Raw genomic sequence first — 223,146 nt, 5'->3', positions numbered from 1 at the left:
CCTCCACCGAAGGACCTCACGGGAAGGTCCGGAGGACCCGATCTCGGGGGCCGCGCGCCCCTGACCTCTGGACGTGGACCATCGGGAGGCGATCGATGTCTCCGTGGACCGGGCCGAGACGCACGCCGCGCACGAGCCGCCCCCGCTCAGCCCGCGCCTGCAATGAGGAGTGGTCTCGCCGACGCGCTCCTTCGGTTCGAGAGGCCCTCGGGATGTCGTCGATCCCGCGGTGAGCTGGACGTCTCGATCCACCCGTGGCGCGCTGAGATCCACCTGCCACGCGTCACGTCCCGCCGCAGCCAGGCGACCGACGCACTCGATCCGCAAGTCAGCGGTGTACGCCAGCCGACACGACGTCCACGGTCCAGCCACGCGCGGTGGCCCACTCCGGCCCAGCGACCTCGACGACGAGAACACCCGCTGCGCCGAGCCCGTCGATCAGCGCCGCCGAGTCGTCACCAGCCCGACCCGAGGCCATCGCCCCGGTGGTCGGTGCACCTCGGGCCGTCGACGAGGTATGTGGGCGCATCGGACCGCGGGAGAGGCATGAGCAGCTCGGAGACCGTGACGAGGGCGAGGTCGTGCTCGTCGGCGAAGGTGCGCAGTTCTGCCTCGTTCGCCAGCGCGGCCGGACGGTCGGCCGAGACCAGCACCGTGAACGCGGTCGCCGGGCAGAGCGCGGGCGCGAGGACGGCGAGCGTCTGTGCCGCCTCGGCGAACGTGGGGTGGGCGGGCAGGCTCACGGAAGGGACGCGGTAGGGGACCACGTGACCGGGGCGGGTGAAGCGGGTCGGGTCGTGGGTCGGGTCCGCGAGAGCGGCGATCGTCGCGGCCCGGTCGGCGGCCGAGATGCCGGTGCCGCGTCCGACGAGGTCGACCGACACGCGTTGGGAGCTCGGGAGGTCGTCCTGGACCGCCGCCGGCGGGAGGCGCAGCTCCGTACAGGCCCGTGCGGTGAGCGCGACGCCCAGATGGCCGGAGCCGTGGCGCACGGCGAACGCCGTCATCTCCGTCGTGGCGTGCTCGGCGGCGAAGACGAGTTCTCCGACACCGCGCACGTCGTCGACGAGGACGACGCCCTCGCCGCGGGCGAGCCGGCGCACGGCCCTCTCCACCTCGGCGCCCGTGGCGGCGAGCTGCTGAACGGGCACGTCGTTCCCCTCTCGGGAGGTGGTCGTTCCCAGGACAAGGTGTTCGGCACGGTTCGGCTCAGAGCAGACAGCTGCCGGCGTCGATCGCGAGCGCGGCGCCCGTGATGAACCGGGCTTCGTCGCTGGCGAGGAACAGCAGCGCGTTGGAGATGTCGACGGGTTCCACCCAGGGCACCGGGAGCAGCTGCAGCCGACCCGACGCCTCGGCGAACTGCTCCCTCGTCGCGCCCGGCTTGCCGGTGAACAGGTCGTAGATCGGCTGGTTGTGGATCATGTCGGTATTGACCTGGGTGGGGTGGATGCTGTTGACCCGGATGCTGTCCGGGGCCAGCTCCATCGCCAGGGTGCGGGTGAGCCCCACGATCCCGTGCTTGGCCGAGACGTAGTGCGCCATGTTCGCGTAACCGCGGGTACCCGCGACCGAACTCGTGAGGATGATCGAACCGCCCTCCCCGCCGGCCTTCAGGCGAGGGATCGTGGCCTTGACGGTGTGCCACACCCCGCTCAGGTTGATGTCGATCATCGTGCGCCACTCGTCCTCGGGGAGCGACTCAGCCGGCGTCGGGGTGCCGACGACACCCGCGTTCGCGCTGACGATGTCGAGGCGACCGAGCTGGCTCACCCCGTCCTCGACGGCGGCCTCCACCGCGTCGATGTCGCGCACGTCGGCCGTCCTGGCCACGATCCGCCGGTCGAGGGCCTTCACCTGACGCACCGTCTCGGCGAGGTCCTCCTCGGTCGCGGGGTGGCTCACCTCGTACGGGACCGCCTCGCAGATGTCGACGGCGATGATGTCGGCGCCCTCCTGCGCCAGCCGCAGTGCGTGCGAGCGACCCTGCCCGCGCGCAGCACCGGTGATGAAGGCGACCTTGCCTTCGACCCGTCCAGTCATCGGATGTCCTTTCCGGTCAGGTGTGTGACCCCGGTCCGAGGCGGCGGAACCGGCTGCCGTGGAAGATCAGGGGGGCGACGCCGGGTCGGCCGCGCACCGCGTGGACCAGCAGGAGGACGATGTCGTGGTCTCCGGCCGGCACCTCGCCGTGGAGGCTGCAGTCCAGCCACAGCGCCGCGCCGTCGACGACGACGCTCCCCTCGTCGGTGACCTGCCACGTCGTCCCGGTGAACCGGTCGCCTGCCGCGCCCGCGAGTCGACGGCACACCTCCTCCTGGTCCTCGGCCAGCACGCTCAGGCCGAGGCGGCGCCCGGTCCGCAGGACCGGCCACGTCGTGGACTCGTGCCGCAGGTTGATCGCGACGAGCGGAGGCCGCAGGGACACAGTGGTGAACGAACTGGCCACGAGGCCGACGGGCCGGCCGTCGATCGCGGTGCACACCGCTGCGACTCCCGAGGGGAAGCACCCGAAGGCGCGGCGGAGCTGTCCGTCGTCGGTGACGGGCTCGAGCACGGCTACGGCCGGCCGCCGTGCGGGACGTCGACCCGCATCGTCAACAGCCGCGACTCGTGGGTGGCGGCTCGCGCGGCGGGATCGAAGTCCGGGGCCGAGCAGAGGTAGAGCGTCCTGCCGTCCTCACCGCCGAGCATGCAGGCGAACACACCGGTGCCCACGGGCACCTCGTCGAGGACCGTGCCGCCCTCCCGGACCCGGATCACCTTCCCGTTCAGGGCATCGGCGATCCACAGTGCGCCCTCGGCGTCGAGGCAGCACCCGTCGGGCGCCACCTTCACCTGGCCCAGCACGGCCGCGAAGTCGCCAGCGTCCGGCACGTCTCCGAACTTCGCCCACACCCGACAGCTCGTCAGGTTCCCGTCGGCATCGACGTCGAAGGCGGTCACCCGGTTCGCGAACGTCTCGCCGACCAGCAGGACGCCGTCGTCGGTGATCGCGCTGCCGTTCGGGAAGTGCAGCCCGTCCGCGACCTCGTGGACGCTCCCGTCCGGGTCGACCCGGACCAGGCAGGTCGGTGCCGGGTCCGCACCGGCGCCGAGGTCGAACCCGAAGTTGCCCACGTACGCGCGGCCCGCGGCGTCGACGACCATGTCGTTGAGGTTCCCGCCGACGTGTCCGCTCAGGTCCGCGTGGACGACGACCGTCCCGTCGCGCTCCTGCCGCAGGAGGGTGCGGTCCCGGGCCGAGACGACGAGGAGCCGGCCGTCGGGGAGCCAGCCGAGGCCACCGGGCTGGTGGGGGACGTCGAGCTCGGTGCGCAGATCGGAGCCGTCCGCCGCCGCGGAGAGCACACGGTTCGTGTAGAAGTCCGACATCCAGATTCGGCCGTCGTGCCAGCGCGGGCATTCCAGGAACGACATGCCGGTGACCACGGGGGTGAGCGAGGTCATCCACCGACTCCTTTCCCGTCGTGTCGTCGTCGGGGGATCGAGAATGGTGGTCGGCAGTCTGGCAGTCGTGGAACCGCCGGCGTTGTAGCGTTCTGCGACACCGTCTCCGACGACGGCTGTAGCGCATCGCTACACCGCCACGACCCGGGTCCGTCCTAGCTTCGCGGGACGAGAACGGCGATAGAGGCCGATCCCGAGGAGAAACGGAGACCTCCCGTGAAGGCGAGCCTTCAGCTTCTGTTCCAGAACCCCCAGGAAACCGGCCTGACGGACGCGCAGCTCTACGCCGCGGAACTGGGCCTGGCGGACCTGGCCGAGTCGCTCGGATTCTCGGCCGTCTGGTGCGTCGAGCACCACTTCGACGCCCCCTACTCGATGTGCCCGGACAACACGCAACTCCTGAGCTACCTCGCCGCGCGCACCGAGCACATCGAACTCGTCCCGGGCGCGATCATCCTGCCGTGGTGGTCCCAGCCGCTCCGGGTCGCGGAGAAGGTCGCCCTGCTGGACGTCCTCGCCGGCGGCCGCGTCCGCCTCGGGCTCGGCCGCGGGCTGTCCCGCAGCGAGTACGCATCCATGGGCATCGACATGAACGAGTCCCGCGACCGCTTCGACGAGGCCGCCGAGCTCGTGCTCAACGCCCTCGACACGGGCAAGGCCGTGGGTGACGGCCCCTACTTCCACCAGCCCGAGGCCACCCTGGCGCCGGCTCCACCGAAGGGGTTCCGGGACCGCATGGTGTGCATCGCCATGTCCCCGGACTCGCTCGGCGTCGCCGCCCGGCTCGGGGCAGCGATGGCGACATTCGTCCAGTTCCCGATCGAGCAGCACGCACCCTTGATCAAGAACTACCAGGACGAGTTCCGCACGGCGCAGGGACACGAGCCGCCCCCGCCCACCCTGACCGAGTTCGTCTACTGTTCGGAGGACCCGGAAGAAGCCGAGAGGATGGCCACCGAGTACATCTCCAAGTACTTCATCTCCGTGGTGAAGCACTACGAGTTCGCCGGCGTCCACTTCGGTGAGACGAAGGGTTACCAGTCCTACGACGCCGTCGCGGCCATGATCCGCGAGGCCGGCCAGGAGGCCGCGGCCCAGGGCTACGTGCACGCGCAGACGTGGGGAACTCCCGACCAGATCCTCGAGAAGATTCGCCACCGTCGCGACGTCATCGGGGAGTACGACCTGAACTGCGCGTTCTACTACGCCGGGCTGCCGATCGAGAAGGCGGAGGCGAGCATGCGGTTGTTCAGCGAGAAGGTCATCCCGGAGCTCAAGGCGTTCTGAACGGTGTAGGGGTGGGCCGGTCGGCGGCCCACCCCTGCCCTGACCGCCGCCACCGTCCCATCTTGCTACACCCCGCCGAACGCGTCGCCCGCTAACCTGCGACCTGCGCACTGCCGATGGAGGCGGACGGAGGCTCCGGTCGATGATCTCGCGAACCGGGGTGCTGCACCGTGGCCGGTGACGAGGTCGTGCGCTGGCTCCGCGCATTCTCCCGCGCGCGGGACGAGTTCCTGTCGTCGTCGGTCACCCGGCTGCCTCCTCCGGCCGGCCTGATCCGTCCCACCGTCCACGCGTCGTGGCGCCGGTCGCGGTTGCAGGGCCTCGATCCGGACGAGGTCGAGCCGCACCACCTCGACGACGTCGACTCCGACCACTACCTCGCGCGGGCGGTCGCGCCCGTGGTGAATCGGCGCGAGGTCGCCCTGGAGCACGGGGCGTACGCGCTCGTGCTCACCGACAGGGACGGTCGGCTGCTCCACCGATGGGTCAAGGCACCTCGCCTCGCCGAGGCAATGGACGCGCTCGGGGTCGCGCCGGGTACGACGATGGACGAGTCGGTCGTCGGGACGACCGCCCTCGTGACCATGCTGACCGGCAGCCCGGAGATGATCCGAGGGCCGGAGCACTACTCGGACCGGCTCCGGGACTTCACCTGCGCGAGCGCGCCGATCGTCCATCCGATCAACCGTCGGCTCCTGGGCAGCATCTCCCTCGTCTGTCGCCTCCGCGACACCGCGCCCGTGATGCTCCCGTGGGTCACGGAGATCGTCGCGGCCGTCGAGGAGGGCCTCCGTCTGCGCTCGGCTCGACGGGAACAGCAGCTCTTCGACGCCTACACGAGGCACAACCGGGATGCCCGCCATCCCGTCGTCGCCCTCGACTCGTCGACGATCATCACCAATGCCGCAGCGGCCCGTCTGCTCAGCGGGGTCGACCAGAGCATGCTGTGGGAGCACGCACGCCGGACCCTCGTCGGCCCGAGCGGCCCCAGCACCCTGACCCTGCCGAACGGTCACGTCGTCTCCGTCGACTGCCGCGCCGTGTCCGACGACGAGGACGACGCCGGCGCGGTGCTCCTGATCACGAGGCGTGCCGTGCCCTCGACGGTCGACGACACCTGCGCGATCACCGGGACCGAGCGCGGACTGCCCCGGCTCACCGGGCGGAGCCAGCACTGGCAGGCGCTCTGCCAGCAGGTCATCGCGCTGAGGGGGGTCCGGTCGTCGGTGCTCGTGACCGGTGAGCCCGGGACCGGACGCCTCTCCGTCGCCCAGGCCCTGCAGGGGTGGCAGGACGTCCGTGTCCTCGACGCCGCCGACGCCGCCTCGCGCGGGCGCAGGGGGTGGTGCCGCGCGCTCGAGGCCGAGCTGGACGGCGTCGACGCCTCGTTGGTCATCCGGCATGTCGACCTCCTCGACCCCGCACTGGCGCAGGCGACGCTGGCGACCCTCCGCCGGGTACCGCCCGCCCGGCTCCTGGCGACGGCCGACCGGAGCATCCACGGGACGAGTCGGCCCAACGCGCTCCTCGACTCCTTCGCCGCCGTCGTCGAGGTCCCTCCCCTGCGCGATCGTCTCGACGATCTCCACGACCTGGTCGCGGCGTTCACCGACCGCGCCGGCGGCCGCGGCCGGGTGGAGTGGACTCCGGAGGCGATCCAGACCCTCAGCCGGGTCGACTGGCCCGGCAACCTCAACTCCGTGGATGCACTCGTCCGCCGGCTCGTGGCGGACACGGCGGGTGGCCGCCGTCGGATCACGGTCGAGCACCTGCCTCCCGAGTACCTCGCACGGGGAGCGCGGCGGCCGCTGGCCACCCTCGAACAGACCGAGGCCACGGCGATCCTGAACGCCCTGCGGGCCGCGGGCGGCAACAAGAACCAGGCCGCCCTCGCCCTCGGGATCGCTCGGTCGACCCTCTACCGCAAGGTCCGGGCCCTCGGGCTGGACCTGACCACCACGGTCTACTGACGCTCGAACCCGACACCGGGCGTGAGTCCAGCCGGCGGGTCGAGGGCGGCGCGCGGTCGCTCCGACATGTGGGCACCTCTCGCGACGAGGACTGCACTCGGTACAGGGCTGGACCACACCACGGGCACTCCAGCGCGACGAGCATGCGCCTGAGAAGCGGAGACACGGCGAGCGGGCGAGGCCGCGCGTCTCGTCGGTCCGGGGTTCCGTGGAATCGCTGACGAGGCGACGAACACCTCAGATGCCCATGGACCTCCGGTATCGGGAGGACCCACCGGATGGGCCGGTCCCTGGTGCTCCCCGGGACGGTGCACGCTCGGGCTGCTCCTCGCCGGGCACGTCTGGGTATCACCCGGTGCGGACGGACGGGGACGGGAGACGGTGATGGCACCACGGGCGGTCTGGAGCGGGGCGATCACGTTCGGTCTCGTGACGATCCCGGTCGGGCTCTACAGCGCGACCGAGGACCACACCATCCACTTCCACCAGTACGTCCGCGGCACGTCCGATCGCGTCCGTGTGCAGCGGGTGAACGAGCGCAGCGGCGACGTGGTGCCGAACGACGACATCGTCAAGGGCCGCGAGGTCGACGACGAGATCGTCGTCGTGGAGCCCGACGAGCTCCGCGACGTCGCCCCCGGACGGTCCCAGGCCATCGACGTCGTCGAGTTCGTCGACCTCGCCGAGATCGACCCGGTCTACTTCGACCGCACCTATTGGGTGGCGCCGAGCGATGACAGGTACACGCACGCCTACGGGCTGCTGTGCCGGGCGCTGGCACGGAGCAACCGCGCCGGCATCGCGACCGTGACCATGCACGGGCGCGAGCACCTGACCGCGCTGCGCGCCGACGGTGACGTACTGGCGCTGCAGACGCTGTTCTGGGCCGACGAGGTCCGCGACCCCACCGAGCAGCTCTCCTCGCTCCCCGTGCACGACGAGCCGAAGCAGCAGGAGCTCGACACCGCGATCCAGCTCGTCGATGCGATGACGACGACCTGGAAGCCCGACCAGTACGAGGACACCTACACCGCGCGCGTCGAGCAGCTGATCGCCGACAAGCGCGAGGGCCGCGAGGTCGTGCCCGCGGAGGCGCCGGCGGAGGCCACCGACGTCGGCGGCCTCCTCGAGGCGCTGCGCCGCAGTGTCGAGGCCGCGGGCGGCCAGGCGCGGTCGGGCGACGGTGGCGGACCCGACGGCAACGGCGACGGCGACGGCGACGGCGACGGGGACGGCGAGGACCTCGCCACCCTGAGCAAGTCCGAACTGTCCCGACGGGCCCGCGAGCTCGACATCTCCGGGCGGTCGTCGATGAACCGCGACGAGCTCGCGCGGGCCGTCGCCCAGGCGCGGACGTCCACCCGGGCGTCCTGACGACGGCGGAACGCGACCCGGGGTCGACTCCCTCGAGTCATCGTTCTCGGGGAGCGGGCGTGGAGCACGCAGCCGAGCGCCCCGCCGCCAGCAGCGCCGCGCGCGACCCGGTCTGCGCGCTCAAGGTCGGCCCGACGCCGGTCGGCGCTGCAGCGCCCTCATGTGCATCCGGCGCGCGGTGAGGGCGGGCCACGACAAGATCATCACCACGAGACCGGCCTGCACGACGAGACCGAGTGCCAGGAGCGCGATCGCGAGGGCCACACCCACGGCCGCGAGCACGACCCGCCAGGCAGCCCGTCCGCGCCACGTCCACTGTCGCATCCGTCGGGCGAGGACGGGGTCGGCGAACGCGAGCTCGCGTTCGACCTCGTCCAGCACGTGCCGGTCTCGATCGCTGAGCATTCGACCCGCCCTCCTCGCCACACGGTGCGCCGCCGCGGCTGCTTCCCCGTCGTCGACACCCCGCCGACGCGTCCTCCCCCAAGGCACTCCCGGGCAGGCTGTCGGGGTAGGACCGTCGGCCCTGCCCCTGGGGGCCGCGGGGCCCTCGTGAGCGGCCGCCGGCCGCATCGTCGTCATCGAGCGATGTCGGCCGGGCCCGGCCAGGGTGGCTCAGGGCGACGGCCTCAGGTGCGGTCGAGCCGCGGAAAGACGATCTCTCGGATGACCAGCAGCACGGCGGCGGCGACCGGTATGGCCACCAAGGCTCCGATGACGCCCAGCAGTGCGCCGCCGACCAGCACCGCGATCACGGTGAGCACGGCGGGGACGTCCACTGTCCTACCCATGATCTTCGGCGTCAGCAGGTAGTCCTCGACGAGCTGGTACACCACGAAGAAGCCGACCGTGGCCAGCGCCAGAGGCCAGGACACGGTCAGGACCACCAGTGTGGTCAGGACGCCGCCCATCACGGGCCCGACGACGGGGATCAGGTCCAGTAGGGCGACCAGCACCGCCAACGACAGTGCATAGGGCACACCGAGGATCAGCAGCCAGACGAACGTGGCCGCGCCGGCGACCACCGATATCACCACATTGCCCAACACGTAGCCCCCGAAGCGGACGCAGGTGGCGTCGCCGATCAAGACGGCGCGAGGCCGCCGTGAGGCCGGCGCCAACCGGTACGCCGCTCGGCGGATCCCGGGCAGTGTGGCCAGGAAGTACACCGTGAGCACGACGACGACCACGGTGTCGCCCAACCAGCCCAGGACCGCCAACCCTGCCCCGAGCACACCATTGATCAGCATCGAGCTGTTGCCGGCGAGGGCCTGCTCGAGGTGTTGCTGCAGTCCGAACCGGGCGTCGAGCTGCCCGATGGTCGAGCTGCGGTCCTGCAACAGCTGCAGGTACCGCGGCGTCTGCCCCAGGAAACCGGCCGCCTGCTCGATCATCGGGGGAACGGCCAGCGCCAGGAAGCCGCCCACGATCACCACGAATCCGATGCAGACGAGGGTGACCGCGAACCCGCGCCGCAGCCCGCGGCGGGCCAGCCAGGACACCGCCGGCTCCAACCCCAGCGCGACGAACAGTGCGACCCCGATCAGGACCAGGACGCCGGCCGCGACGGTGACCAGGTGCACCAGGGCGATGACGACCGCCACGCCGAGCGCCGCGCTGAGCCCGATCAGGAACGGCGAGCGGCGATTCAACGGCGAACCGAGGGGGCCGAGGGGCTGCTGCGTCGTGCTCGAGCGCGCGGCGTTCGCCTCGGCCTCGGCGATCGCTCCCTCCGCGTCGAGGTGGGGCTGCGCCACCGAGGGGTGATGCCCACGCTCCGCGTTCGCCACCGGGCCGCCGTCATGCGATGTGGGGCCGCGCGGGCCACGCGCACTCCCCGTGTGTTCAGCCATCGCTCGGGATGACCCTGCGCTGTCAGGGCGAAACCAGCATCGTTCCTGCTCGCGGGCGGTTCCTGCGGGACGGGGCGAGTCGCCGATCAGCTCGCGGGTGTTCGACAGGTGCCCGCGCGGGCAAGTACAGAGGGTCGCGCTCTCCGTGTCGCCCTCCGGACGACGCGGGTAGACGGCAGCCGACGGCGACGGAGGTCGTCGTCGCGAGCCCGATGGGTCCAGCAGGTGAGGAAGGCGGTCCGTCAGTGTCCGAGATGTCCGAGCGTTCCGGGCTGAAGGTCGACGAGCACCTGCGAGCGTTCGTCGAGGACGAGCTGCTCGCGCAGGTCGAGATCACCCCTGAGCAGTTCTGGTCGACCCTGGCGGATCTGCAGGAGCGGTTCGCGCCCCGCATCGCGACGGCGCTGGCCGAGCGGGACGATCTGCAGGGCAAGATCGACGCCTGGCACCGCGAGCACGGCGCGGGCTCCCGGGACGACTACGAGAAGCTGCTGACCGATCTCGGCTACCTCGAGCCGGAGCCGTCGAGCGTCCCGACGATCGACGTCGACCGGGTCGACCCGGAGATCGCCGAGGTCCCCGGCCCGCAGCTGGTGGTGCCGTCCACGAACGCGCGGTTCTCGCTCAACGCCGCGAACGCCCGCTGGGGCTCGCTGTTCGATGCGTTCTACGGCACCGACGCGCTCCCCCAGGACCACGAGCTCGCCCCGGGCTACGACGAGCAGCGCGGCGCCCAGGTCATCGAGGCCGCCGACGCGGTGCTCGACGAGCTCTTCCCGCTCGAGCGCGGGAGCCACGCCGACGTCACCGCCTACCGGGCGTCGACCGACGGGCTGGTCGCCGACACGGCGGACGGCACGGTCGGCCTCGCCGACCCGTCGGCGTTCGCCGGCTTCAACGCGCCGGACGCCGACGGCCGCGGAAACGTGCTGCTCGTCCGCCACGGCCTGCACGTCGACCTGGTGATCGACCCGTCCACGCAGGTGGGACGCCAGCACCACGCGGACGTCAGCGACGTCGTGCTCGAGTCGGCGGTCACCACGATCGTCGACCTCGAGGACTCGGTGGCGACGGTCGACGGCGAGGACAAGGCCCTGGCCTACCGCACGTGGCTCGGGCTGATGACCGGCGACCTGGTCGCGGAGTTCCCCAAGGGCGGGAAGACCGTCACCCGCCGGGTCCACCCCGACCGCGAGTACACCGCCCCCGACGGCTCGGCGCTGACGCTGCCGGGTCGCTCGCTGATGCTGGTCCGCACCTGCGGGCACCACATGACCACGAACGCGGTGCTCACCGCGGACGGCGAGGAGGTCGCCGAGGGCGTGCTCGACGCGCTCGTGTGCGCCGTCGCCGCCCTCCACGACCTGCGCGGGCTCGGATCGCACACCAACTCCCGCGCCGGCAGCGTCTACGTCGTCAAGCCCAAGCAGCACGGGCCGGCGGAGGTCGCGCTGACCGTCGAGCTGTTCGCGGCGGTCGAGGAGGCCCTCGGCCTGGACACGAACACGCTCAAGATCGGCATCATGGACGAGGAGAAGCGGACGACGGCCAACCTGTCGGCCTGCATCGGCGAGGCCGCGCACCGCGTGATCTTCGTGAACACCGGGTTCCTCGACCGGACCGGCGACGAGATCCACACCTGCTTCGCCGCCGGGCCGGTGCTGCGCAAGGGAGACATGAAGTCGACGGTCTGGCTGCAGACCTACGAGGACCGCAACGTCGACGTCGCCCTGGCGGCCGGCTTCGAGCACCGCGCGCAGATCGGCAAGGGGATGTGGGCCAAGCCCGCCGCCATGGCCGAGATGCTCGAGCAGAAGATCGGGCACCCGAAGGCGGGCGCGAACACGGCATGGGTGCCCTCGCCGACCGCCGCGACGCTGCACGCGCTGCACTACCTGCGCGTCGACGTGCACGCCGTCCAGGACGAGATCGCGCAGCGGGAGACGGCCGACCGCCGGAACCTGCTGGAGCTCCCGCTCACCGACCCGAGCACCCTGTCGGACGACGAGGTGCGCCGGGAGCTGGAGACCAACGCCCAGTCGATCCTCGGCTACGTCGTGCGCTGGGTCGGGATGGGCATCGGCTGCTCGACGGTGCCCGACCTCGACGGGGTCGGGCTCATGGAGGACCGCGCGACGCTGCGGATCTCCAGCCAGCTGATCGCGAACTGGCTGGAGCACGGCGTCGTCGACGCCGACACGGTGCGGGAGACGTTCGTGCGCCTGGCCGCCCTGGTCGACGAGCAGAACGAGGGCGTGGCCGGCTACCCGCCGATGGCGCCGGACCCGGACAAGAGCGAGTCGTTCCAGGCCGCCCTCGAGCTGGTCTTCACCGGCGGGACCGAGCCCAACGGCTACACCGAGCGTCCCCTCACGCAGTGGCGCCGGAAGGCCAAGGCCCACGCCTGAGGGAGCAGGGGGTCGTCGATCCGGCGTCACCGTCGGCGTGACCCGGCGACGACCCCGTCCACGTAGACCCACCGCCCCGCGTCCCGGAGGAACCGGCTCCGCTCCTGCTGGACCCCGGCACGCCCACCGCGCTCGTGGTGGGCGCGGAACTCGACGACACCCTCGGCGTCGAACGGGCCACCGCCGACGCGCTCGAGCACCTCGAGCCCTGTCCAGCGCACCCCCGGATCGAGCTCCAACGTCGCGGGTCGGGTGTCCGGGTGCCAGGTGCGCAGCAGATGGTCGACGTCGCCGCGGACGAAGGCCGTGTACCGCGACCGCATCAGGGCCTCCGCCGTCGGCGGCGCGGCACCGTCGTCGCCCAGGTAGCGACCGCAGCACGCGCCGACGTCCTCGAGCGATCCGCACGGACAGCGACGGGTGTCCACGGCGCCGAGCATAGGTCGCCGCGAGGTCGCGACGACGGACGTCGAGAGACCGTCGGGCTGCGCAGCGGTGCCTCCTGCCTGCCGGGCGGTCGGCCCCGGCGGACGGGTCGACGGTGCCGACGTCGACGACGCCTCCACGGGCTACCTCCGACGATGCACAATACGCGCTTCTTGACACGCGAAATATAGATCGTACTATCGGGAGCGCATCGCAGCGCCGAGATCCGACGGAGAAGGTGGACCTGCTCCGTGGTGATGCGCGACCCACACAGAAGGGCTCGATCGTGCGGAGACCACATCTCCTGCTGCGGGTCGTGGCCGATGTCCTCGACCTGGGAGCGGAAGCCGTCGCGGCGGTGTCCCTACTCGCCGTGAGCCTCGTCGAGTCGCGTCCCGCCGGGACCGGAGCGGCGACGACGACGACGATCGAGCAGCCCCGTCCGCAGCCCGCCCCGCCGCGCGCCGTCGCCGGTTGATCGCCCGCTGCCGCATCCTGGAGAGACACCGCCATGCCCGATCCCCACGGAGTCTTCGACGACGATCGCGCCGGCCGGGCCCGACCGCTGGACGAGCACGAGCAGCGCCGCCTGGACGACATCGCCGCCTGGCTCGATCTCACCGACGCCCGGTTCGGCGCCCGCATGCGCCGTCTCGGCCCCCGCCCGCCACGTCGCGTCGACCCTCCGCGAGATCGACCCCGGGCGGATGGGAACGGACCCGGGACCGACGACGGGTCCGAGCGGCGACGACCGGCGATCGCCGACCCGGGACCGGGCGGTGGCGAACCGATGGACCAGCGGAGCTGGAACCGACTGGTCCAGGTCGCCGCGGTGCTCACCGTGGCACTGATCCTGCTTGCGGCCTTCCTCCCGGGCCCGTGGGCCGTGTTGGCGATCAGCATGCTGGCCACCTTCGTGCCCTTGCTGGTGATCGCGATCTACGCGCTCCGCCTTCCCGCCGAACCGGACCCGCACGACACCTCGAGCTGACCGGCCACTGGGGCTCCCGTCACGTCAGGCCGCGCCACGACCATCCCCTCGTACGATGCTCGATGCGCGAATCGCGCTGTGGCGGAGTGGGCGTGCAGGCACGATCCGGGGAGTGCGACGTGGTCTCGACGAACTGGGCCGAGCAGCAGGCCGACGACGTGGACGCACACGGTCACACCTCGTCGGGATGGACCTTCCTGACCAACCACGCGCACGTGCTGGTCGCCTTGGCTCGCGACCCCAGGATGCGCCTGCGCGACGTGGCGCTGCTGGTCGGGATCACGGAGCGATCGGTGCAGTCGATCGTTGCCGACCTCGAGGCCGCCGACTACCTGCGCCGGGCCCGGGAGGGACGCCGTAACCGCTACGAGGTGAACCCGGCCGGGCCTTTCCGTCACCCCGCCGAGCGCGATCACGCGGTCGGTGAGCTCCTCGAGCTGTTCACCGACGACACGGCGGGCCACGGTGGCTCCGCCGAACGACGACTCTAGACACACGAATATTAGTTCGTGTATTGTGCGTCGTGAGGGGAGTACCTCGATCCTGGACTTCGTCGTCATCACGGTGTCGCCCGACATCCGGCGAAGCCACTCACCGCCTGCCGTGCCGACGTGCCGCGGCGATGAGGGAGGGAGACCTCACCACCGGAGCCGTGGCCGCGGAACCCGTGAGCACGGCCAGCTGGGAGGTGAGACATGCCGGCATGCCTCGAGAGGTCGCTCGCGCACGAGCCGTCGACGGAGCCCGTGATCGCGATCGACGAGGCGGCGCGAGAAGGCGGAGGCCTTCCCGCCCCTGCACGCGACCGCCCCGACCGCGACGACCACCTGCTGGTCGGGGTGCGCGACGAGACCGACGTGCAGACCACCCTCGCCGAGGCGGTGGATCGGGCACGGTGTGAGGACCGGGCCCTGCTCGTCGCCCTCGTCCGTCCCCAGGCGCCGCTGAGCACCGACGCCGTGATGCAGCAGCGCGCTGCCGACCGCGCCACGAGGGATCTGGTCCGGCGGCGTGTCCTGGTCCGCGCCATGTGCGCCGAGGCCGGCGTGCGGCTCGACGACATCCGCACGATCGCCCAGCCGTGGCGCCTCGGCGCACGCGGGCGGGAACGAGCACTCCGGCGGCGTCTCCACGCCCTCGCACGCACTCTGGGAGCCGAGCTCCACCCGCTCCCCCCACGCCACGGCGGCGACGACGTCAGCCACGCACAACACCGTCCGGCCTCGACGCGCCCCCCGTTCTCGACGCCCCTCGACGACGCGGGTCTCCGGTGAGCGCTGTCGAGTCCGGCGTTCCGCCTCGCGTCCGGATCGTGCTGCGGGGGTGATCGGGCGTCAGGGCCCCGTCCCGACCTCCACGGTCCGCTTCTTCTTGTCCCTCTCGTTCTCGACCGCGCCCCACACGAGGACGGCGACGACGGGCGCCATCGCGACCGCGACGGCCTTGACGGCAGGGCCGAGCACTCTCAGGGCAAGGCCGGTGATGACCATGACGCTCCTCGGGTCGGGGAGAAGAAAATACCCCCGACGACGCAGCACATGCGCCTCGACGAGGCACCCGATCAGCCCCGCCCGTACTCCGGCGCCCAGCGGGTCCGGTGGACGGCGGCGCGCAGGTCGTCGTCGGAGGCCGGCGGGGCCACGCCGTCGGCGACGGCTTGCCGGGCGACGGCGAGGGCGATGTCGTCGGCGACCCGGCGGACGTCGGCCCACGGTGGCAGCAGCGGCGCGTGGGGGTCGGCCAGGGCGGGCGAGGCGGCGCCGAGGGCACCGGCCGCGGCACGCATCATCGCGTCGGTGACCCGGGTCGCCCGCGCCGCGGTCACGGCAAGGCCCACGGCCGGGAAGATGTAGACGTTGTTGCACTGGGCGACGGGCACGTCCCCGTCGTCCTCGCGGTGCAGCGGCGGGAACGGCGAGCCGGTGGCGATCAGGGCCCGCCCGTCGGTCCACGCGTCGAGGTCGGCGGGGCGGGCCTCGGCGTTGTCGGTCGGGTTGGACAGCGGGAAGATGATCGGCCGCTCGACCCGACCCGCCATGGTCCGGACGATCGTCTCGGTGAACGCGCCCTGCGCCGTGGACAGGCCGACCAGCACCCCGACCTGCACGTGGGCCACCACGTCGGCCAGCGACGGCAGCCCGGTGACCCCCCAGCCGGCGACGGCGGCCGGGTCGTGGGCGAAGGCGCGCTGGGCGGCCGAGAGGTCGTCGCGGTCGGTGGTGAGCAGGCCGCGGACGTCGACGACCCAGCACCGGTCGCGGGCCTCGTCGGCGGACAGGCCCTCGTCGACCATGGCCTGGCGGACCATCTCCATCACCCCGATGCCCGCGGAGCCGGCGCCGAGCATCACGACCTGCTGGTCCCGCAGCGGAACCCCGGCCACCTCGGTCGCCCCGCGCAGGGCCCCGAGCGCCACGGCGGCGGTGCCCTGGATGTCGTCGTTGAAGGTCAGCAACCGGTCGCGGTAGCGCTCGAGGATCGGGTGGGCGTGCGGGGTCGCGAAGTCCTCCCACTGCAGCAGCACGTCGGGCAGCTCGTCCTGCACCGCGGCGACGAACGCCTCGACGAAGGCGTCGTAGTCGTCGTCGCCGATGCGGTGGTGGCGCCAGCCCAGGTAGAAGGGGTCGTCGAGCAGCGTCGGGTTGTCGGTGCCGACGTCGAGCAGCACCGGCAGGGTCCGGGCCGGGTCGATGCCGCCGATGAGCGTGTAGAGGGAGAGCTTCCCGACGGGGATGCCCATGCCGCCCACGCCCTGGTCGCCGATGCCGAGGATGCGCTGCCCGTCGGTCACGACGATGACGTCCACCTCGCGCTGGCGACGGTTGCGCAGGGCCTCACGGAGGTGGTCGCGGTCGGGCCAGGACAGGTAGAGCCCCCGTGGGCGGCGCCAGATCTCGGAGAACCGCCGGCAGCCCTCGGCGACGGTCGGGGTGTAGACGAGCGGGAGCGCGGTCGGCACGTCGGCGGCGAGCACGGCGTAGAACAGGCGCTCGTTGCGGTCCTGCAGGGCGCGCAGATAGATGTAGCGGTCGAGGTCGGTGGCCTGGCGGCGCACCTCGCCCCACGACCGCGCCACCTGCTCGTCCAGCGTCGTCACCGCGTAGGGCAGCAGCCCCAGCAGACCCAGCTCGCGGCGCTCCTCGTGGGTGAACGACGTCCCCTTGGTCCGCAGCGGGTCGTCCAGCACGTGGCCGGCGTCCTCCTCGGTCACGACGCCCCCCCTCCCCGCGTCCGTGGACCATCGGTGATGTCGGACGCGGTCGTCGCACCCTACCGTCGCCCGTATGGCGCAGGACACAGGAACGTTGGGGGCAACGTCGTCGGCCTGTGCCCCACCGCGAGTCAGCGGGGGACGGCGTCCGGCGAGAGGTCGCTGCTCGGGGCGTTGCCCCCGACGACCGGGGTCAGCGTGACCGTCCACGTCGTGAACTGCGTCGAGGTCGTGGTGAACGTGAACGGGTCGTCGTAACGGGTGGCCTGGCGGGCGGCGGTGAACCCGCGGAGGTCCTCGTTCCACCCCTCGCCGGTGGCGAAGTAGATGTCGTAGGTGCCGTCGGGGACGTCGCTGATCGTCGCGGTCTCGCCGGCACGCACGTAGAAGCCGCGGATCACCTGCTGCCCGGACGCCAGGGTGACGTAGGCGTCGGTGCTCCCGCCGTTGACGGCGGTCAGCTCCCCGTTCCCGCTGCGTCCCTGCTCGACGATCACGGCGCCGGTCGCGGGTCGGGGGCCCTTCGGCGTCGGAGCGGGCGTGACCGGCGCCGGGGCCGCCGTGGTGGAGGCGGGCACCGGGGCGGGTGCGGCGGCGGTGCCGTCGGACTGACCGAGACGGGCCAGCGTGACCAGACCGAGGACGACCACGGCCACGGCGAGCAGCACGTTGCGCGCCGTCCGGGGGCGCGGGCCACCGGGTGGCCGTGCAGGACCCGCCGGACCCGCCGGACCCGCCGCCGGACCGAAGGGCGGCGGACCCGGTGGCGCCCCGGGCGGCGGCGGGGGCCAGGCCTGGAGACCCGCGGGCGGGGTCGCGGGGGCGAACGGGCCCGCCCACGGCGCCGGCGGCGTGGGGTGGACGGAGCGCTGGGAGGGGACGGGCGGCACGCCCGGGAACGGCCCGTTCCACGGGGTCTGGTCGTGGTGCGTGTGGGGTGTGGTCATCGCGTCCCCCTCGTGGAGCGGGACCGCCCGGTCGGCGTGTCCCGGATACTCACGAGCGTGCTCGCCGGTGACGTGGGTCACGAGGGAGACGGCCCCCTGACCGGGGTGGGGCTACCCCCACGCCGCAGCGGGACGACGACCCGACCCCGACGGCCAGGACCCGGGACGGCAGGGCCGGCGCGTCCGGCGCGTCCGGCGACGAGCGAGCCGGTCGGTCATGCCGGGGGCGTGGCGCAGACGGCGACGAAGGCCAGACCGTCGCGCCCGGCCCGCAGGTGCCGGGACGACTCCACCGTGACGGCGATGTACTGCCCGGGCTCGACGGGCGTCTCCTCCCCGTCGACGACCACCCAGCCGTGCCCGCTCAGGATGGCGTAGGCGTCCTCGGCGTGGTCGTCACGGTGGTCGTGGGGAACGGTCTCCTCGCCGGCCGGCAGTTCGATCTGGTACAGCCCGAAGGCCGTGATGCCGAGCGCCTCCCCGACCCGCTTCTCGAAGGGGCTCGCGGCAGGGTGCGGGCCCCGTCCGGTGTCGAGGTCGGCCGGGTCGACGATCTGGTAGCTCACGCGCGGAACCTACGCGGCCAGGATCTCAGCGCCTCCCGAGCAGGTGCTCGACGGCGAGCCGCTGCACGCGGGCGAAGCCGTAGCCCTGGGTGCGGGCGCGGTCGATGTCGAAGTCCTCGTACGCGGAGCGGTCGGCGAGCAGGTCGGCGTAGGTCTCGCCCTCGCCGAGGGTGGGCTGCGCGAGCTCGGGGACCCAGGCGGCCGCGAGGGCCTCCTGCACCTCGGGGTCGGCGCGGAACGCCCGCGCCTTCTCCCGCAGCGCGAGGTACGTCTCCATGTTCGCCAGCGCCGACTCCCACACGCCCTCGATGCTCTCGGTGCGCAGCGGCTTGTAGTCGAAGTGCCGGGGGCCGTCGTAGCCCGGCCCGCCGCCCGCGGAGCCGTTGTCGAGCAGGTCGACCGTCGAGAACGCCTGCAGCAGGTCGCCGTAGCCGAACACGAGGTCCTGGTCGTAGCGCGGGCCCTTCTGCCCGTTGAGGTCGATGTGGAACAGCTTGCCGGCCCAGAGCGCCTGCGCGATGCCGTGGGTGTAGTTGAGCGTGGCCATCTGCTCGTGCCCGGTCTCGGGGTTGATCCCGACCATGTCGGCGTGCTCGAGCTCGTGGATGAACGCCAGAGCGTGGCCGATGGTGGGCAGCAGGATGTCGCCCCGGGGCTCGTTGGGCTTGGGTTCGAGGGCGAACCGGATGCCGTAGTCGTGGTCGACCACGTACTGCGCGAGCGTGTCGATGGCCTCGCGGTAGCGGTCGAGCGCGGCGCGGACGTCCTTGCCGAAGTCGACCTCCGAGGCCTCCCGCCCGCCCCAGAACACGTAGGTGTGCGCGCCGAACTCGGCCGCCAGGTCGAGGTTGCGCATCACCTTGCGGATCGCGTAGCGGCGCACGCTGCGGTCGTTGCTGGTGAACCCGCCGTCCTTGAACACCGGGTCGCCGAACAGGTTGGTGGTGGCCATCGGCACCACGAGCCCCGTCTCGTCGAGGGCACCGCGGAACTCCCGGACGATCCGGTCCCGCTCGTCGGGGCTGCTGCCCGGCGGGATCAGGTCGTCGTCGTGGAAGGTGATGCCGTAGGCACCCAGCTCGCTGAGACGGTGGACCGCCTCCACCGCGGCGAGGACGGGACGCGTCGCCTCGCCGAACAGGTCGCGGGCCTGCCAGCCCACCGTCCAGAGCCCGAAACTGAACTTGTCCTCGCGGGTCGGCGCGGCCATGGGCCATCCCCCTGTCTCGACGTCGGGACGAAGCGTCCCGCCACGACGCCGGCCCGGCAATCGACGGTCCTCACGACCCGTCCCCGACCGTGAGCACGATCTTGCCCTGGAGGTGGCCCCGCGCGGCGTGCGCGTGGGCCTGCGCGGCGTCGGTGAGCGGGAACGTGCTGTCGATCGCCACGCGCAGCACGCCCTGGTCGAACAGCGCGGCGAGCTGGGCCATCTGCGCGCCGCTGGCGCGGACCTGGGTGGCCGAGACGGTCACGCCGGCCGCCGCCACCTCCTCCGGGTCGTACCGGGCGACGTACACGGGGAACAGCGAGCCACCCCGCCGCAGGGTGCGCAGGAAGCGCCCGCTCGTGGGGCCGCCGACGACGTCGACCACCAGGTCGGCGCCCGTCACGGCCTCCTCGGGGCGCTGTGCCGTGTAGTCGATGAACTCGTCGGCCCCGAGATCGCGCAGGAACGTCTCGTGCCGGCCCGAGGCGATCGCGACGACGCGGGCGCCCTGCCACGTCGCGAGCTGCACCACGACGTGCCCGACACCCCCGGCCGCGCCGTTGACCACCACGGTCGTCCCCGGGCCGAGGGCCACCGGGGAGTGCCGGGCCTCCTGGAAGGGCGACGGGTGGTCGTGCCCGAGCTCGACGAGGAACTGCCAGGCCGTGAGGGCCGCCATCGGCACCGCGGCCGCGTGGGTGTGGTCGAGGCTCGCCGGCTTGCGGGCGAGGTCCCGGGCGGGCGCGGTGACGTACTCGGCGTAGGCGCCGGCGTCCATGGTCTCGGGGAAGCGCAGCAGGCCGAAGACCTCGTCGCCGACGGCGAACTCCGTGACGCCGTCCGCGACGGCAGCCACCACACCGGAGACGTCCGTACCGAGCGTCATCGGCAGGTCCATCGGGGGACGCAGGTGCGCCGGCACCTCGGGCATGCCCGCGCGCAGGTACCAGTCCGGCGGGTTGAGGCCCGCCGCACGGACGCGGACCAGGACCTCCCCCGCCGCCGGCACCGGCACCGGCACCTCGTCAGCGCGCAGCACCTCCGGGCCGCCGAACTCGTGCTGCCGGATCGCCGTCATGGTCGTCGACATGCGCACCTCTCCCCTCGTCGAGCGCCCCACCCCTAAGCGGAGCAGTGCTCAGAATATTCGGAGCGGTGCTCCGTGTGTCAAGCTGGTGGCATGCGGGCGGACGCCAGGAAGAACTACGACCACCTCCTCGAGGTCGCTCGCGGGGTCGTCGCCGAGCACGGCGCGGACGCCTCCCTGCGCGACATCGCCCGCCGGGCGGGCGTCGGGCTCGGCACCCTCTACCGCCACTTCCCCACCCGGGAGGCCCTGCTCGAGGCACTGCTGCGCACCAGCTTCGACGAGCTGACCGCGCACGCCGCGGACCTCGAGCGGACCGGCACGCCGGAGGAGGCCCTCCTGACCTGGGTGCGTGACTGCACCCGGTTCACGACCACGTACCACGGGGTCACCGAGATCATGGTGGCGGCGATCGAGGCCCCCGACTCGGCCCTCCACGCGTCGTGCGTCGCGCTCCGCGCCGCCGGCGCCCGGCTGCTGCTCCGGGCGCAGGAGGCCGGCGTCGCCCGTCCCGGCATGGACGGCACCGACCTCTTCGCGCTCATCGCCGCCCTCGCGTGGCTCGGCGACCAGGCCGCCCTCGCCCCGCGCGCCGAGCACCTGTTCGACGTGATCGCCGTGCCGGCGCTCGGAGGCCGGGACGTCGTCCGGGGCACGGCGTGACCGGGCTCCCGGCGCTCGTCGAGGACGTCGACGACGTCCTCCCGGACCAGCGCGAGGCCGCCGTCGAGGCCCTCATGTCGCGCACCCACCTCGACATGGCGGTGCGGCTCGCCCCGGACCGGCCGCGGTCGGCGTTCCGGGCGCGGGTCCGCCGCCACCGGCTGCACGACCTCACGATCGTCGACACGGCCTGCGACCCCTGCAGCGGCGTCCGGAGCCGACGGCGGGCGGCGCGGACCTCCCCGGCCCTCGACGAGGTCGGCGGAGCTTCCCGCCTCTTCCGGTCCGCCGTGCTCGAGCCGACGGCGTCCGCGACGCAGCTCCTGGCCGGCTACCTGGACCTGCTGGCGCGCAGCGGCGCACAGCTCGACACCGCGGCGCGGGGTGCCGCGCGCAACGCGGCGCTGGAGCTGGTCGCCGCCGCGCTCGCCGGTGCGGGCCCGTCGTCCGGGACGCATGTCCCGACCCCGCCGCGCGCCCTGGTCGACGCCTGGATCGAGGGGCAGCTGCCGAGCGGCGACCTGCGACCGGAACGGATCGCCGCCGCCCAGGGCGTCTCGGTGCGCACGCTGTACCGCATGTTCGAGGAGTCCGGGGAGACCGTGGCCGCGTACGTGCGCACCCGACGTCTGGCGCGGGCGCGGCACGACATCGTCACCACCGCCGGGACCATCACCGACATCGCGATCCGCTGGGGCTTCACCGACGCCAGCCACTTCAGCAGGGCGTTCCGCGGCGCCTACGGCTACTCCCCGAGCGACTACCGCGAGCGGTTCTCCGCCGTCTGCTGACGCTGCCGCGCCGCGAGGTCGGCAGCCGATGGCCGGTTCGTGGCACGGCGACACCAGCCGCACGCGGGACGCACCGACCAGCATCACTCCTCGAGATCGCCGGATCGAGGAGGATCGCGTGCCTGTCGAGGCTGTCGAGGACGTCGAGTTCACCGCCCAGGGCGCCACCCTGCGCGGCTGGTTCTACCCGCCACCCGAGGGGCATGGCGCCGGCCCCTGCGTCGTCCTGCAGACCGGCTTCTCCGGGGTCAAGGAGATGGCGACGCCCGACTACGCCGAGGTGCTGCAGGCCGCCGGACTCGCGTGCCTGGTCTACGACCACCCCGGCTTCGGCGCGAGCGACGCCCTCACCCCGACCCCGCGCCAGGAGATCGACCCCTGGCAGCAGGTGCGGTGCATCCAGGACGCGATCTCCTACGCGCAGTCGCGACCCGAGGTCGACGCCGACCGCATCGGGCTCTGGGGGACGAGCTTCGCGGGCGGGCACGCCATCGTCGTGGCGGCGAGCGACCGGCGCGTCAAGGCCGTGGTCACACAGCTGCCCCTGATCTCGGGCTCACGGACCTTCGACGACGTCCGACGTGTGCCGCTCGTCGACTGATCCGGGTGAGGACGACGACGGCGAGGACGCCGCCCTCGTCGACCGCCTCCGGCGATACTCCTCGCGGAGGAGATCCCCTCGGCTCACCACGCCGACCATCCGGTCGTCGTCGTCGACGACGGGCACCATCCGCAGACCCCGAGAGACCATGGCTCGGGCGAGATCGTCGGTCGAGGTGCTGGCGCGCACGGTGACCAGGTCGCGGGACATCGCACCGCCGACCGTGCGCGGCAGCGGTGTGCGCCGGCCGGTGAGCCGGTCGGGCAACAGGTCGGCCTCGCTGACGACGCCGACGAGGTCGTCCCCGCTCAGCACCGGCAGCGCCCTCCAGCGGTTCTGCGTCAGCAGCGCGGCGGCGGTGTCGACCAGGGCGTCCTCGTCGACGCAGATGACGTCCTCGAGGGGAGTCATCACGTCGGCCGCACACCGTCCCCCGCGGCCCCCGGACCGCCACCCCCGGTGATGCGGTCTCCCCGGGGTGAGGCGGTCGAACCACCGCCCCACCGGGCCCCCTCGCGGAGGTCGGCGCAGGATGTCGCCGCGGGTGACGATCCCGACCACCACGCCCTTGTCGACGATCGGCATGGCCCGTCGTTCCCCGTAACGACGGAGTCGGTGGGCGATGATGCGCACGTCGGCGTCCGAGGTCATGAACATCGGGGTTGTGGTCATCACCTCTCCGACCGGTTCCCCCACGCGATCGTGCACGACCGCGGCGCGGAGCAGGTCCGAGGTGGTCACGATGCCGACGAGGCGGTGCCGGTCGTCGACCACGGGCAGCGCGCTGAAGCGGTTCTCGGTCAGCACCTCGGCGGCCCGTTCGATCGTCGTCTCGGGGAACGCCGTGACGACTCGGCGGGTCATGACGTCCCGGGCCCGTAGCACCATGGCTCGAGCCTGCGGCCCGGGACGGGCCGTCCACCCTGGCGAACATCCCGAGATCGGGGACCCTTGGTCCCGGGCGAGCGGCGGCGCGTGGTCCGTGGTCGCATCGCTCCCACGGTCGCCGTCGCCCCGGCGCCGTCGACCGTCGGCAGGTCGACCGGCCGGCGCATCCGGGACGAGCGGTCCTCGTCGCGAGGCCCACGACGGCGACACTGCCCTCGTGGGCAGCACCCGGTGGAACGACCTCGATCCCCGACTCCAGCGAGCCATCGTCTTCGGCGCCGGACTCGAGTTCGGCCTGAAGATCGCGGCACTGATCGACCTCGCGTCACGACCCCGTGAGGAGGTCCGGGGAGAGAAGGCGGCGTGGGCCGCCGCCATCACCCTGGTCAACGCCGCCGGCCTCGTGCCGATCGTCTACTTCCTCCGCGGGCGGGTCGGGCGCACCCGACCGTCGTGATCCCTCGGCCGATCGTCAGGGTCGCCGGCCGGGCCGGGTCCGCGTCGTCGGACGCCCGGTCACGTCCTCGCCGCGACGGTGGCCCCCCGCGTGCCCGCGAGCGGGTGGTGGGGACTCCCCGGCGGCGGCACGACCGCGACCGGGCACGGGGCCCGGTGCACCATCCGCCGGCTGACGGACCCGAGGACGAGCCCGGCGAAGCCGCCCCGTCCGCGGGTGCCGACCACGAGCAGCCGCGCGCCCTGAGCCTGCTCGAGCAGGACCCGCGAGGGATGGGACCGCTCGAGGACGGTGGACACGGCGACGTCGGGGTGCTCGGCGGAGCGCCCGGCGAGCTGCTCGGCCAGGACCCGGTGCTCGTCGACCGAGATCGCCCCCCAGTCGAGCAGGGGTTCCAGCTCGGGGCCCAGGAGCGTGTCCCACCAGGTGTGCACGGCGACGAGCGGGCACCCGGCGGCGTCAGCGGCCTCCACCGCGAAGTCGATCGCCGCGTCGCTGGCCGGGGACCCGTCGACCCCGACGACCACCGGTGCCTCCGCGTCCGTCCCCTCGTTCCCGCGCACCACGACGACCGGCCCCGCGGCGTGGGCGACCACCGTCGAGCCGACCGATCCGGTGAACGGTTCGCCGAGGCCGCCCTCTCCCCCTGCACCCACCACGAGGAGCCCGTCGCCGGCCCGGTCGAGCAGCACCGGCGCCGCCGGGCCGTGGACGAGCTCCTCGGTGACCGAGAGCTCCGGAGCGACCTCGCCGGCTGCCGCGACCGCGCGCTCCGCGGCGTGCTCGGCGCGGTCGAGGAGGTCCTGCTGGAGGCGACGCCACATCTGCGGATCGGCGATCACCGCCGGATCGACATCGTCGTGGGCCAGCACGATCCGCAGGCCGCGGCCGCGCCGGGCCGCTTCACGGGCGGCCCACCGCACCGCGCGCAGGGACGGCTCCGAACCGTCGACACCGACCACGACCGATCCCGGGGAGCGGCCGGACCCACCCGCGCTCACGCCGCCACCGCCGGCTGCGCGACGAGGAGACCGACGTGGGCACCCGTGACGCCGTCGTCGAGCAGCCGCTCGACGGGCAGACCGAGGCCGTCGACCCTCCCGATCCTGACTCCCGCGTGGTCCTCGCCATGACCGGCCCGTTCCGTGTCCATCACACGCCTCTCTGCCGATGAGCCATCGCCCATCCCGTCGGCAACGGTTCGCCGGGAGCCCGGACGGCGCCCGGGCCGTCCGGGCAGGAGGAGCAGGCCGGTGGTCGCGAGCTACCCACGGGACGGGTGAGGTCCGGGCCGACCCGCGCCCGGGAGACAGCGCCCCCGCCCGAGCGGACCAACCGCGGGCGTCGGGCACCCCCCGTCCCGACCGGTCACCGCTTCCCGCGCACCACGGTCACCGGGCAGGTCGCCCGGAAGAGGCACCCCACAGCGACCGATCCCAGCAGCAGGCCGGCGACCGGTCCGCGACCCCTGTGCCCGACCACCAGCTCGTCCGCACCCTGCGCCGCCTCGCTCAGCACGTCGACCGGGTCCCCCGGCAGCGCCAGCACCTCGACATCCCTCGGGAGCTGCGTCCCGTCCCGCAGTGCGGCGAGCGCCTCGTCGGTCATCCGCCGCGCCGTCGCCAGGTCCTCGCAGGCGGGGACGGGCCGACTGGGTGCCGGTGCGACCTCCGCCGGTCCCAGTCCGCGAGCGCGCATCCACTCCGGTGGCTGGTAGGCCGTGACGACGCGCAGGCGGGCGCCCCGCGCCGCCGCCGAGCGCGAGGCGTGGCCGAGGGCCCGGCACGAGGCGTCGGACCCGTCGACCCCGACCACGACCACGCCCGTGACGAGGCCGGAGCGGGGATCGGGTCCGGGCGCCGTGCGATCTGTCGAGTCCATCCCGGGGGTGTCAGGTCCGCGCCAGCCGGACAGGGGCGAGATGGTCGACGAACCACGTGCGAGCGAGCGCGGCGGCCAGTTCGAGCGTGCCGGGCTCCTCGAACAGGTGGGTGGCACCCGGCACGATCTCCAGGCGGTTCTCGCACCGCAGGCGGGCCTGGGCGCGCCGGTTGAGCTCGATCACCGGTCTGTCGTGCTCGCCCACGATCAGCAGCGTCGGTGCGCGCACCTCCCCCAGACGCGGACCGGCGAGATCCGGTCGTCCCCCGCGCGAGACGACCGCCGCGACGTCCACCTGGGACGCCGCGTACAGAGCCGCGGCCGCACCGGTGCTCGCGCCGAAGTAGCCGACGGGCAGCTGGGCGCACTCGGGTCGGTGCGCCACCCACTCGGTCACCCCGACGAGCCGGCGACCCAGGAGATCGATGTCGAAGACGTGGCCGCGGCTGGTCTCCTCCTGGGGCGTGAGCAGGTCGACCAGCAGCGTCGCCAACCCGGCCCGCTGCAGGACCCCGGCCACGTACCGGTTGCGCGGGCTGTGACGGCTGCTGCCACTGCCGTGGGCGAAGACGATCACTCCGGCGGCCCCGTCCGGGAGGACGAGCCGGCCCTCGAGCTGGACCGCCCCCACCGGGATGCGGACCTCTGAGGTGTGCGGGGGCGGGTCACCGTGGGCCGGCGCCGACGGCGTCGGTTCCTCGTGCACCGCCCGCCGCAGCAGGTCCGCGACCTCCTCGTCGGCGACCTGGCTGAAGTCGCCGTAGGACTGGCCCACCCCGAGGAACCGGTGCGGGAGCTCCAGGCACACCAGCTCGTCGACCTCCTCACGCAACCGCGCCGCGGCGTCGGGAGCACAGACCGGTGCGGCGAGCACGACGCGCACCGCGCCCTGGGCCCGGGCGACCTGGCACGCGGCACGAGCCGTCGCCCCGGTCGCGATGCCGTCGTCGACGAGCAGGGCGGTGCGCCCGGACAGCGGGAGCCGGGCGCGGTCGCGACGGAATCGTCGGGCACGGCGCTCGACCTCACCCCGGCCCCGGCGCTCGATCTCGGCCAGTTCCGCCTCGCTGACGTGCGCCCAGTGGAAGATGCGCTCGTTGAGCACCAGCACGTCGCCCTCACCGACCGCCCCCAGGGCGAGCTCGGGCTGGAACGGCACCCCCAGCTTGCGCACGACGATCACGTCCAGCGGCGCGCCGAGCACTCGGGCGACCTCGGCGGCCACCGGGACGCCACCGCGTGGCAGGCCGAGCACGACCACGTCCTCGGTGCGCAGGTGCTGCAGAGCGCCGGCCAGCTGTCGCCCGGCGTCGACACGATCGATGAACCCCATGTCCTGCCTCCCCGACCACGGCGATGGCTCACCCGCGACCCTCGCCCTCGCGCCGGATCGCGGCACGGTCGCGGGACCCGGCGGGGCGGGACCAAGGCCCCGGCGCCTCCGTGCCGCTCGGCTGCACCACGGTGCCGGGGTCGCGTACGCCTGACGGGGCTGCCCGCCCGCTCACCGCGAGGGCACCAACGGGCGGAAGACGACGGTGCGGGCCTCGGCCGGCGGCGTCTCGGGACCGCTCCAGTACTCCTCCCACATCGGGCCCGTGTCGTCGACGCGGCGCCCACGAGCGGTGGCCCCTCGGCCGAGTGCCTCGTAGGCCTTGTCCAGCTCGTCGTACGGCCCGACGTGCGTGGTGGTCGCGACCTCGACCTCCGGGAGCCGGAACGGCTCGACCCCCTCGCCCGGCTCGACGTCGCTCTCGACGACGAAGCCGGAGGTGACGGAGAAGGCGTCCTCGTCCGCCTCGAAGACGGAGACGGCCGGACCGGTGATGGGCACCCCGGTGCGGGCGAGGTGGACGGCGACCTTCCGGAAGGCCTCGCCGGCCTTCGCCGCGATGTCCGCCGCCCGGGCCTCGTAGCGGACGGCGGCCAGCCGGCGTCCGGTCTCGTGGGTGATGGTGATGTCGTCGTGGCCCATGGGTCGTCCTTCCTGCCGCTGGGGTTCGGGACGCAACCGGGAACGGGCCGCCCGCGCCAGGGACCGAAGTCCCGTGACGACGTTCAGCGACCACCAGGACACGGTGGCGGCGGGCAGCACGGTCCTCCCTTCAGCTCCCGCTTCGAGGCCGTTCGCCCCTGACGGGGCCGGCGATCGCGGCCGACGCTGGCCAGGTGGGCCTGGTGCGCAAGGTGATGCTGGCCGCGGCGTCAGCGGGTGCGATCGATCGGTGGGTCCGTCCTGCCCTCATGCGGTGGGGTGCGACCGACGCCGAGGTCAACGACGCCTTCCCCGGCGGCGACCTCGTCCCCGGCGGAACCCGGTCCCCGACGATGGCGGTCACCATCGAGGCGCCGCCCCACCAGGTCTGGCCGTGGCTCGTGCAGATGGGGTGGGACCGCGGAGGCTGGTACTCCTGGGACCACCTCGACAACGCCGGCCGCCCGAGCGCGACGGAAGTCCATCCCGAGTGGCAGGACCTCGCCGTCGGTGACCAGCTCCGGTACTGGGCGCTGGGCCACGTCGTCGACGCCTACCGGGTCGCCGTGCTCGACCCTCCGCACTTCCTGTGCCTGTACGGGTGCACCGACCTGCGGGGACGCTGGCTCGAGCCCGACGACCGGCGTCCCGAGGCCTACATGGAGGGCACCTGGGGATTCCGGCTCGACGAGACACCGCACGGGCACACCCGGCTCGTGATCAGCGGTCACCAGGTGTTCCGTCCCCGCTGGATCGAGCGATTCCTCGTCCCGTGGCTGTTCGTCCTGCTCGTGTGGCCCATGCAGGCCCGGATGACCGTCATCCTCAAACGCACCATCGAGAGCGCGGGGACGTCGGCGCCACCTCCGTGAACGCGCTCGCCCCCGCACTCGAGCGCGCCCGGGCTGGTCCACCCGCACACGGCAGCCGTCCCGCGGATCGCACCTCGTCGGTCGAAGTCCCACACCACGAGGACGAGCTCGGGCTCCACACCAGTGTCGTAACGTCCCCGGGCCTGCGTGCCCCACTCGAGGGTGGCGGCGGGGCGGCCGTTCTCGGTCAGGACCGGCACGCCCGGCTGTACAGGTCACCGTCGACGAACCCGGCGAACACGCGCTCGCGAGGGCAGCCGACCTCCATGCTCGCGGCGTGGCCGGTGCCGCTGACGACCTTTCCGGCGCCGGACCGGTCACCGGTGGCACGCAACCTCAGGTCATCGTGCGTCGCTCCCGGTCGAGGCGACTCGCCGAGTGCCGGCGAGCAGGACGACGGCGAGGACGACCAGCCACAGCAACCAGGCCCCGATGCTGACCCGCTCCGACAGGCCCATCCACGGCGTCGGCGCCCCGGCCGCCAGCTGCGGGGCCTGCGTCCCGGTCAGGGCGCCGAAGACGAGGACGACGAGCGCCGAGACCACCGAGTACACCCGGAACCCGGTCGAGAACGGCACCGCCGCCGCCGCGATCATCCCGACGATCAGCAGGACGGTGACCCCCGTCAGCACGATGTGCCCGAGATCGTTGGACGGCATCGCGCCCGCGGCGACCAGCAGGGCGCGCGAGGTCATCGGGAACGCGAGGGCGACAAGCCCGACGAGCCCGCACGCCACGATGAGGCCGCCGGCGACCAGCAGGGAGCGCCGGCCCGCTGCGGAGCGCCACACACCGACGCCGAACGCGACCATCAGGGCGGTCCCCGCCGGGAGCAGCACGGCGAGCTCGAGGGTCCGGACCGGCGACCCGATGGCGGACAGCTCGCTGATGTTCTGCGCGAGCCGGTCGTAGCCGGGGAACCGGCCCGCGGCGAGCACGTCGTTGCCCACGACGTAGAGCAGGGCGTAGGCGATCCCGCAGGAGAGCAGGACGCGGGTGAGCGCCTGGCTGCCGGTGCCCGGACGGGACCGCTCGACCGGGCTCGGTTGCTCGAGTGTCGACATGGCGCACGCCCTCCCGCTGCGTCCCGACGTCGGTGCGTTCCGCAGCGTGGGCCGGACGCGCAGCGCCGGGCAGAGGCCGGGAGGACCGGGCCCGCAGGTCCCTCGGCACGGGGACGCGGCCGCCGCCGGGGTCGTGCGCCAGGACGTTCGCCCCTGCCTCCTGTCCTGTCGTCCGGCCTCGGGCGGCTCGGACGGCTCGGGCGGCTCGTCGCCGACGGTCACGTCGTCCTCGCGGCGCGCGTGGGACCGGGCGCCGGCCCGGCGCACCCACGGGGGCGGCCAGGCCGACGCCCGGCAACCCGGAGCCGCGGGTGACCATGCGTGCAGACACCGTTCGAGCGGGTCTCGGCGCCACGCGCCGCCGGCCGGCGCGTGCACGCAGACCCACGGCGTACGACCTCCGCGGTCGTGACCTCCGCGTGGGTGCCCGTGCTCCGGGTGGGCCCGCCGACCGAGGGGGGCGGCGTTTCTCCTCCACACCGACCGTGGCTCCGCGGCGGGCCCGACCCCGACGATGCGGTGACCCCCCGTCCCGGGACAGGACCGAACGTCCCGGATCCCCGTCCCCTGCAGACCTGGTCGGGCACCGCGGTGCGCCCGTCTCCGGGGGACCACGTCGAGGTCGGCCGCGGGCAAGGGCCGTTCGGGGACCGCGGGGTGCGGGCGGTCGGGCGCCCGGGAACGGGACCTTCGGCGGCTGTCCACGCATCCGGACCCGCCCACGCTGGGTGGCCACCGACCGAGGAGACCGCCGTGACGACCGTGCAGGACACCGTGCCGCAGCCCGTCACCACCGGTGACGAGATGGCGGACCTGATGCGTTTCCACCGCGACACCACCTGGACCGGCACCATCGCCGAAGGGGGCGCGGGGCCCGGGACCCCGGCCATGACGGCCACCGGCGCCGCGACCCACCACCGGATCCAGGACGGCCGGTGGGTCGTCGGCGACCACCGTCAGGAGCAGTACCTGCTCGACGGCACCCACGTCGAGAGCCGGCAGCTCCACTGGGTCGCGGGATGGGATCCCGCACGTCACGAGTACCGCGCCGTGCTGGCCGACTGCCACGGCCACGCCGAGGTGATGTCCGGCCACATCGACGGTGACCGGCTCGTGTTCGAGTCCACCGGCGACCCCACGGTCCGGACCCGGCTCACGTGGGAGCTGCAGGGCCCGGACGAGCTCGTCCGGCGCAAGGAGACGAGCGTCGACGGCGGCCCGTGGTCGGTCGTGGAGGAGTACCGCTGCACGACCGCGCCCGGAGCCGGCGGGCACTCGCGCTCGAACGAGGCCGTCCGGACGTTCAACAAGTACGTCCTCAACCCGCTGATGCTGCGCCTGGCCGGGCGACGGCACTGGTACGCGGCGCGGATCGAGCACGTCGGGCGCCGTTCCGGACGCGCGTACGCCACCCCCGTCGCCGCGCGACCCGTGCCCGACGGTTTCGCCCTCCCCCTGCCGTACGGCCGCGACACCGACTGGTGCCTCAACCTCCTCGCCGCCGGGGGCGGAGCCGTCACCTTCGACGGCCGGCGCCGGACCGTCACCGCGCCGCGCGTCGTGCCCGCGGCCCAGGTCACGGAGAGCTTCAGCCCCTCCTGGCAGCGGATGCTCGCCGGCGTCCCCGAGTTCCTGCTGGTGACCGCCGACCCGCCCGACCGCGGCGACACCGACGCCTGACGCGCAGGCTCGACGCCGCAATCCCTACCCGAGCGCGGGGACGATCGCCTCGATGAGGTGCGGGCCCGGCTCGCCGTGGGCCCACCGCAGGGCGTCGAGCAGGTCCTCGGTCGTCTCCACCCGTCGTGCCGGGACGCCGTAGCCGGTCGCGAGCGACACGAAGTCCGGCGTCGGGTCGGTGAGGGTCAGCATCCGCCCGGCGCGCCCGGAGTGGGCCGCCTCCCCGGCGCCGGTCCGCGCCAGCTCCACGCGCAGGATCGCGTAGGCCGCGTTGTTGATCAGCACGGTGGTGACGTCGAGCTGCTCGCGGGCCTGGGTCCACAGCGCCTGCAGCGTGTAGAGGGCGCTCCCGTCGGCCTGCACCGCGACGACCGGCCGCTCGGGGGCGGCGACGGCCGCGCCCACCGCCGCGGGCGGCCCCTGACCGATCGCGCCGCCGGTGAGCGCCAGCTGGGTGTGCGGGGCGGCGGTCTGCAGGGCCGGGGCGAGCACGGCCGCGGCGGTCAGCGACTCGTCGACCACGATCGCGTCCTCGGGCAGCGTCGCCGCGACCGCCGCGCACAGCGAGCGCACGTCCAGCGGCCCGGGCGCGGGCTCCGGGGTGTCCCGCGGCGCCGGCTCGGCGACCGCGTCCGGCGCCACCTCGGCGGCCAGCGCCTCCAGGGCGGCGGCCGCGTCGGACGCCGCGTCCGCGAGCCCGACCACGGCGGCGCCGTCGGGCACCAGGTCGCCGGGGACCCCGGGGTAGCCGAAGAAGGACACCGGGGAGCGCGCGCCCGCCAGCACCAGCGACGACGCCCCGTCGAGCTGCTCGAGCGCCTGCTCGGCGAAGTAGGCGAGCTTGTCGACGCGGGGGCGTCCGGCGCCGGTGTCCCAGCGCCGCGGGAACGTCTCGACGAGCAGGCGGGCACCGGTGGCGGCGGCGACGCGGCCCGCGGCGTCCATCGCGCGGGCGGTCAGCGCGGGGCCGCCCAGCAGGATCACCGCGCCGGCCTCGCGCACCGCCTTCGCGGCGGCCGCCACGCGGGAGGGCGCCGGCGGGAACGGCGCCGCGACCGGCAGCGCGGGCGCCAGGGCGCCGCCCTCGGACCACGACACGTCGGCCGGCAGGACCAGCGTCGCGACCTGGCCGCCGCGCTCGGCGGTCGCCGCCACGGCGCGCACCGCGTCGTCGGCGACGTCGCGCACGTCGCCGCAGGTGTGCACCCAGCCCGAGACCGTCCGGGCCAGCGCGGTGATGTCGGACTCGAGCGGGGCGTCGTGCCGGACGTGGTCGGTGGCGTGCGCGCCGACGACGCAGAGCAGCGGGGTGCCGGCCCGCCGCGCGTTGTGCAGGTTCGCCATGCCGTTGCCGAGCCCCGGCCCCAGGTGCAGCAGCACCGCGGCGGGCCGTCCGGTGATCCGGGCGTGGGCGTCGGCCGCGCCGGTGGCGACGCCCTCGAACAGGGTCAGCACGCCCCGCATCTCCGGGACGTCGTCCAGGGCCTGCACGAAGTGCATCTCGGACGTGCCGGGGTTCATGAAGCAGACGTCGACACCCGCCCCGACCAGCGAGCCGACCAGGGCCTCGGCGCCCCTCACGCGGCGCGCCGGTCGCGGGTGGTGGACGGGGAGCACCACGAGATCGTCATGGGTCCACCTCACACGGTCCGGGGCCGGTGGCGGAAGTGGGGGCGGCGGCTCCTGCCGGCCCGCGGGCGACCGGGTCCGGCGGCCCGGTCGGGTGGCTGTCAGGCTGGCGCCGCCCGTCGGCGACGAAGCGAGGTCTCGATCATGCCCACCGTTCCGGCCACGGACGCGCTCGGCTCGCCGGGCGCGCGGTGGGACCAGGCGCTGGCACGGGCCGGGCACGCGCCGCGCCGTCCCGGTAACCGCCTCACCCTGCTCCGCGACGGGGCGGCGACCTTCGACCAGTGGCTCGCGCGGATCGCCGGGGCGCGCCGCTGGGTGCACTTCGAGAACTACTTCTTCATGGCCGACGAGATCGGCCGGCGGTTCGCCGACGCCCTGTCGGAGAAGGCGCGCGCGGGCGTGCCGGTGCGCGTGATCTACGACCCGGTCGGGTCGTCGAGCGTGCCGCGGCGCTACTGGGACGACATGCGGCGTGCGGGCGTGGAGGTCCGCGCCGCGAACCCGCCGTCGCTGCTCACCCCCCTGGCCGGGCTGTGCCGGGACCACCGCAAGATCGTCGGCGTGGACGGGGTGTACGCCTCCACCGGCGGGGTGTGCATCTCCGAGGCGTGGGTGCAGCACGCCGAGAACGGTCTGGTCTACCGCGACACGGCGGTCGGCATCGAGGGCCCGGCCGTCGCCGACCTCGAACTCGCCTTCGCGCGGATGTGGGCCACCGTCGGCCCGCCGCTGCCCCCGGGCGAACGCCTCGACGAGACCCCCGGCGACGTCGCCCCCGCCGACGGTCACCCGGGCAGCGCGGAGGCCCGCGTGGCGCTCCAGGCGCCCGGACGGCTGCGCGCGCTGCGGATCATGGAGCTCGCGATCCTCGCCGCCCGGGACCGACTCTGGATCTCCGATCCCTACTTCCTGTCCACACCGCGGCTGAGCCGCGCGCTCCTCGAGGCCGCGGCCGACGGCGTCGACGTGCGCGTGGTGGTGCCCGCCACGAACGACCACCCCTCGATCGGCGCGCTCGAGCGCGCCGGCTACGGGCGCGCCCTCGACGCCGGCGTGCGCATCTTCGAGTACCTCGGACCGATGATGCACGCCAAGACCACCGTGATCGACGGCCACTGGGCGCGCATCGGCTCGACCAACCTCACCGCCGCCAACTTCGTCACCAGCTGGGACCTCGACCTGCTCGTCGACGACCGCCCCTTCGCCGAGGAGCTGGAGGCCCTCTTCGAGCACGACTTCGCGCACTCCCGCGCGATCGAGCCCGGCGGCACCCACCGGCCTCGCGACGGGAAGCCCTGGGGAGCCCGCAGCGCCGGGCGGCGGTCACCGTTGCGGCGCGCACCCGGCGTCCCGGCCTCGTTCTCGCGGCTCGGCGGCGAGCTCCTGCGCGTGGCCCGGGAGCCCTCCCGGCCCCGCCGCCGGACCGCCACGGCCGCGGCGGGCGCCACCACGATCCTCGCCTCCCTGCTCGCCGCCCGGTTCCCGCGCCTGCTCGCCTGGCCGCTCGCCGCGGTCGGGACCGCCCTCGGGGCCTCCCGGCTGCGGCGGGCCGTGGACGACCGACCGACCGACGAGGGCGGCTGACGCCGACCGCCGGTGGGCAGTTCGCCGGGCCGTCCGCCGCCCGGCTCGAGGTCAGCGCCGCGGCAGGCTCGGCTCCGGGGCCGGGCCACCCGACGGCTGCCAGCCGGGCGGGCCCAGGACGTAGCCGAGCCGGTCGCGCCAGCGGCGTGCCGCCCGGACGTCCCGGGCGATGTCGCCGTAGTGCCCGTACTGCAGCCGCAGCAGGTCGTAGGTCTCCACGGGCGTGGTCAGCCCGTACGACGGTCGCCGCTCCTCGGCGGCGAAGGTGCCGAACAAGCGGTCCCAGACGATGAGGATGCCGCCGTAGTTGCGGTCGAGGTACTCCGGGTCGCGGCCGTGGTGCACGCGGTGGTGCGACGGCGTGTTGAACACGTACTCGACGGGCCGCGGGAGCTTGTCGACGAGCTCGGTGTGGACGAAGAACTGGAAGACGAGGTTGACGCCGAACGCGGCGTACAGCGTCCACGGGGCGAAGCCGAGGAGCGGCAGCGGCAGCCAGAAGAAGAACTCGAACCAGGGGTTCCACTTCTGACGCAGGGCGGTGCCGAAGTTCATGAACTCGCTGGAGTGGTGCGCCTGGTGGCCGGCCCAGGCGATCCGGACGCGGTGGCTGAAGCGGTGGTGCCCGTAGTAGCCGAGGTCGACCCCGAGCACGACCAGCACCCAGTACCACCACGTGTCGGTGGGCAGGTGGAACGGGGCGAGGTGGAGGTACACGACGCTGAACGCCAGGAAGGTGACGACCTTGAACAGCGTCAGGAACACCAGCGACACGACGCCCATGGAGATCGACGTCCGCGCGTCGCGCAGGGCGTAGCCCGTGACCGAATCGTCGTGGTCGAGCCACCGCAGCGCCGCGAGCTCGATGAGGATCGCCAGGACGAAGAACGGGACCGCGTACGTGACCGGGTTCTGCATGGGGTCGAGCAATGCGTCCATCAGCCCTCCTGTGATATGACCTCAGGGTAAGTTACCTCAGGGTCATATCTGCGCGATAGGGTCGGACCGTGGCTCCGCGACCGAACGCCGGGACGAAGGGCGTCCCGCGCGCCGATCGGGAGCAGGAGATCGTGCGGGTCGCGTCGGTGGCCTTCGGCACCGACGGCTTCGCCGCCACCGGCGTCGCCGACGTCGCGCACGCCGCGGGAATCTCCAAGGCGCTGGTGTACAGCTACTTCGGCTCGAAGGAGGGCCTCCACGCCGCGTGCCTCGCCGAGGCCGGCGGCCTGCTCGCCGCGGAGATCGAGCGGGTCGCGCGCGACGGGAGCGCCGGCGTCGAGCGGGGGGTGCGCACCCTCGCGGCGATGTTCGCCGTGCTCGACGACCGCCGCCACGTCTGGCGTCTCCTGCGCGACCGCACGGCCCCGGCGGACGGACCCGCGGCCGAGGTCGTCGCGCAGTACACCGCCCGCATCGAGGCCCTCGCCCGGGACGGCGTCCTCGAGCTGCTCGGCGACGCCGGGACCACCGACGAGCTCGACGTGTCCGCGATGGTCCGGACGTGGCTCGGCATCGTCGACTCGCTCATGGACTGGTGGGTGGCCCACCCCGACCAGGGCGCCGAGGAGATGACGCAGCGGGTGGCCCGGCTGATCGCGGCGCTGGTGTCCGACCAAACCCGTCGCCGCGGCCCCGCCCCCGGCGACGCGACACCGGCGCCGACCCCGCAGCGCTGAGCAGGGCGTCGCGGCGGAGACCTCGAACGACCCGCGCGGAGGGCCGGCCCCGGACTTCGTCCCGGGGGGAAGGAACCGCGTCCGGGACCGGCACCACCATGGTGGCACTCCGCCGCGCGTCGCGCTCCCGGGTCGACGACGTCGACGGCTCGCGGGCGTCAGTGCGACGTGCCCACCGCGTGGATCTCGAGGTCGTCGACGTCCCGGGGACCCACCCCGACCGGAGGCCGCCGGTGCCGCCAGGGCCGCGCCGCCCATCGCTGCGCCCAGGCCGGCGTGGAGATCAGCGGGAGGAACCCGGCCCAGAAGTCGTTCACCAGGTCCCACAGCGGCGTGTCACCGCACCAGCCGTCGGACATCGTCGCCCGGCCCGCGAAGCCCGCGACGACCTCGCCGGCGACCCACACGGGGTCGGCCTCGTCCCGGAGCAGGCCGGCCTCCTGCGCCTCGACGAGCAGCTCCTCGGCCTGGCCCCGCCACCAGGCACTGACCTCGCTCAGGGTCGGCGAGGCGACGACGCGGTCACGCAGCACGCGCCCCGCACCGCGCACGATCGGGTCGTCGAGCCGCACGATCACGGCGTCGGTCAGGAGGACCAGCGCCTCGAGGGGGTCACCGGCGACCCGACGGACCGCGGGCAGGACCCGGTCCCACGACTCGCTCATCGCCGCGACGAGCGCCTCCGCGACGGCGTGCTTGGACGAGAAGTGGAAGTAGAGCGCGCCCTTGGTCGGGGCGCCGTTGCCCACCAGCTCCGCCAGCGCCGTGCCGTGGAAGCCCTGGACCGCGAAGCGCTCGCCCGCCGCCGCGAGCAGCGCACGCCTCGTGGCCCGGGACCGCGCCTGCTGCGGGGCCCGTGTCGCGTCCGTCGCCGACATCGCGTCGTTCGCCACGGCACCTCCGTCCCGCCCGGTCGACCTGCGCCACCGACCCCACAGCCTGCCGGTCGGCATCCACCCCCACCAGGGGGAGCCCACCGGACGGTGTCCCGTCGGCCGGTCAGCTCAATTCCTGGCCGACGAGCGCGTCAGGTGGCCATCGAGCGGATCGAGCCCTTCCCTCAGAACCGTACCGCTGGGTACGGTTCTGGCGCGGGCCTGGTGTGTCGGGGGCCCTGATCCGCGGACGGGGGGAGGCGACGTCGCCGGGAGGGGGGCCGGCGACGTTGTCCCCCGTCCGTCCCCGACTCGCGTCCCCGCGGTCAGCGGAGCTGCTGCACATCCGGTGACGCGGTCGCCCGGACCGCGTCACGGATCAGCGCCGCGACGGCGTCGGGGCGGGACACCGTGACGGCGTGGGAGGCCGTGACCTCCACGGTGTGCGCGCCCGCGCGCTCCCCCATGAACCGCATCGAGGCGGCGGGGATGGCGAGGTCGTCGGTCGTGACGAGGTTCCACGACGGGATGGTCTTCCAGGCGGCCGTCGTCGCCGGCTCCTCGAGCGCGGCCGAGGTGATGGGGCGCTGGGTGGCCGCCATCAGGTCCGCGACGTCCTCGGGGACGTCGGCGGCGAACACCTTCCGGAACTCCTCCGGCCGGATGGAGAGGTCGCTGCCGGTGCCGCCGCCGGGCAGCGGGATCGGCACGGTGTCGAGGGCGGCACCCAGCTGGGCACCGGGGAACTGCGCGGCCAGCTGCGAGGTGCTCTCACGCGGCTCGAGGATGAAGCTCGCGACGTACACCAGCGCCCGGACGCCCGGGTGGCCGTCGGCGGCCTCGCTCATCACCGACCCGCCGTAGGAGTGACCGACCAGCACGATCGGGCCGGTCACGCCGTCGAGGACGCTGCGCACGTAGGCGGCGTCGTCGTGCAGGCCGCGCAGCGGGTTCGCGACGGCGACGACGCGGTGGCCGTCGCCCGCGAGGTCCCGGATCACGCCGTTCCAGCTGGAGGAGTCGGCGAACGCCCCGTGGACCAGGACCACGGTCGGCGTGTCGGCGGGATTGCTCATGAGGTCCCTCTTCGGTGTCGGGACGGCACCGGGCCGTCCGGGGAGGTCGAGCAGGGGGTCGGTGGAGGCCACTGGCCTGCCGACATGCAAAATATTGCACTCCGGCTAACGGGGGTCAAGGAGTGTCGCGTTGACAGACGCGGGCGTTCGGGATGCGGTGTGCTGCATGCCGGTACCCGGGGGTCGCGGACTCGTCGCCAGGTCGCTCCTGCGGGAGGACGCCTACCGGGCGATCCGGGACGCGATCGTCGACGGCACGCTCGCCCCGGGCGAGCGCCTCGTCGACGCCGACCTCGTCGAGTGGCTCGGCGTCAGCCGCACCCCGGTGCGTGAGGCCCTCGCGCGGCTGGAGCAGGCGGGTCTGGTGCAGACCAAGCCCGGCCGCTACACGATGGTCAGCCCGCTCGACGTCCGCGCGGCCCGCAACGCCCAGTCGGTCACGGCCGCGATGCACGAGCTCGCGGTCCGGGAGGCGCTGCCCGACCTCTCCGCCACCGAGCTCGACGCGATGCGGAGTGCCAACGCGCGCTTCGCCGACGCCCTGCACCGCGGCGACGCCGACGCGGCCATCGCCGCCGACGACGACTTCCACGGCGTCCTCGTCACGGCCAGCGCCAACGACGCCCTCCGCGAGGTCCTCGAGCGGTACACGCCCGTGCTGCGCCGCCTGGAGCGACTGCGCTTCTCCTCGCTGAGCGGCCGGGACTCGGTCGCGCAGCACGAGCAGATCATCGCGCTCTGCGAGGCCGGGGACGTCGACGCAGCGGCCGCGGCGAACCGCGCGAACTGGCAGACGCTGGCCGCGCTCATCGACAGCCTGGACGGCGGTGGCCCCACGGCGTCGTCGTGATCCGCGTCAGAGGGCGAGGTCGATGACGGTCTTGCCGACCGCGTGGCCGTTCTCCACGTCCGCGAGGGCCTCGTCCGCGTGCTCCAGGGACCGGACGGCCGTGATCTGCGGGTCGAGGACGCCCTGCACCATGAGGTCGGCGACGCGCTCCAGGGTCGCCCGGTCGGTGTGGCGCTCCACCATCGCGCCGCCGATCTCGACCACGCCGGGGTCCCCGACGGCGACGACCCGCGAGGGCTCGACGGCGAGCGGCGCCACGACGCGGAGGGCGGCACCGCCGACCGTGTCCACGATGCCGTCGACGCCCTCGGGGGCGACCTCCCGCAGGAGCTCGTCGACCGGGCCGCGGGTGTAGTCGATGAACGTCGCCCCCGTCGCGGTGGCGACGGCCCGCTTGGCGGTGCTCCCGGTGCCGACGACCTCGAGGCCGCGGGCGCGGGCGAGCTGGGCGGTGGCCAGGCCGACGCCGCCGCCGACGCCGTTGACGAGCAGCCGGGCGCCTGCCGGCAGGTCCAGCTGGTCCAGCACGTCGAGGGCGGTGGTGCCCGCCACCGGGATCGTCGCCGCCCAGGTGTCGGACAGACCGTCCGGGGTCCGGGCCGTGGCCGAGCCGAGCAGCACGGTGCTGTGCGCGTACGTGCCGGCACCGGTGAGCGCGAACCCGACGACGCGGTCGCCGACGTCGAGCCCGCGTACGTCGGCCCCGACCGCCGTCACCACGCCCGCCGCCTCCATGCCGAGGACCTGCGGGAACGGCACGGCCCCGTTGAGCGCCGGGAGCACCCCGGCGCGCAGCAGGTGGTCGATCGGGTTGACCCCCGCCGCGCGCACGGCGACGGCCACTTCACGGGCCGCCGGCACCGGGTCGGGCCGGTCGACGAACTCCTGGACCTCCGGCCCCCCGAAGGCGCGATATCCCAGTGCACGAGGCACGTCCGGTCCTCCCCGTCGTCGCCGGGCGCGGCCCCGGTGGCCACCCCTTCGGCGTGATCGACGCTAGGACCTGACGCCGGTGGCAGTTTCGAGCGATCGTGACGGGGCTCACGGACGGCGGCCGTCAGCTGGTCGCGCTGTCGAGGCCGATGACGTGACCGAGACGCTGCTGCTTGGTGCGCAGGTAGCGCAGGTTGTCCGGGCCTGCGGCGGGCGGCAGGCCGACACGCTCGAGGATCGCGAGGCCGTAGCCCGCGAGCCCGGTGTACTTCGCCGGGTTGTTGGTGATCAGCCGGAGCCGGGTGACGCCGAGGTCGGCGAGGATCTGCGCACCCGTGCCGTAGGTGCGGGTGTCGACGGGCAGGCCCTGGGCCGTGTTCGCGTCGACGGTGTCGAGGCCCGTGTCCTGCAGGGCGTAGGCACGGATCTTGTGCGCCAGGCCGATGCCACGGCCTTCGTGTCCGCGCAGGTAGACCAGCACCCCGGCGCCCTCCGCGGTGATCGCGCGCAGCGCCTGCTCGAACTGCGCGCCGCAGTCGCAGCGCAGGGAGCCGAGGACGTCGCCGGTCAGGCACTCACTGTGGACCCGCACCAGGGCGCCGCGTGGTGAGCGACCGGCGGCCGCCACGTCGCCGTGGACGAGCGCGAGGTGCTCGGTGCCGTCGACGGTGGAGCGGTAGGCGACGGCCCGGAAGAGCCCGAACGCGGTCGGCATCGCGGAGGTCGCCACGTGCTCGACGAAGCTCTCGGTGGCGCGACGGTGGCGCACGAGGTCGGAGATCGCGACGACCGGCAGGTCGTGCTCGGCCGCGAACCGGACCAGCCCCGCCCCGCGGCGCATGCCGCCCTCGTCGTCGACGATCTCGCCGATGACCCCGACCGGGGTGCGGCCGGCCAGCCGGAGCAGGTCGACGGCGGCCTCGGTGTGGCCGGCCCGGACGAGGACGCCGCCGTCGCGGGCGCGCAGGGGGAAGACGTGGCCGGGACGGCGGAGATCGTCGCCGCGGGTCGCGGGGTCGGCGAGGGCGGCGATGGTGCGCGCGCGGTCCGCGGCCGAGACGCCGGTGCCGGTGGCCACGTGGTCGACGGTCACGGTGAAGGCGGTGCCGTGGGGGTCGCCGTTCGCGTCGACCATGGGCGGCAGACCGAGGGTGTCGGCGCGCTCGCCCGTCATCGGGGCGCACACGATCCCGGTGGTGTGCCGCACGATGAACCCGAGCTGGGCGGGGGTCACGGCGTCGGCGGCCACGACGAGGTCGCCCTCGTCCTCGCGATCGGCGTCGTCGGTGACGACAACCATCCGGCCGGCGGCGAGCGCCGCGACCGCGCGCTGCACCGACGTCGTCGACGGCAGCTCGGCCACGGGTGTGTGCGGGCCCGGGGCGGTGTCGGTCATGGTGGTGTCCTCTCGCGCGACGATTCCTGCTGCGACGCTAGGAATCCCGAAGGGGCCGCCACCATCCGTTCCGCGCGGGCCATTGACCGATGCCCGCAGGTCGCCGTCAACGGATGTGACGGCGCCGTCCGCGGATAGTCGTGGCCCGCGGTCGGTCGCTACTTTTCGGCCCATGGACGAATGGTCGGCGGACGCGACCCGCATCGAATCCACGCACCTGCGCCACGTGCTCGGCCACTTCGCGTCGGGCATCGTGGTGATCACGGCGATGACGCCGGACGGGCCGGCGGGATTCACCTGCCAGTCGTTCAGCTCGCTCTCGCTCGACCCGCCGCTCGTCTCGTTCTCGCCGGCGCGCACGTCGACCACGTGGCCCCGGATCCGCGAGATCGGGCACTTCTGCGTCAACGTGCTGGCCGACGGCCACCGCGACACGAGCACCGCCTTCGCGCGCTCCGGCGCCGACAAGTACGCCGGGGTGGACTGGTCGCCCGCGCCGTCGGGCTCGCCGCGCCTCGACGGGGTGGTCGCCTGGATCGACTGCACGCTGCACGGCGAGTTCCCCGGCGGCGACCACACGATCGTCGTGGGCCGTGTCCGGTCCCTCGACGCCGACCCGGAGCTCGCCCCGCTGCTGTTCCACCGGGGCGCGTACGGCGTCCTCGCGGTGGGCGGCGAGGTCTAGCCGCGGTCGCGGAGCGTCTCGCGGGGCAGCTCCCCGAAGCGCTCGCGGTACTGCTGGGCGAAGCGGCTCTGGTGCAGGAAGCCCCAGCGCAGCGCCACCTCCGTGACCTGCACATCCGCGGGGTGGCCGCGCAGGAGCTCGGCACGGACGTGGTCGAGACGCAGGCGTCGCAGGTAGCTCATGGGGGACTCCCCGAGCTCCTGCTGGAACGTCGCGTGCAGGGTGCGGACGCTCAGGCACCCGACCCGCGCGAGCTCCTGCGGGGTGAGCGGCTCGTCGGCGTGCTGCTCCATGTACTCGAGCACCGGCCCCAGCCGGCCCCGGCGCACGGGGTCCGCGGGCGCGGCGAGCGCGTCGCTGTAGCGGTGTCGGCCGGCGTGCAGCAGCTGGGTCACGATGAACGCCTCGAGCTGCTCGCGCGCCAGGGGCATCTCCCCGAGGCCGCCGGGCCGGTCGAGCTCGCGGGCGAGGAACTCGACCGACGACAGCAGCGTGCGCCCCACCGGGGTCGTGAGGTCCACCCCGAAGTCGAAGTCGACGACGTCGTGCACCGGGCGTCCGAGCTGGTCACCGAGGTGCGACTCCAGCGTCACCCGCGGGATCTTGAGGTGCCACTGCTCGGCGTCGGCGGACCAGTGCACCGTGGTCGTGTGGTGCGGGAGCAGCACCAGCCCCGACCGGCCGGCCGCCGTCACGCGCCGGGTCCCGTCCGAGCGCTCGCCGTTCGTCTCCCCGGCGATCGTCAGGTTGACGTGGTAGTTGTCCTCGGTCGGCGGCATGACCAGCGTCGCCGGCGACTGGTAGGTCAGGTAGCCGAAGGTGAAGAGCCGGTCCGACGTCGCGTTGAGCGTCATCGCGATGTCGCCCGTCGGCGCGCGCAGGTCGTGGGCCAGGTAGACACGGGCGACGGCCTCGCGGGCCTCGTCGAGGTGGCGCGTGTCCAGCACCGCGTGCTCGGTCAGCCGCCCGCGAGCCGCACCGGGCTCGTCGTCGCTCCGGATCCGCATGCGTCGACACCTCCTCGTGCCGTGGCGAGGCCCCGCTTCCCCGAACCGTAGGGGCGCTGCCCGCCGGCGAACAGCCGATGAGCGCGACCCGCCATCCGTTGCGTGCAGGAACGGCTCCGCCCCCGGTGCGCTGCGCCACGGCACGCCTGCACGGAGCGGATCGGCGCGTGCCGTCCGCGGATATCGGCACCGTTCCCCGACTTCCTAGCGTCGGTGCATTCCTCCCGCCGTTCCCGGCGGGACCGACATCAGGGAGAGACGTCGATGACGACATCGCTGGAGGAGTTCGGCCTCTTCGTCAACGGGAAATCCGTCGCGGCCGCCGCCGGGGGCACGTTCGCATCGCAGAACCCCTACACCGGCGCGGCGTGGGCACGCCTCGCCGACGGGCGCGCCGAGGACGTCGACGAGGCCGTCGCCGCCGCCCGGTCCGCCTTCGAGGGCGAATGGGGGCGGATGACGGGGTTCCAGCGCGCCGCGATCATCCGGCGGTGCGGCGACGCGATCGCGGCGAACGCCGAGCGCCTGGCCCGACTCGAGGTCAACGATTCCGGCAAGCTGCTGCGCGAGATGCGCGGGCAGCTGACCAGCCTGCCGCAGTGGTACTACTACTTCGCCGGGCTGGCGGACAAGGTCGAGGGCCGCACGGTGCCCCCGGTGAACCCGAACTACTTCGGCTACACCCAGCGCGAGCCGGTCGGCGTGGTCGGCGCCATCACGCCGTGGAACTCGCCCCTGCTGCTGCTCACCTTCAAGCTGGCCCCGGCGCTGGCGGCGGGCTGCACGATGGTGGTCAAGCCCTCCGAGCACTCCCCCGCCTCGACCGTGGCGTTCGCCGAGGTCCTCCACGAGGCCGGCCTCCCCGCCGGCGTGCTCAACGTCGTCACCGGCTGGGACCGCGCCACCGGCGAGGCGCTCGCCGCTCACCCGGGCGTCGACAAGATCGCCTTCACCGGGTCGACCGCCACCGGCGCGAAGATCGCCCAGGCCGCCGGCGCCAACATCAACCGCGTCACGCTCGAGCTGGGCGGCAAGTCACCGCAGATCGTGTTCCCCGACGCCGACCTCGACGCCGCCGCCAACGGCCTGGTGGCCGGCGTCTTCGCCGCGACCGGGCAGACCTGCATGGCGGGCTCGCGCCTCATCGTGCACGCGGACGTGCACGATGCCCTGGTCGAGAAGGTCGCCGCCCGCGCCGAGGCGATCGTGCTCGGCGACCCCACCGAGGCCGCGACCGAGATGGGACCGGTGGCCAACCGCCCGCAGTACGAGAAGGTCCTGGGCTACCTGCGCGGCGCCGCGGACGAGGGCGCCACCTTCGCCTCGGGCGGCGGCCCCGACGACGAGCGCGGTGGGCTGTTCGTCCGGCCGACCGTCATCACCGGCGTCACCCCGGAGAACACCGTGGTCCGCGAGGAGGTCTTCGGGCCGGTGCTGGCCGCCTACACGTTCACCGACGAGGACGAGGCCCTCAAGCTCGCCAACGACACCCCCTACGGCCTCGCCGGCGCCGTGTGGACCAAGGACGTGCACCGCGCACACCGCGTCGCCGCCCGGCTGCGCGCCGGCACCGTCTGGATCAACGCCTACCGCGTGATCGCACCGAACATGCCCTTCGGCGGCTTCGGCTCCAGCGGCATCGGCCGCGAGAACGGGGTCGACGCCATCGCTGAGTACACGGAGAACAAGTCCGTCTTCGTCGAGCTCACCGGCGGCACCCGCGACCCGTTCCAGCTCGGCTGACGCGCCCCACCCGACGACACCCACCCCGACGAAGGAGACCCCGTGACCGTCACCGCCAACGAGCGCCTCGGCCTCGCCCCCACCGACCCGCGACCCGCGAGCGAGACGCGCCCCCTGGTGGACCGCACCCTCACCAACCCGCTGTTCGGCGACCAGAAGATGAAGCTCGGCCTGTTCGGCGTGAACTGCTCCTACGGGCTGATCATGAGCCACGCGCCGAGCACCTACGAGATCACGTGGGCCCACACCAAGGAGATCGCCCAGCGCGCCGACCGGATCGGCTTCGACGTCCTCGTCCCCGTCGCCCGGTGGAAGGGCTTCGGTGGCTCCACCAACTTCAACGGCAACTGCTTCGAGACGTTCACCTGGGCCGCCGGCGTCGCCGAGGCCACCGAGCGGATCGCGGTCGCGTCGACCTCCCACCTCCCGACCGTGCACCCGATCGTCGCGTCCAAGATGGCGACCACCATCGACCACATCTCGGGCGGGCGGTTCGCGCTCAATCTGGTCATGGGCTGGGTCGCCCCCGAGATGGAGATGTTCGGCTCCGAGCAGCGCGAGCACGACGAGCGCTACGCGTTCGGCCAGGACTGGCTCGACTTCGCTGACCGCCTCTGGAGCGAGGAGGGCACGTTCGCCGTCCACTCCCGGTACTTCGACGGCGAGCTGCTCGAGGCCTATCCCAAGCCCCACCAGGCCCCGCGCCCGGCCCTGCTCAACGCCGGCAACTCGGCGTCGGGCATCGAGTTCTCCGCCCGCAACGTCGACATCAACTTCGCGTCCCTCGACACCCTCGAGAACATCCGCGCGTACAGCGACAAGGTCCGCGCCAAGGCCCGCGACGACTACCGGCGGGAGATCCAGGTCATGACCTACGGCCTGGTGGTCTGCCGCGACACCGAGGAGGAGGCGCAGCGCGCCTTCCAGCAGGTCGTGGACGAGGGCGACTGGGGCGCGGCGGGCAACGTCATCAAGATGGCCACCTCCGGGGCCAGCCAGTCGTTCGACCACGCCGCGACGAAGATGCAGGAGCGCTTCATCGCGGGCTGGGGCGGCTACCCGGTCGTCGGGACCCCCGAGCAGGTCACCGAGAAGCTCGGCGAGCTCAACGAGGCCGGCATGCAGGGCATGATCTTCGGGCTCATCGACTACAACGAGGAGCTCAAGTACTTCGACGAGAACGTCATGCCGCTGCTCAAGCAGGCGGGGCTGCGCCACTGAGACGGCACCCGGCGACGGTGAGGGGCGCGGGGACGCCGCGCCCCTCACCGTCCGGGCGGGAGCCCCCCAGCCGCCCCGGCGCTGCCCCTCAGCGCGCGCGCCGCCCCAGCGCGAGAGAGGTGCCGAGCACGGCCAGGCACACGGTCGCCGAGAGGAGGTTGTCCTCCACCCCGCCGACCCTGTTGGCCGGTGAGTCGCCGAACTCCTCGTCGCTCAGCGCCGTGCCCGGGAAGGCGGCGGCGCCGTACATGCCCAGGTACGGCACGGACACGATGGCTGCGGCCATCACGCGGTTGTGGTCCGGATCGCCGTGCGGCGAACGCAGCAGCCGCAGCCCGAGACCACCGAGCACGGCGCTCATGACGATGTACTGCGCGTTGTGGAACTTGGCGTGACCGGGCCAGCGGGGATTGCGCATGTGCTGTCTCGCCGTCTCCGGCAGGACGGCGTCCACGAGCAGTGCCCCGACGGCGGTCCCCGCGGCGACCAGGCCGACCAGCACGCCTGACGCCGTCTTCCTCGAACTCATGATCGGACCTCTTCTCGGGTTCGCGGCCACGGAGGGCCTTCGGTCGGGACGAGTGCGCGGAGGAGGTCCGTCGCGGCCTCGGTGAGCTCGGTCAGGTCAGCGCCGCCGTCGCCCTCGGCCCATCGCGCGTACGCCGTGGCGAAGACCTGGATCCCCACGCGCGTCGCGAGACGGGCCGCCTCCTCCTCGACCCCGCGTCGCCGCAGGGCCCGGACGACCTCGGTGGCGATCTCGTCCTGCTTGATCAGCTCCCGTTCCAGGAGCCCCGGGTTCGCCGCGATCACGGCGTGCCGCCGGCGCTGGATCTCGGCGCCACCGACGTCCCAGTCGAACTGCGCCAGGGCGGTGGTGACCACCCGGAGCGGCTGCGTGACGTCGGGGGCGTCGAGGACCGCCTGCACGATCGCCGTGCGGATGCGGTCCGATTCGGCGAACAGCACCTCGCGCTTGTCCGGGAAGTACCGGAAGAACGTGCGGGTCGTGACCCGCGCGCGCTCGGCGATCTCGACGACGCTCGTGTCCTCGAAGCCCCGTTCCTCGAACAGCTCCAGGGCAGCCGTCGTCAGACGCTCCGCGCTGCCCTCTTCCCATCGGGGCACGGCCACCCACCCCCACCGGTGTCGTCCACGTCGACCTCGTTCTCCACCTCTGGCCGCATGATGTCGCGGCGTGACATCACGCTAGCACCGATGTCACGCCATGACATCAACGACTTCTCGACCGGGCAGGTTGGCCAGGTGTCCCGACCGTCTGGACTTCCGCGACCGGTAGGCCCTGGTGGCGGGCCTCGCGGAACGGGCGATCGCGGTCACCGAGGACCTGGCGGACGGGGCGCGCGAGCGCGGCGCCGACCTCGCCTGGTGGTCGCGCTCACGCCCGCGAGCGCGTGAGGATGCGCGATCGGTCGTGTCCAACCGAATGAGGTCGACGGGCGGCGCCGCCCGACCGGGGGCGGCTCCGTCGACACGAGAGGGAGGACCGCCATGAGCACCCCGTCCAGCACCGCCAGCACCGCCAGCACCGCTCCGGTCCCGGCCCGCGGCGCCACCGCCGCGGTCGCTCTCCCGGCGGACGGCTCGACGCTGAACACGCCGCAGGGCAGGACCTCGATCGCCGACGGCGTCGTCGCCAAGGTCGCCGGGCTCGCCGCCCGCGAGGTCGACGGCGTGCACGGCTTCGGGGGCGGCGCCGCGCGGGCCCTCGGCGCGCTGACCGAGCGCATCCCCGGCGGGCGCTCCTCGTCGAGCCGAGGCGTGTCGGTGGAGGTCGGCGAGCGCCAGGCCGCCGTCGACATCACCGTCGTCGTCGAGTACGGCGTCTCGATCGCCGAGCTCGCCCGCGCCATCCGCCGCAACGTCATCGGTGCCGTCGAGCAGATGACCGGGCTCGAGGTCGTCGAGGTCGACGTCACCGTCGTCGACCTGCACATCCCGTCCGACGGCGACGCCGACGACCAGGGCGCTGACACCACCGCGTCGGCGCGGGTCCGGTGACCCCGTCGACCGGGCCCGTCGCGGACACCCTTGCCCCGCCTGCGCCGCGCCCTGGACGTCAGCAGCGTGCCGACCCGTCCGCACGCACACACGAGACCGCCCGCCCACGCCGGCGGCGTCAGGACGTGCGGGTCCGGGTGCGGGGCGTGGTCGCGCTGGCGGGGCTCCTGGCGTTCTACGTCATCGGCGGGGTCCACCGCTTCGCCCCCGACCTCTGGACGCTGCCGGGCCACTGACGCGCGCGGCCCGAGCTGCCGGATCAGGTCGTCCGGTACCGGGTGGCGAGACGCGGGATCTGGCCGGCGAAGGCGGCGAGGTCGGCGGGACACGGCCTCGAGCAGCGCGTCGTCCTCGACGCCCGGGGCGCATACGACCTCGCGATCAGGGGCCCGGCGGTCCCCCGTCGAGCGGACCGTGCCGTGCTGCGCCTCGAGGAGGGCGCCCCAGCGCGCGGCCGCCGATCTCGACGTCACCCGGCGCGGGATCAGGACCCGACGCCGGAGGCACCGCAGGGGGCGGCCGTACCGCGAGCCGCGCCGTTCGTCGCGGGCGGGGTCGGAGCGCCCGTCGCGGACGGCAGCGTCGCCGCGTAGCGCTGCACGCGCCGACCCCGGAGCACCGCGACCAGCACCGCCCCGGCGGCGAGCACCGCCAGCGGCGGCTCGACCAGCAGCAGCCCGGCGGCGACCAGCGCGCCGGCGAGCGCCAACAGCTGCCACCGGCGCAGCGCGGCACGGCAGCGGACCTCCTCGGCGGCGACCTCGCGCGGGTCGGCGTCGGCGGGCACCGCCGGGGCCGCCCCGGTCTCCTCGCTCCGCAGCGCGAGCCAGGCGTTGGCCACGGCGGCGAGCCCGAAGACCACCGCCCAGACCGTCGCCCCCTGCGTCGCGCGGACGCCGGCCAGGGCCAGGAACCCGACCGCGAGCACCACGTGGCGCCACGTCACCGTCGTCCTCACGCGATCGCCCCCACCAGCTCGAGGATCGCGACCACGCCGCAGACCGTGAGGAACAGCGAGCCGAGCGCGACGAGCACGCGCAGCGTCCTGCTCATCCGGTAGGGCCCCGGCAGGTTGACCCTGTCGACGTAGAGCAGCCCGGCGCCGTAGATGCCGCAGGCGAAGACGCCGCCGAGGATGGACGCCGGCGTGACCAGGTCGGTGAAGCTCAGGTCGGAGAGGATCGCGACCAGGGCGATGATCCCGGTCCAGCCGTAGACGAGGGGCCGGATGCCGCGCTGACCGCGTGCCCGCACCTTCTCCGACACGGCCGCGAGGCTCTCGTACGCGGTCCAGGAGTACGCCTCCCAGAGCGCGTAGATCGTCCCGAACAGGACCATGACGATCGCGACGATGTAGAAGTACTCGAACACGGGCGCGACGACGCCGAAGAACTGCGACTGGTAGGTCAGGACGTCGTTCTCCTCGGGCACCTGCTGCTGCGCGCCGAGGATCGTGGCGCCGTTCATCATGAAGGCGGCGGCGATGACGCCCAGGGCCAGGAACGCCGCGAGCATGTCGAAGAACGGTGCCCGGCTCCAGGCGCGCGCGGTGGCGACGTCCTCCGGCGTGGTCGACAGCGGGATCGGCGCGCGCTCGTCCTGCGCCGCCAGGTCCTCCTCGATGCGGGCGGCGTCGCGGTGGCCGAGCATCCCCCACTTCTTCTCGCGCAACATGCCGGTGTAGCCGATGTAGTCGTACATGCCGCCGCCGAGACCGCCCATGAACACCGCGAGCTCGACCCACACCGACGTCTCCGCGACGTCGGGGTACCGCTCCGCCACGAACGGCGCGTAGTCGGGGAAGACCGGCAGCAGTCCGCGCAGGGCGGCGAGCCAGTCCGGGTTCGACACGAACACCGCGATGAGGACCAGCAGCACCATGAGCCCGGCGATCGCGACCTGCACCTTCTCCAGCACCGCGTAGCCGCCGACGAAGGACAGCACCGCCGCGAGGAGCAGCACGCCGATCGCCCACAGGGTGGCGTTCCCGAACCCGAGGGCGTCGAGGTAGTCGCCGAGGGCGGTCGCCACGCCGCTGGCCCAGCCGGGGAAGGAGGCGAAGCAGATCACCACGAGCACGATCGGGAACCACCCGCGCGGACCCGGCAGGACCCGCGCGAAGCGCCGCATCGGGTGCTCGCCGGTCAGGGTGATGTAGCGGTTCGAGGCGTAGACCAGTGCGCCCTTCGCGACGCAGCCGACCACGACGGCCCAGAGCACCGCGTAGCCGAAGACCGCACCCTCGCGGGAGGCGAGGATGGACTCGCCGCTGCCGATCGTCAGCGACGCGATGATCGCTCCGGGTCCGAAGTACCGCAGAGCGGTCGCCACCCCCACCCGTCGCTTCCGCAGCGCCGCGGGCGCCTCGGGCGGACGGAGCACCGGGCTCGGGTCCCGGCTCGTCTCGGTGGCCATGGTGCGTCACCCCATCCGTACGACGTCGGACGTCCCGAACCGCTCGGCGACGAGCTGCTTGACCCCGCGGGGGAAGTCGCGCTCGGCGGCGAGGTGGGTGGGCGTGAACTTGCGCATCGCGTCGCCGTCGCCGGCGAAGGCCGCGGCGCAGAGCTCGGGGGCGACGTTGGCGAGCGCGAGGATGCCGCCCGCGCAGCCGAGCGCCCCGGCCATGTGCATCAGCCCCGGCTGCCCGGTCCAGACGGGCCCGGCGTACGCGTCGACGGTGGCCAGCAGCCGGGTCGCGTCGCCCGAGGAGTCCTTGCAGCCCGCGACGGGCAGCGAGGGCAGCATCTCCACCGGGATCCCGGGCGGGGAGACCGCCGGGAAGTGGTACGCGAGCACCGGCGTCGAGCCCGCCGCAGCGGCGATCTCGCGGTAGTAGCCGCTGGGATCGGCCAGGCCCCGCGGGGTCCGGGCGATGACGGCGTCCACCCCGGTCTCGGTGGCCCGCGCGGTGACGCGGGCCGCCTGGTGGGTCGACGCGGCGCCCGTGCCGCCGATGACGACGGCGTCCCCGACCGCGGCGCGCACGGTCGCGAACAGCCGCAGGCGCTCGTCGTCGTCGAGCGCGTCGGCCTCGCCGGTCGTGCCGGCCACGACGACCGCGTCGACGCCGAGGTCGACCAGCCGTGCGGCGAGGTCGGCGGTGGCGTCGGCGTCGAGCGCCCGGTGATCGTCGAACAGCGTCACGAGGGCGACGCCGACGCCGGTGAAGACGGGATCCATCTCGGTACCTCCTCGTCGGAGTTGTCCAGTGGGGTTCAGTGGGACTCGCGCGGGACCTCGGCGCCGCTGTGTCCGACCAGGAAGTCGAGGTCCGCGCCGCGGTCGGCCTGCTGCACGTGCTCGGTGTAGAGCCGGGTCCAGCCGCGGCGGCTGGGCGCCGCGGGCGGCCGCCACCGCGCGCGCCGCTCGGCGAGCTCGTCGTCGTCGACGTGCAGGACCAGCCGCCGGCCGGGGACGTCGAGCTCGATCTCGTCGCCGGTCTCGACCAGCGCGAGCGGGCCGCCGACGGCGGCCTCGGGGGCGACGTGCAGCACGACCGTGCCGTACGCCGTGCCGGACATCCGTCCGTCGGACACCCGCACCATGTCGCGCACCCCGCGCTCGAGCAGCTTGCGGGGCAGCCCGACGTTGGCGACCTCGGGCATCCCCGGGTAGCCGCGTGGCCCGTTGTTGCGCAGGACCAGCACGGTCGACGGGTCGCACTCCGGGGCGTCGAGCTCGTCGGCGACCGCCCGGTACTCCTCGGGCGAGTCGAAGACCAGCGCGCGGCCCCGGTGCCGGCGCAGCTCCGGCGACGCGGCCGACTGCTTGATCACCGCACCGTCGGGCGCGAGGTTGCCGCGCAGGACGGCGGTGCCGCTGCCCGCGGGCGCCAGGGGCTCGGCGAACGGGCGGATGACCTCGCGGTTCCAGCACGCAGCGTCCGTGAGCGCGTCGCCGACGGTGCCGCCCGCGACGGTCGGGCGCTCGAGGTGGAGCAGGTCGGCGATCTCGGCCATCACCGCCGGGAGCCCCCCGGCATAGCAGAGGTCCTCCATGAGGAACCGGCCCGAGGGCTCGAGGTCGACGAGCGTCGGGACGTCGCGGCCGAGGGCGTCGACGTCGTCGAGCGAGAACGGCACGCCGAGGCGGCCGGCGATCGCCGCCAGGTGGATGACGGCGTTGGTCGAGCCGCCGATCGCGGCGTTGACCCGGACCGCGTCCTCGAACGCCTCGCGGGTCATGATCGTCGAGGGCCGCACGTCGTCCCGGACGAGGTCGACGATGCGCTGGCCCGCACGCTGCGCGGTCTCGTCGCGGCGGGCGTCGACGGCGGGCCAGGTCGCGGAGTACGGCAGCTGCATCCCCAGCGCCTCGACCAGGCACGCCATCGTCGACGCGGTGCCCATCGTCATGCAGTGCCCGGGCGAGCGGGCCATCGCGCCCTCCGCGACGGCGCACTCCGCCGGGGTGATCGTGCCGGCGGCGAGCTCCTCCTCGAAGCGCCACACCTGCGTGCCCGAGCCCAGCTGACGACCCTGGTAGCGGCCGCTGAGCATCGGCCCGCCGGTGACCACCACGGCCGGGAGGTCGACGCTGGACGCGGCCATGAGCAGCCCGGGCGTCGTCTTGTCGCAGCCCGAGAGCAGGACCAGCCCGTCGAGGGGGTTGGCCCGCACCAGCTCCTCGGCCTCCATCGCGAGGAGGTTGCGGTAGAGCATCGCGGTGGGGCGCAGCAGCGTCTCGCCGAGCCCGGTGCACGGGAACTCCCGCGGGAACCCGCCGGACTGCCACACGCCCCGCTTGACCGCCTCGGCGACGCGGTGCAGGTGGGCGTTGCAGGGCACCAGCTCGGACCACGTGGTGGCGATCCCGATGACCGGGCGGCCGTCGAAGACCTCGTCGGTGACGCCCTGGTTGCGCATCCAGGAGCGGTGGATCATCCCCGACCGGCCCTCGGCACCGAACCAGGCCGTGCTGCGTCCGCTCATCCCCGGCCTCCCGCGGTCGTCAGGTGGGCGCGGACCCACTCCTCGACCTCGACGACGTGGGTGGTCGCCGCGGTCCACGCGGCGAGCGAGTCCCGCGCGCGCAGGGCGCGCAGGATCGCCACGTGCTGGTCGTGGGTCCAGGACAGGACGTCGTGCTCGACGAGCGCGCGCCAGATCCGCACGCGGGCGGTGCGTCCCGCGACGGCGGCGGTCAGCGACGCGAGCGTCGCGTTGCCGGCCGCGGTGGCGATGGCGGCGTGGAAGTCGAGGTCCGCGGCGACGAGCCGTTCGGGGTCGTCCAGCCCGCGCATGTGCTCGAGCCGGTCCTGGAGGTCCTGCAGGGCCGCCTCGTCGATGCGGGTCGCGGCCAGGGCGGTGGCGCCGGGCTCCAGCACGCGGCGGCACTCGAACAGCTCGGCGACCCCGTTCTCGCCGACGAGGTCGAGGAACGTCCCGCTCGCCCGCACGAGCCGGTCCGGCCGCAGGTCGCTGACGAACGTGCCGTCCCCGCGCCGCACCTCGAGCACGCCCGCCCCCGCCAGGGTGCGCACCGCCTCGCGCAGAGACAGGCGGGAGACGTCGAGCTCGGCCGCCAGGTCGGCCTCCGGCGGCAGGCGCTCCCCCGCCGAGAACTCGCCGTTCTCCACGCGGGCGACCAGCGCCCCGATCACGCGGTCGACGACGCTCCCGGTCCTGGTGCTCCCCGCGGTCCGCGTCACGTCGCGGCCCTCCAGGCCGAGCCGTGGGGGAAGGCGTACGCGGCCCGTGACGCCGGGAGGATCTCGGCGCTGTAGCCGGGCCGTGCCGGCGGGAGGTAGGACGGCCCCCGCATCCGCACCGGGTCGACGAAGTGCTCGTGCAGGTGGTCGACGTACTCGATCATCCGGTCCTCGCGGGAGCCGCTGACGGCGACGAAGTCGAGCATCGAGAGGTGCTGGACGAGCTCGCAGAGCCCGACACCGCCGGCGTGCGGGCAGACGGGGACGTCGTGGGCGGCGGCGAGCAGCAGGACCGCGACGGCCTCGTCGACACCGCCGGGCCGGGCCGCGTCGAGCTGGCAGACGCCCATGGCGCCCGCAGCCAGGAACTGCTTGAACATCACCGCGTTGTGCGCGTGCTCGCCGGTGGCCACGCGGGTGGGGGCGATGGCGCGGGCGATGGCGGCGTGGGCGAGGACGTCGTCGGGGCTGGTCGGCTCCTCGAACCACCAGATGTCGTAGGGCGCGAGCGCCTCGGACCAGCGCACGGCCTCGGCGGCCCCGAGTGTCTGGTTGGCGTCGATCATCAGGCGGCGCCCCGGCCCGATCACCTCCCGCGCGAGCGCGCAGCGGCGCACGTCGTCGGCGAGGTCCCGCCCGACCTTGAGCTTGACCGCGTCCCAGCCCGCGGCCACGACCTCGCGGCACAGGCGCGCGAGCTTGTCGTCGTCGTAGCCCAGCCACCCCGCGCTGGTTGTGTAGGCCGGGTAGCCCTCCTCGCGCAGCCGGGCCTCGCGCTCCGGGCGTCCCGGCACCTGCTTCTCGAGCATCTCGAGGGCGGCCTCGGGGGTCAGCACGTCGCGCAGGTAGCGCCAGTCGACGAGGTCGACCAGCTGCTGCGGGGTCATGTCGGCGAGGACCTTCCACACCGGCTGACCGGCGACCTTGCCGATGAGGTCCCACGCGGCGTTGACCACGGCGGCGAGCCCGAGCTGGATGGTGCCCTTCGCCGGCCCGAGCCAGCGCAGCTGGCTGTCGGCCTGCAGGTACCGCGAGAAGGCGCCCGGGTCGGCGACGAGCTCGTCGACCGGCCACCCCCGCGCCCGCCGGCCGATGGCCTCCGCGGCCGCGACGGCGAGCTCGTTGCCGCGTCCGATGGTGAACGTGAAGCCGTGCCCCTCCAGCCCCACGTCGGTGTGCAGCACGACGTAGGCCGCCGAGTAGTCGGGCGCCTCGTTCATGGCGTCCGACCCGTCGAGCGCGCGTGACGTCGGGAAGCGGAGATCGACGGTCTCCACGTCGACGATGACCCCGGGCATCTCACTCCTCTGACGTCTCGACCTCGTCGTCAGGCGCCTACCACACGGAGCAGCGGCTTCTTCACCGTGCCAGGGCAAGACATCAGATGTCTAGACGTTGCCGGCCGGGCGTCACCGCGAGCCGGCGGCCACCAGCCTCGCGGTGATCGGCGCGAGCGCGACACGACGACGAACGGGTCCCGCCGGATTCGACATCGGGCCTCGAACCGTCGGCACGGCGTGCGGCACGATCGCGGCATGTGCCGCAACATCCGGGTCCTGCACAACTTCGAGCCCCCGGCCACCGACGGCGAGGTGCACGAGGCCGCCCTCCAGTACGTGCGCAAGATCAGCGGCGCGGCGCGGCCCTCGAAGGCCAACGAGGAGGCCTTCGCCCGGGCCGTCGCCGAGATCACGGCGAGCACCCGCACGCTGCTCGACGAGCTGGTCACCACCGCCCCGCCGAAGGACCGCGAGGTCGAGGCGGCCAAGGCCCGGGAGCGGGCGCGCGAGCGCTACGCCCGCTGACGTCGGACCTCCCCGGCGAACCTCGATCCGCCCGGACGAGCCGCTCGCCTCACCTCCGGCGGATGAGGCCCGAGCCGGGGTGCCCGGCCCACGATGTGGGCCCGCGACCCAGGGACGGCGGCCTCGTCGGGAGGACGGCATGTTCGAGGAAGCTCTGCGCGAGGGCGTCGAACGGGCCCAGGACGGCCTGCGGCGCGCCCGTCGCGAGGACCTCCCGTACGAGGCGACCGCGCACGCCGCACGCCTGCTCGATCTGCTGGACCGCGCGCACGACGCCGGCATCGACACGACGAGCTGGGTGGACCCGGAGCTCGTGACCGCGGCGCAGGCCCTGGCGGGAGACCTGTGACGGGACCCGGCGCGGCCGGTTCGAGGCACCCGCGCGCCGTCCGCCGGGGGTGACGGGCGCCGACGGCGAGGCGCCCGCCGAGAGCGCTCTCACCGCGGCTTGGCGATGACCATGACGGCGAGCCGCCAGTCGAACCAGGGCGCCGGCGGCGCTGCAGCGATCGCGCGCGCGAGGTGGCCGTCGAACAGGGCGTGGGCGACGGCGCCGCGCCGGTCCGGGTCGAGGCCCTGGAGCAGGGACGGACCGAACGACACGCGCAGGGCGGCGGCGACGGTGGCCGGATAGCCGGCGGGGCCGTCAGGGTCGGCCCGGCGGGTCTGGTGCCACAGCGGGTCGCCGAGGTCCACGAGCCGCAGCTGCTCGAGGACCAGGTCGCTGCCGTCGACGAACGGGGCCTCCCACTCGGCCGCGGTGCGGTACCACGCCGGGATCGTCATCGCGGACCGTTCCGTGTCGGTGACGGTGCCGCGCTCGACCAGGACCTCCAGGCCGCGGGCGACCTCGTCCATCGCGCGCTCCGCCCCGGAACGACGGTCCCGCCCGTCGCCGTGGGCGGCACCGACGACGACCACGAGCCGCGCCCCCGGCAGCATCTCCGACGCCCTCGCCGTGAGGAAGGCGCGCCAGTCGGTGGCACCGGCCCGCGCCCAGGCGTCGTACTGGCCGGCGGTCGCGGTGCTGAACCAGAAGCCGTCCAGGGGGCCCGGGACCGCGCTGAGCCAGTGCACGGCGATCGAGCTCCAGCCCAGCCCCACCGAGGCGTCCGGGAGCAGCTGCTCATAGAACGACCGGCCGACCGCCGCCGTGTAGACGCCGGGCCGCCGGTAGCTGCCCGGGTCGTCGGCGACGGTGCGGAAGAGCGAACCGAAGTCGTTGTCCGGCAGGTCGGTGTGGACCACCCAGATCGGCTGGTGCTCACCGCGCACGTGCCGGACGACCTCCACCGCCGCGCCCACCGGCGCCAGGGAGTTGCGGCCCTCCGAGGCGCCGTAGTCCGCGATCGTGACCGTGCCGGCCGGACCGACGGGGGCACTCGTCGCGGCGACGCGCACCTGGTCGAGACCGAAGGTGGCCGACGCCGCCTGGGCCGACGCGTGGGCGTTGTAGTGCCCGCCACCCTCCATCGCCGTGGACATGGCTTCAGGCTAGGACCTGGGGGCCGTCAGCCCGAGCTGACGCCGATCCGTGTCGGCTCCCGCGCGTCGACGACCGCCGGCGGGATCAGCGCCCGATCAGCGCGCCCGCGTCCGCGAGCCGGGGCGGCGGCTGAGCACGCGTTCCGTGGAGGCCGTCGTCGGGGTGGTCGGGGCCGGCGCGGGCGCCTCCACCGGCGTGGGCGGCGTGTCCGCGGCCCTCTCACGGCCGCGGGGCAGGCAGCACTTCTTGTACTTCGCCCGGGACCCGCACCAGCACGGGTCGTTGCGACCCGGCGGCCAGGGCAGTCGGGGACCGGGCGCGGGATCACCGTCGTCGGCGGCGTCACCACCGTCCGACAGCATCGCGGCGACCAGCTCCGGGGTCGCGACCTCGACCTCGAGGACCTCGCCCTCCGCGTCGGCCGCCTGCAGCTCGCCCTCGACCAGCGCGCGGTGGGCGTCCCAGTCGCGCCCGAGCTCGTCGGCCATCGCCGGGTGGGCGGCGAGGAGCTGCGCGAGCGCCGCCTCCGGGAAGAACACCAGGTCGGGCGCGGACTCCAGGTCGTCGGCGAGCGCGTCGTACTCGTCGGGGGCGAGCCCGAGATCGGCGCGCACGTGGCGCCGGGTCACGACCAGCTCGTCGACCACCTCCGCCACCTCGAGGTGCTCCTCGGACCCCTCGGTCGCCCGCTCCTCGCGCTCCACCGCGGTGAGCAGGGCCGCGGTGAGCCACTGCTCGGCGAGCTCGCCGCGCCCGTTCTCGGTGAGCGCCTCGACGATCGGCGACACGGCGTCCGCGTCGCGGTGCAGCAGGGGGCGCAGCGACGCGAGCGACGCCATCCCCTCGTCCTCGCGCCCGAGGCGCAGCAGGCGCTCGGCGTGGTGCGCCGCCAGCCACGACGCGTCGAGGGTGCCGTTTCCCGTGGTGGTCGCGCGGGCCGAGAGGGCGAGGGCCTCCTCGTGGTCCCCGGCGCGCTCGCGGGCCTCCGCCGCGAGGCTCAGCGCGTAGCCGGCGTCGTCGGGATCGGCGAGCCGGCCCCCGTCGACCGCGTCGACCAGCTCCCGGGCGTGGGGCCGCGGGTCCCGCGCGGTCTGCAGGTCGGCGCCGATGCCGTCGAGGTCGTCCGAGGTCAGGATCGGGGCCACCGCCAGCACCGTAGTCGTGAGCCGGTCCGTGTGGTGGAGGGCTGCGCTCGGGCCGCACGGCCGCCCCGGCGCCCGGCCGATGCTCTACCGTGCGCAGGGTCTTCGTCACCTCGGGCCGCCGGCTCGGGTGAGGCCCAGGACCCGGCTCGGGCGTGGACGCGACGCACACCGCTGCACGCGCCGGCAGGGGATGTTCCAGGTGGACGACGGCCATGACCCGTTCCGTGGCGGCCTCTGCGCCGACGAGCCCCGTCGTCGGCGCATGGCCGCGCTGCTCGACCGCCGGGGATCGGCCGACCTGACCCCGTCGTCCCGCCGATCGCACCGTCTGCCCGGCCTGCACCGCCTCGAGCGGGTCTGCGCCGTCGCGGTCGACGTGGTCGGTGTGGACGGCGCCGGGATCACCGTGATGGGCAGCACCGAGGACGGGCTGGGCGGACTCCGCGACCAGCTCGCCGCCACCGGGACGGTGAGCCGCCGTCTGGAGGATCTCCAGCTCACCACCGGCGAGGGCCCCTGCCTGGACGCCTACCGGGACGGGAGGCCGGTGCTGGCCGCGGACCTGGCCGGCGAGCCGGACCGCTGGTTCGGCTTCGGGCCCCCGGCGGTCGCGTCCGGGGCCGCGGCAGTCTTCTCGCTGCCCCTGCAGGTCGGCGTGATCCGGTTGGGCACCCTCGATCTGCACCGCCGGACCGCGGGCCGGCTGTCGACCGAGCAACTGGCCGACGCGCTGGCGCTCGCCGCGCTGGCCACCGAGACCCTGCTCGAGCTCGCGGAGGACCAGGGCGACACGACACCCGAGGACCAGGGAGACGAGGGCCGGACGGGGCCGCCGGGCTGGCTGTCCGACGTGCACGCCGACGTGCACATCGCGTCCGGCATGGTGTCGACGCAGAGCGGCATCGACGTGCCCTCGGCGCTGCTGCGCATCCGGGCGTACGCGTTCGCCCACGAAGAGCCCATCCAGCAGGTGGCTCGACACATCATCGACCGGGACCTGGTCCTGGCGCACCCCGACGACAACGGTTCCGGACACGGGCCCACCGCACCCGACGAGGAGGGGGAGCCGTGACCAACAGCCGCGAGCCCCAGGTGATCGACACGTTCCTGACGCTGACCGACACCCTGACCCGCGACTTCGACGCCCTGGACATGCTGACCACGCTCTGCGAGAGCTGTGTCGACCTGCTCGACGTGTCGGCCGCCGGGGTCATCCTCAGCGACGGGCAGGGCGGCCTGTCCGTGGCCGCCGCCTCCTCCGAGCGGTCCCGCCTGCTCGGGGTCTTCGCGGTGGCCATCGACGCCGGCCCGTGCGTCGAGTGCGTGCGCACCGGCCGCCCCGTCATCAGCGAGGACCTCACCGACGCCACCGCCGCCCGGATGTGGCCGCGCTACGCCACCGGCGCCCAGGAAGCCGGTTTCCGCGCGACCCACGCCCTGCCCATGCGGCTGCGCGACGAGGTCATCGGCGTGCTGACGCTGCTGCACACCGATCGGCACGTCATGGCGGAGGGCGACGCCCGGCTCGGCCAGGCACTCGCCGACGCCGCCAGCATCGGGCTGCTCCACGAGCGTGCCCTCCGTCGCGCCGAGGCGGTCCAGGAGCAGCTCCAGGGGGCCCTCAACAGTCGCGTGATCATCGAGCAGGCCAAGGGCGTGCTCGCCGGACGGGGCGACCTCAGCCCGGAGGACGCCTTCACCGCGCTGCGCAGTCACGCCCGCGCCCGGGGGCTCCGCCTCACCGAGCTCGCCCGCGACGTCGTCCAGGGCACCGTGGACGTCGCCGGGATCGTGCCGCGGACCCGCTGAACGCCGACGACCGGTGAGCGACGACCGTCACGGTTCCCGCGACCCGGAACGGTGTTCCCCCGTCGTCGGAACGGGCAGCCGTTGAGTGGTCGGTGAATGGCTCGACGAGCCCGCTGATCCTCCGTGTCGCCGAGTTCACCACGAGCAGGCGCACTCTCCGTCCTCACGCCGTGGGACTCGCCCCCGGACCTGGCCTCAAGGCCGCTCACCAGGGTGCGGGCCTCTCCGACAGGCGCTGATCCCCGCGCGGGCACCACGACGGTGCCGATGGGCACGAGCCCCTCAGGCCGTCGTCGCTCGAGGGCGGTCCTCTCTCCACACGCAGGAGTCCTCTTGGCACAGACAGGCAATTCCAGCTCGGCGACCCGCCGCTCGGCGACCCCCGACGAGTCGGCCGACGCGACGGCGCGCACCACCCCGCGCTCGCCGGAGAAGGCGCGTCCGCAGGAGACCGCCGCCGGGTCACGCCCGAAGGCCCGTACCCGGCCGGAGGGCGCCACCGCCGACACCGGCGGCACCGCCGACTCGCGGCCCCAGGGGCGACCGGGTCCGCAGGGCCCGGCCGGCGACAAGGGCCCGGCCGGCGACAAGGGCCCGGCCGGCGACAAGGGCCCGGCCGGCGACAAGGGCGCTGCTGGACCCACCGGTCCTGCCGGGCCCCAGGGGTCGGAGGGCGAGCAGGGCGAGCAGGGCCTCCGCGGCGAGCACGGCGAGCAGGGCGAGCAGGGCCTGCGCGGCGAGCAAGGCCTCCGCGGCGAGCACGGCGAGCAGGGCGAGCAGGGCCTCCGCGGCGAGCACGGCGAGCAGGGCGAGCAGGGCCTGCGCGGCGAGCAGGGCCTGCGCGGCGAGCAGGGCGAGCGGGGGGTCCACGGCTTCCCCGGTCAGCAGGGCGCCCCGGGCGAGCAGGGCGAGCAGGGCCTGCGCGGCGAGCAGGGCCTCGCCGGCGAGCAGGGTGCTCCCGGTCCCCAGGGTCTCGTCGGCCCGCGCGGCGAGCAGGGCCCCGAAGGCGAGTCCGGACCGACGGGCCCGCAGGGCGCTCCGGGTCGGCAGGGCGAGCCGGGGCCGGCTGGTCCTCCCGGGCCGCAGGGAGCTCCCGGGGTGCAGGGTGAGCCCGGCCCGGCAGGACCGCAGGGTCCCGCGGGTCCCCAGGGCGAGGCCGGTCCGGCCGGTCCCCCCGGCGCGCCGGGCGCCCCCGGACCGCAGGGCGCTCCCGGCCCGCAGGGCCGTCAGGGCTGGGCCCCGGGCCCGGCCGGGCGCTCCTCGAACGGGCACGGTCCCGCCGCCGACGAGTCGCCCGCGGACGGCGTGGACGGCGCGGAGGGCGCGGACGGCGCGGACTCCGGTGACGGCCACCGGCGCACGAGCGGGCGATCGTCGACCACGGCCACCGAGGTCATCGGCGCGACCCTGTTCCTCCCGGTGCAGGTCGCGGGCTCGATGGCGCGCTTCGCCGCGGGCACCGTGGCGATGGTCGCCCGGGGTCGCCGCTCCTGAGTCCACACGACGGCGGGGACCTGTGGTCCTCGCCGTCGTCCGTGCACGACACCGAGGGCGGCGTCCGGACTCCGGACGCCGCCCTCGGCGTGTCGTGCCGTCCTGGGAGCCCGGGTCGATCGGGTCGATGACGGCACCCTTGCCGGTCAGGTACGCCCAGGGCTCGTGCCCGAACTCGCAGATGTCGGTGGGCGCGAAGGTGTGCGGCGACGCCGGGAGCACGGCGGAGCGCCGACAGGTGTTGCGCACAACCGAATCCGGTCCCATGCTGGGCGTACGGTCCCCGCCGACCGGACCGCGGGCTCCTCGACGGAGGTCGCCGTGGTCCTCGGCCACGACCGGACGGTCCCCCGGCCCCGGTGCTGTCGCGTCGCCGATCTCGTGCGACGCCGCTCTGCGATCACCGGAAGGGCTGAGCGCCCGTGCACCGAGCTCCCGATCCGTCACCAGCCGTGCCGATCCCCCCGAGGACCGGACCCGGCACGACATCGCCGCGACCGACCCTCACCGTCCACCATCCGCGGCCCGATCGCGTCCTGGTCCGGGTCCACGGGGACGTGGACCTCGACACGGTCGACGACCTGCGCCGGGCACTCACCGACGGGGTGGGGTCCGACACCGTCGGCGGACGCGCGCCCGACGTCGTGGTGTGCGACCTCGGCGGGGTGACCTTCCTGGGCGCGATCGGTGTCGGCGCCCTCGTCGAGGCCGACGAGACCGCCCGCCGGTGCGGCGCCCGCCTGGTCCTGGTGGCGACGACCCGCCCGGTCGTCCGCGTCCTGCGGATGTGCGGTCTGGACCGGCAGCTGCCGATCGTGTCCCGGCTCGCCGACGTCCTCGATCAAGCCCACGTCTCGGGGCTCCCCGAGGTCCCCGCGCCGAGGGATGCCTCGTGAACCCCGACACGGGCCCGCACGAGGAGGATCCGTTGGACCCGGACCGCGCCCGGCGCAACCCGCAGGACGCGGTGGACGCGCTCGAGCACCGGGTGCTCGGTGGGCCCGAGCACCGCCTGGACGGCGGGTATCCCGACGACCTGGCGCCCGGCGAGCAGGACGACCGCGTGCCCGACGCCGACCCCGACGGAGCCGCGGACGGTTCCGGACCGCCCGCAGCGGCCCTCGAGCTCGACGTCGATCCCGAGGACCAGGGCAGCGCGGCCGTCGCTCCCCGCAACCCCGATTGAGGCGTGCCGCGCCACCGCGTACAGCTCGTCGTCGCCGGGCACGCCGACACCGGACGCGCTCGAGCGCGGCGGGACGACCCGGTCGTCAGTCCGGGCGGGTCCCCGGGCCGTTCTCCTCCACGAGGGCGGCGGCGAGCGCGTCGTAGGCGGTCCCGACGAGGCCGAGACGGTCGACGAGGCGGTCGGTGTCGACCTCGGCCTCGGCCACGGTGCTCCCGTCGGAGGACAGCGTGATGCGGGTGCGCGACCCCAGGGGCTGGACCCGGGCGCAGCGGCCGTGCGCGTCGAAGACCGATCCGCCGCCGTCCTCGGAGAACTGCGGCGCCGGACCGTCCCCGTGGCGGGCGTGCGCGGACTCGACGGCGCCGCGCAGCGCCCTGGCGGACCCCGCCGGGGCGAGTGGCCCGTCGCCTCGGTCGACGCCGTCGGGCGACGGGACGTCGGCCATCACCTCGGCCGCGCCGGGGCCGGGGACGACCGCAGCGGCGCGCCGACGGCGTGCAGGTGACGCAGGACCTGCCCGTAGGAGTCGAGCGCGCCGGTCCGGGTGTAGGGCAGCGCGTGCTCGGCGCAGAACGCGGACACGAGCAGCTGGGCGCGCCGCAGGTTGGGTCGCGGCATGCCCGGGAAGAGGTGGTGCTCGACCTGGTGGTTGAGCCCGCCGAGGACGTAGTCCACGACCGGCCCGCCCCGCACGTTGCGGGCGGTCAGGACCTGCTTGTGCAGGTGGTCGAGGCGCCGCCCGGGCTCGATGATCGGCATGCCCTTGTGGTTGGGCGCGAACGCGAGCCCCATGTAGACCCCCCACACGCCCTGGTGCACGACCGCGAAGACGACCGCCTGCAGCGGCGTGAGGACCCAGAACAGGGCCGTGAGGTAGCCGATCGCGTGGACGGCGAGCAGGGCCGTCTCGAGGCGGCTGCGGCGCAGCTCGCCACGCACCGCGGCCTGCGCCGACGTCATGTGCAGGCTCCAGCCCTCCAGGAGCAGCAGCGGGAAGAACAGGAACGCCTGGTGGGCGACGATCCAGCGCGCGGGACCTCGACGGTCGGCGACCTGCTCGGCGCTGAACGCCAGCACCGGGATGTCGATGTCGGGGTCCTCGTCGGCGTGGTTGGGCTGCGCGTGGTGGCGGTTGTGCTTGTCCACCCACGCGCCGAAGCTCATCCCGACGAGGCAGCCGTGCAGGTACCCGACGACGTCGTTCGCCCGCTTCCGGGCGAAGATCTGCCGGTGGCCGGCGTCGTGGCCCAGGAAGGCCAGCTGTGTGGAGACGAGCCCGGCGAACACCGCGGTCAGCATCTGCCACCACGACGCGCCGAGCACGACGAAGGCCGCGACGCCCAGGCCCGCGAGGACGTGGTTCAGGGCGAACAGGCCGAGGTAGGCGCCGTGGCGTCGGCGCAGGAGCCCGGCCTGCTTGACCGTCCGGACCAGCTCCGGGAACAGGGCCTGCGGTGGAACGGTCGACGGTGCGGGGGCCGCGCCGGCCGGGGGAACGCCGATCACCGCCGTGGGGGTCGGTTCCATGCTCTCGCCTTCGTGGGCAGCGGGCCGCCGGTATACGCCGGCGAGGGGTTCTGCGAGTGGTGGACGGACGCGCGCGCGACTAGCGTCGCGAGCGGACCGCCCGGTGATCGGGTGGCGTGTCCCCGGACCCCGGACACCGTGTCGGTCACGTGGTGCCGGGGGTCGTCGGTGCACATCCATCCGCGGGTGCTCGTCGTCTGGACCACGGGTGACGCCGTCCAGGTCCTGCTGACCGGGTGGGCACGGCCACCGCTCGTGGAGTCCCTCGAGCGCGCCGTCGACGACCTGATCCGCGCCGGGGGGCGGCACCTGAGCGTCGACCTCACCCGGCTGCAGGGCCGCGACGTCCCGGTCCTCGAGCTGCTGGCCGCCCTGAGCCACCGCCTGCGGTGGGCGGGCGGTTGCCTGCACGTCGACGGGCTCGGACGGCGGCTCGTGACGGCCCCCGAGGTCTCGTCCTTCCCCGAGCTGTTCGGGGAGGTGGCGACCCGGCCCACGGCCGATGCCGACGCCTGCGGCTGCGGCGTCGGCACCCGGTGAGAGGGCCTGTGGCGTGGGCACGGAGAACTCCGGATCGTCGATCAGGGAGGGGCGCGGGCGCGCCGGTCTCAGGACCGGGCACCGCCGGGCAGCGACATCCGGGCGATGGTGGCGAGCACACCGGCGTACTGCCGGTGCAGCGGTCCGCTCGTGTACGGCAGCCCGTAGCGCTCGCAGAGGGCGCGGACCGCGGGGGCGACCTCGGCGTAGCGGTTGGACGGCATGTCCGGGAACAGGTGGTGCTCGATCTGGTGCGAGAGGTTGCCGGTCATCAGGTGCAGGAGCGGCGGGCCGTCGAGGTTCGCCGAGCCCAGCAGCTGGCGCAGGTACCACTGGCCGCGGGTCTCGCCGTCGAGCTGCTCCTCGGCGAAGGTCTCCGCGTCCGCCGGGAAGTGACCGCAGAAGATCACCGCGTGGGTCCAGACGTTGCGCACGACGTTCGCGGCCAGGTTCGCCGCGAACGTGGTCGGCGCCGACAGCCCGGACAGCAGCGGCCAGCGGACGTAGTCCTTGGCGATCTGGCCCCGGACCTTGCGCCAGAGGCCTCCCAGCTCGGTGCGGGCCTGCGCCCAGGGCTTGCGCCCCGCCGCGACCTCCTCGAGCTCGATGTCGTAGATGGCGATGCCGTACTCGAACCCGAGCGCGAGCCCCCCGTTGATCAGCAGCTGTACGAGGTGGTGCGGCTTCCAGGGCTGCTCGGGGTCGACGCGCAGCGTCGCGTAGCCGATGTCGCGGTCCTTGCCGAGCACGTTCGTGTACGTGTGGTGCACGTAGTTGTGGGAGTGCTTCCAGCCGTCGGCCGACGACGCGGAGTCCCACTCCCAGGTCGAGGAGTGGATCTCGGGGTCGTTCATCCAGTCCCACTGCCCGTGCAGGACGTTGTGGCCGATCTCCATGTTCTCGAGGATCTTGGCCACCGAGAGCGCGGCCGTCCCGCCGATCCACGCGGGCGGCAGGACCGAGACGAGCAGCAGGGCGCGCCCTCCGGTCTCGAGGCCGCGCTGCACGGCGATGACGCGCCGGATGTAGCGGGCGTCGTCGTCGCCGAGGTCGTCCATCACGCCGCGGCGGATCCCGTCGAGCTCGGCGCCGAGGGCCTCGACGTCGGCGGCCGAGAGGTGAGCGGTCGTCGGGGTCGTGGCGGTCGTCGGGGTCGTGGCGGTCGTCGGGGTCGTGGCGGTCGTCGGGGTCGTCCGTGCCAGGGTGGTCGAGCTCAAGTGGCCTCCGTGGCCTCGTGGTCGTCGCGTCCGACCGGCCCCGAGTGGGCCGGGGGTCGAGAGGCGAGGAGCACGGGGTCTGGGCACCAGCTCGCCGAGCGGTCGGGTGTCCCGGCCGCAGCACGTTCGTCCGGAGGATATCCCGTTCGCGGGATCCCCACGCGTGGACGAGGGGTAGTGCACAACCGCATCCGGGGTGCATCCGGGGCGTCAGCGCCGCGGGTCCTCCGGCCAGGCGTGCTTCGGGTAGCGCCCCCGCAGCTCCGCGCGCACCTGCGCGTAGCCGGTGTCCCAGAACGACGCGAGGTCGGCGGTCACGGCCGCCGGGCGTCGGGCCGGTGAGAGCAGGTGGACGACGACCGGCACCCCGGCCAGCACCGGCGCGCGCTCCCACCCGAACGCCTGCTGGACCGTCAGCGCCACGACCGGCGCCGTGGGGTCGGTGTAGTCCACGCGGACGGTGCGTCCGGAGGGGGTCGTGACGGCGGTCGGGGCGAGCTCGTCGAGCCGGCCGGCCTCCGACCACGGCACGAGGTGCCGCAGCGCCGAGGCGACCTCCACCCGCGCGAGGTCCGCCCGCCGGCGCACCCGCGTGAGGTCGAGCCACTCGTCGAGCCGGGCCAGCAGGGACGCGTCGTCGACGGCCGGCCACGGGTCGCCGCGCGCCGCGTGCAGGAACGCCAGCCGGGCACGTAGCGCCGTCGCCGCGTCGTCCCAGCGCAGCAGTCCGAGGCCCTCGGCGGCCAGGCCGTCGCGCACCGCGGCCGCGACCGCCGCCCGGTCGGGGTCGGTCAGGGGCCGGCGGGCCAGCACGATCGCGCCGAGGCGCTCGCGGCGCTCCGCGACGACGTCGCCGTCCTCCCAGGCCACCACCGCGTCGTCGCGCCACCAGCCGGCGGCGGCCTCGCGGGCGAGGTCCTCGTCGATCGGCGCGGCGAGCCGCACCCGCGCGACCCGGTCGCCCGGACCGCGCACGGCGTCGGCGACGGCGATCCACGGGCTGCCCCGCAGTCGCGACTCCGCCGCGAGCTCGACCCCGGTGCCACCGGTCGTCAGGTACTCGCGCGCGTCGGCGGCGCGGGCCCGGGCGAGGCGGTCGGGGTAGGCGAGGGCGACGACGGTCGCCGGGCCGTCGGAACGACCGCCCCGAGGCGGGAGGCCGTCCACCTGCCGGAGCCGGCGGACCTCGGCCCGCCACCGCGGGTCGCCCCTGGCCCGGCGCAGGCGCTCCTCGAGGTCGTCGGCGTCGCCCGTGACGTCGGCGGCGAGCAGCGCCACGACCTCGGTGGCGGTGTCCCGCCCGACGATCTCGGCGCCGTCGAGCAGCGCGCGCCCGAGCCGGGGGTGGACGCCGGCCGTGGCCACCGACCGCCCCCGCTCGGTGATCCGTCCGTCGCCGTCGACGAGGCCGAGCCCGCGGAGCACCTCGCGCGCGGCGTCGAACGCGGCGCTCGGCGGCGGGTCGAGCAGGGCCAGCCCCGCGCCGTCGGGCGTGCCCCACCGCGCCAGCTGCAGCGCGAACCCGGCCAGGTCCGCGTGCGCCACCTCGGGGGCGTCGTCGCGGTCGCGGTGCGCGTGCTCGGCCTCCGACCAGCAGCGGTACACCCTGCCGGGCGCCTCCCGGCCCGCGCGCCCGGCGCGCTGGGTCGCCGAGGCCTGCGACGCGAGCACCGTGACCAGGGCGTCGAGGCCGCGGGCGTGGTCGGTCCACGGTCGGCGGGAGAGCCCCGCGTCGACGACGACCCGCACCCCCGGCACCGTCAGGCTCGTCTCGGCGATCGACGTGGCCAGGACGACGCGACGCCCCGTCGAGGAGCCGGCGAGGACCGCGTCCTGGTGCGCCGCGTCCTGCCCGCCGTGCAGGGTGAGCACCTCGGCCCCGACACCGCCGAGGCGCCGGGCGACCTCGTCGATCTCCCGGCGTCCGGGCAGGAAGACGAGGACGTCGCCGTCGGCGTCGGCGAGGGCGCGTCGGACGACCGTCGCGACGTGGTCGAGCAGCGCCGGCTCCACCCGCATCCCGCGCGGCGGCGGCACGGGACGCGGCGGCGGGCTCCAGACGACGTCGACGGGGTGCAGCGGGTCGGGCGCGGTGACGACGGGGCCGTCGAGGGCGACGGACAGGTCGTCGGCGGCGGCCGTGGCGGACGTGGCGAGCAGGCGCAGGTCCGGACGCAGGGCGGCGCGCGCGTCGGCGGTGAAGGCCAGCGCGAGGTCGGTGTCGAGGTGGCGCTCGTGGCACTCGTCGAGGACGACGGCGTCGACGCCCGCGAGCTCCGGGTCGCGCTGCAGGCGGGCGACGAGCAGGCCGGTCGTGACGACCTCCACTCGCGTCCGCGGGCCGGAGCGCCGCTCGCCGCGGATCGCGTAGCCGACCCGCCCGCCCACCGACTCGCCGAGCAGCCACGCCATCCGTTGCGCCGCGGCGCGCACGGCGACACGGCGCGGCTCGGCGACGAGGACCCGGCCGCCGACCGACCCGGCGAGCGCGAGCGGCACCAGCGTCGTCTTGCCCGTGCCGGGCGGGGCGACGAGGACGGCCGCCCCGCGCTCCCCCAGCGCCGCCCCGAGCTCCGGCAGCGCCGCGCGCACCGGCAGGTCGAGGTCGACCTCGTCGATCACGGCTTCCGGTCTACCAGCCGCGTCACCCTGCGCGTCGGTCCTCAGTCGGTGCTCCGCGCTCGCGGCGGTGGTGGCCCGGGTGGAGGCGGAGTGCGAGGCCCGATCCGTGGCGATGAGGCGACCGAGCCGGTGTCGCCCGTCCTCAGACCGCGGCCAGGGGGCGCAGCGCGCTGCGGTGGACGACGAGCGGGCTGTGGCCGTCGTCGACCAGGACCTCGTTGACCCGGCACACCACGATGAGGTGGTCCCCCGCGACGACGTCGTCGACCACGGTGACGGTCAGCGCCAGCGGCGCGTCGCCGACGACCACGGCGCCGCCCTCGCGCACCTCGGTGACCACGTCGCGGAAGCGCTGCTCGGCGGGTCCGGCCAGCGCGCGGGCGACGCCCTCGTGGTGCGCTCCCAGGACACTGATCCCGAGACGCGGGACGAGCCGCAGGAGGGGCCACGTCGCAGAGCCGGCCCGCACGCAGATGCTGACGAGCGGCGGATCGAGCGACACCGGGACGAAGGTGCTCACCGCGAGGCCGACGGGCGCACCGTCCACCTCGGCGCACACACCGACCACCCCGGTGGGGAACCGCCCGTAGACGTCACGGAGCTCGTCGCCGTCCAGGGGGACGGGCACCTGGCGAGGACGCACCGGATCGGGTCGGGGCGTCGTGGAGATGGTCACTCGGTCGCTCCGCGGCGGTGTCGGGTGGCGGAGGGGCGTCAGCCCCGCGGTCGTTCGTCCAGGACCCGCCGGGCCTTGAACGTGGTCTCGGGGAGGGTCCCGGGCTCGAGCAGCGTCACCGGTACGCGGATGTGGACGCTGCGGCGCAGCGCGTCCTCGACGCGCCGGACCAGCTCCTCGCGCCCGTCGATCGACAGCTCGCCCGACGCCCGGTGGGTGAGCTCGGCCTCGACCGTCATCTCGTCGAGCGCACCCACCTTGCTCACCCGGATGCGGAACTCGGGACCGAGCTCCGGCACGGTGCGCAGACCGGTCTCGACCGCGCTCGGGAAGACGTTGGCACCACGGATGACGAGCATGTCGTCGAGGCGGCCGAGGATCCCCTCGGGGAGGCGCGGATAGGTGCGCCCACAGGGGCAGGGATCGGTGGACATGAAGGTCTCGTCCCCGGGCGCGAACCGGATCATCGGCTGGGACTCGCGCCAGAGGTGTGTGTAGACCACGGCACCGCGCTCGCCGGCGGGCACCGGCGTGTTGAGGTCGTCGGCGGCGGCGACCTCGGTGAACACCTCGTCGGTGATGAGGTGGGTGCCGGTGCCGGCCTCGCAGCCGACGCTGGTCTGGAACGGGTACATCTCCGAGGTCGAGCCCGCGTCGCTCGCGATCGCGCCCCAGCCCTCCTCGATGATCTTCCGGGTGCCGGGCAGGCTGCCTCCCGGCTCGCCGCCCACGAGGATGCGCCGCACGCTGCTCGCCGCGAGGTCGATGCCGAGGCGCTCGGCCACCGAGAGCAGGTGGATGCAGTAGGACGGTGTGGCGCTGAAGACCGTCGACCCCAGCGAGGTGATCAGCTCGAGGTGCCGCTCGGAGTCGGTGACCCCGAGGGGGAACACCGTCGCACCGATGCGCTCGGCGCCCTGCACGACGCCCCAGCCGCCGAAGAAGAGCCCGAACGGGAAGCCGATCTGCACCAGGTCGTCGGGGCGGATGCCGGCGCACCACTGGGCCATCGCGTGCACGTCGGCGGCGCGCCGCCAGTCGCCGTGCGAGACGGCGTACATCGTCGGCGTCCCCGACGTCCCCGACGAGCCGTGGATGCGGGCGATCTGCCCCGGTGCGAGCTCCGGGGTGTAACTGCCGAAGGGCGGATGTTCGCGCTGGTCGGCGATCAGCATCTTCTTGGTGATCACCGGGACCTTCGTGGTGAAGTCCTCGATCGAACGCACCTGGTCGGGGTGGAAGCCCCGGGCGTCGTAGAGCCGCCGGTAGAACGGCAGCTCGGCGTACGCGTAGCGCAGCTGGTGCTGCAGGCGCTCGAGGATGGTGCGGTCGCGCTCGCCGGGGCTGCGCGTCTCCCGCTCCTCGTCCCAGAAGCGCGGGAAGCCACGGTCGTCGAGGGCCGCGATCGCCCGCGGCCGGGCCTCGGTGGTCACTGCGCCGGCCGCACGACGATGCCCTGCGCCTCGGCGACGTCCCAGTAGGAGTGCAGCCCGCGCACGTGCTGGCCGCCGTCGACGGGGATGAAGTGGCCGGTGATCCGGCCCGCCGTCGGCGACATCAGGAAGAGCGCCACGTCGGCGATGTCCGAGGGCTCCTGGTGCCGCGGGGGCCCGACCAGCGTGCGGTCGAGGAACTCCTGGCCGATCTGTCCCACGGTGAAGCCCGCGCCCAGCGGAGTGTTGACCGTGCCCGGCCCGATCGCGTTGACACGGATGCCGTGGCGTCCGAGCTCGCCGGCACAGACCTTGGTGAAGTTCATGACGCCGGCCTTGGCGGCGCAGTAGTGCCCGAGGCCGTCGGTGGCGGCGATCGCGTTGAGCGAGGAGATGTTGACGACCGAGCCGCCCCGGCCGGCCGCCATCGCCCGGCGGGCGAACGCCCGCGTGCACAGGAAGGTGCCCTTGAGGCAGGTGTCGACGATGAGGTCCCACTCCTCCTCGCTGCAGTCGACGACGAGCGACAACGACGCGGTGCCGGCGTTGTTGACCAGGTGGTCGACCGTGCCGAACCGGGCCTCCGCGACGTCGAACGCGGCCTCGACGTCCGCGGCCACGGCGACCGAGCCCTCCGACCAGGCCAGACGCTCGCCGCCGGCGAGCTCCTCGCCGGCCGTCTTGACGTTGGCCGGCTCGATCTCGAGCCCGACCACGTTCGCGCCCCGCTCGAGCAGCGCGGCGGCGATCCCCTTGCCGATGCCGCTGCCGGCCCCGGTGACCAGGGCGGTCTGTCCGGTGAGGTCCATGGATCTCCTTCGGTCGTCGGGGTCGTCGGGGTCGTCGGGGTCGTCGGGGGGGTCGTCGGGGGGGTCGTCGGGGGCGTCGTCGGGGTCGTCGTCGGGCGCGTCGTCGGAGGCCGTCGCGGCCGTCGGGGCGGACGTCGCGCGGGACCGGCGCCGGGGGGCGGCGCCGGTCCCGTGCTTCGTCGGCTGGCTAGCCGGCGCTGCCCTGGGTGTTCCAGCCGCTGTCGACCGGGAGGATCTCGCCGGTGCGGAACGCGGCGTCGTCGGAGAACAGGAAGGCCGCGGCCGCGGCGACGTCCTCCGGTCGACCGGGGCGCGGGATGACGTGGGCGGCCTCGAAGGTCTTCCTCATGCTGTCGGTGACGCCGGCGAGGATCGGGTGATCCCGGCCGGCATCAGGCGATGCCGAGCGCGACGTTCGCCATCTTCCGCCGGCGGGCCATGCGCTGGTTGGCCTGGAACTGCGGCATGACGTAGCGGGCGAACATCTCCAGGGAGCGGTTCCACTTGTCGGTGGTCACCCAGTCCCGGCAGTTGATGAGCAGCGTGCCGAATCCACCGGTCTCCTCCTCCAGCTCCCGGATCTGGCGCGTGCACTCCTCGGGGCTGCCGACGATCCAGGGGATGTTCTCGACCATCCAGTCGAGCGTGAGGTCGGCGTCGGTCATCCCGTCACCGATCTTCATCAGGGCGCCGAGACCGAGCCCGAACAGGTAGTCGTAGGAGAGCTTGACGCCCTCCCGGATGTCGCGGAGCGCCTGGTCCTTGTCGTCCGTGACGTAGACCTCGCGCACGATCCGCCAGTTCTCCCGGGTGACGGACTCGGCGATGCCCGCCCTGTTGCCCGCCTCCAGCATCGCGGCGCCCATCGCCTTGAGGTCCGGGGCGTCCATGTACGTGCCGTTGTCGGTCGGGGCGAAGTGGACGCTGAGCGGCTTCCAGCCCTTCTCGCCGCACTTCGCGTAGTTGTGGGTGCCGGTCAGGCCGGCGATCGCGAACGGCGGCACGTCCTGGTACGGGCCGACCTGCAGCTGGCGGTCCTCGTACTTCCAGTACACGCCCTCGTAGCTGACCGGGTCCTCGGAGGTCAGCAGCTGCCAGATGATCTCGAGCGCCTCGTTCGTCCGCGGCGCGGCCTCCGAGGGCTCGAGGCCGAACAGCGCCTTGTCGGTCGGCAGCCCCCCGCCCCCGAAGCCGTACTCGAGTCGGCCGTGCGTGAGGTGGTCGAGGAAGGCGAGACGCTCGGCGACCATGAAGGGGTCCTGGTACGGGAGGTTCACCACGCCGGTGCCCAGCCGGATCCGGTGGGTCAGCGCCGACGCCTTGGCGATCATGAATTCCGGCACCGGGACGTTCTCGTACCCGCCCGTGTGGTGCTCACCGATCCAGAACTCTGAGAACCCGAGCCGCTCCGCCTCGACCACCGCGGCGATGTCGCGGTCGTAGGACAGCGTCCAGTTCTCGATCGGCGGGTGCTCCGGCATGGTGAAAAAGCCGAACTTCATCGATCGGTCCTCCTGCTCGACACGAGCACGCACTCGGGGGGCGGGGTCCTCGTTGGCAAACGAAGGTTTGCCATCGGCACGGGCTTCACTGTGGTCTGCCTCACCAGCGCTGTCAAGGCTCGCGATCAGGCCACGACGACGCCCCGACCACGCCCCTGCGCGCCGTCCAAACCTCCCGGCACGCTGTTGTTGTCCGACTTCGTGTTTGCTTACATGGTCGCCAGCCGAGAAGCGGGAGCGCACATGTCCTCTCCGACGGGCGCCGATCCGCGCCCGGCGATCCGCCGCACCGCCGAGGGCGACTGGGTCGTCGTCGGCCGCCGTTGCCGTGCCTGCGCGGAGCCGGTCGCCTACGCGTGGCCGCGGTGCCCGTCGTGCGGGTCCGCGGTGGAGCCCGCGCACTTCGGTCCGCGGGGGACGGTCTGGAGCAGCACGGTGGTGCGCATCGCGGTGCCCGGGCACGCGCCGCCGTACTCGCTGGCCTACGTCGACCTCGACGACGGACCGCGGGTGCTCGCCCACGTGCCCGGCCGGAACGCCGACGAGCCGACGCCGATCGGCAGCACGGCGCGGTTGATCGGCGTCTCGGACGACGGCGACCTGCAGGTGGAGGTGACCGGGTGACGGCCCGTGGCACGGTGGCCGTCGCCGGGGTCGGCACCTCGCACTTCGGGCGCCAGCCCGACCGCGACCTGCTGACGCTCGCGTACGACGCGGTGCGGGAGGCGTTCTCCGACGCCGGGAGTGAGCGCGTCGACGCCGTCTGGGTCGGCACCGTGTTCGCCCCGGCAGGGGTGGCCCAGCGCGTACTGCGGGCCATGGGGATCACCGGCATCCCGATCGTCACCGTGGAGAACGCCTGCGCCAGCGGCACGACGGCGTTCGTCGAGGCGCACGAGGCCGTCCGCACGGGGCGTCACGGGCGGGTGCTCGCGCTCGGTCTCGAGCAGATGAGCACCGCGTTCTCCGGCGCCATCACCCCGGAGACCACCGACCCCGAGGGACGCACCGGGCTCGCCATGCCCGCGATGTACGCGATGAGCGCCGCCCGCTACCTGCACACCGGCGCCGTGACCCCCGAGCAGCTCGCGGCGGTGTCGGTGAAGAACCACGCGCACGCCGTCCACAACCCGCGCGCGCAGTACTCCGGGCACCACACCGTCGAGCAGGTCCTCGCGTCACGCATGATCGCCGACCCGCTGACCCTGCTGCAGTGCTGTCCGACGTCCGACGGCGCCGCCGCGGCGGTGCTCACCCCGGCGACCGGCGCTGCCGGCGAGGTGGTCGTGCGCGGTGCCGCGCTCCGCAGCGGTACGCCCTGGAACCACCGCTCCCCCCACGTCTGGGGGCACGACGTCGTCGCCGACACGACCCGCGACGCCCTGGCCGCGGCCGACCTCGACGCCGCGAGCGACGCCGACGTCCTCGAGGTCCACGACGCCTTCACCATCGGCGAGATCGTCACCACCGAGGCACTCGGTCTCGTGCCGCCCGGCGAGGGCGGGAAGGCCGCCGCCGGCGGGGTCACCGCGCTGGGCGGCGCGCACCCGGTCAACCCCTCCGGCGGGCTGCTGTCGCGCGGCCACCCCCTGGGGGCCACGGGTCTCGCGCAGATCGCGGAGATCACGTGGCAGCTGCGGGGCCGGTGCGGGGCGCGGCAGGTGGAGGGAGCACGTCTCGGGCTCGTCGAGACCATGGGCGGCGGCGTCTCGGTCCTCGACGGCAACGCCTGCGTCGTGACGGTGCTGGAGTCCCGGTGACCGCGCAGCACATCGACCTCGAGCGCGCCGACCTGCTCGCCCCGGAGGCCGTCGCCGACCCGTATCCGCTGCTCGCCGCACTGCGCGAGCACGACCCGGTGCACTGGAGCCCCCGGTACCGCTCCTGGTTCATCACGCGGTACGACGACGTGGTCGCCGCGCTGCGCGACGAGCGCTTCTCGTCCGACCGGATCACGCCCTACCGCCGCGCGAAGCTCGAGGGCCCGGACGCCGACCCGGGCGTGCGCGCCGCGTTCGAGGTGCTCGAGGGCTGGATGGTGTTCAAGGACCAGCCCGACCACAAGCGGCTGCGTCGCCTGCTCGGGCGCGCTTTCACCCCCCGCGCGGTCACGCAGATGACCGCGGCGGTCGAGGAGATCGCCGCGGAGCTCCTGGACGACGTGGTGCGGCGCGGTCACGGATCCGTCGACCTGATCGGCGACTTCGCCTATCCCCTGACCGCCTCGGTGATCGCCGACATGCTCGGCGTACCGCGCGAGGACCGCGAGCAGTTCAAGGACTGGTCCGACCAGATCACCGGGCTCGTCTTCGGCGGCATGGGTGACGCGACGCGGCACACGGTCGGTGCCCGGGGCATGGCCGAGCTGACGTCGTACCTGTCGGGGCTCGTCCGCGACCACGAGCGGCGCCCGGCCGACGACCTGATCTCCGCCATGATCAGCGCCCGGGACGACCGGGACGCGCTGAGCCACGACGAGGTCATCGCGACGGGGGTCCTGCTGCTCTTCGCCGGCCACGAGACCACGACGAACCTCATCGGCAGCGGCGTGCTGGCGCTGCTGCGGCACCCGGCCCAGCGCCGGCTCCTCCACGAACGCCCCGAGCTCGTGGGCGGCGCGGTCGAGGAGGCGCTGCGGTTCGACGGCCCGGCGAAGACCGTTGCCCGCGTCATGGGAGCCGACGTCGAGCTGCGCGGCCGGGTGCTGCGCCGCGGGGAGCGCGTCTTCCTCAGCCCCTCGTCCGCCAACCGCGACCCCGAGGTGTTCGCCGACCCGGACACCTTCGACGTCACCCGCGAGAAGGCCGGCCAGCTCGGGTTCGGCATCGGCGCGCACTACTGTCTCGGCGCGCCGCTGGCCCGTCTCGAGGCGTCGATCGCGATCCCCCGCGCCTTCGCCCGACTGCCCGGGCTCCGGCTCACCGACGAACCGCTGCAGTGGCATCCCGTGCTGCTGTCGCGTGGCATGCAACGCTTCCCCGCGCGCTTCACGCTGCCCTGACCACCCTGACCACCCTGACCGCCCTGACCACCCCGACCGCCCGGAGTGCGCCATGCCCCGTCCCAGCCGATGGCCGGAGATCCTGCAGGCCGCCGGCCAGGAGTTCCGCGAGCACGGGTACGAGAACGCGACCCTCGAGGGCATCGCCACCCGCGTCGGCATCCTCAAGGGCAGCGTCTACAACTACGTCGACAGCAAGGAGGACCTCCTCCTCGCGGTGGTCGAGCAGCCCGCGCGCGCCCTGCTCGCCGAGCTCGAGCGTCTGCTCGCCGACACCGACAGCGGCGTCGCCGTCCGGCTCCGTGAGCTGGTGCGGATGCAGGTCCGGATCTTCAGCGAGTACTACCCGGCCGCGTTCGTCTACCTCGAGCACCTCGGGCGACTCGAGCAGTCGGCCCGCTTCGCCGAGTTCCGGCGGATGGACGCCCGGTACATGGAGGCGGTCGAGGCCCTCGTGGCCGAGGGCGCGGCGTGCGGCGAGTTCTCGTTGGCCGCAGAGCCCCGGATCGTCGCGCGCGCGATCGTCGGCATGATCGACTGGATGCAGCACTGGTTCACGCCGCACGGCGAGGAGGCCGACATCCGACTCGCGGACCAGCTGTTCGCGCTCGCTCTCGGCGGTCTCGCGGCCGGGGGCAGCATGCGCGCCATGCTCGGCGCGCTGCCCGAGCCGCTCGTGGTGGAGTCACCGTCGTGAGCGACCCCTTCCGCCTCGACGGACGCGTCGCCGTCGTCACCGGGGCGTCGTCCGGGCTCGGCGCCCACTTCGCGGTGGTCCTCGCCCGGGCCGGCGCGGACGTCGTCGTGGCGGCCCGGCGCGCCGACCTGCTCGAGACGGTCGCGAAGACCGTCGTCGCCGAGGGCCGGCGCTGTCTCGCCGTGCCGACCGACGTCACCGACGCCGCGCAGTGCGCCGCGCTGGTGGACGCCGCGGTGGGCGAGCTCGGCGGGGTGCACGTCCTGGTCAACAACGCGGGCGCGGGCTACGCGCGCCGCAGCGAGCGCGACGATCCCGCCCGGGCCGCTCGCCTCCTCGAGGTCAACCTCCTCGGCGCCTACCAGGTGGCCGCCGCCGCCGGACGGGCCATGATCGCGGCAGAGACCGGCGGCGCGATCGTCAACGTCTCCTCCGCCCTCGCCCTCGCGACCAGCGACGTCCCCCAGGCCGCGTACTCGGCGTCCAAGGCCGGGCTCCTCGGCATGACGCGCGACCTGGCGCGCCAGTGGGCCCGCCACGCCATCCGGGTCAACGCCCTCGCGCCGGGGTTCTTCGAGTCCGAGATGACCGCGCCGCTGCTCTCGCGGAGCGACGGCGCCGCGTCGGTCCGGGCGATCACACCGCTCGGCCGGGTCGGTCGTCTCGACGAGCTCGCCGGGCCTCTGCTGCTGCTCGCCTCGGACGCCGGGTCCTACATGACCGGGACCACCCTCGGCGTCGACGGCGGCATGGCCATGCACTGACCACGTCGTCGGAGGGAGCGCGCGGTGCGGAGGACGCTGGGAGCGGAGTTCGCGGCGGCGTTGCACCGCTACCGCGACCGGTCCGCCGTGGAGGCGGCCGGACGGAGCTGGACCTTCGGCGACGTCGACGCCTGGTCACGCGCCGTCGCCACGCAGCTGCGGGCGCACGGGGTGGCGGCCGGCGACGCCGTGGCGCTGTACCTCGCGAACGGGGTCGAGTTCGTCGTCGCGGACGTGGCGGTGGCGCTCCTCGGCGCGGTGAAGGTGCCGGTGAACCCGCTGCTGCCTGCCGACACCGTCCGGTACATCGTCGCGGCCACCCGGGCGCGGGTCGTGATCGTCGACCCCGGGCTCGGGGTGGAGCTCCCCCCGGAGGTGCCGGTCATCCCGGTCGACGACCTCGCCGATCCGTCCCGGCCCCCCGTCACGTCACCGGCGGTCGTCGGTCCCGACGCAGCTGCGGCGATCTACTTCACCGGGGGGACGACGGGGCGCCCCAAGGGCGTCGTGCACACACAGGCCTCGACCGTCGCCGTCCAGTACGCGCAGCTCCTCGAGGCCGAGATCGTGCAGGACGACCGGCTGCTGCTGACCACGCCGCTCGCCCACGCCGCGGGACTGTTCGCCCAGTCCGCGCTGATCCGGGGCGCCACGAGCGTCATCGAACCGGGCTTCGACGTCGACCACGTGCTCACCGCGCTGCGCACCCGCGCGATCACCTGGACCTTCCTCGTCCCGACGATGCTCTACCGCCTGCTCGATGCCCTCGACGGGCCGGAGCCGCTCGGTCTGCGGACGGTCGTCTACGGCGCGGCGCCGATCACGCCCGACCGCCTCGCCCGTGCCCTGGAGGTGTTCGGGCCCGTGTTCGTCCAGCTCTACGGCCAGACGGAGTGCCCGAACTGGGGCACGCGACTGGCCAAGGACGACCACGACCCCGCCCGTCCCGAGCTCCTCGACTCGTGCGGGCGGGCCTCGATCATGGCCGACGTGGCCGTCGTCGACGACCGCCTCGAGACCGCACCGGCGGGGACGACCGGCGAGGTCTGCCTGCGGTCGCCCTACGTCCTCGAGGGCTACCTCGACGATCCGGCGGCGACGGCCGACAAGTTCCTGCCCGACGGCTGGATCCGCACCGGCGACCTCGGGTTCCTCGACGACCGGGGCTACCTGCACCTGCGTGACCGCCGGGCCGACATGGTGATCAGCGGTGGCATGAACGTCTACTGCAGCGAGGTCGAGAACGTGCTCGCCGGCCACCCCGCGGTCTCGCGGGTCGCGGTCATCGGCGTCCCCCACCGCGACTGGGGCGAGGCCGTCCACGCCGTGGTCGTCCCGGAAGGGGCTGCCGACGCGGACGAGATCCTGACCTGGTGCCGGGACCGGCTCGCGGCGTACGCGCGTCCGAAGTCCGCCGAGCTCGTCGACGACCTGCCCGTCACGCCGTTCGGGAAGATCGACAAGAAGGCGCTCCGGGCCCCGTACTGGGCGGACCGCGAGCGGTCGATCGGGTAGTCGCGATCGTCTCCGGCGTCCTCGGGACGGGCGACGCGTGCCGTCAGCGCCGAGCGTCGTCGACGATCCGGCGGGCGAGCCCGACGGCGGTGTCGACGGCCGCGTCGCGGGCGCCGTCGAGGCGGTCGCGGTAGGCGGCCTGGACGTAGAGGCCGTCCACGACGAGCCAGAGGCGTTCGGCGACCTCGCGGGGGTCGGCGGCCCCGAGGCGGGCCACGAGCTCGTCGACCCGCCCCCGCGAGTGCTGCACCATGGCGCGCGCGACGGCGACCGGCGCGGACTCCTCGCCGGGGAACTCCGCGAGCAGGTTGCGGAAGGCGCAGCCGCGGAAGTCGCGTCGCCGGACCTGCGCGCCGACCTCGGCGACCAGCGCGACGAGCTGGTCGCCGGGGTCGTCGCCGGCCGCCGCCACGGCGGCGTCAGCGGCACGCTCGACGCGCTCGCGGGCGCGGGCCAGGTACGCCGCGACCAGGTCGTCCTTGGTCGGGAAGTGCTGGTAGAGCAGGTTCTTCCCGGTGCCGGCCTCGGCGACGACCTGCTGGGTGCCGATCGCGCGCACCCCGTGCGTGTAGAACAGCCGCGACGCGACGTCGAGGATGCGCTCGCGCGTGCCGGGGTCGGGCGTGCGGGGCACCGACGATCACTCCTTCACAGCTCGAGGCCCTTCGGGGGGCCCGCCAACGCCTCCTTCAGCGTGCGGCTCGGGACGTCGGCGAGCACCTCGTCATCGTCCCCCGCGACCGCGTCGAGGATGCGCGCCGCCACGTCCGGCGCCGCGATCTTCGGCACGTCGAGGTGGGCCACCATGTCGGTGTCCATGAACCCCAGGTGCACCCCCACCACGCGTGTGCCCTGCGCCCGCAGCTCGGCGCGCGCGCTGTTGGTGAACGACCACGCCGCCGCCTTGGTCGCACCGTACGAGCCCGCCCACGGCGCCGCCGCCCAGGCCAGCGCCGAGAGCACGTTGACGACGGTGCCCCCGCCGCGGCGCGCGAGCACGGGCGCGAACGCGCGCAGGACCGCGACGGGGCCCCAGTAGTTGGTCTCCATCTCGGCCCGCGCCCGCTCGGGATCGGCGGTCAGCAGGGACCCGGCGCCGCCGACGCCGGCGTTGTTCACGAGCAGGTCGAGGTCGTCGGCCCGTGCGGCGGCCTCGCGGATCGTGCGCAGGTCGGTGACGTCGAGGCGCAGCGGCACGACGCGCGGGTCCGGGTGCGCGAGGTGACGCGGGTCGCGCGCGGCGGCGTACACGGTGCCCGCCCCGCGGGCGAGCAGCTCCTCGACCAGCGCCGCGCCGAGGCCGCGGTGGGCGCCGGTGACCAGGGCGTGGGTCCCGGTGACGATCATCGGTCGAGCCTCTCGACGATGGTGGCGTTGGCGGTGCCGCCGGCCTCGCACATCGTCTGCAGGCCGTAGCGCCCGCCGGTCTGCTCGAGGACGCCGAGCAGGGTGGTGGCCAGGCGGGCGCCGCTGGCGCCGAGCGGGTGCCCGACGGCGATGGCGCCGCCGTGGACGTTGACCCGGGACGGGTCGGCGCCGGTCTCGGTGAGCCACGCCAGGACCACCGACGCGAACGCCTCGTTGACCTCGAAGGCGTCGACGTCGCCGAGCGCGAGCCCCGCGCGGGCGAGGACCTTGGCCGTGGCCGGGATGATCCCGGTGAGCATGAGGACCGGGTCGTCGCCGGTGACGGTGGCGGTGTGCACGCGCGCCCGGGGCGTCCAGCCGTGGGCGGCCGCGACCTCGGAGGTCGTGACGAGCAGCGCGGCGGCGCCGTCGTTGACGGGGCTCGCGTTCCCGGCCGTGACCGTCCAGTCGATCGCGCCGAAGCGCTCGGTCCAGCGCGGGTCGGCGAACGCCGGACGCAGGCCGGCCAGCGCCTCGGCGGTGGTCCCGGGGCGGACCGTCTCGTCGGTCTCGAGCAGGGCGACCGAGCCGTCGGCGCGGGCGGCCTTGAGCGGCGCGACCTCGCCGGCGAAGCGGCCCTCGGCCCACGCCGCGGCGGCCTTCCGGTGGCTGGCGAGGGCGAACTCGTCGAGCTGCCCGCGCGAGAGGCCCCACCTCCGCGCGATGAGCTCGGCGCTCACGCCCTGCGGGATGAGCCCGGGCGCGTAGCGCGCGCCGACCGACGGGCCGGCGACGTCCTGGCGCACCCCGTCGACCAGCGCCTGGCTGCCGATCGGGATGCGCGACATCGACTCGACGCCGGAGGCGATCGCGATGTCGTAGGCGCCGGCGACGACGCCCTGGGCGGCGAACGACAGGGCCTGCTGGCTCGAGCCGCACTGCCGGTCGACCGTCACCCCGGGCACCGACTCGGGGAAGCCCGCGGCGAGCGCCGCGAAGCGGGTGGTGTTGCCGCTCTGCTCGCCGACCTGGCCGACCGCGCCGCCGACGACGTCGTCCACGTCGGCGGGGTCGAGCCCCGTCCGGTCGACCAGCGCCCGCAGGACGTGCGCGTGCAGTTCCACCGGGTGCACCCCGGCGTAGGCGCCGTTCGGCTTCCCCTTGCCGAGCGGTGTGCGTACGGCGTCGACGATGACCGCGTCCCTCATGGCTGCCTCCTCCGAGTCGGACCGACCGGTCCCGGACCGATCGGTCCGATCGTGCTCCTCGTCGTGGCGAGACGCAACAGCCCGTCGCGCCGCTCACGCCGCCGGCCGGCCACCCCTCCCCGCGGCACCGAGCCGCAGCGCCGAGACCAGGAAGAAGACCCCGCCGAGCAGCGCGTAGCCGGCCACGCCCACCAGCGACGCCCCGGCGCCCGACGCCATGAGGACGAACGCCACCCCGGCCAGCACCGACAGACCGCCGCTGGCGACCATCGACCACTGGCCACCGAGGCGGCGCCGCGGCACGGCGACGGCCAGCTGCACGAGCCCGGACACGACGGCCCAGGCCCCCCACACCCGCAGGACGGCCGGGGCGCCCGAGGTCAGCGCCAGGGCGAGCCCGACGGCGGCGACGACGCTGATCGCGACGTTGGTGACCAGGACCCCGGTCGACCCGCCGGCCCGCGCGTGGCGGGCCTCGACGACGGCGGCCGCCGCGTCGACCAGGGGGTACAGCACGAGCAGCACCGCGGCCGCGACGCCGACGGTCGAGGCGGTCAGGAACAGCAGGACCGCCCAGACGACGGCGAAGACGGCCCGCGCGGCGTGGAGCCGCCGGAGCGTCGGGACGGCACCGAACCCGGCCGGGGCGGTGGCGGTGGCGGTCATGACGAGTCCCTTTCATAGAAAGAAAGACCGTTCTCTCTGCGGTCCACAGCGAGGTTGGCACACCGCGGCGCGGCCGGCAAGACCGATCGTTCTTTCTGCTACGGTCGAGCCGTGACGACACCGACCCGCCCCGGCCGCTCGGAGGCCCGGGAACGCCTGCTGAGCACCGCGAGCGAGCTGTTCTACCGCGAGGGGATCCGGGCCGTCGGGGTCGAGCGGATCCTCGGCGAGGCGCCGGCGACGAGGGCGACGTTCTACCGGCACTTCCCCTCGAAGGAGGACCTCGTGCTGGCCTACCTGGCCGGCGTCGACGCCCGCACCCGCGCGGCGGTGCAGGCCGCCACCGAGGGCGCGGCGTCACCGGCCGACGCGCTGCGGGCGATCGGGACGTCCGTCACCGACGACCTGACCGACCCGGCGTTCCGCGGGTGCGCCTTCCTCAAGGCCGCGGCCGAGTACCCCGACCCCGACGACCCGGTGCGCCGGCTGATCCTCGACCACCGCGCCTGGTACGTGGCCACGCTGACCGCGCTGTTCGCCCAGGTCTTCGACGACTCACCGCGGCGCGGCAGGCCCGAGGACGCCGCGGCCCACTTCGCGATGATGCGCGACGGCGCCATGACCGGCGCCGCCCTCGACGGCGCCGAGAGGGTCGGCGAGGCGTTCCGGCGGGGCCTCGAGGGCCTGCTCACCCTTCTCCACTGACCGCGAGCTCCTCGCTCGAGGGTGGGTTGGGGTGCTGGGTCCGGGGGAACTGCCTCGGTGAGGACGCCCGCGGCTCGAGTCGCCGGCGCCCGAGGGCGCGGCCGGGGCACGTGGTGCCGCGGCCGACGAGGAACCGAGGGTGCGATGGCACGACGACAGGCGGTCGTGGACACGGCGGCGGGCCTCGTGCCCTTCGGACACCTGGGCTGGGCCTACCGCACCCGCGACGAGTTCGGTCTGCAGGCCGCTCGCTACCTCGCCGACGGCCTCGCCGAGGGCCAGTGGGTCGAGTACGTGGGCGCCGGCGACCCCGCGGACCTGCACCGCGAGCTCGCCGATCTGCGCCGCTCCGGGGCCTGCGACGTCGACCCGGACCGGGTGGCCGTCACCCCGATCCACGAGTTCTACGACATGCCCGCCGACGCGGACGTCGTCGACCCCGACGTCGCGGTCCGGCGCCGGATGGCCGCCACCGAGGAGGCGGTCGCCGCCGGGTACACCGGGTTCCGCGCCGTCGTGGACACCACCCCGATCGTCGGGACGCCGGCGCAGCGGGAGTGCTTCGCGCGCTTCGAGTTCCTCATCGACCAGAAGATGGCCGTGATGCCGGTGTCGGCGCTGTGCGCGGTCGACGCGCGCGCACTGGGCGACGCCGCCGCCGAGCTGACCTGCCTGCACCCCCTGACGAACCCCGGTGCCGCCCGCTTCCGCCTCTACGCCGACCCCGCGGTCGACGCCGCCGTCGCGGGCGAGATCGACATGGACAGCTCGGCCGGCCTGCTGCGGGCCCTGGACCGCATCGGGCCGCTCGGCCTCGGCCACACCCTCGTGCTCGACGCCGCCGAGCTCGAGTTCGTCGACCACCGCGGGCTCGACGCCCTCGAGCGCTACGCCCGCGACCTCGACCGCGACATCGTCCTGCGCACCAACCGCACCGTCATCGGCCGTCTCAACGACCTGCTCGAGCTGAGCCGCGTGCACGTGATCGAGGCCCCGGCGTGCACCGACCGGGAGCCCGGCGTCGAGGAGGACCTGCTGACGCGCCTGGCACACCGGGAGCGCCAGCTCGCGACGCTGCCGGACATCGAGCAGGCCAAGGGCATGCTCGAGCACGCCCTCGGCCTGACCGAGAGCCAGGCGTTCGACACCCTGGTCCGGCTCTCCCAGCACACCAACACCAAGCTGCGCGAGGTCGCCGTGCTCCTGCGCGACGAGCTGGCCGGCACCGCCTCGGACCGGACCCGACGCACGGCCGAGGAGCTGATCGTCCGCCTCCACGAGCGCCTGCGCGCCCGCGACTGACGTGCGCGGGGCGAGGTCGCTCCCCGTGATCCCCTGGTCACCGACGCGTGCCTTCTGTTCTGATCTGGGCCCCTCCGGTGGCCCGACGGCGCACCGGTCCGCACACCCGGGAGGACACCGTGGACCAACCGGCCCCGACCCTCGGGACGACGCCGCTCCTGCTGATCGCGGTCGGCGCCGTCGCCCTGCTCCTCGTGCTGATCATGAAGTTCCGGCTCCACGCCTTCGTCTCCCTGATCGTCGTGAGCGTGCTGACGGGCGTCGCGACGGGACTCCCGGTGACCGAGCTCGTCGACACGCTGCTCGACGGCTTCGGCTCGACCCTCGCCGAGGTCGCCCTGCTCGTCGGCCTCGGGGCGATGCTCGGGAAGCTGCTCGAGGTCACCGGCGGCGCGCAGGTGCTCGCGGACAGCCTCATCTCCCGCTTCGGCGAACGGCGCGCGCCGGTCGCGCTCGGCGTCGCGTCCCTGCTGTTCGGCTTCCCGATCTTCTTCGACGCGGGCTTCGTCATCCTGCTGCCGATCATCTTCACGGTGGCGCGCCGTTTCGGGGGGTCCCTGCTCCTCTACGCCCTGCCCTCGGCCGGGGCCTTCGCGGTGATGCACGCGTTCGTCCCGCCCCACCCGGGTCCGGTCGGCGCCGGCAACCTGCTGGGTGCCGACATCGGGCTCCTCGTGGTCGCGGGACTGGTGGTCGGGCTGCCGACGTGGTTCCTCGCGTCCTACCTGTTCTCCCGGTGGATCGGCGCGCGCATCGACCTCCCGGTGCCCACGGTGTTCGGGCAGTACACGGGCGACCGCAGGGCCGAGGACGGGTCCGACGAGGGCCGCGGGTCCGACGAGGGCCGGGACGACGGGTCGACCGGAGGGCCGGCCGGCTCGTCCGCCGGCACCGTCACCGAGACGCCGGTCCGGGCGCCGGCGTTCGGCACCGTCATCACGCTGCTCCTCCTCCCGCTGGTGCTCATCCTGTTCAACACCGGCCTGAACACGCTCGCGACCTATGGGGCCGTGTCCGAGGACGCCACCTGGGTCGCCTCCCTGCGCCTGATCGGGGAGACCCCCATCGCGCTGCTGATCACCCTGCTCGTGGCGGTGGTCGTCCTCGCCCGCGAGCGGTTCAGCCGCGACGAGGTCGAGGAGCTGCTCAACTCGTCGCTCGGCCCGATCTGCTCGATCATCCTGATCACCGGCGCCGGCGGCATGTTCGGCGAGGTCCTGCAGGCCAGTGGCATCGGGACGGCGCTGACGGAGTCGCTCAGCGCGCTCGGCCTACCCGTCATCGTCGCCGCCTTCGTCATCGCCCTGTGCCTGCGGGTGGCGCAGGGCTCGGCGACGGTCGCGCTGCTGACGACGGCGGCCCTCGTCGCACCGGCCGTCGCGGCCGCCGGGATGTCGCCCTTCGACGTCGCGCTCGTGGTGATCGCCATCGCCGGCGGCTCCACCGCGCTGTCCCACGTCAACGACTCGGGCTTCTGGCTCGTCGGGCGGTTCCTGAACATGGACGTCTGGACCACCCTGCGCACCTGGACGGTCATGGAGACCCTCATCGGCGTGATCGGTTTCCTCATCGCCGCGGCGCTCAGCCTCGTCGTCTGAACGCCGCGGCGGCAGGCCCGGCGCCCGCTCCGGGTCAGCGACGGGTGACGTGGCGGGTCGGCCGGTAGACGAGCTCCTGGGTGTGCCCGTCGAGGGTCCGCTGCTCGAGCAGCTCCAGGTCGAAGTCCTCCATGCCGCCGAGGACCGGCTCGGTGCCCGTCCGCCCCGTGAGGACGGGGAAGATCGTGATCTGCAGGCGGTCGACCAGCCCGGCGGCCATGAGGGCCCGGTTGAGCGTCAGGCTGCCGTGCGAGCGCAGCGGCACGTCGGACTCCGACCTGAGCCGGCGGACGGCGTCGACGCCGTCGCCACCCACCACCGTGGCGTCGGGCCAGTCGAGGGGCTCCTGCAGCGTCGACGACACCACCGTCATCGGCATGCTGCGCATCCGGTCGACCCACGGGTCCCGCACCTCGGAGGTCTCGGTGCTCGCGGCCAGCATCGCCGCGAACTGCCGGTACGTCGTGGCCCCGAAGACCATCCGCTGCGGCGCGGCGAAGGAGGCGAGGCGGTGCTCGAGGAGCTCGGGGCCCTGCTTGCCCCAGTAGCCGCCCCAGTCGCCGTCGCCCCCGTAGGAGCCGAAGCCGTCGAGGCTGGAGAAGACGTCGAGGGTGTAGGTGGCGGTCACGGTGTCCTCCGTCGGACGGTAGACCGGCCCGGTGCCGGTCCCTCACCCTGGCGACGAACGCACCCCGGCCGGATTCGACACCGCGGCGGAGCAGATTCCGCCAGGGTCGACGCGGCCGTCTCGCGCCGATGACGGCAGTGGGCATCGTGCGCACGATCGACCAGCAATCAACATCACGACACGACGTTCGGTCGTCCAACTGTCTCCCGCCCTGGACACTCGTCCACCCTGTACTCGATGATGGGAGCGCCACGACGGCACCGGCGGTCCTGATCCCCGCGGCGATCCCGCGATCGGCCGGCCGCCCCTCACCACCACCCCGGTAGAGGAGTCACGGTGACGCCCTTCCAGCTGCTCACGCCCGACGGCGAGCTGGCCGACGACCCGGCCGCCGCGACCGTCGACGCGGACCTCTGTCGCGGGCTCTACCGCGACATGGTCCTGGCCCGTCGCCTGGACGCCGAGGCCTACAGCCTCCAGCGCCAGGGCGAGCTCGGGCTCTGGCTGCAGTCGTGGGGCCAGGAGGCCGCGCAGGTCGGGTCCGTCCGGGCCCTGCGCGACACCGACTGGGTCTTCCCCTCCTACCGCGACCACGCCGCGGCGATGTGCCGCGGGATCGGTCCGGAGGAGCTGCTGGCGCAGTGGCGCGGGGTCCGCCACGGCGGGTGGGACCCGGCGCGGCACCGGTTCCACATCTACACCCTGGTGCTCGCCGCCCAGCTCCTGCACGCGGTGGGGTACGCGATGGGTGCCCGGCTCGACGGCGCCGACGAGGTCGTCATGACCTACTTCGGCGACGGGGCGAGCAGTGAGGGCGAGGCGAGCGAGGCGTTCAACTGGGCCGTGACGCGCGCCGCGCCGGTGCTGTTCTTCTGCCAGAACAACCAGTGGGCGATCTCGACGCCCACCACCGCGCAGTTCGGGGCGCCGCTGCACCAGCGGGCCGCGGGCTTCGGGCTCGCCACCCAGCTCGTCGACGGCAACGACGTCCTGGCCGTCCACACGGCCACCGCGCGGGCCGTCGACGGGGTGCGCTCCGGGGAGGGGCCGGCGCTGATCGAGGCGGTCACCTACCGCATGGCGGGGCACTCGACGTCCGACGACCCCACGCGCTACCGCAGCGACGCCGAGCTCGACCACTGGCGCGCGCTCGACCCGATCGACCGCCTGCGCCGCCTGCTCGACCGGCGGGGGTGGGCCGACGACGGTTTCCTCGGCGACCTCGACACCGAGGCCGAGGACCTCGCGGTCGAGGTGCGCCGCGCGTGCCGAACGATGCCCGACCCGGACGCCGACGCGATGTTCGCCCACACCCTGAGCGTCGAGACGCCGGCGCTGGCCGCCGAGCGCGCGGGCTACGCCGCGTACGCCGCCTCGTTCGTCGACTGAGCCGGAGGACGACGTGCTCAACCTGTCCCAGGCCGTCAACCGCGCCCTGCGCCACGGGCTGGAGTCCGATCCGAAGGTCATGGTCATGGGCCAGGACGTGGGCCGCTCCGGCGGCGTGTTCCGGGTGACCGACGGCCTGCAGAAGGACTTCGGCGCCGACCGGGTCATCGACACCCCGCTGGCCGAGGCCGGCATCGTCGGCACCGCGATCGGGCTGGCCATGCGCGGCTACCGGCCGGTGTGCGAGATCCAGTTCGACGGCTTCGTCTACCCGGCGTTCAGCCAGATCACCTCCCAGCTGGCCAAGCTGCACGCCCGCTCCGGCGGCCGCATCACCGTGCCCGTCGTCATCCGGATCCCGGTCTCGGGCGGCATCGGCGCGGTCGAGCACCACTCGGAGTCGAACGAGGCCTACTTCGCCCACACCGCGGGCCTGCGGGTGATGTGCGCGGCGACGCCCCAGGACGCGCACTGGATGCTGCGCCAGGCCATCGCGGGCGACGACCCGGTCGTCTTCTTCGAGCCCAAGTGCCGGTACTGGTCGAAGGGTGAGGTCGCCGAGAGCGCCGACGACCCGCTGGTCCTCCCCGCCGACGCCGCCCGCACCGTCCGCGAGGGCAGCGACGTCACGCTGCTGACCTGGGGCTCGATGGTCGAGACCTGCCTGTCCGCCGCCGCGGTCGCCGCCGAGGAGGGCCGCTCGATCGGCGTGATCGATCTGCGCTCGCTCTCCCCCATCGACACCGACACCCTCGTCGACGCGGTCCGGTGCACCGGACGCGCGGTGGTCGTGCACGAGGCGCCGACCTTCGGCGGCCTCGGCGGCGAGGTCGCCGCCCTGCTCTCGGAGCGCTGCTTCACCAGCCTCGAGGCCCCGGTGCTGCGCGTCGGCGGGTTCAACGTCCCGTACCCCGCCGCCCGGCTCGAGGAGCACTACCGCCCCGACCTCGACCGGGTCCTCGACGCCGTCGACCGGGTCCTCGACTTCTGATCACCATCCAGGAGACACCGTGAGCACCGAGACCTTCACGCTCCCCGACGTCGGGGAAGGGCTCACCGAGGCCGAGATCCTGGCGTGGCACGTCGCGGTCGGCGACGACGTCGCGGTCAACCAGGTCATCGTCGAGGTGGAGACCGCGAAGGCCGCCGTCGAGCTGCCGTGCCCGTACGACGGCACCGTCGCCGCGCTGCTGGTCGGCGAGGGCGAGACGGTGCAGGTCGGGGCGCCGATCATCTCCGTGACGGTCGGGGCGGACGACGATGCGGGTGGCACCGCCGCGCCCGAACCCTCCGCGCCCGAGTCCTCCGCCGCGGAGGAGGGCAGCGGGAGCGTGCTCGTCGGCTACGGCACCAGCGCCGCGCGCACCGGACGCCGCCGTCGCCGCTCGACGACGCCGGATACCGCGCCCCCGCCGGCGCCCGCGCCCGCCGACGCGCGGACGGCCGCCTCCCGCCCCGGCCCTCCCCCGGCGACGCCGCCCGTGCGCAAGATGGCCAAGGACCTCGGCGTGGACCTCGCGGCCGTCGCGTTCGACGGCGACCGCATCCGCCGCGAGGACGTCCGCCGCCACGTCGAGGCCACGACCGGCGGGAACGGGACCTCGGCGCCGGCCGTACCCACCCCGGAGACGCCGGTATCCGACGAGCGCCGGGTGCCGATCAAGGGCGTGCGGAGGGCGACCGCCGCGGCGGTGACCGCGAGCGCGTTCACCGCGCCGCACGTCACCGAGTTCGTCACCGTCGACGTCACCGCGATGACCGAGACCGTCGAGCGGCTCCGGGCCCACCCGGCGTTCGCCGACGTCCGGGTCACCCCGCTGCTGCTGGTGGCCCGGGCGCTGCTGTCGGCCGTGCGCCACTTCCCCGACATCAACGCCCGGTGGGACGAGGAGAACCAGGAGATCGTCCACCCGCGCGCGGTCAACCTCGGCATCGCCGCGGCCACCCCGCGCGGGCTGGTCGTGCCGAACGTCAAGGACGCGGCGGCGCTGACGCTGGTCGACCTCGCACGCGCCCTCGCCGACCTGACGACCACCGCCCGCGACGGCCGGACCACCCCGGAGCAGATGGCCGGCGGCACGATCACCATCACCAACGTCGGGGTGTTCGGGGTCGACGCCGCCACCCCGATCCTCAACCCGGGCGAGGCCGCGATCCTGTGCTTCGGGGCGGTCCGCCGCCGGCCGTGGGAGTACCGGGGCGAGATCGCGCTGCGCGACGTCACCCAGCTGTCGCTGTCGTTCGACCACCGCCTGGTCGACGGCGAGCTCGGCTCGCGGGTGCTGGCGCGGGTGGCCGCCGTGCTCGCCGACCCCGCCGGCGAGCTACTCCTCGACTGACCCGTCGCCCGCCGGCGGCCGGTCCATCGCCACCCGCTGGCGGCGGTCGAGGATGATCATCGTCTCGCTGTGCTGGAAGTCGGCCACCGACCACACGGCGCCGAGCAGCACCTCGCGCAGGTGGTGCTGGTCGCGGACCAGCAGCGACAGCACGAGGTCCCACCGGCCGGTGACCAGCTGGATCGCCCGGACCTCCTCGATGCCCCAGAGCAGGTCGATCGTGTTCTCGACCGGGCTGCCCTGGCGCAGCTCGATGGCGACGAGCACCTCGAGACCGAACCCGAGCGCCGACGGGTCGACGTCGAGGCTGAACCCGCGGATGACCCCGCGCTCCTGCAGCCGCTCCAGACGCTCGCCCACGGCGCCCGGGGACATGCCGATCTCGCGGGAGAGCTTGCGCGCCGACGCCCGCGGGTCCGCGCTGAGGAGACCGAGCAGCTGACGGTCGACGTGGTCGACCCGCCGCGGTCCGTCGCGCTCGGCCATCCGCACCCCTCTCCGGTTCGACGCAGCGTAGCCGTCGCGGACATCCGCCCCGGGTGTCGCGCCGGGGCTCCGTCGCAGCAGCGGAGCGCGGACAGCGGTGTCGACCGGGTCGGTGCGGCAGAATCCCGGGCACGCGCGCAGCACGTCGAGGAGAGGGGCGACCTCATGGCTCCCGAGGCTCGACGATGAGTCGATGCACGTCGACAGATGTTAGTGTTCCGCCGTGGAAGCCAACGAGAACCTCGCGTTCGACGCCCTGTCGGACCGGATTCGTCGTCGCATCCTCAACGTCCTCGGCGAGGAGGGCGAGCTCAGCGTCGGCGAGATCGTGGCGCACATCGACGCCGTGGGGCGGACGACGGTCTCCAGCCACCTGCGCGTGCTGCGCACGAGTGGGGTGGTCATCGAGCGCAAGAGCGGCCGCAACCGGTACTACTCGCTCGACCGCGAGGGCACCGCGCGCGACGCGTTCACCTACCTGCAGTCCCTGCTGCACGCCGGTCTCGACGCGGTCGAGACCTCCACGCCCCGGGCGTCCGACGCCGAGCCGGAGGACCGCGGGCGCGGCGCCGGCTGAGGGCGCGAGCCCGCGGTGACCACGTTCGTGGCGGCCGACCGGGTCGTCGACCTCCCGGTCGAGCGGGCGTTCGCGCTGTTCGGCGACCCGGAGGCCCCGGGGTGGCTGTTCGGCGCGCGGTGCGACCGCGTCGTGCCGGGTGCGGCCGTCAGCCTCCACCTGCCCGCCGACGGGCGCGGGCTCGGCGGCGACCTGTCGATCCTCGGCCGCTTCTCCAGGGTCGTCCCGGGCGCCCGGGTCGAGATCGAGCACACCCAACCCTGGCGCGGCCGGCTGGTGCTGCGCTTCCGGGGGGCCGGCCCACGACGCACCCGCGTCGTCGTGCAGATGACGCTGCCGCCGTCCGGGGTCGACTGGCTGATGCACCGCGCCGGCATCCCCCTGCCCGAGCCCGACGACGACCAGGCCGTCCGCATCGGCGCCCTCAGCACGATGTCCGGCGCCGGCGCCGTCTTCGCCGCGTCCTCGCAGGCCATGGCGGAGCTCGCCGTCGCCGAGGTGAACGCCGACGGCGGCGTCGCCGGGCGCCGGCTCGCCCTGCTCACCGCCGACGACGCCACGGACCCCGACCAGGCCGCCCGCGAGGCCCGCCGGATGGCGCGCCTGGGCTGCCGGGCGATCTTCGTCAACTGCACCTCGGCGAGCTTCGAGGCCGCCCGCGACGCGCTCGCGCTCACGGACGTCCTCCTGGTGCACTCGGTCATCAACGAGGGCGGCGGCGAGACGCCCCGGGCGATCCGGCTCGCCGAGCGACCGCGCACGCAGGTCGAGGCGCTGATCGCGCCGATGATGCGGGCCTCGGGCGCCCGGCGGTGGTTCCTCGTCGGCCACAGCTACGTCTGGTCGACCGGCGCGCACGCCGACGCGCGCGCCGCGATCGCGCGGGCCGGCGGCCACGTCGCCGGGGAGCGCCTCGCGCCGATCGGCGCCACCGACTTCGCCACCGTCATCGAGGCGGTCCAGCGGTCGGGCGCGGACCTCCTGCTGTCGTCGCTCAACGGCGAGAGCGAGGTCGCCTTCCAGCGGCAGTCCGAGGCCGCGGGCCTGCGGCAGACCGTGCAGGCCGCGTCGCTGGTCCTCGACGAGTCCACGCTGTCGCACATCGGGGAGCGGGCGGCGGAGGGCCTGCGGACCGCGCTCGCCTACTTCCAGGACGGGCCGGCGGACGGCAACGGCGAGCTGCTCTCCCGCTACCGCTCCGCGCACGGCCCGTGGGCCCCGCCCATCACGACGCTGTCCGAGACCGTCTACGAGGCCATCCACCAGTACGCGCGCGTCCTCCACCGCGACCCGGACGGCCGAGCGGAGGCCCACGCCCGCGCCCTGCTCACCCGGACCAGCGCGGGCTGCGACGCCGTCGGGGCGCGCACCCTCGTCGCGCCGTCGCTCTACACCGCCGTCGCCTCGCGCGCCGAGCTGCACATCGACGACGTCGTCACGACGCCGCCGTCTCCGCCGATCGTGACGGGTGGCGGGCGTCGAAGCCCCCGAAGCGCCAGATGAGGGCGGCCCCGCCCCACACGACGACGAAGAACCCGACGATGACGTAGCCGAGCAGCTCGAACTCGTCGGCGAGCCCGGCGTAGCCCGCCAGGGCGGTCATCCCGAGGTCGTCGGCCAGCACGCCGGCGAGGTAGACGCTCGCGATGAACCCGGCGACGGTCACGGTCGCCGCCGTGGTGGCGATGTTGTAGAAGAGCCGCCGCGCGGGGTTGCGGTTCGACCACGCGTAGGCCGCCGACATGAGGACGCCGTCGACGGTGTCGAACGCGCTCATGCCGGCGGCGAAGAGCAGCGGCAGCGTCAGGGCGGCCACCAACGGCGCTCCGCCGGCCGCACCGCCCGTGGTCGACGCCGTGGTCGCCGACAGCGTGAGCAGGGTGACCTCCGAGGCGGTCTCGAGCCCGAGACCGAACAGGACGCCCAGCGGGTACATGTGCCAGGAGTGCTTGATCAGCGTCCGGGCGCGGCCGCCGAGGACGCGGTTGACCACGCCCCGATCGAGCAGCTGCCGCTCGAGGTCGGCCTCGTCGAGCCGGCCGGCGCGCAGGTCGAACCACGACCCGACGACGCCCTTGAGGACGAGCGCGTTGAGCACCGCGACGAGGCCGAGGAAGACCATGGCGACGACGGTCGAGACGGCGCCGCCGACCTCGCGCCACCGGTCGATCGTCCCGTTGGTGACCGCGGCGCCGGCCGCGGCGGCGACGACCAGCGAGAGCACCACGACGACCGACGAGTGCCCCATGGCGAAGAAGAAGCCGACGCCGACCGGGCGCCGACCGCGCTGGACCATCAACCGCGTGGTGTCGTCGATGGCGGCGATGTGGTCGGCGTCGAAGGCGTGCCGGACGCCGAGGACGTAGGCCAGGACGCCGGCGCCGGCGAACGCCCCGGCACCGAGCGGGCCCGAGGTCAGCGACAGGTAGAGCGTCCACCCGACCACGTGCAGCGCGGCGATCACGGCGACGATCGCCGAGAGCTGCAGGCGCTCACGCGACGTCCACCTCGGTACCGCGGCGACGGCTGACGTCACGGAGCCTCCTTCGACGACGGGCGGGCCGACGCTAAGGCTCCCGACCTCTACATGTCGATGGTCGTCGTCGCGTTCGGCGGGGCACGACACACCATCCGGGCACGCCGCAACGCGGCGGCAACGCCGTCACGTGATCGGAACCTGTTGATGCGTTCATCCGCATTGACATATTGGGGTCGGGCTTCCTAGCGTGCGCCAGGTCACAGGAGCCGCCGCACGATCCCGGCTCGATCCCGACCACCCCGAAGGAGCACGCCCCATGCCCCTCCCCGACCCGGACCGCGCCGCGCTGGAGAAGGTCGCCGAGCACTACGGGCTCGGGCTGTCGAGGGACGAGGTCGACGAGTACGCGCCGGTGGTGCAGGGGCTGCTCGGCTCCTGGAACGCCGTGGAGGAGCTCTACCGGGCCGAGGCCGCCCCGAGCGCCCCGCAGCGCGCGTGGTCGCGACCCGAGCCGGGCGAGAACCCCTACAACGCCTGGTACGTCACGACCTCGATCACCGGGTCGTCCACCGGCCCGCTCGCCGGGCGGACGGTGGCGGTCAAGGACAACACCGCGGTCGCCGGCGTGCCGATGACCAACGGGTCGGCGCTGGTCGAGGGCTACGTGCCCGCCGAGGACGCGACCATCGTGACGCGGCTGCTCGACGCGGGCGCCACGATCACGGGCAAGGCGGTCTGCGAGGACCTCTGCTTCTCCGGCGCCTCGATCACCGCCAGCACCGGGCACGTCGAGAACCCGTGGGACACCACCCGGACCGCCGGCGCGTCCTCGAGCGGCAGCGGCGCGCTCGTCGCGGGCGGGCACGTCGACATGGCCACGGGCGGCGACCAGGGCGGCTCGATCCGCATCCCCGCCGCCAACTGCGGCCTCGTCGGGCACAAGCCCACCTGGGGCCTCGTCCCCTACACCGGTGCCTTCCCCATCGAGGCCACCATCGACCACGTCGGCCCGATGACACGCACCGTGCGCGACGCGGCGCTGATGCTCTCGGTCATCGCGGGACCCGACGGTCGCGACCCCCGCCAGCCGGCCGGCCTCGTGCCGGACGACTACCTCGCCGCGCTCGACGCCGGTGGGTCGGGCCTGCGGGTGGGCGTCCTGCGCGAGGGCTTCGGACGCGACGAGTCCGAGCCGGAGGTGGACGACACGGTCCGCTCGGCGATCACCGCGCTCTCCGACGCCGGCATGGCGGTCAGCGAGGTCTCGGTGCCGTGGCACCTCCACGCGCCGAAGATCTGGGACGTCGTCGCGAGCGAGGGGGCCTGCTCGCAGATGATCGACAACTTCGGGTACGGCCTGAACTGGAAGGGTCACTACGACCCCGCGCTGATGGACCACTTCGGCACGCGCTGGGCCGAGGACGGCACGCGGTTCGCGGTGACGGTGACGCTGGTCCTCCTGGCCGGCCGGTACGGCCTGCAGACCGGGCACGGCAAGTACTACGCGATGGCCCAGAACCTGGCCCCGAAGCTCTCCGCGGCCTACGACGCGGCCCTCGCCGACGTGGACATGCTGGTCATGCCCACGCTGCCCCTGCGGCCCACGGTCCGCCCGGCCGCGGACGCCCGGCCCCCGGAGATCCTCGCCCGCGCCCTGGAGATGCTGGGCAACACCTGCCCCTTCGACGTCACGGGCCACCCGGCGATCTCGGTGCCCGCAGGCCTTTCCGAGGGGCTGCCCGTCGGGATGATGCTGGTCGGCCGCCGGTTCGAGGACGCCACCGTGCTGCGCGCCGCGCAGGCCTTCGAGCAGGCCGTCGGAGGCTTCCCGGCGCCCTCGCAGAGCGCCGTCCCCGCCTGAGCCGCACCCGGACCCCGACCGACCCGACCTCGACCGACCCCACAGGGAGGCATCACCGATGGACGGAATCCACGACCTCGGCGGCAAGCAGGGACACGGCCCGGTCGTCCACCCCGACGACGAGCCCGTCTTCGGGTCGGCGTGGGAGCGCAGCGTCCTCACGATGTTCCCGGCCATGGCCCTGGCCGGGGCCTTCAACATCGACCAGTTCCGCCACGGCATGGAGCAGATCCCCGCGGCGGAGTACCTGACCTCGCGCTACTACGAGCACTGGATGCACTCGATGATCCACCACGGCACCCACGCCGGGATCTTCGACCCGGAGGAGCTCGAGCGGCGCACGCAGCACTACCTGGCCCACCCCGAGGAGGGGGCGCCCAAGGCCTCGAAGCCCGAGCTCGTCGAGACCCTCAAGCAGCTCATCCCGACGGGGATGGACGCCCGCCGCGAGGCCGACATCGCGCCGGCGTTCCGGGTGGGCGACAGGGTGCGCGTCCGGCCCGACGCCTCGACGACCCACACCCGCCGCGCCGGCTACGTGCGCGGGCACGTCGGGGAGATCACCCACGCCCACGGCACCTACGTCTACCCGGACTCCAGTGCCTCGGGGCTCGGCGACGACCCGCAGCACCTCTACACGGTGAAGTTCGACGCCGCCGACCTCTGGGGCGACGAGCCCGGGGCGGCGAACACGGTGCTGCACATCGACCTGTGGGAGCCCTACCTCACCACCCCCTGACCGCCCCTCCCCCACACGCATCGAAGGGACGCCGACATGACGTCGACGCAGCAGAAGATCCAGCCCGTCGAGGGCCTGGCCAAGCACAGCGACGAGGAGCTGGCCGCCCGGGCCAAGGCGATGGAGTCGATCCTGGTCGAGAAGGGGATCATCGGCACCGACGCCATCGACTACATGTCCTCGGTCTACGAGAACGAGGTCGGCCCGCAGCTCGGCGCCCAGGTCGTCGCGAAGGCCTGGACGGACCCGGAGTTCAAGGCGCGGCTCCTCGCCGACGCCACCGAGGCCTGCAAGGAGCTCGGCTTCTCCGGCATGCAGGGCGAGGAGATGACCGCGCTCGAGAACACCCCGGACGTCCACCACCTCGTCGTCTGCACGCTCTGCTCCTGCTACCCCTGGCCGGTGCTGGGCCTGCCCCCGAACTGGTACAAGTACCCCGCCTACCGGGCCCGCGCGGTGCGCGACCCCCGTGGGGTGATGAAGGAGTTCGGGCTCGACCTGCCCGAGAGCGTCGAGGTCCGGGTGTGGGACTCCAGCGCCGAGCTGCGCTACTTCGTGCTCCCGATGCGGCCCGAGGGCACGGAGGGCTGGACCGAGGAGCAGCTGGCGGGGCTCGTCACCCGCGACTCCATGATCGGTGTCGGCGACGTCCGCCACCCGGAGGGCTGACGTGCAGACGATCAACGAACGGCCCTCGCCGGACACCAAGCCGCGCGTGGACTCGCTGGTCGACGTCCTGCCGTTCAACGACCGGATCCCGCGCCACGACGGCGAGGTGGCCTTCGACCAGGCCTGGGAGATCCGGGCGTTCGCGATGACCGTCGCCCTGCACGAGCGGCTCGGCTTCCCCTGGGAGGAGTTCCAGGCCGAGCTGATCGGCGCGATCGAGCGCTGGGAGGCTGCGCAGTCCGACCTCGAGCAGTGGAGCTACTACGAGCGGTGGCTGGCCGCGCTCGAGGAGCTCGCCCGCAGCAAGGGCTGGGTGACCGGCGAGGAGCTCGACGCCAGGACCCGGGAGATCCTCGACCAGCCCTCGACGATCGACCACCACCACGCCGTGCGCGACCCGGTGGCGATCGTCCCCGCCGGGCAGGGCGCGTGACCGGCCCCGACGGGCCGATCACCACCGAGACCGTCGCCGGCCTGCTCGCGGCGTGGGTCCCCGCCGCCAACGCGCTCAGCGCCGCCGCGGCGTTCCGGGCCGCCACCACGTTCCACGACCAGGTGCCCGCGCTGGTCGGCGGGCGCTGAGCCGCACGACGACGGCCTCCGTCACGGTCGCGCTGCACCTCGGCGCCCTCGCCGCGCCCGTGACGCACCCGATGACGAGCTGATCACAGGCACGGACGGTTGCGCCCCCGCGCCCGACGGGAACCCGCGCCGATGACCGGTGCAGACCACGGCCCGACGCAGGACGACCTGGCCGCGGAGCACGACCGCGGCCGCCACCACCACCAGCAGGGCCCCCGCACGCGGCGGGACGAGAAGGCCCCCGCGGACGGGCGCGGCCGGCGGGGCGTCCTCGTCGGCGCCGCCATCCTGCTCGTCCTCGTCGCCCTCGCGCTGATCCTCGGGCTCGTCGTGCTCTGAGCCGCCGCCCCCGAGATCATCACCCGGACGGTCGATGATCCCGGCCACGAGGGCCGCGGGTGACGACGCGGTGAGGCGCGCGTGGTCGCGTTCCTGCGGGAGCACGGGCGCCGGTAGGCAGGGTTGCCGGTGCCCCGCGGTCGGGTAGGCGCAGGGACGCCCGACGGTGCCACCGTGACGGCCCCACGGGGGCCGAGGGCGAGCCGAGCCGACGACGATGGGGAGTGCGTGGTGACGCCAGCCGCCGGCCTCCCACGACCGGCCGACCCGGTCGTGCGGCGGGCCGTGCAGTTCATCGACCGGCACGCGGGCGACGGCATCTCGGTCGCGCAGATCGCCGCCGCGGCGCGGGTGGGAGCGCGGGCGCTGCAGGCCGCGTTCCGCCGCGAGCGCGGCCAGACCCCGCGCCAGTACCTGCGCGCGGCCCGGCTCGAGGGCGCCCACCGCGGCCTGGCCGTCGCCGATCCCGCCCGCGGCGACACCGTGGCCGCGGTCGCCGGCCGCTGGGGCTTCACCAACGCGGGCCGCTTCGCCGGCGAGTACCACCGCCGCTACGGCCGGTCCCCCCGCACCACGCTGCGCGAGGACCGCACCGGCGACGAGGGCGGCCCCGGTCTGCCGGACCCGCGGCGCACGGCCGCCGCCATGCGCTTCCTCGCGGCGCGTCCCGCCCAGCGCCCCGGCCCGGCCGTGCAGATCGCGCTGCTCGACACCGACGGGGTGATCGTGTGGGTCAACCAGGCGTGGGCCGACTTCGGCGTGGCCCACGGCGGTGACCCCGCCCGGACCGGGGTCGGCCGCTCCTACCTCGCGGTCAGCGACGCCGCGGCCGTCGACGACCCGGTCAGCGCCACCGTCTCGGCGAACATCCGCGCCGCCCTGCGCGGGGAGCTGCCCGTCCCGGCGCTCCTCGCGGTGCCCTGCCCCACCCCGCAGCGCCCGCTGGTGATGGACGTGCTGATCTCCACCCGCCGCGACGACGACGGCCACGTCCTCGGCGCCACCGTGACGCTCAGCGAGAGGCGGGGACGAGCCGGGCGGTGAGGACGCCCGTGCGGGCGAGCCATGCGTCGATCCGGCGGTGTCGGCCCCTTCCTCCCGTGGGTAATCCTCTTCGCATGGCGTCCACACAGGAGCGCGACGAGCCCGAGCACGTCACCCAGGACGCGACCGAGCGTGTCGGCGAGGACATGGCGGGCACGCTGGAGCAAGCCGCGCGCGACTTGCTGGACCGGGGCGAGGAGGGCGTCGAGCACACTCTCCGGCTGGTGGTGCGGGGCGCGATCCAGACGGTGCCGCACGTCGAGGAGGCCGGGATCTCGCTGGTCGAGGACGGTCGGCGGGTCGAGTCGTACGTCCCGAGCAGCGACATCGTCCAGCAGATCGACGAGCTGCAGAACGACCTCGGCGAGGGACCGTGCCTGGACTCCATCTGGCACGAGCAGCGCACCGTGGTCGACGACATGGCCGAGGCGGACCACCGGTGGCCCCGCTACGCGCGCGCGGCGCGGGAACTCGGCATCGGCTCGCTGATGTCGTTCCAGCTCTTCGCCGAGCGCGGCAGCGCCGGGGCGCTGAACCTCTACGCCTCGCAGCCGCACGTGTTCGACGAGAGCACCGCCGACGCCGGTCGGCTGTTCGCCGCCCAGGCCGCGCTGGTGCTGCACGGCGCCCAGCGCATCCAGGGCCTGCACACCGCGCTGGCGAGCCGCGACGTCATCGGGCAGGCCAAGGGCATCCTCATGGAGCGCTTCGGCGTCGGGCAGGCGCAGGCGTTCTCGATGCTCGTCGAGTCGTCGCAGAACACGAACATGAAGCTGGCCAAGGTCGCCGAGTGGCTCGCCGGCGAGGTCGAGAAGAAGGGCGCACACCGCCGGAGCTGAGGGGGGCGTCGTCGTCCCCGGACCGGGAGTCTTGCGCTCACGCGGTCCGGTGGACCGCGACGAGGGCGATGTCGTCGTCGTGGGCACCGCCGGTCAGCGTCGCGACGAGACCGTCGCAGGCCTCACCGGTGATCGGGCGGGGCAGCCCGACCACGGCCGCGAGCAGCCACTCGATGCCCTCGGTGAGGTCGCGGCTGCGGCTCTCGACCAGGCCGTCGGTGTAGAGCAGGAGGTCGGTGCCGGGCGGGAACGCCGCGGTGCGCTCGCCGAACGTGCTGCCGACACCCAGCGGCTGGGCCATGGCCTCGCCGAGCTGCTCGAGGGTGCCGTCGGCGTGGCGCAGGACCGCCGGCAGGTGCCCGGCGTTGGCGTAGACCAGCCCGTCCCCGGGGGTGTGCACGGCGTAGAAGCAGGTGACGAAGGTCGGGTCGGCGAAGGCGTCGAGCAGCGCCGAGACGTGCCGCAGCACCTCCGAGGGAGCCAGGCCGAGCAGGGCGTAGGAGCGGATCGCCGTGCGCACCTGGCCCATGACGGTCGCGGCGGTGACGCCGTGGCCGACGACGTCGCCGATCACGTAGGCGGTCGCCCCGGCGGCGAGCGGGACGACGTCGAACCAGTCGCCGCCGATCTTGTGTCCGGTGGACGCGGGCAGGTAGCGGGTGACCAGCTCCACCCCCGGCACCGCGGGCGCCTCGGGCAGCATGCTGCGCGACAGCTCGCGGGTGAGGTTGCGCTCGCGCTCGTAGAGCTGCGCGTTGTCGAGCGCGATGGCGGAGTAGCCGGCGATGCCCTCGGCCAGCGCCTCGTGGCGTCCGGTGAACCGGCCGGGCTCGGGGTGGCCGAAGAAGAAGCCGCCGAGCACCTGCCCGCTGGTCGGGCTGATCACCGACACCGCCAGGTAGCTGCGCACGGGCAGGTGGCCCTCGGGCATGCCGTGGTAGGGCGCGTTGTGGCCGAAGCGGCGGTCGCTGGTGATGTCGTCGCTGCGCACCGTGCCCGTGCCGTCGAAGGTGGGCGCGAAGACCTCGGTGTTGCGTGGCATCGGGAACCGCGAGAACGCCTCCCGCGGCACGCCGGACAGCGTGTACAGGGTGTAGGACTCGCCGAACCGGTCGACGAGGTTGTAGAAGAACGCGCCGAACGCCGCCCCGACCGCCGTCGTCGCGGCGTCGGTGGCGTCCTGCACGAGCGTGTCGATGTCCAGCTGCGCGGTCAGCCGCCGCCCCACCGACTGCAGCGCGCCGATGACGGCGGCCTCGGCCCGCAGGCCGGCGAGGGCCCGGTGCAGCCCGCCCGTCGCGGCGGCCACCGCCTCGGCGGCGACGCGGTGGGTGTGGTCGACCGTCGCGCGGGCGACGAGCGCGACGCCGCCGCCGGCCGCCCGGTCGGCGACGACGATCGCGGCGGTCGCGCCCGGGAGACGCGCGGCGAGCCGGTCGTCGTCGGGCACGACGACGCCGGGGCCGTCGGCCGCGGCGCCGCACAGCGCGGCCACGGCGTCGCCGTCGAGCGGCACGCGCTCGACCGGCACCGGCCGCCCGTCCGGACCGCGCACCGTCGCGGCCAGGGCGGTCAACAGCGTCTCGGCGTCGGGGCCCGGGCCGTCGGCCGTGTCGAGCATCGCGGACATCCCCCGGCTCAGCCCCGGGCGAGGGCGTCGGCGAGGGTCGCGTGGATGTCGAGCTCGTCGGTGAGCCGGGTCAGCTGGAGCGGACGCAGCACGAGACGGCCCGTCGCGACGACGCGGACCCCGACCTCGCCGCGCAGCTGCCGTCTGGCGCGGACGAGCTCCGCCATGCCCGAGGACGCCAGGAAGGTCACCGCGGTCAGGTCGATGACGATCAGCCGCGGCCGCAGCCGGGCGGCCCGCTCGACGGTCCGCCGCAGCGTCGGCGCGAGCGCGAGGTCGAGCGCGCCGCCCACCGTGAGCACCACGCCCTCGGGCACCTCGTCCAGGGCGACCGTGCCCGCGGGCTCGTCCTCGAACGAGCCCCGCTCCGCCGGTCCACCCACGGTCACGGCGGCCATCCTTCCCTGTCGGGCGCCGCGGGGCGACCGTCACGACCGCTCGATCCGACGACCCCGCGGACCGGGCCGGAGCGGCTCACGCCGGCGCGTGGGCCAGGATCGCGGCGCGGTCGGGCTTGCCCTGCTCGGTCAGCGGGACCTCGCCGAAGGGGACCACGACCAGCGTCGCCGCGACGGTCTCGCCGTGCTCGGCGGCCACCGCCTCCCGGCACGACGCCGGGTCGATCTCGCCGCGCGGCCAGGCCTGCACGGCGGCCACCCGGCGGTCGTGGTCGGGGTCGGCGACGACCACGGCGTAGCGCACCGCGGGCAGGCGCATCAGCGTGTCCTCGATGCCGGTCGGGGTGACCAGGCGTCCGTCGACGACCGCGCAGTCGGCGGCGCGCCCGAGGACGTGCAGGTGGCCGTCGGCGCCGAGGCGGCCGAGGTCGCCGGTGCGGTACCAGCCGTCGACGAAGTGCGCGGCCTGCTCGGCCGGCCGGCGGCGGTACCCGTGCGCCATCGCCGGCGAGCGCACCTCCATGACGCCGTACGCCGGGTCGAGGGTGCCGTCGTCGCGGCGGAACCGGACCTCCACGCCGGGCAGGACGCGCCCGGCGCTGGTGGCGCGCTCGGGGTCGTCGGGGTCGTGCTCGGCGGGGCGCAGCGCGCTGACGATGCCCATCTCGCTGGCGCCGTAGGTGTGCTGGATGACCGGGCCGAGGCGCTCACGGGCCCGGCGGCGCAGGGCCGGTGGCGCCGACGCCCCGATGTGGGTCAGCGTCCGCAGGCTCGACAGGTCCCGGCGCGCGACGTCGGGGTGGTCCATCAGCGCGACGAGCTGGGGCTCGACGAGGAACAGGTCGGGCGGTCTGTGGGAACACCACGACCAGCCGCGGGTCGATCTGCTCGAGCTGGCGGGCCCGCCGCTCGGCTCCGGGCGGCGCCGACAGGTACACCGCGCCCGCGTCGATCAGGTGCGTGGCGTAGCGGACCGCGAGCGCGTCGGGGCGGTTCGGGGCGTACTGGGCCACCAGGTCACCGGTGCCGACCCCCAGGCTCGCCAGCGCGCGGGCGTAGCGGTGGATCGACGCCAGCAGCTCCGCGCCCGTCGTCTCGCCGTCGGGGTGGCGCAGCACCACGCGCTCCCCCGCGGCCGCCGGCGCGGCCACGATCTGCTCGACCGAGGGGTGCACCTCGGCCGTCGTCGAGGTCGGCGGCGCAGCCGCGGTGTCGGTCACGCTCTGTACCGTCCTGCTGTTCGGTGACGGGCCTATCGGCCGAGCGGGTGAGCCTTCACGCGACCGTCACGACGGAACGGAGCGAGACGCCCTCACCATCGCCGCCGCAGCGCGAGGATCTCCCGGAGCGCCATGAGCAGCGCGAACACCGCGAACACCAGCCCGAGGACCTCGGCGTCGAGGGCCAGGCCGAGCACGGCACCGGCGATCACGCCGGGCGCGGCGGTCAGCCCGAGCAGCCACCCCCAGCGCGCCGAGGCCGTGCCCTGGCGGGCGTGCACCACCGATCCGACGATCGAGTTCGGGATGAACATCAGCAACGACGTGCCCGCGGCGACGTGCAGCTCGACGCCGAAGAGCAGGACGAGGGCCGGCACCGCGAGCAGCCCGCCGCCCAGGCCCATCGCGCCGGACCACGCGCCGATCACCAGCCCGACCAGGACGGTCGTCGGGACGACGAACCACGGGTCCGCGAGGACGTCCGCCGGCACCAGGGCGTGACCGAACACCGTCGGGTCGACGGCGTCGAGCGTGAACTTGCCCGCGGTCAGCAGCAGGATCGCGATGAGCAGGACGCGCAGCACGGTCTCACGCGCGCGGGCGAGCAGCCACGGCCCCAGCAGTCCGCCGACCGTGCCGCCGACGAGCATGCCGGTCCCGACCCGCAGGTCCAGCGCCCCGCCGCCGACCGCGTAGGCCGCGGCGCCGGCCACGCAGACCCCGATGTTCGCGATCGTCGACGTGCCGTGGACCCGCGCGCGGGTCATCGCGGTGAAGCGGTCGAGCGCGGGCACGAAGAGCACTCCGCTGCCCCCACCGATCAGCCCGCCGACGACGCCGCCGACCACACCGATCGTGGCGATCCCGGGGCGGGACCCGCCCTCGCTCCCGACGTCGTGTGCCGTGCCGCTCACGCGGACCACGGCGACTCCTCTCGCGGGCCGGGCAGTGGGCCGGTCAGTGGGCCGGTCGTGGCCCCGGCGACGGCGCCATGTCGTGGCGCGATCGTTGACCGGACGAGCCTAGCCGCGCCGTTCAGTCCGGCAGGGTGCGCGTCTCGACGACCCGCAGCCCCAGCGCCTGCAGCCGGACGAGCCCGCCGCGCCGCCGGGACGAGGCCGACCTGACGATCACGCTGACCCGCGCGCAGCTCCTCGGGCTCCTCGGCGGGGCGGGCACCGACGGGATCGAGTTCGACGGCGACCGCGACGTGCTGACGACCGTCCTCGACCTCACGGACCAGCCGGTCGCCGGCTTCCGGATCGTCCGCCCGTAGCCGGTGAAGGTGGTGCTGGGCCTGGCGGTGGCGGTCCTCGTGCTGGCGGTGCTGGCGGTGCTGGCGGTGCTCGTCGGCCTGGCGGCCGTGCACATCGTCCCGGCGGTCTCCGAGATCAGCTCGCTGGTCGCCGACCTGCCCGCCCGGCTCTCGGCCCTCGGCGAGCGGTTCGGCGGGCCGGGCAGCACCGCCGGGGCCGCGCTCGCCGACCCGGCCCGGCACGAGCAGCTCCAGCAGGCGCTCTCGGCCCCACCGGACGGGGCCGCGACCGACGGCACCTCGCACGACGGCACCGCGCCGGTGTCATCGGCGCCATGACCGCTCGACGACGGCGCGCCCGATGCCCCGACCGCCGGTGACGACCGCGGTGTGGGTGCTCATGGGCGCCGTCGTCGGGAGGGTCGGGGCGAGGTCACGCCACCGCGCGCCGCCGGCGGCCGTACGCGCCCACGTGGCTGCTCACGTCGAGCAGGACCGCCAGCACGAGCCACAGGACATCGAGACCGCCGATGCCGCCGGGCACGACCAGCACGTACACCAACGTCGTCCACGGCAGGAAGATGAAGCCGAGGATCGGCACCAGCAGCGTCCCGAACGCGGCGTCCCACACCAGCGGCGCGAGGAGCCACCACACGATGATCACGGCCCGGGGCCCGAGCAGGAGCAGGATGATGAGCAGGCACACGCCACCGTCGTAGTGCCGCGGGCACCCGGCCGTCCCCACCCGTGGGGGATGAAGCCGTGGGCCGTCACGGGACGAGGGCACGCACCTCCGCCTCGACGCCGTCGAGCGCCGCGACGAGCGAGCCGGCGTCGGGGTCCTCGAGCCAGCGGGTGAGGGCCTCGGTGACGCAGGCGATCCCGATCCCGGCGACGAGCCGCGCCCGCTCGCGCCGGTACCCGCGGCGCTCGAGCTCGTCGACCAGCAGCTGCTGCATTGCCGCGTGCTTCATGCCCTCCCGCGCCTGCAGCGCCGGCGTCCGGGCGGTGACCCGGGCCCGCCGGACCATGAGGTCGCGGTCGGGCTCGACGAGGGCGGCGACCGAGCGGGCCGCTCCGGCGAACCCGTCCGTGACGCACAGCGGGTCCATGACCAGCACGTCCGACCGCGGGCTGCAGGCGGAACCGGACGCCTCAGAGGGGGACGCGGGGTCGGCCGCCGGGTCGGGGTCGTCGGTCGGGGTCGATCCAGGGTGGTGGGGTGAACCAGGGCAGCCCGTCGACGATGGTGACCTGCCAGTGGCCGTGGTGGATGAGCCGGTGGTGGTAGCGGCAGAGCAGCACCAGGTTGGCCAGGCAGGTGTCGCCGCCCTGGCCCCAGTGGCGGATGTGGTGGGCGTGGCAGCGGCGGGGCCGGCGGTCGCAGCCGGGGTGGGCACAGCCGCCGTCGCGCAGGTTCAGCGCGCGGCGCAGGGCGTCGGGCACGGTGCGGGTGGCCCGCCCGATGTCGAGGGGTTCGGCGCGCGAGCCGAGCACCACGGGCACGACCTCGGCATCGCAGGCCCAGCGGCGCACCGTCGCGGCGGCGACCCGCTGCCCGGAGTCCAGGGTGGCGTGACCGATGGCCGCGCGCAGCCACCGGTGATCCATCGTGATCGTCAGCAACGCCCGCCCCGCCCGCTCGACAGGTGCCGACGGGCGTGCGGGCGTCGGGCGCGGCTCGGGGCGGCGCGGCACCGGGATCAGCGCATCCTCCTCGGCCGCGGTCCCGCTGGGCCCGGCCTCGCCGGGCTCGCCGGGCTCGCCGGTGTCGGGGTCGGGTCCGTCGATGTCGGTGTCGATGCCGGTGTCGTCGATGTGGGTGGTCAGGCCGCCGGGGCGGCGGGCGTCCTGGACCAGGTCCTTGAGCCCGTCGGCCCGCCGGCGCCCGAGCTCACGCCGGTCGTCGGGCCCGCACGGCTCGGACAGCCCGTCGATCACCTCGCAGAACGCCTCGGCATCGAGCGGATCGTGCAACCGGCCCTTGAACGCCAACGACCCGTCCCGGCGCCGCCGCACCCACACCAGCTCATCGCGACAGTCCTGCCCGTCGTCCGGGGCCACCCCGTCGGGATCCAGCCGCGCCAACAACGCCTCGGCGGCCTTGGCCAGCTGGCGCGGGGCCAGCCACGTGGCCTGCTCGGCCAACGTGGCCTCCGCCTGGCCCCACTGCTCGACGCTCACGCTGTCCACCCGCTCCAGGCGCGCCATCGTCCGCCGGATCACCGCCACGTGCCCCGGCCCGATCTCCCCGGCCGCCGCGACCGTGGCCGTGGCCGCCAGCCGCGGCGGCAACGACTCCCCCAGCAACGACACCCTCGCGGTGAGGTCGGCGGCCTCGTCGCACCACCGCTTCGCGTCGTGGGCGTCCACGTGCCACAGGTCGCCCACCAGCCGGGAGGTCCCCCGATCGCCTGTCTGCTCGGCGACCCCGGCGGCCTCCAGCGCGGCGATGTCCTCCAACAACCGGAACTGCTCGGCGCGCAGGGCGACCATCCGCGCCCGGGCACGCTCGAGCAGCACCCGCCCGGCCGCACCCACCCGTTCGCTCACGTGTTCGAACCTAGCCCCGACCCCCGACACTCCCGCCCCGAACGCTGAGACCCGTCTCAGGGGAGTCAGCGCGGGTGCAGGAGATCGCCGAGGCTGGTGTGCCCGGCCTGCCCGCCGGAGAGCGGCTCGCCCATGACGACCTCGATACCGGTCACGAGCAGGAGGGCCAGCACGAAGACGATCAGCGCGGCGCCGAGGCGGGCCGCGGCCGCGGCGACCCGGCCGCGGGGCCGGCCGTGCGCCGGCCCGCCGCCCCGTCCGACCCCGGCGAGGTGGATGCCCGGCGGGGTCACGGGACCCCGGTGGTCTCCGTGGGACACGGGACGCACCCGGTACGGCGTCCCGGCCCGCTTCCCGGTCTGGTCGGCCCCGTCCATGGGCCCCTGTACCCCGGGCGTCGCGAGCTGAGTCACGGGCGGTACCGGCAGGCGCACCGCTACCGCGGCGCCACCGCGGCCACCGGCCGGGCCCAGGACGCCCGGCCGTCGCCGGCGACCGGGATGGCGGGGCCTCCCGTGACCTCGGGACGCAGGGTGGCCTGGCCGAGCCCCCGCACGCGGGCCAGCACCTCGCGCCCGGCCCGGCCGCCCTCGCCCGTGACCAGACCCTGCGCGTCGAGCCCCGCCGCGCGGGCGAGGTCGACCGCCCGCGCGGCGGCGGGCGCCTGGGTGACCACGACCGCCGAGGCGACGCCGAAGACGTCGTGGGCGCGGCGCATGGTGTGCCAGGTGTCGAAGCCCGCGTAGTCGGTGAAGACGTCCTCGGGCGCGACCCCGGCGGCCAGCGCGGCGTCGCGCATCGCGTCCGGCTCGTCGTAGTCCGGGCGGCCGTGGTCGCCGGACACGAGCAGCTTCTGCACCCGCCCGTCGCGGTAGAGCGCGACCGCGGCGTCGACCCGCTGCCGCACGACCGCGCCGAGCGTCCCGTCGGGCCGCACCAGCGACCCGGGCACGATGGCGACCTGCGCGGGGCGCACCGCGGCCACCTCCGCGGTCACGGCGTCGTCGGTCCGCCCGACGACCACGACGTTCGCCGCGGTCACCACGAGGACGGCGAGCAGCACGCTCGTCAGGAGGATGGTCACGACGACCCGCCACGGTCCCTCGCCGTCGGCGCTCACGTCAGGTGCGCGGCGAAGAAGACCGCGAGGCGGTCGACGGCCCGGTCGACGTACGCGGGGACGTCGTACATCTCGTAGTGCCGCGCCCCCTCGACGACGAGCACCTCCTCGGCCGCGGGCGCCAGCCGGGCGAGGCGCTCGCCGTCGGCCCGGGAGCCGGTGGTGCCCGCCTCGCCCGCGACGACGACCTGGACGGGCTGGGTGAGCAGCTGGTCGGCGAGGTGGAAGGCGTCGAAGCCGAGGATCGCGGGGTCGCTGCGGACGTGCCGGCGGTTCGTCGACCGGGGGTGGTGGCCCCGCGGGGTGCGGTAGTACGCGACGGCCTGGAGCAGGTCCACGTCGGTGACACCGGCGGCCCGTGCGTCCTCGACGGTGTCGGGCAGCCACGGCTGCCGGGCCCCCTCGCCGTCCGCCACGTCGACCGGCGCGGCGGCCAGCGCGTCGAGCGTGCCCGCGACCCCCGCGGGCGTCGCGGCGGCCATCGCGCGGAAGGCGCCGCCGATGTCCGAGGCGACCACGGTGCCCAGCGCGCGCAGCCGGTGGTCGGTCATCGCGGCCCGCACCGCGTAGCCCCCGCCGGCGCAGATGCCGAGCACGCCGAGCCGCTGCGGGTCGATCCCGGGCCGGCGGCGCAGGTGGTCGACGACCCGGCGCAGGTCGGCGACCCGCTCCGCCGGGTCCTCGAGGTCGCGGGGCTCGCCGCTGCTCTCGCCCTGGAAGGCCGGGTCGAACGTCACCGCGACCCAGTCGCGGTCGGCGAGGCGTCGCGCGTAGGTCGCCCCGATCTGCTCCTTGACGCTGCTGCCCGGCGTCGCGAGCACCACGGCCGGGAGCGGCGCACCGTCGAGCCCGTCGGAGAACCCGTTGGGCACGTGCAGGTGAGCGGCCAGGTCGATCCCGCCCCGGGGGATCGACGACGAGATCACCGACGACACAGGACTCCTCTCGGACGCCAGGGACGCGGACCCGTCACCGCGACGCACCGGCCGGGGCGCCGAGGACCGACAGCAGCTGGAGCTTCTCGTGGCTCTCGCTGCCCGGGACGGCGGTGTAGACCAGCAGCAGGTGCGACTGCTCGGGGTCGAGCAGCGTCTGGCAGTGCAGTTCCAGCGCGCCGACCTCGGGGTGGACGAGACGCTTGAGGTCGCTCGACCGGACGCCGATCTCGTGGGCCTCCCAGAGCGCGCGGAACTCCTCGCTCTGCGGCAGCAGGAGCTCGGCGAGACGGGCGGCCTGCGAGTCGGGACCCCGCAGCGTCACGACGGAGCGCAGGGCCGAGGCGTAGCGCCGCGAGAGGAACGCGTGGTCCTCGGGCGGGTACAGCGCGCGGCCGGCGGGGTCGGTGAACCACCGGTAGCCGATGCTGCGCGCCGGGCCCGTGTAGTGGGTGGTGTCGCCGGTGAGCGCGACGCCCATCGGGGTCTGGCGCAGCGTCTCGCCGAGCTCGGTGACGATCTCCGCGGGGGTGTCGACGAGCCGGTCGAGGATGCGCAGCAGGCCCGGGCTGATGTGCTCGCTCGCCGGCCCGCGCACCGGCGGCTGGTGCCCCGCGAGCCGGAAGAGGTGGTCGCGCTCGTCGAGCGAGACGTGCAGGCCCAGCGCGATCGAGGCCATCATCTGCTCCGAGGGCTGCGGGCCGCGCTCGCGCTCGAGGCGCGCGTAGTAGTCGGTCGACATGTGACACAGTGCCGCGACCTCCTCGCGCCGCAGGCCGCTGGTGCGGCGACGCTGCCCGCGCGGCAGGCCGACGTCCTCGGGCTGCAGCGACTCCCGACGGCGCCGGAGGAACTCCGCCAGCCCGGCCCGATCGATCATCGTCGTCCCGCCTCCCGTCCGCGCCGGTGTCCGGTCCCTTCCTATCCCCGGACCCGGCGGGCAGCCACGGATCGTCGATCCCCCCGTGCGGCCGCAGGATGGGACACGGAGCGAGAGGGATGTACCTTTCGCATCGGGTGAACCAGCCGCCCTTCCTCCCTCGCCGTGCCCGGCGGAGGCGGCGGCATGCATCGCGCGCGAAAGGCACCCACCTGATGACGGCGGACGACCTCCGGACCTCGGACAACGACCTCATGGTCACCATGCGGGCCGCGCTGCAGGACCTCATCGACAAGCGCAGCATCCGCGACCGGGACGCCCTGCTCACCCAGCTGGTGACCGCGGCGGTCGCCCTGATCCCGGCCGCCACCGGAGGCGGCATCCTGCGCACCGAGGAGCTCGAGGTGCGCTCCAGCCACGCCACCGCGCCGGCCGTGCACGAGCTCGACCAGTTCCAGAGCGAGCTCGGTGAGGGCCCGTGCGTCGAGGCCGCCGACGAGCCGCCCGAGAACGGCGTCCTGCTCGCCCGCGACCTCGCCGGGGAGGACGCCGCACGCTGGCCCCGCTTCGCGCCGCGCGCCGTCGAGGCCGGCTTCCGGTCGATCCTGTCCGCGTCCGTGACCGGGAGCACCGGCGGACGTCGCGCGGCGCTCACCCTCTACGCCGCCGACGCCGACGCCTTCGACGAGCACGCCGTGGTCACCGCCGGCGTGTTCGCCGGGCACGCGGGCGCGCTGCTCTACGGCGCCGACCACGCCCAGCTGCTCGGGGCTGCCCTCGACAGCCGCGACACCATCGGCCAGGCCAAGGGCATCCTCATGGAGCGCTTCGCCCTCGACGGCGAGGAGGCGTTCGCCCTGCTCGTCTCGTCGTCACAGGACACCAACATGAAGCTCGCCGACGTCGCCCGGTGGGTCGTCAAGGAGGCCTGCGAGCGGCGCGCCCAGCGGGGCTGACCCGCGGCCGACCGGCACCGGCGTCACTCCGGGACGACGACGACCTTGCCCCGCAGGGTGCCCGCGGTCGCCTCGGCGTGGATCGTCGAGAGCTCCGGCAGGGACACCCGCCGGTCGACGTCCACGTGCAGCTCGCCGCGGTCGACCAGGGCCACGAGCTGCGCCAGCTGCTCGGCGTCGCTGCGGACGAAGACGTCGACGGCGCGCACGCCGCGGGCCTCGTCGGCGGGTGCGGGCGTCCGCGGCACGGTGTTGACGACGACGCCGCCGTCGCGGACCAGACCGACGAGCGCGCTGAGCTGCTCGGGGGTGACCGGGGCCAGGTTGAGCAGGACGTCGACGGGCTCCGTGACCGCGGCCGTCACCTCGGTGGCGGTGTGGTCGACGACCTCGTCCGCGCCCCGCGTCCGCAGGCGCTCGGCGCTGCGCGGGCTCGCGACGGCGATGACGTGGGCCCCGGCGTTCTTCGCGAGCTGCACGGCGTAGCCGCCGACCCCACCCCCTGCGCCGTTGACGAGCACGCGGTGCCCGGCGGTCACCTTCGCGTCGTCGACCAGCGCCTGCCACGCGGTGAGCCCCACCATCGGCAGGGCGGCGGCGTCGGCGAGCGGGATGCTGTGCGGCGCCGTCGCCAGGACCGCGGCGGGGGCGACCACGTACTCCGCGGCCGCGCCGTCGGCCACCATCGGCAGGAAGCCGACGACCTCGTCGCCGACGCGCCGGCCCTCCACGCCCTCGCCCAGCGCGTCCACCGTCCCGGCGACCTCGATGCCGGGCACGTGCGGCAGGACCACCGGGAAGGGGCCCTGCAGGTAGCCCCCGCGGATGCCGTCGTCGACGAGGTTGAACGCCGACGCCGCGACGCGCAGCCGCACCTCCCCCGCGCCCGGGACGGGCTGCTCCACGTCCTCGTACCGCAGGACCTCCGGGCCGCCGTACTCGTGGAAGCGCACTGCCTTCATGGGGAGCCGTCCTCTCGAGACAGGGTCTGCTCGACCAGTGCTTCGAACTCGAAGTACTTGCTGGCGAACGCTAGACCTGCTTCGAATTCGAAGCAACTAGACTCGAGTGATGTCCGGAACACCGCACGACCCGCCCCACGACGTGGATCCCGTGCGGCTCGGCGCCTACTTCGCGCTGATCGAGGTGACGAGCCTGCTCCGGCACGCGATCGAGCAGCAGCTGCACGAGGACGGCGGCCTGACCTTCGTGCGGTTCCAGGTGCTCATGCGCCTGCACCGGTCCCCGACGGGGAGCCACCGCATGACCGACCTGGCCGACGCGGTCGTCGTCAGCCGCAGCGGGTTGACCTACCAGGCGGGCCTGCTGGAGAGGGCCGGCCTGGTCGTGCGCAGCCCGTCCCCCGACGACGAGCGCGGCGTCACGATCACCATCACCGACGCGGGCCGCGCGCTGCTCGGGCGGGTGCTCCCGGGCCACGAGGAGGTCGTCGGCGACCTGCTGTTCGAGCCGCTGTCGCGCACCGACGCACAGACCCTCGCCGACCTGCTCGCGCCGGTGCGCGACCACATGCGGGCCGCGCCGCCCCGCTCCGTGGTGTCCCGGCGCCGCGGGGGTCGGGCCGCTCGCGACGGGTGAGGCCGACCGATCGGCCCCGCCGGATCAGCCCCGGCGCGCCAGGCCCACGGCCACGACGAGGACGATCGCCGCGGCGCCCGCCAGGAGCGCCACGGCGGCCCCGAGCAGCAGGCCCAGCGTCCCGGCCAGCAGGATCGCGGCCACGAGCGACGCGGTGAACCCGCGCACCCCGGCCTCGGTGCCCTGCTGACCGGGAGCCGGCGCCAGACGCGCGGCGAGGTCCGGATCCGTGCGCGCCAGCTCCGTGGTGAGGTCGCGCAGGACCCGGCGCTCCGCGCGGCTCATCGGTTGCGGGGATCGGAGCCGGGCATGTGCTCCTGGCCGGTCTGACCGGCCGCCGCCTCGCCCATGCTCGGCGCCCCGGAGCCGACGTGCGCCTCGAGGCGCATCCGCTCGGCGAGGTGCGGGTAGTGCAGCTCGAACGCGGGCCGCTCCGAGCGGATGCGCGGCAGCTCGGTGAAGTTGTGCCGCGGCGGCGGGCACGAGGTCGCCCACTCCAGCGAGTTGCCGTGACCCCACGGGTCGTCGACCTCCACCGGCCGCCCGTAGCGCCAGCTGTGGAACACGTTCCACAGGAACGGCAGGGTCGACGCGCCCAGGATGAACGCCCCGATCGAGGAGATCGTGTTCAGCGTGGTGAACCCGTCGCTTCCGAGGTAGTCGGCGTAGCGGCGCGGCATGCCCTCGTTGCCCAGCCAGTGCTGCACCAGGAACGTCAGGTGGAACCCGATGAACGTCAGCCAGAAGTGGACCTTGCCGATGCGTTCGTCCATCATCCGGCCGGTCATCTTCGGGAACCAGAAGTAGATGCCGGCGTAGGTGGCGAACACGATCGTGCCGAACAGCACGTAGTGGAAGTGCGCGACGACGAAGTAGGTGTCCGAGAGGTGCCAGTCGAGGGACGGGGCACCCAGGAGGACACCGGTCAACCCGCCGAAGAGGAACGTGACGAGGAAGCCGAGGGCGAACAGCATCGGGGACTCGAAGGTGAGCTGCCCCTTCCACATCGTGCCGATCCAGTTGAAGAACTTGATGCCGGTCGGCACGGCGATGAGGAAGGTCGTGAAGGCGAAGAACGGCAGCAGGATCGCGCCCGTCGCGTACATGTGATGGGCCCACACGGCCACCGAGAGCGCGCCGATGGCGATCGTCGCGAAGATCAGGGTCTTGTAGCCGAAGACGGGCTTGCGGCTGAACACCGGGAAGATCTCGGTGACGATGCCGAAGAAGGGCAGCGCCACGATGTAGACCTCGGGGTGGCCGAAGAACCAGAACAGGTGCTGCCACAGCAAGGCGCCGCCGTTCTCCGGCTCGAAGATCTGGCTGCCGAGGTGGCGGTCGGCGGCCAGGCCCAGGAGTGCGGCCGTGAGCACCGGGAACGCGAGCAGCACCAGGAACGTGGTGATGAAGATGTTCCAGGTGAAGATCGGCATCCGGAACATCGTCATGCCCGGCGCACGCATGCAGGCGATGGTCGTCACGAAGTTGACCGCGCCGAGGATCGTGCCGAGACCGGACACCACCAGGCCCAGGATCCACAGATCGTGCCCGAGCCCCGGGGTGTGGACCGCGGTCGAGAGCGGCGTGTACGCGAACCAGCCGAAGGAGGCCGCACCGTCCGGGGTGACGAAGCCGGAGATGACGATGAGGCCGCCGAAGAGGAACAGCCAGTACGAGAAGGCGTTCAACCGCGGGAACGCCACGTCCGGCGCCCCGATCTGCAGCGGCACGATGTAGTTCGCGAACCCGAACAGGATCGGCGTCGCGTAGAGCAGCAGCATGATCGTGCCGTGCATGGTGAACAGCTGGTTGTACTGGTCCGCCGAGACGATCTGCAGGCCGGGTCGGGCGAGCTCGGCACGGATCAGCAGGGCCAGCAGGCCGCCGATGAGGAAGAAGCCGAACGACGTGCCCAGGTAGAGCAGGCCGATGTCCTTGGGATCGGTCGTCCGCAGCAACCGCACGACCGTCCCCGCGGAACGACGTGCGCTCGGGGTACGGCGGCGTGGAGACGGGCTTGGGCACGGTCGAGGTCATGACGCTCCTGGCGACGATGCGGGGAATCCGCGAGCGCCATGAGGGTTGACACTCACCGACCGAGACGGGACGGCGTGGGTGGACCAGTCGGGCTCGACGTTAACACCGCGTACGGCGGCGGGCAGGTCCGGAGCGGGCCCGGTCGCTCAGAGCAGGCCGTGGGCGCGGGCGTTGGTGATGACCTGGGCGCGGTTGCGGGCGTCGAGCTTGCGCATGACGTTGTGCAGGTAGGTCTTCACCGTGTTCGGCGAGAGCCGCAGCCGCTCGCCGATCTCGCCGTTGGTGTGGCCGGCGGCGACGAGGCGCAGGACGTCGTACTCACGCGGGGTCACCGGCGCCTGCGCCGTCCCCGGTCCCGCCCCGCGGTACGTGCCGGTGCGCGCCACCTGCCGGATCGCGTCGCCGAGCACCACCCCCGACGCGTCCTTGACCAGCAGCCCGACCGCGCCGGCCGCGAGCGTGGGCGCGACCGCCGAGTGCTCGGGGAACGCGGTGAACAGCAGCACGCGGCTCGCCGGCGACACCGCGCGCAGACGTGGCACCACGTCGGCGGCCAGGGCGTCGGGCAGGCGCAGGTCGAGCAGAACGACGTCGGGCCGCTCCCGCGCGCACGCCGCCACCGCGCCGGCCCCGTCCGCGGCGTGCCCGGCGACCTCGATGTCGCTGTGCCGCCCGAGCGCCGTCACCACCCCGTCGCGCACCACGGGGTGGTCGTCGACGACCAGCACCCGGACCACCCCGGCACGCACGACCCTCAGCCCGGCAGCTCGAGGCGCCACGTCGTCCCGCCCTGCGGGTCGGCGACGACGCGCAGCGTGCCGCCGAGCCGGTGGACGGCGTCCGCGCTGGCGGCGAGCCCGACGCCGGGCTCGTGGTCACGGGACAGCCCGTCGCCGTCGTCGGTGACGGCCACGACGAGCCCGCCACCCGGGCGCGCGGCCACGCTGACGACGACGGCCGCGGCGTGCGCGTGCTTCTCGACGTTGAGCAGCGCCTCGCGGACGGCGGCGACGACCACCTCGGTGCGCGACGGCGCGAGCTCCGGGGGGTCGTCGAGCACGACCAGCTCGGCGGGCACCCCGGTGCGGTCGCTGAACGCCGAGCAGTCCGCGCGCAGGGCGACCGAGAGCGCGAGCGCGGCGGGCGAGGCCCGCAGGGTGCGCAGGGAGTCGCGCAGCGCGGCCGACGCCTCGCTCGCCTGGTCCTGCAGGCGGCGCAGGCGGTCGGCGAGCTCCGGATCGGCGCCGAGCGCGTCGGACAGGCCGGCGACGCCCGACCCGATGGCGAAGAGCAGGGCACCGACGCTGTCGTGCAGCTCGGCGGCCACGCGGCGGCGTTCCTCGTGCACGGCGACCTCGCGGGCCAGCCGCGCGCGCTCGGCCACGGCCACGGCGAGGGCCACCTCGTCGGCGACCGCCTGGGCCCGCGCCGCGGCCCGCCCGCCGAAGCTCCCGTCGGCCCGCGCGCCGACGGCGAGCACCCCGAGCAGCCGGTCGTCGCGCCGCACCGGCACGGCGAGCAGGCGGCGCACGCCCTCGAGGTCGATGAGCCGATCGAAGGTGTGCGTGATCTCCGCGGACCCGAAGTAGTCGTCGACCCAGGCGGGCGTCCCGGTGCCGTGGACCTTGCCGGTGAGGCCCAGCCCGCGCGACACCGTCAGGCCGCGCAGCAGCCCGGTGCGGTCGCCGGTGAGCTGGGCGAGGGTGAGCTCGGGGGCGTCCTCGTCGACGGGCTCGGCCAGCCAGGCCACGTCGCCCTCGGTGGCGAGCAGGTCGAGGGCGGCCCGGACCGCGGCGCGCCGGTCGAGCAGGCCGACGAGCTCGGCGTGCTCGCGGCTCAACGGTGCCGTCGGGTCCACGAGCTCATCGAATACCGGTCGCACGGCCGTGTCACGGGGTGAACTGCTTGATCAGCTCGCGGCGCATGATCTTCCCCGTCGACGTGGCCGGCAGCGCGTCGACGAACCGCACGAGCCGGGGCCGCTTGTAGGCCGCGAGGTGCTCCCCCGCGTAGGCGACGAGCTCCTCCTCGGTCGGGTCGGTGCCCGCGACCGGGACGACGTAGGCGCAGGCCAGCTCGCCGCGCACCGCGTCGGGCACCGGCCCGGCCGCGACCATCGCGACCTTCGGGTGCGCGGCGAGGACCCGCTCGACCTCGGCCGGGTAGACGTTGTAGCCGCCCGTGATGATCATGTCCTTGCGGCGGTCGACGACGAAGACGTGCCCGGTCGCGTCCATCGTCGCGACGTCGCCGGTGTGCAGCCAGCCGTCCGGCTCGATCGTCTCGGCGGTCGCCTCCGGGTTGCCGTGGTAGCCCGACATGACGATCGGGCCGCGCACCATCAGCTCCCCCGGCTCGCCGACCGGGGAGTCGCGCCCCACGTCGGCGAGGTCGGCGATCCGCAGCTCGATCCCGGGCAGGGCCACCCCGATCGATCCCGGCACCGGCGGCGCGTACAGGGCGTGCGTGGTGCCCAGGCCCGCGATCTCGGTCATCCCCCACAGCTCGATCAGCGGGGCGCCCGACCGGTCCTGCCACCGCTCGATCGTCGAGAGCGGGATCGTCTGCCCGCCGACCGTGCAGCGGGTCAGCGACGACAGGTCCGCGTCCGCGAGGCCGGGGTCGGCGAGCAGCATCGCGTACATCGCCGGCACGCCCTCGAACAGCGTCGCGCGGTGCTCACCGATGAGCCGCAGCGCCTCGCCCGGCGCGAACCGCTCCATGAGCACCACCGTGCCGCCGGCGAGGAAGGTCCCGTTGATGACGACGTTGCCGTAGACGTGCGGGGCCGGCAGGGCCGTCACCACGACGTCGTCGGGTCGGCGGCCGTGCATCGTCGCGGTGAGCGCGCAGTTGAGCAGCACCGCGCGGTGGCTCTGCACCGCGCCCTTCGGGTGTCCGGTGGTGCCGGACGTGTAGCCGATGGTCGACGGCGCGTCGGGGTCGACGGTGACGTGCGGGACGGGGTCGTCGCCTCCCAGGAGCTCGTCGAAGGCCAGCGCGCCCTCCGGGCGGGTCGAGCTCCGCTGCGCGGCGTCCCCCTCGACGTCCCCGAACGCCACCACCGTCCGCAGCTCGGGCAGGTCCCGGGTCAGCTCGAGCACCGTCGGGGCCTGCTCGGCGCTGGTGAACACCGCCGCCGCGCCGCAGTCGCGCAGCACGAACGCGAGCTCCTCCGGGGTGAGCATGACGTTCACCGGGTTCACGACCGCGCCGGCCTTGAGCGCGCCGTGGTACGCGACCACCCACTCCCACCGGTTCTGCGCGTACAGCGACACCGGCTGCCCGCCCCGCACCCCGCGCGCCACCAGCCCGGCGGCCACCCGGTCGCTCAGCGCGTCGAGCTCGGCGAACGAGAGCGTCCGCGTCGCCGTCACCAGGGCCGTCTTCTCGCCGAAGCGCGCACCGACCGTGCGCAGGATGTCGCCGGGTCCGTCCATGGCGGGCACGACACCGCACCGGCGCTCCCCGCGGCACACCCGAACGGGTGTGGCGGCGCCGTCGGCCCTGCGTACGGTCGTGGCGCATGACGGTGACGGCGGGGTCAGCAGGGACGGCAGCGACGTCGACGACGCCGGCGAGGGTCCTCGACGAGGCACAGCTCGGCCACCTGAAGCACTGGGACGACCTGTCCCGGCGCCTGCCGCACGACTGGTCGCTCATGCAGGGCAAGGGCGCCGGCGAGGACGACTTCGGCAGCTACCGCTTCCAGCTCGCCTACATGGTCTACGGGCTCGCGCTCACCCACCGCCACCGCCTGCCCGCCGCGCCCGGCCTGTTCCGGCCGACGATCCAGCGCCTGATCGACAAGCTGCTCATGCCCGACGTCTGGCTCTACTGGCGCGACGTCTCCCGCGGCGGGATGGTCATGAACGCCCACCTCTCCGACGGCTACCACGAGGAGTGGGACCCGGTGGTGCGCGACAACATCATGTACTCGGCCTACGTGCAGTCCTGCTCGCTGCTGCACGACCACCTCTTCGCCGACGACCGCTACGCGCAGCCCGGCGCGCTCACCTTCGAGCACTGGTCGTTCTTCTGGGGCGGCGAGCCCAAGCGCTTCGCCTACGACCGCGACTCGCTCAACGAGCACCTCTACTGGCAGATGGTGCAGAACGGCTACCTCGGGATCGCCTGCGAGCCGAACTGCGTGTTCCAGATCTGCAACCAGCCCGCCATCCTCGGCTTCCGGCTCCACGACGTCATCACCGGCGGCGACCGCGCCGGCGAGGTCGTCGCCGGCTACCAGCAGGCCTGGGCGGACTTCGGCCGGCTCGACGACACCGGCCACTACAACCAGATGATCCTCGAGGACTCGAGGGTCGTGCGGCCGAACGCCCTGCAGGCGCCGTGGGTGGACGCGTGGTGCGGGGCGCTGATGAACACCTGGAACCACGACTTCGTGCACGAGCACTACCCGCGCCAGGTCGCCGACTTCCTCGAGCCCGGCCCCGACGGCACGATCGCGGTCCGGTCGACGCCGGCCATGGAGGTCATGGGTCAGACCGTCGTCAACGACACCTGCGACCTCGGGTGGGTGGCGGCGTGGGCCTCGGAGATGGGCGACCGCGCCACCCTCGACGGCATCCTCGCCCACGCCGACCGCTTCATGGCGCCGACCTGGCGCGACGGCGCGCTGTACTACCCGCGCAACGACACGGAGAACGACGCCGAGGGCCATCGCACCGGGATCGAGCCGATGACCGGCAACGTCCTGCTCGGCTACGCGCGGCTCGACGTGCCCGACGGGCTGCACGAGCTCTACCAGCACCCGTGGGGTCCCGAGCACGTCGCCGAGCCCGCACTCACCGAGGTCGGGCGCGACGTCGAGGTCAGCCGCGCCGAGGTCGTCGACGGGGTGCTGCACGCCCGGCTGCGGCGGCGCGGCCTCGACGCCGACGGGACGGTGGTGCTCGGTCGGGTCCCCGACGGCGCGCGGCTGCGGGTCGACGGCCAGGAGGTGGCGGGGACACCCGTGCCCGAGGGCCTGCGCCTCGACGTCCCGGCCGGGCCGGCGCACGACGTCGAGCTCGTGCCGTGAGCGCCCCGACCGGCCGACCCACCCAGATCGCCTTCGCGCTCGTCGACCACACCGGGCGGCCGGTCACCCTCGACAGCTACCGCGGCGATTGGCTGCTCGTGCAGTTCGGGTTCACGTCCTGCCGCGTCGTGTGCCCCCGGGCCCTGACGAAGCTCTCCGCGGCGCTCGACGAGCTCGGACCGCTCGCCGAGGAGGTGCGCCCGCTCTACGTCTCGGTCGACCCGGAGCGCGACACCCCCGAGGTCATGCGGGCGTTCCTCACCGCCTCCTACCCGCGGTTCACCGGGCTCACGGGCACGCCGGCACAGGTCGAGGCGGCCAAGGACGCGTTCCGCGTCTTCGCCCGCCGGCGCCCCGACCCCGACGACCCCGACGGCTACGCCGTGCCGCACACCGCGATCACCTACCTCGTCGGCCCCGACGGGCGGGTCGCGCGCCACTGGCCGGACACCGCCGACGCGCACACCGTCGCGTCGGACCTGGCCGCGACGATCCCCGGCCGGCCGTCGACCTAGCTCCTCGACTCAGCGGGCGTCGAGCAGCGGCAGCACCTCGCGGGTGAAGAAGCGCCCGTCGGCGGGGTTCGAGAGCGTCCGCGCGACCGACGCCGGGGGCACCCAGCGGGCCTCGGGGTTGGCCGGGTCGAGCGGCTCGAGCGCCGCCTCCGGGCTGCGGAAGAGGAACAACGTGATCGTCTTGCTCTCGGGCAGCCCGTAGCGGAAGCCGAGGCGGGTGTAGGAGCCGAGCTCGCGCACCAGCTCGAGGTCGGCGAGCCCGCACTCCTCGTGGATCTCGCGCCGCGCGGCCTCGAGCACGTCCTCGCCGTCCTCGAGGTGGCCCTTGGGCAGCGACCACGTCCGCGCCCGCTGCCGCACGACCGCCACCCGTCCGTGCGGGTCGACGACCACCCCGCCCGCGGCACGGCTCCGGAACATGACCGCCAGTGTCCCCGCCGGGGCACCCTTGCCGCTCGTCGGGACGACCCCTGGTGACCGGACCGCTCCGCTCCGTATGGTGTTCATCACACCAATTTCACCTATCCGCCCGACGGAGGGCCGGAGGAGGTCGAGCCATGGATCCCGACCCGGGTGCACGCCCTGCCCCGACCGCCGCCGAGACGCGACGGGTCGCGGGCGCGACGCTGATCGGCACGTCGATCGAGTGGTTCGACTTCTTCGTCTACGGCGCGGCCGCCGCGCTGGTGTTCAACAAGCTCTTCTTCCCGACGGCGAACCCCCTGACCGGCACGCTGCTCGCGCTGTCGACGTTCGGCGTCGGGTTCGTCGCCCGGCCGTTCGGCGGCGTCGTCTTCGCGCACTTCGGCGACCGCATCGGCCGCAAGTCGATGCTGGTGCTGTCGGTCGTGATGATGGGCGGCGGGACGTTCCTCGTCGGGCTGCTGCCGACGTACGAGACGATCGGGGTCGCCGCGCCGATCATCCTCGTACTGCTGCGCATCGTGCAGGGCATCGGCCTGGGCGGGGAGTGGGGCGCGGCCGCGGTGATGGCCGTCGAGTACGCGCCGCCGCACCGCCGCGGGTTCTTCGGCAGCTTCCCGCAGACCGGGGTGCCGGCCGGCATGCTCATCGCCAACACCTCGCTGCTGATCATGTCGGCGATCGTGTCGGACGAGGCCTTCCTGTCCTGGGGCTGGCGCGTGCCGTTCCTGGCCTCGATCGTGCTGGTCGCCGTCGGCATCGTCATCCGGCTGCGGGTGGCCGAGTCGCCGGTGTTCGAGCAGGCGAAGTCGGCCGGCAAGATCGAGCGCCAGCCGGTGCTCGCCGTCCTGCGCCGCCAGCCGGGGAACGTGCTGCGCGCCGCCGGCCTGCGGTTCGCCGAGAACAGCACGTTCTACATCCACACCACGTTCGTCCTGACCTACGGCACGGTCGTGCTGGGGATGCAGCGTGGCGACCTGCTGCTCGCGGTCATCGTCTCGTCGGCGATCGGGCTGGCCAGCATCCCGTTCTACGGCTGGGCCTGCGACCGGTTCGGCCGGAAGCCGGTCGTGCTGTGGGGCTCGCTGGTGCTGCTGCTCATGAGCTGGCCCTACTTCTGGGCGCTCGACACCCGGTCGGTCCCCCTGATCGTGCTGGCCACCGTGATCGCGGTGAACGTCGGCAACTCGGCGGTCTACGCGCCGCAGCCGGCGTACTTCTCCGAGCTCTTCGAGCCCGAGGTGCGCTACAGCGGGGCGTCCATCGGGGCGCAGGGCGCGAGCGTGTTCGCCGGCGGCCTGGCCCCGGTGATCGCCACCGCGCTGCTCGACGCGACCGGGGGCTACGACTGGATCGCGGTGTACATGTCGGCGATGGTGCTGATCACGATCGTCGCGGCGCTGCTCTCGCCGGACCCGTACCGGGCGTCGCTGCGCCGGGGCGAACCGGTCCCGGTGTAGTCAGTCCTCCCGCAGCGCGCGACGCAGGATCTTGCCCGTGGTGGTGCGGGGCAGCTCGTCCAGGAACTCGATCCCGGCGGGCACCTCGTGCGCGGCGAGCCGTGCCCGGACGTGCGCGCGCAGCTCGTCGGCCAGCTCCTCCGACGCCGTGACCCCGGGCCGCAGGACGACGAACGCCTTGGGCACCTGCCCGCGCCGCTCGTCGGGGACCCCGACGACCGCGGCCATGGCCACGGCCTCGTGCCCGCCCAGGCTCTGCTCGATCTCGCCCGGGCCGATCCGGTAGCCGGCCGAGGTGATGACGTCGTCCTTGCGGGACTCGAACCACACGTAGCCGTCCGCGTCCTGGCGGGCGAGGTCGCCGGTGAGCAGCCACTCCCCCCGGAACTTCTCCGCGGTCGCCGTCGGGTTGCGCCAGTACTCCAGCATCGTCGAGGGGGTCCGGCGGTCGAGCGCGAGCTCGCCCACCGTGTCCAGCACCGGCTCGCCGTCGTCGTCGAGCACCACCGCCGTGAACCCGGGCAGCGCCTTGCCGAGCGACCCCGGGCGGACGGGGTAGACCGACGCGCAGTTGCCGATGCAGGCGTTGAGCTCGGTCTGCCCGTACCCCTCGTTGACGGTCGCGCCGAAGAACTCCTCGCTCCACTTCAGCAGGTCCGCGCCCAGGGCCTCCCCGCCGGACGCGACGGACCGGAACGCGAAACCGCCACCCTCGATGCCGGACGCCCGGATGACCCGCAGGGCGGTGGCCGGCAGCAGGGTGAGCGTGACGTCGAACGTGCGCATGAGCCAGACCGCGCGCTCCGCGCTGAACGCCGGCTCACGGTCGACCACCACGGGCAGGCCGTGGAACCACGCCGGCACGAGGATGTCCATGATCCCGGCGATCCAGGCCCAGTCGGCCGGGGACCACAGCACGTCGTCCGGCTGCGGGTAGAACTCGAAGATCGCCTCGAACGCCGGCAGGTGCCCGAACACGATGCGGTGGGCGTGCAGCGCGCCCTTGGGGTCGCCGGTGGTGCCCGAGGTGTAGATGAGGAACGCCGGGTCCTCGGCCGCCGTGTCCACCGGGGTGAACGCCGGCGACGCGGCCGCCAGGGCGTCCTCGTACGACGCGGCGCCCGCGCCGCCGATCACCAGCAACGGGATCGGCTCGCCGCCGTCGTCCAGCGCCTCGCGCACCCGGTCGGCGTTGGCCGCGGCGGTCACGACGGCCTTCGCGCCCGCGTCCCGCAGCCGGTAGCGCAGGGCGTCGGGCCCGAACAGCGACGACAGCGGCAGGGCGATCGCGCCCATCCGGAACATCGCGACGAAGCCGACGCCGGTCTCGAACGACGCCGGGCTGACCAGCCCGACGACGTCGCCGCGCCCGACGCCGAGCGCGGCCAGCGCGTTCGCGAGGCGGTTCGCGGACTCCGTGACCTCGCCGAACGTGTGGTCGTGCGAGGTGCGGTCCCGCTCGACGACCGTCAGGGCGCGGGCGTCCGGGTCCTGCCGGTCGGCGCACGCGACCCCGAGGTTGAAGCGCTCCGGGATCGCCATCGTCGTGAAGTCGACCTGGCGCCAGAGCTCGTCGTAGCTCGACGCCGGGCGCAGCAGCGGGTGCTCCACGGCACCTCCCCCGGGTCCATGGGTGACGACGGTCACACGGTAGGGCGCCGGGGCCGGGCCGGGAAAGCCGTGTCAGCGCCCCACGTCGCCCGACGCGCGCTCGGGCGGGAAGGCCATCTGCGGGTGGTGGGGCACCTCGGGTGACGACGAGTCAAGCGGCACCGACACCGAGCGGACCAGGCCCAGCTGCGTCGACTGGCGCGGGAGGACGGCGTCGAGCAGCCAGTCGGCGGCGGTGCGCAGCCGGTTGCCGGGCATCGAGAGCAGGTGGTAGCCGCGGGCCACCGTCTTGGCGGGGAGGCCGGCGAGGCGCAGGTGCAGGGGGTTGGCGGCGGCGTCGGTGCCGCCGAGGTCGACGACGAACCCGAGGTCGCGGTGCTGGTACGGGCGGCACCGGCCACCCCGCAGCGACGCGGCGACGTTGCGGCCGGCGAGCTTGCCCTGGCGCTCGGCGTGCTGGGCCGTCATCGCGGTGTACTTGCCGGGGCGCCCGGGGTCGGGGACCGCGGACGCGTCACCGCAGGCGAAGACGTCGGGGTGCCCGGGCACCTGGAGGGTCCGGTCGACGACCAGCCGCCCCTCGGCGAGCTCCAGGCCGACGCCCTCGATGAGCGGATCGGGGCGGACGCCCACGCACCAGGCGAGGGTGCGGGTCGGCACCTGCTCGCCGCTGCGCAGCCGCACGCCGTCCTCGGTCACCTCCTCCACCGTCTCGCCGGTGCGCACCTCGACGCCCCGGTCGCGCAGGACGCGGTCGGCGGTGCGCCCGAGGTGGGGGTCGAGGCCGGAGAGGACCTCCCCCCGCGTGACGAGCAGCCAGCGCACCTCGTCCGCGGCGAGCCCGCGCGAGCGCGCGAGGTCGCGGGTGAACAGCACGCCCTGGGCCGCGACCTCCGTGCCCGTGTAGCCCGCGCCGACCACGACGAACGTGCAGCGGGCGCGGCGCTCCTCCGGGTCGTCGGCACCCGCCGCCAGGTCGATCTGCCGGATGAGGTGGTCGCGCAGGTAGAGCGCCTCGGGGATGCCGCGGAAGCCGTGTGCGTAGCGGCTGAGCCCGGGGATCGGCATGAGCTTGTGCACACTGCCGACCGCGAGCACGAGGCGGTCGTACCCCGTGGTGTGGTGCCGGCCCTCGGGGTCCATCCACCGCACGGTCCGCGCGTCGAGGTCGACGTCGTCGACCTCCCCCTGGGCGTGCGCCACCCCGCGCGGCAGGGTGTCGGCCAGCGACACGGAGATCCGCCGGGGCTCGACGACACCGCTCGCGACCTCGGGCAACAGCGGCAGGTAGAGGAAGTAGTTGGTCGGGCTGACCAGAATGACCTCCGCGCTGTCGCCCACCGTGCGGGCCAGCGCCTTGACGGCGTTGTAGCCGGCGAACCCGCCGCCCACGACGACCACCCGGGGCCGTCCGTCGGTCCGCTCCCCCGGTCGGCCTGCTCCACCCGCCGAGACCGCCTCGTCCCCTCGCGTCATGGCGGCAGGCGTCCCCCTCGGCTCCCGCCGCGAAACCGCGTGATCGCCGCCTACGCTGGAGGACGTGCTCCTCGACGCCCGGTCGGCCTGAGTGCCCCCGGTGCTGCGGCTCCGGACCCGGCCCCGCAGCGGTGCCCGCCCGCTGGCGACCTTCACGACGGCGTCCCTCGCCTTCGTCGTCGCCTGCGCGGCGGCCGGCGTCCCCGCGCCGCTCTACGTCGTCTACCAGCAGACGTACGGCGTCTCGACGGTCGCGCTCACCGGCGCCTTCGCGATCTACATCCTCCCGCTGCTCGCGGCGCTGCTGTGCTGCGGCAGCCTGTCCGACCACCTCGGCCGGCGGTGGGTCGGCGTGCCGGCCCTGCTGGTCGGCGCGGTCGCGTGCCTCGTGCTCGCCACCGTCGACTCGGCGGCGCCGCTGATCGTCGGGCGGGCGGTCCAAGGGCTCTCGGTCGGGCTCGCGCTGTCCGCCCTCGGCGCGTTCGTCGTGGACCTGACGCCGCCGTCGCGGCCGGGGCTGGCCGGCGCGGTGACCAGCGGTGCACCGCCCGGGGGCATCGCGATCGGCGCACTCGCCTCCGGCGCCGCGGTGCAGCTCGCGCCGGGCGGGGCGCCGGTCTGGTCGTTCGTGGTCGTCGCCGCGCTGCTCACGCTCGCGGCGATCGCCGTGGTGCTCCTGCCGGAGACGGTGACGCGCGGGAGCGGGGCCGCGGCCGTGCGGTCGCTGCGGCCGGTGGTCCGGGTCCCGACGAGCGCGCGCCCGGTGTTCGGGCTGGTCTGCCTGCTGGTCGCCGCGACCTACGTCCTGGGCGGCTTCACCCAGGCCCTGTCCCCGTCGCTGGCGGTCTCGGTGCTCGGGCGGGGCGACCTGTTCAGCGGGGCGCTCACCGTCGCCGTCTACCACCTCGCCGGGCCGGTCGCGGGCCTGACCGCGAACCGGCTGCGCGCCACCCGGGCGCTCGCGGGTGGGGCGGCGGGCCTGGTGGTGGGCGTCGCCGGGTTCGTCGGGGCGATCGCCGTCGGGAGCTTCGCCGCGTACCTCGCCGCGGCCGTCGTCGCCGGGGCGGGCTTCGGCGTCGCGTTCGCCGGGGCCATGCGGGTCCTGCTCGAGCGCAGCCCGGACGGCGCGCACGCCGGCACCCTCAGCGCGGTCTACCTGTTCTGCTACCTCGCCGCCGCCGTCACGAGCATGGTCGCCGGGGTGGCCGTCGACGTGTGGGGTCTGGCGCCGGTGGCGGTCGTGCTGTTCGGGCTCGTCATCGTCATGGTCGCGGTGGGCGCGGTCGGGTCGGTGCTGCGCGTGCGCTCTGCGTGATCCCTGCGCCGACGGGGCGATCCGATGCCCGCGGGCGTGCGCCGTCCGGGTGTCACGATCCGGCCGACCGAGGGACACGCTGGGCGACCGTCGGCCGCATCTCGCTACCCACCGTCACTCGTCAGCGTGACGGTGTCCCGAGGCGTCACCACTCCTCGGAGTGGTCGTTGGGAGGTCGTGGTCACCGACCGGGCCGCCTGCCCGGCCGCGTGACCGCGCTCCCCCGACATGCTCTCCGAGGAGTACACACGTTGATCAAAAAGCTGGGTGTGGTCACGGTCGGCGTCGCCGCGAGCCTGCTCGCCGCCGCCCCGCTCGCGTCGGCCACCGAGTGCCACGACGAGCACGAGCACCACGAGCGCGAGTCCAGCGGAGACTGCAACGTCACCGGCGGCTCGGCCGAGGCGAACGGCGGCATCAGCGGCGACTCGTTCCTCGGCAACGCCCTCGCGCAGGCCCCGGTCGGCGGCGCCAACATCCTGAACATCTCCTGCAACGAGATCCTGAACGACAACCTCAGCGGCAACTCGGTGTCGATCGACGTCCTCTAGCACCGACGCCCGATCGCCGGCTGACGGGGCGCGGCCTCCTCGACCCGCCCCGTCAGTGCTGCGGTCGACCCGTGGCGTGGTGCAGGTACCGGGTGAGGGCGAGCTCCGTGCCGCCCGGCCCCGACTCGACGGCCACGTCGTCGACGAGCTGACGCATCATCGCCAGCCCGCGTCCGCGGCCGGTGGTCTCCCGCCCGGGCGCCTGCCAGATCCCGTCGTCGCCGACGGTGATGACCAGCGCGTCGTCGACGGCCCGCGCGGTGAGCGTCATCGTGCCGACCGACGACGCCGACACGAAGGCGTGGTCGCAGCAGTTCTCGAGCGCCTCGGACGTCGCCATGACGAGGTCCTCGACGAGGTCGGCGTCCAGGTGGTCCTCGCCGAGCCACGCCGACAGCCGGTGGCGCAGCGTCCGCACGTGGTCCGCGCGCGCGGGCACGCTGACCCGCAGGGGTTCGGGCCAGGCGGTGTCGTCGTCACCGGCGGCGTCTGGTGTCGTCATCGCGGCGGTGGGATTGCCCCGGCACCGCCCTCCTCAACCCGGTGCAGCCTCCCTCGACCGGTCGGACGCATCACCCCCCGGGACGCCGTCCCGCCCGGATGACCAGCAGCGCGGTGTCGTCGAGCGCCGCGCCGTCGGCGTGGGCGTCGACGGCCGCGAGCACGCCGTCGGCGGTGACGTCGGCGCTCCCCGCCGGGTCGAGGCCCTCGACGACCGCCAGCAGGCCCTCGAGCTCCAGCTCGCCACCACCGGCCGGACGGGCCTCGGTGACGCCGTCGGTGACGAGGATCAGTCGGTCGCCGACGTCCAGGGCCACGCGCTCCAGGGCGACCCGCGGCTCCTCGCGGATGCCCAGCGCGCGGCCCCCGCCCTCGAGGGCGACGACGGTGCCGTCCCGGCGCTGCAGGACCGCCGGCGGGTGCCCGGCGCTCGCGACGCCGATCGCGAGCCCCTCGGCCTCCGTCCGCGGCGCCATGCCCGCGTAGACGGCGGTGACGAAGCTCGGGCGCTGGTCGAACCACACGTGCAGCACCCCGTGCAGGGCCGCGAGGACGGCGGCCGGGTCCTCGTCGGTGTGCCCGAGCGCGCGCACCGTCGATCGCGCCAGCGCCGTGGTCCGGGCCGCGTGGGGGCCCTTGCCGCAGACGTCACCGACGACCGCGCCCCAGCCGTCGGGCGTGGGGAACAGGTCGTAGAAGTCGCCGAGCACCGAGGCGCCGGTGCCGGGCCGGTGGCGGGCGGCGACCTCGACGCCGGGGAAGGCGGGCAGGCGCGCCGGCAGGAGGCTCTGGCGCAGGGTCGCGGCGAACTCGTCGGCCTCCGCGGCGTGCTCCTCGGCGAGCTTCGCCAGCCGCTGCGCATCGGCGGCGAGCTGGTCGGACGTCGCGGCCTGTATCCCCGCCGAGCGGGCCTGCTCGCGGTAGCGGACGACGGCGGCGTCCGCCTCCCGGGCCTGGACCCCGGCCTCGCGGGCCTGCCGGCCGGCCTCCGCGGCGGCGTGGTCCGACGCCGCGGCGCGGCGCGCGGCCGCCGACCCCTCGGCCCGCGACCGGGCCAGCGCCGAGCGCAGGGCGACCTCGCCGGTCGCGGCCTGGGCGAGGGTGGTCAGGACGTCGCGGTCGTGGTCGGACCAGGAGTGGCGGTCGGCGTCGACCGCGCACAGCACCCCGATCGCCGCGCCCTCCGGGTCGCGCACGGGGACGCCGGCGAAGGCGCGGACGTCGGTGAAGGTGGTCTCCACCCAGCCGCGGGCGTGCGGCTCGTCGCCGGCCTCCTCGACCCACGCGGCCGCGTCCTGCCCGAGCACGACGGAGCACAGCGACCGCTCGACCGGCGTCCCCCGCTGCCGGGCGTCCCGCGCCGCGGGCGTCGCGGTCCCGGGCCCGGCCGCGCTGCGCAGGAAGGCGCGATCGTCGCTGACGAGCCACACGGCCCCGAGCGCCACGCCGGTGAGCGAGGTGGCCAGGCGGGCGAGCCGGTCGAACGCGTCGTCGGCGTCGGCGTCGAAGAGGCGCGCGGGCGCCCGGCCCGCCGACGTCGCCACGGCGCTGTCCCTGATGGTCGCCACCGCACCTCCCCGGTCGTCGGTGAACGACACCATCCTGCCCTGGGACCACGCGGACGCCGACCACGTCCGACGACCTCACGCTGCGCCGTCGGACCGGGACGTCACCGCGCGGCGTCGTCCCCCGGCGGCCGCCGCCGGGCGATGGCCTCCTCGCGCAGCCGCCAGGCGTCCGCGACGGGCCCCAGGTGGCGGAGCTTGTCGGGATTGACCACCGTGCGGATCGTCTGGATGCGCCCGTCGGAGACGTCGAGGGCGAGCACCGCGACGAGGAGGCCGTCGCGGTCGCGCACGACGACGCCGGGCTGGTCGTTGACCTGCTGCGACGCCACCTCGGCCACCCCGTCCATGAGCGTCGCGAAGCCGGCGAGGAGCCGCGCGACCCGGGTGGGACCGGCGACCGGGCGGGCGAAGGCCGGACCCTTGCCGCCGCCGTCGGCGACCGCCGACACGTCGGCGGCGAGGAGCTCGGTGAGCCCGTCGAGGTCGCCCTCGCGCAGCGCGTCGACGAAGCGGGCGGCGAGCTCCTCGCGCTCGCGACGGTCGGCCTCGAACCGCGGGCGCCCCTCCTCCATGTGCCGGCGGGCGCGCACCGCGAGCTGCCGGCACGCCTCCTCCGAGCGCCCGACCGCCCGCGCGATCTCCGGGAAGCCGAACCCGAACACCTCCCGCAGCACGAACACCGCGCGCTCGGTCGGGGTGAGGCGCTCGAGGAGCAGCAGCGCCGCCATCGACACCGAGTCCGCGAGCTCCGCCGAGCGCTCCGGGTCCTCGTACGGGTCGTCGAGCAGGGGCTCCGGGAACCACGGCCCGACGTAGGCCTCCCGTCGCACCCGCGCCGAGCGCAGCACGTCGATCGCGACGCGCGTGACCACCGCCGAGAGGAACGACTTCACCGACACCGGCTCGGTCGTCGACGACTCGTAGCGCAGCCAGGTCTCCTGCACCGCGTCCTCCGCCTCCGCGACGCTGCCGAGGATGCGGTAGGCGATCGCGAACAGCAGCGACCGGTGCGCGGTGAACTCCTCGGTGCGGGTCACGCGGCCGACCCTGCCGGAACCGGACGCGTGGCCGCGGCGTGCGGCCACCGCACGGCGCCGGGGAACCGGCGCTCGACGCCGATCGCGGCCACGGTGCCCCGGGTCTGGAACCACTTCGTGGCCAGGGCCGTCCGCCCGGTGACCGCCCGGCCCCGCGCGGTGTCCCGGCGGTCGGTGGGCTGCAGCACGGCGTGGCGGCGGCCCAGGCTGACCACGCGGGCGGTGAAGCCGAGGTCGAGGGGGCGGGCGTCGGGGGTGCCGAGCGCCTCGGCCACCAGGAGGTCCGCCGCGTGCGCGGCCGACGGGAACGCGTACTGGCAGGACATGCTGTAGCGGCCGCCGCCCGGCGCAGGGGCGTGCCCGGCGTCGCCGACCGCGAGCACGTGGTGGTGGGTGAGCGCGCGCAGCCGCGTGTCGGTGAGCACGGCGCCGCGCTCGTCGACGCCGAGCCCGGCGTTCCAGGCCAGCGACGGGGCGGAGAACCCGCCGCACCAGACCGTGAGCGCCGCGGGCAGCGCGTCGCCGTCGTCGAGGAGCACGCGGTCGGGTTCCACGGCCGTCACCCTCCTCCCGCCGACGGCCTCCACGCCCAGCGTCCCCAGGGTGCGCCGGACGTGCTCGGCGCCGTGCGGGGTGAACCACGCGCCGACCTCCCCGGTGGTCACCAGCCGGACCCGCAGGTCCGGGCGGCTCTCGGCCAGCTCGGCGACCGTCTCGAGCCCGGTGAACCCGCCCCCGACGACGGCGACGTCCGACCCGGCGCCGACCCCGTCCAGCGCCTGCCGCAGACGCCGGGCGGCGCCGATGTCGCCCACGGCGTGCGCGTGCTCGCCGCCGGGCACCGGCACCTCCGTGGTGCTGCCCGTGGCGAGGACGAGCCGGTCGAACGGGACGGTGCGGGGCCCACCGGGACCGGCGACGACCGCCCGGCCGGTGTCGAGGCCGAGGTCGGTGACCTGGCCCTCGACGAACCGGACGCCCGTCCCCAGCATCGTGGACAGGGTCGGCGCGGGGACCCGCTGCCCGACCGCGACGTGGTGCAGGCGGAGGCGGTTGACGAAGCCGGGCCGTGGGTTCACGACGGTGACGTCCACCCGCCCCGCCGCCCGTCCGGCCAGGCGCACGGCGGCCGTGGCCCCCGCGTACCCGGCACCCACGACCAGGACCTGCATGCGCTGCGCTGCTGTGCTCATGTCCCCCAGACGAGACGGGCGGCCCGGGCTGTGACACCGGCCGGCGGTGCCGGGCGCGGCGGGGTCGTCACGGGGTCGATCAGGCCCGGCGGCGTCCCGTCACGTCGGCCTCGGCGCGGGTGACGAGGCGGTCGAGGTCGATCTCGGCCGGCAGCCCCGCGCCGCGCGCGTGGGCGACGGCGGCGTCCAGGAGGCGGGCGACGCGGTCGGCCACCTCGGTCTCCACGACCCGCACGCGTCCCGGCACCGTCAGGCGCACCCCGACGTCGTCGGGACCCCGCCGCAGCGAGACGGCGACGAGCCGGGCGTCGGGGTGCTCGGAGCGCACCAGGTCGACCACACCGACCAGCGTGGTGGGTCGCGCGGGGCGCCGGGAGCCGCAGCGCCGCGCCGTCACGCACTGTTCGCGCACCCGACATCACCGGACGTCAGGCGCCGGTCCGCAGGTCGTCGAGCGCGGTCGCCACGAGCGCGTCGTCGCCGGTGTCGAGGCCGTGGACCACCGCGTAGCAGGGGCCCACGGCACGCCAGTCGCGGGCGCGGGCGGTGAGGTCCTCCCCGTAGGCCTCGATCGCCGCGGGCGCGTGGCCGGTGTCGAGCAGCAGCCACTCGAGGTCCTTGGCGGGGTCGCCGGCGCGGGCGTCGCCCCAGTCGATGACGCCGGTGAGCTCCCCGTCGACGACCAGCACGTGCTCGGCGCGCAGGTCGCCGTGGACGACGGCGGACGGCGGGACCTCGCGCAGGCGGTCGAGGGCCGCCCGCAGTCGCCGGTCGTCGGGCAGGCGCGGGGCGACCTCGGTCTCGAAGCGCGCGAAGGCGCGGCGTCGCCACCCCGCGGTGGTGGCGGCGTCGGGCAGGCCCCGGGCGACGGCGTCGGCGAGCGGGACGTCGTGCAGCGCGCGCAGGAACGCACCGAGGCGTCGGGCGTGGTCAGCGGTCGGGGCGTCCAGCGCGGAGCCCGGGACCAGCGCGTGCCGCACCGTCAGGGGTGCCTCGCCGACCACGACGGGCCGGGGCACCGCCAGCGGCAGCCGGTCGGCGAGCCAGGGCAGGAGGTGGGTCTCGCGACGCAGGCCGGCCTCGGCGTCGGGACGGCGGGCGGTGCGCTCGACCCAACGGTCGTCGACCAGCACGGCGACGCGGTCCCACCCGGTTCCGAGCGGGACACGGCGGGGCACCGTCCCACCGTGACGGACGCCCGCGCGCGCCGCGCGCCGGCGAGGAGGAGGATGGTTGTAGGAACAACCATCCGAGCCATCGGAGGAGCCCCATGACGCAGGCCGAGCGCCGCCCGCTGCTGCAGATCATCGTCGCGAGCACCCGCCCCGGGCGGATCGGCGACCCGATCGCGCGCTGGTTCGCCGACTACGCGCGGGCCTCCGAGGGCTTCGAGGTGGAGATCGTCGACCTCGCCGACGTCGACCTGCCGATGTTCGCCGAGCCGGAGCACCCGCGCCTGGGCCGCTACACGCTGGACTCGACGAAGGCCTTCAGCGCGACGGTCGCCCGCGCGGACGCCTTCGCGATCGTGCACCCCGAGTACAACCACAGCTACAACGCCGCGCTGAAGAACGCGCTCGACCACCTCAACCAGGAGTGGGCCGGCAAGCCCGTCGCGCTCATCGGCTACGGCGGCGTCGCCGCGGGTGCGCGCGCCGCCGAGGCGCTCCTGCCCGTGCTGCTCGCGCTGCGCATGGTGCCGGTCGCCGCCACCGTGCCGATCCCGTTCGCGGCCAAGCACGTCAGCGGCGAGGGCGACGCGCGCACCTTCGACCCCGCGCCCGAGACCGAGGCCGGCGCCAAGGCCGCGCTCGACGGGATCACCGAGTGGCTCGGGACGCTGGGGCTGCGCGGGGCACGCTGAGGCGGCTCCTCAGGCGTCGACGGTCCGGGTCGCGGCCAGCTCGCTGAGCAGCGGGCGGAGGGACGCGGACGCCGGAGAGCTCGGCGGGGTCGGGCAGGGCACCGACGATCGCCGCCGTCTCGATGCCGAAGAGGACCTCGCCACCGGTGTGGTCCCGAACGGGCGGGAAGTACCCGAGCCGCGTGCTCAGCTCCCTGCGACGAGGGCGGCGAGGCCCGGTCCCGCGAGCTCGTCGGGGCGCACCGGGCGCCCGCTGACCGCGAGGAGGAGCGCCAGCGCCGTGCCCCGCACCTCCGGGCCGTCGCCGATCACGACGTCGGCGTCCGTGGCCCGCAGACGCAGCGGGGCCATGCGCTCCTTCGCGCCGCCGAACGACGCCGGGGTGCGCACCTGGAGCCGGAGCGCGCGGACGACCGCGTCGATCGGGTAGGTGTGCGCGAGGCCGAGGGGCCGGCGGACGTCCTCGCCGTGCACCACCTCCTCGACCAGGCGGGTGTCCAGCGGCGCGGGTGGCGACCCGGTCCGCGTGACGACGCGGGCGAGCCGCTCGAGGGTCTCCGCCGGTGCCGCCCCACGCTCGCGGGCGACGCCGCGCTCATTGAGCCGGTCGAAGTCGAAGCGGGCCCGGACCAGCGCGGCCACGAAGCCGAGCTTCGTCGTCCGGGCGCTGTCGACGAGGTGGGCGACGACGTCGTGCACGCTCCACCCCGCGCACGCTGACGGCGTGTCCCACCGCGCGGCGTCGACCCCGCGCAGGTCCTCGACCAGCGCCGCGCGCTCCGCGTGCACCATCGTCCAGACGTCGTCCACGGCGGGTCCTCCCGCGATCCTGTCCATGCCGGGTGGGACGGCCGGCACGGCGGAGAATCATCGCCCCGCCGTGGGGCACCCCCCGGCCATGGCTCCCACCCGACCGCTCGCCCTCGTCACCGGTGGCTCGTCCGGCATCGGCTACGAGCTCGCCGCCGAGCTCGCCCGCCGCGGCCACGACGTCGCGATCTCCGGGCAGAGCGGGCGCGTGCACGAGGCCGCGGTGTCGCTCCGCGAGCTCGGTGTCGACGTCTTCCCGCTGCAGGCCGACGCCGCGACGTACGAGGGCGTGGAGGCCTTCTGGACGTTCGTCGCCGACCTCGACCGCCCCCTCCACGTGGCCTGCCTGAACGTCGGCGTCGGGGTCGGTGGGGCGTTCGCCGACACCGACCTCGACGACGAGCTGCGCATGATCGCGATCAACTGTGCGGGCACCGTGCACATGGCCAAGCGCGTCGTGCGCGCGATGCTCGCGCAGGGCCCGGACCAGGGCGATCGGCGCATCCTCGTCGTCTCCTCGACCTCGGCGACCACCCCCACCCCGTACGAGCCGGTCTACGGGCCGACCAAGGCGTTCGGGTTCTCCTTCGCCGAGTCGATCCGCGAGGAGCTGCGCGCCGACGGCATCACCGTCACCGCGCTGCTGCCCGGGGCGACCGACTCCGAGTTCCACCACCGCGCCGGCATGGGCGACACCCGCTTCGGCGACGACAGCTGGAAGAACGACCGGACCCAGGTCGCGCGCCAGGGCATCGACGCCCTGATGGCGGGCGACGACCACGTCGTCGGCGGCGACGAGGCCACCCAGCAGCAGGTGGCCGAGAACCGGCAGATGTCCGAGCCCGACAAGGCCGCGCGGCAGGGCGAGCTGGCCCGCCCGTCGCGCTGACCGCTGCCCCCATCCCCGAGGTGTCTCCGCGTTCAGAGGGGGACGCGGGGCCGTCCGCCGGGGCGGGGTCGTCGTTGGGTGTCGACGACCCAGGGCGGGGTGAACCAGGGCGTGCCGTCGACCATCGCGATCTGCCAGCCGCCGCGGTGGACGAGCTGGTGGTGGAACCGGCAGAGCAGGCACATGTTGTGCAGGGCGGTGTCGCCGCCGTCGAGCCAGTGGCGGATGTGGTGGGCGTGGCAGCGTCGGGGGCGCCGGGTGCAGCCGGGGAACGCGCAGCCGCCGTCGCGGAGGTTGAGCGCGCGGCGCAGGGCGTCGGGGGCGGTGCGCTGGCGGCGGCCGACGTCGAGGGGTTCTGATGTCGATCCGAGGATCATGGGGACGATCTCGGCGTCGCAGGCCCAGCGGCGCACGGTGGCCGGGTCGACGGGGTGCCCGGAGTCCAGGGTGCCGTAGCCGCCGCGCTCGCCGAGGGCCGCGCAGAGCCAGCGGTGGTCGATGGTGACCGTGAGCAGCGCGCGGCCGGGCCGCTCGGTCCAGCTGCCGGCCGGCGTCGAGGGGTCGGGGCGGCGCGGCGCGGGGATCAGCGCGAGCGGGCGCTCGCCCTCGCAATGGGTGTCCTCGGGCTCGACGTCCGTGCCCGGCTCGACCTCGGGCCCCGCGTCAGCGCACGGCTCGCCGTCGCGGGTGGCCGCGCCATCGGTGTCGGCGTCGGTGTCGATGTCCGTGTCGGCGTCGGGTGCGGGCTCGTCGTCGCGGTGCTCGTGGCGGGTGTCGGTCGCCAGGCCGCGGGGGCCGCGGGCGTCCTGGACGAGCTCGGTGAACGCGTCGGCGTTGCGCTTGACCAGGCCTCGCTCGTCCTCCGCGCCGGCCGGCGCGGCGAGGACGCCGAACACCTCGATGACCATCTCGGCGTCCATCGGGTCTCCGAGACGGCCCTTGAACACCAGCGACCCGTCGCGGCGCCGGTGCAGCCGCAGCTCGTCGAACTCGTCCTGCCCGTCGCGCGGGGCCGCACCGTCGGGGTCGTAGAGATCGACGATGCCCTGGGCCAACCGTCGCAGCAGCCGCGGCGGCAGCACCCGCGCCTGCTCGGCCAGCGTGCGTTCCACCCCGCACCACTCCTGGGCCGGCGGCGGGGTCGCGAGCCCGGCGAGGTGGCGCATCGTCTCCCGGATGATCTTCACATGGGCCGGGTCGATCGCGCCGGCGGCCAGCGCGTCGGCGGTGGCCGGCAACCGGGCGGGCAGCAGCTCCCCGGTCACCGCGGTCCGCGCGCACAGGTCGCCGGCCTCGGCCACCAGGCGCGTGGCGTCGGCGCGGTCGAGGTTGTCCCGGTCGGCGAGCAGCGCCTCGGTCGAGCGGTAACCGGTGGCCACCGCGGTGCCGAGGTCGGCGAGCGCGGCGATGGCCTGCAGGCGGCGGTGGTAGCCGGCGCGCTGGGCGACCACGTCCGCGCGGGCACGCTCGAGCGCCTCCCGCTCGGCCGCACCCACCTGTTCGCTCATGTGTTCGACCGTAGCCCGGACCCCCGACACCCAGACCCCGAACGCTGAGACCGCCTCAGGAACCCTTCGCCCGGTCCTGCTCCACCCGCGCCAGGACCTCGTCGGAGATCGCCGCCCAGGCCTCGACCTGCCGGTCGTCCAACCCGTCGAACACCAACGCCCGCACCGCCTCGACGTGCCCCGGCGCCGCCTGTTCGATCGCCCGACGGCCCTCGATGCTCAGGACGATGAACGCCCCGCGCGCGTCGTCGGGACAGTCCTGGCGCTCCACGAGGCCGCGCTTCTGCATCCGCGCGAGGTGGTGGGACAGCCGGCTCTTCTCCCACTGCAGCCCGTCGGCGAGCTCCTGGACGCGCAGGGGCGCGTCGCGTTCGCTCAGGGCCACGAGCACGTCGAAGTCGGCGAGCGAGATCCCCGATTCGGCCTGCAGCCGGCGTCCGAGCTGCGCCTGCAGCTGCGCCTGCATCGCGAGGTATCCGCGCCACGCGCGCTGCTGGTGGTCGTCGAGCCACCGGGGGCCGGCCATGTCATCGATGCTACTCGTTGACGTGTCACCGAACAGGAGGCAAGATAGGTGACACGTCAACCTCTACCGGGGAGAGTCCGATGACCGTCGACACCGCCACCCTCGACGCCGAGCGGGACCGCATCCGCGACGCCCACCTCAAGCCCCTCGCCGAGCGGCCCGCGTCCACCGCGCGCGGGCTGCACCACACGGCCCTGGTGTCGAGCGACGTCGAGCGGACCGTGCGCTTCTACCAGGACGTGCTCGGCTTCCCGCTCACCGAGCTGATCGAGAACCGCGACTACCCCGGCTCGTCGCACTTCTTCTTCGACATCGGCAACGGCAACCTCGTCGCCTTCTTCGACTTCCCCGGCCTCGACGTCGGGCCCTACGCCGAGGTGCTCGGCGGCCTGCACCACCTGGCCATCAGCGTCGAGCCGGAGCGCTGGTCGGAGCTCGTCGCGCGCCTCGAAGAGGCCGGCGTCGAGCACGAGGTCCACAGCGGGGTGTCGGTCTACTTCCGCGACCCCGACGGCGCGCGCATCGAGCTCATCGCCGACCCGCTCGGCGAGATGTACGGCCACCAGGTGCTCTGAGCCCCTACCGCGGCGAGGCGCGCCGCACGGGGTCGTCCTCGAGCTCGGCGCGGTCCCAGTCGCCGTGGTCGGCGGCCGCCTCGTAGGTGTCCTGGAGGAACTCGAGCAGCGTGGCCTCCGGGTCCGCGCTGGTGCGCACGGCCTCGTAGGGCAGCAGGAACTGGCCGCCGGCCTCGTAGTAGTACGCCTCGGCGGGGCGCACGGGGTGCTCGCGGAAGCCGGCCGGCTCCGGGTAGGCGTAGGCGTAGAAGGCGCCCTCCTCGCCGCCGCCCGGCCAGAACCCGGCGCTGGACAGCTCGTGCGAGTAGCCCTCGACCATCACCCAGTCCCCGCAGTTGGGCGCGCCGCCGGGGTGGTCGGGGGCGCGACGTCCGGAGAAGCGGGTGACGGCCATGTCGAAGCTGCCCCAGAAGAAGTGGACGGGGCTGACCTTGCCGATGAAGCGCGAGCGGAACTGCGCCAGCACGCGGTCGGTCGCCACGAGCTGGCCCCAGAAACGGTGCACGGCGTCGGCGTCGTAGCTCGCGTGCTCGTCGTCCTCCTCGAACGGGATCGCGCGCACGACCTCGACCGGCCGCGTGCTGATCGGGATGTCGAGACCGAGGTCGTCGAGCGCGCGGCGCGTCTCCGCCCAGAACGCGGACACCGGCTTCGGCTCGAGCGTGACCGTGCGCTCCTCGCCGCTGCTCACGCGGAGGCGCAGCCGGTGGGCGACGAAGTCGAACTCCGCGTCGAACAGCCGCCGGCCCCACGGGACGGACGAGGTGGTGAGGCCGCGCGGCGAGACGTAGAGCGGCACCTGCCACCAGTGGTTGACCATCGGCGCCGCCGCCAGGCGGATCTTGCCGATCACCTGCGTCCACATGTGCAGCGTGTCGCGGGTGTCCTCCCAGTCCGCGACGCGCAGCGACGGCCAGCCCTCGTCCATGGTCATGGCCGCGAAGGTACGCGGCCCCGACCTGGCTCAGCCCGGCATGTGCGGGACGGGCAGGGACGGACGGGGCGGCACCGACGGACGTCTTCCGTACAGGACGCCCGGGTCCGCACGCTGGGCCCATGGACGCAGCGAGCATCGAGCGCGCCGACGAGGGCGGCTTCCCCTACCTCCTGCACGAGGGCGAGGCGCCCGTGCGGGCGCAGTGGTACTTCCGCACGCAGACGCGGCTCCCGGTGGCCGTGCACCGCTGGGTGTTCCCGCCCGGCGCGACCGAGGGCAACCACGTCCACCCCCACGACGAGCCGCTCGACGAGCTCTACCTGCTCGTCGCGGGCCGGGCGACGATGACGCTCGGCGAGCAGCGGGTCGAGATGGTCGCCGGCGACGCGCTGCTCGCCCCCGCGGGCGTCGAGCACGGGGTGCGCAACGACGGGCCGGAGCCCGCGGAGTTCGTCGTCGTGTGGGGGCGGCCCGGCGAGGGCTTCGACTGGACGCCGTACGGGACGGGCCGGGCGGCGGCGGAGGCCGCGACGACCTGACCCGAGGGGCGGGCGACGGTCAGTCGTGGTCGGGCCGGGGGGTGCGGAACGGCGGGGTGGGGCGGTCGCGCAGCTCGTCGGCGAGGGTGTCCCCGTCGGGTTCGGGGTCCGGGAAGACGTCGGGGGCGTGGTGCTCGCCGGCGCCCGAGGCCTCGGTCGGGGCGCCCTGGCCGGAGTCGGCGGCGGTGATGTCGTCGGACCCGTCACGCCCGGGCACGATGAACGGCTCGTCGGTCATACCCGACCCTGACGTACGCAGGCGAACGGCAGGTGAACCCGGCGGCGCACCGGCGCGGCCGCGCGGTGTCCCGACCGGCGGGATTCCTCGCACGGTGTCCCCTTCTCCCGCCGTGTCCAACGTATAGCGCGTCGGGGGTCTTGCCGCAAGACCCGGGTCGTCCCGCACCATTCTGCGCATCGCACCGCCGATGTGGCGAGGAGGCTCGTGTCGGATCAGGGACACATCGAGGAATTGCGCTCCGAGCAGCGCTACGTCGCCGGGCTCCACGCGCGCCTGGACGCCGAGCGCGGGCGGACGCGGCGGGCGCACCGCGATGCGCTGCGCAGCGACGGCGAGTCGCCGACGGACCGCGACGTGCGCGTCCGCGCGCTCGCGTCGCAGGTCAGGCGGCTGGACGTGGCCGACAGCGGCCTGTGCTTCGGGCGGATCGACACCGAGACCGGCGAGCGCCGCTACATCGGCCGGATCGGGATCCTCGACGAGGACGACGAGTACGCGCCACTGCTGCTGGATTGGCGCGCCCCGGCAGCACGACCATTCTACACCGCGACCGGCGCACATCCGGAGGATCTGCGCCGTCGTCGCCAGTTCCACACGCACGGGCGCCGACTGGTCGATTTCTCCGACGAACACTTCGGCGAACTCGACGGGGAACTCGACGGGGAGTCCGGCGGCGACGAGGCCCTGCTCGCGGCGGTCGACGCGCCGCGCGGCGAGGGCATGCGCGACATCGTCGCGACGATCCAGGCCGAGCAGGACGAGATCATCCGCCTCGACCACCCCGGCGTCACGGTGATCGAGGGCGGGCCGGGCACGGGCAAGACCGTCGTCGCCCTGCACCGCGTCGCGTACCTGCTCTACACACAGCGCGAGCGCATCGCGCGGCACGGCGTGCTCGTCGTCGGCCCGAACCCCGCGTTCCTCGACCACATCGGGCGCGTGCTGCCGTCGCTGGGCGAGACCGACGTCGTGTTCGCGACGCCCGGCTACCTCGTCCCGGGCCTGTCCGTCACCGCCGAGGACACGCCCGCGGCCGCGCGCGCCAAGGGGTCGCTCGCGATCCTCGACGTGCTCGCGAACGCGGTCGCGGACCGCCAGCAGGTGCCCCACGAGCCGCTGGAGATCGAGCTGCAGGACCTGACCGTGCGCATCGACGCCGCCACCGCGCAGTGGGCCCGCGAGGAGGCGCGCGCGAGCGGGCGCCCGCACAACGAGGCGCGGGCGGTGTTCCGCGAGGTCGTCGTCTACGTCCTCACCGAGCGGGCGATCACGCGGATCGGGCGGGGCTGGCTGACCCGCGACGACCGCACCGCGTGGGAGCAGATGCGCACCGAGCTGACCGACGAGCTCGCCGAGCACGAGGGGTTCGCCGCCGCCCTCGACGCGCTCTGGCCGGTCCTGACCCCGCAGGACGTGCTGGCGACGCTCTCCACCTCGCCGGAACGGCTGCGGGCCGCCGGCGCCGACCCGGCGCTGCTCCGCCCCGTCGGCGACGCCTGGACGGTCTCCGACGTGCCGCTGCTCGACGAGCTCGTCGACCTGCTCGGGCGCGACCCGACGGTGGTGCGCGCCGAGGAACGCCGGGTCGCGGCCGAGGAGCGGGCGGAGGCGGAGTACGCCGCCGGCGTCATGGAGATCCTCACGCTGGACACCGAGGAGCTGGACGAGGACCTCGGCGTGCGCGTCGACGACCTCACCCACGCCGGCGTCCTCGCCGAGCGCTTCGAGGAGACCGACACCCGCGAGCTCGCCGAGCGCGCCGCCGCGCACCGCGACTGGACCTACCGCCACGTCGTGGTCGACGAGGCCCAGGAGCTCTCGGCGATGGACTGGCGCGTGCTCATGCGGCGCTGCCCGGGTCACGGGTTCACCGTCGTCGGCGACCTCGCGCAGCGCCGCTCCCCCGCCGGGGCGACGTCGTGGGGCGAGGTGCTCGACCGGTACGTGCCGGGGCGGTGGGTGTACCGGTCGCTGACGGTCAACTACCGGACGCCGGCCGAGATCATGGCCGTCGCCGCGGGGGTGCTCGCGGCGTTCGCGCCGGACGTCGAGCCGCCGGAGTCGGTGCGGGCGAGCGGCGTCGCCCCGTGGTCGCGGCAGGTCGGCGCGGACGAGCTGCCCGCGGCGATCGCGGCGTTCGTCGCCGACGAGCAGGGCCGGCCGGGGACCAGCGTCGTCATCGGCCCGCCCGACGTGCCCGGGGCGACCGCGCCGTCGGCGACCAAGGGCCTGGAGTTCGACGCCGTGCTCGTCGTCGAGCCCGAGCGGATCCTCGCCGACGGCCCGCGCGGACCGGCCGAGCTCTACGTCGCCCTGACCCGCGCGACCCAGCGCCTCGGCGTGCTGCACCACGCGCCGCTGCCGGCGGTGCTGCGGGGGCTCACGGAGGTGGGGGCCCCGGTGCCGTCGTAGCACGGGGACGATGGGCGCGTGGCCACCGCGATCCCGCACACCGAGGCGGTCCTGCGGCTGCCCTGCCTCGGTCCCGAGCCGCTGCCGCTGGGCCGCGCCCTCGACGCCCTCGTCGGGTACGCGGGCGCCCGACGGTGGCTGCGCCTCCGGTCGCCGGGGACGCCGGAGGGTCGCTGGGTGGCGGTGCCGGCCTACGGGTGGGCGCGGTTCGACACGCGCCCGGCCGCCCACGGGCTCGACGCCGAGGTCCTGCTGGGCGAGGGCCTGCACGGGCGCCTCGACCGCGACGGCTGGCAGGCGGTCCACGACGCGCTCACCGCGACCGCGCCGATCGTCGACGCCCTCGTCGCGCAGGCCGCGGGGCGCGCGTTCTGGGACCTGCCCGACGAGGAGCTCTCGGTCCTCGGCGAGCCCGGGACCGTCGGCGCGCTGCTGCGCCGGCTCGGCGAGGAGGCCGGGCCGTACGGCGCCCACGTGCTCGCCGCCCGGCACCACGCCCACCCCGACCTCGTCCCGCACCTGACGCGCACCACGCGCCGCGCCCTGCTCCCCCACCTCGAGGAGGGCGACAGCGGCGTCGAGGCGGTGGTGCACCGGGACCTGCGTGCCAACGCCGACGCGTTCGCCGCCCTCGAGGCGGCGGTCGCGGCGGCCGTCCCCGATACCCGCCCGACGCGCCTGCGCCTGCACGACGTCCTGCTCTGGCTCACGACCACGCTGCGCCGCGCCCACGCGGAGGATGCCGGCCGGTCAGGCGAGGAAGCGTGACCGGTAGCGCCCGGCCAGCACGAGCAGCGCGAGCTCGACGACGACGGCGCTGACGACGAGCTCGGCGTCGAGGTAGCCCAGCGCGACGTTGACCCCGGCGAGGGCGACGAGCAGGCCCGCGCGGCACAGGCGCACCCCGACCCGGTCCCGGCCGAGCGTCAGCGCACCCGCCGCGAGCACGAGCAGCACCCCGACGACGGCCTCCCCCGCCGACGCGACGACGAGCATCGGTGGGCGCGTGCCCGGCGGCACCACCCGGTCGTCGAGGACGATGCTGACGTCCGGGTCGCTGCTCCAGAGCGCGACGAGGACGACCAGCCCGACCAGCGAGAGCAGGCCGAGCAGTGCCGACCCGGTGATGAGCAGCAGGCGGTGCGCCCAGCGGGGGAGGAGCAGGGACTCGGCGCGCAGGAGGGCGCGGACGGCGGCGTGGTGCTCGGTGGGCGTCCTCGCGGGCGCGGGCTCGCGGTGGCGCGCCAGCACCGACACCCCGAGCACGCCGAGGAACACGCCGTAGATGATCGGCGCGGCGAGCGGGGTGAAGTAGTCGTTGCGGGCGGTGATGAACTTGCCGACCTCGTCGACGAAGAGCCCCGACCCGACACCGACGCAGACGGCGGCCACCCGCGGCACCCAGTCGTTGCTCCACAGCAGCGCGACGAGCCCGCCGAGCAGGAGCAGCAGCCCGCCCCACAGCGCGTGGGCCAGGTGGTACTCGCCGCCGCCGATCTGCGGGTAGCCCGTGAGCTCGAGGTAGAGCCGCGTGACGACGACGGTGACGCCGAACGCCACGGCCACCAGGCGCACGCCGGCCGCGGCGTCGGGGCGCAGGACCGGGGCGCGGGAGGGCGGCGGGACCGCACATGGCGCGGCCGGGGGTGCCGTGGCGGTGGGCGACCGGTCGTCCTCGTCGTCCGACGCGGGCACCGCGGTCGTCGTCATCGCGTCCCCCCGCACAGTTCTCGGTGCTCCGACGGTAGTGAGCGGGGCAAGCGGTCCGGTGCGGGTCGCCCGGATGCCCGCGTGTGGGAGGGCGGGTGCCGGGTCACCTAGGTGGCATGGCAGCGGACGAACCGGTCGACTCGCCGGCGGGCACACCGGCCGACGTCGTCGCCGCCTTCGAGGAGATCCCCGCCGTGCTCTGGGCGTTCGAGGGCCCCGAGCACCGGGTCGTCGCCGCCAACCGCGCCGCGCGGGCGACGATGGGGTTCCGGGCCGGGATCGTCGGGCGCCCCATCCGGGAGGTCGCGCCGGAGCTCGAGGGCCAGCAGGTGTTCGAGACCCTCGACGAGGTGTTCACGCGCGGCGAGCCGGTGATCGGCGACGAGCGGCGCATCCTCGTCGACCGCGACGGCGACGGTCGCCTCGAGGAGGACTGGTTCTCCTACACGTTCGTCCCCACCCACCACGCCGACGGCTCGGTGCGCGGCATGACCGTGCACGTCGCGCGGGTCACCGACGAGGTCCTGCGGCGTACGCAGGCCGAGCGCTCGGCCGCGGAGTCGGAGCGCCGCCGCGCGGCCGCCCAGGACCTCGTGCTCACCCTGCAGCGCTCGATGCTGCCCGCCGGCCTGCCGGTCCTGCCGCGGGTCCGGCTCGCCGCGCGCTACGTCGTCGCCGAGCGCGAGCTCGCGGCCGGCGGGGACTGGTTCGACGCGGTCCCGCTGGACGACGGCCGGCTGGCGGTGGTGGTGGGCGACGTCGTGGGCCACGGCGCCGAGGCCTCCGCCGCGATGGGCCGGCTGCGCGCGGTCGGCGGCAACGCGCTCGCGGGCGGACGGGGGGTCGCGGGCACGCTCGCCGAGCTGGACCGCTTCGCCGCGCGCGAGCGCACCACCCGCGCGGCGACCGTGTGCGTCGCCGTCCTCGACCCGCGCAGCGGCGCGCTCGAGGTCGCGGCCGCCGCCCACCCGCCCCCGTTCGTCGTCACCGCCGGCGGCTCCGCGCGGTGGGTCACCGGCGGCGTCACGGGCCCGCTCGGCACCGGCGCGCCGGCGCCGACGCCGGTGCGCGACACGCTCCGCGCCGACGAGGTGCTCGTGCTCTACACCGACGGCCTCGTCGAGCGCCCGGGACACACGCTCGACGAGGGCCTCGCGGCGCTCGCCCGGACCGCCGTGGCCGCCGGGCACGAGGACGTCGAGGCCGGCACGACCGTGCCCGCCGCGCGGGTCGACCGGATCGCCGCGCTCACGGTGGAGCGCATGGGCTGGACCGGCGGTGGCCACGCCGACGACGCCACCCTGCTCGCGGTGCAGCGCACGGCGGCGCCGCCGTCGCCGCTCGCCGTCGAGGTCCCCGCCGAGCCCCGCGGCCTCCGTCGGGTGCGCCGGGCCCTCGACGCGTGGCTCGACGACGTCGGCGTGGGCGAGGACGACGCGTCGGCGCTGGTCCACGCGGTGGGCGAGGCCGTCACCAACGCCCTCGAGCACGCCCACCCGGAGCCGCCCGCCGACGGCGTCGGCGCCCGGGTCGACGCCGTCCTGGACGACGGCGGGCGGGTGCACGTGACGGTCGCCGACGCCGGACGCTGGCTGCCGGCCCCCGAGGACGCGGGCGGGCGCGGGCGCGGGCTGATGATGATGCGCGGGCTCGTCGAGCGGGTGGACGTGGCCACCGGGCCCGGCGGCACCACGGTCACGCTCGTGACGCCGGTGCGCCGCGACGTCCTCGTCGGCTCCTACGGCGACGAGACCGCGGCCACGGTCCGCGACACCGGCGAGGACCTCGCCACCGAGCTGCGCGACGACGTGCTCGCGGTGACCGGACCGATCGACGCCGAGACCGTCGAGCGCTTCCGCCACCGCGTGCTCGAGGCCGCGCGCGGCGGCGCCCGCGAGGTGACGGTCGACCTCGACGGCGCCTCGGTCTTCTCCAGCTCCGCGGTGCAGGCCGTCCACGACCTGCGCCGCGACCTCGCCGGCCTGCGACTGCACGCGTCCAGCGACAGCGTCGCCGGACGCGTCCTCGCCCTCACCGGCCTGGACGACCTGCGCAGCGAGACCGCGCAGGCCTGACCGCCCGGGCCGGCTCAGCCCTCGTCGGCGGCCTTCTGCAGCGCACGCTCGACGGTGGTGCGGTCGCGGTGGTCACGCTCGTGCTCGAGCGCCCGCTGGGCGGTGTCCGGCTCCATGCGCCGGGCCTCCTTGGCCGCCTCGTCCGCCTTCAGCTCGTCGAGCTCGGCGCCCTTGCGCTCCTTCTTCGCCGCGGCGGTGTTCGGGACGTCGCCCTGCCCGTTCTTCGAGGCCTCCCGCTTGCGCCGGCGGGTCTCCTCCTTCTCCTCGTCCGGCATCTGCTCCCACGCCTTCTTCGGCAGGTAGCGGTCGGTCTCGCCGTCGCCGCGGGCCTGTGTGGAGCCGTCGGCGGTCTGCCACTCCTCGTCGGTCCACTGGGCGAGGCTGCGCTGGGCGTCGGTGGGTTGGTCGGGGTGCTCGTAGCCGCCGCCCTGCTTCTCGTACTCCTGCGTGAGCAGCTGGCTCTTGCGGGCCGACCACTTGCCCGGGGCCCCGCCCCTGTCGGACTGCTTGATCTCCTCCTTGAGCTCCTCCCGCAGCTCAGGGTGGGTGTAGTCCTTCGCGTAGTCCTGTGCGCCCTTGGCCATGGTGGCGGTTACCCACCCTGGCCGAACCCGCCCTCAGGTCGTCCGGGGCCGGCGGCCGCCGCGGGGCCGCAGGGTCACGCCGGCGTCGAGCAGGAGGCGGCGGACGTGACCGAAGCTGCGGCCGGTGTCCTCGGACAGACGCATGAGGCTCACGCCCGCCGCGTACCGCTCGACGAGGTACCGCGCGAGCGCGGCCCGGTCCGTGTTCTGGGCTCGTCCTGCCGTCGACCCCGCCTTCGTCCCTGCCTTCGACACCGCCGTCGACACCGTCTGCGACACCAGCGATCTCCCTCCGTCGGCCTGCGCACGACGGTAGGGACCCGCGGGCGTCGTCCCGGGAACCGTCCAGGATTGAGACATGACCTCCCTGTGGCCCGAGACCCCGCCGCCGTCCGCCGAGGAGGTCGCCGCGCGGGTGCGGACCGAGCGCCGCGGCCACGTCCTCCTGGTGCGCATGACGCGCGGCGACAAGCGCAACGCCGTCGACGCCGCCATGACGATCGCGCTCGACCGCGCCCTCGACACCCTCGACGACGACCCGGAGCTGCGCTGCGGCGTGCTCAGCGGCGGGCCCGAGGTGTTCTGCGCGGGCACCGACATCGCGGTGGGGCCGGGCGCGCCGACCCCGCGGGGCGGCAACTACGGCGTCGTCGCCCGGCGGCGGACGACGCCGCTGGTCGGCGCGGTCGAGGGCATCGCGTTCGGCGGCGGCTTCGAGATCGCCCTGGCGTGCGACGTGCTCGTGGCCGGGCGCACCGCGCGCTTCGGGCTGCCGGAGGTCGGGCTCGGGCTCGTCGCCAACTGCGGGGCCCTGTTCCGCGGGCCGCGGGCGCTGCCGCCGATGGTGGCGCGGCAGATGCTGCTCACCGGCGACCCGCTCGAGGCCGCGCGGGCGCACGCGCTCGGCCTCGTCGGCGACCTCGTCGAGCCCGGGCAGGCCGAGGAGCACGCCCTCGCGCTGGCCGAGCGCATCGCGGCGCGCTCGCCGGTCGCCGTGACGGCCACGCTCGCCGCCCTCGACGCCGCGCTGCAGGACGCCGACGCGCAGGGCTGGGCCGACACCGAGGCCGCCGTCGCGCGCGTCCTGGCCGGCGAGGACCGCGTCGAGGGCGTGTCCGCGTTCTTCGAGAAGCGGCCGCCGGTGTTCCCGGGGCGCTGAGCGCCTACTGCTCGGGCCGCTCGGCCCGCTCGGCCCGCTCCCGCTCGCGGGCCTCGACGTCCTCCCGCGAGCAGAAGCCCCGCCCGTGGCGCTTGCGGCAGAGCAGGCCGAGCAGCGCGCCCTGGTCGTCGACGACGGCCAGGCGCCGGCCCGTCATGGCCTGCCGGACCGCGTGCAGGTCGGCGTCCGGCGCGACGGTCCGGCCGTCGAGGCGTCCCCGGTCCACGACGGCGCCGGACGCCGGCGCGCCCTCCAGGTCCCCGCGCTCGACGACGGCGAGCAGCTGGGGACCGTCGACGACGAGCACCGCGTGCACGTGGTCGTCGGCGAGCACCGCCCGCGCCTCCGCGACCGTCGTGTCGGGCGTGGACGTCTTGGGGCACGCGAGCATCGCGTCGGCGACCGTCGCCCCGGCCGGCGGCGTGCCACCGCGACAGAGCGCCGCGGACGGGGTCGTCATGGCGGGCCTCCCGGCGCGGTCGTTCCACGGTCGACTACAGCCCGGCGAGGGGCTCGGGGATCGGGTCGTCGGCGACCTTCTCCACCTCCACCAGATTGTCCGAGTAAACCCCGGCGTTGCCCAGTTGGTTGTGCCGATCGGCGGTGATCGTGTTGACGGTGCTCCCCGACGCCTTGTCCTGCCAGTGCCCGACGTTGGCCATGACCAGGCCCGGCATGACGATGTCGTCGACCACCGCAGGGCCGCAGAAGCCGCCGCGGTCGTTGAACACCCGGACCATCTCACCGTCGAGGATGCCGCGCCCGGCCGCGTCGTCCGGGTGGATCCACACCCGCTGGTCCCCCTGGGCGCGCTGCTTCGACTCGGCGTTGGCGTACTGGCTGTTGAGGAACGCGTGCGGCTTCGGCGAGACGATGTTCATCGGGTAGCGCTCCGCCAGCTCCGGGTCGGACTCCGGCGACTCGAACGGCGGCACGTAGTCCGGCAGCGGGTCGACGGGCTCGCCGGGCTGCATGGCCTCGTACATCGACCGCCACACCGGCACGACGAAGTTGCCGCCCTCGGCGAGGCTGGACCGGAACTCGCACTTGCCCGACGGCGTCGGGAAGTTGCCCTCGGCGTGCGGGGCCCGCTCGTGGGGCAGCCCGACGTTCAGCCGCGCCCAGCCGGTCTCCTTGAGCGAGTCGTAGGTGATGCCCTGCAGCGCCGGGGCGTCCCAGTCGTGGAAGTCGCGCAGCATCTGCTCGTCGGTGCGGTCCCAGTAGTCGTCGGTGAAGCCCATGGTCCTCGCGAGCCGGCGGAAGAGCTCGGAGTTGGGGACGCACTCGCCCGGCGGCGCGATCGCGGGCTGGTTCAGCGAGATGTAGAGGTGGCCCCAGGTGACCATGATGTCGAGCTGCTCGGCCTGCATGGTGGCGGGCAGCACGAGGTCGGCGAACTTCGCGGTGTCGTTGACGAAGTGGTCGCTGACCACGGTGAACAGGTCGTCGCGCATCAGGCCCGCCATCGTCTTGGCCTGCGCCGGGCCCTGCGAGACGGGGTTCGAGTTGTAGACGAACAGGGACTTGATCGGCGGGTCGAGCGCCATCTCGCCCGTGAGCGCCATGCCGAGGTCGAGCTCGTTGATCACCCGGGTGCCCTCGGGGATCCACTCCGGCATGCAGATCTTGTCGAAGAGCGTCGGGAACTCCCAGATCGGCATCTCCATCGTCCCGCCGCCGACGTGGCGCCACGCGCCGACGAGCGCGGGCAGCGACGTGATGGCGCGGATCGCCTGCCCGCCGCCGCGGCTGCGCTCGATCGCCACGCCCTGGCGGATGGCCGCCGGCTGCGTCGTGGCGTACTCGCGGGCCAGGGTCCGCACGTCCTCGGCCGGGACGCCGGTGATCTCCTCGACGCGCTCCGGCGGGTACTGCGCCGCCCGGGCCGCCAGCTCCTCGAAGCCGACCGTGTACTTCGCGACGTAGTCGTGGTCGACGAGGTCCTGCGCCACGATCTCGTGGATCATCCCCATCGCGAGCGCGCCGTCGGTGCCGGGCCGGATGCGGATGTGCCAGTCCGCCTGGCGGGCGGTCCGGGTCCGCACCGGGTCGATGACGACGATCTTCGCGCCGTGGTTCTTGCGGGCCTCGAGCAGGAACGGCCAGCCGTGGAGGTTCGTGCTGGTCATGTTCATGCCCCACACGACGATGTAGCGCGAGTGCGCCATCGACTCGACGTCGAGGCCGCCGGTGCCGCCCACGGTCATGTGCCAGGCCGTCGACGAGCCCGACTCGCAGTAGGTCTTCTCGGCGACGCTCGCGCCGAGACGGTTGAAGAACGCGTCGCCGGCGGTCAGGCCGTTGATGACGCCCTGGTGGCCCAGGTACGCGTGGGGCATGATCGCCTGCGGTCCGTGCGCGGTGATGATGTCGGTCCAGCGCGACCGGATCTCCTCGAGCGCCTCGCCCCACGTGATCCGCTCGAACTGCCCGGCGCCCTTCGGGCCGACCCGCCGCATCGGGTGCAGCAGGCGGTCCGACTGGTAGTGGTGCTCCGGGAAGTCCTTGAGCTTGACGCACAGGCCGCCGCGCGTCATGGGGTGCTCCGGGTCGCCCTTGACGTCGACGAGACGGCCGTCCTCGACGTGGTAGAGCATCGCGCAGGTGTCCGGGCAGTCGTGCGGGCAGGCACCACGGATGATCTTCAGGTCGCGTGCGAGCGTCATGGTCGCGTACCTCCGCGCGGCGGGTCTCGGGTGGTGGCGGCGCGGGCACTGCCCGTCGGCCGTTTTCCCAGTCACGCAGCGCGGAATTGCGTGCGCATGACACGCCCGTAACGCCCGCGTCAATCGAGGGGACGTCTGCATCTGCAGGTAGAAATGACATCGAGACGTTTCTTCTCGATGACGCCGCAGCTCAGGGCGTTGCCGGCTCGTCGTACCAGCAATTGCAGCTGTCGGCGGACGACGCCGCTCGCTACCTTCCCGACAACGGATTCCCCTCCCCGAAGGAAGTGCGCCAGATGGTGACCCAGACCTCCGAGTACGCCCGTTCCGCTGCCACCGCGGACGAGTGGGAGCCGTTCATGGCCGGCGGGGAGGCCGTCGGCGAGGTGCACTGGATCCGCACGGAGGGCGCGGAGGGCGCCACGCTCCACGTCGGCCTCTGGCGCTCGGAGCCGCAGAGCTTCCCCTACCCGTTCACCGCCGACGAGACGATCCACGCCCTCGAGGGCGAGCTCGTCGTCGACCTCGTCGAGAGCGGCGAGCAGGTCGTCCTGCGCCCCGGCGACGTGGCGTCGTTCGTCAAGGGCACGAAGTCGACGTGGACGGTCACCGAGCCGTTCAAGAAGCTCTTCGTCATCAGCGGCTGAGCCGTGTGCTACTCGGTCAAGTCGATCGAGGACGTCCGCCGGCTCGTCGTCGCGACCCGCGGCCTGGCCGGCCTCGCCGGCGCCCCGGCGCTGGTCGCCACCGCCTGCCGGCGCCTCGCGGACCTCGTCGACACCGACGTCGTCGCCGTGGCCCTGCTCGACGGCGACGACACGCTCGTCGTCGGGGCGTCGGCCGGCCCCGTGCCCCTCGAGGGTCTGCGCCTCCCCCGCGGGCCCGGGCTGGGGTGGCGCGCGCTGCGCCGGGCGATGGTGACGACGACGGGCGACTGCGCCGCCGATCCCGACGCCGACGCGCTCGCCCGGGCGGTCGCCGCCGACGGGGTCCGGGGGCTCGGCGCCGTCCCCGTCACGTGGGGCGGCAACTGGCTGGGCGTGCTCTACGCGGGTCGGCGGGGCGGGCGGGTCTCCCCGCACACCACGTTGCTGGTGAACGAGTTCGCCGCGTCGCTCGCGCCGCTGCTGGTCAACGCCGTCCGCGCCGAGCAGGCCGGGCGGATCGCCGTGGCCGAGGAGCGCCGGCGCATCGCGCAGGAGCTGCACGACACCGCGGGCCAGCTCCTGTTCCGGATCTCGATGTCGGCGAAGGAGATCCAGCAGGGCGCGGCCGACACGGCGGGGACGGTGGCGGCCGCCCGGTCGATCGAGCTCGTCGCCGCGGAGGCGTCGGGCTACCTGCGACGCGCGATGCACAGCCTCCTGCCCGCCGACGACGCCCTGCCCGTGACCCTGCGCCGCGACGTCGCCGCGTTCGCCGCCCGTGCGGGGATCACCGCCGAGCTCGTCACCCTCGGCGAGCCGGCGCCCGCGCCACCCGAGGTCGAGGGGCTCCTCGTGGCCGTCCTCCGCGAGGCGCTGCACAACGTCGAGAAGCACGCCGGAGCGGGCGCGGTGCTGGTCTCGCTGGCGTACCGCCCGCGTGCGGTGTCCCTCGCCGTCGAGGACGACGGCAAGGGCCTGCCCGACGACCTCGCCCTGCACCCCGTGGCCCGCCGCGGGTCCGGGCTCGGCATCCCCGGGCTGCTCCAGCGCGTGGCCGGGGTCGGCGGCGAGCTGACCGTCACCGGCAACGACGACGGCGGGACGAGCCTGCGCGCCACCGTGCCGACCGGGCGCACGTCGTGACGGGGGTGACGGCGCGGCCGCGGGTGCACTCGGTGCTCATCGCCGACGACCACCCCCTCGTCGCCCACGGCATCCACCGGGTGCTCGCCGCCGCGCCCGACGAGTTCGTGGTGGTCGCCACCTGCCACTCGGGTGCCGACACCCTCGCCGCGGCCGCCCGCGAGGCACCCGACCTCGTCCTGCTCGACGTCCGCCTCGGCGACCGCAACGGGGCGGACCTCTGCCGCTCGCTGGCCGCCGAGGCGCCCCGGGCCCGGGTGGTCATGCTGACGGCGTTCAGCGACACCGAGAACCTGCGCCGGTGCCTCGAGGCGGGCGCCGCGGGCGTGCTGCTCAAGGGCTCACTCGACCTCGACCTCGTCGGGGCGCTGCGTGAGGTCCGCGACGGGCGGATGGTCGTCGACGACGGCATCGCCTGCGCGCTCGAGGCCGCCGGCGGGCTGCTCGCCGACACCGCGGTCCCGCGGCTGCGGCCCCGCGAGGTCGAGGTGCTGCGGCTCATGGCGGCCGGGCGGACCACCCGCGACATCGCCGCCGACCTCGACCTCACCGTCAACACCGTGCGGACCTACACCCAGGCGTTGATGACACGCCTCGGGGCGCACACCCGCGTGCAGGCGATCGTCCTCGCCCAGCAGCTCGACCTCATCTGACCCCGTCAGTCCGACCGGGCACCCGGGAGCCCGGGCGGCACGACCATCGCCTCCGGGGCGTCGGGCAGCGCGAGGGTGGCCCGCGCGGTCGGGCGGTGGCCGAGGAACGCGGCGCGGTTGGCGTGGCCGAGCAGCAGCGGCAGCAGCTCGCGCGCGGTGATGCTGCCGTACCAGCCGGCGCACGCCGGGCCCTCGCCGAACGCCGTGACGGCGTCGGGGCGCACGGTGGGCCCGGCGACGACCAGCGGGGTGGGGTCGCCGGTGTGCAGCACCCCGCCCGTCGAGGGCGTGGCGTGGTCCCCGGTGACGGCGACGACGGCGTGCTCGGCGAGCGCGAGCAGCGGCGCGAGCCCCGGGTCGGCCGCCTCGAGCACCTCGAGCTTCGCCCGCGGGTCCTTGGTGTGCCCGGCGTCGTCGGTGGCCTTGGTGTGCACGTGGACGAACGCCGCGCCCTCGTCGAGGAGATCGCGGGCGGCGGCGAGCCGGTCCTCGAGCTCGGCGCCGAGGTCGGTGCGCGGGTCGAGGGAGGGCGGCACGTGCCGGCTGCGCAGGCCGAGCAGGGCCGCGAGACCCCGGTAGAGCCGGGTGCTGGTCACGGCCGCACCGGGAACGCCGACCTGTTCGACGAACCCCGGCACCGGCCCGCGCACCCCGGACCACTTGGTCGTCAGCACGTCGAGCGCCGGCAGCCCCCGATCGCCCCGGGCGGCGTTGCGGGGGTGCTCGACGAGGGCCGCGCGCACGGCGAGCAGCAGCGCGGTCAGCGTGTCGGCGGTGGGCGCCGCGTCGGGGGCGTCGTCGTGGGGGAGCACCCGCAGCCAGGGGTGGCGGTCCTCGAAGAAGGGGTCGGAGTCGGTGACGGCCCCGGCGGACGGGCCGGCGTGGTCCGGCAGCACCAGCAGCGCCTCGCCCCGGCTCCCGAGCGGTGCGAGCCGCACCCCGTGGCCCGCGGCCACCTCGCCGACGACGTCCAGCAGCGCCGCCGCGTCCTCCCCGTCGGTCGACGCGACGCGCCCGGTGATCCACACCCGGCCGTCGGGGCCCACCGCCGAGGTGCGCAGCGCGGCGTGGGTGACCGCGACGTCCGGCGGGACCTCGATCCCCGCGCCGAGCGCCTCCAGCACCGCGCGGCCCGGGAACGGCACGTCGGCGTAGCCGAACACCGCCCAGTGCGCGAGCTCCGACGACGGCGCCCGGCCCCACCCGAACGGCAGGTGCCAGCCGGAGGCTCCGCGGGCGGCGAGCTCGTCGAGCACCGGGGTGTGCGCCGCCTCGGACGGCGTGCGGCCGCCGAGCTCGGGCACCGGCCGGTCGCCCAGGCCGTCGAGGACCACGAGCACGACGGGCAGCCGGTCGTCGTCGAGCCGCGGCTGGCCCTCGCCGTACCCGGGCGGTCTCACGCGCGGCTCGCCCGCCGGCCGAGCAGGTCGCGCAGCACCGGGACGGTCGCCGGCGGCACGAGGGACACCCAGCTGTCGTCGCGGAACCCGGCACGGATCGTCGCGGCGTCGAGCTTGGTCGCCGGGTCGCCGTCGACGACGACCACCGCGTAGCCGCCGTCGGCGAGCCGGCCCGCCTTGTCCGCCTCCCACGCCGAGTACGCGCGCACGTACTGCACCGCGTCCCGCGGCACGTACTCCGGCCACAGCTGCGGGCGGGTGAGGTCGAAGGGGACGACGGTCGCGCGGTCGGCCAGGCCCGCCCCGGCGAGCGCGGCGGCGAGGAGGCGGGCGCGCTCGAAGTAGGTGAACGGGTTGGCGTCGTCGGTGTGCCGGTGCGCCGAGGTGGCGGCCGCATGGCGCGCCCCGGTGTCGGGGTTGGTGACGGCGACCACGAGGTGATCGTGCTCGGCGAGGGCGAGCGCGAACAGCTCGAGGTGCTGGGCGTGCACCGGCTGGAAGCGCCCGGTGACGGCGGCGAGGCTCACCGGCTCCGACCGATCACCGCGAGCCCCGCAGCAGCCCGCGGGCGATGGCGTTGCGCTGGATCTCGACGGTGCCCGCCGGGATCTTGAGGTTGCGCGCGATGCGGAAGAGCTTCTCCTCCGGCGACCCGAGCCGCAGGCCCGTGCCGCCGTGCACCTGCACCGCGCGGTCGGTCACGCGGAAGAACGCCTCGTCGTTGATGACCTTGACCAGGCTCGTCAGGCGCGGCGCGTCGGGGTGCAGCGGCATCCCGAACGCCCCGCCCGGCAGGTCGTCGAGCTCCGCCTGCGCCTGCAGGGAGGCGGCGCGCGCGGCGTACAGGTCGGCGTCCATGTCGGCCAGCATGTGCTGCACCGACTGCAGCTCGGCGATCGGCGCGCCGCCGGAGGTGCGCGTCCGCGCGCGGTCGAGGGCCCGCTCGAGCAGCCAGGAGCCCCAGCCCGCGCACATCCCGCCGCGGCACAGCCGCCGCCAGTTGATCCACGCCATCGCCAGCGCGAACCCGTCGCCGACCTCGCCGACGACGTCCTGCGCCGGCACCCGCACGCCCTCGAGGTGCAGCTCGCCGGTGAGGCCGTCGTTCAGCATCGTCGGGATGTCGCGGCCGCGGGTGAAGCCGGGGCTCGCCGCGTCGACGAGGAACATCGACAACGAGCGGGTCCCGGCCCCGGGCTCGGTGACGGCGACGACCTGCACGACGTCGGCGAAGTGCGCGTTGGTGATCCAGGCCTTGGTGCCGTCGAGGATCCAGTCGTCGCCGTCGGGACGCGCGCGGGTCTTCATCGCGAGCACGTCGGTGCCGACGGCGATCTCGGTGTTGGCGAACGCGGCGGTGATCTCGCCGGCCACCAGCGGGTCGAGCCAGCGCTCCCGCGCCGCCGGCGAGCAGTGCTCGATCGCCGGGTTCGGGCCCTCGGTCCAGGCCAGCGCGGCGAGGCCGAGGCCGAGGCCCGCGTGCCGGTAGACGAACTCCTCGACGTGCTGCATCTCCGCGCGCGTGAACCCGCCTCCACCCACCTCGCCGCCGACGTGCGGCGTGTACAGCCCGGCCGCCGCCGAGCGCCGCTGCACCTCGCGGCGCGCCTCCCACACCGCCGGGTGCATGCGGCCGGCCTCGTCGAGGCGGGGGTTGAACGCGGTGCCGACGTCCTGCTCGGCGAGGTCGGCCTCCAGCGGCGCCACCTCCGCCTCCAGGAACGCGGCGAAGCGCGTGGTGTAGTCGGCGACGCGGTCGGTGCGGCCCGTGGTCACGCGCATGCCCTACGGCGCGCGGGGAGGTCCCGTCAACCGGCCGGCGCTCGCCGGTCTGCCTCTACCCTCGGGGGTGTGCCGCTGCTGACCGCCGGGGACTCGACCCTGCTCGTCGTCGACCTGCAGGAACGCCTCATGCCCGCGATCGCCGGGGCGGACGCCGTGCTGGAGAACACCGGCCGCCTCGTGCAGGCCGCGTGCCGGCTCGGGGTGGGCGTCGCCGCGACCGAGCAGAACCCGGAGGGGCTCGGGCGCACCGTCGGCGTCGTCGCCGATCTGCTGCCCACGCCCGCCGTCGCGAAGACGTCGTTCGCCGCCGACCCGGACGTCGCCGGCCCGGGCACCGTCGTCGTCGCCGGGTGCGAGGCGCACGTGTGCGTGCTGCAGACCGTGCTCGCGCTGCGCGCGGCGGGTCGGGAGGTCGCCGTCGTCGCCGACGCGGTCGGCAGCCGCCGGGAGGCCAACCGCGACCGCGCGCTCGACCGGGTGCGCGCGCACGGCGTCGACGTCGTCACCACCGAGATGGTCGTGTTCGAGTGGCTGGGCTCGAGCGAGGACGCGGCGTTCCGCGAGGTCCAGAAGCTGATCAAGTGACCGCCCTGGCCTCGTCGTCACCCTTCCGCTAACGTTCGTCTTCGCTGACGGAGGTGCGCGATGACCGAGGACGACGACCCGGAGGGCGTGACGCTGCGCGCCCTGGTCGAGCCGCGGCGCCGCTCGATCCTGCGCCTCGTCGCGCACGACGAGCTCTCCGCCGGGGAGATCGCCGCCGCGTTCGACGTCACCCGGCCCGCCGTCAGCCAGCACCTCACCGTGCTCAAGGACGCCGGGCTGCTCACCGAGCGACGCGAGGGCACCCGCCGGCTCTACCGCGCCCGCCCCGAGGGCCTCGACGGCCTGCGGGAGTTCCTCGAGGACATGTGGGCCTCGTCGCTGGACACCGCACGCCGCCTCGTGGAGGCCGGCCGAGAGAGTGGACACAGGGGGATCGCCGATGACGAGCACCACGCCGCGGGCTGACACCGCCACCGTCACCACCCTGCGCCGGCCGCCGATCCGGCAGGCGACGATGGTGCGCAGCACCCGCGAGCACACGTTCGACGTCTTCGTCGCGACGATCGGGCAGTGGTGGCCGTTGCAGCCGTACTCCGCCGGCAAGGAGCGCGTGCGCACGGTGGAGGTCGAGCCGCGCCTCGAGGGCCGGGTCTTCGAGCGCTGGGACGACGGCACCGAGTGCGACTGGGGCCGCCTGCTCGCGTGGGAGCCGCCCGCGCGGCTCGTGATGTCGTGGAACATGACCCCGGAGCCCACCGAGGTGGAGCTGACGTTCACCGCCCTCGGACCCTCGCTCACCCGCGTCGCCGTCGAGCACCGTGGCTGGGAGGCCCTGTCCGACGCCCAGCTCGGCGAGGACTGCGCCCGTCCCGGCGGCTACCTGGGCGGCGCTTTCGTCCAGGGCTGGACCGAGGTGCTCGGCCGCCTCGCCGCCGCCGCCGAGGCGAGCTGACGGCGGGCGCGTCCCGCCCCGCGTCCGGATACGGTCGCCGGACCGGGACCGTCGCGGACGTCGGACCCGGGGAAGGGACGACGGATGCGGATCACGGCGCTGTGGCGGTACCCGGTGAAGTCGATGCTCGGCGAGCCCCTGGAGGTCTCGCGGGTGGACGCGGGCGGGGTCGCGGGCGACCGCGCGCTCGCGCTGGTCGACGACGTGACCGGCATGGTGGCGACGGCCAAGCACCCCCGGCTGTGGCGCGGCCTGCTGCGGTACACGGCCGCGTCCGGCGACGGCGGGGTACGGATCACCTCGCCCGCCGGCTGGACCCGTGACGCCCTCGACCCGTGGGTCGTCGACGCGCTCGCCGGCGAGCTCGGCCGTCGCGTGCGGGTGGCGACGGACCGGCCCGCGGCGGCCTCGGTCGAGCGCCCGGACCCCGAGGAGGTGCTGGACCGGGGCGTCGAGGCCGAGGTCGCGGCGCCGACGCTGGAGATCGCCCAGGGCACCACGGGCGGGTCGTTCGTCGACCACTCCCCCGTGCACGTCATCACGACCGCGACGCTCGCCGCGACGGGCGCCGAGTCCCTGCGCTACCGGCCGAACATCGTCGTCGAGACCCCGGACGGCACCGACCCCTGGGTCGAGAACACCTGGATGGGGCGCGAGCTGCACCTGACGCGGGACGACGGGTCGACGGTGACGCTCACGGTGTCGTTGCCGACGCCGCGCTGCTCGGTGCCCACGCTCGAGCACGGCGACCTGCCGCGCGCCCCGCACGCGGTCCGCGAGCCGATGCGCGCCAACCGGGTCGAGGTCCCCGGCTTCGGCGTGCTGCCCTGTGCCGGTGCGTACGCGCAGGTCACAAGGGGTGGCGAACTGCGGGTCGGCGACACCGTGACCCTGGGCGACGCGCCGTGACGGTGCGGGTCGAGCGCCACGACGCGGTCACCGTCGTCAGCCTCGACCGCCCCGAGCGGCGCAACGCCGTCGACCGCGCCACCGCCGAGCGCCTCGCCGACGCCTTCCGGGCCTTCGACGCCGACGACGACGCGGCCGTCGCGATCCTGCGCGGCGAGGGCCCGTCGTTCTGCTCGGGCGCGGACCTGCAGGCCGTCAGCACCGGTCACGGCAACCGCGTCGACCCCGACGGCGACGGGCCGATGGGGCCGACCCGGCTGCAGCTGTCGAAGCCGGTGATCGCGGCGGTGCACGGGCACGCGGTCGCGGGCGGGCTCGAGCTCGCGCTGTGGGCCGACCTGCGCGTCGCCGACACCACGGCGGTGTTCGGGGTGTTCTGCCGGCGCTGGGGCGTGCCGCTCATCGACGGCGGGACGGTGCGCCTGCCCCGGCTGATCGGGCGCAGCGCGGCGATGGACCTCGTGCTCACCGGCCGGCCCGTCGACGCCGACGAGGCGCTGCGCCTCGGCCTCGCGAACCGCGTCGTGCCGGCGGGCCGGGCGCTCGACGCGAGCCTGGAGCTCGCCCGGACGCTCGCGGCCTTCCCGCAGACCTGCCTGCGCCACGACCGCGCGTCGCTGCTCGAGCAGGAGGGGCTCGACGAGGACGAGGCCCTGCGCCGCGAGTTCGCGCACGGACAGATCTCGCTGCAGGCCGACACCGTGGCCGGCGCGACCCGCTTCACCGAGGGCGCGGGGCGGCACGGCTCGGGGGTGTGACGAGGGGGTCACGGCGGCGGCGGTCGGTGGCATGCTGGCGCCGTGACCGAGCCGGCGCCGCCTCCCTCCGGCCCGCCCTCACCGCGCATCGGCACCGCGGAGCGGGACGCGGCCCTGGCGGCGCTCGACGCCCACCTCGAGGCCGGGCGTCTCGACGTCGAGGAGTACGGCGAGCGCAGTGCCCGGGCCGCCGAGGCGCGCACGGCCGCCGACCTCGAGCCGCTCTTCTCCGACCTCCCCGACCCGCGCCCGCCGTTCGGTGCCCGCCCGGCGGCGCCCGCGCCGGCCGCCGCTCCGGCGCCGGACCGCGCCCCGGCCACCCGCCGTGAGCCCGGCGCGCTCGCGCGGTACGGGCCGGCGATCAGCGGCGCGCTGCCGATCCTCGCGCTGGTCCTGTTCCTCACCGTCCCGATCCCGAACGCCTGGGTGTTCTTCCTGCTCATCCCCCTCGGCGGCTGGCTCTTCGCGAGCTCCCGGCGCGACGGGAGATGACCCTCGACCCGCGCCCCGCACCGGAGGACCATGCGCTGCACAGGCGGGCGGTCGGGGCGAGGGACACGGGGTGAGGACATGACGCACGCGGCAGGGCCGGCCGGTCCGAGTGGCGCACCGACGGTGCGGATCGCGCACGGCGGGCGGCGCTCCACCAAGCCGTGGCAGATCCTGTCCGCGATCGCCCTGCTGGCGATGGGCGGCATCCACCTCTGGCTGGTGTTCAACGGCACCGGTGGGGTGCTCGGGAACCTGTTCATCCTCAACGCGATCGGCGCGCTGGTCCTCGCGGTCGCCGTGGTCGTCACGCGCGGGGAGCTGCTCGCGATCTCCGTCGTGCTGGGCCTGCTGTTCCTCGCCGGCACGCTCGCGGCCCTGGTGCTCGCCCTCACCGTCGGGCTCTTCGGCATCCGCTCCAGCCTCGACTACGACCTGGCGCCGACCACGCTCGTCGTGGAGTCGATCGGCACGCTCGTCCTGCTCGTCACCACGGTGCTGGTGCTGCGGCAGCGGCGCCGGGTCTAGAGGGACGGCAGCGTCTGCGCCCGGCCGAGCAGCGGCCGCAGCGGGTCCCCGACGTCGGCGAGGCGGTCGAGCGCGGTCCGGACCGTCCAGCGGTCCGGTGTCAGGTCCGGGTCGTCCAGCTCGTCCCAGGTGATCGGCATCGAGACCGGCGCGTCCGGGGACGGGCGCGGGCTGAACGGCGCCACGAGGGTCTTGTTGATCGCGTTCTGCGTGTAGTCCAGCCGCGCGAGCCCGCGGCGCCGGTCGGTGTGCCACTCCCACGACACGAGCTGCGGGACGGTCCGGCCGACGGCGCGCGAGAGCTTCTCGACCCACGCGCGGGTGTCGTCGAAGGTGTAGCCGTCGGCGATCGGCACCCAGATCTGCACGCCCCGCTTGCCCGTCACCTTGGGCGCCGCCTCGGCGCCCACGTGCGCGAGGGCGGTGCGGTAGAGCCGGGCGAGCACGAGCACGTCGGCGAACCCCACGGCCGGCCCGGGGTCGATGTCGATGAGCGCCCAGGTCGGCTGGTGGACGTCGGGCAGGCGTGACGTCCACGGGTGCAGCTCGATCGCCCCGTAGTTCGCCAGCCACACCAGCGCCGGGGTGCTGTCGACGACGAAGTACTGCTGCGTCTCGTCGGGCGCCGCCTCCGGGTTGCGCCAGCGCCGCAGCCACCCCGGCGCGTGGTCGGGGACCTCCTTCTGCCAGAAGCCCGGGCGGGCCGTGCCGTCGGGGTAGCGGTGCAGGTTCACCGGCCGCCCGGCCAGGTACGGCAGCAGGTACGGGGCGATCCGGGCGTGGTAGCGGATCAGCTCCCGCTTGGTGACGGGCGGGCCGGCCTCGCCGGGGACCAGCACCTTGTCCAGGTTGGTCAGCGCGAGCTCGCGCCCGCCGACGGTCCAGCTCCCCCGCGCGCCGAGGGCGTCGAGCGCGGCCAGCTCGTCGTCGGACGCCGCGGCCTGCTGCGCGGGGTCGTCGGGGGCCAGCGGGACCTCGGCGTGCTCCGCGGGCGCCTCGGACACCCACAACGCCGTCGGGGCGGCCGCGACCTCGTCGTTGGTGCGCCCGCTGGTCACCGAGTGCGGGTGGTCCTCCGGGTCCCAGCCGTCGACGGCGTGGTCGTCGCGCTTGTGCACGAGCACCCACTGCTCCTTGCCGTTCGAGGAGCTCGACGAGCCGTCCCCCCGTCGCCGGACCAGCACGAACCGCCCGCGCAGCTTCTCGCCCTCGAGGTCGAAGTGCAGCTCCCCCGCCGCGAGCGCCGCCGCCGGGTCGTCGGTGCGGGCCGGCGTCCACGTGCCGCGGTCCCACACGATGACGTCACCACCGCCGTACTGGCCCTTCGGGATGACGCCCTCGAAGTAGGCGTAGTCCATGGGGTGGTCCTCGGTGCGGACGGCCATGTGCCGCGCGGCGGGGTCGAGCGTCGGCCCGCGGGGCACGGCCCAGCTCGCGAGCGCGCCGTCGACCTCGAGGCGGACGTCGTAGTGCAGCCGCCGGGCGCGGTGCCGCTGCACCACGAAGATCGGCGTCGCGTCGCTCGGGGCGCCCCCGGCGGGCTCGGGCGTCGCCGCGAAGTCGCGCATCGCGCGGTAGGTGGCGAGCCGGTCGTCCCCCGACCGGGTCGGCGGGGTGACGAGCGTCCGCACCCACGCCGACGACCGGCGCCCGGACGCGTAGCCGGTGTCGCGGCGCTTGGCGACGACCCCGGCGAGCCCCTGCTCCCGGGCGAGCGCGAGCACCGCGGCGGGCGCGGCCTCCGTCGTCGCCGGCGCCACCGCCACCCGTGGCCACGCGTCGAGCCCGAGCTCCTCGAGGCGGGCGCGCCGCTCGTCCCACGGGCGGTCGCGCAGGTCGTCACCGTCGACGCAGAGCACGTCGGCGAGGTAGAGCGAGACCGCCGCCTCGTCCCGCGCCCGCTCGTCCGGGGCGGTCCGGGCGGCGCGGTCGGCGAGCAGGTCGGGGCGGGGTCGGCCGCGCTCGTCGAGCACGACGACCTCGCCGTCGAGCACCAGGCCGTGCTCGTGTCGAGGTGCGCGATCTCGGGGTAGGAGCCGGTCACGTCCCGGCCGTCGGCGTCGGTCAGCCGCACGCCGCCGGGCACGGTCGTGACCAGCACGCGGACCCCGTCCCACGTCAGTTCGGCCGCCCACCCGGGCCCGGTCGGCGGGGTGCCGTCGGTCGGGAGCATCGGACGCTCGGGCCCGGGACGTGCTGCGGTCACCCCGCGGCGGTACCCGATCCGGGCCGGGCGGGTAGCCGGGGGCCATGTCACGACCAGAGCAGGCCCAGCAGGACGCGCAGGACGAGTCCCTCGACGCCACCGACGTCGACCCCACCGGCAACGCGGTCGACAACGACGCCGTCGCGGCGAAGGACAGGGCCGCACAGGACACGGGGCAGGACACGGGGCAGGACACGGGACAGGACACGGCGCCGGGAACGGCAGCAGGGTCTGGGCGCGAGCACGAGGGCGACGAGGAGGAGGCCAGCCCGACCTGAGCCGGTCCGACCCGGCGCGGCCGGCGTGCCCGTGGGCTACCGTCGCGGCGATGACGGACCGGGCCTGGATGAGCTGGTCGGGCGGCAAGGACGGCGCGTTCGCGCTCGCCGCCGCCCGCGCGGACCCGGGCGTCGAGGTCGCGGGGCTGCACACCACGGTGCGCGCAGGCGGCGCCGGCAGCGAGGTGGCGGCCAGCTACGTCCCGCTCGCGCTGGTCCGGGCGCAGGCCGCCGCGCTGGGCCTGCCGCTCGCCACCGTCGAGCTGCCCGCGCCGTGCCCGGACGACGTCTACGAGGAGCGCACGCGCGCGTCGTGGGCCCGGCTGCGCGGGGACGGGGCGACGCAGGTGCTCTACGGCGACCTCTTCCTCGCCGACATCCGCGCCTTCCGCGAGCAGGCCCTCGAGGGCACCGGGCTCGCGGCGCGGTTCCCGCTCTGGGGGCGCCCGACCGCCTCGCTCGCACGGGAGATGCTCGCGGCCGGGGTGCGGGCGGTGGTCGTGTGCGTCGACCCGGCGCGGGTGCCCCCGGCATGCGTGGGCCGCGCCTGGGACGCCGAGCTGCTGGCGGAGCTGCCCGACGGCGTCGACCCGTGCGGCGAGAACGGCGAGTTCCACACCCTCGTCACCGACGGCCCCGGGTTCGCCCGCCCCGTGCCCGCGACGGTCACGGGCACCGCCGAGCGCGACGGCTTCGTCACGGCCGTTCTCGCCTGACCTGCTGCTCGCTTGATCCGCTGCTCGCCTGCCAGGCTGCACGCATGGCTCCTCGTCTGCGGGAGGTCGCCGACGGCGTGCACCTCGGCGCCCTCGTCCCCGCCGGTCTCCTGCACACGGTGCTGCTCGAGGGCCCCGAGGGCGACGTCGTCGTCGACGCGGGGTTCCCGTGGTCGGCGCGCCGCCTCGTCGCGCTGCTGCGGGGCCGCGACGTCGCCCTGCACGCCGTGACCCACGCGCACGGTGACCACGTCGGGTCCTCGGCGTGGCTGTGCCGTCAGACGGGCGCGCCGCTCGCGATGGGCGAGGCGGACGCCGGCCGGTTCGAGGGCGGGCGGCTCGACACCCACTCCGGCGCGCTCGGCCGGCTGGTCCTCGCCCCGTTGGCGCGGGAGCGGCGCCCGGTCGACCGGCGCCTGCGCGAGGGCGACCACGTCGGCGGCTTCGAGGTGCTCGCCGTGCCCGGCCACAGCCCCGGCACCCTCGCGCTGTGGCGGGCGGAGGACCGCGTGCTCGTCGTCGGCGACGGGCCGGTCAACGTGTCGACCGATCCGCGCTCGCCCCGGTGGCTGCCCCTGCCGCGCGGCCTGCACGACGACCCGGCGGCCGCGGTGGCGTCACGCCGCCGCCTGGCCGAGCTGCGTCCGGCGCTCGTCGTCGCGATGCACGGCCACCCGGTGGCCGACCCCGACGCCTGGGCCGCGGCCGCGCCCTGAGCTGCCCGCGAGGGGGGTGCGAGCAGGAGATCCGGGCGTAACGTCGCGAGATGGCCAAGGACCCGAAGACGAAGAACAAGCGCGAGGACCCGGTCGCGACGGCGCTCACCGCCCCGGACACCCCCGTCGACGAGCCCGGCTCCCCGGCGGTCGTGCCCGCCACCGGGCCGTCCGAACGACTCTCGACGAGCGCCGGGGCGAGGACCTCGAACTCGCCGGCCGCCTCGACCGCCGTCGCCCGCCGCGACGCCGCGCCCGCCACGCGCGACGTCACCGACACGGTGGTGTCGGTCGCGGCCGACGCCGCCCACGTCGTGCAGCGGGTGCTCCCGCACCGCGCGCCCGTCTACCTCGGCGGCGCCGCGCTGCTCGTCGTCGGGATCGTCGACCTCCCCGTCGTCGCGGGCGGCGCGCTCGTCTACGAGGCGCTGCGTCGCTGGCACCCCGCGGCCACCTGAGCCGCACCTGCCCCGGCACACCGGTGCGCGGACCGCCGAGGGCGGCCCGCGCACCGTGTGAGGGGTGTCAGTCCTCGGCCTTGACGGCCAGGACCGGCACCGGGCTCTCCAGCAGCAATCGCTGGGCGACGCTGCCGAGCAGCGCCTTGCTCACCGGCGACCGGCGCTTCATCCCGATGACGAGGCGCTGGACGTCGGGTCGCTGGTCGATCTCGTCGAGGACGGCCTCCGCGGGGTCGCGGTCCTCCGGCCCGTGGCGCTCCAGGAGTGTGACCTTCATGTCCTCGGGCAGGCCCGAGACGTCGATGGTGTGCAGGGTCAGGTTGAGGACGACGAGGTCGGTGTCGAGCAGCCGGGCCTCGCCGGCGCCCGCGTGGAGGGCCTGGGGGCCTTCCCGTCCCTCGGGGACGGCGACGAGCACGGTCATGGTGGGTCCTTCCGGGGAGAGCGGGGCGGGTCAGGCGTACTGGCGGCGGAACTGCTCCTCGAGGTCCTCCAGAGAGCGCCCCCGGGTCTCCGGCACCGAGCGGTACACGAAGATCAGGGCCAGCACGCCGAGGGCGACGAAGATGAAGAACGTCGGCGCGATGCCGAGGTTCTCGACGACCACGGGGAAGCCGAGCGAGACGACGGCGTTCGACAGCCAGAGCACGAGCACGCTGATGCCGATGGCGAGGCTGCGGATCTTGAGCGGGAAGATCTCGGCCAGCAGCAGCCACACCAGCGGGCCGATCGTGCCCTGCATGAAGAAGACGAACAGCACGACGAACACCAGGATGAACCAGGCCTTGGCGGTGCCGTCGGGCAGCAGCGTCGCGGACAGACCGACCAGCAGGTGGAAGAACGTCGTCAGCGCGAAGCCGCCGAGCAGCAGCGTCCGACGGTTGATCCTGTTCATGACGAGCAGACCGACCGTGATGCCGAGGACGCTGAACAGGCCGTTCGCGGTGTTGGCGATGATCGCGGCGCTGTCGGAGAAGCCGGCGTCGCCGAGCAGCTGGGTGCCGTAGTACATGATCGAGTTGATGCCGGTGAACTGCTGGAACATGCCCAGGCCGGCGCCGAGCAGGATCAGCCGGCGGATCCAGCGCACGCCCAGATCGCTCGCCCCGGCGGTCTTCGCGGCCCGCTCCTCCTCGGCGAGCTCGTGCACCTCGGCCATCTCGGCGCGGGCTCGCTCCGGGGTGCGCACCTGCTGGAGGACGGCGAGGGCCTCGTCGTCCCGGCCCTGCGACACCAGCCAGCGGGGGCTCTCGGGCATGCGCAGCATCCCGACGAACAGCGCGATCGCCGGCAGCACGGCGACGACCAGCATGACGCGCCAGACACCGGGGTTCTCGCCCCAGATGTTGAAGATGATCGCGTTGATGACGAAGGCGGCGAACTGGCCGCTGACGATCATGACCTCGTTGCGGGTGACGATGCTCCCGCGACGCTCAGCCGGGGCCACCTCGGCCAGGTAGACGGGCACCGTCGCGGACGCGCCACCGACCGCCAGGCCGAGGACGAAGCGGAAGAACGCCAGCACCGGCCAGGTCGGCGAGAGGACGCAGCCGATGGTGGCGAGGGCGAAGAGGATCGCCAGCAGCAGGATGTTGTGGCGGCGGCCGAACCGGTCGGACAACGCACCGCCCACGAGCGCCCCGATGGCCGCGCCGAAGATCAGGATGCTGACGACGATGCCCTCGGTGAGAGCGGTCAGGCCGAGGTCGGCGGTCATCGGCTCGAGGGCGCCGTTGATGACGCCGGTGTCGTAGCCGAACAGGAGCCCGCCGAAGGTGGCGACGACGGCGATGATGCCCAGCCGCTTCGAGTGCGGGCCGGGCACGTCCGGCGGGAGAGCAGACCTGGCCGGCTGCTCGTTGTAGGTGGTCATGACGTGGCGCTCCCCGTTGAGGAATGGCGTGACGAGAGGTGTCGGGCTCGGCGAGATCAGTCGCGGGCATCGTCCGGGAAGCGTCCCCGGGGCCGTCGAGGTCGACCGAATATCCCTGGTGACGACGAGGATGACCGTGGAGTGTGATCGAAGTCAAGAGTTTGGGCGACAATTCCTTGTCCCCCTTTGTATAAAGATCGACATCCCGCTGACCAGCGGAGACAAGAAAGAAGAAGCCTGGGACGCCGCCAAGGCGCCCCAGGCTTCCGAGGATCGTGGACCGCATTTCTCCGACAGTTCTTCACTACCTGCCGAGAGCACGCGGCGAGGAATTCTCGAGACGATGAGAAAGGCTCGCGACGGACACCCGGCCGGCACGCCCCTCGTCCGCCCCCGCGGTGTCGCGCGATGACGGAGAAGTTACGGGGACGGCGCGTCGGTCGTCAAGACTTTGTCTTGACATTATGTCCAAGTCGTCACCCTCGACGCCCGTCTCCGGCATGTGGGCACGCCGAGGACACCCGCGGGCCGGTCGAGGACCGACCGGCCACGGGCCGCGGGGCACGCGTCAGCTGTTGCGGGGGAACCCGAGGTCGAGCTCGCCGGACTCGCCGCGGCGCGCGGGGTCGATCCAGCGGGTGGTGACGACCTTGCCGCGGGTGAAGAAGTGCACGCCTTCGGTGCCGTGGGCGTGGGTGTCGCCGAACAGCGAGTTCTTCCAGCCCCCGAAGCTGTAGTAGGCCATCGGCACCGGGACCGGCACGTTGATGCCGATCATGCCGACCTCCACCTCGTTCTGGAACCGGCGGGCAGCGCCGCCGTCATTGGTGAAGATCGCCGTCCCGTTGCCGTACGGGTTGGCGTTGATCAGCGCGACGGCCTCGTCGTAGGTGTCGACGCGGACCACGGACAGCACCGGGCCGAAGATCTCGTCGGTGTAGATCGACATGTCGGTGGTGACGTGGTCGAACAGCGTCGGCCCGACGAAGAAGCCCTCCCCCTCGGCGTCGGGAGACACGCCGCGCCCGTCGACGACCAGCGACGCCCCGGCGGCCTCGCCGGCGTCCACGTAGCCCGACACCCGATCCCGGGCCGCCGCCGTGACCAGCGGGCCCATGTCGCAGCCACGACGACCGTCGCCGGTGCGCAGCCCGCGGGCCCGCTCGGCGATCTTCTCGACCAGCGCGTCGCCGCACGACCCGACCGCGACCACCGCGGAGATCGCCATGCAGCGTTCGCCGGCCGAGCCGAAACCGGCGTTGATGGCCTGGTCGGCGGCGAGGTCGAGGTCGGCGTCGGGCAGCACGACGGCGTGGTTCTTCGCCCCGCCGAGGGCCTGGACGCGCTTGCCGTGCGCGGTGCCGGTCTCGTAGACGTAGCGGGCGATCGGCGTCGAGCCCACGAAGCTGACGCTCTTGACGTCGGGGTGGGTCAGCAGCCCGTCGACCGCGACCTTGTCCCCGTGGAGCACGTTGAACACGCCGTCGGGCAGCCCGGCCTCACGCCACAGCTCGGCGAGCCACAGCGCCGCGGAGGGGACCTTCTCCGAGGGCTTGAGCACCACGGTGTTGCCCGCGGCGATCGCGATCGGGAAGAACCACATGGGGACCATCGCGGGGAAGTTGAACGGGCTGATGATCCCGACGACCCCGAGCGGCTGTCGGATCGAGGACACGTCGATGCCGGTCGACGCGTTCTCGGTGGCCGAGCCCTTGAGCAGGTGCGGCATCCCGCACGCGAACTCCACGACCTCCTGGCCGCGCGCGACCTCGCCGGCAGCGTCCGAGAGCACCTTGCCGTGCTCGGACGTGATGATCGCGGCGAGCTCGTCGGCGCGGGCGTTGAGCAGCTCGCGGAACCGGAACAGGATCTGCGTGCGCTTGGTCAGCGACGTGTCGCGCCACAACGGGAAGGCGTCGCGGGCCGCGGCGATCACGGCCTCGACGTCGGCCTCGGTGGCGAACGCGACCTGCCGGGTCACCTGGCCCGTCGCCGGGTCGGTGACGTCGCCGAGGCGATCGCCCGTCGACTTGAGGGCGGCGCCGCCGGCCCAGTGCTGCAGGGTCTCCATCAGGGGTTCCTCCCGGGTGCGGACTCGAGGACGGTGTCCGAGCCGAAGTGCTTCGCCACGAGGGCGGTGATCGTGTCGCGGTCGCTCGTCACGACCTCGGTCGCGCGCTCCTCCCAGCCGAACACACAGTGGGTGAGCGTGCCGTCGAAACCGGCCGCCGCCAACGCGGCGAAGACGGCGTCGAAGTCGACCTCGCCGGCCCCCATCGGCGCGTGCTGGTGCACGCGGACGGTGGACCCGGGCGGGTTGACGATGTAGCGCAGGCCGCCCGACGCGGCGTGGTCGAGGGTGTCGGCGAGGTGCACGTTGGTGACGCGGGCGCCGGCGCGGGCGATGATCCCGGCAGGGTCGTTGCCCTGGTGGAACGTGTGGGGGGTGCAGTACAGGAAAGTGACCCAGTCGCGGTCCAGCCCAGCGACCATGTCGACCGCGGCGTGCCCGTCCTCGATGAAGTCGTCGGGGTGGGGCTCGAGCACGAGGCGGACGCCCTCGCGCTCGAAATCCGGCGCCAGTTCCTCGAAGGAGCGCAGGAACATCGCCTCGGCGTGCTCGGCGCCCTCGGGCCGGCCGTTGAACTCGGTGTTCATCGTGTCCACGCCGAGGTCGACGGCGATCTGGATCGCGCGGCGCCAGGCGCGGACCGCGGCCTGTCGCGCGTCCTCCGACGGCCCCGACCAGCGCAGGACGGGCAGCACCGAGGAGATGCCGACGCCGGCGTCAGCGGCGCGACGCCGGACCGTGGCGACGGTCGCGGAGTCGACGCGCGGGTACTGGAAGAACGGGATGAAGTCCTCCTTCGGGGAGAGCTCCATCCACTGGTAGCCGGCGCGCGCGACAGCGTCGGGCAGAGCGGTCACCGCGTGCGTGCGGTGGAACATCTGGGCGTCCAGGGCCAACTTCACGATCGGTCCTCCATCCCCGTCTCGATGCGCTCGCCCTTCACGACGGCGGCCACACCGGCCTCGCAGATCGCGGCGGCGGCGTAGCCGTCCCAGCTGCCGGGGCCGTCGACGGCGTCGCCACCGGAGGCGATCCCGGCGCGCGCGGCGTCGACCCAGCGCTGCATCTGGTCGTCGTAGGCCTGCCCGAAGCGGGCGACGAAGTCCGGGGTGATCGTCCCGCCCCAGGTTCCGCCCGCCCGCTTCGTGACCACGTTCTGGTCCAGCCCGATCAGCGCCGAGCCGCGCTCGGCGACGATCTCGGTGCGGACCTCGTAGGCGATCCCGGTGCGCACGAAGATCTCGATCGTCACGAGGGCCCCGGACTCGGCCTCGAAGAGCACGAGCATCGGGTCGGAGACGCCCGCGGGGGCCTCGGCGGTCGGGCGGCCCCGCACCACGCTGACCGCGGCGATCTCCTCGCCGAGCAGGAAGCGCGCCGAGTCGGCCTCGTGCACGACCGAGTCGCGGATCATGAACTCGGAGTCGAAGAACTCCGGCACCGCGGGGTTGCGGTGGGCGCAGTGCAGCATGAGCGGCGCGCCGAGGTCGCCGCCGGCGATCATCTGTTGCAGCGCGGCGTACTCGCGGTCGAAGCGGCGCATGAAGCCGACCTGGATGAGCCGGCGGCCGAGCTCGGTCTCGCGGCGGTACACCGCGGCCGCGGTCGCCGCCTCGGTGGTCAGCGGCTTCTCGCACAGGACGGGCTTGCCGGCCTCGAGGCAGGCGAGCACCTGGGCCTCGTGTGCGCTGCCCGGGGTCGCGATGACGACGGCGTCGACGTCGTCGGCGGCGATGGCCTCGGCAGGGTCGGCGACCACCCGGGCGCCGATCGGGTCGCCGACGCGGTGGGCCTGCTCGTCGGAGACGTCACTGACCACCGTCACGCGGGCGCCGCGGGTGCGCCGGGTGAGGCTCTCGACGTGGAACGAGCCCATCTTGCCGACGCCGAGGACGGCGATGCGGATCTCGTCGTTCACGAGCGGATCTCCTCTCCGGCCGGCGTGCCGATGCGGACCGAGCCGGTGCCGCACGAGCCGAGGTAGGTGTGGGTGCGCTGCGCGATCGGCAGCGGCTGGTCGGGCGGGCAGGGGTACATGTCCTGCTCGACGATGGCGAAGACGTCCAGCCCCGCCTCCTCGATCGCGCCGAGGACCTCGGGCATCGAGGGCACGCCGTACGGCGGCTCGATCATCGCGCCGGCCTTGACGGCGTCCGGGAACGGCAGGTCCTCGGCCTCGACGCGGTCGATGACGGCGGGGTCGACCTGCTTGAGGTGCAGGTAGCCGATGCGTTCGGGGTACTTCCGGATGATCGCGACGTTGTCGCCGCGGTAGTAGGCGACGTGCCCGGTGTCGAGGCAGAGGTTCACGTAGCGCGGGTCGGTCGACTCGACGAAGCGCTCGATCTCGGACTGGTAGCCGACGTGCGAGTCGGCGTGCGAGTGGAACTGGACGCGCAGGCCGTACTCCTCGAGCACCCGGCGACCGAGGGTGTCCATGCCGGTCGTCAGGCGGTCCCAGCCCGCCACGTCGAGCGTCGGCGACTCCAACGGGGCCCCGGTCTTGTGGTCGCGCCACGGCTCGGGGATGACGACGAGGTGCTCGCCGCCCACGGCGCGGGTCAGCGACGCGACCTGCGTGACCTGGTCCCACACGTGGTCGAAGCTGTCCGGCCGGTGCAGGTGCTCGAACACCGTGCCCGCCGAGACCGTCAGGCCGTGGGTGCGCAGGGTGTCGGCGAGCTCGGTCGGGTCGGTCGGCAGGTAGCCGTACGGGCCGAGCTCGATGACGTCGTAGCCGGCGGCTGCGACCTCGTCGAGGAAGCGGTCAGCCGGGGTCTGGTCGGGGTCGTCCGGGAACCAGACGCCCCAGGAGTCGGGAGCGCTGCCGACACGGATGGAGGTCACGAGGACACCTCTTCGCTGGGGTGGAGGAAGCCGCGCTGGGTCGACTTCGCGTCGTCGTAGGTCTTGCGGGCGCGCTGGGTGGACTCGAGCGAGGCCACCTCGGCGACGGGGACGTCCCACCAGGAGCGGGAGTCAGGGGCCGGCACGAGCGGGTCGGTCTCGACGTGGACGACGACGCTCTCGGTCGCGGCCTTGGCCGCGCCCAGGGCGGCGGCGAGCTCGTCGGCGGTGCGGACGGGGATCACCCGCACGCCGAGGGACGCGGCGTTGGCTGCGAGGTCGACGGGCAGCCGCTCGCCGTCGAGCCGGCCGCTGTCCGACCGGTAGCGGTAGCGGGTGCCGAAGCGCTGCGAGCCGAGCTCCTCGGACAGCGCGCCGATGGAGGCGTAGCCGTGGTTCTGCACGAGGACGGTGATGACCTTGACGCCCTCCTGCACGGCGGTCACCAGCTCCGTGGCCATCATCAGGTAGGAGCCGTCGCCGACCATGACCACGACGTCGCGGTCGGGGCAGGCCATGGCGACGCCCACGCCGCCGGCCACCTCGTAGCCCATGCACGAGTAGCCGTACTCGACGTGGTAGCCCTTCGGGTCGCGGGTGCGCCAGAGTTTGTGCAGGTCACCGGGCATGGAGCCCGCGGCGCAGACGACGACGTCGCGCGGGTCGGTCAGCTCGTTGACCATGCCGATCACGGCGTTCTGGGTGAGCAGCCCGTTCGACTCCTGCGCGGCGTGGGCGGCGTCGACCGTGCTCTCCCACTCGGCGTCGAGCCGGCGGTACTCGTCCTCGTAGCCGGCGTCGACGCGCCACCCGTCGAGGGCCGCGGTCAGCGCCTCGAGCGTCTCGCGGGCGTCGGCGACGACGCCGATGCCCGCGTGCTTCACCGCGTCGATGCCGGCGAGGTTGACGTTGACGAACCGGACGTCGGGCGCCTGGAACGCCGTGCGGCTGGCGGTGGTGAAGTCGGAGTAGCGGGTGCCGATCCCGATGACGACGTCGGCGTCGCGGGCGAGCGCGTTGGCCGCGGTGGTGCCCGTGGAGCCGACGGCGCCGAGGCACTGCGGGTGGTCGAAGGCGAGCGTGCCCTTGCCGGCCTGGCTCTGGCCGACGGGGATGCCGGTCGCCGCGCAGAAGGCGGCGAGGGCGTCGGTCGCCCCGCTGTAGTGCACACCGCCGCCGGCGACGACCAGGGGGCGGCGGGCCGACCGGATGGCCTCGGCCGCCCGCGCGACGGCCGCGCGCTCGGGCAGCGGCCGCGCCACGTGCCAGACGCGCTTCGCGAACAGCTCGACCGGCCAGTCGTGGGCCTGGGCCTGCACGTCCTGCGGGAAGCAGACCGTCACCGCGCCGGTCTCGGCCGGGTCGGTGAGCACCCGCATCGCGGCCAGCATCGCCGAGGGCAGCTGCTCGGGGCGCCACACGCGGTCGAAGTAGCGCGAGACCGGGCGGAAGCAGTCGTTGACGGTGACGTCGCCCGAGTCCGGCAGCTCCAGCTCCTGCAGCAGCGGCGACGCCGCGCGGTCGGCGAAGGTGTCGGCGGGCAGCAGCAGCACCGGCAGCCGGTTGATGGTGGCCAGCGCGGCGCCGGTGACCATGTTGGTCGCGCCCGGCCCGACGCTCGTGGAGACCGCCCAGGTCTGCAGGCGGTCCTTCATGCGGGCGTAGGCGGCCGCGGAGTGCACCATCGCCTGCTCGTTGCGGCCGAGGACGTAGGGCAGCTCGTCCGGATCGGCGAGCTCGGCCTCGAGCAGCGCCTGCCCGATGCCGGCGACGTTGCCGTGGCCGAAGATGCCGAAGCAGCCGGCGAACAGGCGCTGCTCGACGCCGTCGCGCTCGGAGTACTGGGCGCCCAGGAAGCGGACGAGGGCCTGGGCGACGGTGAGGCGGACGGTGCCGTGGGTCGGGTCAGTCATCGGTGGACACCAATCGCGGGTTCGCCAGACGAGGATCAACAGCCTGGTCCGCCCACGTGGCGCGGACCCAGGCCTGGTCGGGGTGGTCGGTGATCTTCCAGGCGCGCTCACCGGGGCCGGCCATGACGTTGAGGTAGTACATGTCGTGGCCGGGGGCGGCGGCGCACGGGCCGTGCCAGCCGTGGGGCACGAGCACCGTGTCGCGGTCGTGGACCTCGACGAGGAGGTCGACCTCCCCCGCCGGGGACCCGCTGGTGCGGTGGAAGCCGAGACCGGGCTCGCCGTGCGGGCCGGGCGCGATCTCGTAGTAGTAGATCTCCTCGAGGGCCGACTCGGTGTCGGTCTCCTCGTCGTGCTTGTGGGCCGGGTAGCTCGACCAGTTCCCGCTCGGGGTGACGACCTCGACGGCGATGAGGCTGCCGGCCTCGAACACGCCGGCGGCGCCGAAGTTGCGGACCTGGCGGCTGCACCGCCCGGCGCCGCGCAGCTCGACGGGCACGTCCGCGACGGGCACGTGGCGGAACGGCAGCACGACGTCGGTGCGGGCGCCGGTCAGCGCGATCCGCACTGGATGGTCGAGCTCCGCTCCGCTGCGTCTCCCGGCCGGCCCCTCCGCGGCCCGGATCGTCGCCGTGGTGCGGACGGGCAGGTAGGCGACGTCGGTCGGGCCGGCGAAGACGTCGGTCCGGCCGGACAGCACGTACTCTGTGGTGCCGTCGGTGACCGTGACGCCGCCGGACAGCGGGACGACGATCATCTCCTCGTCGCCGGTGTCGAGGGTGTGCGCGGCGCCGGCGGGGAGGGTCAGGGTGCGCAGGCTCGAGTGCGTCCAGCCGGCGACCGCGGGCGTCACCTCGAGGTCGTAGCCGTGGGTGGCGGCCGCGCCCGCGGGCAGGTGCAGCTCCGAGCGGGCCGGGGCGCTCACGCCGCCACCCCCGGGCGGACCATCGCGACGGCGGTGTCGACGGCGCCGGCGACGTCGTCGTCGGCGGGGTAGAGCAGGGTGCGCCCGACGATGAGGCCGCGCACGCTGGGCAGGGCGAGCGCCCGGCGCCACGACGCGTAGGTCTCGTCGGGCGCCGTGGTCGGGTCGCCCCCGAGCAGCAGCGTCGGCAGCGTGGTCGCGTCCATGACGCGCTCCATCTCGTCGACCACCGGCAGCTTCATCCAGGTGTAGGCGCTGCCGGCGCCGAGGCCCTGCGCGATGTGGATCGACCGGATCACGGCGTCGGCGGACAGGTCGTTGACGACCTTGCCCTCGACCCGCCGCGAGATGAACGGCTCCACCATCGCGACGGTCTGCGCCCGGTTGAGCTCGGTGACGGCCTCGGCGCAGGCCTGCAGGGTCGCGACCGTCGCCGCGTCGTCGTAGTCGATGCGGGTGAGCATCTTGGCGGCGTCGAAGCCCGACTCGACGGTGCCGCGCACGTCGTAGCCGGTCATGCGGTCGTCCATCTCGAACCGCGCGCCGGCGAGGCCGCCGCGGTTGAGCGACGAGACGACGACCTTGTCCTCGAGGGCGCCGAGCAGGAGCAGGTCCTCGAGGATGTCCGCCGTCGCGAGCACACCGTCGACGCCCGGACGGGCCAGCGCCGCGCACAGGCGGTCGAGCAGCTCGGGACGGCTGGCCATGGCGTCGGCACGGCCGGAGGCCGACAGCGCGCCGCGAGCGGGGTGGTCGGCGGCGACGATCATGAGGCGGCCGTCGGCGGGGACGAACGGGCGCCGGCGGCGGGCGGCGAGGAGCTTGGCGATGCGCCCGGGCTCGGTGGCCCGGATCGCACGGACCTCGTCGTGGGTGGCGGCGAACTCGCTCACGGCAGGGTGCCCTTCTCGAGCAGGTGGTCGATCTCGTCAGGGGTGGGCATGGCGGTGGAGCACTCGAGCCGCGCGGCGACGATCGCGCCGGCGGCGTTGGCCCGCTGCAGCACGGTCGCGAGGTCCCAGCCCGCCAGCAGGCCGTGCGCGAGCGAGCCGCCGAAGCTGTCGCCGGCGCCGAGGCCGTTGAACGGGGTCACCGGGATCGGCGGCGCGACGACCCGCTCGCCGGACCGGGTCTTGCCGAGCACCCCGCGGGGGCCCTGCTTGACGACGGCCACCTCGACGCCGGCCTCGAGCAGTGCGTCGGCGGCGCGCTCCGGGTCGGTCTCCCCCACCGCGACCTCGCACTCCTCGCGGTTGCCCACCGCGACCGTGACCTGGCCGAGCACCTTCTGGACCTCTGAGGTGGCGGTCGCGGCGTCGGGCCAGAACATGGGGCGGTAGTCGAGGTCGAGCACGACGTGGCTGCGCCGGTCGCGGGCGGCGAGCACGTCGTGGTGGGTCTGCCGGCTCGGCTCCTCCGACAGCCCGGTGACCGACAGCCACAGCAGGTCGACCTGCCGGACGGTGTCGAGGTCGACATCGACGGTGCGCACCTGCAGGTCCGGGGCGGTGGGCCGGCGGTAGAACCAGAGCGGGAAGTCGTCCGGCGGGAAGATCTCGCAGAAGGTGACGGGCGTGAGGTGGTGCGGGTCGGTCACGACGTGCGCGTCGTCGACGCCGAGGCGGCGCAGCTCCCGGCGCACGTACCGGCCGAACGGGTCGTCGCCGACGCCGGTGATGATCGCGGCGCGCCGACCGAGACGGCTCGCGGCGACGGCGACGTTGGCGGTGGTGCCGCCGAGGAACTTGCCGAAGGTCTCGACGTCCTCGAGGCCGATCCCGGTCTGCAGCGGGTAGATGTCGACGCCGCTGCGACCGAACGTCAGGACCTCCGGCACGGTGCGCGGGGCGGTGCTCATGGGCTGTCCTCGGCTGGCTGGTCGGCTGGCTGATGGGTCTCCCGCCGTCGCTCCGTGGCGCGGCGATGACGAGGACGTTAAGCAGCGCGACCCGGCAGCGTCAATACTTTGTCCAGACATAGAGTCATAGAGACGAATGGACGCCGACCCGCTACGCTGGCCACCATGACCGTCGCCTCCGGGCCCGTCGAGCTGGACATCGACCTCGATCGCTCCAGCCCGGTGCCGCTCTACCACCAGCTCGCGGTCGCCCTCGAGCGCGCGATCGGCGACGGCCGCCTGCGCGCGGGCGACCGGCTGGAGAACGAGCTGGCCATGACCACCCGCCTCGGCCTCGCCCGCCCCACGGCGCGCCAGGCGATCCAGGAGCTCGTGCGCAAGGGCCTGCTGGTTCGCAAGCGCGGCGTCGGCACCCAGGTCGTCGCCGCGCCGCCCATTCGCCGCGACGTCAAGTTCTCGAGCCTGCACGACGACCTCGCCTCGTCGGGCCACGAGCCGTCGACGGAGCTTCTCGAGCGCGCGGAGGGCACCCCCGCCGAGCTGGGCGTCGACGAACTCGTCGAGGTCGACGAGCCGCTGACCTACCTGCGTCGCCTGCGCCGGGTGGACGGCGAACCGCTCGCGATCATGTCGAACTACCTGCCCGCCCGGTTCCGCCTCGAGGACGACGACCTGCGCGAGCGCGGCCTCTACGCGACCCTGCGCGCACAGGGCGTCGGCTTCGCGATCGCGCACCAGACGATCGGCGCGCGCCTGGTGACGACGGAGGAGGCCGGGCTGCTCGGCGAGACCGAGCCCGCGGCGTGCGTGACGATGCAGCGCCTCGTCTACGACGACACCGGACGCCTCGTCGAGCTCGGCCGGCACATCTACCGCGCCTCGCAGTACTCCGTGCAGACCTCGCTGGTGATCTGACGGCGCTCCCCTAGGTCGGGTGGGCGGCGCGCAGCACGTCGGCCCACACCGCGGTCTTGGTGCGGTGCGGGGGCTCGGGGACGAGGCCGTGACCCGTCAGGAACCCCGCGACGGCCTCGGCGGTGACGCGGGCGTCGGCCGGCGCGCAGCGCGCGGAGAACTCCTCGAGCACCCGACCGCCCGGGAAGCGGCAGCGCTCGTGGCGGGCGTGGGCGAGCCGGCACTGCGGCCGCGGCACCGAGCCGCGCTCGATGTCCAGCGGCCCGTGGACGCCGAGCGCCGCCTCGGCGAGGTCCGGCACCGCGCCCGCGAGCAGCGCGGCCTGGTCACCGGTGAGCAGGTCGTGCACGTCGACCCGGCCGTCGCGGCACGCCGACGCGCGCCCGGCGGGGACGGGCTCGCGCACCTGGGTGCTGCGGAAGACGGCGCCGGGCAGCACGTCGAGCTCCACGCGCACGCCGGGCGGCGGGGCGCCGCCGGGCACCGGGTCCTCGCCGCGGACCCGGACCGTGAGGTCCCAGCGGTCGCGCCCGCGGTCGCGCAGGCGGACGTGGACGCCGCGGTGGGCCAGCGCGAGGTCGGGCGTGTCGAGCAGGTGCAGCCGCCGGGTCCGCACGCGCCCGTGGCGGCCCGCGAGGCGCAGCGTCGAGCCCTCCCGGGGCACGAGCAGCACCTTGAGCTCGACGCTCTCGGCGCCGGCCTCGGCGATGCTGCTCCACGTGGCGTCGCCGGGCGGCGGGAAGCCGAGAGCCGTTGCGAGGTCGGCTCCCCACAGCGTCCGTGGCCGCTCGAGCATGCGCGCTCCTGCCGACGCGGACGTCGCGGATCGGGGGCGGCGGGCGCCGCGGCACGCTGCTCGACCGCGGTCCGACGACCGTAGGCGATGACCCCGGGCCGGGTCACCTCGTCGAGAGATCCGCTCGGCCGTCCGGAGCACGGATGACGCTCGGCGGCGGCTCACGCCGTCCGCTGCTTGCCCTCCCACAGCTCGCCGCCGGTGAGCACGTAGACGAAGGGCACGACCGGCACGAGGGCGAGGACCGCCCAGACGATCTTCGCGGTGCCGCTGAGCTCCGGGCGCACGATGAGGTTGAGCCACACGAGCACCACCGCGACGGGGTGCAGGAAACAGACCAGCAGCTCGGCGAGCTTCTTCATCGTCGCGTCCGCGGGTGTTCGGGGTCGCCCGGAGGGCCACCGAGGAGCCGACCGTAGCGGGAACGTCCGACGCCGCACCAGACTCCCGATCACCCCGGCGCTCCCGGCACGAGGGCCCGCAGCACCGCCTCGACGTCCGCGGCGGTCCACGGCGCAGGGTCGCACCAGCAGCGCAGGAACAGGCCGTCGACGGCCGCGCCCACCGCCACCCGCTTCCGCGGATCCGGGACGACGGGGGCGAGCGCGGCGTCGAGCGCGCGGGTCCAGCGCTCCCATTCGTCGCGCAGCCCGGGACGGCGCCCGGCCTGCAGGCACAGCTCGTACTCGGCGTCGATCGAGCCCTCGGGCCCCACCGCCCCGGCCGCGACGAGGGCCGCGAGCGGGGGCAGGGGGTCCGCCTGGCGCGCGCAGCGCTCGAGGGCGCCCACCCACTCGTCGTTGACCGCGGCCAGCGTCGCCTGCAGCAGCGCGTCGACGGTCGGGAAGTGGTAGCTCACGAGGCTCGGCGCGAGCCCGGCCTCCGCCGCGACGGCCCGCTGGGTCACCGCGGCCACCCCGCCGCGCGAGATGACGCGCATCGTCGCCTCGCGCAGCAACCGCCGGCGCTCCTCGCCCTTGCGGCGGCGGCCGTCGGTCGCGGACAGCGTCTCCGTCACGCCGTCTCCGTCACGCCGCGCCCGTGTTCCGGGCGCCGAGCTCGAGGGCGAGGACGCCGGCGATGACGAGCGCGATGCCCCCGACCTGGATCCACGTCAGCGACTCGCCGAGGAAGAGCGTCCCGGCGATCGCGACGAGGGCGACGCCGGCGGCGGCCCACACGCCGTAGGCGACGCTGACCCCCAGCCCGCGCGCGAGCGCCTGGGAGAGCAGCGCGAACGTCGCGAGGTAGCCCACGACCACGACGATCGAGGGCACGAGCCGCGTGAAGCCCTCGGAGAGCTTGAGCGACACGGTCGCGACGACCTCGCAGAGGATCGCGATCGCGAGCAGCAGGTAGGCCACGGGAGGCACCTTCCGGAGAAAACTGGTCAGCCGCCCAGGATTCTACGTGTCCGCTGTGCTGCTGGCTGATGGAAAGCGTGCCGAAGTACCCTCTCGCCCATCCGAGGCCGCTCGGTCATACTCGGTTGCGCGCGACCGATCGAGGAGAGTGGGATGACGGACGGCGGGAGCGGACCGGAGCCGGTCCTGCGCTACCGGTGGGCGAGCACCGATCCCGAGGCCGCCACCGAGTACGTGCGCAAGACCTACACCGACCTGGCGCCGGTGGACGTGGCCCCGGAGGACTTCACGTTCTGGGTCGAGGGCGCCGCGGCCGGTGCCCTCGAGATCAGCCGCCTGCGGCACTCCGGCGGGCTGCGCACCTACTCCCAGCCGACGGACGCGCTCGTGGTCGTCGAGACCCTGGAGGGCGGCCCCACCTGGGTCGACGACGGGAGCGGCCGGGTCGCGGGGCGGCTCAAGCTCCTGCCGAGCTGGGCGCCCTACGAGACCGGGTGGGACGACGTCACCGCCCGCGTCTGCATGGTCGACCAGGCCGAGGTCGTCCGGGTCGGCGCGGAGCTCGCGGGGCTGGAGCGGGAGGCCGTCGCCTTCACGGGGTCGGCGCCGGTCTCGCCGGCGCTCGCGGACTACTGGTCACGCCTGGTCGCGCACGTCGACGACGTGCTGGGCTCCGACGAGCTCATGGCCGCGCCACTCGTCCGCGCGAACCTCGTGCGCCAGCTCGCCGTCGCCATGCTCGCGACCTTCCCGAACACGGTCCGGCACGCGCTGTGCGGCCCCGGCGGGCACGACGAGGACAACGCCGAACCGGGCACGGTCCGCCGGGCCGTCGAGTTCATGGACGCCCACGCGCACGAGGACATCGGGCTGACCGAGATCGCGGAGGCCGCCCGGATCGGCCCGCGGTCCCTCCAGCTCGCCTTCCGCCGCCACCGCGACACCACGCCCCTGGAGTACCTGCGCCGGGTGCGCCTCGAGAGCGCCCACCGCGACCTGCAGGCCGCCGACCCCACGCGCGGCGACCGCGTCGAGACGATCGCCGCGCGCTGGGGGTTCGGCCACCCGGGCCGCTTCTCGGTGGTCTACCGGGAGCACTACGGACGCTCGCCGAGCGCGACGCTGCGGCACTGAGCGGTCGCGCGGCTCCCTCTCCGGGCTGCTCAGCGACCCCGGCCGGTGAGCGCGTCGCGCACCCGGTCCACGAGACCGGTGCCCGGGGCGAGGGCCGCGAGCTTCCCGCCCTCCGACGGCGCGCCGGGGTGCGGGCGCGTCGGCGCCGTGTACTCGGTCGACTGCAGGCGACGGCCGATCTCCTCCCGGTGCTCCTTCGACACCGCCGCGGCGAGACGGGGGAACAGGTACTGCTCCTCCTCCCCCACGTGCTGGGCGATGAGGTTGGTGAGGATCCGGTAGGTGATCCAGAAGTCGCCGCTCTTCGCCGGGAGTCCCTCGAGGCGCTTCATGGTCCGCTCGGCGTCGTCGTGCTCGGCGATCTCGCGATCGGCGAGGGCGTCGCCGTCGTCGAGGACCTCGCGCACGAGCGGGTAGAGGTGCACCTCCTCGGCCACCGAGTGCTGCACGAGGCGGGTGACGACCTCCCGGGCGGTGTCCTCGACCTCGGACGCCGAGGAGCCGAACCGGGCCTCGAGCTCGGCGAAGAGCCGCTCGACCTCCCGGTGCTCGGCGGACAGGAGGTCGATGAAGTCCGTGGACTGCTCGTTCGACTGCGGGGTCTGTGGCGTGGTGGTCACGGGGTGACTCCCGTCTGGGCTCGCGGGTGGTGCCGACGGCTGGGACGTCAACCGGCCGCGGTGTACCCACTCGCACCGGACTCCTCGCCCTGCCGCCGGTGGACGATCACGGCGAGCGGCCGGACCGACACCGCCGCCACGGCGAGCGCGAGCTGCAGGACCGTCGGGCCGTCGAGGGCGTGCGTCACCAGGCCCGCGGCGACCAGGGCGAGCGAGAGCACCGCGGCGACGGCCACGACGCGGCCGGGCGAGGGCCGGGGCACGGGGACCTCCTCGGGGTGGGCCGGCGGACGCCGGCGGGGACGACGTGCCGCCCGTGGGCGGACCCGTGCGGGGCACGGGACCGCCCACGTGGGGGCGGACGGCCGTCAGGCCTGGCCGGACGCGCTCCGGCTGCCGTTGCGGGTCCCGTCGGGACGCTGGCCGTTGGGGCCGCCGGGCACCGTCGCGTAGAGGTACGGGTCGGCCGACGGCGGCGTGGGCTCCGGCGCCAGCGGCTCCGGGCTGTCCACGTAGCTGAAGTCGCCGCGCCCGTCGGGACGCGGCCCCGAGGCCCAACGGCCCTGGGCCGAGTCGCTGCCCGCCGAGAGGTTCCACAGCTGCCCGGAGTACTCGTCGAACTCCTCGTCGATGATCCCGGACGGCACCGGGTCGTACTCGAGGCCCTCGTCCTTGAGCTCCTCGATGGCGGCGAGCCACTGGTTCTGGTGCATCGAGTCGCGCGCCAGGTTGAACTTGAGCATCTTCTTGACGCCGGGGTCGTCGGTCATGTTGTAGACGCGCGCGGCCTGGATCTTGCTCTGGCCCTCGGCGGCCGCGTTGACGCGGAAGTCGGCGAGCAGGTTGCCGCTCGCGACGATCCACTTGCCGCTCCACGGCGTCCCGGCGGAGTCGGCGAGCACCGGGCCGCCGCCGGAGACGATGGAGTGCTGCGGGTTCTGGCCGCCGACGATCGCGGCGAGCATCGGGTTGTCCTCACAGGCCCGCGCGGTCTGCTCGGCGGGGGCGCCCTCGAGCAGCTTCGCGATCATGTTCGAGATCATCTCGACGTGGGCCAGCTCCTCGGTGCCCGTGTCGAGCAGCAGGTCCTTGTACTTGCCGGGGATGCGGCAGTTCCAGCCCTGCATGAGGTACTGCATCGCGACCGTGAGCTCACCCCAGTGACCGCCGAGGAGCTCCTGGAGCTTCATCGCGAAGACGGGGTCGGGACGCTCGGGGGTCGACTCGAACTGCAGGCCCTTGTAGTGGAAGAACACGGCACTCCTCGCGGGGGGTCGCGGAACGGGACGATCACGCCGGATCTCCGGCGACCGGGGAGACAGTGCCGGGCGGCCGTGTACGCCCTGTGCCGGCGCGTGTACCTCCGGTCGTCGCGATCGGCGTTCTCCCGAGCGCACCGACGGCGTCACGAGACACGTCACGGGATCCGTCACGGGAGGCGTCACGGCACCGTCACCCCCGGCGGCACCGGAGCAGGCGACCGGGTCGTGCGCGACGCGGTTTGTGGGGAACGGGGTCGGGAACCAGGAGTGGGACGCAGGTTCACCACCGGGAGCCGCACCGCGAGTCCGCGACTCAGGATGTGGAGGCCTCGTGGAGCCGACCGCACACGCCGAGCTCTCGGTGCTCGGCCGCATCTCCTGTCGCTCCGGCGGTCGACCGCTGCTGCTCGCGCCGCGCGGGGAGCGCCTGCTGGCGTACCTCGCGCTGCAGCGGACGCCGGTCCGGCGCGACCAGGTCTACGGCGCCCTGTGGGGCGACTCGTCCGACGCCCGCGCGGCGTCCAACCTGCGCTCGACCCTCTGGCGCCTGCCCCGCACGGAGGCCGGCCCGCTGGTCGAGGTCGCCGAGGGTCACGTCGGGCTCTGCCCCGGCATCACGGTCGACCTGTGGCGTCTCGAGGGCGAGGACGTCGAGGAGTGCGAGCAGGTGCTCCTCGCCGGGGACCTCCTGCCCGGCTGGGACGACGACTGGGTCTCCGTCGAGCGCGAGCGCTACCGGCAGCTTCGCCTGCACGCCCTCGAGGAGCTGTGCGCCGCCCGCCGCAGCGCGGCGCGGTTCGCCGACGCGCTGCGGCTCGGGCTCGTGGCGGTGCAGACCGAGCCGCTGCGCGAGACCGCGCACCGGCAGGTGATCGAGGTGCACCTCGCGGAGGGCAACGCGGGCGAGGCGCTGCGCCAGTACGACGCGTTCCGCCGCCTCCTGCACGCCGAGCTGGGGCTCCCGCCGTCGCCGGCGATGCGCCGCCTCGTCGACACGGTGCTCGACGCCTCGGCGGCGGTCTGACATCGCGGTCCGTCATCACGGTCTGGCATCACGGTCTGGCATCACGGTCTGACATCGCGGTCTGACATCTCGGTCCGACATCGAGTGTGCGAACGGTGTGGTCGAGGGCAGCGGATCGGGTAGTCGGGCGCTCTCCCGACCCGACCACGAGGAGGTGGTGGCCATGGCCACCCGCTCGACGTCCCCGATGACCCGCACCCCGGTGCAGGTCGTCGCCCTGATCTTCGGAGTGGTGTTCCTGCTGGTGGGGGTGCTGGGCTTCGTGCCGGGCATCACCACCGGTGACGGGCTCGCGCTCGCCGGACCGCACTCCGGGGCCATGCTGCTCGGCCTGTTCCACGTGTCCGTGCTGCACAACATCGTGCACCTGCTCTTCGGCGTCGCCGGACTGCTCGCGGCCCGGACCGCACCCGCCGCCCGCAGCTACCTGCTGATCAGCGGCGTGATCTACGCGGTGCTCGTCGTCTACGGGCTGCTCGTGCCGTCCGACAGCGCGGCGAACTTCGTGCCGGTCAACGGCGCCGACAACGCGCTGCACGTCGTCCTCGCCGTGGCGATGCTCGCCGCCGGCCTCGCGCTGGGCCGTGGTGCCGCGCGCGTGCGTCGCTGACGTCCGGCCCCTGTCGTGCGGCGCTTCACCCGAGAGGCGGCGCACGTGTGGGCGGTCCGGCGCACCGGGGACCCGCCGGTGACCGCACCCCCGCCGTCCCGGGAGGGACCTTCGTGACCACCGCTCTGCGGACCCGGCCCGCCGACCGCCTCGGCCCCGTCGACCGCACCGTCCTCGCCCTCGGCCGCGGAGCGCTCGCCGGCCTGCTCGGCACCGCGGCCATGACCGTCTCGAGCACGATCGAGATGCGCCTGCAGGGCCGCGGGTCGTCGACGACCCCGGCGCAGGCCGTCTCCGAGGTCACCGGCGTGCGGCCCGCGGACGACACCGCGCAGCAGCGGCTCAACACCCTCGCGCACTGGGGCTACGGCACCGCCTGGGGCCTGGGCCGCGGTGCGCTCGACCTCGCCGGGCGCCGCGGCCCGCTCGCGTCGGCGATCCACCTCGCGGCCGTCCTCGGTGCCGAGCAGGTGATGATGCCCGCGCTCGGCCTCGGCTCGCCGACCCCGCGCTACGGGGCGTCCGCCGCGGCCACCGACGCCCTGCACCACGTCGTCTACGCCGGCGCGACGGGACTCGCGTACGACGCCCTCGTGGGTCGCTGAACGACCGTCACGCGGGCCGGTCGACCGCGAAGATCTGCAGGTCCCCGGGGGTGCCCTTGAGGCGCGTGTGCCAGCGCTTGCGGCGCACGCGCAGGCTCGCCTCGTCGAGGCGCGCGAGCAGCTCGCCGCTGACGAGGACCTCGCCGGGGCCGGCGCGGTCGCCGAGGCGCGCCGCCGTGTTCACGGCCACGCCGAGGTAGTCGCCGCCCACCCGGCGCGGCCGGCCGAGGTGCAGGCCCGCGCGCATCCGGGGCGTCCAGCCGTCGGCGTGCACGTCCGCGAGACGCGTGCGCGCGGCGAACACGGCCTCGAGCGCGGCGGCGGGGTCGGCGAACGCCGCCATCATCCCGTCGCCGAGGCGCTTGACGACGGTGCCCGCGCGCTCGGTGACCGGCTTCTCCCAGGCCTCGCTGACCTCGCGCAGGACGCGCTGCACCTCGTCGTCGCCCGCCTGCAGCGCCCAGCGGGAGAACTCGACGAGGTCGGTGAACACCAGCGCCACCTCGCGCTCGCCCGCCCCGCCGCCGAACCGCTCGAGCACCGCCTGCCAGAGCTGCAGCCCGCCCAGCGAGACCTCGCGCGTGACGCCCGGCCGGTCGCCGGTGAGGTCGACGACGGCGCGGCCCACGAACTCCGCGTGCTTCGCGCCGCCGAGCGAGAGCGGGTCACCGAAGTGCGCGTCGCCGGGCAGCGCGCGGCGCACCCGCTGCACCGCGGCGCGCAGCCCCTCGGAGCGGTCGAGCTCGCGGGCCCGCCGTCCCGCGGTGCTCAGGGCCGCCCGCCACCGTGCGGACCGGCTGCCGGCGGCGGGTGTCTCGTCGTCGGTCATGCGGTGATCCTCGTGCACGTCCCGATCACCGGCCGGTCGGTGGTCGGCTCAGAGGTCGGCCCGGCGCTCCGCGAGCGTGGCCGCGACGTCACGCAGCTTGACGTTGAGGTCCTGGGACGCGCGGCGCAGGACGTCGAACGCCTGGTCGGCGGGCAGGCCGCGCCGCTCCATGAGGATGCCCTTGGCCTGGCCGATGACGTCGCGCGAGTCGAGCGCGGTCTGGAACTCGACGTCGCGCAGCTGCGCGGCCTCGGTGACCGTGACGTACGCCAGCGCGGTCGACAGGTGGGCGGCGAGCAGGATCCCGGCCTCGCGGTCGGTCTGCCCGAAGCCGCCGGTGCCGCGGCGGTAGAAGTTCAGCGCGCCGCGCAGCGGTCGCTTCTCGCCGACGGGGAACAGCCCGACCGCGAAGACGCTGCCCACCCCGAGCGCCGCGGCGGCGGGCCCGAAGCGGGGCCACTGCTCGTCCCGGGCGAGGTCCTCGCTGCCGGCGACACCGAGCCCGCCGGCCTCGAGCGCGCGGACACACGGCCCCTCCTCGTGCCGGTACTGCTCCTCGTCGAGCCGCACCGCGAGCTCGTCGGAGTAGGCCGGGGTCGCGTAGCCGTCGCGGCCGCCCCTCTCCCGGCCGGCCCGCCGCAGCGTCACGCTGACGACGTCGGCGGTGGGGACCAGGCGCGCGCCGAGGTCCACGACACGGGTGAGGACCTCGTCCATGCCGCCGACCTCGGGCGTCGCCAGCAGGGTGTGCGTCAGCTCACCGACCGCCTGCGCGAGCAGGCCGACGCGGGGGCCGGCGCGCGTGCCCCCGTTGACGGGGAAGTCGTCGTTGCCCTGCGCGCGCTCGGTCGCGTCCTCGGCCGCGAACGCCCGGCGCTCGGCGTCCCAGTCGACCTCGCTGCCGGTCACGCCGTCTCCCCTCGCCCTCGTCCCGACGGCCGTACCCGTCGTCCGTCCGTTCCTACACGACGACCGCTGCTCATGCGGCTGGTGACCGGCCGGCCAGGACGACCGCCACCTCACCGGCCAGCGCCGTGTTGCCGAGGTACACCGCCGTGTTGACCTCGAGGCTGCGCCCCTCGGTGGCGCGGTGCACGTGGTCGAGCAGGAAGGGGGTCGTGTCGTGACCGGTGACGCCGCCCGCGTCCGCGGCGGCGAGCGCGGCGTCCAGCACCGCGCGGTGCTCCGCGACGTCGAGCTGCGCCGCGGCGGCGACGGGGTTCGCCAGCAGCACCGCTCCGGGCAGGCCCAGCGCGTCACGGGCGCGGATCACCGCGGCGGCCTCCGCCGGCGCGTCCACCCGCGCGGGCACGGGCACACCGGCGTCGGTGACGTAGAAGCCCGGGAGGCGTCGGTGCGGTAGCCGAGCACCGTGACGTTCAGCGTCTCGAGGCGCTCGAGGGTCGCGGGGACGTCGAGGATCGACTTCACGCCCGCCGACACCACGGTGATCGGTACGCCGGCGAGCGCGACGAGGTCGGCGGACTCGTCGAAGGTCGTGGACGCGCCCCGGTGGACCCCGCCGAGCCCGCCCGTCGCGAACACCCCGATCCCCGCGCGGTGGGCGAGCCAGGCCGTCGCGGCCACCGTCGTGCCCCCGTCGACGCCGCGGGCCACCGCCGCCGGGAGGTCGCGCACGCTGAGCTTCTCGACCCGGTCGCCCTCGGCCAGGCGCGCCAGCTCCGCGGCGCCGAGGCCGACGACGGGCTGCCCGGCGACGACACCGATCGTCGCGGGGACGACGTCCGCGCGCCGCAGCAGGTCCTCGGCCGCGCGGGCGACCTCGAGGTTGCGGGGGCGCGGCAGGCCGTGCGTGACGATCGTGGTCTCGAGGGCCACGACCGGCCGCCCGGCCGCGACCGCCGCGCGGATCTCCTCGGACACGAGCACCGTGCTGTCCTCCCGAGCCTGGTCCGGGTGCCGCCGACGATGAGAGTCTGCCGCGCGTGAGCGGATACACCGTCGCGGACCACCTCGTCGACCGGCTGGCCGAGCTGGGGGTGGACCGCGTCTTCGGCGTCCCCGGCGACTACAGCCTCGCCATGCTCGACCACGTCACGCACCACCCGACGGTGCGCTGGACCGGGTGCACCAACGAGCTCAACGCCGGCTACGCCGCCGACGGCTACGGACGCCTGCGCGGGATCGCCGCGCTGTGCACGACGTTCGGTGTCGGCGAGCTCAGCGCCATCAACGCGATCGCCGGCGCCTACGCCGAGCACGTCCCGGTGGTGCACGTCGTCGGGGCGCCCGCGCTGACGGCCCAGGCCCAGCGGCGTCCCGTGCACCACACCCTCGGCGACGGGGTGTTCGGCCACTTCACCGCGATGCACGCCGACATCACGTGCGCGCGGGCCTCGCTGACGCCCGAGAACGCCGTCGCCGAGATCGACCGGGTGCTGCGCGCGGTCCGCGACCGGCGCCTGCCCGGCTACCTCGTCGTCCCCGCCGACGTCGCCGCCGCGCCCGTCCCCGAGGCCACGACGCCCCTGCCCCCGGCCGTCGACACCACCGACCCCGAGGCACTGGCGGGCTTGGTCGACGCCGCGCGGCGCCTGCTCGAGACCGCGGCGTCGCCCGACGACGTCGCCGTGCTCGCCGGGCTGATCGTCCACCGGCTCGGCGCCGCGGAGACCCTCGCGGACCTCCTCGCCGCCGGACCCCTGCCGCACGCGACGACGCCGTGGGCGAAGAGCCTCGTCGACGAGAGCGCCCCGCGCTTCGCCGGCACCTACACCGGGGCGGCGAGCCCGCCGGCCACGCGCACGGCGGTCGAGGACGCCGCGGTGCTGATCGTCGCCGGCGTGACGTTCACCGACCTCGACAGCGGCATGTTCACCCAGCACATCACCCGCAACCGCACCATCGACGTCGGTCCGCGCTCGGCGACGGTCGGGGCGGCGACGTTCGCGCCGGTGGAGCTGCCAACGGCGCTCGCCGCGCTGCGCCCGCTGGTCGCCGAGGTCGCCGCGCGCCGCTCCGGCCCGGCGCCCTCGGAGCCCCTCGCCGCGCCCACGCCCGCCGCCGACGCCGCTCCGGACGACCAGGCGCTGAGCCAGACGAGCCTGTGGCGGGAGGTCAGCGCGGCGCTGCGCACCGGCGACGTCGTGCTCGCCGACCAGGGCACGAGCTTCTACGGCATGGCCCCGCACCGCCTGCCGGCCGGCGTCACCTTCGTCGGCCAGCCGCTGTGGGCCTCGATCGGCTACACGCTGCCCGCGCTGCTCGGCACGTGCACCGCGCACCCGGGGCACCGCGGGGTGCTGCTCATCGGCGACGGCGCCGCGCAGATGACCGCCACCGAGCTCGCGACCGTGCTGCGCGAGCGCATCCCCGCCGTGATCGTCGTCGTCGACAACGACGGCTACACCGTGGAGCGCGCCATCCACGGGCCCGCCGAGCCCTACAACGACATCGCGCGGTGGGACTGGCCGACGCTGGCCCGCGCCATGGGCGACGGCGAGCACCTGGCGGCGACCCGCGCGACGACGGTGGGCGAGCTGCGCGCGGCGTTCGCGGACGCGACCGAGCACCCCGACCGCGTCACCCTGGTCCAGGCCGTCGTGCCGCGCGACGACGTCCCGGACCTGCTCGCCGCCCTCACCCGGGTGCTGGGTGCCCGCCCGACACCGGAGCCCGCGCCGGAGCCGGCGCGCTGACGGTCCGGCGCCGCTCGCGGCGCAGCTCCCGCCCACCGCGGGCGTACCAGGCGGCCATCAGCGCGACCGCGAGCGCGACCTCGACCGCGCTGCCGCCGTAGTACATGACCTGCGCGCCGAGCCGGATGTCCGCCGCGCTCCCGGCCTCGGCGGGCAGGAGGCGCGCGTACATGAGCTTGGCCAGCACGTCGTGCCCCGCGGCCGCGACCAGCAGCGTCAGCAGCGCGCCGACCGTGCCGGGGCGGCGCGGGAGGGGGTCGGGGCCGACGAGCAGGGTCGCGAGCAGGAAGCCGGCGAGCACCATGTGCAGGTCGACCAGCGCCATCAGCGCGGGGTGCGCGTGGGCGAGGGCGAAGAGGTCGGTGAGGTAGAACGCCGCCATCCCGCCGAGCTCGAGCACGAGGACCGCCGGGGGCCACGTGACCACGCACGCGGGCGCGCTGTGCAGCACGGCGAGCAGGTGACGGCGGCCCGGGGTCGGCAGCGCGCGCAGCGCCAGCGTCACGGGCGCGCCCAGCGCGAGCAGCAGCGGCGCCACCATCGCGAGCAGCAGGTGCGCGACGACGTGCACGACGAACAGGTGGTGCGCGTGTGTCGCGAGCGGCGGCAGCAGGGCGATCCCGAGCGTGGCCACCCCGGCGGCCGCGGCGGCCCACCGTCGGAGCGGCCAGCAGTCACCCCGGCGGTGCAGCCGCAGTCCGGCCGCGAGGTAGGCCCCGGCGACGGCCAGCAGCGGCAGCGCCGGCCACCAGCCCGTGCTCACCGCGACGCCACGGGCCGGGCCCGCCCGGCGAGCAGCACCGCGCCGACCACGATCCCCAGCGCGCCGCTGATGTTCCAGGCGAGGTCGTAGGGCAGCAGGTCGACCTCGTAGCGGATCTGGTGCAGCCCGAGCACCTTGTGCTGGAACAGCCCGTCGTAGACCTGGAACGCGCCCCAGCCCAGGAACCCGCCGCCCCACACCCGCTTCGGGACGGTGGCGTGGCGGCGCTGGAGGTCGGCGAAGAGGAACAGGCCGACGACGATCGCGAGCCACCCGCCGGCGTGGAAGAACCCGTCGGACACCAGGCCCGCCTCGAGCGTCGACCCGTCGTAGAAGTGGTGCCAGTGCAGCAGCTGGTGGAAGACGGTCTCGTCGATGAACGCCGCGACGCCCACGCCGATGAGGACACCGGCGAGGACGGACCGGCCGGTCGCCGGCCCCGCTGCTGTCGTGGTCATGCGGCGTGGTGCCCGGCACGAGCGGGGCGCACACCGGGTCAGGCGGGCGGCAGCGTCCGGTAGCCGGGGTGCACGCCGGGGGCGAGGCCCCGGTCGGCCGCGACCTTGGCGAGCAGCTCGCGCAGCCGCGCACGCTCGCCGGGGTCGAGGGCGGCGAGCAGGTCGTCGTCGTGCTCGCGGGCGACCCGGCCGATGTCCGCGAGCAGGGCCGTACCGGCGTCGGTGAGGTGCACGGCGTGCAGGCGCCGGTCGGCGGGGTTGCGGCGGCGCTCGACGAGCCCGCGCTCCTCGAGGCCGTCGACGAGCGCGACGAGCCGGGTCGCGGGCGTGCCGAGCCGGTCGGCGAGGGCCTGCTGGCTGCTGCCGGGCGCGCCGGCGATCGCGCGCAGCAGGCCGGTCTGGGGCGGGGTCAGGTCGAGCTCGCCGATCCGCTGCGCGAAGGCCTGGGCGGCGTGCGTGCCCAGCTGCGTCAACAGGAACGCGCTGCCCACGGGCGGGACGGGTGCGTGCACGAGGACGACGATAGCCGTGGACGAACCGTGCCACGACGGATACCGTTACACCTTGTCATCGTTTCCTCGGAGAAGGACCTGTCGTGGCCACCACCCTGCCGCCTGCCGTCCGGGCCCCCACCTGGCCGCGGGTGCTGTGGCTCGCCGGCGCGGTCCTGCTCGTCGCGATGGTCGTGCACGTCGTCGCCCTCGTGCTGCTCGGCGGGCCGGTGAGCGGGCCGGTCTCGCTGCGCAAGCCCGCGACGTTCGCCGAGACCGGCTGGCTCCTGTGCTGGTCGGTCGCGCTGGTCCTGCCGCAGCTGCGCACTCGCGCCTGGCAGCGCCACGTCGTCGGCGCGACGGTGCTGGCGTTCGGGTTCGGCGAGACCGCGATCATCGGTGTCCAGGCGTGGCGGGGCGTCCCGAGCCACTACAACTTCGCGACCCCGCTCGACACCGCGCTCATGCGCGGCGGCGCGGCCGGCACCGCCGCGCTGTTCGTCGTCGGGATGGTCGTGCTGCTCGTCGCGACGCTGCGCTCGCGCGACGCCGCGCCGCCGCTACGTCTGGGCGTCGCCGCGGGTGTCGTGGTGCTGCTCGTGGGGTGCGCGATCGGCATGGTCATGATCTCCACCAACAGCGGCGTCTACCGCGGCGGCATCGGGAGCGGGTTCGGCCGCAGCGGTGCCTACCTCGGTCCCGACGCGGCCGTGGTCGGCCCCGACCTCGCCGGCTTCCGCGCGGCCACCGCGGGCGGGGACCTCGTGCTGCCGCACGCGATCGGCGTGCACGGGCTGCTGCTGCTCGCGGTGCCGGCGGTCCTGCTCGCGGGCACCACGCTGCGGGGGCGCCTCGCCCCGGTCGCGACGATGGTCGCGGCGGTCGGGGTGGCGCTGGCCGTGCTGCTCGTGCACGCGTTCCGGATGCTGCCGCTCGAGGCCCTCGGCACCCCCGCGCTGGTGGCGCTGGCGGCGTGCGCCGGGGCCTACCTCGCGGCGCTGGGCGTCACGGCGCCGGCGGTGCTGCGGCGGGCGTGATCGCGAGTTCGGTGACGAAACCGCCGATGTGCGGGGGCCGGTCACCGGGATCGTGATCTCAGCGTGCGGCGCAGGCGCCCCAGGAACGAGTCCGGGTCGCCCACCAGCTCGTGCCAGTGCGTGCGCAGGACGACCCGAATCGCGATCACGACCCCGGATCGCCCCAGATCGCGGCCGACGCCGCGAGGGGGTCGGGGACGTCGGTCGGATCGGGGTCCCAGCGGCGGGTGGTGCCGCCGGCGCCGTACCGCGGCCACCCCGGATCGCCGGTCGTCGCGAACGCCACCCACGCCCGCCGCAGCTCCGCCCCGAGCGCCCCCGCTGCGGCGGGTGGCGGCGCGCCGAGCATCCGCGCTGCGGGGCGGGTGTCGGTGGTCCCGAGCAGCAGCGGCACGTCGAGCCCGTGGCAGGCGCCGAGCCGCGGGCTGCGCCAGGCGAGCTCGGCGGTCCACACCGGGCCCGCGTGGGCGCGGGCGGTGCGCCGCGCGGGCAGCCGGTGCAGCGCGTCCGAGATCAGGAGCACGACGGCCTCCTCGACGTCACCGGCGAGGGCACGGTAGGCGTCGCCGGCCGCGCACTCCAGCCCGAATGCCGTCGCGACGTCGGCGGGGTCGGTGCCGGCGGGCGGGAGGGGGAACGACCGCGCCTCCTCGCGCATCCAGGTCACGAGCAGCGGCACGTCGGGACGCGGCCGCTGTGCGAGGCCCTCCCACGGCTGCCCGACGACGAGATCGCCGTCGACGACCGGCCCGAAGGCGCTCACCCCGTCGGCGGGCCCCCGCAGCGGCGCGTCCTGGGCGTCGACGATCCGCTCCGGGGGCAGGTCGAACCCGCTGACCGTCGGCGCGACGCCGAGCGCGGCGGCGAGGCGCGCGGTCACCCCGGCCGCCTCGTCGCGGGTGCGGAAGCCGCCGTGCACGCTCTGCGCGACCGCACGGTGCAGCAGCCCCTCGGTGGTGGGCGCGGCGAGCAGCACCGCCACCGACGCCGCGCCGCCGGACTGACCCGCGACCGTCACGCACCCGGGGTCGCCGCCGAACGACGCGACGTGCTCGTGCACCCAGGTCAGCGCCGCGACCTGGTCGAGCAGGCCCCGGTCCTCCGGCGCGCCGGGCAGCGACGCGAAGCCCTCGGCGCCGAGACGGAACCCGACCGTGACGACCACCGCGCCGGCCGCGGCGAGCGCGCCCCCGTCGTGCAGGGGCATCCGCGGCGATCCCCGCACCCACGCGCCGCCGTGGAACCACACGACGACCGGCAGCCCCGACCCGCCCGGGTCCGGCGTGAACACGTTCAGCGTCAGCGGCCCGAGGCCGTCCGCGGGGTGCCACGGTGACGGCGCGCCCGGCGCGGGCGGGCCCTGCGGCACGGCCGGACCGAAGGCCGTCGCGTCGCGCACCCCGTCCCAGCCGGTCACCGGCACCGGCGCCGCGAACCGCCGCGGCCCCACGGGCGCCTCGGCGTAGGGCAGGCCGAGGAAGACCCCGAGGCCGTCACGGTCGAGCCCGCGCACCCGTCCCGCCGACGTCGCCAGCTCCACGGGCCGGCACCGTAGTCGAGGCCCCCGCCCTGTCCGACGGATCCACGACGCCGCCGTCCGCTCCGCGCGAGGATCACGGCCATGACGACCGAGACCCGGCTGGTGCGCACCGTGATCGCCCGCGACTGGCGCGAGGTGTACGCCTACGCCGCCGACCCGCGCCACCTCGTCGACTGGGCCGCGGGGCTGGCGAGCGCGCAGGTCGAGCCCGCGCCCGACCGCCCCGGGACGTGGACCGCCGACTCACCGCTGGGGCACGTCGAGATCACCTTCGCGCCGGCCAACGACTTCGGCGTGCTCGACCACGTCGTCCGCCTGCCCGACGGCACCGACGTCGACAACCCGCTGCGCGTCGTGCGCCTCGACGACGGCGCCGAGGTCGTCTTCCACGTCCGGCGGCGGCCCGGGATGGGCGACGACGACTTCGCCGCCGACGCGGACGCCGTCGCCCGCGACCTGGAGACGCTGCGGCGCATCCTCGAGAACGGGAGCTGAACGTCCGGTCGCGGCGACCCACGATCGTCACCTGCGCGGGCTACGGTCCCCGTATGGCCGACCGCCAGCCCGAGTCCATCGCGTACCCCGGCCCCGGCTCGCGTCCGTTCCGGCGCGACCTCGAGCCGACGCTCCCCCACGTCATCGTGCTGTTCGGCTGCACCGGCGACCTCGCGAAACGCAAGCTCCTGCCCGGCCTCGCCTACCTCGCCGAGTCCGCGCTGGCGCCCCAGATCCGCATCGTGGGCACGGCGATGGAGGACATCGACACCGAGCAGTTCCGGGCCCTCGCCCACGACGCCGTGCAGAACTTCGGGATGCACCGGCTCGGGGAGGACGACTGGGAGGACTTCGCCGCCCGTCTGACCTACGTGCCCCAGAGCGCCGGGCCGGAGGGCCTCACCTCGGCGGTGAAGGAGGCGCAGTCGCAGCTCGGCGACGACGCGCGGCTGCTGCACTACCTCTCGGTGCCGCCGCGGGCCGCGCAGGCCGTCGTCGAGATGCTGCGCGACGCCGACCTCGTCGGCGGCTCCCGGGTGATCATGGAGAAGCCCTTCGGGCACGACTTCGAGAGCGCGGTCGAGCTCAACGACTTCGTGCACGAGGTCTTCGACGAGTCCCAGGTCTTCCGCATCGACCACTTCCTCGGCAAGGAGGCGGCGCAGAACATCCTCGCGTTCCGCTTCGCCAACGGGCTGTTCGAGCCGATCTGGAACCGCAACTTCATCGACCACGTCCAGATCGACATCCCCGAGGAGCTGGGGCTGGACACGCGCGCCTCGTTCTACGAGGCGACCGGTGCGTACAAGGACATGGTCGTCACCCACCTCATGCAGGTGATGGCGTTCGTGGCCATGGAGCCGCCGACGGCGCTCGAGCCCCGGTCGATCAGCGAGGAGAAGAACAAGGTCTTCCGCTCGCTGCTGCCGATCCATCCCGAGCACGTCGTGCGGGGGCAGTTCGGCGGCTACCGTGACCACCCCGACGTCGCGAACGACTCGGACACCGAGACGTTCATCGCGCTCAAGGTCGGGCTCGACAACTGGCGCTGGGCGGGCGTGCCGTTCTACCTGCGCACCGGCAAGCGCCTGGCCGAGGGCCAGCGGATCATCTCGATCGCGTTCAAGGAGGCGCCGCGCACGATGTTCCCGCAGGGCTCGGGCGTCGGCACCCAGGGCCCGGACCACCTGACGTTCGACCTCGCGGACTCCTCGCGCGTCTCCCTGTCGTTCTACGGCAAGCGCCCCGGACCCGGGATGCGGCTGCAGAAGCTCTCGATGCAGTTCTCCACCCAGGAGACCGGCGAGGCCGCCGACGTCCTCGAGGCCTACGAGCGCCTGATCCTCGACGCGATGCGCGGCGACCACACGCTGTTCACGACGTCGGAGGGCATCGAGTCGCTGTGGGAGCGTTCGATCCCCCTGCTCGCCGACCCGCCGCCGGTCAAGCCGTACCCGGTCGGTTCCTGGGGGCCGAACGCCATCCACCAGCTCATCGCGCCGAACGCCTGGCGCCTGCCGTTCGAGCGCGGCTGGCGGGAGAGGAAGTAGCCGGTCAGTCCGGCAGCATCGGCATCTCGAGCCCCTGGTCGCGCCCCAGCAGCGTGCCGCGCGTGACCGCCGAGAGGCCGTAGCGCTCGCGCACGTCGTCGACCGCGAGGTCCAGCGCTGCGCCGAGGGCCGGGGAGTGGTGGGCCTCCCCGGCGAACGGCAGCTCGAGCTGGGCGCCGCCGGTGTCGTCGAGGTTGCCGACGGCCACGCCGAGCATCGTCAGCCCGCGCTCGGCGATGAGCGGCGCGGCGGCCTCCGCGAGCAGGCGGACGGCGCCGAGGACCGCGTCGTGCTCGGCCGTCGCGACGGTGAGGGTGTGCGAGCGCGTCGCGCGCGTGAAGTCGGCGAACCGCAGCCGCAGGGTGACCGTGCGCCCGGTGCGCCCGGCACGGCGCATCCGGCGGGTCACGCGGTCGACGAGGCCCATGAGCACGGCGTCGGTGCGCTCGGGTGAGACGGGCCCGCGCCCGAGCGCGCGCTGCGCCCCCACCGAGCGGCGGCGCCGTCCGCCCTGCACCCGGCGGGGGTCGCGGCCGTGGGCGAGGGCGTCGAGGTGACGCCCGGCGGCGCGGCCGAGCAGGGACTCGAGGGTCGGGGCGCCGATCGCGGCCAGGTCGCCGACGGTGGTGACGCCGTGGCCGCGCAGCTTGCGCGAGGTCACCTCGCCGACGCCCCACAGCACCTCGACCGGCAGCGGGTGCAGGAACGCCAGCTCGCCGCCGGGCTCGACCACGAGCAGCCCGTCCGGCTTGGCGACCCGGCTCGCGACCTTGGCGAGGAACTTCGTGTTCGCCACGCCCACGGTGATCGGCAGGCCCACGTCGGCGGCGACCTCGCGGCGCAGCCGCGCCGCGATCTCCGCGGGCGGGCCGGCGAGGCGGCGCAGGCCGGAGACGTCGAGGAACGCCTCGTCGATCGAGATCGGCTCGACCAGCGGCGTCACCGAGTCGAACACGGCGAACACCGCCCGGCTCGCGCCGCTGTAGGCCTCCATCCGCGGCGGGACGACGACCGCGTCCGGGCACAGCGCACGCGCCATCCGCCCGCCCATCGCCGTGCGCACCCCGCGGGCCTTGGCCTCGTAACTGCAGGCGAGCACGACGCCCCCGCCGACGATGACCGGGCGCCCGCGCAGCGCGGGGTCGTCGCGCTGCTCGACCGAGGCGTAGAAGGCGTCGAGATCCGCATGGAGGATCGTCGGCTCGCCGGACACGAACACACGTTCGCACAACCGACCGACGACGGGCAGCGTCGACGGGATCTCTCCGTCCGCCGCCAAAAAATCTTCAACCGGTACTTGCACAAACCTGCAGACGGAGATACAACTATGGCATCGGAGTCCTCCACAGCGCAGTACGTCGAGGGAAGGAGATGACCGATCGTGCTGCTGAACTACGACCCCTTCGACCCGTTCCGCGCGCTCGAGCGCCTCGCCGGCGCCTCCCGGCAGCAGGCCGTGAGCGGGATGCCGATGGACGTCTACCGGGCCGGTGACCACTTCGTCGCCTCGTTCGACCTCCCGGGCGTCGACCCGGGCTCGATCGACGTCTCGGTCGACGGCAACGCGCTCACCGTCACGGCCGCGCGCACCGCGCCGAGCAGCGACGGCGACTACCTCGTCGCCGAGCGACCCCGCGGGCGCTACAGCCGCCAGCTCGTGCTGGGCCGCGACCTCGACCTCGACAAGCTCCACGCCTCGTACACCGACGGCGTGCTGACGCTGACGATCCCCGTCGCCGAGCGCGCCAAGCCGCGTCGCATCGAGATCGAGCACGCCGCCGCGACGACCAGCATCGAAGGGACCCCCGACGAGCACCGTGAGGAGGCGCCGACGTCCTGACACCCACCGACACAACACCCACACCGACCGACACCGACACGTGAGCACCCGCCGGGCGCCCCGGCGGGTGCTCACGCACGTCTCGCACCCAACTGCCCGGGAGGAGGGCCCATGGGCGTCGAACGGCTCGACGACCACGACTATCCGTCGCTGACCATCGGGCAGGCCGCCGACCTCATCGGCGTCGCACCGGCCTTCCTGCGCAGCCTCGACGCTGCCGACCTGCTGCACCCGGAGCGTTCGGAGGGCGGTCAGCGGCGGTACTCGCGCCGGCAGGTCGACTTCGCGGCCCGCGTGCGCGCCCTGTCCGACGAGGGGCACACCATCGCCGGGGCGGCGTCGATCCTCACGCTGCGCGGCGACCTCGCCGACGCGCAGCGCGACCTCGCCGCCGCGCGGGCGGAGCGCGACGAGGCCCGTGCCGAGCGCGACGAGGCCCGGGCCGACCTCGCCCGGGCGCACGACGAGCTGGAGGAGCTGCGCGCGGAGTAGGGCGAGCCTCAGTGCTGGGGTCGGTCCCGGAGGCGCAGGATCGGCACGGGCGGATCAGCCCACCACGACAGCGGTGGGCCCGCGCAGTCGGGTGACGATGGGGGGAACATGGCCCGCATGGCCACCACAGCCAGGCGCCGACGCCCGGCGGACCTCGTGCTCGAGGGCGGCGGGGTCAAGGGCATCGGGCTCGCCGGAGCGGTCGCCGCGATGACGGACCGCGGCTGGGAGCCGCACCGCATCTCGGGCACCTCGGCGGGCGCCCTCGTCGGGGCGATGGCCGCCGCGGGCGCGGCGGGCGAGCAGCTCGGCGAGATCACCGCACGGCTGAACTTCCGCGAGGTCGCCGACCGCAGCGGCATCGCCCGCCTCCCGCTCGCCGGGCCCGCACTCGCGTTCCTCGGCGGGCAGGGGCTCTACCAGGGCGAGTGGCTGCACACGTGGGTGGCCGAGGAGCTCGCCGCCCTGGGCGTGCACACCTTCGGCGACCTGCGGATCGACGACCCGTCGCTGCCGCCCGCGCAGCGCTACCGGCTCGTCGTCACGTGCTCGGACCTCACGCTCGGGCAGCTGGTGCGGCTGCCGTGGGACTACCGCACCGTGTACGGCCTCGACCCCGACGAGCAGCCGGTCGCCGACGCGGTGCGCGCCTCGATGGCGATCCCGTTCCTGTTCAAGCCGACGACGCTGACCAATGCGCGCACGGGCGTGACCTCCACGCTCGTCGACGGCGGGCTGCTCTCGAACTTCCCCATCGACTCGCTCGACCGCACCGACGGGCGCGAGCCGGCGTTCCCGACGTTCGGCGTCACGATCACCACGGCGCCCAAGCCCGGGATCGGCGACAACGTCGCGCTGTTCCACTCGCGGTGGTTCGACATCCCCCAGCCGGCGCCGCTGCGCCTGCTGGAACAGCTGATCACCACGATGATCCTCGGCCGCGACCAGGCCGTGCTCAACCAGCCCTGGGTCGCCGCGCGCACCATCCACGTCGACGCCGGCGCCGTGGGCCTGCTCGACTTCGGCATCACCCCGGCCCGCGCCCGTGCGCTCTACGACGCCGGCTACGTGGCCGCCGAGGAGTTCCTCGCCCGCTTCGACTGGCGGGCCTACAAGCGCCGCTTCCGGCGCGACAGCCAGGAGGCGATGGCCGGGTCGATCGGCGGGACGCGATGAGGCCCGCGCCGACGGCGCGCCGCGCCGGACGGGCAGACTCACCCGGGTGAGCACCGCCGGCGCGCGCGCCCGCGCCGAGCGCGCGGCGCGCGAGCGTCTCGTCACCTCGTTGCTGCGCGAGCTGGACCCGCCGGTCGCCCGGGACGGGGACACCCTCTTCCTGTCGGTCCCCGCCGGCACGCTCGGCGTGACGCTGCGCCACCGCTCCCCGACCGGGCACCACCGCCTCGCCGGCGCGGTCACCCTCGACGGGCGGCCCGCGAGCCACGACGAGGTGGTGCTCGCCGTCCTCGAGACCGTCGGGGAGGGCGAGCCGGTGGACCACCTCGCCGACATCGTCGCCGACAGCGTCGCGCGGACGGCCCGCTACCTGGACGCGCCCGCCGCCCCGACCGGCGACCGCACCCGCGACGCCGAGCAGGCGGTGCGCTACGGCCACCCGTTCCACCCCACCCCGAAGAGCGCCGAGGGCCTCGGCGACGACGACCTCGCCGCCTGGGCGCCCGAGCTGGGCGCCTCGTTCGTCCTGCACCACCTCGCGCTGCGCGACGACGTCGTCCTCGCCGACGGTGCGCCGCCGACGCCGCCGGCCGCGGTCGCGCCCCACGTCCCGGCCGGCTGGACCGCGCTGCCGGTGCACCCGTACCAGGCGCGCGTCCTCGCCCGTGACCCCACGCTCGCGCTGCTCGAGGCCGAGGGCAGCGCGCGGTGGCTCGGGCCGCTCGGCGACCCGGTGTGGCCGACGTCGTCGGTGCGCACCGTCGTCGACACGGTGACCGGGGCGTCGTGGAAGCTCCCGCTGCGCGCCCGCCTGACCCACTTCGTGCGCACCACCCCGCCCGAGCACGCGCGCCGGGCCCTCGACGCCGCGCGCGTCGTCGCGCACCTCCCGCCCCTGCCATCCGGGTTCGGCGTGATCGCCGACCTCGGCTTCGCCACCCTCGACCCCGCGGTCGGCGGCGAGCGGCTCGCCGCCGACCTCACCGTCATCGCGCGCGCCCCGTTCCCCGCGGGCGGCCCGCGGGTGCTCGCGGCGGTGCTCGAGGACGGGCCGGCGGGCGAGGAGCCGCCGCTGCTCGCGGACGTGCGGGCCGCCGGCGACGTCCACGCGTGGCTGCGGCGCTGGCTCGCCGTCTCGCTCGTGCCGATGCTGCACGTCTTCGGGTCGGCGGGCCTCGGGTTCGAGGCGCACCCGCAGAACACGCTGGTCGTCACCGACGACGACGGGTGGCCGACGGCGTGCCGGGTGCGCGACCTGGAGGGCGCGCACGTGCGCCGCGACCGCCTCCCGGCCGGCCTGGCCGCCGACTCGCCGCTGGTCTACTCGCCCGCGGAGGCGTGGCAGCGGCTGCGCTACCACGCGGTGGTCAACCACCTCGCCCTGCTCGTGGCCGTGCTGGGCCGGCACACCGTCGGCGAGGAGCCGCTGTGGGCGACGGTCGCGGCGGTGCTCGACGACGTCCGCGACCCCGCCGCCCGGCCCTGGGCCACGGACCTGCGCACCACCCCGACCCTGCCGGCCAAGGCCCACCTGCGCAGCTGGGCCGCCGGGCGCGGCGAGGACCCGATCTACGTCGAGGTGCCCAACCCGATCGCCGTGGAGGCTCGGTAGGGGTCGAGCCCCGTCGTGTGTCCCGGTGGAGGATGGCCCCATGAGCTTCACCCACGTCGTCACCTTCAGCTGGGCCGGCCAGGCGGCCGAGGACCCGTCCATCCCCGACGGCATCGCCGAGACCCTGCGCGGGTGGATCGCCGACGCCGATCTGCCCGGTCTGCGGTCGTGGACGTGCGGGCGGGACGCGGGCCTCGCCGAGGTCAACGCCGACTTCGCGGTGGTCGCGGTGTTCGACGACGTCGACTCCTACCTCGCCTACCGCGACGACGCCGAGCACCAGCGGATCATCCGCGAGCACATCGCGCCGTACGTGGGGCAGCGCACGACGGTGCAGTTCGCGGGGTGACGATCGGCCCCGCCGGATCCGGGGCATGATCGGGGCATGACGGGCTTCGAGCTCGGGACCGACGGCCCCGGCACCATCCTGGTCGGGGTCGACGGGTCGATCACGTCGCTGCGCGCCGGCGCCTACGCCGCGGGCCTGGCGCGCCGGCAGCACGCCCACCTGCTGGTGGTGACGGTGGCGACGACCTCGTCGCTCGCCGCGATGGCGCCCGGCGCGCTGGCGGTGCTCTCCGACACCGCGGAGCAGCTCGCCGCCGAGGTGCAGGACGAGGCCAAGCGCTACCTCGAGGACCTCGCGCTCACCGGCGAGCTCATCCGCGTCCAGGGCGACCCCTACGCCGAGATCGTCCGACTGGCCGACGAGCGCCGCGTCGACCTGGTGGTCGTCGGCGCCTCGACCAGCGCCGGTCACCGGATCGTCGGCTCGCTGGCCGGTCGGCTGGTGCGTGCGGGGAAGTGGCCGGTCACCGTCGTGCCGTGACGGGACGCGACGACGGGATGGAACGGCCCAGCGAATCACCCGGACGCACCAGCGAACGATCACGCAGGGCACCTACAGTGAGGCGGGTCACTTGTCCCTGCCCGCCCTCGAGGTCGCCGTGGCCACACCGCTCACGCCCGCCAGCCCCACCCATCTCGCGCCGTCGTACGCGACGCCGGCCTGGCTCCTGCGCGGGCTCACCAACGAGCCCGGCGTGCTGAGCCTCTACGCGGGGCGGCTGCGGCTGGTGACCGCGGAGGGGGTGGTGTTCGACGCCCCGCTCGGCGCGGTCGAGCGCCTCGCCTTCCCCTGGTACCAGGGCTCGGGCGGGCTGCGGGTGACGGTCGGCGGGCGGCGCCACCGGGTGACGCTGAGCCGCCCCAAGGGCGCCGCGTTCCCCGCCTCGCGCCTGCTCGACGCGGGCTCCCGCGCCGACGCGGGCTCCGACCGGGCCGCGCCCGTCACGGTGCACACCGCGCTGCAGGGTCGCGGCGCCGGCCGCGTGTGGCGCACGCTCCTCGACGCCTGAGCGCGCGCGGTCCCGCAGCGAACCCTGTCGGCGTGCTCGGCTGGACGTTCGCGGCTTCTGTGCGCGCGAACTCCGCGGTGATCAGCCCATGTTCGGCTGGCCGTTCGAGGCGCCCAGGCCGCCGTCGACGGGGATGTGCGCGCCGTTGACGAACCGCGCGTCGTGGCTCGCCAGGAACGCGATGACGTCGGCGACCTCGGCGGGCTCGGCCGGGCGCCCCATCGGGATGCGCCGGCGGAACGCGGTCATCGTCTCGTCGTCGGAGCGGATGCCCGCCGACATGTCGGTCGCGGTCAGGCTCGGGTGCACGGCGTTGACGCGCACGCCCTCGCTCGCGTGGTCGAGCGCCATGGCGTTGGTCAGGTTGGTGACCGCGCCCTTGGCGGCGTTGTAGGCGGCCATGCCCCAGTCGCCGCCGAGGCCCGACACCGAGCCGACGTTGACGATGCTGCCGCCGCCGGCCCGCAGGTGGGGCAGCGCAGTCTTCGAGGCGTAGAAGACGCCGTCGACGTCGGTGGCCATGACGCGGCGCCAGGCGTCGCTGTCGAGGTCGGCGACGGTGCCCGGCTCGGCGATCGCCGCGTTGTTGACCAGCGTGTCGAGCCGCCCGTGCTCGCCGACGACGTCCTCGACCAGCGACGTCACCGCCTGCTCGTCGGACGTGTCGGCGACGCGGGTGAGGATCGTCGAGCCCGCCGGCGCGTCGGCGGCGACCTTGTCGAGCTTCTCCTGCGTGCGCCCGGTGATGACCACCGTCGCGCCCTCGGCGCCGAAGCGGTGGGCGGTGGCGGCGCCGATGCCCGACCCGCCGCCGGTGACGATCACGACGGAGCCGGTGAACCTGCCGGTGGAGCGGCCCTCGGCCACGAGTCCTCCTCGGAACGGTTGAAGACTTGACCGTTCGCGGATACCCGCGTCTGCCGGCCTCACCCGTGGTGTCGAGCAGCTCACGTCGAGTGGCGGGTCAGCGGTACCTAGGTCACGCTGACCTACGTGTGGGTGGACGTGCTGCTCCTGGGTCAGCTGGCGCGACGGCCGGCGCACGGCTACGAGCTGCGCCGGCGCATCGAGGCGGCGACCGGCATCAAGCTGCACAACAACTCGCTCTACCCGGCGCTGAAGCGCTTCGGGGAGGCCGGCGCCGTCACCCGCACGCTCGAGCCGCAGGAGGGCCGCCCGCCCCGGCACGTCTACACGCTGACCGACGTCGGGCGGGAGCTGCTGCACGACCAGCTCGCCGACCTCCCCGACGAGCTCGCGGGCGACGAGGCCGAGTTCCTCGCCCGCCTCGCGGGGTTCGGGCGGCTCACCCCCGCCGAGCGTCGGGCCGTCCTCGACGCGCGGGGCCGGGTGCTCGCGGAGCGCCGGGCGCGCCTCGCGGGCCTGGCCGAGGCCGCCGCGCCCGCGTCCGCCGACGACCCCGACGCCGCCGACGACCCCGACGCCACCGACGACCCCTGGGCCGCGCTCGTCCTCGACGAGGTCCTGCGCCGCATCCGCGAGGAGCAGGGCTGGCTGGACCGGCTCGCGCTCCGCGCCGACGACCCGACCACCACCGACGTCCGCACCGAGGAGAGGCAGCGATGACCAACGGGACCACCATCACCACCTCGACCGCGCACGACGACGCCCCGGACCTGCCGCAGCTGCCGTTCCCGCGCGAGGACGCGCTGACGATCTCCCCGCTCTACGAGCGCCTGCGCGCCGCGGGCCCGATCACGCGGGTGCGCACGCCCGCCGGTGACGCCGTGTGGCTCGTGTCGCGCTACGAGGAGGCCAAGGCCCTCTTCGCCGACCGTCGCCTCGGGCGCTCCCACCCGCAGCCCGAGCAGGCCGCGCGCGTCTCCGACGCCGGCGTGATGGCCGGGCCCACCGGCGACCACGAGCACGAGGACGACGACCACACGAGCATGCGGCGCCTCCTCACGCCCGCGTTCTCGGCGAAGCGGATGCGCCGGCTGCACGACCGGGTCGCCGAGCTCGCGGACGGCCTCGTCGACGACCTGCTGGCGGCGGGGTCGGACGTCGTCGACCTGCACGCCGGGTTCTCCGTGCCGTTGCCGATCTTCGTCATCTGCGAGCTGCTCGGCGTGCCCGTCGAGGACCGTGCCTACTTCAAGGGCCTCTCGGAGCGGATGGCCACGCTGACCGGCGACGACCCGGCCGTCGCGCGCGCCGAGTTCGAGCGCTACACCGCCGGGCTCGCCGAGGCCAAGCGCGCCGAGCCCGGCGAGGACGTCATCTCCGACCTCGTCGCCGCCCAGGCGCACGACCCGCGCCTCACCGACACCCGGGTCGCCGAGCTGACCGCCGGCCTGCTGTTCGCCGGGCACGAGACGACGGTCAACCGGCTCTCGCTGGGCGTGGTCCTGCTGCTGGTCAACCCGGTCGTGCGCGACCGGCTCGTCGGCGACCCGGCCGGCTCGGTCGACGCGATCGTCGAGGAGGTCCTGCGCCTCGCCGAGCCCGGCGGGATGGGGCTGCTGCGCTACGCCCACGAGGACGTGACGGTCGGCGAGGGGGACGAGCAGGTCACGATCGCGCGCGGCGACGGCGTCGTCATCGTCACCAGCGCGGCCAACCGCGACGAGCACGCCTTCGACGCCGCCGGCGCCTTCGACCCCGATCGCTCGCCGAACCCGCACCTGTCGTTCGGGCACGGGCCGCACTTCTGCATCGGGGCGAGCCTCGCCCGCACCGAGCTGCGCGTCGGCCTGACGACGCTGTTCACCCGCCTGCCCGAGCTGCGCCTGGCCGTCGACCCGACCTCGCTGACGCTGCACACCGAGCGCCTCACCGGGGGCCTGGACGAGCTGCCGGTGCGCCTCGCCCCCGAGGCCGGCTAGAGCTCCTCGCGGCGGGTCACGAGCGTCTCGGCGACCTCGCGGAGCTTGACGTTGAGGTCCTGCGAGGTCCGCCGGAGCAGGTCGAAGGCCTGGTCGGAGGTCAGCCCACGGCGCTCCATGAGCACGCCCTTGGCCTGACCGATGACGTCGCGGCTCTGGAGGGCCTCGCGCAGCTGCGACTCCCGCAGCTCCGCGGCCGTCCGGGCCTGCACCGCGGCGATCGCCGTCGCGGCGTGGGCGGCGAGCACGAGGGCGTGGTCGCGGTCGGCGGCGTCGAGGCCGTCGCTGGTCCAGGAGTAGAAGTTCAGCGCGCCGAAGCGGGGCGGCTCACCACCCGGGAACATGCCGGTGGACAGCACCGCGCCGAGCCCGAGGCCCTCCGCCGCCTGCCTGCCGAACGTCGGCCACGGCGCGTCGGGGCTCGCCATGTGCGCCATCGAGGCGCCGACGCCGGTGCTGTGCATGGCGGTGTGGCTCGGGCCCTCGCCCACCTCGTCCTGCAGCGCGTCGGCCTTGTACGCGACGTCGTGGCTGGCCGCGACGGTGTCGAGCCGCCCGTCCGGGTTGCGCAGCACGACCGACACCACGTCGGCGCCGGGCACGATCGCCCGCGCGGCGTCCACGACCCGCTCGACGATCCCGACGACCCCCGTCTCGGCGGGGACGGCGAACAGGGCGTCGGCGAGCGCCACGAACGCCTGGGCGAGGCGCCCGTCGATCGCGCCGGAGCCCGACGTGCTGTCGAGGGTCATGTCGAGGTGCACCTTCACCGACTGTGCGGGAACACGGAACCTGCGGATTATCCGTGATCCCGCGCGACGGCCGGCGACCAGGTCGGCCCCGTCTCCCCCGGTGACCGGTCCGTCACCGTGCGATGAGCTGCCCCAGGCGCTTGGTGAGCTTGACGTTCTCGCTGTAGTCGACGGGGACGACGATGACCGAGGGCTTGTCGCGCTGGTCGAACGCCTCCTTGAGGGCGGGCCGCAGCTCGTCGGCGGCGCCGAGCCGCCGCGCGTGGCAGCCGAGACCCTCGGAGATCTTGACCAGGTCGGGCGACTTGAACTCGGTGCCGAAGTGACGGCCGAACTCGACCTCCTGCTTCCAGGAGATCAGGCCGTAGTCGTTGTCCTCCCACACCAGGTTCACCGGCGCGACGCCGAGGCGGGTGGCCGTCGCGAGCTCGGCGCCGTGCATGAGGAAACCGCCGTCGCCGGAGATCGTCACGACCCGCCGGTCGCCGGCGACCAGGGAGGCCGACACGCCGCCGGGCACCGCGATGCCCATCGAGCAGAACCCGTTGGAGATGATGCAGGTGTTCGGCGCGTAGGTCGGGTAGTGGCGCGCGATCCACATCTTGTGGGCCCCGACGTCGCTGATGAGGATGTCCTCGTCGCCCATCTCGGCGCGCAGGTCGGCGAGGATGCGCTGCGGCTTCATCGGGAAGTCGCCGGTCTCGCGCTCGGCGGACGCGCCGGCCTCCTGGATCTCCTCGGTGAGGTTGCGGCGTGCGCGCGCGTGGCCCTCGAAGTCGGGGAAGTGGTGTGCCTCGGTGAGGCCCTCGTTGATCGCCCAGAGGGTGGCGGCCACGTCGCCGACGATCTCGACGGTCGGCCGGTAGGACATGTCGACCTCGGCGGGGTCGAAGTCGATGTGCAGCAGGCGCTTGGTCCGGCCGATGTTCCAGCGGGCCGGGGGCCACTCGACCATGTCGTAGCCGACGGCGATGACCAGGTCGGCGGCCTCGAACACCTCGGTGACGTAGTCGCGCGACCCCAGCCCGACGGCGTAGAGGCTGCGCTCGTGGCGGTCGGACAGCGCGCCCTTGCCCATGAACGTCATGCCGGCGTAGATGCCGGTGGCCTCGACGAAGCGCTGGAGCTGGCGGCTGACCCGCGTCCGCACGCAGCCCTGGCCGACCAGCAGCACCGGGCGCTCGGCCCGGGCGATCAGGTCCAGCGCGGCGCTGATCGACTTCTCGTCGGGCACGGGCCGGCGGACCTTCTCCGGCGGCACGATCGGCGCGGACTCGACCTCGTGCTTGGCGATGTCCTCGGGCAGCTCGACGTGCGTCGCGCCCGGCTTCTCGGCGACGGCGAGCTTGAACGCCTTGCGCACGACCTCGGGGATCGTGCTCTCGTCCCGCAGCGACGTCGTCCACTTCGTCAGCGGGGCGAACATCTCGTTCACGTTCATCGCCTGGTGCGATTCCTTGTGCAGGCGCGTGGTGGCGCCCTGCCCGGTGATCGCCACGACCGGCGAGTTGTCCATGTTCGCGTTCGCCACGCCGGTGACGAGGTTCGCCGCGCCGGGGCCCAGCGTCGACAGGCAGACCCCCGCCTGCCCGGTGAGCCGCCCGTAGACGTCGGCCATGAAGGCCCCGCCCGACTCGTGGTGCGTGGGCACGAAGCGCACCGACGACTCGCGCATCGACATCAGGAGATCGGCGTTCTCCTCGCCGGGGACACCGAAGACGTACTCGACGCCCTCCGCCTCGAGACAACGCAGGAACAGGTCGCTGGCCCTCATGTGTCGGTCCACTCCCGAGGATCGGCGCGCATCGGACCACGGTTTGATGCCCAGGGTGCGCGCTCGGCACACCCCGGACAGCGTCCGGACTACCCCGAACCGGCCCGCGTGAGGGCGAGCTCGCGCGGAGAGCGGTTGCGCGAGCTCGTGCTCGTGCCCGTCCCCGCCCCGGTGTTCGACGCGTCGGTCCCGCCGTCGCCCGAGGCGCCGTCGCCGAGGGTGCCCGCTCCGCCGGGGCCGTCGGAGGCGCCGCCCTGCTCGGCGCCCGCCAGGTCCGACACCGACGCGAGGCTCTCGCCGATCTTGAGGTCGTTGAGGAACAGCGTCGCGGGCTGGGCGTCACCGTCCGCGTCGCGGTAGATGCCCGTCTTCAGGTAGTCGAAGGAGTCGATCATCGTGCCGCGCGGGGGGCGGAAGTCCTGGAGGACCTGCTGCCCGTCGCGGTGGACCGACACCGACCCGCCGCCGACCTCGAACTCGATGTCCAGCTGCACGGCGAGGTTGCGGCCGGCCTGCACGGGACCCAGGTCGCGGACCCGGTCGCCGACGTTGGCCAGCCACAGCCGGCCCTCGACGATCTCCAGCGCCACCGGGGGCGAGGTGTTGGTGCCGCCGTCGTGCAGCTGCCACACGACCTGCCAGTCCGGCGTGTCCACCGGGAAGTCCGGCGGCAGGAAGGCGCTGTAGCCGAAGAACAGGTGCTGGCCGGCGCGGATGTCCTGCGCCTCCTCCGGGCGCACCTCGGACCGCTTCGCGCCGTCGGGCACCTCGAGCTTGACCACCTGCCGGCCCGGCACGTTGGGACTCTCGACCTCCTCCGGGTCCAGCCCGCCGCCCTCGACGTTGCCGCCGTTGGACTCGCGGAACCCGGCGAGCCCGGACGTCAGCGCCCACAGCGCGCCGGTGTCCCCGCCTTCCGAGCCGGTGCCGGTGCTGCTCCCGGCGTCGGCGTCCTCGTCCCCGTCCGTGCTGTTGCCGCCGCTGCCGCCGTCGCTCGCGCGGCCGGTCCCTCCGTCACTCGCGCTGCCGGAGCCCCCGGCCCCGCCCGACGGGGCCCCCGTGGTCGTGCTGGGCCGCGTCGTGCGGTCTGAGCTGCCGCCGCCACCGTTCGACGAGCCCTCGTCCGGCGGCGTCGTCGATCGCGGCTGGGACCCCGTGCCGTCCTCCGCCGCGGCGCTCCCGCCGCCGCCACCGGTGCCACTGCTCCCGCCGCCGCCACCGGTGCCACTGCTCCCGCCCGAGCCCCCGGACCCGGTGCCGCCCGTCCCACCACGGCCGGCGGCCCCGCCCTCGTCGGGCGGCGTCGTGGACCGCGGCGGGGAGGCGGAGCCGTCGTCCGCCGCGCCCGAGCCGCCGGAACCCGAGCCACCGGACCCGGCGCCCGTTCCTCCGCGGCCCGCCGCGTCGTCCTCGTCCGGCGGCGTGGTCGGACGCGGCGGGGACACGGCGCCGTCGTCGCCCGTGTCGGGGTAGAGGTCGTCGGGGTAGGGGTCACCGCCCGCGGGCGGCTGCGTGGCCCCGGGACCCGACCCCGGCTGCCCGGACCCGTCGGGCACGGTCCTCTCCGGCGCCGTCGTCTCGGGCGCCGTCGTCTCGGGCGCCGTCGTCTCGGGCTCCGTCGTCTCGGGCGCCGTCGTCTCGGGCGCCGTCGTCTCGGGTGCCGTCGTCTCGGGTGCCGTCGTCTCGGGTGCCGTCGTCGGCGGGCCCGTTCCGGTGCCACCCGGCTCGCCGGTGTCGTCACCACCGGGCGCCGTCGTCCCCGGTGCCACGGTGCCGGCACCGGGCGGGCCGGTCGTGGTGGTCGCCCCCGCGGACCCTCCCGGCGCCGGGGTGGCCGCCCCCGGCGTGCCCGTCGGCGCGGCGCCGGTGGACGCGGGCGCGCCGGCGGGGTCGGCGGCGGGTGCCCCGGACCCGGCCGCGGGGGGCAGCGAGCTGATGAGCCGGCCGAGCGAGTCGGACGCCCAGCGCGTGACCGGGGTGTTCGGCGCGACGTCCAGCCGCGCGTACCCGGTGTGGGCGGGCGCGGCGACGGCCTGCTCGAGCGGGGGCGTGGTGGTGCCCGGCGCGGTCGAGCACACCGGGTCGCCGGGCGCGCAGACCTGGATGGTGCGCGACGCCAGCGACCCGAACCCGCCCTCGCGCGCGGGCAGCACGCCCTGCCCGTCGACGCCGTCGGGGACGGTGCGGACGGAGGGATCGCGGGCGGGGTCGCCGAACAGCCCGACGGCGACGACCCGGTCGGCGGGGACGCGCGCCTCCTGCCCGCTCCCGATCCGCGCGGCGACGTCGCCCGCGACCTGGGCCCCCTGCGAGTAGCCGAAGAGCATGACCCGGCTGCCCGGACACCCGGCGAGCTGCGCGGCGACCTGGTCGGCGAGCGCGGTGACCGCCTGCTGCTCGCTCGCGGCGTACGACTCCCCCACCTCCGGCCCGGGCACGGCGACCACGGCCAGGCGGTTGCCCACCTGCCCCACCAGCGGCTCGGTCAGCGCCGCGAGCGTCTCGCCGCCGGCCGCGCCGCTGCCGTTGACCGCGAACAGCGTCACGTCCCGGCACTCGGCGGGCGCGCCCGGCGCCGCGAGCGTCACCACGCCCGTCCCGCCGGAGAGCAGCGCCACGACGAGCACCGCCGCGACGGCGAGGACGCCGACCGGCGCGTGTCCGACGAGCCCGCCCCGCACCGACCGCCGCATCTCGCCCTCTCACCGGGATGCCCGGCCGTGGCCGGGGCGGGGCGGGGACCGGCCGGCGGCACCGACGGACGGCGCAGCGCGGCACGGGTCGCCCTCGCGCGGTCAGCTTCGGTGACCGTCGCGGCGCGTGGGTGCGGTTCCGGAGAACTCGTCGCGACCGTTCCCGATCGCACACGCCCCGCAAGGGCTAACCGAGCGCGTCACGCAGGAACGCGACCTGCAGCAGGAGCAGGTTCTCGGCCACGACCTCCTGCGGAGTCATGTGCGTGACGCCCGACAGCGGCAGCACCGTGTGCGGGTGCCCGGCCGCGAGCAGGGCCGAGGAGAGCCGCAGCGTGTGCGCGGCGACGACGTTGTCGTCGGCCAGGCCGTGCACGACCATGATCGGCCGCTGCGGGTCGCGGGTGCCGGGGTCGGACAGGATCGACGACCGTTCGTAGGCCTCGGGGTCCTCGTCGGGGTGGCCGAGGTAGCGCTCGGTGTAGTGGGTGTCGTAGAGGCGCCAGTCGGTGACGGGCGCCCCGGCCACCGCGGCGTGGAAGACGTCGGGGCGGCGCAGCACCGCGAGGGCCGCGAGGTAGCCGCCGAACGACCAGCCGCGGATGCCCACGCGGTCGAGGTCGAGGTCGCCGACCTGCTCGGCCGCCGCGTGCAGGGCCGCGACCTGGTCGTCGAGCACCGGCGTCGCGAGGTCGCCCCGCACCGCCCGCTCGTAGGCCGGGCCCCGTCCGGGCGTGCCGCGGCCGTCCGCGACCACCACCGCGAAGCCCTGGTCGGCGAACCACTGCGAGGTCAGGAACATCCCGCGCGTCGCCAGGACCCGCTGCGAGTGCGGGCCGCCGTACGGGTCGAGCAGGACCGGCAGCTTCCGCGAGCCCGGCCGGTGGTCGCGCGGCAGCAGGACGGCGACCGAGGGACCGCCCGGGTCGGTCGCGACGCGGCGCACCGCGGGCTCCAGGCCCGGCGACTCGGCGTGCGACGTCACGGCCACCGACCGCCCGTCGCCGCGCAGAACGGTGGTGCGGGTGCCGTCGGTGTCGAGGTCGCCGCCCGCGAGCACCGTCGTCCCGCCCGCGCGCCGGCCGCCCCACACCCCGTGCTGCGGGCTCACGCGCGCGGCGCCGTCGGCGCGCGACCACGTCCACAGCGTGCGGTCCTCCGGGCGCTCCGCGGCGCTGAACAGCACGACGTCGCCGTCGACGTCCGCGACGGCCTGCACCTGCAGCCCCGGCGGGGTCACCGGCTCGTCGCCGACCAGCAGCCGGCGGGTGTCGTCGCGGTCGGCGCAGCGCACGAGGGAGCCGTCGGCGAGGTGGGCGGGCACGCCGGGGACGAGGTCGACCCACACCGCGTCCTCGTCGGACACGAGCACGCCGGAGGTGCCCTCGTCCGGGTCGACGCGGCGGACGTCGACCCGGCGCTGGTCGCGGGTCGAGACGGTCACGAGCAGGTCGTGCGTGTCCCACGTGACGTCGGCGAGGTACTCCGTGCCCTCGCCGAGGTCCACGGGGACGCGGGTGCCGTCGAGGTCGACGAGGTGCAGGGTCACCATCGCGTTCGGCGTACCGGCGGCGGGGTAGGCGTTCTCGACGGGACGCCGGTCGGGGTGCGCCGGGTCGGCGATCCACCACCGCGGCACGGGGGTGTCGTCGACGCGGGCGACCGCGAGCTGGCTGCCGTCGGGCGACCACCAGTACCCGCGGTAGCGGTTCATCTCCTCCGCGGCGACGAACTCCGCGAGCCCCCACGTGATGTTCGGGCCGTCGTCCGGGTCGGGCCCGGCGAGGACGTGCGTCGTGCCCGTGGAGAGCTCGTGGACGTGCAGGGTCCCGCCGCGCACGAACGCGACCCGGGCGCCCGTCGGGTCCGGCCGCGGGTCGACGACGGGGCCGTCGACCGGCAGCGGCGCGGGCTGCGCACCCGGCACCAGCTCGACGGTGAACGCGCGGCCCGAGAGCACGAACACGGCGAGCCGCGCGGCCGCGTCGAGGGCGTACTCGACGACGCCGCCGGACTGCTCGCGCACCCGCTCGCGCCTCGCGCGCTCCTCGGGCGGCAGGTCCTCCTCGCCGGGCACGTCGAGCTCGCGGGGATCGACGAGCAGGTGCTCCTCCCCCGAGGCGACGTCGAGCAGCCAGAGGCAGGTCACGGGGTCGTCGCCGGCCCGGCTGCGCAGCAGCACGACCCGCGCGCCGTCGGGCGAGACCGTCGGGCGCCGGGGTGCGCCGAGGGTGAACCGGCGGGTGGCGGCCTGGCGGCGCGGGAAGGAGGCCGGAGGAGCGGACGCGGCGGGGTCGGCGGGCACGCCCCGCAGTGTGCCGCGCGGCCGACCGCGACGGGCGAACCCGGTCGCGGCCCTTGGATAGGCTCGCAGCCGTGGTGGAGACGGAGCGGCGCATCGCCCTGACCGGGATCAAGCCCAGCGGCGAGCCGCACCTGGGCAACTTCGTCGGCGCGATCCGGCCGGCGCTCGAGCTCGCGCGCACGGCGGAGTTCGAGTCGCGGTACTTCATCGCCGACGAGCACGCGCTCACCGGCACGCCGGCGTCCGGCGACGTCGCCGCGTGGACCCGCTCGGTGGCCGCGACGTGGATCGCCGCCGGCCTCGACCCCGAGCGCACGATCTTCTACAAGCAGTCCGACGTCCCCGAGACCTTCGAGCTGACCTGGATCCTGTCCTGCGTCACGGGCAAGGGACTGATGAACCGCGCCCACGCCTACAAGGCCGCGCGCGACCGCAACACCGCCGCCGGCGAGGAGCCCGACGCCGGGATCAACCTGGGTCTCTACAACTACCCGGTGCTCATGGCCGCGGACATCCTCGTCATGGAGTCCGACCTCGTGCCGGTGGGCCGCGACCAGCTCCAGCACGTGGAGATCGCCGCCGACGTCGCGGGCAGCTTCAACCACCGCTACGGCGACGTGTTCCGGCTGACCGTCCCCGAGGCCGTCGTGCCGCCCGAGACCACGGGTCACACGCTGCCCGGGCTCGACGGCCGGAAGATGAGCAAGTCGTACGACAACTACATCCCGCTGTTCCTGCCCGCGCCGCAGCTCAAGAAGCTGGTGCGTCGCATCCCGACCGACTCGACGCCGGTCGAGGCGCCGAAGGACCCGGACTCGTCGGCGGTGTTCCAGATCCTCGCCCAGTTCGCCGACCCCGACGTCGTCGCGGACACCCGCAAGCGGCTCGAGGCCGGCGGCGTCGGGTGGGGCGAGCTGAAGAACCAGCTCGCCGAGGTGCTGGAGGCGCAGCTGGGTCCGCTGCGGGCGCGCTACGAGGAGCTGGTCGCCCCCGGGAGCGAGCTCGACGCGATCCTCGCCCGGGGCGGGGAGGTCGCCCGCGAGCAGGCGTCGCGGGTGCTGCGCGGCGTGCGGCGCGCGGTGGGCGTCGAGGTCTGACGGCTCGGGTCAGCTGAGCGTGGCGCGGTCGGCGGGCGCGGCCCGTCGCGGCGCCGGCAGGTCGGCCGGCTCGTCCCAGCCGCCCTGGCGCTCGAGCTCCTCGAGCGTCTCGGGGACGGCGGGGAGCTCGCCCACCCACAGGCGCAGCGGGCCGGTGTCGAGGGGGCGCAGGGCGCCCTCGGGGTCGGTGGCCTCCGCCCGCCGGCGCAGCCACGTCCCGAGCGCCAGCGCGGTGACCACCGAGGCCAGACACCACACGACGACGAGGACAGCGACCCACACGAGGACCGGCACGAGCACCTCCGACATCGGGGAGCGGGACGCGGTGACCGAGCGTGCCCGGGGGACCACCGCGTGCGTTGCCCAGAGGATGACATCCCCGAGGTGCCGCAGGGGACGTTCTCACTCGATCGGACGTCCCGACTCCGACCGTCGGGCGCATCACAGCGACCATCTGATGCGAATTTTGACCGTTCGGCGCCCCGCAGGGCCCGTTCGTCGCGGAGACGGTGTCGCCGCTGAACGCGCTCTCAGCTCGCGTCCAGGGCAGCGGCGATACGCCCGGCGATCGCAGCCGACTCGTCCGGGGAGCCGTACGGGTGCCGGGGTCCGAGGAAGAACCGGAGCCCGTCCTTGGGACGGCGCGGGATGACGTGCAGGTGCAGGTGCGGCACGGACTGGCTGATGACGTTGTTGATCATGATCAGCGACCCCGGCGCCTCCATCGCGGACTCGACCGCCCGCTGGAGGCGCTGGGCCAGCGCGAAGAACCCGGGCACCTCCTCGGGCGGCAGGTCCGCGAGGGTCGGGACGTGCGTGCGCGGGACGAGCAGGACGTGCCCGTGGAAGACCGGCGAGGTGTCCAGGAACGCCTTGGTGGCCGGTCCGTCGTGGACGACGTCGGCCGGCGCGTCCCCGGCGACGACCGCGCAGAAGGCGCAGGGCTTGGTCGGGCGCGGCGGCACGGGCCGAGCCTGTCAGGCGCACCGACGGACGTGACGCCGGGCCCCGGGGACGCACACGGGGGCCCGGCGCGTTGCACCGGGCATGGGTGCACCGAGGTTGCTGGTGATCGGTCACGAGGTCTCGCCGGAGACGGTGCTCGTGCAGGCGGGGACGCTGGCGAGCTGGGCGGCCGACCGCGGGGTGGAGATCGTCCCGGGGACGGCGGGGCAGCCGCTGCCCGCGCCGGCGGACCTCGACGCCGTCGCGGTGCTCGGCTCCACCCGGGGCGCGTGGGACGACGACGTGCCCTGGCTCACCGACGAGATCGCCTACCTGCGCGCGGCCGTCGCCGCCGACGTGCCGGTGCTCGGCATCTGCTTCGGCGGCCAGCTCCTCGCGCGCGTGCTCGGCGGCACGGCCCACCCCGCCGACGGGCGCGGCGAGCACGGGTGGCGCGAGGTCACCACCGCCGCGCCCGACGTCGTCGCCGACGGGCCGTGGATGGAGTTCCACTTCGACAGCTTCACCCCGCCGCCGGGCACGGAGGTGCTCACGTGGTCGGAGCGCTGCAGCCAGGCGTTCCGGGACGGCGCGCACCTCGGGGTCCAGTTCCACCCCGAGATCACGCCGACCGGGTTCGAGACGTGGGTGGCGCGGTGGACGGGCACGCCGCTCGAGGCGCGCCTGCCCGAGCTCGGCATCGACGTCGACGCGCTGCGGGCCGAGACGGCCGACCGGGCCGAGGCGTCGCGCGCGGCGAGCTGGGTCCTGTTCGACGCCTTCGCGGCGCGGGCGGGTCTGGTCGCCCGTGGTGCCGCCGAGGGTGCTCTCCCCGACGGCGCTCGTCTCGAGCCCGCTCGTCCCGAGGCCGCTCTCCCCGACGGCGCCGCCCGGTGACCGCCGCGGAGATGAAGGTCCGCATCGGCATCGGTGCCGGACCCTCGCGGCACGACCCGGCCGCGGCCACGCTCGAGCTCGTCGACGGCTGCGAGGCGCGGGACATCGACTCGGTGTGGTTCCCCGACCGCGTCGCCGCGCCCGCCGTCGAGCCGCTCATCGCCCTCGGATGGGCGGCGGGCCGCACGCACTCGCTCAAGCTCGGCACCGGCGTCGTCGTGCTCCCGGGGCGCAACCCCGCCGTCGTCGCCGCCCAGCTGGCTTCGCTGGCCGCGCTCGCGCCCCGGCGCATCCTGCCCGTGTTCGGCCTGCGCCCGGCCACCGCCGCCGAGCGGACGGTCTACCCCGTGCCGGGACCGCGCGCCGCGGTGTTCGAGGAGGCCCTCACCGTCGTGCGCCGCCTCCTGACCGAGGAGTCGGTGACGTTCCACGGCAGCTTCTTCGACCTCGACGAGGCCGTCGTCGAGCCCCGTCCGGCGCGGCCGCTGGACCTGTGGCTCGGCGGGCTCGTGCCGGCCGCGCTGGAGCGCGTGGGGCGCCTGGGCGACGGGTGGCTGGCCTCGTTCGTCACGCCCGCCGAGGCGGGCGCCGCCCGCGCGACGATCGCCGCCGCAGCCGCCGACGCCGGACGCGAGGTGGAGGACGACCACTACGGCACGAACCTGCTCGTCCTGCCGCCCGACACCTCGGACGCCGACGCCGACCGCGCCCGGGCCGCCTCGGTGCACCGGCGCCCCGAGCTCGACCCGCACGACCTCGTCGCCGACGGGTGGGAGGACGCGCGCCGGCGCGTGGAGCGCTTCGTCGACGAGGGCATCACGAAGTTCGTCGTGCGCCCCGCCGTCGCGCCCGCGTCGTGGCCGGCGTTCCTCGACGAGTTCGCCGAGCACCTCGTGCCTCTGGAGACCTCGACCCCCGGGATCTAGACGCCCCGGCTGCCGAGGACACGGGTGAGCGCGATCTCCAGGACCACCCGCTGCGGGTTCTCCCGCGGCACCCGGTAGCGCTGCGCGTAGCGGTGCTCGGCGTCGGCGACGGCGTCCGGGGCGTCGCGGACCACCGCGAGCCCCTCGAGCGTCGACCAGCGCCGCCCGTCGACCTGGGTGACCGCCACCCGCGCCCCCTCCTCCCCCGCCGCCCGCACGTGGCGCGCCTTGGCGCTGGTGCCCGAGGTGATGACGCGCGCCATCGCCGTGTCGAGGTCGAGCACGGCCCCCACCGGCACGACGTGCGGCGAGCCGTCCCTGCGCAGCGTCGCGAGCGTGCAGAGGTGGCGCTCGGTCCAGAACTGCGCGAACTCCTCGCCCCGGGCGCGCAGGTCGGCCGGGCTGACGGTGGGTGTCGGGCTCACCCGCCGATCGTGCCGTCCCGCCCGCGGCGCGCGATCACCCGCCCGCCGCGGGTGACCGCGTGACGGTGCCGGCGAGCCACGCCCAGAACCGCGGGTCCATCGGCGACGTGGTCGGGATGACCATCTGCGGGTCGGTCTCGGCCGCCTCGCCGGAGTCGGAGCCGGACCCGGAGTCGGACCCGGAGTCCGAGCCGGAGTCCGAGCCGGAGTCCGAGCCGTTGCCGATGCTCTCGCCGATGACGTTGGCGTCGTCCGCGGAGTCGCTCTCCCCGGCGGCCGTGGTGCGCCGCGACGTGGGGCCGGAGCTGCCCTCCGCGTCGGTGCTGGACTCCTCCTCGGCGGCCGAGCGCGTGGTCGAGCGACGCGTGGTCGGGTCGGAGGACTCATCATCGGCCGTCGGCCGCGTGCTCGGGTCGGACGAGGAGTCGGAGGAGGACTCGCTCGACGTCTCCTCCGGGACCGCGGTGGTCGTCCGCAGCCGGGTCGACGTCGCGTCCTCCGCACCGGCCGAGGAGCCTGCGTCGTCGTCCTCGCTGCCCTGACCGCGGCCCGGCGTGGTGGTCCCGGGCGCCGAGCGCTCGTCCGCGTCCCGCTCGCCGGTGGGCAGGAGCGAGCCGGCGTCGCCCTCCGCGGGTTCCTCGGTCGCCGTGGCCGGGGTGCGGGTGGTCAGCGAGGCACCGGTCGTCGGGTCGACCGTCGTGGTGGTGCCCGTGGACGGGTCGACGGTGGTGGTGACGCCGGTGGACGGATCGGTGGTGGTCGTCGGCGCCTCGGAGCCGCCGCGGCGGTCCTGGCCGGCGCCCGGCACCTCGGTGGCGTCCGAGGGCAGCGGCCAGCCCTCGGGCGTGGTGCTGGGCAGGCTGCGGGCGGCGCCGTCACCGGGGGTGGTGCTGGCCCCGGTGGACGCGTCCGCGTCGTTGCCGGGCTGCCCGTAGGTGGGCCAGCCCTCGGGCGTCGAGGCGGGCGCCTCGGAGCCGGTCGGGAGCTCCAGGGTGGGGCCGCCGGTGGTCGTCGGCGGCGTGGCCTCGTCCGTCGTGGTGCGGGCCGGTGCGCTCGCCGGCTCGTCCGCGCCCTCGGCCCCGTCGCCCGCAGGCGTGCGCCGGGCCGGCGGCCCCTCGGGCTCCTCGCGCTCGTCGCCGTCGGGGAGCAGGTCGGGCAGCAGGCCACCGTCGCCCTGCTCCTCATCGCGGCCGTCGTCACCGCCGTTGCCGCCGCCGTTGCCGCCGCCGTTGCCGCCGCCGTTGCCGCCGCCGTTGCCGCCGGCACCACCGCCGCCCTCGCCACGGCCGCCGGCACGTCCCGGGGCACCCTCGTCGCCGGCCGCGGGGCCACCGCCGCCGTTGCCCCCGGGCAGGAGGTCCGGCAGCAGGTCGCCGTCACCGCCCCGGTCACCACCCCGGTCACCGCCCCGGTCACCGCCGGCGTCCCCGCCGCGGCCCCCGGGCGAGCCGGTCGGCTCGTCGCGCGTGGGGTCGGGCAGCAGCGGGAGGTCGAGCACCGGGCCCGGGTCGTCCGCCGTCGGTGTCCCGCGCGGCACGGTCGGCTCCGCGGGACCCGCGTCGCGACCCGGGCCGTCGGGGACCGTCGGCAGGGCCGGCGCGGGCGAGCTGCCGGCGCCGGGCAGCGGCACCGGGTCGAGGCTCGGGACCAGCTCGTCGAAGCCGGGCGGCGGCGTCACGGGCTGCTCGGAGCCGGGGAACGCGGGCTCGCCGGGCGCGGCCGGCGCGGTGCCGAGTGCGCGCGAGCCCGGCAGCGGGATCGGCGTCAGCGGCGGGGCGACGTCGTCGGGCAGTGCCGGGTCGGGCGCCGCCGGGCCGGGCGCGCCGTCGGGGAGGGCGAGGGGTGCGCCGCCGGGGTCGTCGGCGGAGGACGAGCCGGACGCGGCGGGCTGCTCGGACGTGGTGGGCGCGTCGGTCGCGTTGCCGGTGAGCCCCGCGGCCTCGTCGCGGGGGCCGGCCGGCACCACCGCGGTGCCCACACCGACGAGCGCAGCGACGAGCGCCACCGCGAACAGCGAGGTGATCACGATGTTGCGCGGCGTGCGGAACGGCCACGGTCGCGGACGCGGTGCCGGATGCCAGCCTCGGGACGAGGTGGACGGCATGCAACCCCCTTCGAACCAGCCCGCCCCCGACAGCGGCCCGGGCCCCACGGCCCCGGAGATCCGTACGGTACGCCGCGCGTGTGTCCGCGGTCAGCCGTTCGGTGATGTCCGCGGAGATTCGGACAGGCACCATGGAGGGCGTGGGTGTCGAGCCCGGGGCGCGCGTCGTCGCGCGGACCCCGACGCAGAGTCGGCCCAGTCCGCACCTCGATCTGGATCTGGCCGCCGTGCGCCGCGCCTATCGCGCGATGCGCACCGCCCTGCCCGGGATCGAGCTCTGCTACGCCCTCAAGGCGAACCCGCACCCCGACGTCCTGGCCCTCCTCGTCGCCGAGGGCGCGTCGTTCGACCTCGCGAGCGTCGGTGAGCTCGATCTCTGTCTGCTGGCCGGCGCGGCACCCGCGTGCCTGTCCTGGGGCAACCCCGTGAAGAAGGTCACGGACGTGCGCGCCGCCCGCGCCGCGGGCGTCACCCGCTTCACCACCGACGCCCCCGCCGACGTCGACCTGCTCGCCCGCGAGGCGCCGGGCGCGACCGTCGGGGTCCGGCTGGCCGTCGGCGACGACGGGTCCGCGACGCCGTTCGCCGGGAAGTTCGGCGCGAGCGAGGACGAGGCCGTCGCGCTCCTGGCGCGGGCGCACGCGGGCGGTCTCGACGCGGCCGGCATCGGCTTCCACGTCGGTTCGCAGCAGAGCGACCCCCGCGCCTGGGCGCGCGCGATCGACGGCGCCGCCCGGGTGGCCGCCCGCCTCGGCGAGCACGCGCCGCGGGAGCTCAACCTCGGCGGCGGCTTCCCCACCCCGCACGCCGGCGCCCGGACCCCCGACGTCGACGCCTGCGCCGGCGCGATCCGGGAGGCCCTCGCCCGGCACGGCTCGTGGTGGCGACCGCGCGCGTTCGCCGAGCCCGGCCGCGCCCTCGTCGCCGACGCGGGCGTGCTGCGCGCCGAGGTCGTCCTCGTCACCGAGCGCGCCGGGCGCCGCTGGGTCTACCTCGACGTCGGCCGCTACCAGGGCCTCGCCGAGACCGAGGGCGAGATGATCGTCTACCGCCTGCGGACCCCCGGCCGCGCCGGCCCCACCGGTCCCGTCGTGCTCGCGGGGCCCACCTGCGACGGCGACGACGTCCTCTACCGCCGTGCCGACGTGCGCCTGCCCCTCGACCTGGCGGCCGGCGACGTCGTCGAGCTCCTCGGCGCCGGCGCCTACACCGCCAGCTACGCCTCGGTGGGCTTCAACGGCCTGCCCCCACTGCCCACGTACACGACCTGACGCACGAGAGAAGGTGGACTTGACGACGACACCCGTCACCCCGACCGCCCCCGACACCGCCACGTTCGCGGGCCGGCACGTCCTCGCCGAGCTGCGGGGGATCGACGCCGCGGTCCTCGGCGACGAGCACCGCGTCGCCGAGGCGCTGCGCCGGGCCCTCGACGCCGGCGGCGCGACCGTCCTCGACGTCGTCGCGCACCGGTTCGAGCCCCAGGGCACGACGGTCCTGGCCCTGCTCGCCGAGTCGCACGCGTCGGTGCACACCTATCCGGAGGCGTCGGCGGCGTTCGTCGACGTCTTCACCTGCGGCGTGCAGGCCGACCCGGAGATGGTGGTCGACGCGCTGGGCCGGGAGCTCGACGCGCGGGAGGTGCGGGCCCAGGTCGTCGCCCGCGGGGCCGGGCTCGCACCCGCGGCCGGGGGCCGGGAGGTCGACGAACCCCTCGCCGCCGGGATGCGCCGGCGCTGGCGCCTCGACGAGGTGCTCTGGCGGGGCCGCACGGACTGGCAGGACATGGTGGTCGCGCGCACGGCCCAGGGCGTCTCGCTCTTCTGCGACGGCGAGCGCCAGTCCACCGAGGCGACCCAGCTCGTCTACCACGAGGCCCTCGCCGTGCCGCCGATGCTGCTCGCCGACGAGCTGCGCTCGGTGCTGGTCGTGGGCTCGTCGGAGGGCGTCGTCTCGCAGCTCGCCGTCGCCGCCGGAGCCACCCGCGTCGACCACGTCGACATCGACACCGAGTGCGTCCGCCGCTGCGCCGAGCTGCTCCCCTACGGCTACACGCCCGAGGAGCTCGCCCGGGCCGAGGCCGGCGACGGCCCGGTGCGCGTGCACTACGCCGACGGCTGGCAGTTCCTCGCCGACGCCGCCGCGCGCGGTGACCGGTGGGACGTCGTCATCGTGGACCTGCCCGACGAGCCCGTCGAGGTCACCGACCCGGCCCAGCACGCCCGCCTCTACGGCGCGGAGTTCCTGCGCCGCTGCCGCGACGTCCTCGCCCCCGGCGGCGTCGTGTGCTCGCAGGCCGGCTGCCCGACGCTGTGGCGCAACGACACCCTCGGGCGCATGACGCGGCGCTTCGACGAGGTCTTCGCCACCGTCCTGCCGTACTGCTCCGACGAGCACGAGTGGGCGTACCTGACCGGGCGCGTGGACGACGTCGACGACCCCGTCGAGCTCGCGGCCTCGCGCCTCGACCGCTTCCCGACGCTGGCGTCGATCGACGCCGACGCCCTGCGCCGCGGCGCGGTCCTCCCGTTCGCACTCCGCGCGTCGGTCGCGTAGGCCGCCCGGAGCGAGGGCGTCCTCCGCTGCGTCCGGCGCAGCGGGGGCGTCCCTCGCTCCCCGGTCGGTGCGCGAGCCTCACGCCCCCGACAGCGCCGCCGCGAGCTTCTCCGGGATGCCCGGGGCCTTGGACCACGCGCCCGTCGCCTCGTCCTTCACGACGACGACGTAGACGTTGCGGCCCGTCACCGCGACCTCGTCCGCCGAGCGGTAGACGCTGAACCCGAGCGTGAAGCTCGTCGTCCCCTGCCGCTCGCAGACGACCTCGACCCGGGCGTCGTCGCGCCACCGCACCGACCCGCGGTAGTCGAGCTCGGAGTGCACCACCATGACGTCCACACCCGCCGCGATGAGGTCGGGGTAGGACATCCCGGCGTGGTCGAGGAAGCCGGTGAAGGCCTCGTCGAACCACGTCAGGTAGTGCCCGTTGAACACCACGCCCTGCTGGTCGACCTCCGCGTAGCGCGGGACCACCGGGAACGCGTAGGTCATCGGCTCGAGCTCCCCCATCGGCGTGCTGTCCTCGATGCTGCCTCTCCCGGGGTCACTGGCGCAGCTCCGGGAAGTCCTCGTCCCGGTACTCCCCCTCGGGCGCGGCGCCGGCGGACGGGTCGGAGCGCAGGTCGGTCTCGCGGGTCCGCAGCTCGACGCGGCGGATCTTCCCGGAGATCGTCTTCGGCAGCTCGTAGAACTCCAGGCGCCGCACGCGCTTGTACGCCGGCAGGTTCTCGCGCGCGTGGCGCAGGATCGCCAGCGCGGTCTCGCGTGAGGCCTCGTACCGCGACGAGAGCACCACGTACGCCTTGGGCACGGCCAGGCGCAGCGGGTCGGGCGAGGGCACGACCGCGGCCTCGGCGACGGCGTCGTGCTCGATGAGCACGCTCTCGAGCTCGAAGGGGCTGATGCGGTAGTCCGATGCCTTGAACACGTCGTCGGAGCGGCCGATGTAGGTGATGTACCCGTCCGCGTCGCGCGAGCCGACGTCGCCGGTGTGGTACAGCCCGTCGCGCATGACCTCGTCGTTGCGCTCCTGGTCGTCCTTGTAGCCGACCATGAGCCCGAGCGGGCGCTGCGCGAGGTCGATGCAGATCTCCCCCTCGTCGCTGCGCTCCCCGCTGACCGGGTCGACCAGCACGATCGGGTAGCCGGGCAGCGGCCGCCCCATCGAGCCGTCCTTGACCGGCTGGCCGGGCGGGTTGCCGATCTGCAGCGTCGACTCGGTCTGCCCGAACCCGTCGCGGATCGTCATGCCCCAGGCCTCGCGGACCTGCTCGATGACCTCGGGGTTCAGCGGCTCCCCGGCGCCGACGAGCTCGCGCACCGGCACCTGCACGCGGGTCAGGTCGGCCTGGATGAGCATGCGCCACACGGTCGGCGGCGCGCAGAAGGTGCTGACGCCCTTCTCGACCATGATGTCGAGCAGCCGGTCCGCGTCGAACTTCGTGTAGTTGTAGATGAAGATCGTCGCCTCGGCGATCCACGGCGCGAACACGTTCGACCACGCGTGCTTCGCCCAGCCCGGCGAGGCGACGTTGAGGTGGACGTCGCCGGGCTGCAGGCCGATCCAGTACATCGTCGACAGGTGCCCCACGGGGTAGCTCGTGTGCGTGTGCTCGACGAGCTTCGGCTTCGCCGTCGTGCCGCTGGTGAAGTAGAGCAGCAGCGTGTCGCTGCCCTTGGTGGGTCCGTCGGGGGTGAACTCCGCGGGCGCGTCGTAGGCCGCGGCGAAGTCCAGCCACGGCTCGGTGATGCGGGCCTCCGTCCCCGAGCCGACGGCGATCCGGGTGTAGTCCCCGGGCACGTCGTCGAACTTGTCGACGTCGACGTCGCGGACCACGACGTGACGCGCGTGCCCACGGTCGATGCGGTCGCGCAGGTCGGCCGGGCCGAGCATCGGCGTCGACGGGATGAGGATCGCGCCGAGCTTCATCGCCGCGAGAATCGTGTCCCACAGCTCGACCTGGTTGGCGAGCATGAGGATGATCCGGTCGCCGCGGCCGACGCCCTGCGCGCGCAGCCAGTTGGCGACGCGGTTCGAGCGCTCGCTCATGTCGGCGAACGAGTACTTCTGCTCGCGCCCGTCCTCCTCGACGATCCACAGCGCCGGGCGCTGGGCGCTGCCGGGGTCGGCGCCGATGGCGTCGAAGTGCTCGAGCGCCCAGTTGAACTCGTCGAGCTGCGGCCAGTCGAAGTCCCGCATCGCGGCGTCGAGGTCCTCGCGCCGCTCCAGCAGCAGGTCCCGCGCCCGGCGGAACTCGGTCGCGGCCTTGCTGAGCTCGGGCACTGCGGAGACCTCCTCGTCAGTCCGGCCACGCAGCCGGTGGCGAGGCGGTTCTACCACCTCGCCGCCGACGTCGGGCCTCCCTACTTGAACAGCTTGCGGAGGATCAGCAGCCCCACGAGCGCGCCGGCGGCGTAGACGGCGTACTTCACGCGGGGGTCCGCCCACTTCTGCGCGGCCATCTCCTTGCCCTGCTCCGAGAGGCGCTGGGGGTTCGCCCGCTCGGAGAGCTCGTCGAGGGCGCCGGCCAACGCCTCGCGGGCCTGCTGGATGTCCTTCTCGATGGCGTCCGCGTCCCGTGCCACGGCACCTCCCGTTGGTCGTCTCGTCGCCCGGACGGTCCTCGCTGGGGAGGCGACCGGCGTGTGGTCGGCGGCTATCCTGCCCGCCCGTGACCGCCGATACCCGCCTGGCCCCCGGTCAACCCGCCCCTGACTTC

235 protein-coding genes and 3 pseudogenes (1 of these 238 only partly in view) are annotated in these 223,146 nt (G+C 74.7%); 107 read left to right on the top strand and 131 right to left on the bottom strand.

Annotated features, from left to right (window positions below; genetic code table 11):
• Positions 1-455: 455 nt before the first annotated feature.
• Genes PGB27_RS08895 through PGB27_RS08880 form a run of 4 tightly spaced genes read right to left on the bottom strand, consistent with a single transcriptional unit; the run spans position 456 to position 3,450 of the window.
• Positions 456-1,151 (bottom strand): 3,4-dihydroxy-2-butanone-4-phosphate synthase, encoded by a 696-nt coding sequence (locus PGB27_RS08895; protein ID WP_274200009.1) that lies wholly within the window; start codon positions 1,149-1,151, stop codon positions 456-458.
• Positions 1,152-1,209: 58 nt separating this feature from the next.
• Positions 1,210-2,043, bottom strand: coding sequence for a mycofactocin-coupled SDR family oxidoreductase (locus PGB27_RS08890; RefSeq protein ID WP_274200008.1), 834 nt, complete (start codon positions 2,041-2,043; stop codon positions 1,210-1,212).
• Between the two features lie 16 nt (positions 2,044-2,059).
• The gene (locus PGB27_RS08885; protein WP_274200007.1) at positions 2,060-2,557 is read right to left on the bottom strand and encodes a flavin reductase family protein; all 498 of its coding nucleotides are present in this window, start codon (positions 2,555-2,557) and stop codon (positions 2,060-2,062) included.
• Between the two features lie 2 nt (positions 2,558-2,559).
• A complete protein-coding gene (locus PGB27_RS08880; RefSeq protein ID WP_274200006.1) occupies positions 2,560-3,450 on the bottom strand; it encodes an SMP-30/gluconolactonase/LRE family protein in 891 nt (296 codons plus the stop codon).
• Between the two features lie 216 nt (positions 3,451-3,666).
• On the opposite strand from PGB27_RS08880, the gene PGB27_RS08875 reads away from it, so the two are divergent.
• From PGB27_RS08875 to ku, 3 genes are all read left to right on the top strand, one after another.
• Positions 3,667-4,737 carry an LLM class flavin-dependent oxidoreductase gene (locus tag PGB27_RS08875; RefSeq protein WP_274200005.1) on the top strand — a complete coding sequence of 357 codons (1,071 nt, stop codon included), beginning with the start codon at positions 3,667-3,669 and terminating at the stop codon, positions 4,735-4,737.
• A 170-nt stretch (positions 4,738-4,907) separates the two neighbouring features.
• Positions 4,908-6,707 (top strand): sigma-54-dependent Fis family transcriptional regulator, encoded by a 1,800-nt coding sequence (locus PGB27_RS08870; protein ID WP_274200004.1) that lies wholly within the window; start codon positions 4,908-4,910, stop codon positions 6,705-6,707.
• 384 nt (positions 6,708-7,091) lie between these two features.
• On the top strand, positions 7,092-8,081 hold the full coding sequence (ku, locus tag PGB27_RS08865) for a non-homologous end joining protein Ku (RefSeq protein WP_274200003.1): 990 nt from the start codon (positions 7,092-7,094) through the stop codon (positions 8,079-8,081).
• A gap of 120 nt (positions 8,082-8,201) precedes the next feature.
• Here ku and PGB27_RS08860 read toward each other — a convergent pair whose 3' ends face one another.
• Both PGB27_RS08860 and PGB27_RS08855 read right to left on the bottom strand, forming a co-directional pair.
• The gene (locus tag PGB27_RS08860; protein WP_274200002.1) at positions 8,202-8,486 is read right to left on the bottom strand and encodes a DUF3040 domain-containing protein; all 285 of its coding nucleotides are present in this window, start codon (positions 8,484-8,486) and stop codon (positions 8,202-8,204) included.
• Between the two features lie 224 nt (positions 8,487-8,710).
• Positions 8,711-9,838 (bottom strand): AI-2E family transporter, encoded by a 1,128-nt coding sequence (locus PGB27_RS08855; protein WP_274200001.1) that lies wholly within the window; start codon positions 9,836-9,838, stop codon positions 8,711-8,713.
• A 350-nt stretch (positions 9,839-10,188) separates the two neighbouring features.
• On the opposite strand from PGB27_RS08855, the gene PGB27_RS08850 reads away from it, so the two are divergent.
• On the top strand, positions 10,189-12,342 hold the full coding sequence (locus PGB27_RS08850) for a malate synthase G (protein ID WP_274200000.1): 2,154 nt from the start codon (positions 10,189-10,191) through the stop codon (positions 12,340-12,342).
• A 26-nt stretch (positions 12,343-12,368) separates the two neighbouring features.
• Here PGB27_RS08850 and PGB27_RS08845 read toward each other — a convergent pair whose 3' ends face one another.
• The gene (locus PGB27_RS08845; protein WP_408630031.1) at positions 12,369-12,770 is read right to left on the bottom strand and encodes a YchJ family protein; all 402 of its coding nucleotides are present in this window, start codon (positions 12,768-12,770) and stop codon (positions 12,369-12,371) included.
• 284 nt (positions 12,771-13,054) lie between these two features.
• Between PGB27_RS08845 and PGB27_RS08840 the strand changes: the two genes are divergently transcribed.
• The 5 genes and pseudogenes from PGB27_RS08840 (at position 13,055) to PGB27_RS08825 (ending at position 15,033) form a co-directional block, all read left to right on the top strand.
• Complete coding sequence (locus PGB27_RS08840; RefSeq protein ID WP_274199998.1) at positions 13,055-13,246, top strand: hypothetical protein; 192 nt, start codon at positions 13,055-13,057, stop codon at positions 13,244-13,246.
• A gap of 33 nt (positions 13,247-13,279) precedes the next feature.
• A pseudogene (locus tag PGB27_RS29400) lies at positions 13,280-13,432 on the top strand (DUF3040 domain-containing protein); the annotation flags it as partial.
• Between the two features lie 126 nt (positions 13,433-13,558).
• Positions 13,559-13,759 carry a hypothetical protein gene (locus tag PGB27_RS08835; protein ID WP_274199997.1) on the top strand — a complete coding sequence of 67 codons (201 nt, stop codon included), beginning with the start codon at positions 13,559-13,561 and terminating at the stop codon, positions 13,757-13,759.
• Between the two features lie 119 nt (positions 13,760-13,878).
• Positions 13,879-14,250 carry a winged helix-turn-helix domain-containing protein gene (locus tag PGB27_RS08830; RefSeq protein WP_274199996.1) on the top strand — a complete coding sequence of 124 codons (372 nt, stop codon included), beginning with the start codon at positions 13,879-13,881 and terminating at the stop codon, positions 14,248-14,250.
• 204 nt (positions 14,251-14,454) lie between these two features.
• On the top strand, positions 14,455-15,033 hold the full coding sequence (locus tag PGB27_RS08825; RefSeq protein WP_274199995.1) for a hypothetical protein: 579 nt from the start codon (positions 14,455-14,457) through the stop codon (positions 15,031-15,033).
• A 60-nt stretch (positions 15,034-15,093) separates the two neighbouring features.
• Here PGB27_RS08825 and PGB27_RS08820 read toward each other — a convergent pair whose 3' ends face one another.
• From PGB27_RS08820 to PGB27_RS08795, 6 genes are all read right to left on the bottom strand, one after another.
• Positions 15,094-15,249 carry a hypothetical protein gene (locus PGB27_RS08820; protein ID WP_274199994.1) on the bottom strand — a complete coding sequence of 52 codons (156 nt, stop codon included), beginning with the start codon at positions 15,247-15,249 and terminating at the stop codon, positions 15,094-15,096.
• 71 nt (positions 15,250-15,320) lie between these two features.
• Positions 15,321-16,970 carry an NAD-dependent malic enzyme gene (locus PGB27_RS08815; RefSeq protein ID WP_274199993.1) on the bottom strand — a complete coding sequence of 550 codons (1,650 nt, stop codon included), beginning with the start codon at positions 16,968-16,970 and terminating at the stop codon, positions 15,321-15,323.
• A 131-nt stretch (positions 16,971-17,101) separates the two neighbouring features.
• The gene (locus tag PGB27_RS08810; RefSeq protein WP_274199992.1) at positions 17,102-17,917 is read right to left on the bottom strand and encodes a hypothetical protein; all 816 of its coding nucleotides are present in this window, start codon (positions 17,915-17,917) and stop codon (positions 17,102-17,104) included.
• Between the two features lie 215 nt (positions 17,918-18,132).
• Entirely contained in the window at positions 18,133-18,483 is a 351-nt protein-coding gene (locus tag PGB27_RS08805) for a cupin domain-containing protein (RefSeq protein ID WP_274199991.1), read from the bottom strand.
• Positions 18,484-18,508: 25 nt separating this feature from the next.
• Complete coding sequence (gene xylA, locus PGB27_RS08800; protein ID WP_274199990.1) at positions 18,509-19,693, bottom strand: xylose isomerase; 1,185 nt, start codon at positions 19,691-19,693, stop codon at positions 18,509-18,511.
• Positions 19,694-19,763: 70 nt separating this feature from the next.
• Positions 19,764-20,783 carry an NADP-dependent oxidoreductase gene (locus PGB27_RS08795; RefSeq protein ID WP_274199989.1) on the bottom strand — a complete coding sequence of 340 codons (1,020 nt, stop codon included), beginning with the start codon at positions 20,781-20,783 and terminating at the stop codon, positions 19,764-19,766.
• Positions 20,784-20,873: 90 nt separating this feature from the next.
• Between PGB27_RS08795 and PGB27_RS08790 the strand changes: the two genes are divergently transcribed.
• The 3 genes from PGB27_RS08790 to PGB27_RS08780 all read left to right on the top strand — a co-directional run bounded on the left by PGB27_RS08790 (position 20,874) and on the right by PGB27_RS08780 (position 22,835).
• Entirely contained in the window at positions 20,874-21,443 is a 570-nt protein-coding gene (locus PGB27_RS08790) for a TetR/AcrR family transcriptional regulator (protein WP_274199988.1), read from the top strand.
• Positions 21,440-22,234 carry a helix-turn-helix domain-containing protein gene (locus PGB27_RS08785; protein WP_274199987.1) on the top strand — a complete coding sequence of 265 codons (795 nt, stop codon included), beginning with the start codon at positions 21,440-21,442 and terminating at the stop codon, positions 22,232-22,234. The genes PGB27_RS08790 and PGB27_RS08785 overlap by 4 nt, the downstream gene beginning before the upstream one ends.
• A gap of 118 nt (positions 22,235-22,352) precedes the next feature.
• On the top strand, positions 22,353-22,835 hold the full coding sequence (locus PGB27_RS08780; RefSeq protein WP_274199986.1) for an alpha/beta hydrolase: 483 nt from the start codon (positions 22,353-22,355) through the stop codon (positions 22,833-22,835).
• Here PGB27_RS08780 and PGB27_RS08775 read toward each other — a convergent pair.
• Positions 22,791-23,699 carry a CBS domain-containing protein gene (locus tag PGB27_RS08775; protein ID WP_274199985.1) on the bottom strand — a complete coding sequence of 303 codons (909 nt, stop codon included), beginning with the start codon at positions 23,697-23,699 and terminating at the stop codon, positions 22,791-22,793. The two genes, PGB27_RS08780 and PGB27_RS08775, sit on opposite strands and share 45 nt — an antisense overlap.
• 241 nt (positions 23,700-23,940) lie before the next feature.
• Here PGB27_RS08775 and PGB27_RS08770 point away from each other — a divergent pair, with 241 nt between their 5' ends.
• Complete coding sequence (locus PGB27_RS08770; RefSeq protein WP_274199984.1) at positions 23,941-24,180, top strand: hypothetical protein; 240 nt, start codon at positions 23,941-23,943, stop codon at positions 24,178-24,180.
• Positions 24,181-24,239: 59 nt separating this feature from the next.
• Here PGB27_RS08770 and PGB27_RS08765 read toward each other — a convergent pair whose 3' ends face one another.
• From PGB27_RS08765 to PGB27_RS08745, 5 genes are all read right to left on the bottom strand, one after another.
• Positions 24,240-25,181 (bottom strand): universal stress protein, encoded by a 942-nt coding sequence (locus tag PGB27_RS08765; protein WP_274199983.1) that lies wholly within the window; start codon positions 25,179-25,181, stop codon positions 24,240-24,242.
• Positions 25,178-25,333, bottom strand: a complete 156-nt coding sequence (locus PGB27_RS08760; protein WP_274199982.1) for a hypothetical protein — start codon at positions 25,331-25,333, stop codon at positions 25,178-25,180. The genes PGB27_RS08765 and PGB27_RS08760 overlap by 4 nt, the downstream gene beginning before the upstream one ends.
• Before the next feature lie 215 nt (positions 25,334-25,548).
• Positions 25,549-26,061: a universal stress protein gene (locus PGB27_RS08755; RefSeq protein ID WP_274199981.1), complete on the bottom strand. Its 513-nt coding sequence runs from the start codon at positions 26,059-26,061 to the stop codon at positions 25,549-25,551.
• A 10-nt stretch (positions 26,062-26,071) separates the two neighbouring features.
• On the bottom strand, positions 26,072-27,394 hold the full coding sequence (locus tag PGB27_RS08750) for a phosphoribosyltransferase family protein (RefSeq protein ID WP_274199980.1): 1,323 nt from the start codon (positions 27,392-27,394) through the stop codon (positions 26,072-26,074).
• Positions 27,395-27,565: 171 nt separating this feature from the next.
• Complete coding sequence (locus PGB27_RS08745) at positions 27,566-28,036, bottom strand: GyrI-like domain-containing protein (RefSeq protein WP_274199979.1); 471 nt, start codon at positions 28,034-28,036, stop codon at positions 27,566-27,568.
• Positions 28,037-28,230: 194 nt separating this feature from the next.
• On the opposite strand from PGB27_RS08745, the gene PGB27_RS08740 reads away from it, so the two are divergent.
• The gene (locus tag PGB27_RS08740) at positions 28,231-28,908 is read left to right on the top strand and encodes a hypothetical protein (protein WP_274199978.1); all 678 of its coding nucleotides are present in this window, start codon (positions 28,231-28,233) and stop codon (positions 28,906-28,908) included.
• A gap of 341 nt (positions 28,909-29,249) precedes the next feature.
• Here the strand turns inward: PGB27_RS08740 and PGB27_RS08735 are convergent, their stop codons facing one another.
• The gene (locus PGB27_RS08735) at positions 29,250-29,972 is read right to left on the bottom strand and encodes a DUF998 domain-containing protein (protein WP_274199977.1); all 723 of its coding nucleotides are present in this window, start codon (positions 29,970-29,972) and stop codon (positions 29,250-29,252) included.
• 753 nt (positions 29,973-30,725) lie between these two features.
• On the opposite strand from PGB27_RS08735, the gene PGB27_RS08730 reads away from it, so the two are divergent.
• Positions 30,726-31,652, top strand: coding sequence for a nitroreductase family deazaflavin-dependent oxidoreductase (locus tag PGB27_RS08730; protein ID WP_274199976.1), 927 nt, complete (start codon positions 30,726-30,728; stop codon positions 31,650-31,652).
• A 24-nt stretch (positions 31,653-31,676) separates the two neighbouring features.
• Here PGB27_RS08730 and PGB27_RS08725 read toward each other — a convergent pair whose 3' ends face one another.
• Positions 31,677-33,233: an acetolactate synthase large subunit gene (locus PGB27_RS08725; protein ID WP_274200133.1), complete on the bottom strand. Its 1,557-nt coding sequence runs from the start codon at positions 33,231-33,233 to the stop codon at positions 31,677-31,679.
• A gap of 192 nt (positions 33,234-33,425) precedes the next feature.
• Between PGB27_RS08725 and PGB27_RS08720 the strand changes: the two genes are divergently transcribed.
• Positions 33,426-34,868 carry a phospholipase D-like domain-containing protein gene (locus tag PGB27_RS08720; RefSeq protein ID WP_274199975.1) on the top strand — a complete coding sequence of 481 codons (1,443 nt, stop codon included), beginning with the start codon at positions 33,426-33,428 and terminating at the stop codon, positions 34,866-34,868.
• A gap of 51 nt (positions 34,869-34,919) precedes the next feature.
• On the opposite strand, the gene PGB27_RS08715 is transcribed toward PGB27_RS08720, so the two are convergent.
• Positions 34,920-35,807, bottom strand: coding sequence for a sterol desaturase family protein (locus PGB27_RS08715; protein ID WP_274199974.1), 888 nt, complete (start codon positions 35,805-35,807; stop codon positions 34,920-34,922).
• A 68-nt stretch (positions 35,808-35,875) separates the two neighbouring features.
• Here PGB27_RS08715 and PGB27_RS08710 point away from each other — a divergent pair, with 68 nt between their 5' ends.
• Positions 35,876-36,544, top strand: a complete 669-nt coding sequence (locus tag PGB27_RS08710; protein ID WP_274199973.1) for a TetR/AcrR family transcriptional regulator — start codon at positions 35,876-35,878, stop codon at positions 36,542-36,544.
• Positions 36,545-36,702: 158 nt separating this feature from the next.
• Here the strand turns inward: PGB27_RS08710 and PGB27_RS08705 are convergent, their stop codons facing one another.
• Entirely contained in the window at positions 36,703-37,437 is a 735-nt protein-coding gene (locus PGB27_RS08705) for a TetR/AcrR family transcriptional regulator (RefSeq protein ID WP_274199972.1), read from the bottom strand.
• A gap of 308 nt (positions 37,438-37,745) precedes the next feature.
• Positions 37,746-38,495 carry an alpha/beta fold hydrolase gene (locus tag PGB27_RS08700; protein ID WP_274199971.1) on the bottom strand — a complete coding sequence of 250 codons (750 nt, stop codon included), beginning with the start codon at positions 38,493-38,495 and terminating at the stop codon, positions 37,746-37,748.
• Positions 38,496-38,661: 166 nt separating this feature from the next.
• Between PGB27_RS08700 and PGB27_RS08695 the strand changes: the two genes are divergently transcribed.
• The gene (locus PGB27_RS08695) at positions 38,662-39,345 is read left to right on the top strand and encodes a GntR family transcriptional regulator (protein WP_274199970.1); all 684 of its coding nucleotides are present in this window, start codon (positions 38,662-38,664) and stop codon (positions 39,343-39,345) included.
• A gap of 6 nt (positions 39,346-39,351) precedes the next feature.
• On the opposite strand, the gene PGB27_RS08690 is transcribed toward PGB27_RS08695, so the two are convergent.
• Positions 39,352-40,278 carry a zinc-binding dehydrogenase gene (locus PGB27_RS08690; RefSeq protein ID WP_274199969.1) on the bottom strand — a complete coding sequence of 309 codons (927 nt, stop codon included), beginning with the start codon at positions 40,276-40,278 and terminating at the stop codon, positions 39,352-39,354.
• 124 nt (positions 40,279-40,402) lie between these two features.
• A complete protein-coding gene (locus tag PGB27_RS08685; protein ID WP_274199968.1) occupies positions 40,403-41,674 on the bottom strand; it encodes a bifunctional 3,4-dihydroxy-2-butanone-4-phosphate synthase/GTP cyclohydrolase II in 1,272 nt (423 codons plus the stop codon).
• 172 nt (positions 41,675-41,846) lie between these two features.
• Between PGB27_RS08685 and PGB27_RS08680 the strand changes: the two genes are divergently transcribed.
• The gene (locus tag PGB27_RS08680) at positions 41,847-42,359 is read left to right on the top strand and encodes a flavin reductase family protein (protein WP_274199967.1); all 513 of its coding nucleotides are present in this window, start codon (positions 41,847-41,849) and stop codon (positions 42,357-42,359) included.
• Here PGB27_RS08680 and PGB27_RS08675 read toward each other — a convergent pair.
• On the bottom strand, positions 42,356-43,366 hold the full coding sequence (locus tag PGB27_RS08675; RefSeq protein WP_274199966.1) for an AraC family transcriptional regulator: 1,011 nt from the start codon (positions 43,364-43,366) through the stop codon (positions 42,356-42,358). The two genes, PGB27_RS08680 and PGB27_RS08675, sit on opposite strands and share 4 nt — an antisense overlap.
• A gap of 264 nt (positions 43,367-43,630) precedes the next feature.
• Between PGB27_RS08675 and PGB27_RS08670 the strand changes: the two genes are divergently transcribed.
• A complete protein-coding gene (locus PGB27_RS08670; RefSeq protein WP_274199965.1) occupies positions 43,631-45,109 on the top strand; it encodes an aldehyde dehydrogenase in 1,479 nt (492 codons plus the stop codon).
• A 42-nt stretch (positions 45,110-45,151) separates the two neighbouring features.
• Positions 45,152-46,330, top strand: a complete 1,179-nt coding sequence (locus tag PGB27_RS08665; protein WP_274199964.1) for an LLM class flavin-dependent oxidoreductase — start codon at positions 45,152-45,154, stop codon at positions 46,328-46,330.
• Positions 46,331-46,418: 88 nt separating this feature from the next.
• Here the strand turns inward: PGB27_RS08665 and PGB27_RS08660 are convergent, their stop codons facing one another.
• Positions 46,419-46,859, bottom strand: coding sequence for a DUF6640 family protein (locus tag PGB27_RS08660; RefSeq protein ID WP_274199963.1), 441 nt, complete (start codon positions 46,857-46,859; stop codon positions 46,419-46,421).
• Positions 46,856-47,458 (bottom strand): TetR family transcriptional regulator, encoded by a 603-nt coding sequence (locus tag PGB27_RS08655; RefSeq protein WP_274199962.1) that lies wholly within the window; start codon positions 47,456-47,458, stop codon positions 46,856-46,858. The genes PGB27_RS08660 and PGB27_RS08655 overlap by 4 nt, the downstream gene beginning before the upstream one ends.
• Positions 47,459-47,842: 384 nt before the next feature.
• Between PGB27_RS08655 and PGB27_RS08650 the strand changes: the two genes are divergently transcribed.
• Entirely contained in the window at positions 47,843-48,352 is a 510-nt protein-coding gene (locus tag PGB27_RS08650) for an Asp23/Gls24 family envelope stress response protein (RefSeq protein WP_274199961.1), read from the top strand.
• 484 nt (positions 48,353-48,836) lie between these two features.
• Here the strand turns inward: PGB27_RS08650 and PGB27_RS08645 are convergent, their stop codons facing one another.
• The 6 genes from PGB27_RS08645 to PGB27_RS08620 are packed head-to-tail and all read right to left on the bottom strand — an operon-like array spanning position 48,837 to position 55,303.
• Positions 48,837-49,298 carry a hypothetical protein gene (locus PGB27_RS08645; protein ID WP_274199960.1) on the bottom strand — a complete coding sequence of 154 codons (462 nt, stop codon included), beginning with the start codon at positions 49,296-49,298 and terminating at the stop codon, positions 48,837-48,839.
• 8 nt (positions 49,299-49,306) lie between these two features.
• Positions 49,307-50,767 (bottom strand): Nramp family divalent metal transporter, encoded by a 1,461-nt coding sequence (locus PGB27_RS08640; RefSeq protein WP_274199959.1) that lies wholly within the window; start codon positions 50,765-50,767, stop codon positions 49,307-49,309.
• A gap of 6 nt (positions 50,768-50,773) precedes the next feature.
• Positions 50,774-51,535, bottom strand: a complete 762-nt coding sequence (locus PGB27_RS08635) for a dihydrodipicolinate synthase family protein (RefSeq protein WP_274199958.1) — start codon at positions 51,533-51,535, stop codon at positions 50,774-50,776.
• Between the two features lie 35 nt (positions 51,536-51,570).
• Positions 51,571-53,286, bottom strand: coding sequence for an IlvD/Edd family dehydratase (locus tag PGB27_RS08630; RefSeq protein WP_274199957.1), 1,716 nt, complete (start codon positions 53,284-53,286; stop codon positions 51,571-51,573).
• Positions 53,283-54,005, bottom strand: a complete 723-nt coding sequence (locus PGB27_RS08625) for a FadR/GntR family transcriptional regulator (protein ID WP_274199956.1) — start codon at positions 54,003-54,005, stop codon at positions 53,283-53,285. The genes PGB27_RS08630 and PGB27_RS08625 overlap by 4 nt, the downstream gene beginning before the upstream one ends.
• Entirely contained in the window at positions 54,002-55,303 is a 1,302-nt protein-coding gene (locus PGB27_RS08620; RefSeq protein WP_274199955.1) for an enolase C-terminal domain-like protein, read from the bottom strand. Before PGB27_RS08620 ends, PGB27_RS08625 begins: the two co-directional genes overlap by 4 nt.
• 237 nt (positions 55,304-55,540) lie before the next feature.
• Between PGB27_RS08620 and PGB27_RS08615 the strand changes: the two genes are divergently transcribed.
• Together PGB27_RS08615 and PGB27_RS08610 are read left to right on the top strand one after the other, a co-directional pair.
• A complete protein-coding gene (locus PGB27_RS08615; RefSeq protein WP_274199954.1) occupies positions 55,541-55,810 on the top strand; it encodes a DUF2277 domain-containing protein in 270 nt (89 codons plus the stop codon).
• Positions 55,811-55,949: 139 nt separating this feature from the next.
• Complete coding sequence (locus PGB27_RS08610) at positions 55,950-56,159, top strand: hypothetical protein (protein WP_274199953.1); 210 nt, start codon at positions 55,950-55,952, stop codon at positions 56,157-56,159.
• Positions 56,160-56,248: 89 nt separating this feature from the next.
• On the opposite strand, the gene PGB27_RS08605 is transcribed toward PGB27_RS08610, so the two are convergent.
• Positions 56,249-57,295 carry a class I SAM-dependent methyltransferase gene (locus tag PGB27_RS08605; protein WP_274199952.1) on the bottom strand — a complete coding sequence of 349 codons (1,047 nt, stop codon included), beginning with the start codon at positions 57,293-57,295 and terminating at the stop codon, positions 56,249-56,251.
• A 96-nt stretch (positions 57,296-57,391) separates the two neighbouring features.
• Positions 57,392-58,441 carry an SEC-C domain-containing protein gene (locus PGB27_RS08600; protein WP_274199951.1) on the bottom strand — a complete coding sequence of 350 codons (1,050 nt, stop codon included), beginning with the start codon at positions 58,439-58,441 and terminating at the stop codon, positions 57,392-57,394.
• Positions 58,442-58,640: 199 nt separating this feature from the next.
• On the opposite strand from PGB27_RS08600, the gene PGB27_RS08595 reads away from it, so the two are divergent.
• From PGB27_RS08595 to PGB27_RS08575, 5 genes are all read left to right on the top strand, one after another.
• Positions 58,641-59,513: a GAF domain-containing protein gene (locus PGB27_RS08595; RefSeq protein ID WP_274199950.1), complete on the top strand. Its 873-nt coding sequence runs from the start codon at positions 58,641-58,643 to the stop codon at positions 59,511-59,513.
• Positions 59,510-60,250, top strand: coding sequence for a GAF and ANTAR domain-containing protein (locus PGB27_RS08590; protein WP_274199949.1), 741 nt, complete (start codon positions 59,510-59,512; stop codon positions 60,248-60,250). Before PGB27_RS08595 ends, PGB27_RS08590 begins: the two co-directional genes overlap by 4 nt.
• 333 nt (positions 60,251-60,583) lie before the next feature.
• Complete coding sequence (locus PGB27_RS08585; protein ID WP_274199948.1) at positions 60,584-61,744, top strand: collagen-like domain-containing protein; 1,161 nt, start codon at positions 60,584-60,586, stop codon at positions 61,742-61,744.
• 422 nt (positions 61,745-62,166) lie between these two features.
• Positions 62,167-62,640 (top strand): STAS domain-containing protein, encoded by a 474-nt coding sequence (locus PGB27_RS08580; RefSeq protein WP_332843775.1) that lies wholly within the window; start codon positions 62,167-62,169, stop codon positions 62,638-62,640.
• Between the two features lie 32 nt (positions 62,641-62,672).
• Entirely contained in the window at positions 62,673-62,930 is a 258-nt protein-coding gene (locus PGB27_RS08575; protein WP_274199946.1) for a hypothetical protein, read from the top strand.
• Positions 62,931-63,015: 85 nt separating this feature from the next.
• Here PGB27_RS08575 and PGB27_RS08570 read toward each other — a convergent pair whose 3' ends face one another.
• Together PGB27_RS08570 and PGB27_RS08565 are read right to left on the bottom strand one after the other, a co-directional pair.
• Complete coding sequence (locus PGB27_RS08570) at positions 63,016-63,378, bottom strand: hypothetical protein (RefSeq protein WP_274199945.1); 363 nt, start codon at positions 63,376-63,378, stop codon at positions 63,016-63,018.
• Positions 63,378-64,460 carry a fatty acid desaturase family protein gene (locus PGB27_RS08565; protein WP_274199944.1) on the bottom strand — a complete coding sequence of 361 codons (1,083 nt, stop codon included), beginning with the start codon at positions 64,458-64,460 and terminating at the stop codon, positions 63,378-63,380. Before PGB27_RS08565 ends, PGB27_RS08570 begins: the two co-directional genes overlap by 1 nt.
• Before the next feature lie 138 nt (positions 64,461-64,598).
• On the opposite strand from PGB27_RS08565, the gene PGB27_RS08560 reads away from it, so the two are divergent.
• Positions 64,599-65,000: an STAS domain-containing protein gene (locus PGB27_RS08560; protein ID WP_274199943.1), complete on the top strand. Its 402-nt coding sequence runs from the start codon at positions 64,599-64,601 to the stop codon at positions 64,998-65,000.
• A gap of 68 nt (positions 65,001-65,068) precedes the next feature.
• Here the strand turns inward: PGB27_RS08560 and PGB27_RS08555 are convergent, their stop codons facing one another.
• From PGB27_RS08555 to PGB27_RS08525, 7 genes are all read right to left on the bottom strand, one after another.
• Positions 65,069-66,217 (bottom strand): fatty acid desaturase family protein, encoded by a 1,149-nt coding sequence (locus PGB27_RS08555; protein ID WP_274199942.1) that lies wholly within the window; start codon positions 66,215-66,217, stop codon positions 65,069-65,071.
• A gap of 210 nt (positions 66,218-66,427) precedes the next feature.
• Positions 66,428-68,839: an ATP-dependent helicase HrpB gene (gene hrpB, locus PGB27_RS08550; RefSeq protein ID WP_274199941.1), complete on the bottom strand. Its 2,412-nt coding sequence runs from the start codon at positions 68,837-68,839 to the stop codon at positions 66,428-66,430.
• A 142-nt stretch (positions 68,840-68,981) separates the two neighbouring features.
• Entirely contained in the window at positions 68,982-69,467 is a 486-nt protein-coding gene (locus tag PGB27_RS08545) for a flavin reductase family protein (protein WP_274199940.1), read from the bottom strand.
• An 86-nt stretch (positions 69,468-69,553) separates the two neighbouring features.
• Positions 69,554-70,948 carry a phenylacetate--CoA ligase family protein gene (locus PGB27_RS08540; RefSeq protein ID WP_274199939.1) on the bottom strand — a complete coding sequence of 465 codons (1,395 nt, stop codon included), beginning with the start codon at positions 70,946-70,948 and terminating at the stop codon, positions 69,554-69,556.
• Entirely contained in the window at positions 70,945-71,757 is an 813-nt protein-coding gene (locus PGB27_RS08535) for an SDR family NAD(P)-dependent oxidoreductase (protein WP_274199938.1), read from the bottom strand. The genes PGB27_RS08540 and PGB27_RS08535 overlap by 4 nt, the downstream gene beginning before the upstream one ends.
• Before the next feature lie 187 nt (positions 71,758-71,944).
• Complete coding sequence (locus PGB27_RS08530) at positions 71,945-72,106, bottom strand: SDR family oxidoreductase (protein ID WP_274199937.1); 162 nt, start codon at positions 72,104-72,106, stop codon at positions 71,945-71,947.
• 43 nt (positions 72,107-72,149) lie between these two features.
• A complete protein-coding gene (locus PGB27_RS08525) occupies positions 72,150-73,259 on the bottom strand; it encodes an LLM class flavin-dependent oxidoreductase (protein WP_274199936.1) in 1,110 nt (369 codons plus the stop codon).
• A 243-nt stretch (positions 73,260-73,502) separates the two neighbouring features.
• On the opposite strand from PGB27_RS08525, the gene PGB27_RS08520 reads away from it, so the two are divergent.
• The 6 genes from PGB27_RS08520 to PGB27_RS08495 are packed head-to-tail and all read left to right on the top strand — an operon-like array spanning position 73,503 to position 79,236.
• Positions 73,503-73,883: a Zn-ribbon domain-containing OB-fold protein gene (locus tag PGB27_RS08520; RefSeq protein ID WP_274199935.1), complete on the top strand. Its 381-nt coding sequence runs from the start codon at positions 73,503-73,505 to the stop codon at positions 73,881-73,883.
• Positions 73,880-75,019: a thiolase family protein gene (locus PGB27_RS08515; protein WP_274199934.1), complete on the top strand. Its 1,140-nt coding sequence runs from the start codon at positions 73,880-73,882 to the stop codon at positions 75,017-75,019. The genes PGB27_RS08520 and PGB27_RS08515 overlap by 4 nt, the downstream gene beginning before the upstream one ends.
• Positions 75,016-76,260: a cytochrome P450 gene (locus PGB27_RS08510; protein ID WP_274199933.1), complete on the top strand. Its 1,245-nt coding sequence runs from the start codon at positions 75,016-75,018 to the stop codon at positions 76,258-76,260. The genes PGB27_RS08515 and PGB27_RS08510 overlap by 4 nt, the downstream gene beginning before the upstream one ends.
• 52 nt (positions 76,261-76,312) lie before the next feature.
• The gene (locus tag PGB27_RS08505; protein WP_274199932.1) at positions 76,313-76,957 is read left to right on the top strand and encodes a TetR/AcrR family transcriptional regulator; all 645 of its coding nucleotides are present in this window, start codon (positions 76,313-76,315) and stop codon (positions 76,955-76,957) included.
• Positions 76,954-77,721 (top strand): SDR family NAD(P)-dependent oxidoreductase, encoded by a 768-nt coding sequence (locus PGB27_RS08500; RefSeq protein WP_274199931.1) that lies wholly within the window; start codon positions 76,954-76,956, stop codon positions 77,719-77,721. Before PGB27_RS08505 ends, PGB27_RS08500 begins: the two co-directional genes overlap by 4 nt.
• A 24-nt stretch (positions 77,722-77,745) precedes the next feature.
• On the top strand, positions 77,746-79,236 hold the full coding sequence (locus PGB27_RS08495; RefSeq protein WP_274199930.1) for a class I adenylate-forming enzyme family protein: 1,491 nt from the start codon (positions 77,746-77,748) through the stop codon (positions 79,234-79,236).
• Positions 79,237-79,279: 43 nt separating this feature from the next.
• On the opposite strand, the gene PGB27_RS08490 is transcribed toward PGB27_RS08495, so the two are convergent.
• The 4 genes from PGB27_RS08490 to PGB27_RS08475 form a co-directional block, all read right to left on the bottom strand.
• The gene (locus PGB27_RS08490; RefSeq protein ID WP_274199929.1) at positions 79,280-79,870 is read right to left on the bottom strand and encodes a TetR/AcrR family transcriptional regulator; all 591 of its coding nucleotides are present in this window, start codon (positions 79,868-79,870) and stop codon (positions 79,280-79,282) included.
• Positions 79,871-79,884: 14 nt separating this feature from the next.
• The gene (locus tag PGB27_RS08485) at positions 79,885-80,583 is read right to left on the bottom strand and encodes an SDR family oxidoreductase (RefSeq protein WP_274199928.1); all 699 of its coding nucleotides are present in this window, start codon (positions 80,581-80,583) and stop codon (positions 79,885-79,887) included.
• Positions 80,580-81,791, bottom strand: a complete 1,212-nt coding sequence (locus PGB27_RS08480; protein WP_274199927.1) for a thiolase family protein — start codon at positions 81,789-81,791, stop codon at positions 80,580-80,582. The genes PGB27_RS08485 and PGB27_RS08480 overlap by 4 nt, the downstream gene beginning before the upstream one ends.
• A gap of 93 nt (positions 81,792-81,884) precedes the next feature.
• A complete protein-coding gene (locus PGB27_RS08475; protein ID WP_274199926.1) occupies positions 81,885-82,457 on the bottom strand; it encodes a hypothetical protein in 573 nt (190 codons plus the stop codon).
• A 111-nt stretch (positions 82,458-82,568) separates the two neighbouring features.
• Between PGB27_RS08475 and PGB27_RS08470 the strand changes: the two genes are divergently transcribed.
• From PGB27_RS08470 to PGB27_RS08460, 3 genes are all read left to right on the top strand, one after another.
• Complete coding sequence (locus PGB27_RS08470) at positions 82,569-83,162, top strand: TetR/AcrR family transcriptional regulator (RefSeq protein ID WP_274199925.1); 594 nt, start codon at positions 82,569-82,571, stop codon at positions 83,160-83,162.
• A gap of 144 nt (positions 83,163-83,306) precedes the next feature.
• On the top strand, positions 83,307-84,464 hold the full coding sequence (locus PGB27_RS08465) for an MEDS domain-containing protein (protein ID WP_274199924.1): 1,158 nt from the start codon (positions 83,307-83,309) through the stop codon (positions 84,462-84,464).
• Positions 84,465-84,583: 119 nt separating this feature from the next.
• Entirely contained in the window at positions 84,584-86,062 is a 1,479-nt protein-coding gene (locus tag PGB27_RS08460; RefSeq protein ID WP_274199923.1) for a GntP family permease, read from the top strand.
• Positions 86,063-86,096: 34 nt separating this feature from the next.
• Here the strand turns inward: PGB27_RS08460 and PGB27_RS08455 are convergent, their stop codons facing one another.
• Entirely contained in the window at positions 86,097-86,690 is a 594-nt protein-coding gene (locus PGB27_RS08455; protein WP_274199922.1) for a dihydrofolate reductase family protein, read from the bottom strand.
• A 336-nt stretch (positions 86,691-87,026) separates the two neighbouring features.
• Here PGB27_RS08455 and PGB27_RS08450 point away from each other — a divergent pair, with 336 nt between their 5' ends.
• Genes PGB27_RS08450 through PGB27_RS08440 form a run of 3 tightly spaced genes read left to right on the top strand, consistent with a single transcriptional unit; the run spans position 87,027 to position 90,418 of the window.
• Positions 87,027-88,079 (top strand): thiamine pyrophosphate-dependent enzyme, encoded by a 1,053-nt coding sequence (locus PGB27_RS08450; protein ID WP_274199921.1) that lies wholly within the window; start codon positions 87,027-87,029, stop codon positions 88,077-88,079.
• A gap of 13 nt (positions 88,080-88,092) precedes the next feature.
• Positions 88,093-89,070, top strand: coding sequence for an alpha-ketoacid dehydrogenase subunit beta (locus PGB27_RS08445; RefSeq protein WP_274199920.1), 978 nt, complete (start codon positions 88,093-88,095; stop codon positions 89,068-89,070).
• 19 nt (positions 89,071-89,089) lie between these two features.
• Positions 89,090-90,418 carry a dihydrolipoamide acetyltransferase family protein gene (locus tag PGB27_RS08440; protein ID WP_274199919.1) on the top strand — a complete coding sequence of 443 codons (1,329 nt, stop codon included), beginning with the start codon at positions 89,090-89,092 and terminating at the stop codon, positions 90,416-90,418.
• Here the strand turns inward: PGB27_RS08440 and PGB27_RS08435 are convergent.
• Positions 90,404-90,904, bottom strand: coding sequence for an Lrp/AsnC family transcriptional regulator (locus tag PGB27_RS08435; RefSeq protein WP_274199918.1), 501 nt, complete (start codon positions 90,902-90,904; stop codon positions 90,404-90,406). The genes PGB27_RS08440 and PGB27_RS08435 overlap by 15 nt on opposite strands.
• 223 nt (positions 90,905-91,127) lie before the next feature.
• Here PGB27_RS08435 and PGB27_RS08430 point away from each other — a divergent pair, with 223 nt between their 5' ends.
• Together PGB27_RS08430 and PGB27_RS08425 are read left to right on the top strand one after the other, a co-directional pair.
• Positions 91,128-91,481 (top strand): ArsR/SmtB family transcription factor, encoded by a 354-nt coding sequence (locus PGB27_RS08430; protein WP_274199917.1) that lies wholly within the window; start codon positions 91,128-91,130, stop codon positions 91,479-91,481.
• Positions 91,482-91,496: 15 nt separating this feature from the next.
• The gene (locus PGB27_RS08425) at positions 91,497-92,984 is read left to right on the top strand and encodes an ABC transporter substrate-binding protein (protein WP_274199916.1); all 1,488 of its coding nucleotides are present in this window, start codon (positions 91,497-91,499) and stop codon (positions 92,982-92,984) included.
• Here PGB27_RS08425 and PGB27_RS08420 read toward each other — a convergent pair.
• On the bottom strand, positions 92,917-94,017 hold the full coding sequence (locus PGB27_RS08420) for a HoxN/HupN/NixA family nickel/cobalt transporter (protein ID WP_274199915.1): 1,101 nt from the start codon (positions 94,015-94,017) through the stop codon (positions 92,917-92,919). The genes PGB27_RS08425 and PGB27_RS08420 overlap by 68 nt on opposite strands.
• 259 nt (positions 94,018-94,276) lie before the next feature.
• Here PGB27_RS08420 and PGB27_RS08415 point away from each other — a divergent pair, with 259 nt between their 5' ends.
• The 8 genes from PGB27_RS08415 (at position 94,277) to PGB27_RS08380 (ending at position 100,033) form a co-directional block, all read left to right on the top strand.
• Positions 94,277-95,821, top strand: a complete 1,545-nt coding sequence (locus tag PGB27_RS08415) for an amidase (RefSeq protein ID WP_274199914.1) — start codon at positions 94,277-94,279, stop codon at positions 95,819-95,821.
• Between the two features lie 58 nt (positions 95,822-95,879).
• On the top strand, positions 95,880-96,560 hold the full coding sequence (gene nthB, locus PGB27_RS08410) for a nitrile hydratase subunit beta (protein ID WP_274199913.1): 681 nt from the start codon (positions 95,880-95,882) through the stop codon (positions 96,558-96,560).
• Between the two features lie 36 nt (positions 96,561-96,596).
• On the top strand, positions 96,597-97,229 hold the full coding sequence (gene nthA / locus PGB27_RS08405) for a nitrile hydratase subunit alpha (RefSeq protein ID WP_274199912.1): 633 nt from the start codon (positions 96,597-96,599) through the stop codon (positions 97,227-97,229).
• A gap of 1 nt (position 97,230) precedes the next feature.
• Positions 97,231-97,662: a nitrile hydratase accessory protein gene (locus tag PGB27_RS08400; RefSeq protein WP_274199911.1), complete on the top strand. Its 432-nt coding sequence runs from the start codon at positions 97,231-97,233 to the stop codon at positions 97,660-97,662.
• Positions 97,659-97,811, top strand: a complete 153-nt coding sequence (locus tag PGB27_RS08395) for a hypothetical protein (RefSeq protein ID WP_274199910.1) — start codon at positions 97,659-97,661, stop codon at positions 97,809-97,811. The genes PGB27_RS08400 and PGB27_RS08395 overlap by 4 nt, the downstream gene beginning before the upstream one ends.
• Positions 97,812-97,943: 132 nt before the next feature.
• Positions 97,944-98,150: a hypothetical protein gene (locus PGB27_RS08390; protein ID WP_274199909.1), complete on the top strand. Its 207-nt coding sequence runs from the start codon at positions 97,944-97,946 to the stop codon at positions 98,148-98,150.
• A gap of 231 nt (positions 98,151-98,381) precedes the next feature.
• Complete coding sequence (locus PGB27_RS08385) at positions 98,382-99,194, top strand: helix-turn-helix domain-containing protein (RefSeq protein WP_274199908.1); 813 nt, start codon at positions 98,382-98,384, stop codon at positions 99,192-99,194.
• A 74-nt stretch (positions 99,195-99,268) separates the two neighbouring features.
• Positions 99,269-100,033 carry a GAF and ANTAR domain-containing protein gene (locus PGB27_RS08380; RefSeq protein ID WP_274199907.1) on the top strand — a complete coding sequence of 255 codons (765 nt, stop codon included), beginning with the start codon at positions 99,269-99,271 and terminating at the stop codon, positions 100,031-100,033.
• Positions 100,034-100,070: 37 nt separating this feature from the next.
• Here the strand turns inward: PGB27_RS08380 and PGB27_RS08375 are convergent, their stop codons facing one another.
• From PGB27_RS08375 to PGB27_RS08355, 5 genes are all read right to left on the bottom strand, one after another.
• Positions 100,071-101,654: a PP2C family protein-serine/threonine phosphatase gene (locus PGB27_RS08375; protein WP_274199906.1), complete on the bottom strand. Its 1,584-nt coding sequence runs from the start codon at positions 101,652-101,654 to the stop codon at positions 100,071-100,073.
• Positions 101,655-101,671: 17 nt separating this feature from the next.
• A complete protein-coding gene (locus tag PGB27_RS08370) occupies positions 101,672-102,052 on the bottom strand; it encodes an STAS domain-containing protein (protein WP_274199905.1) in 381 nt (126 codons plus the stop codon).
• A gap of 85 nt (positions 102,053-102,137) precedes the next feature.
• Complete coding sequence (locus PGB27_RS08365; RefSeq protein WP_274199904.1) at positions 102,138-102,869, bottom strand: class I adenylate-forming enzyme family protein; 732 nt, start codon at positions 102,867-102,869, stop codon at positions 102,138-102,140.
• A complete protein-coding gene (locus PGB27_RS08360; protein WP_274199903.1) occupies positions 102,769-103,281 on the bottom strand; it encodes an AMP-binding protein in 513 nt (170 codons plus the stop codon). The genes PGB27_RS08365 and PGB27_RS08360 overlap by 101 nt, the downstream gene beginning before the upstream one ends.
• Positions 103,282-103,373: 92 nt before the next feature.
• Positions 103,374-104,195, bottom strand: a complete 822-nt coding sequence (locus PGB27_RS08355) for a sulfite exporter TauE/SafE family protein (protein ID WP_274199902.1) — start codon at positions 104,193-104,195, stop codon at positions 103,374-103,376.
• A gap of 134 nt (positions 104,196-104,329) precedes the next feature.
• On the opposite strand from PGB27_RS08355, the gene PGB27_RS08350 reads away from it, so the two are divergent.
• Together PGB27_RS08350 and PGB27_RS08345 are read left to right on the top strand one after the other, a co-directional pair.
• Positions 104,330-104,557 (top strand): alkyl sulfatase C-terminal domain-containing protein, encoded by a 228-nt coding sequence (locus PGB27_RS08350; RefSeq protein ID WP_274199901.1) that lies wholly within the window; start codon positions 104,330-104,332, stop codon positions 104,555-104,557.
• Positions 104,558-104,560: 3 nt separating this feature from the next.
• Entirely contained in the window at positions 104,561-104,875 is a 315-nt protein-coding gene (locus tag PGB27_RS08345; RefSeq protein ID WP_274199900.1) for a hypothetical protein, read from the top strand.
• Positions 104,876-104,969: 94 nt separating this feature from the next.
• On the opposite strand, the gene PGB27_RS08340 is transcribed toward PGB27_RS08345, so the two are convergent.
• From PGB27_RS08340 to PGB27_RS08310, 7 genes are all read right to left on the bottom strand, one after another.
• The gene (locus PGB27_RS08340; RefSeq protein ID WP_274199899.1) at positions 104,970-105,242 is read right to left on the bottom strand and encodes a hypothetical protein; all 273 of its coding nucleotides are present in this window, start codon (positions 105,240-105,242) and stop codon (positions 104,970-104,972) included.
• A gap of 64 nt (positions 105,243-105,306) precedes the next feature.
• On the bottom strand, positions 105,307-105,648 hold the full coding sequence (locus tag PGB27_RS08335; RefSeq protein ID WP_274199898.1) for an acyl-CoA-like ligand-binding transcription factor: 342 nt from the start codon (positions 105,646-105,648) through the stop codon (positions 105,307-105,309).
• A 43-nt stretch (positions 105,649-105,691) separates the two neighbouring features.
• Positions 105,692-107,089, bottom strand: coding sequence for an HNH endonuclease signature motif containing protein (locus PGB27_RS08330; RefSeq protein WP_274199897.1), 1,398 nt, complete (start codon positions 107,087-107,089; stop codon positions 105,692-105,694).
• A 65-nt stretch (positions 107,090-107,154) separates the two neighbouring features.
• Positions 107,155-107,409 carry a hypothetical protein gene (locus PGB27_RS08325; RefSeq protein ID WP_274199896.1) on the bottom strand — a complete coding sequence of 85 codons (255 nt, stop codon included), beginning with the start codon at positions 107,407-107,409 and terminating at the stop codon, positions 107,155-107,157.
• 116 nt (positions 107,410-107,525) lie between these two features.
• Positions 107,526-108,173, bottom strand: a complete 648-nt coding sequence (locus tag PGB27_RS08320; protein WP_274199895.1) for a SanA/YdcF family protein — start codon at positions 108,171-108,173, stop codon at positions 107,526-107,528.
• Positions 108,174-108,205: 32 nt separating this feature from the next.
• A complete protein-coding gene (locus PGB27_RS08315; RefSeq protein ID WP_274199894.1) occupies positions 108,206-109,144 on the bottom strand; it encodes an alpha/beta hydrolase in 939 nt (312 codons plus the stop codon).
• Between the two features lie 34 nt (positions 109,145-109,178).
• Complete coding sequence (locus PGB27_RS08310; RefSeq protein ID WP_274199893.1) at positions 109,179-110,024, bottom strand: helix-turn-helix transcriptional regulator; 846 nt, start codon at positions 110,022-110,024, stop codon at positions 109,179-109,181.
• 215 nt (positions 110,025-110,239) lie between these two features.
• Between PGB27_RS08310 and PGB27_RS08305 the strand changes: the two genes are divergently transcribed.
• Entirely contained in the window at positions 110,240-110,980 is a 741-nt protein-coding gene (locus PGB27_RS08305) for a GAF and ANTAR domain-containing protein (RefSeq protein ID WP_274199892.1), read from the top strand.
• A 23-nt stretch (positions 110,981-111,003) separates the two neighbouring features.
• Here PGB27_RS08305 and PGB27_RS08300 read toward each other — a convergent pair whose 3' ends face one another.
• Positions 111,004-111,942 (bottom strand): NADP-dependent oxidoreductase, encoded by a 939-nt coding sequence (locus PGB27_RS08300; RefSeq protein ID WP_274199891.1) that lies wholly within the window; start codon positions 111,940-111,942, stop codon positions 111,004-111,006.
• A gap of 109 nt (positions 111,943-112,051) precedes the next feature.
• Here PGB27_RS08300 and PGB27_RS08295 point away from each other — a divergent pair, with 109 nt between their 5' ends.
• Positions 112,052-112,579 (top strand): MarR family winged helix-turn-helix transcriptional regulator, encoded by a 528-nt coding sequence (locus PGB27_RS08295; protein ID WP_274199890.1) that lies wholly within the window; start codon positions 112,052-112,054, stop codon positions 112,577-112,579.
• 24 nt (positions 112,580-112,603) lie between these two features.
• On the opposite strand, the gene PGB27_RS08290 is transcribed toward PGB27_RS08295, so the two are convergent.
• The 5 genes and pseudogenes from PGB27_RS08290 to PGB27_RS08270 all read right to left on the bottom strand — a co-directional run bounded on the left by PGB27_RS08290 (position 112,604) and on the right by PGB27_RS08270 (position 118,056).
• Positions 112,604-112,864, bottom strand: coding sequence for a DUF3040 domain-containing protein (locus tag PGB27_RS08290; RefSeq protein ID WP_274199889.1), 261 nt, complete (start codon positions 112,862-112,864; stop codon positions 112,604-112,606).
• Positions 112,861-114,616: pseudogene (gene ctaD / locus PGB27_RS08285) on the bottom strand (aa3-type cytochrome oxidase subunit I). Before ctaD ends, PGB27_RS08290 begins: the two are co-directional and overlap by 4 nt.
• Positions 114,617-114,762: 146 nt before the next feature.
• On the bottom strand, positions 114,763-115,365 hold the full coding sequence (locus tag PGB27_RS08280; RefSeq protein ID WP_274199888.1) for a response regulator transcription factor: 603 nt from the start codon (positions 115,363-115,365) through the stop codon (positions 114,763-114,765).
• Positions 115,366-115,370: 5 nt separating this feature from the next.
• Entirely contained in the window at positions 115,371-116,474 is a 1,104-nt protein-coding gene (locus PGB27_RS08275; protein WP_274199887.1) for a GAF domain-containing sensor histidine kinase, read from the bottom strand.
• Between the two features lie 31 nt (positions 116,475-116,505).
• On the bottom strand, positions 116,506-118,056 hold the full coding sequence (locus PGB27_RS08270; RefSeq protein ID WP_274199886.1) for a class I adenylate-forming enzyme family protein: 1,551 nt from the start codon (positions 118,054-118,056) through the stop codon (positions 116,506-116,508).
• An 86-nt stretch (positions 118,057-118,142) separates the two neighbouring features.
• Here PGB27_RS08270 and PGB27_RS08265 point away from each other — a divergent pair, with 86 nt between their 5' ends.
• Together PGB27_RS08265 and PGB27_RS08260 are read left to right on the top strand one after the other, a co-directional pair.
• Positions 118,143-119,657: a linalool dehydratase/isomerase domain-containing protein gene (locus tag PGB27_RS08265; RefSeq protein ID WP_274199885.1), complete on the top strand. Its 1,515-nt coding sequence runs from the start codon at positions 118,143-118,145 to the stop codon at positions 119,655-119,657.
• Positions 119,654-120,172 (top strand): SCO family protein, encoded by a 519-nt coding sequence (locus tag PGB27_RS08260; protein WP_274199884.1) that lies wholly within the window; start codon positions 119,654-119,656, stop codon positions 120,170-120,172. The genes PGB27_RS08265 and PGB27_RS08260 overlap by 4 nt, the downstream gene beginning before the upstream one ends.
• A 9-nt stretch (positions 120,173-120,181) precedes the next feature.
• On the opposite strand, the gene PGB27_RS08255 is transcribed toward PGB27_RS08260, so the two are convergent.
• A complete protein-coding gene (locus PGB27_RS08255; RefSeq protein ID WP_274199883.1) occupies positions 120,182-120,592 on the bottom strand; it encodes an NUDIX domain-containing protein in 411 nt (136 codons plus the stop codon).
• A gap of 137 nt (positions 120,593-120,729) precedes the next feature.
• Here PGB27_RS08255 and PGB27_RS08250 point away from each other — a divergent pair, with 137 nt between their 5' ends.
• Positions 120,730-122,055, top strand: a complete 1,326-nt coding sequence (locus PGB27_RS08250; protein WP_274199882.1) for an MFS transporter — start codon at positions 120,730-120,732, stop codon at positions 122,053-122,055.
• On the opposite strand, the gene PGB27_RS08245 is transcribed toward PGB27_RS08250, so the two are convergent.
• Positions 122,056-123,666, bottom strand: coding sequence for an AMP-binding protein (locus PGB27_RS08245; protein ID WP_274199881.1), 1,611 nt, complete (start codon positions 123,664-123,666; stop codon positions 122,056-122,058).
• 72 nt (positions 123,667-123,738) lie between these two features.
• Positions 123,739-125,067 carry an NAD(P)/FAD-dependent oxidoreductase gene (locus tag PGB27_RS08240; RefSeq protein WP_274199880.1) on the bottom strand — a complete coding sequence of 443 codons (1,329 nt, stop codon included), beginning with the start codon at positions 125,065-125,067 and terminating at the stop codon, positions 123,739-123,741.
• A 175-nt stretch (positions 125,068-125,242) separates the two neighbouring features.
• Here PGB27_RS08240 and PGB27_RS08235 point away from each other — a divergent pair, with 175 nt between their 5' ends.
• Entirely contained in the window at positions 125,243-126,457 is a 1,215-nt protein-coding gene (locus PGB27_RS08235) for an MFS transporter (RefSeq protein ID WP_274199879.1), read from the top strand.
• A 251-nt stretch (positions 126,458-126,708) separates the two neighbouring features.
• Positions 126,709-127,008, top strand: coding sequence for a hypothetical protein (locus tag PGB27_RS08230; protein WP_274199878.1), 300 nt, complete (start codon positions 126,709-126,711; stop codon positions 127,006-127,008).
• A gap of 52 nt (positions 127,009-127,060) precedes the next feature.
• Here PGB27_RS08230 and PGB27_RS08225 read toward each other — a convergent pair whose 3' ends face one another.
• The 6 genes from PGB27_RS08225 to PGB27_RS08200 form a co-directional block, all read right to left on the bottom strand.
• A complete protein-coding gene (locus tag PGB27_RS08225; protein WP_274199877.1) occupies positions 127,061-127,510 on the bottom strand; it encodes an ATP-binding protein in 450 nt (149 codons plus the stop codon).
• A 70-nt stretch (positions 127,511-127,580) separates the two neighbouring features.
• Positions 127,581-129,077 (bottom strand): PP2C family protein-serine/threonine phosphatase, encoded by a 1,497-nt coding sequence (locus PGB27_RS08220; RefSeq protein ID WP_274199876.1) that lies wholly within the window; start codon positions 129,075-129,077, stop codon positions 127,581-127,583.
• A gap of 101 nt (positions 129,078-129,178) precedes the next feature.
• Positions 129,179-130,114, bottom strand: coding sequence for an RNA polymerase sigma-70 factor (locus PGB27_RS08215; RefSeq protein ID WP_274199875.1), 936 nt, complete (start codon positions 130,112-130,114; stop codon positions 129,179-129,181).
• Positions 130,111-131,307, bottom strand: a complete 1,197-nt coding sequence (locus tag PGB27_RS08210; RefSeq protein ID WP_274199874.1) for an NAD(P)/FAD-dependent oxidoreductase — start codon at positions 131,305-131,307, stop codon at positions 130,111-130,113. Before PGB27_RS08210 ends, PGB27_RS08215 begins: the two co-directional genes overlap by 4 nt.
• A gap of 79 nt (positions 131,308-131,386) precedes the next feature.
• The gene (locus PGB27_RS08205) at positions 131,387-131,647 is read right to left on the bottom strand and encodes a hypothetical protein (RefSeq protein WP_274199873.1); all 261 of its coding nucleotides are present in this window, start codon (positions 131,645-131,647) and stop codon (positions 131,387-131,389) included.
• A gap of 88 nt (positions 131,648-131,735) precedes the next feature.
• Complete coding sequence (locus tag PGB27_RS08200) at positions 131,736-132,485, bottom strand: phosphotransferase (protein ID WP_274199872.1); 750 nt, start codon at positions 132,483-132,485, stop codon at positions 131,736-131,738.
• A 92-nt stretch (positions 132,486-132,577) separates the two neighbouring features.
• Here PGB27_RS08200 and PGB27_RS08195 point away from each other — a divergent pair, with 92 nt between their 5' ends.
• Positions 132,578-133,171: an NADPH-dependent FMN reductase gene (locus PGB27_RS08195; RefSeq protein WP_274199871.1), complete on the top strand. Its 594-nt coding sequence runs from the start codon at positions 132,578-132,580 to the stop codon at positions 133,169-133,171.
• 186 nt (positions 133,172-133,357) lie between these two features.
• On the opposite strand, the gene PGB27_RS08190 is transcribed toward PGB27_RS08195, so the two are convergent.
• Positions 133,358-133,981, bottom strand: coding sequence for a maleylpyruvate isomerase family mycothiol-dependent enzyme (locus PGB27_RS08190; protein ID WP_274199870.1), 624 nt, complete (start codon positions 133,979-133,981; stop codon positions 133,358-133,360).
• 88 nt (positions 133,982-134,069) lie between these two features.
• On the opposite strand from PGB27_RS08190, the gene PGB27_RS08185 reads away from it, so the two are divergent.
• The gene (locus PGB27_RS08185) at positions 134,070-134,870 is read left to right on the top strand and encodes an SDR family NAD(P)-dependent oxidoreductase (protein WP_274199869.1); all 801 of its coding nucleotides are present in this window, start codon (positions 134,070-134,072) and stop codon (positions 134,868-134,870) included.
• Positions 134,871-134,902: 32 nt separating this feature from the next.
• On the opposite strand, the gene PGB27_RS08180 is transcribed toward PGB27_RS08185, so the two are convergent.
• Positions 134,903-136,378 (bottom strand): HNH endonuclease signature motif containing protein, encoded by a 1,476-nt coding sequence (locus tag PGB27_RS08180; protein WP_274199868.1) that lies wholly within the window; start codon positions 136,376-136,378, stop codon positions 134,903-134,905.
• Positions 136,379-136,433: 55 nt separating this feature from the next.
• Positions 136,434-136,904 (bottom strand): MarR family winged helix-turn-helix transcriptional regulator, encoded by a 471-nt coding sequence (locus tag PGB27_RS08175; RefSeq protein WP_274199867.1) that lies wholly within the window; start codon positions 136,902-136,904, stop codon positions 136,434-136,436.
• Between the two features lie 80 nt (positions 136,905-136,984).
• Here PGB27_RS08175 and PGB27_RS08170 point away from each other — a divergent pair, with 80 nt between their 5' ends.
• Positions 136,985-137,479, top strand: coding sequence for a VOC family protein (locus tag PGB27_RS08170; RefSeq protein ID WP_274199866.1), 495 nt, complete (start codon positions 136,985-136,987; stop codon positions 137,477-137,479).
• A gap of 4 nt (positions 137,480-137,483) precedes the next feature.
• On the opposite strand, the gene PGB27_RS08165 is transcribed toward PGB27_RS08170, so the two are convergent.
• A complete protein-coding gene (locus PGB27_RS08165; protein WP_274199865.1) occupies positions 137,484-138,413 on the bottom strand; it encodes a DUF5996 family protein in 930 nt (309 codons plus the stop codon).
• A gap of 122 nt (positions 138,414-138,535) precedes the next feature.
• On the opposite strand from PGB27_RS08165, the gene PGB27_RS08160 reads away from it, so the two are divergent.
• Positions 138,536-138,955 carry a cupin domain-containing protein gene (locus PGB27_RS08160; RefSeq protein WP_274199864.1) on the top strand — a complete coding sequence of 140 codons (420 nt, stop codon included), beginning with the start codon at positions 138,536-138,538 and terminating at the stop codon, positions 138,953-138,955.
• 19 nt (positions 138,956-138,974) lie between these two features.
• Here PGB27_RS08160 and PGB27_RS08155 read toward each other — a convergent pair whose 3' ends face one another.
• Positions 138,975-139,193 carry a hypothetical protein gene (locus PGB27_RS08155; protein ID WP_274199863.1) on the bottom strand — a complete coding sequence of 73 codons (219 nt, stop codon included), beginning with the start codon at positions 139,191-139,193 and terminating at the stop codon, positions 138,975-138,977.
• A gap of 207 nt (positions 139,194-139,400) precedes the next feature.
• Between PGB27_RS08155 and helR the strand changes: the two genes are divergently transcribed.
• Together helR and PGB27_RS08145 are read left to right on the top strand one after the other, a co-directional pair.
• Positions 139,401-141,608, top strand: coding sequence for an RNA polymerase recycling motor ATPase HelR (gene helR, locus PGB27_RS08150; RefSeq protein WP_274199862.1), 2,208 nt, complete (start codon positions 139,401-139,403; stop codon positions 141,606-141,608).
• An 18-nt stretch (positions 141,609-141,626) separates the two neighbouring features.
• Positions 141,627-142,376: a hypothetical protein gene (locus tag PGB27_RS08145; RefSeq protein ID WP_274199861.1), complete on the top strand. Its 750-nt coding sequence runs from the start codon at positions 141,627-141,629 to the stop codon at positions 142,374-142,376.
• Here the strand turns inward: PGB27_RS08145 and PGB27_RS08140 are convergent.
• Positions 142,359-143,318 carry a hypothetical protein gene (locus tag PGB27_RS08140; protein WP_274199860.1) on the bottom strand — a complete coding sequence of 320 codons (960 nt, stop codon included), beginning with the start codon at positions 143,316-143,318 and terminating at the stop codon, positions 142,359-142,361. The two genes, PGB27_RS08145 and PGB27_RS08140, sit on opposite strands and share 18 nt — an antisense overlap.
• 116 nt (positions 143,319-143,434) lie before the next feature.
• Here PGB27_RS08140 and PGB27_RS08135 point away from each other — a divergent pair, with 116 nt between their 5' ends.
• Complete coding sequence (locus tag PGB27_RS08135; RefSeq protein WP_274199859.1) at positions 143,435-145,393, top strand: SpoIIE family protein phosphatase; 1,959 nt, start codon at positions 143,435-143,437, stop codon at positions 145,391-145,393.
• Positions 145,394-145,407: 14 nt separating this feature from the next.
• Here the strand turns inward: PGB27_RS08135 and PGB27_RS08130 are convergent, their stop codons facing one another.
• Both PGB27_RS08130 and PGB27_RS08125 read right to left on the bottom strand, forming a co-directional pair.
• Positions 145,408-145,977 (bottom strand): hypothetical protein, encoded by a 570-nt coding sequence (locus tag PGB27_RS08130; protein ID WP_274199858.1) that lies wholly within the window; start codon positions 145,975-145,977, stop codon positions 145,408-145,410.
• 33 nt (positions 145,978-146,010) lie between these two features.
• A complete protein-coding gene (locus PGB27_RS08125; RefSeq protein ID WP_274199857.1) occupies positions 146,011-146,256 on the bottom strand; it encodes a helix-turn-helix domain-containing protein in 246 nt (81 codons plus the stop codon).
• A 79-nt stretch (positions 146,257-146,335) separates the two neighbouring features.
• Between PGB27_RS08125 and PGB27_RS08120 the strand changes: the two genes are divergently transcribed.
• Positions 146,336-147,136, top strand: coding sequence for an enoyl-CoA hydratase-related protein (locus PGB27_RS08120; protein WP_274199856.1), 801 nt, complete (start codon positions 146,336-146,338; stop codon positions 147,134-147,136).
• A gap of 4 nt (positions 147,137-147,140) precedes the next feature.
• Here the strand turns inward: PGB27_RS08120 and PGB27_RS08115 are convergent, their stop codons facing one another.
• Together PGB27_RS08115 and PGB27_RS08110 are read right to left on the bottom strand one after the other, a co-directional pair.
• Positions 147,141-147,596, bottom strand: coding sequence for a CBS domain-containing protein (locus PGB27_RS08115; protein WP_274199855.1), 456 nt, complete (start codon positions 147,594-147,596; stop codon positions 147,141-147,143).
• Between the two features lie 34 nt (positions 147,597-147,630).
• Complete coding sequence (locus tag PGB27_RS08110) at positions 147,631-149,802, bottom strand: molybdopterin-containing oxidoreductase family protein (RefSeq protein ID WP_274199854.1); 2,172 nt, start codon at positions 149,800-149,802, stop codon at positions 147,631-147,633.
• Positions 149,803-150,098: 296 nt separating this feature from the next.
• Here PGB27_RS08110 and PGB27_RS08105 point away from each other — a divergent pair, with 296 nt between their 5' ends.
• Genes PGB27_RS08105 through PGB27_RS08095 form a run of 3 tightly spaced genes read left to right on the top strand, consistent with a single transcriptional unit; the run spans position 150,099 to position 152,245 of the window.
• Positions 150,099-150,449 (top strand): cupin domain-containing protein, encoded by a 351-nt coding sequence (locus tag PGB27_RS08105; RefSeq protein WP_274199853.1) that lies wholly within the window; start codon positions 150,099-150,101, stop codon positions 150,447-150,449.
• 3 nt (positions 150,450-150,452) lie between these two features.
• Positions 150,453-151,592: a GAF domain-containing sensor histidine kinase gene (locus PGB27_RS08100; RefSeq protein ID WP_274199852.1), complete on the top strand. Its 1,140-nt coding sequence runs from the start codon at positions 150,453-150,455 to the stop codon at positions 151,590-151,592.
• On the top strand, positions 151,589-152,245 hold the full coding sequence (locus PGB27_RS08095; RefSeq protein WP_274199851.1) for a response regulator: 657 nt from the start codon (positions 151,589-151,591) through the stop codon (positions 152,243-152,245). The genes PGB27_RS08100 and PGB27_RS08095 overlap by 4 nt, the downstream gene beginning before the upstream one ends.
• 5 nt (positions 152,246-152,250) lie before the next feature.
• On the opposite strand, the gene PGB27_RS08090 is transcribed toward PGB27_RS08095, so the two are convergent.
• Genes PGB27_RS08090 through PGB27_RS08080 form a run of 3 tightly spaced genes read right to left on the bottom strand, consistent with a single transcriptional unit; the run spans position 152,251 to position 155,421 of the window.
• Entirely contained in the window at positions 152,251-153,645 is a 1,395-nt protein-coding gene (locus PGB27_RS08090) for an alkaline phosphatase family protein (RefSeq protein WP_274199850.1), read from the bottom strand.
• The gene (locus PGB27_RS08085) at positions 153,642-154,172 is read right to left on the bottom strand and encodes a cytidyltransferase (protein ID WP_274199849.1); all 531 of its coding nucleotides are present in this window, start codon (positions 154,170-154,172) and stop codon (positions 153,642-153,644) included. The genes PGB27_RS08090 and PGB27_RS08085 overlap by 4 nt, the downstream gene beginning before the upstream one ends.
• A 13-nt stretch (positions 154,173-154,185) precedes the next feature.
• Positions 154,186-155,421 carry an acyl-CoA dehydrogenase family protein gene (locus PGB27_RS08080; RefSeq protein WP_274199848.1) on the bottom strand — a complete coding sequence of 412 codons (1,236 nt, stop codon included), beginning with the start codon at positions 155,419-155,421 and terminating at the stop codon, positions 154,186-154,188.
• A gap of 75 nt (positions 155,422-155,496) precedes the next feature.
• Between PGB27_RS08080 and PGB27_RS08075 the strand changes: the two genes are divergently transcribed.
• The 7 genes from PGB27_RS08075 to PGB27_RS08045 all read left to right on the top strand — a co-directional run bounded on the left by PGB27_RS08075 (position 155,497) and on the right by PGB27_RS08045 (position 159,612).
• Positions 155,497-156,015 carry an isochorismatase family protein gene (locus PGB27_RS08075; RefSeq protein WP_274199847.1) on the top strand — a complete coding sequence of 173 codons (519 nt, stop codon included), beginning with the start codon at positions 155,497-155,499 and terminating at the stop codon, positions 156,013-156,015.
• A 60-nt stretch (positions 156,016-156,075) separates the two neighbouring features.
• Positions 156,076-156,441, top strand: a complete 366-nt coding sequence (locus PGB27_RS08070; protein ID WP_274199846.1) for an ArsR/SmtB family transcription factor — start codon at positions 156,076-156,078, stop codon at positions 156,439-156,441.
• A complete protein-coding gene (locus PGB27_RS08065) occupies positions 156,416-156,928 on the top strand; it encodes an SRPBCC domain-containing protein (protein WP_274199845.1) in 513 nt (170 codons plus the stop codon). The genes PGB27_RS08070 and PGB27_RS08065 overlap by 26 nt, the downstream gene beginning before the upstream one ends.
• 84 nt (positions 156,929-157,012) lie before the next feature.
• Positions 157,013-157,837: an MOSC domain-containing protein gene (locus PGB27_RS08060; RefSeq protein ID WP_274199844.1), complete on the top strand. Its 825-nt coding sequence runs from the start codon at positions 157,013-157,015 to the stop codon at positions 157,835-157,837.
• Complete coding sequence (locus PGB27_RS08055; RefSeq protein WP_274199843.1) at positions 157,834-158,595, top strand: crotonase/enoyl-CoA hydratase family protein; 762 nt, start codon at positions 157,834-157,836, stop codon at positions 158,593-158,595. The genes PGB27_RS08060 and PGB27_RS08055 overlap by 4 nt, the downstream gene beginning before the upstream one ends.
• Before the next feature lie 42 nt (positions 158,596-158,637).
• A complete protein-coding gene (locus PGB27_RS08050) occupies positions 158,638-159,087 on the top strand; it encodes a DUF1707 domain-containing protein (RefSeq protein ID WP_274199842.1) in 450 nt (149 codons plus the stop codon).
• Positions 159,088-159,165: 78 nt separating this feature from the next.
• Positions 159,166-159,612, top strand: coding sequence for a hypothetical protein (locus tag PGB27_RS08045; protein ID WP_274199841.1), 447 nt, complete (start codon positions 159,166-159,168; stop codon positions 159,610-159,612).
• Here the strand turns inward: PGB27_RS08045 and ligD are convergent.
• Complete coding sequence (ligD, locus tag PGB27_RS08040; protein WP_274199840.1) at positions 159,609-161,864, bottom strand: non-homologous end-joining DNA ligase LigD; 2,256 nt, start codon at positions 161,862-161,864, stop codon at positions 159,609-159,611. The genes PGB27_RS08045 and ligD overlap by 4 nt on opposite strands.
• Between ligD and PGB27_RS08035 the strand changes: the two genes are divergently transcribed.
• From PGB27_RS08035 to PGB27_RS08020, 4 genes are read left to right on the top strand one after another with little or no spacing between them, the layout of a single operon-like run.
• On the top strand, positions 161,863-162,096 hold the full coding sequence (locus PGB27_RS08035) for a hypothetical protein (protein WP_274199839.1): 234 nt from the start codon (positions 161,863-161,865) through the stop codon (positions 162,094-162,096). The two genes, ligD and PGB27_RS08035, sit on opposite strands and share 2 nt — an antisense overlap.
• A 50-nt stretch (positions 162,097-162,146) precedes the next feature.
• On the top strand, positions 162,147-162,812 hold the full coding sequence (locus tag PGB27_RS08030) for a Dph6-related ATP pyrophosphatase (protein ID WP_274199838.1): 666 nt from the start codon (positions 162,147-162,149) through the stop codon (positions 162,810-162,812).
• 44 nt (positions 162,813-162,856) lie between these two features.
• The gene (locus PGB27_RS08025; RefSeq protein ID WP_274199837.1) at positions 162,857-163,528 is read left to right on the top strand and encodes an MBL fold metallo-hydrolase; all 672 of its coding nucleotides are present in this window, start codon (positions 162,857-162,859) and stop codon (positions 163,526-163,528) included.
• Positions 163,529-163,578: 50 nt separating this feature from the next.
• Positions 163,579-163,986: a hypothetical protein gene (locus tag PGB27_RS08020; RefSeq protein WP_274199836.1), complete on the top strand. Its 408-nt coding sequence runs from the start codon at positions 163,579-163,581 to the stop codon at positions 163,984-163,986.
• 67 nt (positions 163,987-164,053) lie between these two features.
• Here PGB27_RS08020 and PGB27_RS08015 read toward each other — a convergent pair whose 3' ends face one another.
• The 10 genes from PGB27_RS08015 to iolC all read right to left on the bottom strand — a co-directional run bounded on the left by PGB27_RS08015 (position 164,054) and on the right by iolC (position 175,476).
• The gene (locus tag PGB27_RS08015) at positions 164,054-164,413 is read right to left on the bottom strand and encodes a universal stress protein (protein ID WP_274199835.1); all 360 of its coding nucleotides are present in this window, start codon (positions 164,411-164,413) and stop codon (positions 164,054-164,056) included.
• A 30-nt stretch (positions 164,414-164,443) separates the two neighbouring features.
• Positions 164,444-165,862, bottom strand: coding sequence for a sugar porter family MFS transporter (locus tag PGB27_RS08010; RefSeq protein WP_274199834.1), 1,419 nt, complete (start codon positions 165,860-165,862; stop codon positions 164,444-164,446).
• A 568-nt stretch (positions 165,863-166,430) separates the two neighbouring features.
• On the bottom strand, positions 166,431-167,933 hold the full coding sequence (locus PGB27_RS08005) for a CoA-acylating methylmalonate-semialdehyde dehydrogenase (RefSeq protein ID WP_274199833.1): 1,503 nt from the start codon (positions 167,931-167,933) through the stop codon (positions 166,431-166,433).
• Complete coding sequence (locus tag PGB27_RS08000) at positions 167,933-168,835, bottom strand: sugar phosphate isomerase/epimerase family protein (protein ID WP_274199832.1); 903 nt, start codon at positions 168,833-168,835, stop codon at positions 167,933-167,935. Before PGB27_RS08000 ends, PGB27_RS08005 begins: the two co-directional genes overlap by 1 nt.
• Positions 168,832-169,851, bottom strand: a complete 1,020-nt coding sequence (locus PGB27_RS07995) for a Gfo/Idh/MocA family protein (RefSeq protein WP_274199831.1) — start codon at positions 169,849-169,851, stop codon at positions 168,832-168,834. Before PGB27_RS07995 ends, PGB27_RS08000 begins: the two co-directional genes overlap by 4 nt.
• Positions 169,848-170,780, bottom strand: coding sequence for a sugar phosphate isomerase/epimerase family protein (locus PGB27_RS07990; RefSeq protein ID WP_274199830.1), 933 nt, complete (start codon positions 170,778-170,780; stop codon positions 169,848-169,850). Before PGB27_RS07990 ends, PGB27_RS07995 begins: the two co-directional genes overlap by 4 nt.
• Positions 170,777-172,693 (bottom strand): 3D-(3,5/4)-trihydroxycyclohexane-1,2-dione acylhydrolase (decyclizing), encoded by a 1,917-nt coding sequence (gene iolD / locus PGB27_RS07985; protein WP_274199829.1) that lies wholly within the window; start codon positions 172,691-172,693, stop codon positions 170,777-170,779. Before iolD ends, PGB27_RS07990 begins: the two co-directional genes overlap by 4 nt.
• On the bottom strand, positions 172,686-173,618 hold the full coding sequence (gene iolB, locus PGB27_RS07980) for a 5-deoxy-glucuronate isomerase (protein ID WP_274199828.1): 933 nt from the start codon (positions 173,616-173,618) through the stop codon (positions 172,686-172,688). The genes iolD and iolB overlap by 8 nt, the downstream gene beginning before the upstream one ends.
• The gene (locus PGB27_RS07975; RefSeq protein WP_274199827.1) at positions 173,615-174,511 is read right to left on the bottom strand and encodes a Cgl0159 family (beta/alpha)8-fold protein; all 897 of its coding nucleotides are present in this window, start codon (positions 174,509-174,511) and stop codon (positions 173,615-173,617) included. Before PGB27_RS07975 ends, iolB begins: the two co-directional genes overlap by 4 nt.
• Positions 174,508-175,476 (bottom strand): 5-dehydro-2-deoxygluconokinase, encoded by a 969-nt coding sequence (gene iolC, locus PGB27_RS07970; RefSeq protein ID WP_274199826.1) that lies wholly within the window; start codon positions 175,474-175,476, stop codon positions 174,508-174,510. The genes PGB27_RS07975 and iolC overlap by 4 nt, the downstream gene beginning before the upstream one ends.
• Before the next feature lie 165 nt (positions 175,477-175,641).
• Between iolC and PGB27_RS07965 the strand changes: the two genes are divergently transcribed.
• Positions 175,642-176,391, top strand: coding sequence for a GntR family transcriptional regulator (locus tag PGB27_RS07965; protein WP_274199825.1), 750 nt, complete (start codon positions 175,642-175,644; stop codon positions 176,389-176,391).
• Positions 176,392-176,401: 10 nt separating this feature from the next.
• On the opposite strand, the gene PGB27_RS07960 is transcribed toward PGB27_RS07965, so the two are convergent.
• The 4 genes from PGB27_RS07960 to PGB27_RS07945 form a co-directional block, all read right to left on the bottom strand.
• Complete coding sequence (locus PGB27_RS07960; protein ID WP_274199824.1) at positions 176,402-177,187, bottom strand: CYTH domain-containing protein; 786 nt, start codon at positions 177,185-177,187, stop codon at positions 176,402-176,404.
• Positions 177,188-177,348: 161 nt separating this feature from the next.
• Complete coding sequence (locus tag PGB27_RS07955; RefSeq protein WP_274199823.1) at positions 177,349-177,549, bottom strand: hypothetical protein; 201 nt, start codon at positions 177,547-177,549, stop codon at positions 177,349-177,351.
• Positions 177,550-177,638: 89 nt separating this feature from the next.
• On the bottom strand, positions 177,639-178,205 hold the full coding sequence (locus tag PGB27_RS07950; RefSeq protein ID WP_274199822.1) for a TetR/AcrR family transcriptional regulator: 567 nt from the start codon (positions 178,203-178,205) through the stop codon (positions 177,639-177,641).
• Positions 178,206-178,215: 10 nt separating this feature from the next.
• Positions 178,216-178,551, bottom strand: a complete 336-nt coding sequence (locus PGB27_RS07945; RefSeq protein ID WP_274199821.1) for a DMT family transporter — start codon at positions 178,549-178,551, stop codon at positions 178,216-178,218.
• A 153-nt stretch (positions 178,552-178,704) separates the two neighbouring features.
• Here PGB27_RS07945 and PGB27_RS07940 point away from each other — a divergent pair, with 153 nt between their 5' ends.
• Positions 178,705-179,685 (top strand): helix-turn-helix transcriptional regulator, encoded by a 981-nt coding sequence (locus PGB27_RS07940; protein ID WP_274199820.1) that lies wholly within the window; start codon positions 178,705-178,707, stop codon positions 179,683-179,685.
• Positions 179,686-179,714: 29 nt separating this feature from the next.
• Here PGB27_RS07940 and PGB27_RS07935 read toward each other — a convergent pair whose 3' ends face one another.
• From PGB27_RS07935 to PGB27_RS07925, 3 genes are all read right to left on the bottom strand, one after another.
• Complete coding sequence (locus PGB27_RS07935; RefSeq protein WP_274199819.1) at positions 179,715-180,305, bottom strand: hemerythrin domain-containing protein; 591 nt, start codon at positions 180,303-180,305, stop codon at positions 179,715-179,717.
• A 47-nt stretch (positions 180,306-180,352) separates the two neighbouring features.
• Positions 180,353-180,568 carry a hypothetical protein gene (locus PGB27_RS07930; RefSeq protein ID WP_274199818.1) on the bottom strand — a complete coding sequence of 72 codons (216 nt, stop codon included), beginning with the start codon at positions 180,566-180,568 and terminating at the stop codon, positions 180,353-180,355.
• 105 nt (positions 180,569-180,673) lie between these two features.
• Positions 180,674-181,561 (bottom strand): manganese catalase family protein, encoded by an 888-nt coding sequence (locus PGB27_RS07925; protein WP_274199817.1) that lies wholly within the window; start codon positions 181,559-181,561, stop codon positions 180,674-180,676.
• A 337-nt stretch (positions 181,562-181,898) separates the two neighbouring features.
• Between PGB27_RS07925 and PGB27_RS07920 the strand changes: the two genes are divergently transcribed.
• The 3 genes from PGB27_RS07920 to PGB27_RS07910 all read left to right on the top strand — a co-directional run bounded on the left by PGB27_RS07920 (position 181,899) and on the right by PGB27_RS07910 (position 183,806).
• Positions 181,899-182,591: an AfsR/SARP family transcriptional regulator gene (locus PGB27_RS07920; RefSeq protein ID WP_274199816.1), complete on the top strand. Its 693-nt coding sequence runs from the start codon at positions 181,899-181,901 to the stop codon at positions 182,589-182,591.
• A gap of 163 nt (positions 182,592-182,754) precedes the next feature.
• The gene (locus PGB27_RS07915; RefSeq protein ID WP_274199815.1) at positions 182,755-183,201 is read left to right on the top strand and encodes a DUF4383 domain-containing protein; all 447 of its coding nucleotides are present in this window, start codon (positions 182,755-182,757) and stop codon (positions 183,199-183,201) included.
• A gap of 113 nt (positions 183,202-183,314) precedes the next feature.
• The gene (locus PGB27_RS07910; protein ID WP_274199814.1) at positions 183,315-183,806 is read left to right on the top strand and encodes a hypothetical protein; all 492 of its coding nucleotides are present in this window, start codon (positions 183,315-183,317) and stop codon (positions 183,804-183,806) included.
• 7 nt (positions 183,807-183,813) lie between these two features.
• On the opposite strand, the gene PGB27_RS07905 is transcribed toward PGB27_RS07910, so the two are convergent.
• From PGB27_RS07905 to PGB27_RS07895, 3 genes and pseudogenes are all read right to left on the bottom strand, one after another.
• Entirely contained in the window at positions 183,814-184,635 is an 822-nt protein-coding gene (locus PGB27_RS07905) for an adenylate/guanylate cyclase domain-containing protein (protein WP_274199813.1), read from the bottom strand.
• Positions 184,636-184,683: 48 nt separating this feature from the next.
• Positions 184,684-185,544 (bottom strand): GAF and ANTAR domain-containing protein, encoded by an 861-nt coding sequence (locus PGB27_RS07900; RefSeq protein ID WP_274199812.1) that lies wholly within the window; start codon positions 185,542-185,544, stop codon positions 184,684-184,686.
• A 70-nt stretch (positions 185,545-185,614) separates the two neighbouring features.
• Positions 185,615-186,525: pseudogene (locus PGB27_RS07895) on the bottom strand (pseudouridine-5'-phosphate glycosidase).
• Positions 186,526-186,581: 56 nt separating this feature from the next.
• Between PGB27_RS07895 and PGB27_RS07890 the strand changes: the two are divergent.
• Positions 186,582-188,294 (top strand): alpha-keto acid decarboxylase family protein, encoded by a 1,713-nt coding sequence (locus PGB27_RS07890; protein ID WP_274199811.1) that lies wholly within the window; start codon positions 186,582-186,584, stop codon positions 188,292-188,294.
• On the opposite strand, the gene PGB27_RS07885 is transcribed toward PGB27_RS07890, so the two are convergent.
• The 3 genes from PGB27_RS07885 to PGB27_RS07875 are packed head-to-tail and all read right to left on the bottom strand — an operon-like array spanning position 188,236 to position 190,027.
• On the bottom strand, positions 188,236-189,057 hold the full coding sequence (locus PGB27_RS07885) for a cytochrome c oxidase assembly protein (RefSeq protein WP_274199810.1): 822 nt from the start codon (positions 189,055-189,057) through the stop codon (positions 188,236-188,238). The genes PGB27_RS07890 and PGB27_RS07885 overlap by 59 nt on opposite strands.
• Positions 189,054-189,515 (bottom strand): DUF2243 domain-containing protein, encoded by a 462-nt coding sequence (locus PGB27_RS07880; RefSeq protein ID WP_274199809.1) that lies wholly within the window; start codon positions 189,513-189,515, stop codon positions 189,054-189,056. Before PGB27_RS07880 ends, PGB27_RS07885 begins: the two co-directional genes overlap by 4 nt.
• 38 nt (positions 189,516-189,553) lie before the next feature.
• Positions 189,554-190,027, bottom strand: coding sequence for a MarR family winged helix-turn-helix transcriptional regulator (locus PGB27_RS07875; protein WP_274199808.1), 474 nt, complete (start codon positions 190,025-190,027; stop codon positions 189,554-189,556).
• 83 nt (positions 190,028-190,110) lie between these two features.
• Here PGB27_RS07875 and PGB27_RS07870 point away from each other — a divergent pair, with 83 nt between their 5' ends.
• Complete coding sequence (locus tag PGB27_RS07870; RefSeq protein ID WP_274199807.1) at positions 190,111-191,043, top strand: hypothetical protein; 933 nt, start codon at positions 190,111-190,113, stop codon at positions 191,041-191,043.
• Between the two features lie 145 nt (positions 191,044-191,188).
• Here the strand turns inward: PGB27_RS07870 and PGB27_RS07865 are convergent, their stop codons facing one another.
• Entirely contained in the window at positions 191,189-192,583 is a 1,395-nt protein-coding gene (locus PGB27_RS07865; protein WP_274199806.1) for a carboxylesterase family protein, read from the bottom strand.
• Positions 192,584-192,664: 81 nt separating this feature from the next.
• Between PGB27_RS07865 and PGB27_RS07860 the strand changes: the two genes are divergently transcribed.
• Positions 192,665-193,078 (top strand): SRPBCC family protein, encoded by a 414-nt coding sequence (locus PGB27_RS07860; RefSeq protein WP_274199805.1) that lies wholly within the window; start codon positions 192,665-192,667, stop codon positions 193,076-193,078.
• A 53-nt stretch (positions 193,079-193,131) separates the two neighbouring features.
• Positions 193,132-194,628 (top strand): glucose-6-phosphate dehydrogenase, encoded by a 1,497-nt coding sequence (zwf, locus tag PGB27_RS07855; protein ID WP_274199804.1) that lies wholly within the window; start codon positions 193,132-193,134, stop codon positions 194,626-194,628.
• Positions 194,629-194,632: 4 nt separating this feature from the next.
• Here the strand turns inward: zwf and dinB are convergent, their stop codons facing one another.
• A complete protein-coding gene (gene dinB, locus PGB27_RS07850; protein WP_274199803.1) occupies positions 194,633-195,847 on the bottom strand; it encodes a DNA polymerase IV in 1,215 nt (404 codons plus the stop codon).
• A 162-nt stretch (positions 195,848-196,009) separates the two neighbouring features.
• Between dinB and PGB27_RS07845 the strand changes: the two genes are divergently transcribed.
• From PGB27_RS07845 to PGB27_RS07815, 7 genes are all read left to right on the top strand, one after another.
• Complete coding sequence (locus PGB27_RS07845; RefSeq protein WP_274199802.1) at positions 196,010-196,468, top strand: Hsp20/alpha crystallin family protein; 459 nt, start codon at positions 196,010-196,012, stop codon at positions 196,466-196,468.
• Between the two features lie 111 nt (positions 196,469-196,579).
• Complete coding sequence (locus PGB27_RS07840) at positions 196,580-196,960, top strand: MerR family transcriptional regulator (protein WP_274199801.1); 381 nt, start codon at positions 196,580-196,582, stop codon at positions 196,958-196,960.
• Between the two features lie 117 nt (positions 196,961-197,077).
• The gene (locus PGB27_RS07835) at positions 197,078-198,136 is read left to right on the top strand and encodes a patatin-like phospholipase family protein (RefSeq protein ID WP_274199800.1); all 1,059 of its coding nucleotides are present in this window, start codon (positions 197,078-197,080) and stop codon (positions 198,134-198,136) included.
• Between the two features lie 46 nt (positions 198,137-198,182).
• Positions 198,183-199,748: an IucA/IucC family protein gene (locus PGB27_RS07830; RefSeq protein ID WP_274199799.1), complete on the top strand. Its 1,566-nt coding sequence runs from the start codon at positions 198,183-198,185 to the stop codon at positions 199,746-199,748.
• A gap of 40 nt (positions 199,749-199,788) precedes the next feature.
• A complete protein-coding gene (locus PGB27_RS07825; RefSeq protein ID WP_274199798.1) occupies positions 199,789-200,097 on the top strand; it encodes a Dabb family protein in 309 nt (102 codons plus the stop codon).
• A 36-nt stretch (positions 200,098-200,133) separates the two neighbouring features.
• Positions 200,134-200,577, top strand: coding sequence for a universal stress protein (locus PGB27_RS07820; protein ID WP_274199797.1), 444 nt, complete (start codon positions 200,134-200,136; stop codon positions 200,575-200,577).
• 91 nt (positions 200,578-200,668) lie between these two features.
• Positions 200,669-201,106, top strand: coding sequence for a hypothetical protein (locus PGB27_RS07815; RefSeq protein ID WP_274199796.1), 438 nt, complete (start codon positions 200,669-200,671; stop codon positions 201,104-201,106).
• Positions 201,107-201,187: 81 nt separating this feature from the next.
• On the opposite strand, the gene PGB27_RS07810 is transcribed toward PGB27_RS07815, so the two are convergent.
• Positions 201,188-201,973 (bottom strand): SDR family NAD(P)-dependent oxidoreductase, encoded by a 786-nt coding sequence (locus PGB27_RS07810; protein WP_274199795.1) that lies wholly within the window; start codon positions 201,971-201,973, stop codon positions 201,188-201,190.
• Between the two features lie 126 nt (positions 201,974-202,099).
• Between PGB27_RS07810 and PGB27_RS07805 the strand changes: the two genes are divergently transcribed.
• Both PGB27_RS07805 and PGB27_RS07800 read left to right on the top strand, forming a co-directional pair.
• Entirely contained in the window at positions 202,100-202,693 is a 594-nt protein-coding gene (locus PGB27_RS07805) for a PadR family transcriptional regulator (protein WP_274199794.1), read from the top strand.
• Positions 202,690-203,952 (top strand): cytochrome P450, encoded by a 1,263-nt coding sequence (locus tag PGB27_RS07800; protein ID WP_274199793.1) that lies wholly within the window; start codon positions 202,690-202,692, stop codon positions 203,950-203,952. The genes PGB27_RS07805 and PGB27_RS07800 overlap by 4 nt, the downstream gene beginning before the upstream one ends.
• Here the strand turns inward: PGB27_RS07800 and PGB27_RS07795 are convergent.
• The 4 genes from PGB27_RS07795 to PGB27_RS07780 form a co-directional block, all read right to left on the bottom strand.
• A complete protein-coding gene (locus tag PGB27_RS07795; protein ID WP_274199792.1) occupies positions 203,949-204,704 on the bottom strand; it encodes an ANTAR domain-containing protein in 756 nt (251 codons plus the stop codon). The two genes, PGB27_RS07800 and PGB27_RS07795, sit on opposite strands and share 4 nt — an antisense overlap.
• Positions 204,705-204,816: 112 nt before the next feature.
• Entirely contained in the window at positions 204,817-206,478 is a 1,662-nt protein-coding gene (locus PGB27_RS07790; RefSeq protein WP_274199791.1) for an acetolactate synthase large subunit, read from the bottom strand.
• Positions 206,479-206,567: 89 nt separating this feature from the next.
• Positions 206,568-209,171, bottom strand: a complete 2,604-nt coding sequence (locus PGB27_RS07785) for a cutinase family protein (protein WP_274199790.1) — start codon at positions 209,169-209,171, stop codon at positions 206,568-206,570.
• A 187-nt stretch (positions 209,172-209,358) separates the two neighbouring features.
• Positions 209,359-211,476 (bottom strand): S9 family peptidase, encoded by a 2,118-nt coding sequence (locus PGB27_RS07780; RefSeq protein ID WP_274199789.1) that lies wholly within the window; start codon positions 211,474-211,476, stop codon positions 209,359-209,361.
• Positions 211,477-211,547: 71 nt separating this feature from the next.
• Between PGB27_RS07780 and PGB27_RS07775 the strand changes: the two genes are divergently transcribed.
• Positions 211,548-212,573, top strand: coding sequence for a tryptophan--tRNA ligase (locus PGB27_RS07775; protein ID WP_274199788.1), 1,026 nt, complete (start codon positions 211,548-211,550; stop codon positions 212,571-212,573).
• Between the two features lie 9 nt (positions 212,574-212,582).
• Here the strand turns inward: PGB27_RS07775 and PGB27_RS07770 are convergent, their stop codons facing one another.
• Both PGB27_RS07770 and PGB27_RS07765 read right to left on the bottom strand, forming a co-directional pair.
• Entirely contained in the window at positions 212,583-212,882 is a 300-nt protein-coding gene (locus PGB27_RS07770; protein WP_274199787.1) for a hypothetical protein, read from the bottom strand.
• A gap of 221 nt (positions 212,883-213,103) precedes the next feature.
• A complete protein-coding gene (locus tag PGB27_RS07765; RefSeq protein ID WP_274199786.1) occupies positions 213,104-213,538 on the bottom strand; it encodes an HIT family protein in 435 nt (144 codons plus the stop codon).
• Positions 213,539-213,641: 103 nt separating this feature from the next.
• On the opposite strand from PGB27_RS07765, the gene PGB27_RS07760 reads away from it, so the two are divergent.
• Positions 213,642-214,415, top strand: a complete 774-nt coding sequence (locus PGB27_RS07760; RefSeq protein ID WP_274199785.1) for a type 1 glutamine amidotransferase — start codon at positions 213,642-213,644, stop codon at positions 214,413-214,415.
• A complete protein-coding gene (locus PGB27_RS07755) occupies positions 214,412-215,341 on the top strand; it encodes a TIGR03854 family LLM class F420-dependent oxidoreductase (protein ID WP_274199784.1) in 930 nt (309 codons plus the stop codon). Before PGB27_RS07760 ends, PGB27_RS07755 begins: the two co-directional genes overlap by 4 nt.
• Here PGB27_RS07755 and PGB27_RS07750 read toward each other — a convergent pair.
• Together PGB27_RS07750 and PGB27_RS07745 are read right to left on the bottom strand one after the other, a co-directional pair.
• Positions 215,338-215,766 carry a TIGR03618 family F420-dependent PPOX class oxidoreductase gene (locus tag PGB27_RS07750; RefSeq protein WP_274199783.1) on the bottom strand — a complete coding sequence of 143 codons (429 nt, stop codon included), beginning with the start codon at positions 215,764-215,766 and terminating at the stop codon, positions 215,338-215,340. The genes PGB27_RS07755 and PGB27_RS07750 overlap by 4 nt on opposite strands.
• Before the next feature lie 34 nt (positions 215,767-215,800).
• Complete coding sequence (locus PGB27_RS07745) at positions 215,801-217,792, bottom strand: hypothetical protein (RefSeq protein ID WP_274199782.1); 1,992 nt, start codon at positions 217,790-217,792, stop codon at positions 215,801-215,803.
• Between the two features lie 209 nt (positions 217,793-218,001).
• Between PGB27_RS07745 and PGB27_RS07740 the strand changes: the two genes are divergently transcribed.
• Together PGB27_RS07740 and speD are read left to right on the top strand one after the other, a co-directional pair.
• Positions 218,002-219,141 carry a type III PLP-dependent enzyme gene (locus PGB27_RS07740; RefSeq protein ID WP_274199781.1) on the top strand — a complete coding sequence of 380 codons (1,140 nt, stop codon included), beginning with the start codon at positions 218,002-218,004 and terminating at the stop codon, positions 219,139-219,141.
• A 19-nt stretch (positions 219,142-219,160) separates the two neighbouring features.
• Positions 219,161-220,426 (top strand): adenosylmethionine decarboxylase, encoded by a 1,266-nt coding sequence (gene speD, locus PGB27_RS07730; RefSeq protein ID WP_408630030.1) that lies wholly within the window; start codon positions 219,161-219,163, stop codon positions 220,424-220,426.
• Positions 220,427-220,504: 78 nt separating this feature from the next.
• On the opposite strand, the gene PGB27_RS07725 is transcribed toward speD, so the two are convergent.
• The 3 genes from PGB27_RS07725 to PGB27_RS07715 all read right to left on the bottom strand — a co-directional run bounded on the left by PGB27_RS07725 (position 220,505) and on the right by PGB27_RS07715 (position 223,012).
• On the bottom strand, positions 220,505-220,936 hold the full coding sequence (locus PGB27_RS07725) for an acyl-CoA thioesterase (RefSeq protein WP_274199780.1): 432 nt from the start codon (positions 220,934-220,936) through the stop codon (positions 220,505-220,507).
• A gap of 34 nt (positions 220,937-220,970) precedes the next feature.
• Entirely contained in the window at positions 220,971-222,626 is a 1,656-nt protein-coding gene (locus PGB27_RS07720) for an AMP-binding protein (protein ID WP_274200131.1), read from the bottom strand.
• 164 nt (positions 222,627-222,790) lie between these two features.
• Positions 222,791-223,012: a DUF3618 domain-containing protein gene (locus tag PGB27_RS07715; RefSeq protein WP_274199779.1), complete on the bottom strand. Its 222-nt coding sequence runs from the start codon at positions 223,010-223,012 to the stop codon at positions 222,791-222,793.
• 86 nt (positions 223,013-223,098) lie between these two features.
• Between PGB27_RS07715 and bcp the strand changes: the two genes are divergently transcribed.
• Positions 223,099-223,146 carry the 5' end (the start) of a thioredoxin-dependent thiol peroxidase gene (bcp, locus tag PGB27_RS07710; RefSeq protein ID WP_274199778.1) on the top strand. 426 nt of this gene lie beyond the right edge of the window, so the window shows 48 of its 474 coding nt (coding positions 1-48); the start codon lies at positions 223,099-223,101; its stop codon lies beyond the right edge, outside the window.

Origin of the sequence: Actinomycetospora lemnae (assembly GCF_028737315.1) — a bacterium.
Classification (GTDB): Bacteria; Actinomycetota; Actinomycetes; order Mycobacteriales; family Pseudonocardiaceae; genus Actinomycetospora; species Actinomycetospora lemnae.
The sequence above is the reverse complement of the archived record's forward strand: the minus strand, read 5'-3'. Positions and strand labels throughout refer to the sequence as shown.

Excerpts from the sequence above, each read along its gene's own strand:
- PGB27_RS07740 (WP_274199781.1), top strand. The coding sequence starts at position 218,002 with ATGGAGGGCGTGGGTGTCGAGCCCGGGGCGCGCGTCGTCGCGCGGACC.
- PGB27_RS08165 (WP_274199865.1), bottom strand. The coding sequence starts at position 138,413 with ATGACCATGGACGAGGGCTGGCCGTCGCTGCGCGTCGCGGACTGGGAG.
- PGB27_RS08615 (WP_274199954.1), top strand. The coding sequence starts at position 55,541 with ATGTGCCGCAACATCCGGGTCCTGCACAACTTCGAGCCCCCGGCCACC.
- PGB27_RS08415 (WP_274199914.1), top strand. The coding sequence starts at position 94,277 with ATGCCCCTCCCCGACCCGGACCGCGCCGCGCTGGAGAAGGTCGCCGAG.
- PGB27_RS07785 (WP_274199790.1), bottom strand. The coding sequence starts at position 209,171 with ATGCGGCGGTCGGTGCGGGGCGGGCTCGTCGGACACGCGCCGGTCGGC.
- PGB27_RS08890 (WP_274200008.1), bottom strand. The coding sequence starts at position 2,043 with ATGACTGGACGGGTCGAAGGCAAGGTCGCCTTCATCACCGGTGCTGCG.
- PGB27_RS08255 (WP_274199883.1), bottom strand. The coding sequence starts at position 120,592 with ATGTTCCGGAGCCGTGCCGCGGGCGGGGTGGTCGTCGACCCGCACGGA.
- PGB27_RS08010 (WP_274199834.1), bottom strand. The coding sequence starts at position 165,862 with ATGACCACCTACAACGAGCAGCCGGCCAGGTCTGCTCTCCCGCCGGAC.
- PGB27_RS08565 (WP_274199944.1), bottom strand. The coding sequence starts at position 64,460 with ATGGAACCGACCCCCACGGCGGTGATCGGCGTTCCCCCGGCCGGCGCG.
- PGB27_RS08065 (WP_274199845.1), top strand. The coding sequence starts at position 156,416 with ATGACGAGCACCACGCCGCGGGCTGACACCGCCACCGTCACCACCCTG.
- PGB27_RS08170 (WP_274199866.1), top strand. The coding sequence starts at position 136,985 with ATGACCGTCGACACCGCCACCCTCGACGCCGAGCGGGACCGCATCCGC.
- PGB27_RS07965 (WP_274199825.1), top strand. The coding sequence starts at position 175,642 with ATGACCGTCGCCTCCGGGCCCGTCGAGCTGGACATCGACCTCGATCGC.
- PGB27_RS08835 (WP_274199997.1), top strand. The coding sequence starts at position 13,559 with ATGGACCAGCGGAGCTGGAACCGACTGGTCCAGGTCGCCGCGGTGCTC.
- PGB27_RS08485 (WP_274199928.1), bottom strand. The coding sequence starts at position 80,583 with ATGATCGTCACCGGGACCCACGCCCTGGTCACCGGCGCCCACCGCGGC.
- PGB27_RS08300 (WP_274199891.1), bottom strand. The coding sequence starts at position 111,942 with ATGAAGGCAGTGCGCTTCCACGAGTACGGCGGCCCGGAGGTCCTGCGG.
- PGB27_RS08635 (WP_274199958.1), bottom strand. The coding sequence starts at position 51,535 with ATGGATCCCGTCTTCACCGGCGTCGGCGTCGCCCTCGTGACGCTGTTC.
- PGB27_RS08025 (WP_274199837.1), top strand. The coding sequence starts at position 162,857 with ATGGCTCCTCGTCTGCGGGAGGTCGCCGACGGCGTGCACCTCGGCGCC.
- PGB27_RS08790 (WP_274199988.1), top strand. The coding sequence starts at position 20,874 with ATGCGGGCGGACGCCAGGAAGAACTACGACCACCTCCTCGAGGTCGCT.
- PGB27_RS07795 (WP_274199792.1), bottom strand. The coding sequence starts at position 204,704 with ATGACCCTCGACAGCACGTCGGGCTCCGGCGCGATCGACGGGCGCCTC.
- PGB27_RS07835 (WP_274199800.1), top strand. The coding sequence starts at position 197,078 with ATGGCCACCACAGCCAGGCGCCGACGCCCGGCGGACCTCGTGCTCGAG.
- PGB27_RS07825 (WP_274199798.1), top strand. The coding sequence starts at position 199,789 with ATGAGCTTCACCCACGTCGTCACCTTCAGCTGGGCCGGCCAGGCGGCC.
- PGB27_RS08070 (WP_274199846.1), top strand. The coding sequence starts at position 156,076 with ATGACCGAGGACGACGACCCGGAGGGCGTGACGCTGCGCGCCCTGGTC.
- PGB27_RS08760 (WP_274199982.1), bottom strand. The coding sequence starts at position 25,333 with ATGGACACGGAACGGGCCGGTCATGGCGAGGACCACGCGGGAGTCAGG.
- PGB27_RS07880 (WP_274199809.1), bottom strand. The coding sequence starts at position 189,515 with ATGACCACGACAGCAGCGGGGCCGGCGACCGGCCGGTCCGTCCTCGCC.
- PGB27_RS08480 (WP_274199927.1), bottom strand. The coding sequence starts at position 81,791 with ATGAGGGACGCGGTCATCGTCGACGCCGTACGCACACCGCTCGGCAAG.
- PGB27_RS08820 (WP_274199994.1), bottom strand. The coding sequence starts at position 15,249 with ATGGTCATCACCGGCCTTGCCCTGAGAGTGCTCGGCCCTGCCGTCAAG.
- PGB27_RS07955 (WP_274199823.1), bottom strand. The coding sequence starts at position 177,549 with ATGAAGAAGCTCGCCGAGCTGCTGGTCTGTTTCCTGCACCCCGTCGCG.
- PGB27_RS08700 (WP_274199971.1), bottom strand. The coding sequence starts at position 38,495 with ATGAGCAATCCCGCCGACACGCCGACCGTGGTCCTGGTCCACGGGGCG.
- PGB27_RS08140 (WP_274199860.1), bottom strand. The coding sequence starts at position 143,318 with ATGACGACGACCGCGGTGCCCGCGTCGGACGACGAGGACGACCGGTCG.
- zwf (WP_274199804.1), top strand. The coding sequence starts at position 193,132 with ATGGCCGACCGCCAGCCCGAGTCCATCGCGTACCCCGGCCCCGGCTCG.
- PGB27_RS08605 (WP_274199952.1), bottom strand. The coding sequence starts at position 57,295 with ATGTCCACGGCGATGGAGGGTGGCGGGCACTACAACGCCCACGCGTCG.
- PGB27_RS08650 (WP_274199961.1), top strand. The coding sequence starts at position 47,843 with ATGAGCACCCCGTCCAGCACCGCCAGCACCGCCAGCACCGCTCCGGTC.
- PGB27_RS08035 (WP_274199839.1), top strand. The coding sequence starts at position 161,863 with ATGTCACGACCAGAGCAGGCCCAGCAGGACGCGCAGGACGAGTCCCTC.
- PGB27_RS08755 (WP_274199981.1), bottom strand. The coding sequence starts at position 26,061 with ATGGACTCGACAGATCGCACGGCGCCCGGACCCGATCCCCGCTCCGGC.
- PGB27_RS08610 (WP_274199953.1), top strand. The coding sequence starts at position 55,950 with ATGTTCGAGGAAGCTCTGCGCGAGGGCGTCGAACGGGCCCAGGACGGC.
- PGB27_RS08265 (WP_274199885.1), top strand. The coding sequence starts at position 118,143 with ATGACGGTGACGGCGGGGTCAGCAGGGACGGCAGCGACGTCGACGACG.
- PGB27_RS08390 (WP_274199909.1), top strand. The coding sequence starts at position 97,944 with ATGACCGGTGCAGACCACGGCCCGACGCAGGACGACCTGGCCGCGGAG.
- PGB27_RS08105 (WP_274199853.1), top strand. The coding sequence starts at position 150,099 with ATGGTGACCCAGACCTCCGAGTACGCCCGTTCCGCTGCCACCGCGGAC.
- iolD (WP_274199829.1), bottom strand. The coding sequence starts at position 172,693 with ATGACTGACCCGACCCACGGCACCGTCCGCCTCACCGTCGCCCAGGCC.
- PGB27_RS08380 (WP_274199907.1), top strand. The coding sequence starts at position 99,269 with ATGGCGTCCACACAGGAGCGCGACGAGCCCGAGCACGTCACCCAGGAC.
- PGB27_RS08185 (WP_274199869.1), top strand. The coding sequence starts at position 134,070 with ATGGCTCCCACCCGACCGCTCGCCCTCGTCACCGGTGGCTCGTCCGGC.
- ligD (WP_274199840.1), bottom strand. The coding sequence starts at position 161,864 with ATGGCCCCCGGCTACCCGCCCGGCCCGGATCGGGTACCGCCGCGGGGT.
- PGB27_RS08630 (WP_274199957.1), bottom strand. The coding sequence starts at position 53,286 with ATGAGCGGACGCAGCACGGCCTGGTTCGGTGCCGAGGGCCGGTCGGGG.
- PGB27_RS08860 (WP_274200002.1), bottom strand. The coding sequence starts at position 8,486 with ATGCTCAGCGATCGAGACCGGCACGTGCTGGACGAGGTCGAACGCGAG.
- PGB27_RS08115 (WP_274199855.1), bottom strand. The coding sequence starts at position 147,596 with ATGACGACCCCGTCCGCGGCGCTCTGTCGCGGTGGCACGCCGCCGGCC.
- PGB27_RS08825 (WP_274199995.1), top strand. The coding sequence starts at position 14,455 with ATGCCGGCATGCCTCGAGAGGTCGCTCGCGCACGAGCCGTCGACGGAG.
- PGB27_RS08375 (WP_274199906.1), bottom strand. The coding sequence starts at position 101,654 with ATGCTCGACACGGCCGACGGCCCGGGCCCCGACGCCGAGACGCTGTTG.
- ku (WP_274200003.1), top strand. The coding sequence starts at position 7,092 with ATGGCACCACGGGCGGTCTGGAGCGGGGCGATCACGTTCGGTCTCGTG.
- PGB27_RS08620 (WP_274199955.1), bottom strand. The coding sequence starts at position 55,303 with ATGCCCGGGGTCATCGTCGACGTGGAGACCGTCGATCTCCGCTTCCCG.
- PGB27_RS07725 (WP_274199780.1), bottom strand. The coding sequence starts at position 220,936 with ATGGGGGAGCTCGAGCCGATGACCTACGCGTTCCCGGTGGTCCCGCGC.
- PGB27_RS07940 (WP_274199820.1), top strand. The coding sequence starts at position 178,705 with ATGACGGACGGCGGGAGCGGACCGGAGCCGGTCCTGCGCTACCGGTGG.
- PGB27_RS08180 (WP_274199868.1), bottom strand. The coding sequence starts at position 136,378 with ATGAGCGAACAGGTGGGTGCGGCCGAGCGGGAGGCGCTCGAGCGTGCC.
- PGB27_RS08535 (WP_274199938.1), bottom strand. The coding sequence starts at position 71,757 with ATGGACCTCACCGGACAGACCGCCCTGGTCACCGGGGCCGGCAGCGGC.
- PGB27_RS08520 (WP_274199935.1), top strand. The coding sequence starts at position 73,503 with ATGTCCTCTCCGACGGGCGCCGATCCGCGCCCGGCGATCCGCCGCACC.
- PGB27_RS08850 (WP_274200000.1), top strand. The coding sequence starts at position 10,189 with ATGTCCGAGCGTTCCGGGCTGAAGGTCGACGAGCACCTGCGAGCGTTC.
- PGB27_RS08250 (WP_274199882.1), top strand. The coding sequence starts at position 120,730 with ATGGATCCCGACCCGGGTGCACGCCCTGCCCCGACCGCCGCCGAGACG.
- PGB27_RS08135 (WP_274199859.1), top strand. The coding sequence starts at position 143,435 with ATGGCAGCGGACGAACCGGTCGACTCGCCGGCGGGCACACCGGCCGAC.
- PGB27_RS08465 (WP_274199924.1), top strand. The coding sequence starts at position 83,307 with ATGGCACGACGACAGGCGGTCGTGGACACGGCGGCGGGCCTCGTGCCC.
- PGB27_RS08290 (WP_274199889.1), bottom strand. The coding sequence starts at position 112,864 with ATGAGCCGCGCGGAGCGCCGGGTCCTGCGCGACCTCACCACGGAGCTG.
- PGB27_RS08775 (WP_274199985.1), bottom strand. The coding sequence starts at position 23,699 with ATGACCCGCCGAGTCGTCACGGCGTTCCCCGAGACGACGATCGAACGG.
- PGB27_RS08660 (WP_274199963.1), bottom strand. The coding sequence starts at position 46,859 with ATGAGTTCGAGGAAGACGGCGTCAGGCGTGCTGGTCGGCCTGGTCGCC.
- PGB27_RS08155 (WP_274199863.1), bottom strand. The coding sequence starts at position 139,193 with ATGACCGACGAGCCGTTCATCGTGCCCGGGCGTGACGGGTCCGACGAC.
- PGB27_RS08530 (WP_274199937.1), bottom strand. The coding sequence starts at position 72,106 with ATGAGGAAGACCTTCGAGGCCGCCCACGTCATCCCGCGCCCCGGTCGA.
- PGB27_RS08795 (WP_274199989.1), bottom strand. The coding sequence starts at position 20,783 with ATGTCGACGACCATGACGGCGATCCGGCAGCACGAGTTCGGCGGCCCG.
- PGB27_RS07770 (WP_274199787.1), bottom strand. The coding sequence starts at position 212,882 with ATGTCGGAGGTGCTCGTGCCGGTCCTCGTGTGGGTCGCTGTCCTCGTC.
- PGB27_RS07915 (WP_274199815.1), top strand. The coding sequence starts at position 182,755 with ATGGCCACCCGCTCGACGTCCCCGATGACCCGCACCCCGGTGCAGGTC.
- PGB27_RS08365 (WP_274199904.1), bottom strand. The coding sequence starts at position 102,869 with ATGGACCACCCCGACGTCGCGCGCCGGGACCTGTCGAGCCTGCGGACG.
- PGB27_RS08110 (WP_274199854.1), bottom strand. The coding sequence starts at position 149,802 with ATGACGCTCGCACGCGACCTGAAGATCATCCGTGGTGCCTGCCCGCAC.
- PGB27_RS07860 (WP_274199805.1), top strand. The coding sequence starts at position 192,665 with ATGACGACCGAGACCCGGCTGGTGCGCACCGTGATCGCCCGCGACTGG.
- PGB27_RS08570 (WP_274199945.1), bottom strand. The coding sequence starts at position 63,378 with ATGGCCGACGTCCCGTCGCCCGACGGCGTCGACCGAGGCGACGGGCCA.
- PGB27_RS08175 (WP_274199867.1), bottom strand. The coding sequence starts at position 136,904 with ATGGCCGGCCCCCGGTGGCTCGACGACCACCAGCAGCGCGCGTGGCGC.
- PGB27_RS08210 (WP_274199874.1), bottom strand. The coding sequence starts at position 131,307 with ATGAGCACAGCAGCGCAGCGCATGCAGGTCCTGGTCGTGGGTGCCGGG.
- PGB27_RS08680 (WP_274199967.1), top strand. The coding sequence starts at position 41,847 with ATGGACGAATGGTCGGCGGACGCGACCCGCATCGAATCCACGCACCTG.
- nthB (WP_274199913.1), top strand. The coding sequence starts at position 95,880 with ATGGACGGAATCCACGACCTCGGCGGCAAGCAGGGACACGGCCCGGTC.
- PGB27_RS08675 (WP_274199966.1), bottom strand. The coding sequence starts at position 43,366 with ATGCGGATCCGGAGCGACGACGAGCCCGGTGCGGCTCGCGGGCGGCTG.
- PGB27_RS08130 (WP_274199858.1), bottom strand. The coding sequence starts at position 145,977 with ATGGCCAAGGGCGCACAGGACTACGCGAAGGACTACACCCACCCTGAG.
- PGB27_RS08810 (WP_274199992.1), bottom strand. The coding sequence starts at position 17,917 with ATGACCACACCCCACACGCACCACGACCAGACCCCGTGGAACGGGCCG.
- PGB27_RS08005 (WP_274199833.1), bottom strand. The coding sequence starts at position 167,933 with ATGGAGACCCTGCAGCACTGGGCCGGCGGCGCCGCCCTCAAGTCGACG.
- PGB27_RS08750 (WP_274199980.1), bottom strand. The coding sequence starts at position 27,394 with ATGGGGTTCATCGATCGTGTCGACGCCGGGCGACAGCTGGCCGGCGCT.
- PGB27_RS08880 (WP_274200006.1), bottom strand. The coding sequence starts at position 3,450 with ATGACCTCGCTCACCCCCGTGGTCACCGGCATGTCGTTCCTGGAATGC.
- PGB27_RS08270 (WP_274199886.1), bottom strand. The coding sequence starts at position 118,056 with ATGGACGGACCCGGCGACATCCTGCGCACGGTCGGTGCGCGCTTCGGC.
- PGB27_RS08335 (WP_274199898.1), bottom strand. The coding sequence starts at position 105,648 with ATGGACCCGCTGTGCGTCACGGACGGGTTCGCCGGAGCGGCCCGCTCG.
- PGB27_RS08720 (WP_274199975.1), top strand. The coding sequence starts at position 33,426 with ATGCCCACCGTTCCGGCCACGGACGCGCTCGGCTCGCCGGGCGCGCGG.
- PGB27_RS08030 (WP_274199838.1), top strand. The coding sequence starts at position 162,147 with ATGACGGACCGGGCCTGGATGAGCTGGTCGGGCGGCAAGGACGGCGCG.
- PGB27_RS08745 (WP_274199979.1), bottom strand. The coding sequence starts at position 28,036 with ATGGGCCACGACGACATCACCATCACCCACGAGACCGGACGCCGGCTG.
- PGB27_RS08045 (WP_274199841.1), top strand. The coding sequence starts at position 159,166 with ATGACGCACGCGGCAGGGCCGGCCGGTCCGAGTGGCGCACCGACGGTG.
- PGB27_RS07800 (WP_274199793.1), top strand. The coding sequence starts at position 202,690 with ATGACCAACGGGACCACCATCACCACCTCGACCGCGCACGACGACGCC.
- PGB27_RS07905 (WP_274199813.1), bottom strand. The coding sequence starts at position 184,635 with ATGACCGACGACGAGACACCCGCCGCCGGCAGCCGGTCCGCACGGTGG.
- xylA (WP_274199990.1), bottom strand. The coding sequence starts at position 19,693 with ATGGCCGCGCCGACCCGCGAGGACAAGTTCAGTTTCGGGCTCTGGACG.
- PGB27_RS08060 (WP_274199844.1), top strand. The coding sequence starts at position 157,013 with ATGCGGATCACGGCGCTGTGGCGGTACCCGGTGAAGTCGATGCTCGGC.
- PGB27_RS08305 (WP_274199892.1), top strand. The coding sequence starts at position 110,240 with ATGACGGCGGACGACCTCCGGACCTCGGACAACGACCTCATGGTCACC.
- PGB27_RS08195 (WP_274199871.1), top strand. The coding sequence starts at position 132,578 with ATGACGCAGGCCGAGCGCCGCCCGCTGCTGCAGATCATCGTCGCGAGC.
- PGB27_RS08295 (WP_274199890.1), top strand. The coding sequence starts at position 112,052 with ATGTCCGGAACACCGCACGACCCGCCCCACGACGTGGATCCCGTGCGG.
- PGB27_RS08475 (WP_274199926.1), bottom strand. The coding sequence starts at position 82,457 with ATGACCGCCACCGCCACCGCCCCGGCCGGGTTCGGTGCCGTCCCGACG.
- nthA (WP_274199912.1), top strand. The coding sequence starts at position 96,597 with ATGACGTCGACGCAGCAGAAGATCCAGCCCGTCGAGGGCCTGGCCAAG.
- PGB27_RS07820 (WP_274199797.1), top strand. The coding sequence starts at position 200,134 with ATGACGGGCTTCGAGCTCGGGACCGACGGCCCCGGCACCATCCTGGTC.
- PGB27_RS08160 (WP_274199864.1), top strand. The coding sequence starts at position 138,536 with ATGGACGCAGCGAGCATCGAGCGCGCCGACGAGGGCGGCTTCCCCTAC.
- PGB27_RS08695 (WP_274199970.1), top strand. The coding sequence starts at position 38,662 with ATGCCGGTACCCGGGGGTCGCGGACTCGTCGCCAGGTCGCTCCTGCGG.
- iolC (WP_274199826.1), bottom strand. The coding sequence starts at position 175,476 with ATGAGCACCGCCCCGCGCACCGTGCCGGAGGTCCTGACGTTCGGTCGC.
- PGB27_RS08735 (WP_274199977.1), bottom strand. The coding sequence starts at position 29,972 with ATGTCGACACTCGAGCAACCGAGCCCGGTCGAGCGGTCCCGTCCGGGC.
- PGB27_RS08435 (WP_274199918.1), bottom strand. The coding sequence starts at position 90,904 with ATGGCCGAGCGCGACGGACCGCGGCGGGTCGACCACGTCGACCGTCAG.
- PGB27_RS08640 (WP_274199959.1), bottom strand. The coding sequence starts at position 50,767 with ATGGCCACCGAGACGAGCCGGGACCCGAGCCCGGTGCTCCGTCCGCCC.
- PGB27_RS08525 (WP_274199936.1), bottom strand. The coding sequence starts at position 73,259 with ATGAAGTTCGGCTTTTTCACCATGCCGGAGCACCCGCCGATCGAGAAC.
- PGB27_RS08505 (WP_274199932.1), top strand. The coding sequence starts at position 76,313 with ATGCCCCGTCCCAGCCGATGGCCGGAGATCCTGCAGGCCGCCGGCCAG.
- PGB27_RS08310 (WP_274199893.1), bottom strand. The coding sequence starts at position 110,024 with ATGATCGATCGGGCCGGGCTGGCGGAGTTCCTCCGGCGCCGTCGGGAG.
- PGB27_RS08670 (WP_274199965.1), top strand. The coding sequence starts at position 43,631 with ATGACGACATCGCTGGAGGAGTTCGGCCTCTTCGTCAACGGGAAATCC.
- PGB27_RS08120 (WP_274199856.1), top strand. The coding sequence starts at position 146,336 with ATGACCTCCCTGTGGCCCGAGACCCCGCCGCCGTCCGCCGAGGAGGTC.
- PGB27_RS08225 (WP_274199877.1), bottom strand. The coding sequence starts at position 127,510 with ATGACGACACCAGACGCCGCCGGTGACGACGACACCGCCTGGCCCGAA.
- PGB27_RS08715 (WP_274199974.1), bottom strand. The coding sequence starts at position 35,807 with ATGGACGCATTGCTCGACCCCATGCAGAACCCGGTCACGTACGCGGTC.
- PGB27_RS07960 (WP_274199824.1), bottom strand. The coding sequence starts at position 177,187 with ATGCTCGAGCGGCCACGGACGCTGTGGGGAGCCGACCTCGCAACGGCT.
- PGB27_RS08685 (WP_274199968.1), bottom strand. The coding sequence starts at position 41,674 with ATGACCGACACCGCCCCGGGCCCGCACACACCCGTGGCCGAGCTGCCG.
- PGB27_RS07720 (WP_274200131.1), bottom strand. The coding sequence starts at position 222,626 with ATGCGGGACTTCGACTGGCCGCAGCTCGACGAGTTCAACTGGGCGCTC.
- PGB27_RS08020 (WP_274199836.1), top strand. The coding sequence starts at position 163,579 with ATGGCCAAGGACCCGAAGACGAAGAACAAGCGCGAGGACCCGGTCGCG.
- PGB27_RS07790 (WP_274199791.1), bottom strand. The coding sequence starts at position 206,478 with ATGAGGGCCAGCGACCTGTTCCTGCGTTGTCTCGAGGCGGAGGGCGTC.
- PGB27_RS07840 (WP_274199801.1), top strand. The coding sequence starts at position 196,580 with ATGGGCGTCGAACGGCTCGACGACCACGACTATCCGTCGCTGACCATC.
- PGB27_RS08015 (WP_274199835.1), bottom strand. The coding sequence starts at position 164,413 with ATGACCGTGCTCGTCGCCGTCCCCGAGGGACGGGAAGGCCCCCAGGCC.